General features: G+C 71.2%; 228 protein-coding genes, 1 tRNA gene, 4 pseudogenes and 1 riboswitch (2 of these 234 running past the window's edge). Of the genes and pseudogenes, 99 read left to right on the top strand and 134 right to left on the bottom strand.

Annotated features, from left to right (window positions below):
- Nucleotides 1-1737: the 5' portion of a helix-turn-helix domain-containing protein gene (locus HHX37_RS37560; RefSeq protein ID WP_182884580.1), read on the bottom strand. It extends 1992 nt beyond the left edge of the window; only the first 1737 of its 3729 coding nucleotides appear in the window; its start codon is at nt 1735-1737; its stop codon lies beyond the left edge, outside the window.
- 159 nt (nt 1738-1896) lie between these two features.
- Here HHX37_RS37560 and HHX37_RS04650 point away from each other — a divergent pair, with 159 nt between their 5' ends.
- Nucleotides 1897-2493 (top strand): hypothetical protein, encoded by a 597-nt coding sequence (locus tag HHX37_RS04650; protein ID WP_182884579.1) that lies wholly within the window; start codon nt 1897-1899, stop codon nt 2491-2493.
- Nucleotides 2494-2620: 127 nt separating this feature from the next.
- On the opposite strand, the gene HHX37_RS36230 is transcribed toward HHX37_RS04650, so the two are convergent.
- The gene (locus tag HHX37_RS36230; RefSeq protein ID WP_259404007.1) at nt 2621-2746 is read right to left on the bottom strand and encodes a hypothetical protein; all 126 of its coding nucleotides are present in this window, start codon (nt 2744-2746) and stop codon (nt 2621-2623) included.
- A gap of 180 nt (nt 2747-2926) precedes the next feature.
- Between HHX37_RS36230 and HHX37_RS04645 the strand changes: the two genes are divergently transcribed.
- Nucleotides 2927-4111 (top strand): HNH endonuclease, encoded by a 1185-nt coding sequence (locus HHX37_RS04645; protein ID WP_182884578.1) that lies wholly within the window; start codon nt 2927-2929, stop codon nt 4109-4111.
- Between the two features lie 262 nt (nt 4112-4373).
- Complete coding sequence (locus HHX37_RS04640; RefSeq protein ID WP_182883071.1) at nt 4374-4694, top strand: hypothetical protein; 321 nt, start codon at nt 4374-4376, stop codon at nt 4692-4694.
- A gap of 10 nt (nt 4695-4704) precedes the next feature.
- Here HHX37_RS04640 and HHX37_RS04635 read toward each other — a convergent pair whose 3' ends face one another.
- Genes HHX37_RS04635 through HHX37_RS04625 form a run of 3 tightly spaced genes read right to left on the bottom strand, consistent with a single transcriptional unit; the run spans nt 4705 to nt 7706 of the window.
- Nucleotides 4705-6054 carry a sensor histidine kinase gene (locus HHX37_RS04635; RefSeq protein WP_182884577.1) on the bottom strand — a complete coding sequence of 450 codons (1350 nt, stop codon included), beginning with the start codon at nt 6052-6054 and terminating at the stop codon, nt 4705-4707.
- Nucleotides 6051-6722, bottom strand: coding sequence for a response regulator transcription factor (locus HHX37_RS04630; RefSeq protein WP_182878003.1), 672 nt, complete (start codon nt 6720-6722; stop codon nt 6051-6053). Before HHX37_RS04630 ends, HHX37_RS04635 begins: the two co-directional genes overlap by 4 nt.
- 51 nt (nt 6723-6773) lie before the next feature.
- Entirely contained in the window at nt 6774-7706 is a 933-nt protein-coding gene (locus tag HHX37_RS04625; RefSeq protein ID WP_182884576.1) for a hypothetical protein, read from the bottom strand.
- Nucleotides 7707-7975: 269 nt separating this feature from the next.
- On the opposite strand from HHX37_RS04625, the gene HHX37_RS04620 reads away from it, so the two are divergent.
- The gene (locus tag HHX37_RS04620; RefSeq protein ID WP_182884575.1) at nt 7976-8608 is read left to right on the top strand and encodes an AAA family ATPase; all 633 of its coding nucleotides are present in this window, start codon (nt 7976-7978) and stop codon (nt 8606-8608) included.
- A gap of 79 nt (nt 8609-8687) precedes the next feature.
- Here the strand turns inward: HHX37_RS04620 and HHX37_RS04615 are convergent, their stop codons facing one another.
- Nucleotides 8688-9050 (bottom strand): hypothetical protein, encoded by a 363-nt coding sequence (locus tag HHX37_RS04615; protein WP_182884574.1) that lies wholly within the window; start codon nt 9048-9050, stop codon nt 8688-8690.
- A 107-nt stretch (nt 9051-9157) separates the two neighbouring features.
- Between HHX37_RS04615 and sigJ the strand changes: the two genes are divergently transcribed.
- Nucleotides 9158-10051 carry an RNA polymerase sigma factor SigJ gene (gene sigJ, locus HHX37_RS04610; protein ID WP_259406152.1) on the top strand — a complete coding sequence of 298 codons (894 nt, stop codon included), beginning with the start codon at nt 9158-9160 and terminating at the stop codon, nt 10049-10051.
- Nucleotides 10052-10118: 67 nt separating this feature from the next.
- Here the strand turns inward: sigJ and HHX37_RS04605 are convergent, their stop codons facing one another.
- Both HHX37_RS04605 and HHX37_RS04600 read right to left on the bottom strand, forming a co-directional pair.
- The gene (locus HHX37_RS04605; RefSeq protein WP_182884693.1) at nt 10119-10295 is read right to left on the bottom strand and encodes a hypothetical protein; all 177 of its coding nucleotides are present in this window, start codon (nt 10293-10295) and stop codon (nt 10119-10121) included.
- Between the two features lie 154 nt (nt 10296-10449).
- Nucleotides 10450-10531 (bottom strand) — tRNA-Tyr (locus HHX37_RS04600).
- Nucleotides 10532-10678: 147 nt separating this feature from the next.
- On the opposite strand from HHX37_RS04600, the gene HHX37_RS04595 reads away from it, so the two are divergent.
- The 9 genes from HHX37_RS04595 to HHX37_RS04555 all read left to right on the top strand — a co-directional run bounded on the left by HHX37_RS04595 (nt 10679) and on the right by HHX37_RS04555 (nt 19097).
- The gene (locus HHX37_RS04595) at nt 10679-11164 is read left to right on the top strand and encodes a GNAT family N-acetyltransferase (RefSeq protein ID WP_310740258.1); all 486 of its coding nucleotides are present in this window, start codon (nt 10679-10681) and stop codon (nt 11162-11164) included.
- A gap of 54 nt (nt 11165-11218) precedes the next feature.
- Nucleotides 11219-11710, top strand: coding sequence for a YajQ family cyclic di-GMP-binding protein (locus tag HHX37_RS04590; RefSeq protein ID WP_111697993.1), 492 nt, complete (start codon nt 11219-11221; stop codon nt 11708-11710).
- A 159-nt stretch (nt 11711-11869) separates the two neighbouring features.
- Nucleotides 11870-14467: an MFS transporter gene (locus tag HHX37_RS04585; protein WP_220502562.1), complete on the top strand. Its 2598-nt coding sequence runs from the start codon at nt 11870-11872 to the stop codon at nt 14465-14467.
- A 2-nt stretch (nt 14468-14469) separates the two neighbouring features.
- A complete protein-coding gene (locus tag HHX37_RS04580; RefSeq protein ID WP_182872773.1) occupies nt 14470-15285 on the top strand; it encodes a YceI family protein in 816 nt (271 codons plus the stop codon).
- Nucleotides 15286-15318: 33 nt separating this feature from the next.
- On the top strand, nt 15319-15831 hold the full coding sequence (locus HHX37_RS04575) for a MarR family winged helix-turn-helix transcriptional regulator (RefSeq protein ID WP_111697995.1): 513 nt from the start codon (nt 15319-15321) through the stop codon (nt 15829-15831).
- 109 nt (nt 15832-15940) lie between these two features.
- Nucleotides 15941-16861, top strand: coding sequence for an ABC transporter substrate-binding protein (locus HHX37_RS04570; protein WP_182872774.1), 921 nt, complete (start codon nt 15941-15943; stop codon nt 16859-16861).
- Nucleotides 16858-17697 carry an amino acid ABC transporter permease gene (locus tag HHX37_RS04565; protein WP_182884572.1) on the top strand — a complete coding sequence of 280 codons (840 nt, stop codon included), beginning with the start codon at nt 16858-16860 and terminating at the stop codon, nt 17695-17697. Before HHX37_RS04570 ends, HHX37_RS04565 begins: the two co-directional genes overlap by 4 nt.
- Nucleotides 17694-18434: an amino acid ABC transporter ATP-binding protein gene (locus HHX37_RS04560; protein ID WP_182883082.1), complete on the top strand. Its 741-nt coding sequence runs from the start codon at nt 17694-17696 to the stop codon at nt 18432-18434. Before HHX37_RS04565 ends, HHX37_RS04560 begins: the two co-directional genes overlap by 4 nt.
- An 87-nt stretch (nt 18435-18521) precedes the next feature.
- Entirely contained in the window at nt 18522-19097 is a 576-nt protein-coding gene (locus HHX37_RS04555; protein WP_182872777.1) for a pyridoxamine 5'-phosphate oxidase family protein, read from the top strand.
- Between the two features lie 36 nt (nt 19098-19133).
- Here HHX37_RS04555 and HHX37_RS04550 read toward each other — a convergent pair whose 3' ends face one another.
- Nucleotides 19134-19997, bottom strand: coding sequence for a M48 family metalloprotease (locus tag HHX37_RS04550; protein WP_182884571.1), 864 nt, complete (start codon nt 19995-19997; stop codon nt 19134-19136).
- Nucleotides 19998-20087: 90 nt separating this feature from the next.
- Nucleotides 20088-21011, bottom strand: a complete 924-nt coding sequence (locus HHX37_RS36225) for a 4Fe-4S binding protein (RefSeq protein ID WP_259406151.1) — start codon at nt 21009-21011, stop codon at nt 20088-20090.
- Nucleotides 21012-21175: 164 nt separating this feature from the next.
- Here HHX37_RS36225 and HHX37_RS04540 point away from each other — a divergent pair, with 164 nt between their 5' ends.
- From HHX37_RS04540 to HHX37_RS04525, 4 genes are all read left to right on the top strand, one after another.
- Nucleotides 21176-21916: a ComEA family DNA-binding protein gene (locus HHX37_RS04540; protein WP_208758775.1), complete on the top strand. Its 741-nt coding sequence runs from the start codon at nt 21176-21178 to the stop codon at nt 21914-21916.
- Nucleotides 21917-22027: 111 nt separating this feature from the next.
- Nucleotides 22028-22288 (top strand): hypothetical protein, encoded by a 261-nt coding sequence (locus tag HHX37_RS04535; RefSeq protein ID WP_133305991.1) that lies wholly within the window; start codon nt 22028-22030, stop codon nt 22286-22288.
- Nucleotides 22289-22324: 36 nt separating this feature from the next.
- Nucleotides 22325-24307, top strand: a complete 1983-nt coding sequence (locus HHX37_RS04530; RefSeq protein WP_182884570.1) for a hypothetical protein — start codon at nt 22325-22327, stop codon at nt 24305-24307.
- The gene (locus HHX37_RS04525; RefSeq protein ID WP_133305990.1) at nt 24304-24636 is read left to right on the top strand and encodes a hypothetical protein; all 333 of its coding nucleotides are present in this window, start codon (nt 24304-24306) and stop codon (nt 24634-24636) included. Before HHX37_RS04530 ends, HHX37_RS04525 begins: the two co-directional genes overlap by 4 nt.
- Before the next feature lie 97 nt (nt 24637-24733).
- On the opposite strand, the gene HHX37_RS04520 is transcribed toward HHX37_RS04525, so the two are convergent.
- On the bottom strand, nt 24734-25258 hold the full coding sequence (locus HHX37_RS04520) for an NADH-quinone oxidoreductase subunit C (protein WP_182884569.1): 525 nt from the start codon (nt 25256-25258) through the stop codon (nt 24734-24736).
- On the bottom strand, nt 25255-25752 hold the full coding sequence (locus HHX37_RS04515) for an NADH-quinone oxidoreductase subunit B (RefSeq protein ID WP_396774790.1): 498 nt from the start codon (nt 25750-25752) through the stop codon (nt 25255-25257). Before HHX37_RS04515 ends, HHX37_RS04520 begins: the two co-directional genes overlap by 4 nt.
- Nucleotides 25753-25971: 219 nt before the next feature.
- On the opposite strand from HHX37_RS04515, the gene HHX37_RS38100 reads away from it, so the two are divergent.
- The 4 genes from HHX37_RS38100 (at nt 25972) to HHX37_RS04500 (ending at nt 30841) form a co-directional block, all read left to right on the top strand.
- The gene (locus HHX37_RS38100) at nt 25972-26055 is read left to right on the top strand and encodes a putative leader peptide (protein ID WP_368856965.1); all 84 of its coding nucleotides are present in this window, start codon (nt 25972-25974) and stop codon (nt 26053-26055) included.
- A 196-nt stretch (nt 26056-26251) separates the two neighbouring features.
- Nucleotides 26252-28096: a 2-oxoacid:acceptor oxidoreductase subunit alpha gene (locus tag HHX37_RS04510; RefSeq protein WP_138459418.1), complete on the top strand. Its 1845-nt coding sequence runs from the start codon at nt 26252-26254 to the stop codon at nt 28094-28096.
- On the top strand, nt 28089-29159 hold the full coding sequence (locus HHX37_RS04505) for a 2-oxoacid:ferredoxin oxidoreductase subunit beta (RefSeq protein WP_111700642.1): 1071 nt from the start codon (nt 28089-28091) through the stop codon (nt 29157-29159). Before HHX37_RS04510 ends, HHX37_RS04505 begins: the two co-directional genes overlap by 8 nt.
- Nucleotides 29160-29338: 179 nt before the next feature.
- The gene (locus HHX37_RS04500; protein WP_182884567.1) at nt 29339-30841 is read left to right on the top strand and encodes an MBL fold metallo-hydrolase; all 1503 of its coding nucleotides are present in this window, start codon (nt 29339-29341) and stop codon (nt 30839-30841) included.
- 28 nt (nt 30842-30869) lie between these two features.
- Here HHX37_RS04500 and HHX37_RS04495 read toward each other — a convergent pair whose 3' ends face one another.
- The 4 genes from HHX37_RS04495 to HHX37_RS04480 form a co-directional block, all read right to left on the bottom strand.
- A complete protein-coding gene (locus HHX37_RS04495) occupies nt 30870-31466 on the bottom strand; it encodes a dTDP-4-dehydrorhamnose 3,5-epimerase family protein (protein ID WP_182884566.1) in 597 nt (198 codons plus the stop codon).
- 1 nt (nt 31467) lies between these two features.
- Nucleotides 31468-33159, bottom strand: coding sequence for a DUF4082 domain-containing protein (locus HHX37_RS04490; RefSeq protein WP_182884565.1), 1692 nt, complete (start codon nt 33157-33159; stop codon nt 31468-31470).
- Nucleotides 33160-33322: 163 nt separating this feature from the next.
- Nucleotides 33323-34264: a hypothetical protein gene (locus HHX37_RS04485; RefSeq protein WP_182883092.1), complete on the bottom strand. Its 942-nt coding sequence runs from the start codon at nt 34262-34264 to the stop codon at nt 33323-33325.
- A gap of 11 nt (nt 34265-34275) precedes the next feature.
- Nucleotides 34276-34950, bottom strand: coding sequence for a hypothetical protein (locus HHX37_RS04480; RefSeq protein ID WP_133305989.1), 675 nt, complete (start codon nt 34948-34950; stop codon nt 34276-34278).
- A gap of 252 nt (nt 34951-35202) precedes the next feature.
- Between HHX37_RS04480 and HHX37_RS04475 the strand changes: the two genes are divergently transcribed.
- The 3 genes from HHX37_RS04475 to HHX37_RS04465 are packed head-to-tail and all read left to right on the top strand — an operon-like array spanning nt 35203 to nt 38596.
- Nucleotides 35203-36117 (top strand): hypothetical protein, encoded by a 915-nt coding sequence (locus tag HHX37_RS04475; RefSeq protein ID WP_182884564.1) that lies wholly within the window; start codon nt 35203-35205, stop codon nt 36115-36117.
- A gap of 39 nt (nt 36118-36156) precedes the next feature.
- Nucleotides 36157-37593 (top strand): O-antigen ligase family protein, encoded by a 1437-nt coding sequence (locus tag HHX37_RS37555; protein ID WP_182884563.1) that lies wholly within the window; start codon nt 36157-36159, stop codon nt 37591-37593.
- Complete coding sequence (locus HHX37_RS04465) at nt 37568-38596, top strand: glycosyltransferase family 4 protein (RefSeq protein WP_182884562.1); 1029 nt, start codon at nt 37568-37570, stop codon at nt 38594-38596. The genes HHX37_RS37555 and HHX37_RS04465 overlap by 26 nt, the downstream gene beginning before the upstream one ends.
- A 32-nt stretch (nt 38597-38628) precedes the next feature.
- Here the strand turns inward: HHX37_RS04465 and HHX37_RS04460 are convergent, their stop codons facing one another.
- From HHX37_RS04460 to HHX37_RS04410, 11 genes are all read right to left on the bottom strand, one after another.
- A complete protein-coding gene (locus tag HHX37_RS04460) occupies nt 38629-39735 on the bottom strand; it encodes a DegT/DnrJ/EryC1/StrS family aminotransferase (protein WP_220502561.1) in 1107 nt (368 codons plus the stop codon).
- Between the two features lie 25 nt (nt 39736-39760).
- On the bottom strand, nt 39761-40414 hold the full coding sequence (locus HHX37_RS04455; protein WP_220501352.1) for an acetyltransferase: 654 nt from the start codon (nt 40412-40414) through the stop codon (nt 39761-39763).
- On the bottom strand, nt 40411-41889 hold the full coding sequence (locus tag HHX37_RS04450) for an oligosaccharide flippase family protein (protein ID WP_220502560.1): 1479 nt from the start codon (nt 41887-41889) through the stop codon (nt 40411-40413). Before HHX37_RS04450 ends, HHX37_RS04455 begins: the two co-directional genes overlap by 4 nt.
- Nucleotides 41886-43139 carry a glycosyltransferase family 4 protein gene (locus HHX37_RS04445; RefSeq protein ID WP_182884560.1) on the bottom strand — a complete coding sequence of 418 codons (1254 nt, stop codon included), beginning with the start codon at nt 43137-43139 and terminating at the stop codon, nt 41886-41888. The genes HHX37_RS04450 and HHX37_RS04445 overlap by 4 nt, the downstream gene beginning before the upstream one ends.
- Nucleotides 43136-44266, bottom strand: coding sequence for a DegT/DnrJ/EryC1/StrS family aminotransferase (locus HHX37_RS04440; RefSeq protein WP_220501354.1), 1131 nt, complete (start codon nt 44264-44266; stop codon nt 43136-43138). The genes HHX37_RS04445 and HHX37_RS04440 overlap by 4 nt, the downstream gene beginning before the upstream one ends.
- Nucleotides 44263-45444, bottom strand: a complete 1182-nt coding sequence (locus HHX37_RS37550; RefSeq protein WP_182872793.1) for a glycosyltransferase — start codon at nt 45442-45444, stop codon at nt 44263-44265. The genes HHX37_RS04440 and HHX37_RS37550 overlap by 4 nt, the downstream gene beginning before the upstream one ends.
- Nucleotides 45441-46433 (bottom strand): NAD-dependent epimerase/dehydratase family protein, encoded by a 993-nt coding sequence (locus HHX37_RS04430; protein ID WP_182872794.1) that lies wholly within the window; start codon nt 46431-46433, stop codon nt 45441-45443. The genes HHX37_RS37550 and HHX37_RS04430 overlap by 4 nt, the downstream gene beginning before the upstream one ends.
- Nucleotides 46434-46481: 48 nt before the next feature.
- On the bottom strand, nt 46482-47513 hold the full coding sequence (locus HHX37_RS04425; protein WP_111700626.1) for a Gfo/Idh/MocA family protein: 1032 nt from the start codon (nt 47511-47513) through the stop codon (nt 46482-46484).
- Nucleotides 47514-47582: 69 nt separating this feature from the next.
- Nucleotides 47583-51299: a DUF4082 domain-containing protein gene (locus tag HHX37_RS04420; RefSeq protein ID WP_182872795.1), complete on the bottom strand. Its 3717-nt coding sequence runs from the start codon at nt 51297-51299 to the stop codon at nt 47583-47585.
- A gap of 394 nt (nt 51300-51693) precedes the next feature.
- A complete protein-coding gene (locus HHX37_RS04415; RefSeq protein ID WP_182884559.1) occupies nt 51694-52707 on the bottom strand; it encodes a TolB family protein in 1014 nt (337 codons plus the stop codon).
- A 115-nt stretch (nt 52708-52822) separates the two neighbouring features.
- Nucleotides 52823-53422, bottom strand: coding sequence for an acyltransferase (locus HHX37_RS04410; RefSeq protein ID WP_182884558.1), 600 nt, complete (start codon nt 53420-53422; stop codon nt 52823-52825).
- A 35-nt stretch (nt 53423-53457) separates the two neighbouring features.
- On the opposite strand from HHX37_RS04410, the gene HHX37_RS04405 reads away from it, so the two are divergent.
- A complete protein-coding gene (locus HHX37_RS04405; RefSeq protein WP_220499699.1) occupies nt 53458-54303 on the top strand; it encodes a glycosyltransferase in 846 nt (281 codons plus the stop codon).
- Nucleotides 54304-54332: 29 nt separating this feature from the next.
- Here HHX37_RS04405 and HHX37_RS04400 read toward each other — a convergent pair whose 3' ends face one another.
- The 7 genes from HHX37_RS04400 to HHX37_RS04370 all read right to left on the bottom strand — a co-directional run bounded on the left by HHX37_RS04400 (nt 54333) and on the right by HHX37_RS04370 (nt 62942).
- A complete protein-coding gene (locus HHX37_RS04400) occupies nt 54333-56090 on the bottom strand; it encodes a WecB/TagA/CpsF family glycosyltransferase (protein WP_182884557.1) in 1758 nt (585 codons plus the stop codon).
- Nucleotides 56087-57232, bottom strand: a complete 1146-nt coding sequence (locus HHX37_RS04395; RefSeq protein WP_182884556.1) for a hypothetical protein — start codon at nt 57230-57232, stop codon at nt 56087-56089. The genes HHX37_RS04400 and HHX37_RS04395 overlap by 4 nt, the downstream gene beginning before the upstream one ends.
- A 39-nt stretch (nt 57233-57271) precedes the next feature.
- Nucleotides 57272-58528, bottom strand: coding sequence for an MFS transporter (locus HHX37_RS04390; protein WP_182884555.1), 1257 nt, complete (start codon nt 58526-58528; stop codon nt 57272-57274).
- A gap of 1 nt (nt 58529) precedes the next feature.
- Nucleotides 58530-59390 (bottom strand): dTDP-4-dehydrorhamnose reductase, encoded by an 861-nt coding sequence (gene rfbD / locus HHX37_RS04385; protein WP_182884554.1) that lies wholly within the window; start codon nt 59388-59390, stop codon nt 58530-58532.
- A gap of 63 nt (nt 59391-59453) precedes the next feature.
- Nucleotides 59454-60410 (bottom strand): dTDP-glucose 4,6-dehydratase, encoded by a 957-nt coding sequence (gene rfbB / locus HHX37_RS04380; RefSeq protein ID WP_182872801.1) that lies wholly within the window; start codon nt 60408-60410, stop codon nt 59454-59456.
- Nucleotides 60407-61471, bottom strand: coding sequence for a glucose-1-phosphate thymidylyltransferase (locus tag HHX37_RS04375; RefSeq protein WP_111700618.1), 1065 nt, complete (start codon nt 61469-61471; stop codon nt 60407-60409). The genes rfbB and HHX37_RS04375 overlap by 4 nt, the downstream gene beginning before the upstream one ends.
- Before the next feature lies 1 nt (nt 61472).
- The gene (locus tag HHX37_RS04370; RefSeq protein ID WP_182883108.1) at nt 61473-62942 is read right to left on the bottom strand and encodes a sugar transferase; all 1470 of its coding nucleotides are present in this window, start codon (nt 62940-62942) and stop codon (nt 61473-61475) included.
- Between the two features lie 449 nt (nt 62943-63391).
- On the opposite strand from HHX37_RS04370, the gene HHX37_RS04365 reads away from it, so the two are divergent.
- Nucleotides 63392-64384: an LCP family protein gene (locus HHX37_RS04365; RefSeq protein WP_182883109.1), complete on the top strand. Its 993-nt coding sequence runs from the start codon at nt 63392-63394 to the stop codon at nt 64382-64384.
- A gap of 10 nt (nt 64385-64394) precedes the next feature.
- Here HHX37_RS04365 and HHX37_RS04360 read toward each other — a convergent pair whose 3' ends face one another.
- From HHX37_RS04360 to HHX37_RS04350, 3 genes are all read right to left on the bottom strand, one after another.
- Entirely contained in the window at nt 64395-64766 is a 372-nt protein-coding gene (locus HHX37_RS04360; protein WP_111700615.1) for a hypothetical protein, read from the bottom strand.
- 55 nt (nt 64767-64821) lie between these two features.
- Nucleotides 64822-65436 (bottom strand): GntR family transcriptional regulator, encoded by a 615-nt coding sequence (locus HHX37_RS04355; protein WP_310738335.1) that lies wholly within the window; start codon nt 65434-65436, stop codon nt 64822-64824.
- A 70-nt stretch (nt 65437-65506) separates the two neighbouring features.
- Nucleotides 65507-66523 (bottom strand): EamA family transporter, encoded by a 1017-nt coding sequence (locus HHX37_RS04350; protein WP_182884553.1) that lies wholly within the window; start codon nt 66521-66523, stop codon nt 65507-65509.
- Nucleotides 66524-66697: 174 nt separating this feature from the next.
- Here HHX37_RS04350 and HHX37_RS04345 point away from each other — a divergent pair, with 174 nt between their 5' ends.
- Together HHX37_RS04345 and HHX37_RS04340 are read left to right on the top strand one after the other, a co-directional pair.
- A complete protein-coding gene (locus HHX37_RS04345) occupies nt 66698-68806 on the top strand; it encodes a nitrate- and nitrite sensing domain-containing protein (RefSeq protein WP_182883111.1) in 2109 nt (702 codons plus the stop codon).
- The gene (locus tag HHX37_RS04340; protein ID WP_111700611.1) at nt 68803-69156 is read left to right on the top strand and encodes a DUF742 domain-containing protein; all 354 of its coding nucleotides are present in this window, start codon (nt 68803-68805) and stop codon (nt 69154-69156) included. Before HHX37_RS04345 ends, HHX37_RS04340 begins: the two co-directional genes overlap by 4 nt.
- A gap of 4 nt (nt 69157-69160) precedes the next feature.
- Here HHX37_RS04340 and HHX37_RS04335 read toward each other — a convergent pair whose 3' ends face one another.
- Both HHX37_RS04335 and HHX37_RS04330 read right to left on the bottom strand, forming a co-directional pair.
- On the bottom strand, nt 69161-69565 hold the full coding sequence (locus HHX37_RS04335) for a hypothetical protein (protein WP_182884552.1): 405 nt from the start codon (nt 69563-69565) through the stop codon (nt 69161-69163).
- 81 nt (nt 69566-69646) lie between these two features.
- A complete protein-coding gene (locus HHX37_RS04330) occupies nt 69647-70078 on the bottom strand; it encodes a hypothetical protein (RefSeq protein WP_259404010.1) in 432 nt (143 codons plus the stop codon).
- Between the two features lie 259 nt (nt 70079-70337).
- Here HHX37_RS04330 and HHX37_RS04325 point away from each other — a divergent pair, with 259 nt between their 5' ends.
- A complete protein-coding gene (locus tag HHX37_RS04325) occupies nt 70338-70691 on the top strand; it encodes a hypothetical protein (protein ID WP_182884551.1) in 354 nt (117 codons plus the stop codon).
- A 59-nt stretch (nt 70692-70750) separates the two neighbouring features.
- On the opposite strand, the gene HHX37_RS04320 is transcribed toward HHX37_RS04325, so the two are convergent.
- The 3 genes from HHX37_RS04320 to HHX37_RS04310 form a co-directional block, all read right to left on the bottom strand.
- The gene (locus HHX37_RS04320; RefSeq protein ID WP_182884550.1) at nt 70751-71146 is read right to left on the bottom strand and encodes a hypothetical protein; all 396 of its coding nucleotides are present in this window, start codon (nt 71144-71146) and stop codon (nt 70751-70753) included.
- 252 nt (nt 71147-71398) lie between these two features.
- The gene (locus HHX37_RS04315) at nt 71399-71800 is read right to left on the bottom strand and encodes a hypothetical protein (RefSeq protein WP_182884549.1); all 402 of its coding nucleotides are present in this window, start codon (nt 71798-71800) and stop codon (nt 71399-71401) included.
- 211 nt (nt 71801-72011) lie between these two features.
- The gene (locus tag HHX37_RS04310) at nt 72012-72962 is read right to left on the bottom strand and encodes a Sua5/YciO/YrdC/YwlC family protein (protein WP_182884548.1); all 951 of its coding nucleotides are present in this window, start codon (nt 72960-72962) and stop codon (nt 72012-72014) included.
- A 133-nt stretch (nt 72963-73095) separates the two neighbouring features.
- Here HHX37_RS04310 and HHX37_RS04305 point away from each other — a divergent pair, with 133 nt between their 5' ends.
- Together HHX37_RS04305 and HHX37_RS04300 are read left to right on the top strand one after the other, a co-directional pair.
- Entirely contained in the window at nt 73096-73896 is an 801-nt protein-coding gene (locus HHX37_RS04305) for an SAM-dependent methyltransferase (RefSeq protein ID WP_310738336.1), read from the top strand.
- Nucleotides 73897-74142: 246 nt separating this feature from the next.
- Nucleotides 74143-75963: a glycoside hydrolase family 6 protein gene (locus tag HHX37_RS04300; protein WP_182884547.1), complete on the top strand. Its 1821-nt coding sequence runs from the start codon at nt 74143-74145 to the stop codon at nt 75961-75963.
- A gap of 42 nt (nt 75964-76005) precedes the next feature.
- Here the strand turns inward: HHX37_RS04300 and HHX37_RS04295 are convergent, their stop codons facing one another.
- Both HHX37_RS04295 and HHX37_RS04290 read right to left on the bottom strand, forming a co-directional pair.
- A complete protein-coding gene (locus HHX37_RS04295; RefSeq protein WP_259406232.1) occupies nt 76006-78504 on the bottom strand; it encodes a DUF6185 family protein in 2499 nt (832 codons plus the stop codon).
- Nucleotides 78505-78648: 144 nt separating this feature from the next.
- A complete protein-coding gene (locus HHX37_RS04290) occupies nt 78649-79677 on the bottom strand; it encodes a lytic murein transglycosylase (RefSeq protein WP_182884545.1) in 1029 nt (342 codons plus the stop codon).
- Nucleotides 79678-79886: 209 nt separating this feature from the next.
- Here HHX37_RS04290 and HHX37_RS04285 point away from each other — a divergent pair, with 209 nt between their 5' ends.
- From HHX37_RS04285 to HHX37_RS04245, 10 genes are all read left to right on the top strand, one after another.
- The gene (locus HHX37_RS04285) at nt 79887-80981 is read left to right on the top strand and encodes a HesA/MoeB/ThiF family protein (RefSeq protein WP_182884544.1); all 1095 of its coding nucleotides are present in this window, start codon (nt 79887-79889) and stop codon (nt 80979-80981) included.
- 117 nt (nt 80982-81098) lie between these two features.
- On the top strand, nt 81099-81224 hold the full coding sequence (locus HHX37_RS36210) for a hypothetical protein (RefSeq protein WP_259402009.1): 126 nt from the start codon (nt 81099-81101) through the stop codon (nt 81222-81224).
- A gap of 124 nt (nt 81225-81348) precedes the next feature.
- A complete protein-coding gene (locus tag HHX37_RS04280; RefSeq protein ID WP_182884543.1) occupies nt 81349-81990 on the top strand; it encodes a DUF6879 family protein in 642 nt (213 codons plus the stop codon).
- Nucleotides 81991-82011: 21 nt separating this feature from the next.
- Entirely contained in the window at nt 82012-83226 is a 1215-nt protein-coding gene (locus HHX37_RS04275; protein WP_182884542.1) for a hypothetical protein, read from the top strand.
- A 110-nt stretch (nt 83227-83336) separates the two neighbouring features.
- Nucleotides 83337-83765, top strand: coding sequence for a hypothetical protein (locus HHX37_RS04270; RefSeq protein ID WP_182872816.1), 429 nt, complete (start codon nt 83337-83339; stop codon nt 83763-83765).
- Nucleotides 83759-83992: a helix-turn-helix transcriptional regulator gene (locus HHX37_RS04265; RefSeq protein ID WP_111700599.1), complete on the top strand. Its 234-nt coding sequence runs from the start codon at nt 83759-83761 to the stop codon at nt 83990-83992. Before HHX37_RS04270 ends, HHX37_RS04265 begins: the two co-directional genes overlap by 7 nt.
- The gene (locus tag HHX37_RS04260; protein WP_182884541.1) at nt 83989-84978 is read left to right on the top strand and encodes an NAD(P)-dependent alcohol dehydrogenase; all 990 of its coding nucleotides are present in this window, start codon (nt 83989-83991) and stop codon (nt 84976-84978) included. The genes HHX37_RS04265 and HHX37_RS04260 overlap by 4 nt, the downstream gene beginning before the upstream one ends.
- A gap of 85 nt (nt 84979-85063) precedes the next feature.
- Nucleotides 85064-85990 carry an SPFH domain-containing protein gene (locus HHX37_RS04255; RefSeq protein WP_182883123.1) on the top strand — a complete coding sequence of 309 codons (927 nt, stop codon included), beginning with the start codon at nt 85064-85066 and terminating at the stop codon, nt 85988-85990.
- A 2-nt stretch (nt 85991-85992) separates the two neighbouring features.
- Nucleotides 85993-86265, top strand: coding sequence for a hypothetical protein (locus HHX37_RS04250; RefSeq protein ID WP_310738337.1), 273 nt, complete (start codon nt 85993-85995; stop codon nt 86263-86265).
- A gap of 14 nt (nt 86266-86279) precedes the next feature.
- The gene (locus tag HHX37_RS04245; protein ID WP_182884540.1) at nt 86280-86927 is read left to right on the top strand and encodes a GOLPH3/VPS74 family protein; all 648 of its coding nucleotides are present in this window, start codon (nt 86280-86282) and stop codon (nt 86925-86927) included.
- Nucleotides 86928-86985: 58 nt separating this feature from the next.
- On the opposite strand, the gene HHX37_RS04240 is transcribed toward HHX37_RS04245, so the two are convergent.
- The gene (locus HHX37_RS04240) at nt 86986-87567 is read right to left on the bottom strand and encodes a TetR/AcrR family transcriptional regulator (protein WP_182884539.1); all 582 of its coding nucleotides are present in this window, start codon (nt 87565-87567) and stop codon (nt 86986-86988) included.
- A gap of 83 nt (nt 87568-87650) precedes the next feature.
- Between HHX37_RS04240 and HHX37_RS04235 the strand changes: the two genes are divergently transcribed.
- The gene (locus HHX37_RS04235; protein WP_182884538.1) at nt 87651-88859 is read left to right on the top strand and encodes an FAD-dependent monooxygenase; all 1209 of its coding nucleotides are present in this window, start codon (nt 87651-87653) and stop codon (nt 88857-88859) included.
- Nucleotides 88860-89100: 241 nt separating this feature from the next.
- On the opposite strand, the gene HHX37_RS04230 is transcribed toward HHX37_RS04235, so the two are convergent.
- The 3 genes from HHX37_RS04230 to HHX37_RS04220 form a co-directional block, all read right to left on the bottom strand.
- Nucleotides 89101-90942, bottom strand: coding sequence for a family 43 glycosylhydrolase (locus HHX37_RS04230; protein WP_182884537.1), 1842 nt, complete (start codon nt 90940-90942; stop codon nt 89101-89103).
- 353 nt (nt 90943-91295) lie between these two features.
- Nucleotides 91296-91865: a hypothetical protein gene (locus HHX37_RS04225; RefSeq protein ID WP_182872823.1), complete on the bottom strand. Its 570-nt coding sequence runs from the start codon at nt 91863-91865 to the stop codon at nt 91296-91298.
- Nucleotides 91866-92018: 153 nt separating this feature from the next.
- Nucleotides 92019-92597: a helix-turn-helix domain-containing protein gene (locus HHX37_RS04220; protein WP_138459458.1), complete on the bottom strand. Its 579-nt coding sequence runs from the start codon at nt 92595-92597 to the stop codon at nt 92019-92021.
- A 132-nt stretch (nt 92598-92729) separates the two neighbouring features.
- Between HHX37_RS04220 and HHX37_RS04215 the strand changes: the two genes are divergently transcribed.
- The 3 genes from HHX37_RS04215 to HHX37_RS04205 all read left to right on the top strand — a co-directional run bounded on the left by HHX37_RS04215 (nt 92730) and on the right by HHX37_RS04205 (nt 95878).
- Nucleotides 92730-93839 carry a hypothetical protein gene (locus HHX37_RS04215; protein ID WP_182872825.1) on the top strand — a complete coding sequence of 370 codons (1110 nt, stop codon included), beginning with the start codon at nt 92730-92732 and terminating at the stop codon, nt 93837-93839.
- Between the two features lie 336 nt (nt 93840-94175).
- A riboswitch (cyclic di-AMP (ydaO/yuaA leader) is annotated at nt 94176-94335 on the top strand.
- Nucleotides 94336-94573: 238 nt separating this feature from the next.
- On the top strand, nt 94574-94969 hold the full coding sequence (locus tag HHX37_RS35475) for a C40 family peptidase (RefSeq protein WP_220501356.1): 396 nt from the start codon (nt 94574-94576) through the stop codon (nt 94967-94969).
- A 165-nt stretch (nt 94970-95134) separates the two neighbouring features.
- Nucleotides 95135-95878 carry an SAM-dependent methyltransferase gene (locus HHX37_RS04205; RefSeq protein WP_182872826.1) on the top strand — a complete coding sequence of 248 codons (744 nt, stop codon included), beginning with the start codon at nt 95135-95137 and terminating at the stop codon, nt 95876-95878.
- Nucleotides 95879-95887: 9 nt separating this feature from the next.
- Here HHX37_RS04205 and HHX37_RS04200 read toward each other — a convergent pair whose 3' ends face one another.
- Nucleotides 95888-96871, bottom strand: a complete 984-nt coding sequence (locus HHX37_RS04200) for a BtrH N-terminal domain-containing protein (RefSeq protein ID WP_182872827.1) — start codon at nt 96869-96871, stop codon at nt 95888-95890.
- Between the two features lie 109 nt (nt 96872-96980).
- Here HHX37_RS04200 and HHX37_RS04195 point away from each other — a divergent pair, with 109 nt between their 5' ends.
- The 3 genes from HHX37_RS04195 (at nt 96981) to lgt (ending at nt 101175) form a co-directional block, all read left to right on the top strand.
- Nucleotides 96981-98189, top strand: a complete 1209-nt coding sequence (locus HHX37_RS04195; protein ID WP_182884536.1) for a hypothetical protein — start codon at nt 96981-96983, stop codon at nt 98187-98189.
- A gap of 570 nt (nt 98190-98759) precedes the next feature.
- On the top strand, nt 98760-100124 hold the full coding sequence (locus HHX37_RS36205; RefSeq protein WP_259406150.1) for a cellulose binding domain-containing protein: 1365 nt from the start codon (nt 98760-98762) through the stop codon (nt 100122-100124).
- Between the two features lie 190 nt (nt 100125-100314).
- The gene (gene lgt, locus HHX37_RS04185) at nt 100315-101175 is read left to right on the top strand and encodes a prolipoprotein diacylglyceryl transferase (RefSeq protein WP_182884534.1); all 861 of its coding nucleotides are present in this window, start codon (nt 100315-100317) and stop codon (nt 101173-101175) included.
- A gap of 15 nt (nt 101176-101190) precedes the next feature.
- Here the strand turns inward: lgt and HHX37_RS04180 are convergent, their stop codons facing one another.
- Complete coding sequence (locus HHX37_RS04180) at nt 101191-101805, bottom strand: histidine phosphatase family protein (protein ID WP_182884533.1); 615 nt, start codon at nt 101803-101805, stop codon at nt 101191-101193.
- A gap of 38 nt (nt 101806-101843) precedes the next feature.
- Complete coding sequence (locus tag HHX37_RS04175) at nt 101844-103091, bottom strand: PEP/pyruvate-binding domain-containing protein (RefSeq protein WP_182884532.1); 1248 nt, start codon at nt 103089-103091, stop codon at nt 101844-101846.
- A 58-nt stretch (nt 103092-103149) separates the two neighbouring features.
- Here HHX37_RS04175 and HHX37_RS04170 point away from each other — a divergent pair, with 58 nt between their 5' ends.
- The 3 genes from HHX37_RS04170 to HHX37_RS04160 all read left to right on the top strand — a co-directional run bounded on the left by HHX37_RS04170 (nt 103150) and on the right by HHX37_RS04160 (nt 104914).
- The gene (locus HHX37_RS04170) at nt 103150-103545 is read left to right on the top strand and encodes a DNA-binding protein (protein WP_182883136.1); all 396 of its coding nucleotides are present in this window, start codon (nt 103150-103152) and stop codon (nt 103543-103545) included.
- Nucleotides 103542-104177, top strand: a complete 636-nt coding sequence (locus HHX37_RS04165) for a transcriptional regulator (RefSeq protein WP_182884531.1) — start codon at nt 103542-103544, stop codon at nt 104175-104177. The genes HHX37_RS04170 and HHX37_RS04165 overlap by 4 nt, the downstream gene beginning before the upstream one ends.
- A 170-nt stretch (nt 104178-104347) precedes the next feature.
- Nucleotides 104348-104914: a hypothetical protein gene (locus tag HHX37_RS04160; RefSeq protein WP_182884530.1), complete on the top strand. Its 567-nt coding sequence runs from the start codon at nt 104348-104350 to the stop codon at nt 104912-104914.
- A gap of 85 nt (nt 104915-104999) precedes the next feature.
- Here the strand turns inward: HHX37_RS04160 and HHX37_RS04155 are convergent, their stop codons facing one another.
- The gene (locus HHX37_RS04155) at nt 105000-106172 is read right to left on the bottom strand and encodes a hypothetical protein (RefSeq protein ID WP_182884529.1); all 1173 of its coding nucleotides are present in this window, start codon (nt 106170-106172) and stop codon (nt 105000-105002) included.
- Complete coding sequence (locus HHX37_RS04150; protein ID WP_310740257.1) at nt 106169-106648, bottom strand: SigE family RNA polymerase sigma factor; 480 nt, start codon at nt 106646-106648, stop codon at nt 106169-106171. Before HHX37_RS04150 ends, HHX37_RS04155 begins: the two co-directional genes overlap by 4 nt.
- Before the next feature lie 247 nt (nt 106649-106895).
- Between HHX37_RS04150 and HHX37_RS04145 the strand changes: the two genes are divergently transcribed.
- The 5 genes from HHX37_RS04145 (at nt 106896) to HHX37_RS04125 (ending at nt 112751) form a co-directional block, all read left to right on the top strand.
- Complete coding sequence (locus HHX37_RS04145) at nt 106896-107057, top strand: hypothetical protein (RefSeq protein WP_182872837.1); 162 nt, start codon at nt 106896-106898, stop codon at nt 107055-107057.
- 92 nt (nt 107058-107149) lie between these two features.
- Nucleotides 107150-108208, top strand: a complete 1059-nt coding sequence (locus tag HHX37_RS04140) for a hypothetical protein (RefSeq protein ID WP_182884527.1) — start codon at nt 107150-107152, stop codon at nt 108206-108208.
- Complete coding sequence (locus HHX37_RS04135) at nt 108205-109302, top strand: SagB/ThcOx family dehydrogenase (RefSeq protein ID WP_182884526.1); 1098 nt, start codon at nt 108205-108207, stop codon at nt 109300-109302. The genes HHX37_RS04140 and HHX37_RS04135 overlap by 4 nt, the downstream gene beginning before the upstream one ends.
- A 320-nt stretch (nt 109303-109622) precedes the next feature.
- Nucleotides 109623-109874 (top strand): hypothetical protein, encoded by a 252-nt coding sequence (locus HHX37_RS04130; RefSeq protein ID WP_182884525.1) that lies wholly within the window; start codon nt 109623-109625, stop codon nt 109872-109874.
- A gap of 204 nt (nt 109875-110078) precedes the next feature.
- On the top strand, nt 110079-112751 hold the full coding sequence (locus HHX37_RS04125) for a helix-turn-helix transcriptional regulator (protein WP_220502559.1): 2673 nt from the start codon (nt 110079-110081) through the stop codon (nt 112749-112751).
- Between the two features lie 148 nt (nt 112752-112899).
- Here the strand turns inward: HHX37_RS04125 and HHX37_RS04120 are convergent, their stop codons facing one another.
- The 3 genes from HHX37_RS04120 to HHX37_RS04110 form a co-directional block, all read right to left on the bottom strand.
- On the bottom strand, nt 112900-113316 hold the full coding sequence (locus HHX37_RS04120) for a MerR family transcriptional regulator (RefSeq protein WP_182884524.1): 417 nt from the start codon (nt 113314-113316) through the stop codon (nt 112900-112902).
- A gap of 122 nt (nt 113317-113438) precedes the next feature.
- The gene (locus tag HHX37_RS04115; RefSeq protein ID WP_182884523.1) at nt 113439-114095 is read right to left on the bottom strand and encodes a response regulator; all 657 of its coding nucleotides are present in this window, start codon (nt 114093-114095) and stop codon (nt 113439-113441) included.
- Nucleotides 114092-115225: a sensor histidine kinase gene (locus HHX37_RS04110; protein WP_182884522.1), complete on the bottom strand. Its 1134-nt coding sequence runs from the start codon at nt 115223-115225 to the stop codon at nt 114092-114094. The genes HHX37_RS04115 and HHX37_RS04110 overlap by 4 nt, the downstream gene beginning before the upstream one ends.
- 224 nt (nt 115226-115449) lie before the next feature.
- On the opposite strand from HHX37_RS04110, the gene HHX37_RS04105 reads away from it, so the two are divergent.
- Complete coding sequence (locus HHX37_RS04105) at nt 115450-116136, top strand: hypothetical protein (RefSeq protein WP_182884521.1); 687 nt, start codon at nt 115450-115452, stop codon at nt 116134-116136.
- Between the two features lie 80 nt (nt 116137-116216).
- Here HHX37_RS04105 and HHX37_RS04100 read toward each other — a convergent pair whose 3' ends face one another.
- Complete coding sequence (locus tag HHX37_RS04100; RefSeq protein ID WP_182884520.1) at nt 116217-118073, bottom strand: serine hydrolase domain-containing protein; 1857 nt, start codon at nt 118071-118073, stop codon at nt 116217-116219.
- A gap of 166 nt (nt 118074-118239) precedes the next feature.
- Here HHX37_RS04100 and HHX37_RS04095 point away from each other — a divergent pair, with 166 nt between their 5' ends.
- Together HHX37_RS04095 and HHX37_RS04090 are read left to right on the top strand one after the other, a co-directional pair.
- Complete coding sequence (locus HHX37_RS04095) at nt 118240-119388, top strand: sensor histidine kinase (protein ID WP_182884519.1); 1149 nt, start codon at nt 118240-118242, stop codon at nt 119386-119388.
- Nucleotides 119366-120019, top strand: a complete 654-nt coding sequence (locus tag HHX37_RS04090) for a response regulator transcription factor (protein WP_182883152.1) — start codon at nt 119366-119368, stop codon at nt 120017-120019. The genes HHX37_RS04095 and HHX37_RS04090 overlap by 23 nt, the downstream gene beginning before the upstream one ends.
- Here the strand turns inward: HHX37_RS04090 and HHX37_RS04085 are convergent.
- On the bottom strand, nt 119995-120816 hold the full coding sequence (locus HHX37_RS04085; protein WP_182884518.1) for a GNAT family N-acetyltransferase: 822 nt from the start codon (nt 120814-120816) through the stop codon (nt 119995-119997). The genes HHX37_RS04090 and HHX37_RS04085 overlap by 25 nt on opposite strands.
- Before the next feature lie 220 nt (nt 120817-121036).
- Here HHX37_RS04085 and HHX37_RS04080 point away from each other — a divergent pair, with 220 nt between their 5' ends.
- A complete protein-coding gene (locus tag HHX37_RS04080; RefSeq protein ID WP_182884517.1) occupies nt 121037-122017 on the top strand; it encodes a MerR family transcriptional regulator in 981 nt (326 codons plus the stop codon).
- Here the strand turns inward: HHX37_RS04080 and HHX37_RS04075 are convergent.
- Nucleotides 121983-122564, bottom strand: a complete 582-nt coding sequence (locus HHX37_RS04075) for a hypothetical protein (RefSeq protein ID WP_182884516.1) — start codon at nt 122562-122564, stop codon at nt 121983-121985. The two genes, HHX37_RS04080 and HHX37_RS04075, sit on opposite strands and share 35 nt — an antisense overlap.
- Before the next feature lie 124 nt (nt 122565-122688).
- Nucleotides 122689-122838, bottom strand: coding sequence for a hypothetical protein (locus tag HHX37_RS04070; protein ID WP_182883156.1), 150 nt, complete (start codon nt 122836-122838; stop codon nt 122689-122691).
- Nucleotides 122839-123134: 296 nt separating this feature from the next.
- Between HHX37_RS04070 and HHX37_RS04065 the strand changes: the two genes are divergently transcribed.
- Nucleotides 123135-123575 carry a MarR family winged helix-turn-helix transcriptional regulator gene (locus tag HHX37_RS04065; protein WP_182883157.1) on the top strand — a complete coding sequence of 147 codons (441 nt, stop codon included), beginning with the start codon at nt 123135-123137 and terminating at the stop codon, nt 123573-123575.
- A gap of 83 nt (nt 123576-123658) precedes the next feature.
- Entirely contained in the window at nt 123659-124549 is an 891-nt protein-coding gene (locus tag HHX37_RS04060) for an NmrA family NAD(P)-binding protein (RefSeq protein WP_182884515.1), read from the top strand.
- Between the two features lie 49 nt (nt 124550-124598).
- Here HHX37_RS04060 and HHX37_RS04055 read toward each other — a convergent pair whose 3' ends face one another.
- Complete coding sequence (locus HHX37_RS04055; protein WP_182884514.1) at nt 124599-125318, bottom strand: DUF2306 domain-containing protein; 720 nt, start codon at nt 125316-125318, stop codon at nt 124599-124601.
- A 100-nt stretch (nt 125319-125418) separates the two neighbouring features.
- Between HHX37_RS04055 and HHX37_RS04050 the strand changes: the two genes are divergently transcribed.
- Nucleotides 125419-126159 carry a TetR/AcrR family transcriptional regulator gene (locus HHX37_RS04050; RefSeq protein WP_182884513.1) on the top strand — a complete coding sequence of 247 codons (741 nt, stop codon included), beginning with the start codon at nt 125419-125421 and terminating at the stop codon, nt 126157-126159.
- Between the two features lie 20 nt (nt 126160-126179).
- On the opposite strand, the gene HHX37_RS04045 is transcribed toward HHX37_RS04050, so the two are convergent.
- Nucleotides 126180-127127 carry an SDR family NAD(P)-dependent oxidoreductase gene (locus HHX37_RS04045; RefSeq protein WP_182884512.1) on the bottom strand — a complete coding sequence of 316 codons (948 nt, stop codon included), beginning with the start codon at nt 127125-127127 and terminating at the stop codon, nt 126180-126182.
- 105 nt (nt 127128-127232) lie between these two features.
- On the opposite strand from HHX37_RS04045, the gene HHX37_RS04040 reads away from it, so the two are divergent.
- Nucleotides 127233-127898 carry a TetR/AcrR family transcriptional regulator gene (locus HHX37_RS04040; protein ID WP_182884511.1) on the top strand — a complete coding sequence of 222 codons (666 nt, stop codon included), beginning with the start codon at nt 127233-127235 and terminating at the stop codon, nt 127896-127898.
- 491 nt (nt 127899-128389) lie between these two features.
- On the opposite strand, the gene HHX37_RS04035 is transcribed toward HHX37_RS04040, so the two are convergent.
- The gene (locus HHX37_RS04035) at nt 128390-129421 is read right to left on the bottom strand and encodes a zinc-dependent alcohol dehydrogenase family protein (protein WP_220502557.1); all 1032 of its coding nucleotides are present in this window, start codon (nt 129419-129421) and stop codon (nt 128390-128392) included.
- Between the two features lie 5 nt (nt 129422-129426).
- Nucleotides 129427-129849, bottom strand: a complete 423-nt coding sequence (locus HHX37_RS04030; protein ID WP_182884509.1) for a hypothetical protein — start codon at nt 129847-129849, stop codon at nt 129427-129429.
- A gap of 116 nt (nt 129850-129965) precedes the next feature.
- Here HHX37_RS04030 and HHX37_RS04025 point away from each other — a divergent pair, with 116 nt between their 5' ends.
- Complete coding sequence (locus HHX37_RS04025) at nt 129966-130769, top strand: helix-turn-helix domain-containing protein (protein WP_182884508.1); 804 nt, start codon at nt 129966-129968, stop codon at nt 130767-130769.
- A 330-nt stretch (nt 130770-131099) separates the two neighbouring features.
- On the opposite strand, the gene HHX37_RS04020 is transcribed toward HHX37_RS04025, so the two are convergent.
- From HHX37_RS04020 to HHX37_RS04005, 4 genes and pseudogenes are all read right to left on the bottom strand, one after another.
- The gene (locus HHX37_RS04020) at nt 131100-131375 is read right to left on the bottom strand and encodes a hypothetical protein (RefSeq protein WP_259406148.1); all 276 of its coding nucleotides are present in this window, start codon (nt 131373-131375) and stop codon (nt 131100-131102) included.
- A gap of 77 nt (nt 131376-131452) precedes the next feature.
- Nucleotides 131453-131923 carry a hypothetical protein gene (locus HHX37_RS04015; RefSeq protein WP_182883167.1) on the bottom strand — a complete coding sequence of 157 codons (471 nt, stop codon included), beginning with the start codon at nt 131921-131923 and terminating at the stop codon, nt 131453-131455.
- 188 nt (nt 131924-132111) lie between these two features.
- Nucleotides 132112-132210: pseudogene (locus HHX37_RS04010) on the bottom strand (peptide-methionine (S)-S-oxide reductase); the annotation flags it as partial.
- Between the two features lie 115 nt (nt 132211-132325).
- Nucleotides 132326-133552, bottom strand: coding sequence for a hypothetical protein (locus HHX37_RS04005; RefSeq protein ID WP_182884506.1), 1227 nt, complete (start codon nt 133550-133552; stop codon nt 132326-132328).
- A 510-nt stretch (nt 133553-134062) separates the two neighbouring features.
- Here HHX37_RS04005 and HHX37_RS38095 point away from each other — a divergent pair.
- Nucleotides 134063-134305 carry a transposase family protein gene (locus HHX37_RS38095; RefSeq protein WP_396774787.1) on the top strand — a complete coding sequence of 81 codons (243 nt, stop codon included), beginning with the start codon at nt 134063-134065 and terminating at the stop codon, nt 134303-134305.
- A 148-nt stretch (nt 134306-134453) separates the two neighbouring features.
- Here the strand turns inward: HHX37_RS38095 and HHX37_RS36195 are convergent.
- The 4 genes and pseudogenes from HHX37_RS36195 to HHX37_RS03985 all read right to left on the bottom strand — a co-directional run.
- A pseudogene (locus tag HHX37_RS36195) lies at nt 134454-134555 on the bottom strand (peptide-methionine (S)-S-oxide reductase); the annotation flags it as partial.
- A gap of 26 nt (nt 134556-134581) precedes the next feature.
- Nucleotides 134582-134998 (bottom strand): PIN domain-containing protein, encoded by a 417-nt coding sequence (locus HHX37_RS03995; protein WP_182884504.1) that lies wholly within the window; start codon nt 134996-134998, stop codon nt 134582-134584.
- Nucleotides 134974-135285, bottom strand: a complete 312-nt coding sequence (locus HHX37_RS03990; protein ID WP_182883171.1) for a hypothetical protein — start codon at nt 135283-135285, stop codon at nt 134974-134976. Before HHX37_RS03990 ends, HHX37_RS03995 begins: the two co-directional genes overlap by 25 nt.
- A 106-nt stretch (nt 135286-135391) precedes the next feature.
- A pseudogene (locus HHX37_RS03985) lies at nt 135392-135490 on the bottom strand (peptide-methionine (S)-S-oxide reductase); the annotation flags it as partial.
- An 88-nt stretch (nt 135491-135578) separates the two neighbouring features.
- Between HHX37_RS03985 and HHX37_RS03980 the strand changes: the two are divergent.
- Both HHX37_RS03980 and HHX37_RS03975 read left to right on the top strand, forming a co-directional pair.
- Complete coding sequence (locus HHX37_RS03980) at nt 135579-135758, top strand: hypothetical protein (RefSeq protein WP_182883172.1); 180 nt, start codon at nt 135579-135581, stop codon at nt 135756-135758.
- Complete coding sequence (locus HHX37_RS03975) at nt 135755-136189, top strand: type II toxin-antitoxin system VapC family toxin (RefSeq protein ID WP_182883173.1); 435 nt, start codon at nt 135755-135757, stop codon at nt 136187-136189. Before HHX37_RS03980 ends, HHX37_RS03975 begins: the two co-directional genes overlap by 4 nt.
- On the opposite strand, the gene msrA is transcribed toward HHX37_RS03975, so the two are convergent.
- Complete coding sequence (msrA, locus tag HHX37_RS03970) at nt 136190-136852, bottom strand: peptide-methionine (S)-S-oxide reductase MsrA (protein ID WP_182883174.1); 663 nt, start codon at nt 136850-136852, stop codon at nt 136190-136192.
- A gap of 135 nt (nt 136853-136987) precedes the next feature.
- Here msrA and rarD point away from each other — a divergent pair, with 135 nt between their 5' ends.
- A complete protein-coding gene (gene rarD / locus HHX37_RS03965; RefSeq protein WP_182884503.1) occupies nt 136988-137893 on the top strand; it encodes an EamA family transporter RarD in 906 nt (301 codons plus the stop codon).
- A 75-nt stretch (nt 137894-137968) separates the two neighbouring features.
- Nucleotides 137969-138796 carry a TIGR03621 family F420-dependent LLM class oxidoreductase gene (locus HHX37_RS03960; protein ID WP_182884502.1) on the top strand — a complete coding sequence of 276 codons (828 nt, stop codon included), beginning with the start codon at nt 137969-137971 and terminating at the stop codon, nt 138794-138796.
- A 19-nt stretch (nt 138797-138815) separates the two neighbouring features.
- On the opposite strand, the gene HHX37_RS03955 is transcribed toward HHX37_RS03960, so the two are convergent.
- Entirely contained in the window at nt 138816-139289 is a 474-nt protein-coding gene (locus HHX37_RS03955; RefSeq protein ID WP_111700544.1) for an RrF2 family transcriptional regulator, read from the bottom strand.
- 78 nt (nt 139290-139367) lie between these two features.
- On the opposite strand from HHX37_RS03955, the gene HHX37_RS03950 reads away from it, so the two are divergent.
- On the top strand, nt 139368-140111 hold the full coding sequence (locus tag HHX37_RS03950) for an SDR family oxidoreductase (protein WP_182883178.1): 744 nt from the start codon (nt 139368-139370) through the stop codon (nt 140109-140111).
- 401 nt (nt 140112-140512) lie between these two features.
- On the opposite strand, the gene HHX37_RS03945 is transcribed toward HHX37_RS03950, so the two are convergent.
- From HHX37_RS03945 to HHX37_RS03860, 18 genes are all read right to left on the bottom strand, one after another.
- A complete protein-coding gene (locus HHX37_RS03945) occupies nt 140513-141508 on the bottom strand; it encodes a polyprenyl synthetase family protein (RefSeq protein ID WP_182883179.1) in 996 nt (331 codons plus the stop codon).
- Nucleotides 141509-141519: 11 nt separating this feature from the next.
- Complete coding sequence (gene nuoN / locus HHX37_RS03940) at nt 141520-143070, bottom strand: NADH-quinone oxidoreductase subunit NuoN (protein ID WP_182884501.1); 1551 nt, start codon at nt 143068-143070, stop codon at nt 141520-141522.
- Nucleotides 143067-144572: an NADH-quinone oxidoreductase subunit M gene (locus HHX37_RS03935; protein ID WP_182872877.1), complete on the bottom strand. Its 1506-nt coding sequence runs from the start codon at nt 144570-144572 to the stop codon at nt 143067-143069. Before HHX37_RS03935 ends, nuoN begins: the two co-directional genes overlap by 4 nt.
- Nucleotides 144572-146413: an NADH-quinone oxidoreductase subunit L gene (nuoL, locus tag HHX37_RS03930; RefSeq protein ID WP_182883214.1), complete on the bottom strand. Its 1842-nt coding sequence runs from the start codon at nt 146411-146413 to the stop codon at nt 144572-144574. The genes HHX37_RS03935 and nuoL overlap by 1 nt, the downstream gene beginning before the upstream one ends.
- Before the next feature lie 66 nt (nt 146414-146479).
- The gene (gene nuoK, locus HHX37_RS03925) at nt 146480-146776 is read right to left on the bottom strand and encodes an NADH-quinone oxidoreductase subunit NuoK (RefSeq protein WP_030506864.1); all 297 of its coding nucleotides are present in this window, start codon (nt 146774-146776) and stop codon (nt 146480-146482) included.
- Nucleotides 146773-147711, bottom strand: a complete 939-nt coding sequence (locus HHX37_RS03920; RefSeq protein WP_182883181.1) for an NADH-quinone oxidoreductase subunit J — start codon at nt 147709-147711, stop codon at nt 146773-146775. The genes nuoK and HHX37_RS03920 overlap by 4 nt, the downstream gene beginning before the upstream one ends.
- Entirely contained in the window at nt 147704-148219 is a 516-nt protein-coding gene (gene nuoI / locus HHX37_RS03915) for an NADH-quinone oxidoreductase subunit NuoI (RefSeq protein WP_111700538.1), read from the bottom strand. Before nuoI ends, HHX37_RS03920 begins: the two co-directional genes overlap by 8 nt.
- Complete coding sequence (gene nuoH / locus HHX37_RS03910; protein WP_182883182.1) at nt 148206-149564, bottom strand: NADH-quinone oxidoreductase subunit NuoH; 1359 nt, start codon at nt 149562-149564, stop codon at nt 148206-148208. Before nuoH ends, nuoI begins: the two co-directional genes overlap by 14 nt.
- Nucleotides 149561-151957 (bottom strand): NADH-quinone oxidoreductase subunit G, encoded by a 2397-nt coding sequence (locus HHX37_RS03905; RefSeq protein ID WP_182884500.1) that lies wholly within the window; start codon nt 151955-151957, stop codon nt 149561-149563. Before HHX37_RS03905 ends, nuoH begins: the two co-directional genes overlap by 4 nt.
- On the bottom strand, nt 151954-153240 hold the full coding sequence (gene nuoF / locus HHX37_RS03900; RefSeq protein ID WP_111699574.1) for an NADH-quinone oxidoreductase subunit NuoF: 1287 nt from the start codon (nt 153238-153240) through the stop codon (nt 151954-151956). The genes HHX37_RS03905 and nuoF overlap by 4 nt, the downstream gene beginning before the upstream one ends.
- On the bottom strand, nt 153237-153908 hold the full coding sequence (gene nuoE, locus HHX37_RS03895; protein ID WP_182884499.1) for an NADH-quinone oxidoreductase subunit NuoE: 672 nt from the start codon (nt 153906-153908) through the stop codon (nt 153237-153239). Before nuoE ends, nuoF begins: the two co-directional genes overlap by 4 nt.
- Nucleotides 153905-155221 carry an NADH-quinone oxidoreductase subunit D gene (locus tag HHX37_RS03890; RefSeq protein WP_111699576.1) on the bottom strand — a complete coding sequence of 439 codons (1317 nt, stop codon included), beginning with the start codon at nt 155219-155221 and terminating at the stop codon, nt 153905-153907. The genes nuoE and HHX37_RS03890 overlap by 4 nt, the downstream gene beginning before the upstream one ends.
- A 43-nt stretch (nt 155222-155264) precedes the next feature.
- On the bottom strand, nt 155265-155930 hold the full coding sequence (locus tag HHX37_RS03885) for an NADH-quinone oxidoreductase subunit C (protein WP_182884498.1): 666 nt from the start codon (nt 155928-155930) through the stop codon (nt 155265-155267).
- A complete protein-coding gene (locus HHX37_RS03880; protein ID WP_111699578.1) occupies nt 155927-156478 on the bottom strand; it encodes a NuoB/complex I 20 kDa subunit family protein in 552 nt (183 codons plus the stop codon). Before HHX37_RS03880 ends, HHX37_RS03885 begins: the two co-directional genes overlap by 4 nt.
- 2 nt (nt 156479-156480) lie before the next feature.
- Entirely contained in the window at nt 156481-156840 is a 360-nt protein-coding gene (locus HHX37_RS03875; protein WP_111699579.1) for an NADH-quinone oxidoreductase subunit A, read from the bottom strand.
- Between the two features lie 2 nt (nt 156841-156842).
- Nucleotides 156843-157004 (bottom strand): hypothetical protein, encoded by a 162-nt coding sequence (locus HHX37_RS03870; protein WP_165900563.1) that lies wholly within the window; start codon nt 157002-157004, stop codon nt 156843-156845.
- Nucleotides 157001-158272 carry a geranylgeranyl reductase family protein gene (locus HHX37_RS03865; RefSeq protein ID WP_182872881.1) on the bottom strand — a complete coding sequence of 424 codons (1272 nt, stop codon included), beginning with the start codon at nt 158270-158272 and terminating at the stop codon, nt 157001-157003. Before HHX37_RS03865 ends, HHX37_RS03870 begins: the two co-directional genes overlap by 4 nt.
- Nucleotides 158273-158412: 140 nt before the next feature.
- Nucleotides 158413-159138, bottom strand: coding sequence for a demethylmenaquinone methyltransferase (locus HHX37_RS03860; RefSeq protein ID WP_182884497.1), 726 nt, complete (start codon nt 159136-159138; stop codon nt 158413-158415).
- Between the two features lie 101 nt (nt 159139-159239).
- On the opposite strand from HHX37_RS03860, the gene HHX37_RS03855 reads away from it, so the two are divergent.
- Nucleotides 159240-160475, top strand: coding sequence for a hypothetical protein (locus HHX37_RS03855; RefSeq protein WP_111699582.1), 1236 nt, complete (start codon nt 159240-159242; stop codon nt 160473-160475).
- Here the strand turns inward: HHX37_RS03855 and HHX37_RS03850 are convergent.
- On the bottom strand, nt 160472-160681 hold the full coding sequence (locus HHX37_RS03850) for a DUF4229 domain-containing protein (RefSeq protein WP_111699583.1): 210 nt from the start codon (nt 160679-160681) through the stop codon (nt 160472-160474). The genes HHX37_RS03855 and HHX37_RS03850 overlap by 4 nt on opposite strands.
- Nucleotides 160682-160940: 259 nt before the next feature.
- Here HHX37_RS03850 and HHX37_RS03845 point away from each other — a divergent pair, with 259 nt between their 5' ends.
- Entirely contained in the window at nt 160941-161162 is a 222-nt protein-coding gene (locus HHX37_RS03845; RefSeq protein WP_036325312.1) for a BldC family transcriptional regulator, read from the top strand.
- 126 nt (nt 161163-161288) lie between these two features.
- Here the strand turns inward: HHX37_RS03845 and HHX37_RS03840 are convergent, their stop codons facing one another.
- Together HHX37_RS03840 and HHX37_RS03835 are read right to left on the bottom strand one after the other, a co-directional pair.
- Entirely contained in the window at nt 161289-161528 is a 240-nt protein-coding gene (locus HHX37_RS03840) for a hypothetical protein (RefSeq protein ID WP_111699584.1), read from the bottom strand.
- 9 nt (nt 161529-161537) lie between these two features.
- Complete coding sequence (locus HHX37_RS03835; RefSeq protein WP_310740256.1) at nt 161538-162566, bottom strand: hypothetical protein; 1029 nt, start codon at nt 162564-162566, stop codon at nt 161538-161540.
- A 275-nt stretch (nt 162567-162841) separates the two neighbouring features.
- Between HHX37_RS03835 and HHX37_RS03830 the strand changes: the two genes are divergently transcribed.
- Entirely contained in the window at nt 162842-163195 is a 354-nt protein-coding gene (locus tag HHX37_RS03830; RefSeq protein WP_182872884.1) for a PLD nuclease N-terminal domain-containing protein, read from the top strand.
- Between the two features lie 177 nt (nt 163196-163372).
- On the opposite strand, the gene ccsB is transcribed toward HHX37_RS03830, so the two are convergent.
- The 6 genes and pseudogenes from ccsB to HHX37_RS03800 all read right to left on the bottom strand — a co-directional run bounded on the left by ccsB (nt 163373) and on the right by HHX37_RS03800 (nt 169370).
- Nucleotides 163373-164353, bottom strand: coding sequence for a c-type cytochrome biogenesis protein CcsB (ccsB, locus tag HHX37_RS03825; protein WP_182884495.1), 981 nt, complete (start codon nt 164351-164353; stop codon nt 163373-163375).
- Nucleotides 164354-164356: 3 nt separating this feature from the next.
- Nucleotides 164357-166138, bottom strand: coding sequence for a cytochrome c biogenesis protein ResB (locus HHX37_RS03820; RefSeq protein ID WP_182884494.1), 1782 nt, complete (start codon nt 166136-166138; stop codon nt 164357-164359).
- Nucleotides 166138-166869: a cytochrome c biogenesis CcdA family protein gene (locus HHX37_RS03815; RefSeq protein WP_111699587.1), complete on the bottom strand. Its 732-nt coding sequence runs from the start codon at nt 166867-166869 to the stop codon at nt 166138-166140. Before HHX37_RS03815 ends, HHX37_RS03820 begins: the two co-directional genes overlap by 1 nt.
- Nucleotides 166862-167449, bottom strand: a complete 588-nt coding sequence (locus HHX37_RS03810) for a TlpA disulfide reductase family protein (RefSeq protein ID WP_310740255.1) — start codon at nt 167447-167449, stop codon at nt 166862-166864. The genes HHX37_RS03815 and HHX37_RS03810 overlap by 8 nt, the downstream gene beginning before the upstream one ends.
- A 397-nt stretch (nt 167450-167846) precedes the next feature.
- Nucleotides 167847-168449, bottom strand: a pseudogene (locus HHX37_RS03805) (histidine phosphatase family protein); the annotation flags it as partial.
- A 12-nt stretch (nt 168450-168461) separates the two neighbouring features.
- Nucleotides 168462-169370, bottom strand: coding sequence for a LysR family transcriptional regulator (locus tag HHX37_RS03800; RefSeq protein ID WP_111699588.1), 909 nt, complete (start codon nt 169368-169370; stop codon nt 168462-168464).
- 206 nt (nt 169371-169576) lie between these two features.
- Here HHX37_RS03800 and HHX37_RS03795 point away from each other — a divergent pair, with 206 nt between their 5' ends.
- Nucleotides 169577-170464 (top strand): EamA family transporter, encoded by an 888-nt coding sequence (locus tag HHX37_RS03795; RefSeq protein ID WP_182884493.1) that lies wholly within the window; start codon nt 169577-169579, stop codon nt 170462-170464.
- 28 nt (nt 170465-170492) lie between these two features.
- On the opposite strand, the gene HHX37_RS03790 is transcribed toward HHX37_RS03795, so the two are convergent.
- Complete coding sequence (locus HHX37_RS03790) at nt 170493-171362, bottom strand: LysR family transcriptional regulator (RefSeq protein ID WP_182884492.1); 870 nt, start codon at nt 171360-171362, stop codon at nt 170493-170495.
- A 70-nt stretch (nt 171363-171432) separates the two neighbouring features.
- Between HHX37_RS03790 and HHX37_RS03785 the strand changes: the two genes are divergently transcribed.
- Nucleotides 171433-171849, top strand: a complete 417-nt coding sequence (locus HHX37_RS03785; RefSeq protein ID WP_182872891.1) for an ester cyclase — start codon at nt 171433-171435, stop codon at nt 171847-171849.
- Between the two features lie 100 nt (nt 171850-171949).
- Here the strand turns inward: HHX37_RS03785 and hemL are convergent, their stop codons facing one another.
- The 7 genes from hemL to HHX37_RS03750 form a co-directional block, all read right to left on the bottom strand.
- A complete protein-coding gene (hemL, locus tag HHX37_RS03780) occupies nt 171950-173245 on the bottom strand; it encodes a glutamate-1-semialdehyde 2,1-aminomutase (protein WP_182884491.1) in 1296 nt (431 codons plus the stop codon).
- A 71-nt stretch (nt 173246-173316) separates the two neighbouring features.
- Nucleotides 173317-173961, bottom strand: coding sequence for a bifunctional DNA primase/polymerase (locus HHX37_RS03775; protein ID WP_111699594.1), 645 nt, complete (start codon nt 173959-173961; stop codon nt 173317-173319).
- 204 nt (nt 173962-174165) lie between these two features.
- Entirely contained in the window at nt 174166-175152 is a 987-nt protein-coding gene (gene hemB, locus HHX37_RS03770) for a porphobilinogen synthase (RefSeq protein ID WP_182884490.1), read from the bottom strand.
- A 121-nt stretch (nt 175153-175273) separates the two neighbouring features.
- Complete coding sequence (locus HHX37_RS03765) at nt 175274-176863, bottom strand: uroporphyrinogen-III synthase (RefSeq protein ID WP_182872894.1); 1590 nt, start codon at nt 176861-176863, stop codon at nt 175274-175276.
- Nucleotides 176860-177771: a hydroxymethylbilane synthase gene (gene hemC / locus HHX37_RS03760; RefSeq protein ID WP_111699597.1), complete on the bottom strand. Its 912-nt coding sequence runs from the start codon at nt 177769-177771 to the stop codon at nt 176860-176862. The genes HHX37_RS03765 and hemC overlap by 4 nt, the downstream gene beginning before the upstream one ends.
- On the bottom strand, nt 177768-179147 hold the full coding sequence (locus HHX37_RS03755) for a glutamyl-tRNA reductase (protein WP_182883194.1): 1380 nt from the start codon (nt 179145-179147) through the stop codon (nt 177768-177770). Before HHX37_RS03755 ends, hemC begins: the two co-directional genes overlap by 4 nt.
- Before the next feature lie 25 nt (nt 179148-179172).
- A complete protein-coding gene (locus tag HHX37_RS03750) occupies nt 179173-179871 on the bottom strand; it encodes a redox-sensing transcriptional repressor Rex (protein ID WP_111699599.1) in 699 nt (232 codons plus the stop codon).
- A gap of 216 nt (nt 179872-180087) precedes the next feature.
- On the opposite strand from HHX37_RS03750, the gene HHX37_RS03745 reads away from it, so the two are divergent.
- Nucleotides 180088-180336 (top strand): glutaredoxin family protein, encoded by a 249-nt coding sequence (locus tag HHX37_RS03745; protein ID WP_111699600.1) that lies wholly within the window; start codon nt 180088-180090, stop codon nt 180334-180336.
- Between the two features lie 15 nt (nt 180337-180351).
- Here the strand turns inward: HHX37_RS03745 and HHX37_RS03740 are convergent, their stop codons facing one another.
- The gene (locus HHX37_RS03740) at nt 180352-182016 is read right to left on the bottom strand and encodes a putative quinol monooxygenase (protein WP_182884489.1); all 1665 of its coding nucleotides are present in this window, start codon (nt 182014-182016) and stop codon (nt 180352-180354) included.
- Between the two features lie 271 nt (nt 182017-182287).
- Here HHX37_RS03740 and HHX37_RS03735 point away from each other — a divergent pair, with 271 nt between their 5' ends.
- From HHX37_RS03735 to HHX37_RS03725, 3 genes are all read left to right on the top strand, one after another.
- Nucleotides 182288-182986, top strand: a complete 699-nt coding sequence (locus HHX37_RS03735) for a sigma-70 family RNA polymerase sigma factor (protein WP_182872898.1) — start codon at nt 182288-182290, stop codon at nt 182984-182986.
- A gap of 97 nt (nt 182987-183083) precedes the next feature.
- Nucleotides 183084-183809, top strand: coding sequence for a DUF5667 domain-containing protein (locus HHX37_RS03730; protein WP_182884488.1), 726 nt, complete (start codon nt 183084-183086; stop codon nt 183807-183809).
- Between the two features lie 55 nt (nt 183810-183864).
- The gene (locus HHX37_RS03725; protein ID WP_117409149.1) at nt 183865-184734 is read left to right on the top strand and encodes an HAD family hydrolase; all 870 of its coding nucleotides are present in this window, start codon (nt 183865-183867) and stop codon (nt 184732-184734) included.
- A gap of 27 nt (nt 184735-184761) precedes the next feature.
- Here HHX37_RS03725 and HHX37_RS03720 read toward each other — a convergent pair whose 3' ends face one another.
- The 7 genes from HHX37_RS03720 to proC form a co-directional block, all read right to left on the bottom strand.
- On the bottom strand, nt 184762-185664 hold the full coding sequence (locus tag HHX37_RS03720; RefSeq protein WP_182884487.1) for a lysophospholipid acyltransferase family protein: 903 nt from the start codon (nt 185662-185664) through the stop codon (nt 184762-184764).
- 4 nt (nt 185665-185668) lie between these two features.
- Entirely contained in the window at nt 185669-186733 is a 1065-nt protein-coding gene (locus tag HHX37_RS03715) for an NAD-dependent epimerase/dehydratase family protein (RefSeq protein ID WP_182872901.1), read from the bottom strand.
- Between the two features lie 78 nt (nt 186734-186811).
- Nucleotides 186812-186910, bottom strand: a complete 99-nt coding sequence (locus tag HHX37_RS03710; protein ID WP_018654693.1) for a 30S ribosomal protein bS22 — start codon at nt 186908-186910, stop codon at nt 186812-186814.
- A 157-nt stretch (nt 186911-187067) separates the two neighbouring features.
- On the bottom strand, nt 187068-187271 hold the full coding sequence (locus tag HHX37_RS03705) for a helix-turn-helix domain-containing protein (RefSeq protein WP_030456159.1): 204 nt from the start codon (nt 187269-187271) through the stop codon (nt 187068-187070).
- Nucleotides 187272-187581: 310 nt separating this feature from the next.
- Complete coding sequence (locus HHX37_RS03700; protein ID WP_182884486.1) at nt 187582-188409, bottom strand: phosphatase; 828 nt, start codon at nt 188407-188409, stop codon at nt 187582-187584.
- Nucleotides 188410-188451: 42 nt separating this feature from the next.
- The gene (locus HHX37_RS03695; protein ID WP_182884485.1) at nt 188452-189615 is read right to left on the bottom strand and encodes an acetoin utilization protein AcuC; all 1164 of its coding nucleotides are present in this window, start codon (nt 189613-189615) and stop codon (nt 188452-188454) included.
- A 151-nt stretch (nt 189616-189766) separates the two neighbouring features.
- The gene (gene proC, locus HHX37_RS03690) at nt 189767-190561 is read right to left on the bottom strand and encodes a pyrroline-5-carboxylate reductase (RefSeq protein WP_117409144.1); all 795 of its coding nucleotides are present in this window, start codon (nt 190559-190561) and stop codon (nt 189767-189769) included.
- A 238-nt stretch (nt 190562-190799) separates the two neighbouring features.
- On the opposite strand from proC, the gene HHX37_RS03685 reads away from it, so the two are divergent.
- Nucleotides 190800-192371, top strand: coding sequence for an alpha/beta hydrolase (locus HHX37_RS03685; RefSeq protein ID WP_182884484.1), 1572 nt, complete (start codon nt 190800-190802; stop codon nt 192369-192371).
- Nucleotides 192372-192459: 88 nt separating this feature from the next.
- Here HHX37_RS03685 and HHX37_RS03680 read toward each other — a convergent pair whose 3' ends face one another.
- Both HHX37_RS03680 and HHX37_RS03675 read right to left on the bottom strand, forming a co-directional pair.
- The gene (locus tag HHX37_RS03680) at nt 192460-193194 is read right to left on the bottom strand and encodes an ABC transporter permease (RefSeq protein ID WP_182884483.1); all 735 of its coding nucleotides are present in this window, start codon (nt 193192-193194) and stop codon (nt 192460-192462) included.
- Nucleotides 193191-193919, bottom strand: coding sequence for an ABC transporter ATP-binding protein (locus HHX37_RS03675; protein WP_117409141.1), 729 nt, complete (start codon nt 193917-193919; stop codon nt 193191-193193). Before HHX37_RS03675 ends, HHX37_RS03680 begins: the two co-directional genes overlap by 4 nt.
- Before the next feature lie 70 nt (nt 193920-193989).
- On the opposite strand from HHX37_RS03675, the gene HHX37_RS03670 reads away from it, so the two are divergent.
- The 7 genes from HHX37_RS03670 to HHX37_RS03640 all read left to right on the top strand — a co-directional run bounded on the left by HHX37_RS03670 (nt 193990) and on the right by HHX37_RS03640 (nt 203293).
- Entirely contained in the window at nt 193990-194472 is a 483-nt protein-coding gene (locus tag HHX37_RS03670) for a hypothetical protein (protein ID WP_117409140.1), read from the top strand.
- A gap of 188 nt (nt 194473-194660) precedes the next feature.
- Nucleotides 194661-196535 carry a molecular chaperone DnaK gene (gene dnaK / locus HHX37_RS03665; RefSeq protein ID WP_117409139.1) on the top strand — a complete coding sequence of 625 codons (1875 nt, stop codon included), beginning with the start codon at nt 194661-194663 and terminating at the stop codon, nt 196533-196535.
- Nucleotides 196532-197182 (top strand): nucleotide exchange factor GrpE, encoded by a 651-nt coding sequence (gene grpE, locus HHX37_RS03660; RefSeq protein WP_117409138.1) that lies wholly within the window; start codon nt 196532-196534, stop codon nt 197180-197182. The genes dnaK and grpE overlap by 4 nt, the downstream gene beginning before the upstream one ends.
- A gap of 78 nt (nt 197183-197260) precedes the next feature.
- A complete protein-coding gene (dnaJ, locus tag HHX37_RS03655; RefSeq protein WP_182884482.1) occupies nt 197261-198439 on the top strand; it encodes a molecular chaperone DnaJ in 1179 nt (392 codons plus the stop codon).
- 4 nt (nt 198440-198443) lie between these two features.
- On the top strand, nt 198444-198791 hold the full coding sequence (locus HHX37_RS03650; RefSeq protein ID WP_117409136.1) for a heat shock protein transcriptional repressor HspR: 348 nt from the start codon (nt 198444-198446) through the stop codon (nt 198789-198791).
- Between the two features lie 40 nt (nt 198792-198831).
- Complete coding sequence (gene clpB, locus HHX37_RS03645; protein ID WP_182872907.1) at nt 198832-201423, top strand: ATP-dependent chaperone ClpB; 2592 nt, start codon at nt 198832-198834, stop codon at nt 201421-201423.
- Between the two features lie 97 nt (nt 201424-201520).
- Nucleotides 201521-203293 (top strand): hypothetical protein, encoded by a 1773-nt coding sequence (locus tag HHX37_RS03640; protein WP_182884481.1) that lies wholly within the window; start codon nt 201521-201523, stop codon nt 203291-203293.
- Nucleotides 203294-203586: 293 nt separating this feature from the next.
- On the opposite strand, the gene HHX37_RS03635 is transcribed toward HHX37_RS03640, so the two are convergent.
- Nucleotides 203587-204117: a tetratricopeptide repeat protein gene (locus HHX37_RS03635; RefSeq protein WP_182873280.1), complete on the bottom strand. Its 531-nt coding sequence runs from the start codon at nt 204115-204117 to the stop codon at nt 203587-203589.
- A gap of 170 nt (nt 204118-204287) precedes the next feature.
- Here HHX37_RS03635 and HHX37_RS03630 point away from each other — a divergent pair, with 170 nt between their 5' ends.
- Nucleotides 204288-204755, top strand: coding sequence for a hypothetical protein (locus HHX37_RS03630; RefSeq protein ID WP_182883865.1), 468 nt, complete (start codon nt 204288-204290; stop codon nt 204753-204755).
- A gap of 1 nt (nt 204756) precedes the next feature.
- Here HHX37_RS03630 and HHX37_RS03625 read toward each other — a convergent pair whose 3' ends face one another.
- The 4 genes from HHX37_RS03625 to HHX37_RS03610 form a co-directional block, all read right to left on the bottom strand.
- Nucleotides 204757-205407 carry a TetR family transcriptional regulator gene (locus HHX37_RS03625; protein WP_117409131.1) on the bottom strand — a complete coding sequence of 217 codons (651 nt, stop codon included), beginning with the start codon at nt 205405-205407 and terminating at the stop codon, nt 204757-204759.
- 158 nt (nt 205408-205565) lie between these two features.
- On the bottom strand, nt 205566-206687 hold the full coding sequence (locus HHX37_RS03620) for a CapA family protein (RefSeq protein WP_182883866.1): 1122 nt from the start codon (nt 206685-206687) through the stop codon (nt 205566-205568).
- 179 nt (nt 206688-206866) lie between these two features.
- Entirely contained in the window at nt 206867-207073 is a 207-nt protein-coding gene (locus HHX37_RS03615) for a DUF397 domain-containing protein (RefSeq protein WP_117409129.1), read from the bottom strand.
- 61 nt (nt 207074-207134) lie between these two features.
- Entirely contained in the window at nt 207135-207992 is an 858-nt protein-coding gene (locus HHX37_RS03610; RefSeq protein WP_117409128.1) for a helix-turn-helix domain-containing protein, read from the bottom strand.
- Between the two features lie 552 nt (nt 207993-208544).
- Here HHX37_RS03610 and HHX37_RS03605 point away from each other — a divergent pair.
- The 3 genes from HHX37_RS03605 to HHX37_RS03595 all read left to right on the top strand — a co-directional run bounded on the left by HHX37_RS03605 (nt 208545) and on the right by HHX37_RS03595 (nt 210502).
- A complete protein-coding gene (locus tag HHX37_RS03605) occupies nt 208545-208751 on the top strand; it encodes a hypothetical protein (RefSeq protein WP_150935745.1) in 207 nt (68 codons plus the stop codon).
- A gap of 121 nt (nt 208752-208872) precedes the next feature.
- Entirely contained in the window at nt 208873-209475 is a 603-nt protein-coding gene (locus HHX37_RS03600) for an HD domain-containing protein (RefSeq protein ID WP_182884480.1), read from the top strand.
- A gap of 115 nt (nt 209476-209590) precedes the next feature.
- Nucleotides 209591-210502 (top strand): Rieske (2Fe-2S) protein, encoded by a 912-nt coding sequence (locus HHX37_RS03595; RefSeq protein WP_117409126.1) that lies wholly within the window; start codon nt 209591-209593, stop codon nt 210500-210502.
- A 55-nt stretch (nt 210503-210557) separates the two neighbouring features.
- On the opposite strand, the gene HHX37_RS03590 is transcribed toward HHX37_RS03595, so the two are convergent.
- From HHX37_RS03590 to HHX37_RS03580, 3 genes are all read right to left on the bottom strand, one after another.
- Entirely contained in the window at nt 210558-210803 is a 246-nt protein-coding gene (locus HHX37_RS03590) for a hypothetical protein (protein WP_220499935.1), read from the bottom strand.
- A gap of 6 nt (nt 210804-210809) precedes the next feature.
- Complete coding sequence (locus tag HHX37_RS03585; protein ID WP_182883890.1) at nt 210810-211559, bottom strand: sulfite exporter TauE/SafE family protein; 750 nt, start codon at nt 211557-211559, stop codon at nt 210810-210812.
- Nucleotides 211560-211654: 95 nt separating this feature from the next.
- Entirely contained in the window at nt 211655-212443 is a 789-nt protein-coding gene (locus HHX37_RS03580) for an ABC transporter ATP-binding protein (RefSeq protein ID WP_182883868.1), read from the bottom strand.
- 66 nt (nt 212444-212509) lie between these two features.
- Here HHX37_RS03580 and HHX37_RS03575 point away from each other — a divergent pair, with 66 nt between their 5' ends.
- Nucleotides 212510-213241, top strand: coding sequence for a hypothetical protein (locus HHX37_RS03575; RefSeq protein ID WP_310740254.1), 732 nt, complete (start codon nt 212510-212512; stop codon nt 213239-213241).
- Between the two features lie 16 nt (nt 213242-213257).
- Here HHX37_RS03575 and HHX37_RS03570 read toward each other — a convergent pair whose 3' ends face one another.
- On the bottom strand, nt 213258-213881 hold the full coding sequence (locus HHX37_RS03570; protein ID WP_182884478.1) for a response regulator: 624 nt from the start codon (nt 213879-213881) through the stop codon (nt 213258-213260).
- Entirely contained in the window at nt 213878-215134 is a 1257-nt protein-coding gene (locus HHX37_RS03565) for a GAF domain-containing sensor histidine kinase (protein ID WP_182884477.1), read from the bottom strand. Before HHX37_RS03565 ends, HHX37_RS03570 begins: the two co-directional genes overlap by 4 nt.
- A gap of 124 nt (nt 215135-215258) precedes the next feature.
- Between HHX37_RS03565 and HHX37_RS03560 the strand changes: the two genes are divergently transcribed.
- From HHX37_RS03560 to HHX37_RS03545, 4 genes are all read left to right on the top strand, one after another.
- The gene (locus HHX37_RS03560) at nt 215259-215921 is read left to right on the top strand and encodes an SDR family NAD(P)-dependent oxidoreductase (RefSeq protein ID WP_182884476.1); all 663 of its coding nucleotides are present in this window, start codon (nt 215259-215261) and stop codon (nt 215919-215921) included.
- A complete protein-coding gene (locus HHX37_RS03555; RefSeq protein ID WP_182884475.1) occupies nt 215918-217111 on the top strand; it encodes an S-adenosylmethionine:tRNA ribosyltransferase-isomerase in 1194 nt (397 codons plus the stop codon). The genes HHX37_RS03560 and HHX37_RS03555 overlap by 4 nt, the downstream gene beginning before the upstream one ends.
- 41 nt (nt 217112-217152) lie before the next feature.
- Nucleotides 217153-217734 carry a hypothetical protein gene (locus HHX37_RS03550; RefSeq protein ID WP_182884474.1) on the top strand — a complete coding sequence of 194 codons (582 nt, stop codon included), beginning with the start codon at nt 217153-217155 and terminating at the stop codon, nt 217732-217734.
- Between the two features lie 122 nt (nt 217735-217856).
- Entirely contained in the window at nt 217857-218417 is a 561-nt protein-coding gene (locus HHX37_RS03545) for a DUF11 domain-containing protein (protein WP_117409118.1), read from the top strand.
- 94 nt (nt 218418-218511) lie between these two features.
- On the opposite strand, the gene HHX37_RS37545 is transcribed toward HHX37_RS03545, so the two are convergent.
- A complete protein-coding gene (locus tag HHX37_RS37545; protein ID WP_220502555.1) occupies nt 218512-219546 on the bottom strand; it encodes a lysophospholipid acyltransferase family protein in 1035 nt (344 codons plus the stop codon).
- On the bottom strand, nt 219543-220301 hold the full coding sequence (locus HHX37_RS03535; protein WP_182883873.1) for a GNAT family N-acetyltransferase: 759 nt from the start codon (nt 220299-220301) through the stop codon (nt 219543-219545). Before HHX37_RS03535 ends, HHX37_RS37545 begins: the two co-directional genes overlap by 4 nt.
- A 148-nt stretch (nt 220302-220449) precedes the next feature.
- Between HHX37_RS03535 and serB the strand changes: the two genes are divergently transcribed.
- Nucleotides 220450-221673: a phosphoserine phosphatase SerB gene (gene serB / locus HHX37_RS03530; protein WP_182872920.1), complete on the top strand. Its 1224-nt coding sequence runs from the start codon at nt 220450-220452 to the stop codon at nt 221671-221673.
- A 6-nt stretch (nt 221674-221679) separates the two neighbouring features.
- On the opposite strand, the gene HHX37_RS37540 is transcribed toward serB, so the two are convergent.
- From HHX37_RS37540 to HHX37_RS03515, 3 genes are all read right to left on the bottom strand, one after another.
- A complete protein-coding gene (locus tag HHX37_RS37540) occupies nt 221680-224055 on the bottom strand; it encodes an FUSC family protein (protein WP_182884473.1) in 2376 nt (791 codons plus the stop codon).
- A 68-nt stretch (nt 224056-224123) separates the two neighbouring features.
- A complete protein-coding gene (locus HHX37_RS03520) occupies nt 224124-224609 on the bottom strand; it encodes a SixA phosphatase family protein (RefSeq protein WP_310740253.1) in 486 nt (161 codons plus the stop codon).
- A 222-nt stretch (nt 224610-224831) separates the two neighbouring features.
- A protein-coding gene (locus HHX37_RS03515; protein ID WP_182883875.1) for a sodium-translocating pyrophosphatase crosses the window boundary here: on the bottom strand, nt 224832-225578 show its end. It continues 1587 nt past the right edge of the window; 747 of the gene's 2334 nt are visible here — the last part of the coding sequence; the start codon falls outside the window, past its right edge; it ends in the stop codon at nt 224832-224834.

The raw sequence follows: 225578 nt of genomic DNA, 5'->3' as shown, positions 1-225578 counted from the left end.
GCGCGCCTCGGGGGTGTCGGCCAGGCGGTAGGCGGCCAGGCCCAGCTGTGCGGACAGCGCGGGGTTGGTCCCGCGCAGGGCGATGGCGTCGCCCGCGAGCCTGCGGGAGAGGGCCTGGTCACGCTGGCGGACGGCGGTGCGCTGGGCCTGCGACGCGGTGACGGCGGCGACGGCGGCGACGACCACCAGCGCCACCAGGGCGGCGATGGTCTGGTAGAGGCGGCGGGTGCGGCGGCGCACCTGGCGGCCCGAGGCCCGCAGGAAGTCGGCCATGGTCGGCGTCACGTCGGAGGGATGCCGCTGCGCCCACTCCTGCGCGGCGAGCAGCCGCGCGCCCCGGTACAGCACGTCGGGATCGCTCCGCTCGTGCCGCCAGGCCTGGGCGTCGGCGGCGAACCGGCGGCCGAGCAGCAGAGCGGCGCGGTCGGCGGCCAGCCAGTCGGCGAGCAGGGGCCAGGCGGACAGCAGCGCCTCGTGCGTGATCTCCACGGTGTCGTGGTCCAGGGTGAGAAGGCGCTGGTCGGCGAACCGGTGCAGCACCTCGGTCATGGCCGGCCCGGCGGACGGCAGATCGGCCGAGGAGACCCTGCGGCGGGTGTCGGCGGCGTCGGCGGAGACGTGCACGAGATGCAGGAACAGCCGTCGCGCCAGTTCACGCCGCTCGGGGGGAAGCTCGTCGTAGATCTCGGTGGCGCTGGCGGCCACGGCGCCCTCGATGCCACCCGCCTCCTGGTAGCCGGCCACGGTCAGGCCGTGGCCCTGGTCGTTCAGCCAGGTGGCGTAGAGCGCGTGCGACAGCAGGGGCAGGACCCCGGCGTCGTGGGCCCGGCCGGCTTCGCGGAGCAGCAGTTCGACCAGGGCGTCCTCGATGGCCAGGCCGGCCTTGCGCGCCGGTTCCACGATGGCGTCGCGCAGTTCGTCCCTGGTCATGGGACCGACGGCCACCTGACCGTGTTGCGCGACGGCCGCCAGATCCGGAAACCGGAGCAGGTGGCCGTAGAAGTCGGCGCGCAGGCCGATCACCACGACGGCGCCGCCGGCCGCGGCCCGCACCAGCGCGTCCACGAACGCCGCCTGCCCCGGCTCGTGGGAGGTCGGCTCCCGGGAAGTCGTGAAGATCTCCTCGAACTGGTCGACGATGAGAACCTCACCCGGCCGGGCGGTGATGACGGGACGCGAGGCCGGAGTGCAGACGGTGACGGCACGTCCCCGCTCGCGCAGCGCCGCGGCCAGCCCGGCCCGCAGCAGCGACGACTTGCCCGCGCCGGAGGCCCCGACCACCAGCCGCAGCCCGCCGCCGTCCGGTCCGGTGCCGTCGAGTTCGGTGCCGTCCAGTTCGGTGACCGCGTGCAGGAGGCGCTCGGTCAGGGCGTCCCGGCCGAAGAACCACGCGGCGTGCTCGGCCTCGAAGCCCGCCAGCCCCCGGTACGGCTCGACGCCTTCTCGCCTGCGCGACCGTCCCCGCCGTACGCGCTGCCAGGCGTCCACCCAGGCGGTGACCTCGGCCGCGCCGCAGACCGTCACCACCCGCTCGAACAACTGCCGCAGGGCCAGTGAGGGCAGGCCGCGACCGGCGAACCAGTCCCCGATCGTGCTGTGCGCGCCGGGGCTGCCCGCCCGCGCCGCGACCTGCCGTACGGTCAGCCCGGCCCGCTCGCGGAGCATGGTGAGTTCCCTGGCGAAGCCCTCCCGGTCACGGATCCGGCCCGGGTCCGGTCCCGCCGCGTCCTGAGCCACCGCCGCGCCTCCTTAGGGAAACGGTCTCCTTATGTAGTCCGTCGCGCGGCTTCGAGGGTTACCGGCCTGTACGGGCTTGTACGGATCAGGCCGGACACCTTCCAGGGCCGCCGGCTCTCGCCTGATAGTCGGGGCGTCCAATCGGAATGGAGGACGCTCATGACAGGCACGACCGGACAGCCGTCCCGCAGGGCGGTGCTGCGCATGGCGGCGAGCGCGCCGCTGCTCCTCGGCGCGAGCGCCGCGCTCGCCGTCGCGACGTCGGCCCCGGCGCTGGCCGCCCAGGCGGGGTGGCGCTGGTGCGAACGCTGCAGCGGCCTTTGGTACTCGCTGAACGGGACACGGGGCACGTGCCCCGCGGGGAACGTCTTCGACGGCGGTCATCACAGCAACGGCAGCGGAAACTACATCCTGAAGACCGTCGAGGACGGCGGCCGGGGCCAGGGCAACTGGCGCTGGTGCGGCGCCTGCCAGGGCCTCTGGTACGGCGGCAACCCCACTCTCGGGTACTGCCCCAACCGGGGCGCCACGGGCCACACGCCGATCGGCCCCTACCCGACCATCTCGTCGTACTACCTGATCGAGGACGTCGGCAACCGCGACTCCCCCGGCGGCCAGGAGCAGTGGCGCTGGTGCTACAAGTGCGCCGGCATGTTCTTCGACGGCAACACCCCCGGCGGCTCCGGCCGCTGCCCCAAGGACGGCTTGATCCACGCCGTCACCGGCGGCAGCTACGTCCTGCGACAGGTGCCGTAGCGGCGGCGCGGCCCAGGTCACCGCCTACAGCGTCGAAGCATCAGATGCGATTGTGGGCGGTGACCCGGCTGCACCGACCCGGGGTTCGACGCGGGGGCCCTCGGGTGCCCAACCCGTCGCCGGCGGCTCACCGACCGCCGTTCTTCTTCCGGTCGTGCCGCAGCGCGAGCCGGACCGCGAAGTAGACGACGGCGAAAAGTACGGCCACCTCGAACACGACCAGTACCAGTTCCGCCAGTCCGAGCCCGTACATCGACCACCTCTTCAGGAGAAGGAACCGAGGGAAGTATGAGCCGATAGCGCGCCACAGTCGAGCAAATGCCCCCAGCGGGGAACTCTCCGCGGTGTGATCACCCTCGCTGCCAGAGGAAGCCGGTCGCGATAAATCGCCCCATAAGATCTCGACGTGGGACTATCTGATCTTCGTCGTGAAATGATTCTCGCTGCTATCGCAGAGTGCGACGCCATGGGCCGGGACGGTTTCCTGGACACGTACGGATACGGGCGGGCACGCGGATATCTCCTCGTCCACGGGGATCGACGCTACGACTCGAAGGCCATCGCGGGAGTCGCCCACCGGGGCGTCGACGGGCGACCACTTCGGCCTGACGAGTTCTCCGGGGGCAGGGAAAGCGTGGCCCGCCAGCTCGTCCGGCTCGGCTTCGAGGTCGACGCCCCCGGGCTGTCGCTGGGCGAGCACACGATCGAGAGCCTGGTCCTGAAGATCGGCTCCCTCCGTACGGACACGTCGAGATCGGCCGGCAGGCCCCGCAGACACCAGCCGCTGACACTGCTATGGGCGCTCGGACGAGCCGCGCAGGCAGAGCCGCGCCTGGAGGCCTGGGCACGGACAAGTGCCGAGATCTCCTCACTCATCGAGAAGTTCGGCCATGCCGACGACCAACCGAATCCCGAGTTCCCGGTCCTGCGGCTGTACCACGACGAGCTGTGGGATCTGGACGCGTCCGATATCCCTCCCAGGGCGAGCACGAGCAGTGCTCAGCGATGGATGAACAGCCATGCGCCTACCGGAGGCTTACGCCCGTGGGTCCACACCATCGTGAGCCGGCACCCGGACGTGCGCGCGCAGATCGTGCTGCGCCTTCTGGAGAAGTACTTCCAGGACGCCGACCACGACGAGCTGCTCATCGCGGTAGGCCTGTCGGGCACCTCTGACGCCGAGGTGCCCCTGAACCAAGGATCTCCGGCCCCGCGACGACGGCAGTCCACCACAATGCGGATGATCCGCGATTCGGCCCTGGCCCAGCAGATCAAGGACTTACACGGACACCACTGCCAGATCTGCGGCGTACGACTGCGCCTGCCCAACGGCTCGTACGCCGAGGGCGCCCACATCCGCCCGATCGGCCAGCCGCACAACGGCCCCGACGAGCCGGGCAACATCCTCTGCCTCTGCCCGAACGATCACGTTCTCTTCGACCGCGGCGCCCTCACCCTCACCGACGATCTGCAGGTCTTCGACGAGGTGATCGGCCAGATCACAGGCGATCTGCGCCTCGCACCGCAGCACACGATCAGCGTCACGCACGTCGCCTACCACCGCGAGACGGCCCGCCAGGTCACGCGACCGGCGAGTCCCAGCGAACTCAGGCTTTAGGGGTTCGGGCGGCCGGCCGCCCGGTGTGCGGTGTGAACCCGAACGGCGCAGGCGACGTCACATCGGCATGGCCTTTTCATGGGACATGCTCATAGCTCCAGGGTCGGCACTCGCGGGCGTCGGACTGACCTTGTATGGAACTGCGGTCCGGGAAAGAGTGCAGTTGAGGCGCCAGCACGAGGCAGCCCTTGACGGTCTCCGACGTGCGACCTACGCCAGTTTCTTGTCGGCTTCAGATGTCATGACTCAGCGAATGAGTCGAGTGCTCACCGACATCGGACTTGGGGCATGGGTGACACGAGACCCGACAGAGGCAGAAGCCGGGAGTCTCCAGCTCGCCGTTGCCCAGGTCGCCGAGCTCAGGCGCGTCTACGCCGTACTCGAGCTGGATGGCCGACTCGAGCCGGCGCTCAAGGGTAAGGAGCTGTACGCGGCGCATGCTCAGCTCGATGTGATCCTCGAACCTGTCCTGAACGGGCGCGGAGAGCTGGACGAAGACCGAGCTTTTGACGCTCTGCACAAGACACAGGAAGCACGGAAGGCTTTCGTACTCGCCTGTCGAACGGAGCTCGACCACGCGTGAGGCGATGTAGCTAGGGTTCCCTGTGTTCGACGCACGTCGGCAGCACGAGACGCAGTAACGCGCCGCTTCGACACGGCACGGCTTCGGCCGTCCCGCCATGGGCCTCGGCGACCTGCCGGACGATGGCCAGGCCCAGTCCGGAGCCAGGATGCGCGCGGGCCGCCGGAGAGCGGTAGAAGCGGTCGAAGACGAATTCGAGGTCGCTGTCCGGGATTCCTGGGCCGGTATCCGCGACCTCGAGGGTCCCCGCCCTGACGCTGATCCTCACCCGGCCGTCGGACGGGCTCCATTTCACGGCGTTGTCGACGAGGTTCGCGACGGCGCGTTCCAGGGCGTCGGGGTCTCCGTGGACGAGAGTGGGCGCGCAGGCCAGCTCGAATTCGATCTGTGGCGCCCGGCGCGCCACGCGGGCCGCGACGCGCTCGGCGACGAGGTCGAGGCGGACGTCTTCGGTGTGGTACGGCGCCTGGCCGTAGCGGGCCAGGTCGACCAGGTCGTTGACCAGCGTCGTGAGTTCGCCGGCCTGGCCGAGCGCTTCGGCGGCGAGGAGCGGGGCCTGCGCGTCGGCCGGGTTCTCCGCCAGCAGTTCAAGGTTCACCGTCAGGCTCGTCAGCGGTGTGCGCAGTTCGTGCGAAGCGTCGGCCACCAGACGGCGCTGGGCGCCGACCGACTCGTCCAGGGCGGCGGTCATCGCCGCGAACGCGGCGCCGAGCCGGCCGATCTCATCCCGGCTGTCCGCGGGAATCGCTATGGACAGGTCGCCGGTCGTACGGATCAGTTCGACCGTCTCGGTGAGCTGGTGCACCGGGCGGAGGACGCGGCGTGCCGCCAGGCGTGAGGCCAGCGCCGCGAGAAGTCCGGCGGCCACCGTCGAGCCGGCGAGCAGCCAGGCGAGCTCGCGTAGCGTGGGTGCGGGATCGGACTCCGGGATGGCCGTGCGCACGAGCGTCCCCGGTGAGTCGGGCAACTGGGCGGTGTAGACGCGGTAGACGACGCCGTTGTAGACCGCGTCACGGAAGTAGGCGCCCTCGATGCCGTCCGCGACGGCGACGTCGCGAGCGGTGATGTCGACGAACTCCGTCGACGGCCCGATCCGGACAGGCTCCGGCACGATCTGCAGCTGGGTGCTCCCGATCCCCAGCGGAACAGTCGGGAAGCCCGGCTCCCCGTTGACGTCCCTGAACTTGGCCTTGATCGCCGCGGCCACGTTCGGCGCCTGGCCGGCGGCCACGACCAGCGTGTTGTCGATCTGGCCACGGAGGTTGGCGTTCACCGCCGGATACAGGACCACCGACACGAGCACCAGGGCGCCCGCGACCACGGAACCGCCGGCGATGGCCAGCCGGGTGCGCAGGTTCACGGCTCCTCGCGCAGGACATACCCAAGGCCGCGCACCGTCTGGATCAATCTGCTGCCGCCGTCCGATTCGAGTTTGCTTCGCAGGTAGCTGACGTAGACCCACAGTGCGTTCGACTCCGGGCCGAAGTCGTAACCCCAGACGGACTCGAAGATCTGGGTCCGGCTCAGCACCCGGCCGGGATTGCGCAGGAACAGCTCCAGCAGGGACAGCTCCGTCTTGGTCAGGTCCAGGCGCCGACCGGCGCGCTCGGCCCTGCAGCCGCTCACGTCCAGCTCGACGTCGGCGAAACGCAGCACCTCGGCCCTGGCGCCGCTGCGCCGGAGCAGGGCTCTGAGCCGGGCCCGCAGCTCCTCCAAGGCGAACGGCTTGGCCAGGTAATCGTCGGCACCGGCGTCGAGCCCGGCGACCCGGTCGGTGACCAGGTCCCGGGCCGTGAGCATCAGGATCGGAGTGTCGTGCCCGCCCGAACGCAGCATCCGGCACACCTCCAGCCCGTTCGGTTCGGGCATGAGGACGTCGAGAACCACCGCGTCCGGGCGGAACACGCCGTGCTCGGCGAGTGCGGACGCCCCGTCAGCGGCGGACGACACGTCGTAGCCGTCCCGGCGCAACGCGTGCTCCAAAGACCGCCGCACGGCCGGGTCGTCGTCCACCACAAGTATCCGCATGGTCGCCCATCCTCGCCGTCGATCCTGAAGCCGTGTGAGACGCGGTGGCCGTCAGCCCTTGCTCAGTGACCGCTTCAGATCGCTCAACGCGGCATCGAGCCGGTCGGAGCCGACCCCGAGCGAGGCGGCGATGTCACCGAAGGTCTTGGACGTGACATCGACTCTGCCCAACGTCACCAGAGTGGCCAGAGCGGCCTTGGCCTTGGCCTGGTCGACACCGAGCGCCGCGGCCAGAGACGCCGCCGCGGCGTCGGTGGTGAACGGCGAGTCCTGCCGGCCGTCCGGGGCCTTCTTGTCCATGCCGTCCAGCTTGTCCCGGTGGTCGTCGCCCGGCGCGGGCTCGGCGATCAACGGCCGCAGAGCGTCCTGGACCTGAGAGACCGGCAGCCCCAGCTTCGCCGCGACCGCCTCGACGAAGGCGTCCGGCGTGACATCGGCCGACTTGGCCAGCGACATCTTGGCCGCGACCAGCGCGGCGTCGAGCCGCTCAGCCGTCACCCCCAGCTTCGCCGCGATCGCGCCCAGATCGGCCTCCACACCCGCTCCGGGCTTGCCTGACGAGTCCTGCCGGCCGTCCGGGGCCTTCTTGTCCATACCGTCCAGCTTGCCCCGGTGGTCGTCACCCGGCGCGGGCTCGGCGACGATCGGCCGCAGAGCCTCCTGGACCCGCGCGACCGGCAGCCCCAGATCGGCCGCGACCGCCTCGACGAACGCCTCCGGCCTAACACCGTCCGACTTGGCCAGCGACATCTTGGCCGCGACCAACGCGGCGTCTAGCCGATCAGCCGTCACCCCCAGCTTCGCCGCGATCGCGGCCAGATCGGCCTTCGCGCCCGCCCTGGATTTCCCTTCTACCTTGACCGTCGCGGTGTCGGATCTCGCGGCGCCGGATGCCGGGGCAGGATCGGCCGCCGCGGCCGTACCGGTCGCGGCCAGCGTGGCGAGCGTTGCCGTGGCCAGGACCAGCCGTGTGCGTTTCATCATCGTGATGCCTTTCGTCCACGGAGCGCCGGACGAGAACCGGCGCCGTGGAGACGACACAAACATCGCGGCCTCTGGCGTGGTTTCAGCCACCTTTAAAGGTTCCTTAGAACGGCGCACCGGCCGGGACGACGTACAGCCTTCTCGGCGGCCCACCCCCGCCCAGGTCGCCTCTCCCCAGGCGGCCGACCGCCGTCCCCCCGTCCGAATCACCACACAGGGCTGCGCCGCGGGAAGACGACGCCGGGCCTGAGTTTCCGTAGGGTCTGTTCGTGCTCCTATGGATCAATGGCCCCTTCGGCGGCGGCAAGACGCAGACCGCGCACGAGATCCAGCGGAGGCTACCCGGCAGCGTCATCTGCGACCCCGAACACGTCGGCTTCGGCCTACGTCGGATGATGCCCCCGCTTCTGCGGGGAGACTTCCAGGACCTTCCGGCCTGGCGGCAAGGTGTGTACGAGGTGCTGGACCTGGCCCTCGCCAAGCACGACGGCACGGTGATCGCACCGATGACGATCGTGGAGCCAACCTACTTCCAAGAGACCATCGGCCGGCTCAGAGAGCGCGGCCATGACGTCCGGCACTTCGCGCTACTGGCCGAACGCGAAACGGTACTGCGACGGCTACGTGAGCGCGCTTTCGGGCATGTTGTGCAGTTCGTCAGAGGAAAGGACGCCCCTTTGCGCCGGGAGAGCTTCGCCGTAGCGAAACTCGACCTCTGCCTAGAGCGCCTGCGCGAGGAGGAGTTCGCCGAGCATGTATGGACCGACCGCCTCACGATCCCGCAGGTCGCCGACCACATCGCCGCCTCGGCCGGACTGACCCTGACCCCGAACACGGACAACGCACTACGAGGGCGCCTCCGCCGGGCCTGGACAGGGATCAAGCACATCCGGCTCGACTGACCGGCTGGCTCGGCAGTGCGCGCCAGCGCGAGGAAGTCGAGCAGGACCTCAGTGATCCCGTTGTGCTCCGTATCGGACCTCAGCGCCGCACCAGCGCCAGCACGCTCAACCCGAACATGAGGACGCCAAGGGGGAGATGGACCGACGGTACGTGCGCGATGCCGAGCGCGACCTGAACGGAGGCGAGGACGAGGAAACCGGATGCGTGCCAGACGGGCCGGGGCGAGCCGCCGCCCATCCTCCACGCCAGCACCGCAGCGAGCACGTACAGCAGCGACGCCCCGTACATCACGCGCGCTCCGACACTGTGCAGCGTCTCTCCGTAGGACGAGGTCAGCAGCAGTCCGGCCGAGACCGCCTGAAAGAAGATGGTCAGGGTCTGCACGGTGATCGCGATTCGCAGAAACGAGAAGCTGTTGTGTGCCGTCGCCTGAGTGGCCATGTCACGGTCCCCTGTTCCGCCCCTGGGGCAGTAGATCGATACGGTCTCACCAGCCCGACGACGCGGGCCCGCGAAAGGTAAGGTGAGGAGCGGTCGGGAGCATGGGGATGGCTGGGACGAGCACCGATGAGATAGCCGGTGAGCGGCGTCAACTGATCAATGTCGCCTACCGGTTGCTCGGTTCACTGGCCGAGGCCGAGGACGCCGTACAGGAGGCCTACACGCGCTGGTACGCGCTGCCGCCAAGTCGGCGGGAGGAGATCGTGTCCCCTGGCGCCTGGCTCACGACGGTGACCGGCCGCATCTGCCTGGACGTGCTCGGCTCGGCGCGGGCCCGGCGTGAACGCTATGTCGGCGCGTGGCTGCCCGAGCCGCTGCCCGACCGCGCCGAGTGGGACCACGGCGACGGCACCGACCCCGCCGACCAGATGGTCCTGGACGAATCGGTGGCCATGGCCTTCCTCGTCGTCCTGGAGTCGATGACGCCCGCCGAGCGGGTGGCGTTCGTCCTGCACGACGTCTTCCGTTACCCCTTCACCGAGATCGCCGGCGTCCTCGGCCGGACCCCTGCGGCCTGCAAGCAGCTGGCGGCCTCCGCCCGGCGACGGGTGGGCGTCGCGCACGCGCCGGTGACGGCGGCCGGGCAGGCCGACACGGTGCGGCACGTCAAACAGGCATGGGAGACGAAGAACATCGCGGCCCTCGTCGACCTCCTCGACCCGGCCGCCGTGATGATCGCGGACGGCGGCGGCATGGTCGGTACGGTCCTGCGCCCGATCGAAGGCGGCGCGCGCATCGCCCAATACATGGTCGCCATCGCCGACAAGGCTCCGGGGCTCGAACTCCTGGAGCGGTCGGTCAACGGTGTGCCGGGCCTGGTGGCCCAGTATGCCGGTGTCGTCACGACCGTAGCCTCGTTCGACGTCGCCGACGGCCGCGTCACCCGGATCTGGGCGGTCCGCAATCCGGAGAAGCTGGGCCCGTGGGCGCAAGACGGCTGACTTCACCCCGCTCGGAGCACCTATAACGAAGATCGACAGCTGGTACGGCGATTCGCCGCGGTCTCAGTCAGACAGTCTCACCCAACTGCTCGGCCAGCCGCTCCAGGCCACCCTTGATGAGCTGCCCACACTCGTCGTCGCCAAGCGCACCGATCCCGGCTCGGGCCTGCTGGAGGTGCTCACGGGCGCGACCGAGATCGCCCAGCTTGCGATACCACTCGCTCGGGCAGCAAGGCGAGGCCATGCGCCGGATCCTGCAAGTCACGAAGCGCTGAACACTTAGCCGCGTATTGGCCGCGACGAGCCGTAGAACGCCGTTGCCAGCCGGGGACAGCCGGACACACAGCAAGAGGCCCGTCACCGTGTTCGCGCTGGTGACGGGCCTCTTTTGCCTAGTGTGGCAGGTGCAAGGTTCGAACTTGCGTAGGCTGAGCCGACGGTTTTACAGACCGCTCCCTTTGGCCACTCGGGCAACCTGCCGTGTCTTCCGCTCGCCGCGGCGACAGGTAGAAGAATAGCGGACTTCCCGGGTGCACGTGACATGGGTTCCGTCCGGGTCGGTCCTGGACAGCGGCGGGTCCGGAAACCCAGGAGCGGGCGCGGCAGACCGGCGGTCATAGTGGGACGGTGATCAGACAGGCCGAGCCGGCGGACCTCGCGGGCCTCCCAGAGATCGAGCGAGCAGCCGACGGGATGTTCGCGCCGCTCGGCATCGTCTTCCCGCCCGGCACCACGGTTGTCGAGGAGTGCGACGATCCCGCGCGTGTCATCGTGGCCGGTCGGCCGCCGGTGGGGTTCGCCCTGCTCGGGGTGGTCGACGGCCTGACGCACCTTGAGCAGATCGCCGTGCATCCCGGCCACGCCAATCAGGGGATCGGGACCCGGCTTCTCGAGGCCGTCTTCGCGACTGCCGCCGCCCCGCAAACAACAAACAGGGCGGTGACGCTGACGACGTTCCGGGACGTGCCGTGGAACGCGCCCTGGTACGCGCGACGCGGCTTCCGCGTCATCCAGCCCTCTGAGTGGGGGCCGGGACTCAGCGCGCTGGTCGAGCACGAACGGGCGCTCGGCATAGAGGTGGCGCCCCGCGTCGTGATGAGGAAAGACCTCTGATCCCGGCGGGGCCCACTAATCTCGAAGGGCAACGGAGAGAGGACACGGACACCGATGGCCGACAGCAGTTTCGACGTGGTGAGCAAGATCGACCGGCAGGAGGTCGACAACGCCCTGAACCAGACGGTCAAGGAGGTCGGGCACCGCTTCGACTTCAAGGGCACGGGCGCGAGCATCTCCTGGTCGGGGCAGAAGGACATCGAGATCAAGGCGAACAGCGAGGAGCGGGCCAACGCGGTCCTCGACGTCTTCAAGGAGAAGATCGTCAAGCGCAACCTGTCCCTCAAGATTCTGGACGCGGGTGAGCCGAAGCCGTCCGGCCGGGAGTACCGCCTGGTGGTGGCCCTCAAGGAGGGCATCGACCAGGAGAACGCCAAGAAGATCTCCAAGCTGATCCGGGACGAGGGCCCTAAGGGCGTGAAGGCGCAGATCCAGGGCGAGGAGCTCCGGGTCAGCTCCAAGAAGAAGGACGAGCTCCAGGAGGTGATCTCCCTGCTCAAGGGCAAGGACCTCGACATCGCCCTCCAGTTCGTCAACTACCGGTGATACCGGTCACAGCCGAAAACCAGCGCTAAGGCCCTGACCTGCGGGTTCAGGGCCTTTGTCGTGTCTGGACACCCCACCATCATGACCACTTGGTTGCCCCAAGCAACGATCAGCGTATGATTGCTTAGGGAAACTAAGTTCAAGCGCAGAGGGGCTTTGATGGCGAACGCGATGACCAGGGAGACGCCGCCAGGCGCGGCGGCCCCCGCGATGACGCACCGGGAGATCCTGGAGGCGCTCTCGGGTCTGATGCTGGGGATGTTCGTCGCGATTCTGTCGTCCACCGTCGTGGCGAACGCGCTCCCGACGATCACGGCGGAACTGCACGCGGACGAGACGACGTACACGTGGGTGATCACCGCGACGCTGCTCGCGACCACGGTCTCGACGCCGATCTGGGGCAAGCTCGCCGACCTGTTCAGCAAGAAGTTGCTGATCCAGCTCGGGCTGACCGTGTACGTGATCGGCTCGGCGATCGCCGGCCTTTCGCAGAACCCCTCGATGCTGATCGCGGCGCGGGTGGTGCAGGGCCTCGGCGTCGGCGGCCTGACCGCCCTCGCCCAGGTCATCATGGCGGCGATGATCCCGCCGCGGGAGCGGGGCCGCTACTCGGGTTACCTCGGCGCGGTGTTCGCCGTCGGCACGATCGGCGGACCGCTCATCGGCGGCCTGATCGTCGACACCTCGTGGCTCGGCTGGCGCTGGTGCTTCTACGTCGGCGTGCCGTTCGCGATCATCTCGCTGATCGTGCTGCAGAAGACCCTGCACCTGCCGGTGGTCAAGCGTGACGTGCGCATCGACTGGGGCGGCTCGGTCCTGATCGCGGCCTCGGTCTCGCTGCTGCTGGTCTGGGTCTCCTTCGCGGGCACCAAGTACGACTGGCTGTCGTGGCAGACCGGCGCGATGGTCGGCGGGGCCCTCGTGCTCGCCGCGCTGTTCCTGCTGGTGGAGACGAAGGCCAGGGAGCCGATCGTCCCGCTGCACCTGTTCCGGGTCCGTACGATCAGCCTCGCCGTGATCGCCAGCGTCCTGGTCGGCGTGGGCATGTTCGGCGGCACGACCTTCCTCAGCCAGTACTTCCAGCTCGCCCGCGGCGAGACCCCCACCGTGGCCGGCCTGATGACGCTGCCGATGATCCTCGGCCTCGCGCTCTCCTCCACCGTCTCCGGGCAGATCATCACCCGCACCGGACGCTGGAAGGTCTTCCTCGTCTCCGGCACGTTCTTCCTCACCGCCGGCTTCGCGCTCATGGGCACGCTGCGGTACGACACCGACTACTGGCTCGTCGCCGTCTTCATGTTCCTCGTCGGCGTGGGCGTCGGCATGAGCCAGCAGAACCTCGTGCTCGCCGTGCAGAACCAGGTGCGCGCCGAGGAACTGGGCGCGGGCAGCGCGGTCGTCGCGTTCTTCCGCTCCCTCGGCGGCGCGATCGGCGTCTCCGCGCTCGGCGCCGTGATGGTCAACCGCGTCCGGACCTACCTGCAGGAGAACCTCTCCGCGATCGGCGTCGACGGCACCGGCGGCGAGAGCGGCACGATTCCGAAGCTCTCCGCGCTCCCCGCGCCGATCCGGACCGCCGTGGAGGGCGCGTACGGCCACGGGATCGGCGACCTGTTCCTCTATGCCGCGCCGGTCGCCTTCCTCGCGCTGATCGCCGTGCTGTTCATCAAGGAGGTCCCGCTGCGGACCAGCGCGCACACCGTCCAGGCCGAGGCTCCGGCGGAGCCCGAGCCCGCCCTGACGGAGCCCGCCCGCGGAAGGAACGGCTCCGCACCCGGCCGCCACGCCCAGCGCGACCGGCAGACGCCCGTCACAGTCGGCGTAGACACAACCGGGACCGACACGACCTCGCCCAACGGCTTCGGCGCCGTCCCCCACCACCTCGAGACCCAGCCCTTCGCCCCCGAGCCGTCCGTCCTCACCGCCACGCGCGAGCATCCGTACGCGAGCGTCGCGGAGACCGAGGCGTACGGCACCGGCGGCGGCCGGAGCGGTCAGGGCGGTGTGGAGATCCGCGGGCTCGTGACCGGCCAGGACGGCGTGCCCGTGGGCCGCGCCGTGCTCACGCTGATCGACGTGCGCGGTCACCAGCTCGGCCGTACGGTCACCCGGGACGACGGCGGCTACGCGCTCGCGGCTCCGGGCGGCGGGACGTATGTGCTGATCGCGTCGGCCGGCGACCGGGACCCACAGGTCGCCACGCTGGTCGTCGGCGAGCAGCCGGTGGACTTCGACATGGTGCTCGCGGCCTCGGGACGGCTCGTCGGCACGGTGCGCGGCACCGACGGCGGGCCGGTCGCCGAGGCGATGGTCGTGGTGACGGACGTGCGCGGCGAGGTCGTCACGACCGGCGCGACCGACGCCGAGGGCGGCTTCTCCTTCTCCGGCGTGGTGGCCGGGACCTACACGCTCACGGTCAGCGGCGCGGCGTACCGCCCGGCCGCGGTCCCGATCGAGGTGCTCGGCACCGGGCAGACCCGGCAGGACGTCGTGCTGCTGCCCGGCGCGCGGGTGCGCGGCACGGTCCGCGTCCGGGACGGCGTGCCGCTGGCGGACGCCAGGGTCACACTGCTCGACGCCGCGGGCAACGTGGTGAGCGTGGTGACCACCGGTGAGGACGGCGAGTACGCCTTCACCGACCTCACCGGCGGCCGCTACACCGTCGTCGCGACCGGTTACCCGCCCGTCGCGAACTCCCTGAACCTCGACGGGCAGGGCGACGAACCGTACGACGTGTGGCTGGGGCACCCGGAATGAGCATGTCCACGACGGTCCCCCGGGGACTGCACGCGTCGGTCCGGACCCCGGACGGCTGGGCCGTCCAGCACGCGATCGTCACCGTGACCGACACGGCGGGGCGCCAGGTCGCGCGGGCGGAGGCGGACGCCGACGGGCAGGTCGCCACCGCCCCGCTGGCCCCGGGCGTCTACACGGTGGTCGCGACCGCGATCGGGTACGCGCCGGCCGCGTCCACCGCGATCGCGACCGCCTCGGGGGCGGCGGAGGCCGGCACACTCGTGCTCGCCCGCCAGGGCGGCACCGAGCTTCCGCCGCCCGGGGTGTGGACGATCGACCCGGCGCACTCCAAGGTGTCGGCCACGGCCCGGCACCTCGGCCTGAGCAGCGTGCAGGGGCGGTTCACCGAGTTCTCCGGCCGGATCGACATGGGCGCGACGCCGGAGGAGTCGTCGGTCGTCGCCGAGATCGTGGCGGCGTCCATCGACACCGGCAACGAGATGCGCGATGATCACCTGCGGTCGGCGGACTTCCTCGACGTCCCGGAGCATCCGGTCATCACGTACCGGAGCACCGGGCTGTCGCCGGCGGGCCCGGACCGGTGGACGGTGCACGGCGTGCTGACGCTGAGCGGCGTGAGCCGCCCGGTCGATCTCGACCTCGCGTACCTCGGCACCGGCCCGGATCTGTGGGGTGGGCTGCGGGCGGCCTTCCGCGCGGTCACCGAGCTGCGCCGGGAGGATTTCGCGATGACGTACAACCAGATCGTCCAGGCCGGCATCTCACTGATCGGGGCGACGCTGAAAGTGGAGCTGGACATCCAGGCGGTGCGCGGGTAGACCCTGCCACAGGCAGTCAGGAGGAGGCAGGCCATGACGGAGACGGGGACCTCTCTCCGGCCGCCCGCGGCCGAGACCCAGGAGGGACAGGAGACGGTTCAGGAGGCGCACGAGGCGTACTGCGCGGTCGAGCGGCAGCTCGCCATCCTGCTCCGGCGCTCCCAGGCGTTCTCCGCCGGGATGGGACGCAAGGTGCATCCCGAGCTGGACCCCGGCGCGTACGGCCTGCTCGTGCGGATCGACCAGAGCTCGCCCATGCGCTCCAGCGATCTGGCCGCCTATCTGCGGGTGGGCCGGGCGACGATCAGCCGCCAGCTCAAGGTGCTGGAGGAGCTCGGGCTGATCGTCCGCAGCCCCGACCCCGAGGACGGCCGCGCCCACCTGCTGGCCCTCACCGAGGAGGGGCACAGACGGCTCCACGACGCGCGGGCGGCGCGCCAGGGACAGCTGCGCACACTGCTCGCCGCCTGGCCGGAGGAGGACGTGCGGCTGCTCGCCGGGATGCTGGAGAGGTTCAACACACTGACCGAGGGCATGCACCCCTGACTCCGGAGTCCCAGCTGTTACCAGGAGACCTCACCCTGTGACAAAAGCGTCATAACGTGCCCCTAAACTGCGCCTCTGTACAGTTCACGTACTAGAGCGAGGAGGCCGCGTGGCTCCCTGGTCCACTTATCGGCAAGCGGCGGGCATCGGCGCGGCGGCGCTGGCGACGGTCCTCCTGGTGACCGCCTGCGGGGGCGAGTCGGGCGGCTCGGACTCGGCCGCGACGGCTCCCGCCGGCCCGAACACCGTCGCCCTCATCAACGGCGGCAAGATCACGACCTGTACGAACATCCCGTACGAGCCGTTCCAGTTCAACCAGGGCGACAAGGTCGTCGGGTTCGACGTGGACATCGTCGACCTGGTCGCCAAGAAGCTGGGCGTGACGCAGGACATCGTCGACATCGACTTCGCGGCGATCAAGAGCGGCGCCGCGCTCAACTCCCGCAAGTGCGACGTGGCCGCCGCCGGCATGACGATCACCGACGAGCGCAAGCAGAACCTGCTGTTCTCGGAGCCGTACTTCGACGCCACCCAGGCGCTGATGGCCAAGAAGGGCAGCGGGGTCACCTCGCTCGACGACGTCAAGGCCAAGAACCTCAAGCTCGGCGCGCAGGCGTCGACGACCGGTCTCGACTACGTCAAGGGCAAGGGCTTCGAGCCGATCGAGTTCGCCGACTCCCCCAAGGAGCTGCTCGGCCTGCAGACCGGCCAGGCGGACGTCATCGTGCAGGACCTCCCGGTCGTGCTGACGTGGCTGAAGAAGCCCGAGGTCGGCGCCAAGTTCGAGCAGGTCGCCAGCCTCGACACCGGTGAGCAGTACGGCATCGGCATGAAGAAGGACAACACGGCGCTCAAGAAGGTCATCGACGAGGTCCTCGCCGCCGCGAAGTCGGACGGCACCTACAACGCGATCTACAAGAAGTGGTTCGGGACCGAGCCGGGCGCCGCGACCGGCGGCGCCTCGGACGGCGCCACGACCGGTGAGAGCCCGGCCACGACCGGAACCGAGTCGCCCGCCGCCGGATCATGAGTGCTGTGAGCGAGCAGGAGGCATCCTCCCCGGCTGAGCCCCGCAAGGGGCTCAGCCCGCGCCGGAAACAGCGCATCAGCCGGGGCGTCCAGTACGCCCTGCTGGTGGTCCTCGTGGTCGTCCTGGCCGCCCTGGCCGACTGGGGCGCGATCCGCGAGTCGTTCCTCAACCTCGACGTGGCCGGCAAGGGCCTCCCCCAGCTGTTCACGGTCGCCCTGCGGAACACGGTCATCTACACCGTCACCGGGTACGCCTTCGGCTTCGTGGTCGGCCTGCTGCTGGCGCTGATGCGTCAGTCGTCGGTGGCGCCGTACCGCTGGGTCGCGGCCGGATACGTCGAGATCTTCCGGGGGCTGCCCGCGCTCGTCATCTTCCTGATGATCGGCAGCCTGCCGCTCGCGTTCCCCGGCTTCCACGTGCCCGGCGAGGTGTACGGCCAGGCGGCCCTGGGCCTCGGCCTCGTGTCGGCGGCGTACATGGCCGAGACGTTCCGCGCCGGCCTGCAGGCGGTGCCCAGGGGACAGATGGAGGCGGCGCGCTCGCTCGGCATGCCGTACATGCGGGCGATGGTCTCGATCGTGATCCCGCAGGCCATCAGGATCGTGATCCCGCCGCTGACCAACGAGCTGGTCCTGCTGTTCAAGGACTCCTCGCTGGTGCTGTTCCTCGGGGTCACGGCCGCGCAGGTGGAGCTGGCCAAGTTCGGCAACGACCAGTCGTCCACCTTCGCCAACCCCACGCCGATCCTCATGTCCGGCCTGACGTACCTGTTGATCACAATCCCCCTCGGGTACGTCGCCAGGCGGCTGGAGTCTCGTCAGGGAGCGAGCCGATGAGCACCGTCGAGATCAAGGACCTGCACAAGTCGTTCGGCAGCCTGGAGGTCCTGCGCGGCATCGACTTCACCGTCGAGAGCGGCCAGGTGGTCTGCGTGATCGGGCCGTCCGGCTCGGGGAAGTCGACGCTGCTGCGCTGCGTCAACCTGCTGGAGCAGCCGACCTCCGGCAAGGTGATCGTCGACGGCGTCGACCTGACCGACCCGGACGTGGACATCGACGCCGCCCGGCGGCGGATCGGCATGGTGTTCCAGCAGTTCAACCTGTTCCCGCACCTGACCGTGCGGCGGAACGTCACGATCGCCCAGGAGCGGGTGCTCAAGCGGCGCCGGGACGAGTGCGACAGCGTCGCCAGGGAGAACCTGGAGAAGGTCGGCCTGCTCGAGAAGCTCGACGCCTATCCGCCCCAGTTGTCCGGTGGTCAGCAGCAACGCGTGGCCATCGCCCGCGCGCTCGCCATGAACCCCTCGCTGATGCTGTTCGACGAGCCGACCTCGGCGCTCGACCCCGAGTTGGTCGGCGACGTGCTGTCGGTCATGCGGCAGCTCGCCGAGGACGGCATGACCATGCTGGTCGTCACCCACGAGATGGGCTTCGCCCGCGAGGTCGCCGACCGGGTGGTGTTCATGGACGGCGGCGTGATCGTCGAGGACGGGCCGCCCGAGCAGGTCATCGCCGACCCGCAGCACGAGCGGACCCGCGAGTTCCTGCGCCGGGTGCTGCACCCTGGCACCTGACCCCGGCACCTGAGACCCCGCTCTCCCGGCAGTCCACCCTGTGGACGGGGTGGCTGCCGGGCGGGTGGCCCGGGTTATCGTCGCAGTATGGGCAAGGTCTACGAAAAGCTCACCGACCGGCTGCGTGAGTTCGTCTCCGCACAACCCGTCTTCTTCGTGGCGACGGCCCCCGAGCAGGGTGGCCACGTCAACGTGTCGCCCAAGGGCTACGCGGACACCTTCGCGGTCATCGACGACACGACGGTCGCGTACCTCGATCTCGACGGCAGCGGCGTCGAGACCATCGCCCACATCCGCGACAACGGGCGCGTCACGCTGATGTTCTGCGCCTTCGCCGGGCCGCCGAAGATCGTGCGGCTCTTCGGCACCGGCCGGGTGGTGACTCCCGGCGACGCCGACTTCTCCGGGCTGCTCACGCTCTTCGGGCCGCACCCGGGGGTGCGCTCGGTCATCGTGGTGTCCTGCGACCGCATCGCCGACTCCTGCGGCTACTCGGTGCCCTTCATGGCGTACGAGCAGGACCGGGCGCTGCTCGACGACTGGGCCGGGCGCAAGGACGTCCAGCAGCGGCGGGACTACCGCGCCAAGAACAACCGGGAGAGCATCGACGGCCTGCCCGCGCTCGGCCCCGAGGAGACCGACCCGGTCCGGCAGCACTCCTGAACGCCGCCGGCGCCGGGCCGCGCTCTCGGCGCCGCGTCAGCGCCGGTAACCGGCCATCCGCTCCAGCCGGGCGATCCGCGCGGCGACCGGCGGATGCGTCGCGAACAGCCGGCCGAGCCCGGCGCAGCGGAACGGGTTCACGATCATCATGTGGCCGGCGGAGGCGAGCCTGCCGTTCTCCGGAAGGGGAAGCCGGCGCGCCTCCATCTCGATCTTGCGGAGTGCCGAGGCGAGAGCCAGCGGGTCACCGGTCAGCCGTACGCCCGCGTCGTCGGCGGCGAACTCCCGGGACCGGGAGATCGCCATCTGGATCATGGTCGCCGCGACCGGGCCGAGGATCATCACCAGGACGGCGCCGACGAACCCCGGCCCGTCGTCCTTGTCGCCGGAGCCGGAGCCGAAGCCGGAGAACAGGCCGACGTACCCGAAATATGTGATCATCGTGGCCAGCGCGCCCGCGACGGACGAGATCAGCGTGTCCCGGTTGTTGATGTGCGACAGCTCGTGGCCGAGCACCCCCTTGAGCTCGCGCTCGTCCAGCAGCCCGAGAAGGCCGTGCGTGACGCACACGGCGGCATCACGCGGGTTGCGGCCGGTCGCGAACGCGTTGGGCTGCATGGTCGGCGACACGTACAGGCGGGGCATCGGCCTGCGGGTCTCCGTGCACAGCTCGCGGACGACCCGGTAGAGCTGCGGCTGCTCGACCTCGGCCACGGGCCGGGCCCGCAGGGCCGACAGCGCGATCCTGTCGGCCGTGAAGTAGGCGACGCCGCAGGTCGCGAGTGCGACCACGACGGCGATCCGAGCACCGGCGCCGCCCCCCAGCCAGACCCCGGCCGCCAGGAGGAACGCGGACAGCGCCCCCAGCAGGACCGCGGTGCGCAGGCGGTTGTGGTGCACGCCTCCTCCTCACGGTTGGGTGCGTCCAGCCCTACCAACGCGCAGGTCCTGGGCGAACGTTCCCCGTGAGGTGCTCCGGCGTGCGAGAGGTCAGCTCTCCCCCTCGGGACCGCCCTTCTCACCGGGTTGCCGGGACTTCTTCGGCAGTGAGCCGGGTGGCCGGATGGAGCGGACGTCGCGCATGGCGCGCGGCGGCTCGCGCCGGGGGCGGTTCCCGGGACCGCCCGCGGTGCCGGTCCGGGAGCCCTGCGGCGCGCCGTTCCCGGGACTGCTCGCGGTGCCGTTCCGGGGACCGTCCGCGGGTTCGGTCCCGCGCGCTGGCGCTGGTTCCTGCCCGGGAGCGCCGGGGCGCTCCACCGCGCCGCCCTCCGGCGCCCGGCCCGCCTCCGGGCCTGCGGGCTGCGTGATCCCCTGTCCCGTGGGCCGCCCCGCAGCCTCCTCCGCGACGGAGGCGCCCTCGTCGGGCCCCTTCGCCGGCCCCGTGACCGGCGGCCGGGCCAACTGCCCGCGCGCGCCCGCCGACGGCCCCTTGAGCGGCCCCTTCGGCGGCTCGGCGCCGACCTCGTGCCCGGGCGGCGGGGGCACGGTCGCGACCCACTCGCCGAGCCTGTCCTTCTCGTGCAGGAGGTCGCGGACGTCGTACTCGGCGTACTCGAACTCCGGCGACCAGAACAGCGCGTCGAACGGGCACACCTCGACACAGATGCCGCAGTACATGCACAGCGAGAAGTCGATCGCGAAGCGGTCGAGCACGTTGTGGGCACGCGGGCGCCCGCCTCCCGGCGCCGGGACCGTCTCCTTGTGCGAGTCGATGTAGATGCACCAGTCAGGGCACTCGCGCGCGCAGAGCATGCAGACGGTGCAGTTCTCCTCCACCAGAGCGATCACGCCCCGGCTGCGCGCGGGCAGGTCGGGGCGGACCTCCGGGTACTGCCCCGGCTCCGGCCCGTACGGCGCCTGCCGCGCGATCGCGGCCGGATCCCCGCCCGGTCCTTCTCCTGGTACGCACGCCATACCTCATCTTCGCGCACCGTATCGGGCACTGTGGACGGCGGCCGGGCGCGCGGCTCCGTCCCCGTGGTTTTCCACATCGTCCACAGCCCCGTCCCCAGGGTTGTCCACAGGATGGGTGGAAGAAGGGCACGCACAAACGGCGACGAATCCGTATCGTCTGGACCATGAACGGCTATGGGGGACCGGGAGGCTACCCTCCCGCACCGCAGGGACCACCGAATCCCTACTACGGGGGCTATCCGCCGCCGCCACCGCAACCGCCGTCCGGCGCCGCCAGCGTGTTCTGGGCGCTCGTCCCGCTCTTCACCTGCGGAGCGGGCACGCCCTTCACGATGCTGTACGCCGCCGTCCGGCGGCGCAGCGCCGCGCTCGGCCTGTCCGCCGCCGGGTACGCCGCGCTGACGGCGGCGTGGCTCTACAACAGCGTGGTCTACGAAGACGTCCCCACCCCGTGGCCGGCGACCGCCGCCATCGTGATCGGCGCTCTCGGTCCCTGGCTCGGCGGGACCCTGCACTCCTTCCTGATCAGGAAGCGGGTCTTCGGCCTCGCCTCGCAGCCCTCCACGCTGAACGAGCACGCGCTGGCGGTCGCGCAGCACCGGCGCACGCTGCGGCAGCAGGCGAGGGAACTGGCCGAGCGGGATCCCGCGATGGCGCGCGAACTGCGGATCGGACGGCCCGACCTGCCCCGGCAGTACGACGACGGAGGCCTGGTCGACCTCAACCGCGCTCCCGCTCCGATCATCGCGAGCCTGCCGGGGATGACCCTCGCCCTCGCCGACCAGGTCGTACGGGTCCGGGAGCAGGTGGGCGGTTTCGTCTCGGCCGAGGACGTCTCCGCCGCCGCGTCACTGCCTCCCCACCTCACCGCCGATCTCGCCGAATACGGCATCTTTCTCTCATAAACGCCCCGATTCCGGCCGCAGTCACATATCACTGGTTATTCGAGATGCGTTTCTCTAGGCTGCGAAGTGCTCCTTGCGCGTTTCGTCAGCCGCGACAGCTGGAGGGCACCAGTGACGGCACCGGAAATCGCCGAGTGCAGAGCGGACATGGCCGCGGCCGGCGCCGCCGCGCGGGACATTCTCGATGCGCTCGGCGCCGTGCCCCCGATGTTCGGCGACCACACCTGGCAGGGCCCGGCGGCCGATCAGTGGGCCGCCGGCTGGCAGGCGCGAAAGGTCCAGCTCACCAAGCTGCTCGACGCCGTTCTCACCGAGCAGCCGCATCTCGTCGCCCGTGTCGAGGAGGCGGAACGCCGGAGGGCCGCCTCATAACCCGTCGTCACGGAGTTCGCCGGGAGAGGGGACGCAATGGGGGAATTCGTCGGGGTCGATCCCGAGAATCTGAAGGAGCTGACCAAACGGCTGGAACATCTTCACGACCTGCTCGCCCGGCAGGGCTCCGCGATTCACCAGAAGATGCAGAAATGGGGCAGTGAACTCAGCTTCGCCTCGCTCTCCCGCCTGATCGCCGCCGCGCTCGACGACGTCCGCGACATGGACGCCCGTACGACCAGGGCGTACGAACTGGCCAGGGAACAGGGGTGGAGCGTCATGACCCGGGCCCCGGGCGTGCTCGGGCCGGTCTTCACCCGTCCCCCGGTCGTACGGCTGGACTGGGAGGCGACCGGGCGGAGCGGCGACCAGGGCCGGCGTGACGCCGAGGCGCTGACCGCCGCCCTCGCGGCCAAGGACCCCGAGGCGGCCCGCGCCGCCCTGTCGACGTTGCCCGAGCACCTGGAACGTCACCTCGCCGACAAGGACTACCAGGCGGCCTTCTGGGCGGGCGCCGGGCCGCTCGCCGTACAGGCCGCCCGCACGCTGTACAACCGCACCGGACCGGCCCTGTTCAGCGCGGAGAGCGTGGGCATCCTGCGGGCGCTCGGCGCCTCGCTGGCCGCCGCGAGCCGGATGCGCGTGGGCACCGGCAAGGAGAGCCGTCCTCTCCTCTCCACCGCGGCCCGCGACGCCATGACCCGCGGTTCCGACCCCTGGTCGGCCGGCATGCTGGCCAAGTACGGCCCGGACGGCCATTCGTGGGACCCGCGCCTGCTCGCCGACCTGACCCGGGCCATGCTCGACGCCCGCGCCGCGGGCAAGACGATCTGGCCGCCCGCCCGCGGCGAGGCGGAGACCGACACCGGCGCCACCCGTCACCAGCGCCTCATGGCGGAGTTCGACGCCGTCGGGGCCGTCCTGCAACGGGCCGCCGAGAACGGCGTCGCGGCCCGCCACGTGCTCGGCGACCCCGCCACCGGCCTCAGGTACGCCCGCATGCTGGTCAGCGACTCCTGGCACACCCCCGGCTACGATCCCGGCCGGTTCCTCAGCTCGTACGTGCATCCGGGAGGCGCGCTTCCCCCCGCCGGCCGGGTGGACCTTTCGACTCCTGTGGGGGCCTTCCTCAAGGCCGCCGTCTCCGCCGAACGCGGCACCTCCGCCGACGCCGAGGAGTCCGCCTGGTCCGTCGTCCACATCGTCCAAGCCACCGCCGACTTCGCCAGACTCCACCCTCAGACGGTGCTTCCCAACCATGTCCGCCAGGCGTTGATCTACGTTGCGGGGCGGCACCTTCCCGACTTCGCGCAGTCGGTGAATCACGACTTCGCCTCAGGCGCTCTGCAGCAAGGGAACAAACCGTCCAATCCTTGGGTGGCCATCAACAAACTCGATGAGCTGGAGGGCTTTTTCACGCAGGCCCTGCAGAAACCCGAGGAGTTCGGCGTGTTCAAGGGCTTGATGGCCTCTCGCGTGAGTACGGCAGTCGCGGCCACCATCCAGGACCCTTCCGACCGGAACTACCTGAGAGAGATGGGCGGTCTCTTCGGTTTGATCCAACGGGTGGAGAACACCCACCACTTCGAGAAGGAGCTACGCGCCGACGAGGAGGCCGCCAGAGACCAGGTGCTGCTCGCGACGGCAAGCGGCGGGTTCGGCGCCCTCAGCTTCTCCAATCCCTTCGGGCCGGGAACGATGGCACAGATCATGACCGCCCTGGCCACACCTGCACTGAACGACACCTTGGACACAGGGCACGCTCTGAAGGCTCTCAAGGCCGACATGGATGCCTCCAGGCGGCAGGTCTTCCAGGTGGAGGTTCCTGTGGTCCAGGGGCTCCTGGACGCGGGAGCGGTGCATCCGCCACCGGACGCGCCTTGGGTGAGAGGCGGGCGTGTGATTCCCGATGCCGCTCTGGTCGACTGGATCAGTCTGCACGCCGACACGCGATATGCGGGAAAGACACTCACGGACTGGATCACGGATGCGCAGACCGCCATGAGGATGCAGCAGTGACGACGACAAGACTTGCAGTGCTCGCGATGTGCGCCCTTGTCCTGCTGTCCGCGTGCACTGAAAGAAAGCCGCCTCCTCCGGTGAACGACGAGGTGAAGAAACGCGATGCCGCGCTCGTGGCGGTGGTGCAGTGCCTCGTCGACCACGACAGGATCCCGGCCGCGCATCTCGAGCACCAGCCGTGGTTGAAGGGCGAGAAGGTACAGCCCAGTGCGGAACTCGTGACGTGGCGCAGCGATCACGAGGAGACGGTTTACGAGGGGAAGACGCTGCAGGCGTGGGAGGACGAGGCGACGGCGGCGTGGCCGGGGTGGAGGTGCCCGTTCTGATGCCGCACCGCCGTCACAGGTGCGGCCGGAGCACGGCGCGGCAGGAGCGCGGCGCGGGAGTAGCACGGCGTCGAGCGCGCCGGTTGCGGGAGTCCCCTCAGGAGGACCCCCAGCCGGGCGGGACGCCCGGGGGGAGCGTCCTGCGGCGGCTCGGGGAGCCCTGGCCGGACTCCCCCGGTTCCTTGGCTCCCGGCCACGCCTTGGCGACCCGGGCGGCCAGCACGAAGTCCTTGCGCAGCGGGTGGCCCTCGAAGCCGTCCGGCAGCAGCAGCGGGCGCAGGTCCGGGTGGCCGTCGAACACCACGCCGAACATCTCGTACGTCTCGCGCTCGTGCCAGTTCGCACCCCGGAAGACGCCCGTCGCGGTCGGCAGGCGGGGGTCGGCGCGTGGCACCCGGGTGCGTATGAGCAGGTGCGCGAACGCGACGGGGTCGAACACGTGGGCCACGACGGAGAACTCCTCCGGCGGCTCGTCCACGGCGGTCAGCCAGTCGAAGAACGCGAACCCGGCCGAGCGCGCGGCCGTCAGCGCGTCGATCCATTCGCCGGGCTCCACGTCGAGCACGGCCTGGCCGAAGGAGTCGCCGACGCGGGAGCCGTACGGCTCCGGCAGGGCGCTCACGAGTCCGCGCCCGGGAGGGAGGGGTTCGCGGCCGTCTCGCCCGCGATCTTCTCCTGCAGCTTCGTGATCCCGTGCAGCAGGGCCTCGGGACGCGGCGGGCAACCCGGGATGTACACGTCCACCGGGATGATCTGGTCGACGCCCTTGGTCACGCAGTAGGAGTCCCAGTACGGCCCGCCCGAGTTGGAGCAGGCGCCGAACGAGATGACGTACTTGGGGTCGGGCATCTGCTCGTACAGCCGCCGCACGGCCGGGGCCATCTTGTCGGTGACCGTGCCCGACACGACCAGCAGGTCGGCGCGGCGGGGGCCGTCCGCGAACGGGCTGACCCCGTGGCGGATGAAGTCGTGCCTGCTCATGGAGGTGGCGACGAACTCGATGGCGCAGCACGCCAGGCCGAAGTTGAACACCCACAGTGAGTAGCGGCGGCCCCAGTTCAGCACGAACCGCATCGGCTCGGGCAGCGGCCGCGCCATCGGGCCCACCGTCGGCATCGGAAGATCGTTCACGGGCATGTGCTCACCGCCATACCCCCATTGTCCTCCGCCGGAGGGACCGGTCACGTCCGGCCCGGAAACAGCCCATGACCACGGCAGATGAGCCGGAATGCCCCCTCGCACCGCCTACCGGGTACCCCTGAATATCGGGGGGCGCGATCTCAAGGGCTGAACGCTGACGGTCTCAGCCCGATCCCCCGCATATAGTTGAGGATCGTGACCCGACCCATGCTCGTCGCCCGCTTGCACGTGGACCTGTGCCGGCTCGCCTCGGGCCTGTGTCGCCCGGACGGTTCATGAGGCTGACGGTGCGCCACCCCGGCGGCCGGAGCAACCAGTGGAAACACCCCGCAGACGGCGGGCCGGCAAGTCCCGGTAGACAGCACGTCAAGTGCGCACTACGGAGAAACCAGCCTGACCCCGATGGATCTAGCATGGACATGACAACGTGCCACAAGCAGACAGGCCTGGGCGCGTCAAGGAGGACTGAGGAGCTGTGACCAAGCAGGTTCAGCAGCTCGACCGCGTGATCATCCGGTTCGCGGGTGACTCCGGCGACGGAATGCAGCTCACCGGTGACCGGTTCACGGCGGAGACGGCCCAGTTCGGCAACGACCTGTCGACGCTTCCCAACTTCCCGGCGGAGATTCGTGCGCCCGCCGGCACCCTGCCCGGGGTGTCGAGCTTCCAGCTGCACTTCGCCGACCACGACATCCTGACCCCCGGCGACGCGCCCAACGTGCTCGTCGCGATGAACCCCGCCGCGTTGAAGGCGAACATCGGCGACCTGCCACGCGGCGCCGACATCATCGCCAACACCGACGAGTTCACCAAGCGCAACCTGCAGAAGGTGGGCTATCCGGGCAACCCGCTGGAAGACGACTCGCTGAAGGAGTGGCGGCTTCACGCGGTGCCGCTCACCTCGCTGACCGTACGGGCGCTCGACGGCTTCGACATCTCGAAGAAGGACGCCGAGCGGGCCAAGAACATGTTCGCGCTCGGCCTGCTGTCGTGGATGTACAACCGGCCGACCGAGGGCACGGTCAAGTTCCTGGAGTCCAAGTTCGCGCGGAAGCCCGAGATCGCCAAGGCGAACATCGCGGCCTTCCAGGCGGGCTGGAACTACGGCGAGACGACGGAGTCGTTCTCGGTCTCCTACGAGATCAAGCCGGCCACCCTCACGCCGGGCGTCTACCGGAACATCTCCGGCAACCAGGCCCTGGCGTACGGGCTGATCGCGGGGGCGGTGCAGGCGAAGCTGCCGCTGTTCCTGGGCTCCTACCCGATCACCCCGGCCTCCGACATCCTGCACGAGCTGTCCAAGCACAAGCGGTTCGGCATCCGCACCTTCCAGGCCGAGGACGAGATCGCCGGGGTGGCCGCCGCGCTGGGCGCCTCCTTCGGCGGGTCGCTCGGCGTGACCACCACCTCGGGCCCCGGCGTCGCGCTGAAGGCCGAGACCGTGGGCCTCGCGGTGACCACCGAGCTGCCGCTGATCGTCGTGGACGTGCAGCGGGCCGGCCCCTCGACCGGCATGCCGACCAAGACCGAGCAGACCGACCTGCTGATGGCCATGTACGGCCGCAACGGCGAGTCCCCGGTCCCGGTCCTGGCCCCGGCCACGCCGTCGGACTGTTTCACGATGGCGGTGGAGGCGGCGCGCATCGCGGTGAAGTACCGCACGCCCGTGATGCTGCTGTCGGACGGTTACCTGGCCAACGGCTCGGAGCCCTGGCGCATCCCGGAGGTGTCGGAGCTTCCCGACATCTCCGCACCTTTCACCACCGAGGCCAACGGCGAGGACGGCACGTACCTGCCGTTCAAGCGTGACCCGGAGACGCTGGCCCGCCCCTGGGCGGTGCCGGGCACGGCGGGCCTGGAGCACCGGATCGGCGGCATCGAGAAGGCCGACGGCACCGGCAACATCTCCTACGACCCCGACAACCACGACAGGATGGTCCGGCTGCGCCAGGCCAAGATCGACGGCATCGACGTGCCCGATCTGACGGTCGACGACCCCAGTGGCGACGCCCGCGTGCTGGTGCTCGGGTGGGGCTCGACGTACGGGCCGATCGCGGCGGCGGCCCGGCGGGTGCGCGCGGCCGGGCACAAGGTGGCCCAGGCGCACCTGCGTCACCTGAACCCGCTGCCCGCCAACACCGGCGAGGTGCTGCGCTCCTACGACAAGGTGCTGCTGCCGGAGATCAACCTCGGGCAGCTCGCCATGCTGCTGCGAGCCCGCTTCCTGGTCGACGTGATCAGCTACAACCGCGTGCGGGGGCTCCCCTTCAAGGCCGAGGAGCTCGCCGCCGTCATCGGGGAAGTGATCGAGAGTGTCTGACAGCTTCAACGGGGGCCTCAACGGCAAGGGCCTGGCCCTGATCCCGCGCACCGACTCCAAGCAGACCCTGAAGGACTTCAAGTCCGACCAGGAGGTGCGCTGGTGCCCGGGCTGCGGCGACTACGCGATCCTCGCCGCGGTGCAGAGCTTCCTGCCCGAACTTGGGCTGCGCCGGGAGAACATCGTGTTCGTCTCCGGCATCGGCTGCTCCTCCCGCTTCCCGTACTACCTGAACACCTACGGTTTCCACTCGATCCACGGGCGGGCACCGGCGATCGCGACCGGCCTGGCCGCCTCCCGGCCCGACCTGTCGGTGTGGGTCATCACCGGTGACGGCGACGCGCTGTCGATCGGCGGCAACCACCTCATCCACGCGCTGCGCCGCAACGTCAACCTGAACATCCTGCTGTTCAACAACAGGATCTACGGCCTGACCAAGGGGCAGTACTCCCCCACCTCCGAGATCGGCAAGATCACCAAGTCGACCCCCATGGGCTCGCTGGACAAGCCGTTCAACCCGATCTCGCTGGCGCTCGGGGCCGAGGCCGGGTTCGTCGCCCGGACCATGGACAGCGACCGCAAGCACCTGCAGGGCGTGCTGCGCCAGGCCGCCGAGCACCGCGGGGCCTCGCTGGTGGAGATCTACCAGAACTGCAACATCTTCAACGACGGGGCCTTCGACACGCTGAAGGACCCGGGCACCCGGGACGAGATCACCGTACGGCTGGAGCACGGTCAGCCGATCGTGTTCGGCACCGGCGAGAACGAGCGGGCCGTACGGCTGTCGCCCACGGGCGGCGTCGAGGTCGTGCGCCGCGCCGAGGTGGCCGACGGGGAGATCCTGGTGCACGACGCCCACAACCCCGACCCGTCGCTCGCGTTCGCGCTGTCCCGGCTGGACGAGCCGGCGTTCGAGCACGTGCCGATGGGCGTCTTCCGCTCGATCGACCGCCCGTCCTACGACCACCTGCTGAACGAGCAGCTCGCCACGGCCACGGCCGACAAGGGCGAGGGCAGCCTCGCCGACCTGCTCCACGGCGGGGACACCTGGACCATCGGCTGACGCGACCGACAAACCTCACGGCCCCGGTTCTTCAGGACCGGGGCCGGGGCTTTTTCTGAAGGCGAAGGCATCACCACAAGTCCCCATTTTCCGGGGGCCGTGAATGGCATACTCGAACCGCGCCGCGGGGCGGTGCCCGAGTGGGATCAGTGTGCCGACGCTACGGAGGGGCTCTGTTGATGGACCTGTACCGCCGGGCGCCCGGGACAGGGCTGCGCTATCTGGGCCATGCCGGGTTCATCGCCGAGCACCAGGGCGTCCGGCTGCTCATGGATCCCTGGTTCTACCCCGCGTTCCTGCACTCGTGGTTTCCGTACCCCGACAACCGGCACCTTCTGGACGTGGTGACCAGTGGTCGTTTCGACTACCTCTACGTCTCCCACGCCCACGAGGACCATTACGACGAGCGCCTGTTACGCATGCTGGACAGGTCGATCACCGTGATCGTCCCCCGGTACCGCTCGAGAATCATGGTGAAGCGGTTCGCCGCGCTGGGCTTCGCCGACGTCGTGGCGCTGGGCCACAAGGAGTCCCACGAGCTCGCGCCCGGCTTCACCGTGACGATGTACCTCGACACCAGTCACAAGGAGGACAGCGGGCTCCTGCTCGACCTGGACGGCTACCGCTTCCTCGATCTCAACGACTGCAACACCCCGATGTCGGAGCTGCCCGGCGACGTCGACCTGCTCGCCGCGCAGTACTCGGGCGCGATGTGGTACCCGAACTGCTACGACTATCCGCCCGAGGTGATGCGGAAGAAGGTCGAGGCCGTCCGGGGGGACCTGCTGGACACGCTCTACCGCAAGGTACGGATCACCGGGGCCGCCGCCTACCTGCCGTCGGCGGGCCCGGCCTGCTTCCTCGATCCGGTCCTGGAGCCGTACAACGACAGGGAGGCGACGATCTTCCCGCAGTGGGAGGACGTGGCGGACCGGTTCGCCGAAGCGTGCCCCGGCGTCGAGGTGCTGCGGCTCTTCCCGGGCGACGTGGTACGGCTGGACGACCAGCCCGGCGGCACGCTGGTGGAACGTGACAGCGACGCGCCGCCCGCCGAGGACCTCGCCGCCTATCGGGAGCGGCGCCGCGACGAGTGGGGCGCGTTCTACGACGAGCCGGCGGAGCCGGTGACCACCGAGGAGATCGAGGCGTACTTCGCCAAGCTGCAGAGCTGGAACAAGCGCTTCCTGGGCGACTTCGCCAAGGACGTCCGCCTGGTGGCGGACGGCCGCATGTGGGACGTGCGCCTGGGCCACCTGGCCGAGCACTTCGTGATCGAGGGCGAGGAGCCGTACGACCCCGAGTACACGCTCCTGCTGTGCCCCAGGACGATGCGGGCGGTGATCGAGGAGCGGACCGGCTGGGAGGAGGCCCTGCTGTCCATGCGGGTGGGCCTGCACCGCGAGCCCGACGTCTTCGACCTGACCTTCATGAGCCTGCTGCGGTACGGCAACCAGCCCGTGCAGACGATGCAGATGCTGCGGGAGCGGCAGAACACCGAGACCATCGAGCGTGACGGTCTGCGCATGCAGCGGTTCTGCCCGCACGCGGGCGAGGACCTCAGCCATGCCGTCATCTGCGACGGCGTCGTCGAGTGCCCCCGTCACCACTGGAAGTGGGACGCGACCACGGGAGAGTGCGTCGACGGCGGCACGCTGCCCCTGCGGGTGGAACCGCTGACCTGACGGCTCGCCGGAGCGCCGGGAGCCGCGACTACGTGGCGCGGAGCTTGTCGTAGTACGCCAGGCATTCGTCGTAGGCGGGCAGCAGGCCGGCGGCCATGGCCTCCGACAGCGTGGGGGCGGCGGCGTCCTTCGGCGACAGGATCGGCTCCAGGCCGGCCGGCCAGGCGATGCCGAGCTCGGGGTCGAGGGGATGCACCCCGTGCTCGCGCCCGGGCGCGTAGGGCTCCGAGCACAGGTAGACGACCGTGGCCCGCTCGCTGGTCGCCATGAAGGCGTGCCCGAGCCCCTCGGCGAGGTAGACGCCCCTCCTCGTGACGTCGTCCAGTTCGACGGCCTCCCAGCGGCCGAAGGTGGGCGACCCGGTTCTGAGGTCCACGACCACGTCGACGACGGACCCGGCCACGCAGGTGACGTACTTCGCCTGGCCGACCGGCACCTCGGCGAAGTGGACGCCTCTCAGCACCCCCCGGCGGGAGACCGAGCAGTTGGCCTGGGCGAGGCGCATGGAGTGCCCCACGGCCTCCGCCAGCCCGTCCGCCTTGAACCACTCGAGGAAGTCGCCCCGGTCGTCGGCGTGGATCGCCGGGGTGAAGGTGTACGCCCCGGCGATCGGCAGTCGTCTCATGTCAGAGTTCGACCGTGGTCCGGGTGCCCTGCCACACGTTGTTCTGCCACACGTTGCCCGGCGCCGATCTGTCGAAGTGCGCCACCGGGCCGTACGCGCCGCAGTTGGAGAAGAGCGAGCGGCTGAACACGTTGTCGCGGACCACGACGTTCCTGCTCGACCCGGCCTTGTCACCGCCGCCGTAGAAGCAGTAACCTCCGCCGCCGATCAGGTTGCCCTGGATGAGGACGTTGGTGACGGGACCGAGGCTGGTGGCCAGCATGATCGCGCTCGTCTGGCCGACGGGGTTGAGGATGGTGTTGTTCTTGATCACCAGCGGTGCGCTTCCCGACGAGCCCTCGGTCTGGATGCCGTCGACGTGGTCCCCGGTGAACGCGCGCAGGTCGTGGATGTAGTTGCCCTCGATGGTCCCGCGCCCGGTGTTGATCGCGTCCGTCGCGTCGTGGATGTCGTTGCCGCGGATCGTGATGTCGCCGTCCCCGATGTTCTTGACGGCCACGGCCAGCTGGCGCCTGCCGTCCCCGGCGATCTCACAGTGGTCGACGACGAGATTGCCGTGGCCGTTCCTGAGCTGGACGCCCCACTCTCCGGTGGTGATGATCCTGCAGTTGCGCAGGGTCACGTTGTCGGCGTAGACGTCGATCGCGTCGGTGAACTCCACGCCGTCGTAGACGGCGCCGTTCTGCCGGAGTTCGCCGCCCTTCATCCGGGTGAACACCGTGCCCTTCGCGGGGCCCGTGGTGGAGGCGTCGGGGAATCCGTTCGCCGGCGGCGGAGCCTGGGTGGGCTTCGAGCTCGGCTCGGACGTCGCCGTGGGAGTGGCGGAGCGGCCGGGCCCCGTGGTCGGGGTGACGCGCGGGCTGACGCGCGGCGTCACGGGCGGCGTGACGGGAACGGTCACCGTCGGTGTCGCCGCAGGCGTGGTCGTCGCCGTGTCGTCCGGGTACGCCGGCGTCACCGGCGCCCCCGGCGTCTCCGCGGGCTTCTGGGGGGGCTCTGTCGGGTCCGAGGCCGGCGGCTCGCCCTCCTCGCCCGCCGGATCCGGGACCACCGTGGTGTAACGGAAGACGACGTCGACGAAGTAGTTGTAGCCGGCGGGGTTGGAACGCCGGGGGAAGGACGGCCGGCCGTAGGAGAAGACGCCGTTGCGCTCCGCCGGCGCGACCAGGGGGCCCACCTCCAGCGGCCCCTGCGTGAACACCCCGCGCTGCGCCACGTACCTGCCGGCGCCGCTGTTGTAGGAGACCGTGTAGGTGCGTCCGGCCTCCAGCGCCACCGGCGCCGACAGACGGGCCTCCTGCCAGCCTCGGCTGGTCTCGGAGCGGAAGGTGACGCGAGCCAGCAGCGCCCCGCGGTCGCTCCACAGGCTCCCGATGTGCCGGCCGGAGTCGCCCCGCGCCTTGAGGAAGCGCAGCGCGACGACCTGACCCTCGACCTGGGGGACGAACCGCATGCCGACCTCGACCGGCATCGGATCGCGCCGGGTCCTGGCCGACTGCGACTCCGGCGCGAAGCTGGCCTGCAGGACCCGCTCCTGGGCGACGGGAACCGTCGGGCCGAGCGACGTCTCGGGCGAACGGCTGGTGAGGGCCACGGTGACCGCGACTCCGCCGACGGCGCAGGCGGCGAGCAGCGACACCAGGCCGGGCAGCCGGCTCCGCCGGCCGCTCGCGCGCCTCGAGCTACGTACCATCGCTCTGCCTCCGACCTACGCGCCCGGTCGAGCGCCTCGTTTCCGCCGACTCAGCGATATACCCAAGCGGTCATTGTTGCGGCTGCGACACGGCGAGACAACAAGAATGGCAGAGTTCGTCTATTTTTCAGTTAAACAAACCGAGTGTCGGAATTATCCGTCCTCACGGCTCCACCGGACGGCCGGTGTCGAGCCAGACGTTGTCCCGCCACTCGTTACCGCGCCCGGCGGACTCCCAAGCGTTGACCGGTCCCCATCGGCCGCCCTTGGGGAAGATCTGCCGGGTCCAGACGTTTTTGATGACCTTGATGTTGCTGGTGGCGTGTTTGTCGTCGGCCCCCCGCCCCGCGTAGAGGCTGTAGCCGCCGCCCCCCAGCAGGTTGCCCTCGATCAGGACGTCGTGCGGGGCGCCGAAGTCCTGGAACAGGCCCACGGCCGAGGTCTGCTCCTGCTGGTTGAACAGGGTGTTGTTCCTGATGATCAGCTTCAGGCCGGCCGCGGGACCGCTCCCCGCCTGGATCAGGTCGACGTGGTCGTCCTTGCCCGGCGACGGGTCGTGGATGTAGTTGCCCTCGATGAGGCCGTGCGAGGTGACAACGCCGTCGGCGGTTCCGGAGATGTTCGTACGGCGGACGGTCAGCATGCCGCCGAAGTTGAGCACCGCCTGGTCGATCTTGTGTCCCGGCGTGCTGACGATCTCGCTGTCCTCGATCACCAGGCCGCCGACGCCCTGCCGCTGGATGATTCCCCAGCCCTGGTGGGAGTCGCTGACGACCCGGGTGCGGCGGATGACGACGTCGTCGGCCTCGACGCTGATGTCTCCGTGGACCTCGTAGCCGTCGATCACCTCGCCCGGGGTGGTCACCCGGAGGACCGGGTTGGGGATCAGCTGGATGTCGCCGACCCCCGTCGTCTTCGCGTTCGGCCACCGGGACGCGTCGATGGCGCCGGAGGCGCGGGAGGACGGCGTGGCCGTCGCGCGCACATGCAGGCTCTCCCGCTCCTCGCCGGGACGCGGCACGGCCACCAGCCACACGACCGCTCCGCCGACGACGGCGCCCGCGAGAAGGGCCGCGACCAGCCTCCCCCACCCTGCCGGTGCCATACGTTGTCCCTTCATCGCGACGGTACGGGAGCCCGCGGCGGCGGTGCCGCCGCCGGCGCCGGCGCTCTGCGCAACCGGAGCCAGCTTCGCCGGGAGGCGAGCACCCGGTCCGCCACCACTGCGCTCTTCACCACGACCATGACTACCAGCAGAGCGAGGACGGCGGCGGCCTGTTTGGTGTGCCTGGGCACCTCGACGGCCTTCCGGGTGCTCGCCACGTTCTTCAGTCGGAGAAGGTAGTAGTCGTCGTCGGCGCCCGCGGACATCTGCCAGGACGCCAGCCTGACCCGCATCGCCCGGACCAGCACGGTCATCGCCTTCTCCGCCTCGGCGGCCGCGGGAGCGAAGGTGTCGAGCACGATGTACGGCTGGTCGTGGGTCGGCACCTCCTCGCTGCCCTGGTTGTCCATCACGACCCGGTAGTCCGCGCGCCCGCCCGCCCTGGCCACCTCGTCCCGGGACCTGTCGTCGTCGAAGGACGCCGCCAGCAGTTCGGCCGTGCCGATCGTGCTGGAGGTGAACTTGGTCTCCTCGCCCTGCCGCACCACGGAAACCACGCTGTGCGCCTGGTAGGAAGCGGGGGCCAGCTCCGTGACATAGAATCCGGGGCCGCCGATCGCGACGATGACGAACAGCACCACCAGCGGATGCCGGAAAATCGCCCTGAATATGTGGCGAATAGTCACGGAACGCTCCAAGCGGGGTGCAAGGGACCGTCTGAACGTGCCATTGTTGCACCACGCGACTCGGGGCGCATCGCGAATCAGGGCGCGCGCTTCCCCGGCCCGGCTGGCGGAACCTCCTGTCGTAGGGGACACTTTGTGGGTCCGTTTACCTGGGAACGGTCCGGCGGTCCAGGGACGGCCCGTCCGGTACCGCCCGCATGAGCACACCGGCGTCACGACTATTCACGCGGGGTGGAAGTTGATGGAGGTCCGGTGGACCTGATGGAGGCCGTGTTCGTCCTCGCGCGCCGATGGACGATCACGATTCCCCTGCTGGTGCTCACGATCGCGGCCGTGACGGCGGGGTACCTTCTGCTGCCCTGGACCTACGAGTCCTCGGGGACCGTCGTGTTCCTCACGTCGAGGCAGATCGCCGAGAAGAACACCGGTGGCAACCCGTACCTGGCCTTCGACGGGTCCCTTTCGATCACCGCGGAACTGGTCGGCCGCGCGGTCGACGACGAGCTCACCGCGCAGGACCTCGCGCAGCATGGTCTCACCGGTACGTACGAGACGCAGATCCCGCCCGACAGCCGCGCCCCCCTGCTCAAGGTGACCGTCACCCACAGCGACCCCGCCATGGCGCAGGCGACCATGGAGGCGATCCTCAAGAGGATCCCCGCCGCGCTCGACGACCTCCAGAAGACCAACAGCTCCATATCCCAGGTCCGGCTCTCGGTGCTCACCAAGAGCAAGAAGCCGGAGCGGGTGGCGACGTCGAAGATCCGGTCGCTGGTGGGAGTACTCGCGGTCGGTCTCATGCTGACGGTCGGCGCGCCGCTGATCATCGAGTCGATCAAGAACCCGCGCCGGCCGATCCAGCCCAAGCGCGTCCCGGACCCGAACGGCGGGCTCGCGCCGAAACGGCTCCGGCTGGACGACGACGCGCCCACGGCCGTCCACGTCTGGCCGCCCGCGGCGGCCGCCCCCGCCCGCCCGCCGGCGAGCGGGAATCTGCCGGAGCCGGCTCGCCCAAGGAGGGACGGGCAGGGTTCGAGCCGGAGCAGGACCCGGGGCACGCGCAGAACCCCCCGCCCGAATCCCGACGGGAACCCGGCCGGCGACCGGAACGACACGGCCTGGCCGAGGGAGACCGACGATGGCCGGAACACGAGAAGATACCCCTAGGGCGCGGCGGAAGGCATGGTCAACGGTGCGGTCGACGGCGTGAGCGACCTTTCCGAGCCGGTTCTCGACGACGAGGCGCCGCGTCGGCGGCTGCCCTTCTCCGTGGACGCCGTGACCGTGCTCAGCCTGCTGGTCGTGGCGCTCGTGCTGATCCCGTCGCGATACGTGGTGGGCCCGCTCGGCTCCGCAGGCACCCCCGCGATCCTCATCGCCGCGGTGGCGTTCGGCTGGTACTGCGCGTCGATCTTCACGGAGCGCTCCACGCCGCTGCGGGGGCGGCAGCCGGTCAGGACCTCGATCTTCGTCTACGTGTGCGCCATCCTGGCCAGCTTCGTGGCGGCCACGACCCGGCCGATCTCCCCGGCGGAGCTGCAGGCGGCCAACACGTCGCTGCTGCCCGTGATCGGCTGGTGTGGCATCGCCCTGCTGGCCGCCGACGGAATCCCGAACCGCGAGCGCCTCGACGTGCTGCTGCGCAGGTTCGTCATGGGGGCGACGTTCGTGGCCATCGTGGGGATCGTCCAGTTCGCCACGGCGTTCGACCTGTCGCAGTATCTGGCGTTTCCCGGGCTCAAGGTGAACGGGACCTTCATCTCGCTGTACAACCGCGACGGCTTCAACCGGCCGACCTCGACCACGATCCACCCGATCGAGTTCTCCGCGACCCTCGCGATGGCGCTGCCGCTCGCCCTCCACACCATGCTGTACGGCCCGGCCGCGAAGCGCTGGTCCAACCGTTTCTGTGTTGCGGCGCTCGCGGTGGCCATCCCGCTGACCGTGTCCCGGACCGCGGTGCTCGGCATGGCCGTCACGTTCGCCGTCCTCATGCCCACCTGGCCGAGAGCGTGGCGGCACGCCGCCTACGTGGCCCTGCTGATGTTCACGGGCGTCATGGGCGTGGCGGTGCCCGGCCTGCTGGGGACGTTCAAGCGGATGTTCCTCGGGATGAACGAGGACTCCAGCGCCACCGCGCGCACCGACGACTACGCGGCGGTGGCCGAGTACTTCTCCCAGCACCCCTTGTTCGGCCGTGGTGTCGGCACCTTCCTGCCCCACGTCTACCGGATCCTGGACAACCAGTACCTCGCGACGCTGGTGGAGACGGGCGCGTTCGGGCTGTCGGCCGTGCTGCTCATCTTCGTGTGCGGGTGGACCGTCGCACGCCGCTCGCGACGCAAGTCCGCGGACGCGCCGACCCGTCATCTCGGCCAGGCCCTCGCGGCGGGCATCGCGGTGTTCGCGGTGACGTGCGGCACGTTCGACGCCTTCTCCTTCCCCGTCGCCGTCAGCTCCGCCTTCCTGCTGATCGGCTGCGCGGGCGCGCTGTGGCGCATCACCGACCCGTATGGAGGCGCGTATGTCGCCGTATCCCCGCGTTGGCTTCGCCTGCTTGTGGGACGAGGATCCCCGCAGGACCTGGTCGTACACTCCCTGGAACCTGCGCGCGGCGATGCGCGAACGGACCGACCTGGTTGATCTCGGTGTGGAGATCCCGAGGACGGTCCGCACCGCCCTGCGCGCCGCCCACGTACGGCCCCGCCACGGCCGGCTGGCCACGACGTGGAAGTACTCGAGGATCACCGACGAGTACTGCCGCAGGGCGCTGCTGCGCTCGCTGCGGGGCTCGGACTGCGAGGCGGTCCTGCAGATCCAGGACATCGCGCCGCTGCCGGCGCCTTTCTTCCTCTACCAGGACCTGAGCTACGACGCGCTGCTCAGCGTGCACGACCCGGACAACCGGCACGCCGTGCTGCCCAACATCTCGCCCGGCATGATGCGCCGCAGGCGCGAGCGCCAGCTCGACATCTACGCGCGCGCGACGGGGGTGCTGGCGATGAGCTCCTGGTTCGCCCGGACGCTCGTGGAGGTGACCGGGCTGCCCGCCGGAAAGGTACATGTCGTGCATCCGGGCATCACGTCCGTGGGCGACCCCTCCCGTCCCCTGCCCGAACGGGAACGGCCCCGGCGGCGGCTGCTGTTCGTGGGCGGTGACTTCCGGCGCAAGGCGGGAGCGCTGGTGGTCGCGGCCACCCGGCTGCTGCGCCGCGACTTCGACCCGTCCCTCACCCTCACCGTGGCGGGACCCCCCGCCTGGCCGTTGCCCGGCGAGCCGCCGGAGGGCGTCCGGTTCCTCGGGCAGCTGCCCCCCGCCGAGGTCGCCGCGCTGTGGGACGAGCACGACCTGTTCGTCATGCCGTCACATCTGGAGGCCTTCGGGATCGTCTTCGCCGAGGCCCTCGCCCGGGGCGTCCCGTGCGTGGGCCGCGACGCCTTCGCCATGCCGGAGATCATCCGCCCGGGTGAGAACGGCGGCCTGGTCCGCGGCGACGACCCGGCCGAGCTGGCGGAGACGATCGCCGGGATCCTGGACGACGACGGGCTCTACGCCCGGTGCCGGAAGGACGCCGCCGCGACCGTGGAGTGGTTCAGCTGGGACCGGGCCGCCCGGCAGGCGCTCGAAGTCGTCACCGCCGCCTGAGCGGCCGATGCCGCCGGGCCCCGGGCGGGAGGTCACAGCGCCTTGCGGAGCGCCCCGGCCACCTCCTCCTGCTGTTCCGGAGTGATGTGCGGGAAGATCGGCAGGGAGAGGATCTCTCCGGCCGCGCGCTCGGCCACCGGGAAGTCGCCCGCGCGATACCCGAGGTCCGCGAACGCCGGCTGGAGGTGCACCGGCACCGGGTAGTGGATCTGGGCCTGCACCCCCTGCTCGTGCAGACCGGCGAGCACGCGGTCGCGGTCGGGCACCCGGATCACGTAGAGATGCCAGACATGGTCGGTGCCCAGCGCCTCCTCAGGAGAGGCCGGAAGGGTCACGCCCGCGTCCACCAGGTCGGCCAGCAACTCGCCGTAACGGGCCGCCGCCCTCCGCCGCCGGTCGTTCCACTCGGCGAGCCGCCGCAGCTTCGCACGCAGCACCACGGCCTGGAGAGTGTCGAGGCGTGAGTTGAAGCCGAGCGTCTCGTGCCGGTATTTCACGACGCTGCCGTGGTTGCCCAGCAGGCGCACCCTTCTGGCCAGCTCGGCCGAGCCGGTGGTGACCGCGCCCGCGTCGCCGTACGCGCCGAGGTTCTTGCCGGGGTAGAAGCTGGTGGCGGCGATGGCTCCGAATCCGCCGGAGCCGACTCCGTCGCGGGTCGCGCCCTGGGACTGGGCGGCGTCCTCCAGGACCGGAACGTCCCCGGCGACCTCGGCGATCCGATCCATCCGGGCCAGCCGGCCGTACAGGTGGACGGGGACGATCGCCGCGGTGCTCGGGGTGATCGCGGCGGCGAGCCGGTCCGGGTCGATCAGCAGGCGGGCCGGCTCGGCGTCGACGAGGACCGGCCGTGCCCCCGCCCTGAGCACCGCCTCGGCGGTGGCCACGAACGTGTTGGCGGGCAGGACCACCTCCGATCCGGGTCCCGCCCCCAGCGCTCGCAGCGCGAGTTCGATCGCGTCGGTGCCGTTCGCGACGCCGACGCAGTGCGCGACGCCGCTGAAGGCGGCGTACTCCTCCTCGAACGCGGCCACGTCCGGCCCCTGCATGAAGGCGGTGGAGCCGAGCACGCGGGCGAAGCCGGCGTCGATCTCCTCCGCCACCTCCTCGTGAGCGGCCCGCAGGTCGACGAACGGGATCACAGAAGCTCCTTCTGCCATGTGGCTGTCACGTTGGATTCACGGGCGCCGGGCGGAGGTACCGGGCGGGGTTGCCCGCCCACACCTCGCCCTCGGGCACGTCCCTGGTCACGACCGATCCCATGCCGACGAGCGACCAGGCCCCGACGGTACGGCTCTCCCGGACGAGCGCCCCGGCGCCCAGGTAGGCGCCGCGGCGGATCCGCACCCCGCCCGCCAGCCGTACGCCGGAGGCGATGGTGGCGAAGTCCTCCACCACGTCGTCATGGGTGAGGGTGACGTGGGGCATCACCGCGACGTGGGCGCCCACCTCGACCGAGGCGGTCAGCACGCACTGTGCCTGCACCACCGATCCGGGACCCACCCGGGAGGTGGCGGACACCACGGCGGTGGGGTGGACGAGGGTGGCGTACCGTTCGGCGGGCAGGCCGAGCCGTGCCACGATCCGGAGGCGGCTGGCGTAGTCGTCCGGCCTGCCGGTGCAGACGACGAGCCGGGCGTGGTCCGGCAGCGCGGCGACGCCGCCGAGGACGGGCAGGCCGTCCACGAGGGTCCCGTGGCGGGCCGGGTCGTCGTCCAGGAAGCCGAGCAGCCGCCATCGGCCGGCGGACGCCAGCGCCAGCTGGGCGGTCTCCCTGGCGAAGCCCCCCGCCCCGACGAGCACCAGATCCTCGGGGATCACGTCGCGGCCTCCGCCGCCACCGCGCCGGCGCCCCGCAGGCCGCGCAGCGCCCCCCTCTTCAGGTAGACGAGCGCGCCGACCACCGCCAGCGTGACGGACCCCGCCAGGAGCAGGGCCACCACGTCGATCCTGATCAGCCAGGCGATGAGCGCGGCGGCCAGCCCGGCGAGCAGGCCGCCGGCGACGCCGGGCGCGACGCTCGCCGCCAGGCCCAGCGCGCCGACCCCGACCCGTCTCAGCTCGCGCAGGTAGATGGGCAGCACGACGAGCACCGCGACGGCGACGTGCGCGACGCCCGCCCCGGCGAAGCCGTACGCGCGCACCGCGACCACGAGCGCCGGGGCGAGCAGGACCAGCCAGATCACCTGCACGGTGAACACCACCCGTGAGCAGGCCAGCACCACGAAGTAGTCGTAGACGAGCTCGTAGGCGATCCGCAGCGCGCCGAAGACGGCCAGCCACACCAGGGCGGAGGCGGCCGGCTCCCACACCGGGCCGTAGACGAACCGGACGAGCGGCCCGGCGGCCCCGGCCAGCAGCAGGCACACGGGCACCGTCACCGCGACGAGAAGCCCGGCCGTGGAGGTGAACGCCCCGCGCAGGGCCGGCGGGTCGTGCTGCAACCGGGCGAAGGCGGCGGGGGCCACGCCGCGCACCGGCTGGGAGAACACGCTCACCGGCCAGTTGGACAGGTTGAAGGCCAGCACGTAGAAGCCGAGGGCGGTGGCCCCCAGCAGATGCCCCACGACGAACTGGTCGAGGTTGGCGACGAGGAAGACGACGATGCTCGACCCCGCGAGCGGCAGGCCGAACCGCAGCAGCCTGCGGGCCACCGAGCGATCGAACCCGAGCCGGAGCCCGCCGGGCGCGAACCCGATGTACAGGAGGGCCGACCCGGCGGCCCCGGCCAGGCGCCCGACCGCGAGGCTCATCGCGCCCCATCCGGCCAGGGCGAGGGCGATCGACACCAGCGCGCCCAGCCAGTTGTTCACCTGGTCGGCGACGGCCTTCCTGTCCTGCCTGAAGTATCTCTGGAGCATGGCGGCGGGGGCGGCCACCGCCCCGCTCACCAGCACGTTGAGGGCGAGCAGCCGCACGACGGGTGCGGCCTGCGGATTGCCCATGGCCGCGGCGAACGCCGGCGCGCCGGCGAAGCAGGCGAGGTAGATCAGGCCGCTGGAGACGAGGGAGATGGTCGCGACCGTGGGAGCGATCTCCTTCGGGTCCCCCGGCCAGCGGACGATGGCCAGGCTCACCCCCAGCTCGTTGAAGCTCAGCACGGCCAGCAGGGCCACCATGGCGACGGCGAACGTGCCGAACTCGGCCGGCCCGAGCAGCCGGGCGAGCACGATGCCGATGGCGAGCGTGCTGAGCCTTCCCACGACGGTGTTGACGAGGCTCCAGCCGAGGGCCCGGGACGCCTGCCCGAAAAGAGAGTCGCCGTCCCGCACCCGGATGCTCCGTAACCGGCTCACCGCTTGTCCGCCATCGGCTCCCGGGGGGTGGCACGGGCCGCGGCCACGGCGTTGAAGTCGTCGGCGGGCGCCCGGCCCCGCGCCCGCGCGTACTTGCGGCGCACCTTGTAGCCGACCACGGCCGCCGACGAGCCGAGCGCCGAGCGCAGCGAGCCGCGCGGGCCCGTCCCGGTCAGCGCGTCCCGGTAGACGCCCTCCTGCACGCGGGCCGCGCTCTGGAGGCTGAAACGCTCCACGACGAGCGAGCGGCCGAAGGCGCCGAGCTCGGTCCGCAGCCCGGCGTCCGTCAGCAGCGGGCGAAGCGCCTCCTCCAGCCTGCGAGGGCCCTCGGCGGCGCCGTTCCCGAGGCCGTACCAGCCGCCGGCGAGGAAACGGTCGACGGTCCGCGGGGTGAGCGTCTCGAAGAACCCCGCCTCGCCCTGCACGACGAGCGGGCAGCCGAAGGCGAGGGCGCGCAGCGCCGACCCGCCCATGCCGATCGCGACCGCGCCGCACGCGTACGCCGGTCGGGGGTCGAACAGCTCGCCGGTCAGCACGACGACCCGCTCACCCGCCCTGGCGTTGGCCTCGGCGGCCCGCCGCTCCACCTGGTCGCGGGCCGCGCCGTCGCCGACGACGACCAGCCGGACCGGCAGTTCGGCGGCCAGGCGGCCCACGACGTCGACGGCCGTCAGCAGGCCCTCCAGCTTGAGCTCCGGCACGAGGCGGCACACCACGACGACGTTGAGCCGGTCGTCCCCCAGCCCGAAGCGGGCGGTGAACTCCCCGGAGGGGACGCCGGGCGCGTTGGCGACGACGTCCACCGGCGGCTCGATGAGACGCACGTACCGGCGGCGCCCGGCCTCCAGCTCCCGCAGTTCCTCCGTACCCACGACGAGCGGCAGCTCGGGGGGCAGGAACGGCGCGACGCCGGCGGACATCACCGTGCACACGGCCGCGGCGGGCGACCTGCCGAACGTGGCGAAGTACGCCTCCAGCCCCGGCGGCCACTCGTATCCGTGCACGACGTCGACGCCCCGCTCGGCGACCAGCCTTCTGATCATCCGGATGGTGGGCGGATCGGGGCGCCGCCTCGCCGGGTCCAGCTCGACGTGTTCCAGCCCCGCCGCCCTGACCCGCTCGACGAGCGGCCCGGGATCGCTCACCAGCATGACCTCGTGTCCGAGGTCGCGTACGGCCGCCGCGAGCTCGATGGCGTTGAGCTGGCTGCCCCCGACCTCCATGGTGTGGGGGTAGACGAGGATCCTCATGCCCGGCTCGCCGCCCTGATGACTCCCACCACGACCTCCTGGTCCCGCTCGGTCAGGTCGTGGTGGAGCGGCAGGATCAGCGAGTCGCGGGTGAGCCGCTCGGTGACCGGCAGGTCGGCCTTCGCGTCGGAGGCGTACGCGGGCTCCAGGTGAGCCGCCATGATGCCGCGCCGGGCCGACACGCCCGCCTCGCCGAGGAGCCGCAGCAGTTCGTCGCGGCCGACCGGGAAGTCCTCGGGCGGCAGGACCCAGAAGCCCTGGTAGTTGGTCTCGCCGTGCCGCGGGTCGCGGATCGCGTACAGGCCCGGGATGTCGCTCAGCAGGTCGTGGTAGCGGGCGGCCAGCGACCTGCGGCGGGCGACCATCGCGTCGAGCTTGGCCAGCTGGACCAGGCCCAGCGCGGCCTGCATGTCGGTCATGCGGTAGTTGAAGCCGGTCTCCAGGTACTGCTCCAGGATGGGGGTGGCGCCGGCGGCGTGCCTGTCGGCCGCGCTGACGCTCATGCCGTGCTCGCGCAACCGCCTGGCGCGGGCCGCCCACTCCCCGTTCTCCGTGGTGATCATCCCGCCCTCGCCGGTGGTGAGGAGCTTGCGCGGGTGGAACGACCACGCGGCCACCAGCGCGTCCGCGCCGACCGGACGGCCCTTGTAGACCGAGCCCGCGGCGCACGCGGCGTCCTCGACGACGGCGATCCCCCGCGGCTCGCAGACCGCGCGCACCGCGTCGGCGTCCGCCGGAGTGCCCGCCTGGTGCACCAGGATCACCGCGCGGGTACGGCCGGTCAGGGCCGCCTCCACGGTCTCCGGGGTGAGGTTGGCGGTGGTCGGCTCGACGTCCGCGAAGACGGGAACCGCGCGGAGGTAGCGGACGGCGTTGGCCGTCGCGATGAAGGAGAGCGAGGGCACGACGACCTCGTCGCCCTCCTCCACCCCGGCGAGCAGCAGTGCGAGGTGGAGCGCGGTCGTGCAGGAGGACAGGGCGACGCCGTGGGCGGCGCTCATCCTCGCCGCGAACGCCGCCTCGAACTCCGCGACCCTCGGCCCCTGTGCCACCCAGCCGGACTCCACCGCCGCGGCGACCGCGGCCGCCTCCTCCGGCCCGAACCACGGCTTCATCACGGGTATCACGCCCGTGACACCTCCCTCGTCTCGTTGTCGAGCAGCCCGGCCAGCGCCAGGGCGCGTTGCGACCAGTCGTGCCGCGCGGCGAAGGCCCTGCGGCGCCCGGCCAGGCCGGGGGTGCGCGGCTCCCGCGCCGCCTCCGCGACGGCCCGGGCGAACTCCTCCGGCGAGCGGGCCGTCCTGATCAGCTCGCGGCCGTCCGGCTCGCTCCGCAGCAGCGCGGTGGCCGGCAGTTCGGAGGAGACGACCGCGCGGCCCGCCGCCAGGTACTCCAGCGTCTTCAGCGGAAAGCTGGCCTGGTTGAACGGGGTGTCGGCGTACGGCGTCAGCCCCACGTCGATCATCCGCAGATAGGACGGAAGCTCCCCGAAGGGCTTGTGCCCCACCCATCGGACGGTGGGCCGCCGGATCAGCTCGTCGAACCGGCCGGGGGCGAAGCCCGGCTTCCGGGGGCCGACGAGGAGCAGCGGTCCGGCGGCGGCCACCGCCTCCAGGAACGCGATGTCGGTCCGCTCGTTGATGTTGCCCACGAACCCCGCGACCGGGCCGTCCGCCGGAGTGAAGGGCACGTCCGGGGGAGGCGGCGCGTCGTCCACATCCGCGTAGGCGGCCACGTCGCAGCCGTTCGGGACCAGCTCGGCGGCCCGCCCGAGCGCGGCGAACCGGTCGCGCAGCGCCGGGCTGACCACCGCGACCGCGTCCGCCTTGCGCAGTTGCCGCGCCTCGGCTTTGATCATGGTCCGCACCGGCAGTCCCATCATCGGGGCGCCGGCCACCAGGTCGTCGGTGGCGTAGAACAGGGTGCGAGCGCCCTCGGCCGTGCCGAGGACGTCGTCGTAGTTCGCGGCGATCACCGCGTCGGCCCGCCGTCCCAGGCCGCGCAGCGCCCGCCGTACCGCACGGCGGGTCAGCGCGACGCCGAGCGGGTAGACGCCCGGCCGGGTGCGCGCGGGCGGCACCCGGACGGTGAGCAGGGTCAGGCCGGGACCCGCCGCGTCCAGCGGCGGGCGTGCCAGCGTGCCCGCCAGCTCCGGCCTCCGCCTGCGGGCCGCGACCGCGACGGGCGGGTTGACGTAGAGCACGTCGCGTCCGGTGGCCAGGCGGTCGGCGATGTGGCGGTCCGTCCCCGCCACGGAGCCGTCGTAGTGGCTTCCCGCGAAGTAGACGAGGAGCCCTTCGCTCACCGCGCCCGGCCACCCGCCGCCGCGGCCGTCGCCTCCCGCCACCAGGCGACGAGGCGGGAGAGCCCTTCCTCCAGGCCGATCTCCGGCTTCCAGCCCAGGAGCTCCACCGCGCGGGAGATGTCGGCGAGCCGCCGCGTGACGTTGTTCACCTGGCGCGGCGGCCCGTACTCCGGCCGCAGGTCGCTGCCCATCACGCGGAGCAGGGCCTCGGCGAGGCCGGTCAGGCTGATCTCGGTGCCGCCGGCGATGTTGAAGACCTCGCCGCTCACGTCGGCCGCCGCCGCGGCCAGATTGGCTCTCGCGATGTCCTCGGTGTAGACGAAGTCCATCGTCTGCTTGCCGTCGCCGAGGATCAGCGGCGGCTGCCCTCCGGCGATCCGCTCCATCCACCGGATGAGCACTTCCGTGTAGAGCCCGTGGACGTCCATGCGGGGGCCGTAGACGTTGAAGTACCGCAGCGCCACGTAGTCGAGGCCGCGCGTGGCCCGGAAGCTGCGCAGCATGCCCTCGTTGTACAGCTTCGCCGCGCCGTAGAGCGTGTCGTTGTCGTACGGGTGGTGGTTCTCCGAGGTGGGGAAGGCCTCGGCCAGGCCGTAGACGGAGGCGGAGGAGGAGGCCACGACCTTGCGCACGCCCGCGTCCACCGCCGCCTCGACCACGTTGAGCGTGCCGTTGACCAGGACGTCGTTGGCCAGGCGGGGCTCCTCCACGCACTGGGTGATGCGGATGGCCGCCAGGTGGAAGACGTAGTCCACGCCCTCGGTGAGGCTCCTGACCAGGTCCCGGTCCAGGATGTCGCCTTCGACCAGGCGCACCGCCCCGTCCGCCTGCGCCAGGTTCTCCCTGCGGCCGCGGACGAGGTTGTCCAGGACGACGATCTCGCCGGCTCCGGCCCGCGCGAGCTGGTCGGCGACGGCCGATCCGATCGTTCCCGCACCTCCGGTGACGAGGCATCGGCTGCCGGTCAGTGCCGGGTACGCGTGTGTCATTGACTCCTCATTCGATTGGTCGGATCACCGAGTGGGGACGGGGGATGATCACAGTTCGACCCGTACGCCACCATTGTTGAGGCTGCGGGACGCCGCTTCCAGCAAACGCAGGATCCGCAGCCCGGAACGTCCGTCGGTCAGCGGCGCCCGGCCCTCGGCGATGGCGCTCGCGAACTCGCTCATCACCCCGCGCAGGGCCTCGCCTTCGGGCAGGGCCGGCACATGGATGTCACCCAGCCGGTAGGAGATGAGGGCACGGTGGCGCTCGTCGGGGCCGAGCTCGCCGGGCCGCCGGTCCACGCCCCGGTCGTAGACGCCGACCCGCTGGGAGGGGTTCAGGTCGTCCCAGACGACCGTGCGGCGCGAACCGCCGAGCACCATCGTCCGGATCTTCGTGGGACTCAGCCAGTTGACGTGGATGTGGGCGATGCTCCCGGTGGACAGCCAGAGGGTCAGGTAGGCCACGCAGGTGCGGCCCGCTCCGATCGGATCCGCGCCGTGCGTCGCCACCGCGATCGGCCGCACGTCGTCGGGGAGGACGAAGTCGAGGATGGACAGGTCGTGGGGCGCGAGATCCCACAGGACGTCCACGTCGGGCTGGACCAGCCCGAGGTTGATGCGGACCGAGTCGATGAACTGGACGTCGCCCACGCCGCCGCCGCGGACCAGCTCACGGATGTGCCGGACGGCGGGGGTGTAGCAGTAGGTGTGGTCGAGCATGAGTGCCAGGCCCGATTCCTCGGCCAGCTCGACCAGTTTGCCCGCCTCCTCCGCGTCCGGTGTGAGGGGCTTCTCCACCAGCACGTGCTTGCCGGCTTCGAGCGCGGCACGAACGAGTTCGAAGTGGGTGGCCGCCGGGGTCGCGATGGCGACGGCGGCCACGGACGGGTCCGCGAGCACCTGCTCGACGGACGCGGTGGCCCGCACCGTGGAGTAGGACCCGAGCACCGACCGGGCTCGGCCGAGGTCCAGGTCGCAGAGCCACTCCAGCCGCAGTGCGGGCGTCGCCTGCGCGTTGCGGACCAGGTTCGGCCCCCAGTACCCGGCGCCGATGACGGCCAGCCCGATCGGTGAAGACACTGTTGTCCCTTCTGTCGAGACACAGGGCGGCGGGCCGCGCCGCTTCCCGGCACGGCCCGCCGCCTCTGCCTAGGGGTGGAAGACGACGTCGACCCAGTAGTTGGCGCCGTTGTAGGTGTTCTGCGGGAACTGGGACGCGCCGCCGTAGGCGTACACGCCGTTTCCGGCCGATCCGCCGCCGTTGGCGAGCGCGGTCAGGTGGCCGTTGACGGCGGGACCGGAGTTGAAGTAACCCCCGTCTCCCGAGTAGTGGCCGTTCGGCGCGTAGTAGGACGCGACGTACGTCGTGCCGGCGGCGATCGGCACCGGGGTGGTGAACACCAGCGTCTGCCAGCCGCCGGACGTCTCGGTGGAGAAGGTGCCGGTGGCGAGGAGCGTGCCGTCGGCCGCCCACAGGCTGCCGATGTGCGTTCCAGTGTTGCCCGGGCCCTTGTAGAAGCGGATCCCGGTGATCTCTCCGGCCACGTCGGACCGGAACTTGACGCCCACCTCGATCCCCGAGGCGTCGTTCTCGGCCACGTTGCCGGGAACGGCGTCACTCTCCCAGATGGAGCACGGGCAGGTGCCGGTCGTCGTGAACGACCACTGGGTCTGCACCATGGTGTTGCCCGCGTCGTCCTTGGCTCCGCTCACCCGCACCGTGTACTGCTTGCCGTCGCCGAGGGCGGCGGCCGGTGTGAAGGTGAGCACCTTCCTGGTCGGGTCGAGCGAGGCGCCGCCGCTGACCAGCACGCCGCCCGGCCCCTCCACCGTGATCACCGGGGTGCCGGTCTGCACGGCCTCGCTGAAGGTCGCCTTGATGGCGGTGGAGGCCGGGACGCCGGTGGCGGCGTCGGACGGCGCCTTGCGCGAGACGGTCGGCGCGGCGACGTCCGGCGGCACCGAGAACACCACGTCGACCCAGTAGTTCGAGGCCCCCCACGACCCGGTGGGGAACCGCCGGGAGCCGTAGGCGTACACGCCGTTGCCCCCGTCCTGGCCGTTGCCCAGCGCCGTGAGCGGCCCCCGGGTGACGGCCGAGGACAGCCCGGAACTCGTCACCGCGTAGTTGCCGGCCATGGTGTGGTACGACGCGACGTAGGTGGTGCCCTCGGTGACCGGCACCGGCGAGGAGAAGGTCACCTCCTGCCAGCCGAGGGTCGACTCGTTGTTGAAGGTGGCCGAGGCGAGGGCGGTGCCCGCGGCCGACCACAGAGTCCCGATGTGGGTGCCGGTGTTCGCCACGCCCTTGTAGAAGCGGATGCCGGTGACAAGGCCGTCGACGGAGGCCCGGAACTTCACGCCGAGCTCCACCTCGCTGGGGTCGTTCGTGCTCGCCGTCGCGGGAAGGGCGAGGTCGTCCCAGATGGAGCAGGGGCACTGCCCGGGGGGCAGCGTCGCCTTCGCCGTGACGAAGGTGAAGCTGTAGGTCCCCTGCATGGTGTTGCCCGCCGTGTCCTTGGTCCCGCTGACGGCCACGGTGTAGCCGGTGTTCGCGGCGAGCGCCCCCGACGGGGTGAAGGTCAGCTTTGCGGCCGAGCCGTCGAGTGCCGCCGTGCCGGGGATCGTGACACCGCCCGGGCCCTTGACCGTGAGCGTCCCGAAGCCGCTCTGGATCGGCTCGTTGAACGTGATCGTCGGGGTCGCGTTCGTCGGCACGCTGGAGGAGCCGGCGTACGGCGTCGCGTTGACGACGCTCGGCGGGAACGTGTCCTGGGTGGCGAACACGACGTCCACGCCGTAGTCACCGCCCCGGTAGGAGCTGTTGGGGAATCCGGCGCCCACCCGGTAGACGCCGTTGCCGTCGGCCTCCGCGGTGCTGGGCGCGGTCAGCGGCGCCCGGGAGTACGACTGGCCCCAGAAGGCTCCGGGGGTCGAGGAGTAACGCCCCACCGGCGCGTAGTAGGAGGCGACGTAGGTGGTGCCCGCGGTCACGGTGACGGCGCCGGGGAAGACCAGCGTCTGCCATCCGGTCGCGGTCTCGTTGACGAACGTGCCGGTGGCGAGGAGCGTTCCGTCGGTCTTCCACAGGGAGCCCGTGTGGGTCCCGCTGTTGCCCGTGCCCTTGTAGAACCTGACGCCGGTGACCCAGCCGTTGACCGACGGGCGGAACTTCACGCCGAGCTCCAGGGCCGAGGTGTCGGTGCCCGTCGGAACCGACGGGACGTAGGAGGGCGGGTAGAGGCTGCACGGGCACTTGACGGTCACGTTGCGCCCGGCGCCGGGCGTCTCCAGGTTGGCGCTGTCGTCGACCGCCCGGCTCTTGATGTTCACCGTGCCGGACCCGGTGGCCGTCCAGGTGTAGGACCAGCTCTCACGGCCGTTCGCGGGATGCCACGTGGCGCCGCCGTCGGTGGAGACCTCCACGCCGCCGACCCTGCCGCCGCCCGAGTCGGACGCGGTCCCGGTGACGGTCACCGTGGCGCCGCTGTTCAGCGACGCGTTGAGCAGCGGACTGGTGATCGTCGACGTCGGGGCGGTGTGGTCGGACGACGCGGCGGCCGCGTCGAGGTCCGGCATCAGCGAGGCGGGCTGCACGCCCATGTCGGCCAGGACGTTGACCGTGGCCTGCTGCATGTTCGGGTCGGCGGCCGGGGTGTCGCCGTCGTGCTCGGCGTCGAGGCCCCACGCCCACTGGACGGTGCCCGCGCCGAACACGAGGGCTCCGCTCGCCGCGCGGTACATCGTCAGACTGTGGGTGGCGGTGCCGGCCGCCACGTTCGTGCCCCAGTCCTGGATCTTCGCCGGGACGTCCACCGTCGTGCTCGACATGCGGAACAGACCGGCGGGGCGCGACCCGTTGTCCACGTCCTCGTCCCACTCGTATCCGAGCGTGCCGTCGGGCAGCGTCGTGGGCTGACCGAGCAGGGCGCGAGTGGCCAGGTTCGTGTTGCGCCAGAGCCGCAGCCTGCCGTCGGCGGCGGGGACGGTCATGGCGTAGGTGCAGCAGTTGACCGTCCACAACGTGCCGGTGAGGCTGTTCTCCGGCTTGCCGCCGTCGGCCGGCGGGCTGAAGCGCGGATCGCGCCAGGTGCCCGTCCAGGTCCCGGACTGGTCGGTCTTCGCGTTGTCGTGGGTTTCCTTGTAGCTGACCAGCGTCCGGTACGGGGCGTCGCCGGCGCCGTTCTCCCACCGGGTCTTCCAGAAGACCTCGTTGCCACTGAAGAACGCGAGGTTGACCCCGGCGTCCCTGGCCGCGGTGAAGGCGTCGCGCTCGGCCCCCGACCAGTACTCGTCGTGGCCGACCGACAGCAGGGTCTTGTGGTGCAGCAGCGCGCCGGGGTTACGGGCCACGTCCATGCTGCCGACGTAACTGATGTCGTACCCGTTGCGCTCCAGGAAGCGGACCATCGGGTACTCGGCGTTGAACAGGTAGTCCCGGGCGGTCGTGCCGACACGGTTGTGGAACGGGCGGTTGTAGCTCACCTTGACGGCGCGGCCCGTGGCCGTGTTGGCACTGCCGCCGTACAGGCTGTTGCCGCCCCAGTCGTTGTACGCCTGCCAGGTGGTGTCGGAGGTCTTGAAGAGCAGGGCGCTGGTGCTGGCGTCGTCACGCACCACGAACACGATCTTGTTGCCGTCGGTCGTGCCGTCCGTACGCACGAGATGGGCGAAGTAGATGCCCGAGATCTGGCCGGACGGGACCACCCAGCTCGCCGCGGTGTTCCAGGAGCACTCGGTGAGACCGGTGGTGTCGTTGGTGGGGCAGGTGGCCGGGTTGGCCCGGGCGACGGCGACGTTCGGCGTCAGCTCCGTGACGAACCGCGCGCCGTTGCCCTGGTAGTAGCCGAGCCGGTAAATCTTCACCGTGAACGCCGTGGCGCTCGTACGGATCTTGAAGTTGACCGTGGCGCCGGAGGCGACGCTGAATTGGTCGGAATATCCCTCAATAGTGGATCCGTCGGATGTATCGCGCTCTGAATCCCATTCGTCCGGAGATGTCCCCGAAATCTCATTTTCGCAGGTAATCGCGTTTCCACCTGGGCCGCAGGCCCCCGCGGCCTGCGCCGGAACGGGAATCGCGAACACGGCGAACAGCGCGCCGAGGATGGCGACTCGAAGTCTCATTGACGTTCCTTACAAAGTAGGTGCCGCAGGCGCATCGGACGCCGGACGTACACCAGAGAAAACCCACATAATCGACGTCACCTGAACCACATTGGTTTACCGGCTTGAGGGACCAGATGGATCGATCCATCGCTCACCCCGCCACCGCGGGGGAACGGGCGTCGCGCAGGAGCGGGCGGGGCGTCCCGGAGCCGTCGGCGGGCACGGTGTAGACGTCGGTGGTGTTCTCGCCGCGTACCCGTGCGTACATCACGTCGTGGTCGTCGAGCCAGGCCGCCTGGTCGTCGACGGAGGCGGTCTCGGCCAGTTCGACGTCGCGTCCGCTGCGCAGATCGAGGACGTGCAGCCGCCAGATCGCGGTGCCGTCGGCGACCCGCTTCTTGTAGACGACCCGCGTCCCGTCCGGGGACAGCGACGGGCACTCGACGTTCTCCCGCACCGTCTCCATCCGGCGCCTCGCGAAGTCACCCCGCACCAGGTAGGTGGAGCCCCCGGTCGACACCGTCGCATAGAAGCGGTTGTCGTCGTGGTCGAAGGTGACCCCCCAGTAGTTCAGGTCGGCCGGCCGGTGCACCTTGCCCTTCATCACCAGCGTGAACGCCTCCAGGTTCTCGACGAGGGCGCCGGTCCTGGTGTCGAGGACGCCGGTGCGGGTCGAGAAGCCAAGGCCGGCGTAGGAGTCCCCGTTGACGAAGACCGTCCAGGAGACCATGCGGCCGGTCGGCGACACGCGGGCGCGGCTCGGCGCCCCCGGCAGCTCGATCCGCCGCGTCTCCCGCAGCCGGGCGTCCACCATGACCGCGTAGAACCTGGCCACCGCCGAGCGCACCGCCGTCAGGCAGACGCCCGAGCCGGCCGCCGTGTAGAAACGCACGCACTCCAGCCCCGACACCTCCCGGGGTCCGTCCGCGGGGACCGGACCGGACGGCAGGCCGGTGGAGGCCACCTTTCCGCCACCCGCCCCGGCGGTCACGAACACCAACCGGCCGGGCCCGTCGAGGTCGACCCGGCCGGGCCGGGAGGACGCCGCGGCCGCCGTCGTCTCCTGCCGCACCCGCTTCGCCGCGTTGGCCGTGTAGACCCACGCCGCGACCGCCAGAAGGACCGCCGCGGCCGCCAAGGCCACCAGACGCGTCCGCGTGCTCATCGTCACTTCTCCGCTTTCCGCCCCTGGCATCCGGCGTCTCGAAGCGCTCGCCGTGCCCTGCCCGACGGCCGCCAGGGCTGTTTCAGTGCTGATCGGGCGCTTTCTGCCGCCTGTTTCAGGCGAGGGCGAGCAGCCCCGCGTCCTCCACGTACCGCTCGCCCGTCTCCGGACAGACCCATCCGCCGTCCGAGGACGGCGTGAGCGGCCGGCCCGCTCGCCCGACCCACCCGATCCGCCGCGCCGGGTTGCCCGCGACCAGCGCGAAGTCGGGCACGTCCCGGGTCACCACCGCGCCGGCGGCGACCAGCGCGTACCGGCCGATCGTCCGTCCGGCGACGATCACGGCCCGCGCTCCGACGGCCGCCCCCTCCCGCACCTGGACGCCGCGGGCCTCCCAGTCCCCGTCGCGCTTGAGCCGTCCGGTCAGGTCGGCCGAGCGCGGGTAGAGGTCGTTGGTCAGCACGGCCGCCGGGCCGATGAAGACGCCGTCCTCCAGCACCGCGGGCTCGTAGACGAGCGCGTAGTTCTGGACCTTCACGTTGTCGCCCAGCACGACGCCGGGGCCGACGTACGCCCCCCGCCCGAGGATGCAGGAGACGCCTATCCGCGCCTTCTCGCGGACCTGCGCGAGATGCCAGACCCGGGTCCCCCTGCCGATCGCCGCGCTCGGGTCGACGTCCGCCGAAGGGGCGATAACGGGTTCCTCGGTAGTCATGCCACTCCTCGGGTGTTCGGTGAATAATCCGGTCCATGACCGAGACCGCCCCGGCCGCCATGACCGTCGTCGTCCCGGCGCACAACGAGGCCACCGTGATCGGGCGGCTGCTCTCCGGGCTGCTCCGTGACGCCGAGCCGGGCGAGATGGACGTCGTCGTGGTCGCCAACGGGTGCACGGACGGCACCGCCGACGTCGCCCGCGGCTTCCCGGGGGTCCGCGTGCTGGAGACGCCCGTGCCGTCCAAGCGCGAGGCGCTGCGCATGGGCGCCGCCGCGGCCGGTGTCTTCCCGATCCTCTACGTGGACGCGGACGTCGAGCTCGGCACGACCGACGCGCGGGCGATGTGCGCCACGCTGAGGGCCGACGGCGTCCTCGCCACGGCACCCGAGCGCGCGCTCCCGCTGGCGGACCGGCCCTGGCCGGTGCGTTCCTACTACGCCGTCTGGAGCCGCCTGCCCGAGGTGCGGGCGGGACTGTTCGGCCGGGGTGTCATCGCCGTCGGCGAGGAGGGCCAGGCGCGGCTCGACGCCCTCCCCTCCGTCATGGCCGACGACCTGGCGGCCTCCCTGGCGTTCCAGCCGCACGAGCGGGCGGTGACGGGGACGGCGAGGGTCGTGGTCCACCCGCCGCGCACCCTCGGCGACCTGATCCGCCGTCGGGTCCGGGCGGTGACCGGAGTGGCGGAGCTGGACGGGAGTCCGGGCGGGCGGACGGCGCGGACCGGGGTGCGCGACCTCGTGGGCATGGCCCGCTCCCCCCGGCTGGTCCCCCACCTCGCCGTGTTCCTCGCGGTGACCCTGCTCGCCCGCACGCGTGCCCGTCGAGCCGTACGGCGCGGGGACTTCACCACCTGGCTCAGGGACGACAGCAGTCGCTGACGCCGTCCCGCCGGCGTCGCGGAGGCCGGTCATGACGGCGATCGGGACGGCCATCCCCGCGTCCACTGCGCCCTGGCGGCCCACAGCGCGCGCCAGTCGTCCCGGCGCGACGTGGGACGCCCCTGCCTGGCCGCGTCGGGCGGACTCATCCATCTGCTCAGCACCGCCCGCAGGAGCACCCCCGACTTCAGCAGCAGGACCGCCGCCCACCGCGTGCCCGGCGTGAAGTGCCGCCGGATCAGGGTGACCTTCCCTGTGTGCAGCATGACCTGCTTGCGCAGACTGCTCGACGAGAGGCCGCCCGGGTGCACGAACGCCGCCGTGGAGGTGACCATCGGGCGGTAGCCCAGCCGCGCCGCCCGCAGGCAGAGGTCGGCGTCCTCGCCGTACATGAAGAACGCGCGGTCGAACCCGCCGAGCTCGTCCCAGGCATGCCGGTCCACCAGCATCATCGCCCCCGTGACGATCGGCACGCGCGACTCCTCCGGAGCGCCGCCCGGCACCGGGGCGGCCCACGGCCGGGGCGTCTCGGGGTCGAGGAGCCGGTGGCCGGGGAAGGCCGTGCTCAGGCCCAGGCCGAAGCAGAGCGCCGACCACAGCGTCGGCCGGCCCCACCACGAGCGCGGGTCGCTCTCCCCGCTCTCGGTGACGCATCTGCCGCCGATGATCCCGGCGTGGGGGTGCCGCCGCGCCGCGTCGAGCAGCGCGATGACCGCGCCGGGCTCCAGCTCCGCGTCGGGGTTGACGAACAGCAGATGCCCGCCCCGCGCGATCCGGGCGCCGGCGTGGCACCCCCCGGCGAAGCCGTCGTTCTCCTCGCGGGCCACGATGCGGGCGCCGGGCGCCGCCCCCCGCACCACGTCCACCGTGTCGTCGCCGGAGGCGTTGTCCACGACGACGAGCTCTCCCGTGATCCCCTCGCCGCGCGCGTGTTCGAGCGCCCTGTCCACGGCTTTCAGGCAACCGGTCACATAACCCGCGCTGCGGTAGGTCACCACGATCACCGAAACGCCCAGATCCGGCCGGGCGGGCCTCGGCGCCGCGGCGCTCGCCCCCCTCATCCGCTCCAGCGCGGTCATGCGGATGAACGCCCCGTTCGTGCGGAGATAGCGCGGCCCTAGTCGCCGGGGCTCCTGGAGCAGCCGGTAGAGCCACTCCAGCCCGGCCCGCTGCCAGGCGAGGGGAGCCCGCCTGACGACCCCTGCCAGCACGTCGAAGGAGCCGCCCACGCCATGCACCACGCAGGCGCCGGTGCGTTCGCCCCAGGCCTCGACGAACCTCTCCTTCCTGGGCGACGACATGCCGAGGAAGAGCAGGTCGGTGCCCGCCGCGCGGATCTCCTCGGCCACGGCGCCCGCCTCCTCGTCCGAGAAGTAGCCGTCCCTGGCTCCGGCCACGACCAGACCGGGGTGGCGCCGGCGGATCTCCGCGAGCAACGCGTCGAGCACCTCGCGGGTCGCTCCGAGGAAGAACACCCGGTGGCCGCGGCGCTCGCTCTCCCCGAGCAGTGACGTGAACAGGTCGATGCCGGCCACCCGCTCCGGCAGGGACCGGCCGAGCAGCCGGGCGGCCCACACGACCGCCTGCCCGTCGGCCAGGATCATGTCGCACTGGACGACGGACCGCCGCAGTTCCGGCTGGGCCCGCATGTGCACGAGCTTCGCAGCGTTCACCATGCCGATCGACAGGAACGAGCGCGTGTCGACGGCGGACACGCACCGCTCGACCGCGTCCCGCAGCGTGAGCGGATCGATCGGCGTCCCGAAGACCACGGCGGGCGCCCTCACTTCGCGAGCTCCTCGAACAACCAGGCGTAGAGCAGCCACCCCAGCTCGTACGGCCGGCACTCGTGGTCGACCGCCACGGGCGGATAGACCCTGTCGAGCACGCCGATCCGCGTGCCCCTGCTGACCGCCGTGGACATCGCGCGTACGCCTCTGACGAGTTTGCGCGGATCCTCCCGGGCGGCCTTGCGCCAGGTCAGGCCGAGCTCTTCGACGATCAGTTCCTCGCCGGTCTCCGGTCGCTCGGTCATCCAGCCCAGCCCCAGGCGGATCGCGTCGAGGTGCGACGTGCCGCCCGCGTCCGCGAGGTCGAGCAGCGCCATCGGCGCCATGGACAGCTGGTGGACGCTGTACACCGGGTAGCCCTCGACCACCTCACCCGTACGGGCGTCGTAGTGCCACCACCACTGGCCCTGCGGTCCCTGGACCCCGCAGATGCCCGCCGCCACGCGTTCGGCGGCGGCGAGCGCCTCCGGGTCGCCGCCGCTCACGACGTGCAGCCGGGCGAGGGCCTGCAGCGGGTAGACCTGGTCGGCGAAGCAGCCGACATGAGCCCGATACCAGGGCGCGGACCCGATCACGTGACGGTAGAGCCGGTCCTCGCCGAGCCCCGCAAGGAGGCGTCCGCGAGCCTTCCGGAGGCGTTCGCCGAGGCCGGAGGTCTCCCCGGCCGCCGTCGCCGCGGCCAGCGCGGAGAGGGCCCACGCGGCCTCGACCGTCGGGACCGGTCCGTCGAGGGCGTCCTCGACCTCGGCCAGCCGGGCGAGGGCGAGGCCGAGATCGCCGTGCCCGCTCTCGGCCGCGGCCCAGCAGATCAGCGCCACGTCGCCGAGTCCGGTCACCTCCGGCAGGCGCTTGACCAGGTGCCCGGTCAGATCGAGGGCGGTGTCGCCGGCGAGCGCGGCGCGCTGCCCGTCCTCCGGCAGGGCCGCGACGCCGAGCGCGACGATGGCGCTGTACCTGACGCTGCGCCCCTCCGGCACCGCCGTCCACCGTCCGTCAGGCCCGCGCCGGCCGCGGCGGGTGAACACGAACTCTCCGTCGGAGTAGCCCGGAGGAAGCCCGCGGATCGACAGGGCGACCATGCGGTCGACGAGGTCGGCGGCGGCGGGGTCGGCGGCGCGGAGCCGATCGAGACGGGTCACAGCTCAGCCCTCCGGCGGCCGTACGACGTACCGCGATGTCTACTCTTCACCGGTACCTCCATTTCTGGGGAGAACGAGGAAGGCGGCCACGAGCGTGATCGCCAGCCCGGCCGCCATGACGCCGACGGCGGCCCGCGGCCCGAGCCAGGACCACAGGACGCCGAAAATCCAGGAGGCGGCCATCGCGGCGAGCGCCTGGCCGGTCTGCACGACGGCGAGCCCGGTGGCCCGGCGCCGTTCGGGGAGGAGCGGCCCGACGAGCGCGCTGACCACGCCGTCCGTCGCCGCGTAGCCGAGCCCCCGCAGCAGCAGCACGGCCACGCACACCACCGGATGGTCCGCGGCGAGCACCAGGAGGTAGCAGGCGAGCAGCGCGCCGTACCCTCCGAGGACGACCTTCGGCCGGCCGAGACGATCGGCGAGCCGGCCGGCGGGCACGGCGGCGAGGAGATAGGACGCCGACACGACGACCGGCAGCAGCGGCAGCCACCGCGCGGCGACGTCGAGCCGCTCCAGCACGAGGAGATAGAGGAAGGCGTCGCTGATCGTCGTCAGCGACAGGGGCACGACGGCGAGGAGCACCCGCCGGAAGGGCCCGGGACCGAGCAGCGCCGTGGCCTGGGCCAGCGAGACCCGCGCGCGCCCGCGCGCCACCCCGTCCGGCTCCCGGACGAACAACACGAGCACCAGCACGCCGAGGACGGCCACGCAGAAGCTGGTGACGAAGACGGCGTCATAGGAGCCCAGCGCCAGTTCCAGCACGCCGAAGGCGACGAGCGGACCGGCGAGGGCCCCGGCGGTGTCGAGCGCGCGGTGCACGCCGAAGGCGCGGCCCTGCGCCTCGTACGGCGCGCTCAGCGAGATGATCGCGTCACGCGGCGCCGTCCGCAGGCCCTTGCCCGCACGGTCGACGCCGATGACGAGCCCGAGGAGGGGTGCCGACCGGCCGGCCAGCAGGAACCCGAGCTTGGTCACCGCCGAAAGGGCGTAGCCGGCTCCGGCGACCGCCTTGCGCCGCCGGAACCGGTCCGCGACGTGTCCCCCGGCGAGGCGCAGCACGGCGGTGGCGCCCGTGTACACCCCGTCGAGCACCCCGAACTGCACCGTGCTCATGCCCAGGCCGAAGACGAGGTAGAGCGGCAGGATCGCCGTGACCATCTCGGACGAGACATCTGTCAGCAGGCTGACCATCCCGATCGCCAGGACGTTGCCCGTGACGACCCGCAGCGGACGCCGTCCGGACGTCCGTTCGTCCCGGGGCCGCGTGTCCCCCGTTCGCGCCTCGGACAGGTACATGTCAGGCCACCAGCGAGGGCCAGGCGGCGTGCAGCGCGTCCCGCCAGTGGCGGATCGGCGCCAGCCCCGCCCGGGACCAGGCGGCGTGGCCGAGCACGCCGAAGGCGGGCCGGGGAGCCGGTCGCGGGAAGGCGGCGGAGGCCACCGGACGCACCCGGTCCGGGTCGGCGCCGAGCAGCGTGAACACCTCGCGGGCCAGGCCGTGCCAGGAGGTGCTCGCGGAGCTCGTGCCGTGGTAGACGCCGGGGGGCGCGCCGGCCCCGATCATCCGGATGATCTGGTGGGCCAGGTCGTCCGTCCAGGTCGGCTGGCCGAACTGGTCGTCCACCACGTCGACGGTCGGCCGCTCGCCCGCCAGCCGGATCATGGTGCGGACGAAGTTCCCGCCGGTCGCGCCGTACAACCACGCCGTGCGCACGACGTAGCCGGAGTCGGGCAGCGTCTTGAGGACCGCCTGTTCGCCCGCGAGCTTGGTGCGCCCGTAGGCGTTCAGCGGAGCCGTCGGCGCGTCCTCCGCGTACGGCCGCCGCGCGGTGCCGTCGAAGACGTAGTCGGTGGACGGCTGCACGAGCCGCGCGCCCACCTCGCCGCACGCCTCGGCGAGGACCCGCACGGCGTCGCCGTTGACGGCGAGCGCCTCCTCCTCGTGGGTCTCCGCGTCGTCGACGGCGGTCCAGCCGGCGCAGTTCACCACCACGTCCGGCCGCAGTTCGCGGACGGCCGGCCGCACGGCCGCCGGATCGCGCAGGTCCAGCCGGGCACGGTCCAGCGGCACGACCTCGTGCCGTCCGGCCCGCAGCACGGCGACCAGGGTGCTGCCGAGCATGCCGCCGGCACCGGTGATCAGCCATCGGGGGGTCATCAGGTTCGCTCTCGGGGTGCTCGGGTCGGTGCCGTGTCGTCGTTGGCGGTGTCGTTGTGGGTGTCAGGACCGGGCCTGCTTGAGGGGGCGCCACCAGTCCGCGTTGTCGACGTACCAGCGGACGGTGGCGTCGAGGCCCTCGTCGAACGCGATCCGGGGTTCGTAGCCCAGGGCGCGCAGCTTCGTGTCGTCCAGGGAGTAGCGGCGGTCGTGGCCCATGCGGTCGGCGACCCGCTCGACCCTCTCCCACTCCGCCCCGAGCGCGGCGAGCAGCTTCTCGGTGAGCCGCAGGTTCGTCAGCTCCGCCGTGCCGGCGACGTGGTAGACCTCGCCCGGCTGCCCGACCTCGGTCACGAGCCGGATCGCCCGGCAGTGGTCGTCGACGTGGATCCAGTCCCTGACGTTGCCCCCGTCGCCGTAGAGGGGGACCTTCACCCCCTCCAGCAGGTTGGTGATGAAGAGGGGGATCACCTTCTCCGGATACTGGTAGGGCCCGTAGTTGTTGCCGCACCGGGTGACGGAGACCGGCAGCCCGTAGGTCACCCCGTAGGCCAGGGCGACCAGGTCTCCCCCCGCCTTCGCGGCCGCGTACGGCGAGCGCGGGCGCAGGGGCGCGGACTCGTCCCAGGACCCGGAGTCGATCGACCCGTACACCTCGTCGGTCGAGACGTGCACGACCTTCCCGACCCCCGCGTCGAGGCACGCCTGCATCAGCGTCTGCGTGCCGAGGACGTTCGTCCGCACGAACGGCGCGGCGCCCGCGATCGACCTGTCGACATGGGATTCGGCGGCGAAGTTGATCACGAGGTCGTGGCCGGGAACCACGTGCGCCAGCAGCTCCGCGTCGCAGATGTCGCCGTGCACGAAGTCGAAGCGCCCTGACACGGGCTCCAGGTTCGCCGGGTTGCCCGCGTACGTGAGCGCGTCCAACACGGTGATCTTGTCATTGGTCTCGGCGGCGGCCATCCGGACGTAGTGGGAGCCGATGAAGCCGGCGCCGCCGGTGACGAGCACTCTCATGGGGAGATCTGCACCTTACTGTGATCACCGAGCACGAGCCGGTGCGCCTTGGGCGTGTTGGGGGCCGGAGTGACCTCGACGTCGTGTCCGATGAGCGAGGCCTCGATCCGTCGCACCCCCTGGATCGACGCACGGGCAAGCACGATGGAGTACTCGATCTCGCTGTCCGTCAACCGGCAGTCCTCCCCCACCGAGGTGAAGGGACCGACGTAGGAGTCCGTGACGACGGTCCGGGGGCCGATGATCGCGGGACCCACGATACGGGAACCGCGCACCGACGCGCCCGCCTCCACCACCACCCTGCCGATGAGCTCGCAGTCGCGGACCTCGCCGTCCACCCGGGGCTCCACCGCTTCGAGCACGAGGCGGTTGACCTCCAGCATGTCGGCGACGTTGCCGGTGTCCTTCCAGTACCCGGAGATCACCTCGGGCTCGACGTCGTGGCCGGTGTCGATGAGCCACTGGATGGCATCGGTGATCTCCAGTTCGCCCCGCCCGGACGGCTTGAGTTCGGCGACCGCCTCGTGCACGACGGGGGTGAACAGATAGACCCCCACGAGCGCGAGGTCGCTCTTCGGAGCGCGGGGCTTCTCCTCGAGTCCGACGACGCGTCCCCGCGCGTCCAGTTCGGCGACCCCGAACTGACGCGGGTCGGAGACCTGGGTGAGCATGATCTGGGCGCTCGGGCGCCGGGCACGGAAGCGCCGGACCACCCCGTCGATGCCGCCGACGACGAAATTGTCGCCGAGGTACATGACGAAGTCGTCGTCGCCCAGGTAGTCGCGGGCGATCAGCACCGCGTGCGCCAGTCCGAGCGGCGCCTCCTGGCTCAGGTAGGTGACGTCGAGCCCGAACGCCGAGCCGTCCCCGACCGCGGCCTCTATCTCGGCGCGGGTGTCGCCCACCACGATGCCGGCCTCCCGGATCCCCGCGGCCGCGATCGCCTCCAGGCCGTAGAACAGGACGGGTTTGTTGGCCACCGGAACCAGTTGCTTCGCCCGTGTGTGGGTGATGGGTCGTAGCCTCGTCCCGGCTCCGCCGGCGAGCACGAGGGCCTTCATGTCAGTAGGCCCCCCTTCCCCCGGTCACCGCGGACCACGTCTTCCACAGCACCTGAAGATCCATCATGAGCGACCAGTTCTCCACGTAGCGCAGGTCCAGCCGGACCGACTCCTCCCACGACAGGTCCGATCTGCCGCTCACCTGCCACAACCCCGTCATGCCCGGCCGGACGACCAGGCGCCGGTGCACGTCCGTGCCGTACTGGTCGACCTCGGCGGGCAGCGGCGGACGCGGCCCGACCAGCGACATCTCTCCCCGCAGCACGTTGATGAGCTGCGGCAACTCGTCCAGCGAGTAGCGGCGGAGCAGGTGCCCGACCCGCGTGATTCGTGGATCGTTCCGAATCTTGAACAGCACGCCGTCCGATTCGTTGGACTGCTCCAGCACCAGCTTGAGCCGCTCGGCGTCGACGACCATGGTGCGGAACTTCAGCATGTCGAACTCCCGGCCGTACCGGCCGATGCGCGTCTGCCGGAACAGCGCGGGACCGGGGCTGGTCGCGCGGACGAACGCCGCGATGACCAGCATCGGGACGAGGAGGACCAGGAGAAAGGCCGCGGCCACGATCCTGTCGAAGGCGTTCTTGACCAGCCGTCGCGATCCTTCGAGCTCGGGGTGCTCGACGTGCAGCAGCGGCATCCCCGCGACCGGGCGGACGCTGATGCGCGGGCCGGCGACGTCCATCAGGGCCGGAGCGACGAAGAGGTCGGTGCCCCCGGACTCGATGGCCCAGGCGAGGCGGCGCAGCGCGGCGCCGTGGAGTTCGGGGCACGCGAGGACCGCGACCGCCTCGGCGTCGACCTTGTCGACCACGGCGGCCACGTCCCGGAAGTCCCCGAGCACGGGCACGCCGTCGATGTCGGAGCGCTGTCTCCGGAACTGCCTGTTCGGCAGGCATGCGGCCACCACCCGCATGCCGTGGTACGGCTGCCGCCGCAGCTGCAGCACCAGCTCCTGGACGGACTGCCGGTGTCCCACGGCCACGACCCGCCGCATGTACTCGCCCCTTGAGCGCAGGCGGTGCAGCCTCTTCCGCATCCGGTGCCGGAAGAGCAGCGTCAGCACCGTGGCGAGCGGCAGCATCGCCATGACGTAGCTCCGGGCCACCATGGTCTGCGTCAGATACGCCCCGATCGCGACGGCCGCGGTGAGCCCGAGCCCACCCTGGGCCACCGAGCGGAACTCCGCCGTGCCCTCGCCGTGAGCGCGTGCCCGATACCCGCCCGCGAGGCCGACGACCAGAGGCCAGCCGAGCGTCAGGGTGGCGCCGAAGACGAGGTCGTAAACCGGGATGTAGGCCCCCAGCTGGAGCCGGGTCAGCTCGACTCCGCAGAAGGCCAGGGCCCCGCACAGGAAATCCCCCGCCGTGAGGAGTCTGCGAAAGGACCGCTCCGACACCCTTGCCGGGAGCCGGACGCCGAGGCCGCGGGGAATCACCCCCAGTTCCGCCAACTCTAACCGCGATTCCATGTCACCACGCCCAAGTAGCCAGACTGCGCAGGAAGATGACGCACCCCCCGTCACACAGGTTGACGCACAACTCATCTTTTTTCAGGGACGGGGGGCATGCACGAGCCTGATGGTAGACAGCGACCGCTCAGTACGGAATGTACGTGATCTGTCCACAGTTGGCCGGGCGAATTCGCGTTTTGGACTTGACGGGAACGTTCCAATATGCCCCTCGCGTCGGTCATCGCACAACACCACTGACTTATACATCAGATCCTCGTCTATGATCTCCGCGTGGCGAGGGCGGGACAGCGGGTGAAAGCCGGAGCCGGGGTACGGCCGGCCGAGCGGTGCGCTTCCCACCACGACCTGACCGCGGCGACCGGTGGATATCCGCTTCGGAACACGTCCGCCGCGTGGAACCGAGCATTGGACGCCTCGTGACGACATCCGGGCAGTTGCCTCTCACTGTGACTCCACCGCCGCGGACGTCGCGCCGGCGCAAGGTGCTGATCGTCGTGACCCTCGCGCTCCTCCTCCCGCCGGCGGCCCTCTTCGCGGTGCTGATGCAGCGCCAGCACGTGTACGACACCAACCTCCGGCGGGTGCAGCAGGTGTTCCCCGAGGAGTCGGACCGACCGGCCAGAGCCATTGGAACCGCCCAGAACTGGCTGGTCGTCGGCGCGGACAAGCGGCCGGGGGAGAGCGGCTTCCAGCGGTCGGACAGCCTGATGATCGCGCATGTCCCCGCCGACCGGAAGCGAATCTTCCTGATCGGCATACCTCGTGACTCGTATGTGACCATCCCGGGCCACGGGCACGACAAGATCAACGCAGCCTACGCGTACGGCGGCCCGCGCCTGCTCGTCCAGACGGTGGAGCGACTGGTCAAGGTCCGGATCGACCACTTCGTCGCGCTGGATTTCGACGGCTTCATCGACATGAGCACGGCGTTGGGCGGGGTCGACGTCTATGTGGCGCGCCAGGTGCACGACCCCGCGAACAAAATCACCTGGCCGCAAGGAAACGTACATCTGGAGGGCGAGCGCGCGTTGCTATTCGTCCGCCAGCGTTACGGACTACCCGGTGGGGATTTCGACCGGATTAAACGGCAGCAGGCGTTCTTACGGGCGGTGGCCGAAAAGGTGGTCAGCAAGGGAATGCTGACCAATCCGTTCGCTGTGGACAAGTTCCTCCAGGCTTTGACGCGATCCCTGTCGGTGGACGCCGGGGTGGACATGAAGACCCTGAGAGGCCTGGCGCTCGAACTCCGCGACATACGCGGCGGCGACCTGCTGTCGGCCACCTACCCCGTCGCCGGCACGGGCACGGTCAAGGGGGTGAGCGTCGTCCGCCTGGACGCGAAGGAGGGCGCCAAGCTCACCGACGCCCTGCGGAACGACACGCTGGAGCGCTACTTCGCCGACCGGGGCGGGCTGAACGAGTCCTCCTTCGTCAGGTGACCCCGCTCGTTCAGTCGTACTCCAGGTCGGGCAGGGGCGAGGGCGGCTCCGGGCTGCGCCACACCACGACGTAGTCGGCGCGCGCGCCGGCCACCGCCGTGCTCAGCCGGTCGAGGTCGAAGTCCGGCAGGTACCGCAGCCGGGCGAGGAAGCTCGCGTCGGTCGCCGAGTGCGGGACCACGCAGCCCTCGCCCTCCCGGTCCAGCAGGACGATGAAGACGTCGTCCGGCTGGCCGGACGGATCCCGGCGATCGTGACCGCCGACGCGGACCTCGACGACGTCCTCCCACGCGAGAGCCTCGACGCTGCCGTCGGCATAGTGACGCGTCACGCCTTCTTCGGTGACGTACACATAGGTGTCCGGCACTGGGTTGCCGTGCATGGGCGCGATTGTGACGACTCACAGCGGCCCCGTGCAAGACCGTTCAGACCCGCGCTCAGCCGTGCCGCCACCGCAGATGGTCGCGCACCGCCCGTACGGCCGCCTCCGCCGGTCCCTCCGCGATCGCGCGGAGCAGCGCCGCGTGCTCGGCCGCGAGCTCACGAGGGTCCTCGTACGCGTGCCTGAGCCGGACGAGACCGAGCCGCGTCTCGGCCGCCAGCGTGCCGTACAGGCGCTCCAGGCGAGGGCTGCCGGCGGCGGCGACGAGCGCCTCGTGCAGCGCCATGTGCTCGGCCACCACACTCGCCCACGGCGCGCCGGGCGGCAGGCCGGACAGACGGCCCAGCGCCTCCTCCGCGGCGCCCACCCGGCGACCGGCCACCGCCTCGGCCATGAGCTCCTCCAGCGGCCTTCTGACGTACATGAGGTCGGCCAGGTCGGCGGGGGTGATCACCGGGACGTACGCGCTGCGGTTGCGCTCGCGCCGCAGCAGCCCCTCGTGGACGAGGAGCGCCAGCGCCTCCCTGACCGTGGGGCGGGCCACGCCGTACCGGGCGGACAACTCCTGCTCGGGCAGCGCCGCTCCCGGCTCGACGTCCCCCGACAGCACCCGCTCGCGCAGCGCGGCGGCGAGCGCCTCGACGGTGGAGACGGGCCTCAGGGTGGTCACGGGGCCGAGCCTACTCATCGGGCCTACTCGCCGGGCCTACTCGTCGGGCCGGGCCCGTCGGCCGAGCGTGTCAGTGACGCCCGGCCGTCGCCCTCGGCGTCCCCGGCACGGGGACGTCCGGAGTGCGCGCCCGGGCGGGCAGGGCGACCACGGCGAGTCCCGCGGCGAGCAGCGCCAGGCCGGCGCACGAGACCGCGGACAGGTGCTCGCGCAGCGCCACGACGCCGAGCAGGGCCGCGACGGCCGGTTCGGCCAGCGCGAGCGTGGCCGCCGTGGCCACGGGGGTCGTGCGCAGGCCCCGGCCGTACAGGAGGTAGGCGAGGGCCGTCGTGGCGCAGCCGAGATAGAGCGCGGTCAGCAGGCCGCCCGGCCGGGCGAGCCACACCGGGCCGCTCAGCACGAGGACCGGCAGCATGAGGACGGCCGCACCGCCGAAGAGCACGCCCATGACGATCCCCGAATCCGTCCCCCCGCCGATCGCGCGGGCCGCGACGACCGCGTAGAAGGCGTAAAGGAGCCCGCCGAGCAGGGCGAGCCCGATCCCCGCGGCGTCGGCGCCGCCGGCCTCCCCTCCGGCGCTGCCGCCGGTGACGAGCACCGCGCATCCGGCGACGGCGGCGGCCGTGGCGAGGGCCCAGCGCCCGCTCGGCCGCTCGCGCCCCACGAGCCAGGACAGGACCCCGGTGAAGACCGGGCCGCTGCCGATGGCCACCACCGTGCCGATCGCGACCCCCGTACGGTGGACCGCGGCGAAGTAGCAGAGCTGGTAGGCCGCCACGGCCGCGGCCCCCAGAGCCAGCGTCCAGTGCGAGCGGGCCCGATGCGCGAGGGTCCAGTGCGCGCGGGCCGGCCGCGCCGGATTCCGCCCGGCGCTCCGTACGTGCTCGCGGGAACGGTCCAGAGGACGCGAGCGGGGGGAGCTGCGGCGCGCGGACACCGCCAGCGCGGCCAGCACGGCACCGCCCAGCACCAGGCGGGCGGCGGCCAGAGAGACGGAGTCGGCGGCGGCGAGGGCTCCCGCGGTGCCCGCGGTCCCCCACAGCACGGCCGCGGCGACGACGGCGAGCGGACCGGATCGCGAGTACATGGGCTCGATTGTCTGACAATCAGACAGAATCGGCAAGGTCTTTGCCCCTCAACGTCGAGACTGTCCTGATACGGGCTGTGGCCCAAGTCGTTAGGAACGATCCCTGGTGGGCCGTCTCACGGATTGCTAGGGTTTCGCCACTAATTAACATGTGTGTAACCGACGGGCGGGGCCATGGCTGGTCGGAAACGGTCCATTCGCTTCAAGATTTTCGCGATCCTGCTGGTGCCGGTGACCGCTCTGGTGGTGATCTGGGGGTTCGCCGCCACCGTGACGATCGAGCAGGGGCAGCAGCTCCTGCGCATCCAGAAGGTGTACGACAACGTCGTCTATCCGGTCAGCGAGACGATCAACGCACTGCAGACCGAGCGGTTCGTGTCCGTGAGCTACCTCGCGTGGCGCACCACCTCGTTGCGTACCGACCTCCAGGGTCAGCGGCGCAGGACCGACGGCTGGGCGGCCGAGATGACCCGCCTGTCGGCGCAGGCCCGGGACGAGACGCCGCCCGCCATGTGGAGCCGGGTCCAGGACCTGATCCGGCAGGTCCGCGGGCTCGACGTGCTGCGCGGCCAGGTCGACGACCACACGCTGACCCGCCTTGAGGCGATCGAGGAGTACAGCTCGGTCATCGAGACCGCCCACCAGGTCTACGACCGGCTCATGATCTCGCCCGACATCGACATCGTCGCGCAGACCAAGGCGATCATCCTCCTCGTCCGCAGCCGCGAGGTGGTGAGCCAGCAGTCGGCGCTCGTGCTGGGCGCGCAGGCGGCCGGACGGATGTCGCAGGACGAGCGGGACGCCTTCTCCGGCATGGTCGGCAAGCGCCGCCTCCTCTACCAGCTCGGCACCAGCCAGCTCGACGCCACCCTGCTCAAGCAGTTCGGCGCCCTGAACGCCGCCCCCGTCTACTCGGCGTTCCTCTCGCTGGAGAACGACGTGATCGCCAGCGTGCGGCCCGGGCAGCCGCTGCCCCCCGACGCGATCGCCTGGCCGACGACGGCCCAGGCCCTCACCAGCCAGCTCACCGAGACGACCAACGTCGCGGCCGACATGACCGCCGCCCGGGCCATGCCGCTGGCGCAGGCGGTGCTCTGGCGCATCGGGATCGTCGGCGGCCTCGGCCTGGCCGCGGTGCTCGCGACCCTGTTCGTCTCCTTCCGGTTCGCCCGCACGCTGACCGGCGAGCTCACCGCCCTCCACCGCGCGGCCCGCGACCTCGCCGAGCGGCGCCTGCCCGACCTCGTACGGAGGCTGCGGCGCGGCGACGACGTCGACGTGGCGGCGGAGACGCCGCCCGTGGTGGGGCGCAGCGACACGGTCGAGGTCGAGAACGTGGGCAACTCGTTCACCTCCGTGCAGCAGACCGCCGTGGAGGCGGCGGTGGGCCAGGCGGAGCTGCGCAAGGGCGTCAACAAGGTCTTCCTCAACCTGGCCCGCCGCAGCCAGTCGCTGCTGCAGCGCCAGCTCGGCATGCTCGACAGCCTGGAGAAGGAGATCGCCGACCCCGACCTGCTGGAGCGGTTGTTCGGGGTGGACCACCTCACCACCCGCATGCGCCGCCACGCGGAGGGTCTGATCATCCTGTCCGGGGCGGTTCCCGGGCGTGGCTGGCGCAACCCGGTCCGCCTGTACGACGTGGTGCGCGCCGCGATCGAGGAGGTCGAGGACTACCTGCGGGTGGACGTGACCGTCCCGCACGGGTACTCCCTCGCCGGCGGCAGCGTCACCGACGTGATCCACCTGCTGGCCGAGCTGATCGAGAACGCCACCGTCTTCTCCCCGCCGCACACCCGGGTGCACGTCCGGGGCGAGGTGGTCGGCCGCGGTTTCGCGCTGGAGGTCGAGGACCGCGGGCTCGGCATTCCTCCGGAGGAGCTGGAGCGGCTCAACCAACGCCTCGCCGACCCGCCGGAGTTCGACCTCGCCGACAGCGACCGGCTCGGCCTGTTCGTGGTGGGCCTGCTGGCCCGGCGGCACAACATCCGCGTCTCCCTGCGCAGCTCGCCGTACGGCGGGACGAGCGCCGTCCTGCTGCTCCCGCAGGAGGTCGTGGTGGAGGGCGGGATCCACGAGCCGGTGGTGGAGCCTCTCTCTCAGCCGGAGCACGTCGCCCCGGCGCTCGCCCTCACGCCGCCGGTCGGCGGCGACCACGGCTCGCTGCCCAAACGGGTACGCCAGGCCAACATCGCTCCGCAGCTCAGGGAGGATCCGAGGGAGGAGCGGAGTGACGTGTTCTCCTCGTTCCGGTCCGGCTGGCAGCGCGCCCAGGAGGACTCGTGACCGAGCAGGAGGAGGGGCCCCTGCTGCGCCCCTACACGATCACCCGGGGACGCACCCGTCCGACGGGGCCGGAGTTCGACCTGATGACGATCATCAGGACGGCCCCCGCGGCGTACCGCGGGGTCTCCGGTCTGGCCCCCGAGCACTGGCGGATCCTGCAGCTGTGCCGGGGGCCCTCCTCCGTGGCCGACCTGGCCTCGGAGCTGGGCCTCTCGCTGAACGTCGTACGCATCCTGCTGAGCGACCTGCGCGACCAGGGGCTGATCACGGCACGGCCGCCGGCGACCGTGGCCCAGCTGCCCGAGGAGCGTCTCCTGCGCGAGGTCATCCAGGGGCTGCAGGCGTTGTGACGCCTCAGGAGTCCGTCGCGCAGGACTCCACGAGGCGCTGCACGTGCCAGCGGGCCGGGGTCGTCAGCTCGTCGGCGTACCGCTCCAGCAGGGCCGCGCACTGCACCGGATCGGCGATCTCGACGGGCGGCAGGACCAGGATCGCCTCCTCTCCGTCCAGCACGAGTTCGCCCCGCACGCCGAACGTGCCGTCGCCGACCGTGACGGCGGTCTCGAACACGAGGTCGTGCCCGGGCAGCTCCAGCGCCACGCCGAGCCGTACGGCGGGCCCGGCCAGGTCGGAGATGATCTCGACGCGGACATGGGGGAAGAAGTCACGGGAGAGGGACCGTCCCATCTCGCTGAACCGCGCCGCCGTGCGCTGCAACGCCCGCAGAAGCTCGGCGGCGCCCTGACTTTTGGCGTCCACCCCCGCAGGGTAGATCACCGCCGGTAGCGGTTTGGCCGAATATTTAGGTTGGCCCGGAAATTTCCCCAGGGGAAACCGTCGTCAGCGGAAGGCGTAGCACTCGACCTCCGCACGCCGGCGGGTCAGCCCGCCGCCCACCGACTCCTCCACGCACGCCCGCTGGGCGGCGCTGAGTTCGAGGGGCCCGCAGACGGAGACCCCGGAGTACGTGCGGCAGTCGAGGGCGGGGTTGAACGCCCCCACGACGTATTTCGCGCGCACCTGCGCCCGGCACCGCGCACGCGCCTGCCCCGTCTTCGGGTACCGGCACTGGCCGACGAGGACGTCGTACTGCTCCTGGCTGACCTCCTGCCGCTCGACCCCTCCCTCGGGCGGCGCGAGAGCCTGCCGGTACGCGCTCCGCAGACCGGTCCCCGGGCGTACGCCGGTCCCGGCGGCGACCGCCGCGACCGCGGCGGCCGTGCCGAGCGTCGTCATGGCGGCGAGCACGGAGACAGCGACGATCTTTCTCATGCGATCCCCCCGAGGAGGAACGTACCCACGAGCGACAATCCGCCCCAGGTGCCCCGCCGGACCACAATGGACGACCGTGACCTCACGTCATCGTGAGATCGGAGAAGGCACCACGTTGGGTAAACGCGATATTGCCGAGTGTGGTCGAAGAAGATCGCGGGTAGATGTGGTCCCGGAACCGAAGGGGACGGCCTTCCGCCGTTCAAACTCATTTTCCTCGGTCCAAATCCGGTCATTCTCGACACAACGGAGCTTTTACGTGCGATTTGTTCACGCAGTCACGACAGGCGCCCTGGTTCTCGCCGGACTGACGGGTACGAGCGCGGCCGCCCTGGCCGGCACCGGACCGACCGACCCCTCCGGGTCGGCGTTCACCGGCTACCAGGTCGTCGCCCTGCCCAACGCGAACGTGCCGAACTTCACCCGGCGCACCGTGTACTGCCCGGCCGGCAAGCGGGCCGTGGGCGGCGGCGGCGAGGCGCAGGGCAACGACGCCGTCCTCGTGGGCAGCTTCCCCACGGCCGACGGCACCGGCTGGATCGCCCTCGGCCGGCAGCCCCGCTACGACAGCGTGGGCATCAGCGTCTACGCCATCTGCGCGTACACCAGCTGACACGGCCCGCCCGCGGCGCGCCCCACAGCGCGCCGCGGACGCGGCCCGCGCCGGGAGGCTCACCCCGAGGCGCGGGACGGGCGCCTTCCTGCGTGCGCCACCGCGTGCGTCAGGGTGTGCGTCAGGGCGTGGGCGGCCCGGCGGGCCGTGGTCTTGGGACGCGAGAGCGCCCGCGGGGCGGGGCGCCCGGCGGGCGGATCCTCCCCGGAAGGCGCGGCGAGCACCTGGGCGATGTCACACGCCCGGCTCCCCCGGCACAACGCGTTCTGGATGCCGATTCCCTCGTTCGCGACGTTGACGGAGACCTGCTGGGTGCCCCGGTTGCTGATGGGGCTCGACGCCGAGAGCGCCGGCCGCGCCTCATCCCTCCCCGCCGACGCTCCCCGGTCCCGGTGCGACTCCCGCGGATGACCGGCCGCAGCGGCGGCGGGCGCCGCGACGGCGAGAGTCAGCACGAGCGACGCACAGGCGAGAAGCCCCGGACCGCTCCGCAGAACCGGCCTGCCGTACCACCGACACCTCATCGCGCGCCGCTCCCGTCAGCCGGACCGCTCCTGCGGCCCCTCCTCGTGCGGGGCCGTTACTCAGGCTAGTGATCCGCCTTTTCCCAGCGTCCGGCACGCGCGGCGTCTTACGCCATCATTGCCATATTCGTCGGCGCACCGTCCGGTCGATCGATTCGCGGCCCGGACGCGCGGCGGGAAACGTCACCAGCCGAAGGCGTTGACCGGCATGTTCTGCCAGATCTTGCAACGCTTCGGGCCGGGGCCGCAGAAGGCGCCCTGGGTGTTGATGCGGCCGCCGACCGTGATGCCGGTCTGCTGCTGGCCCATCATGAAGGTCGGGCTGTAGACGCCGTTGAGATTCTGGTTGAACCTGCCGTTCCCAGAGCCGAACTGCCTGGCCGTGGCCACCCCTCCGGCCGCCACCTGCCCCTCGCCGCCTCCGTGTCCGCCTCCGTGCCCACGTCCGTGTCCGGCGGCGTGCGTCACCACGCCCGGGCGCAGCGGAGCCGTGCTCGCACTCGCCTCCCGCGCGGTGGCGGCCGAGGCGAGCGCGGCCACGAGGACGGCCACTGTCAGGCGGCCGGCCGCGAGCGCCGGAATCATTCGCGAAGGGGGCGTACAGTCGCGGGACATCTGGAAACGCACCTACTCACCAAGGCCATCCGGCGACGGGTCTCGTCGTGGACATAAGCAACGATGCCCTCATACCCCATTCGATGGCCTCGGTTCCGGCCCTGCCAAGCGCGGCATGGATGATGACTCAGCTTTTGCCGCAATTCCGCTTATCCGGCAAATACGCGCAGAATCACCATTTCTACGACACCTGGGCGACCGGTGACACGGGAGCGGGCGACGGATCCGGCCTGCCGTCCTGCCTCGGAGACGTCCATACGGGCCACGCCGGCGAAGACGTCGGCAGCGCCGTGACGGCGGGCCGCGCCGGAAGACCCGTCCCTTGATCAAGACCGTGGTCGAGCCCGTGACCGACGCCCAGATCGAGGCCCAGATCGAGGCCCACGGTCAGCGTTCCGTCGTACGGCAGTTCCCGCTCGCCGCATCGGTCCCAGACGGCGAGCGGGCCCTCGAAGCGCGACGTGAGCAGGTGCTGCAGCGGAGTGCGGGGCAGGAAGAGGTCGACGTCGGGCGTCGCCCGGCGCACCGCCCGGGGCAGTCGCGGCTCGCGCAGCCGGACCAGTGTGGCCGGTTGGGAGCGCTCGGCGAGCGCGCGGATGTCGAGGAAGGACAGGTTCGCCACCTCCCGGGCCGCCGAGACGTGCCGCACCAGCACGCGGACCGGACCCGGCGCGCCGTCCATCCGGGCGAGCGCGGGCTCGGCCCCGGCGTCGCAGACGATCTGGTCGGCGAAACCGTCCCTGACCGCCACGACTCCCCCGGCCTCGATCACCGCGACCGCCTCCGCCAGTGCGTCCTGGCCGAGCAGCCCGTCCCAGCGCAGCGCGGGGCCGCAGGCCGCGCATCCCGCGGCGTCGTCCGGGCCGCGCCGCGAACCGGGCCGGTCGCACTCACGCCGGCAGTCCTCGCACAGGGCGAGCGGCCGTACGCGCGGCTCACCGGCGGGGGGACCGCACTCACGGCACCGGACCAGCGGGTAGAGATGCCTGCGCCCGCGCGGGTCGAACAACTCGCGTACGCAGCCGGGGCAGATGCGGTGCTCCAGGCCGTACCCGCCGATGCCCGCCGGCACGCTTCCGGCCGGCGCGGAAGCACCGGCGGCCCGCCCGCCGGGAGAAGTCAAGATGCCCATGGCGTCCGCACTGCCCCAGATGATCGACACCAATCCCACAGACACCAACAGTCACAGATGTCACATATTGCGCATCTCGACCACCGGCGCGAGACTGATGATCTCGATCGGCACAGCAGACCGGAGAACCACGGTGACCGACGGACCAGGATCGCCCGCGATCGACTCCTCCGCCTCGCACTCGGCCCGCGTCTGGAACTACCTCCTGGGCGGCAAGGACAACTACGCCGTGGACCGCGAGGCCGGCGACATGATCATGCGGATGTTCCCCGACATCGCCCGGATCGCCCGTCAGCAGCGGCGTTTCCTCGTCCGCGCGGTGCGCTACCTGACGGCCGAGGCGGGTGTGCGCCAGTTCCTCGACATCGGCACCGGCCTGCCGACCGCCGACAACACCCACCAGGTCGCCCAGCGCGTCGCCCCCGAGAGCCGGATCGTCTACGTCGACAACGACCCGCTCGTCCTGGTGCACGCGCGGGTGCTGCTCACCAGCACGCCGGAGGGCAGGACCGACTACATCGAGGCCGACGTGCGCGACACGGACACGATCCTGGCCGCCGCCCGGAACATGCTCGACTTCGACCGGCCCGTCGCGCTGATGATGCTCGGGATCCTGGGGCAGCTTCGCGACGAGGAGGACCCGTGGGCGGTCCTGGCCCGCCTGCTCGACGCCCTGCCGCCCGGCAGCTATCTGGCGGTGAGCGACGGCACCGACACCAGCGAGGCGCTCGTGCGGGCCATCGAGATCTACAACGCCAACTCCGCGAGTTCCTACCACCTGCGCGCCCCCGAGGCGCTCGCCCGCTTCTTCGAGGGCCTGGAGCTCGTCGACCCCGGAGTGGTCACCGTCCCCCGCTGGCGGCCCGACCTCGCGGACGCCGAGAGTTCTCCCCGCGCCGTGGACGCGATCTGCGGCGTCGGCCGCAAGCCCTGACGGACGGCCGGGCCCGGCCGCTGAATATTTCACCGGCTCCGGCGCGGGCCGGCAGGGGTCTCGTACGGATTCTCCGAGGTCCCCTCACACTCTCGTCCGTTCGTTGCGGAAAGGGCGCTTTCCCCTGACGCGGACGGTGTACACGCGCCGGGCGATTGATGAGTCTGGGGATCATCGGCGCCCCTCCGGCATCCGGAGCGGCCGCCGGGACACGCCCGGCTCACCTCATCTGGAGAACGATCGCCCATGACATTCGGCGGCAACCGGTTTCTACGCGGACTCCTGACGGCCGTCTCGGCCACGGCCCTGGGCGGAGCGGGGCTCGTCCTGGGCACGACCTCCGCCGACGCCGCCGTCGGCTGCAAAGTGACCTACGCGACCACCCAATGGGGCACGAACTCGGGCGGCTTCACGGCCGGCGTCACCCTCACGAGCACCGGCGAGTCTCTGAACGGCTGGAAGCTGACGTTCTCGTTCCCCGGCACCCAGCGGCTCACGCAGGGCTGGTCGGCCAGATGGACCCAGTCCGCCAACCACGTCGTCGCGGAGAGCGAGACATGGAACGGCTCGGTGCCCTCCGGCGGATCCGTCCACCTCGGCTTCAACGGCACCTGGACCGGAAGCAACCCGCCGCCCACGGACTTCGCCGTGAACGGGGTGCCGTGCCAGGTGATCCTCATTCCGAGCCCGTCGCCGAGCCCTTCGCCCAGCCCTTCGCCGAGCCCTTCGCCCAGCCCTTCGCCCAGCCCTTCACCGAGTCCCTCGCCGAGTCCGAGCGTCAGCCCGAGCCCGGACGTTCCGGTGGACAACCCGTTCATCGGCGCCACCGGGTACGTCGACCCGGACTGGGCGGCCGACGTGGAGTCCTCGGCCGTCAAGGTGGACGACGCCACCGCGGGCAGGATGCGCGGCCTGAAGAGGACGTCCACCGCGGTCTGGCTCGACCGCATCGCCAACGTCACCGGGGGCTCCGGTGTGACGAGGACGCTCAAGGACCACCTCGACGAGGCCGTGCGGCAGAACGCCGGCTACGTCACGCTCGTGCTGCACGACCTGCCCGACCGCGACTGCCGGTCGCTGGTCTCCAACGCCGAACTGCACGAGGCGCAGGGCGGCCTGAACCGCTACAGGACCGAGTACGTCGACGCCATCGCCGCCCTCCTGGCCAGGCCCGAGTACCGGAACCTGCGCGTCGCGACGGTCGTCGAGCCGAAGGCGCTGATCGACCTCATCGTGGGCACGGGCACCCTGCGGTGCGTGCAGGCGCAGCAGTCGGGCGTGTACACGGCGGGCATCCGCTACGCCCTCGACAGGCTCGCGCCGCTGCCCAACGTCTACACGTACCTGGACGCCGGCAACGCGTCGCTCGCGGGCTGGGACACCAACTTCACGCAGCTGACGACCCTCATCACCGAGACCGTGCGCGGCACGGCGGCGGGGCTGAACAGCCTCGACGGCATCGCCACGAACGTCGCCGACTACGTCCCCCTCACGGAACCGTTCCTGCCCGACCCCAACCGCACCGTGGCCGGCCAGCAGCTCATCATGAGCAGGTTCTACGACTGGAACCCGCACTTCGACGAGCGGGACTACGCCCTCGCGATGCGCGGCGCCCTCGTCGCCAAGGGCCTGCCGAGCTCGCTCGGCGTGGTGATCGACACCTCCCGCGACGGCTGGGGCGGACCGGGCAGGCCGACGGCCGTGAGCACCTCGCTCGACCTCAACACGTACGTGGACCAGAGCCGCGTCGACCGGCGCCCGTCGCGGGGCGCCATCTGCAACCAGAACGGCGCCGGGCTGGGCACGCGGCCGGTCGCGGCGCCCGTGCCCGGGGTCGACGCCTACCTGTGGATCAAGCGGCCCGGCGAGTCGGACGGAGCGGGCGGCCCGATTCCGCCCGCGGGCTCGGACCAGCCACTCGACGGCGTGTGCGACCCGAAGGGCAACCTCACTCCCTGGACGGACTCGATACGACCGACCAACGCCCTTCCCAACGCGCCGCTCTACGGCGACTGGCACCACGAGCAGTTCGTGATGCTGGTGAACAACGCCTACCCCGCGCTCTGACCACGCTCCGGCGCCCCCGCCGCGAGCCGTCCGGGCGGCCGGCTATCCGCCCGGACGGCTCTGGAACAACTGGGCGTCGGTGCTCGGCGGCGCCTGTGTCGAGGTGTCGACCTGTGAGGTGATGTCGATGCCGTGCCTGAGCTGGGTCCACAGGCCGAGGATCGCCGCCGCCTGGGCGACGATGAGCGCGATCCCGCTGCCCGCCGTACCGAGCCGGTAGACGACGGCCACGGGGGTGAGCCGCGACGCGAGGCCGCCCGGGCGGGTCTGGAGCGTGCGCGCGTCCATGAGGACGGCGACCACGGTCAGGACCAGGAAGAGCAGCAGGATCCGGACGAGAGAACCGCGCACGGGGGCCTGCCCGATGAGGTTGTTCAGCACGGCGTGCGCCCCCGTGGCCGCGCCGTACGCGAGCACGGGCACGGCCCCCTTCAGGTAACCGCGCCTGCCGGGCAGGCGACGCCACAGCGCGCCCAGCACGAACCCGGCGACCGGCCAGATCAGCAGCCCTCCGATCAGGTCGCCGGCCAGTCCGTAGAACCCGTTGGGCTCGCGGAGCCGGTCGAGCCAGCCGTCGTGGCCCATGCTGTCGGTGCTCCAGGTGGCCCAGATGAGGAACACGGCGGCGGGCGCGCCCACGTAGGTCGCGTACCGCGAGGCGAGCCGCGCGTTGGCCCACCATGAGCTCCCCGGGCCGCGCGCCAGCGCGAGGTCGAGCGGGGTCAGGCCGTCCTCTCTGCGGGGATCGAGGCCGATCTCCCCGCGTAACCGCCCGATGCGCTCCACGACCGGCTCGTTCTCCCTGAGGTAGGCGGCGTCGTCCATGTCTCCCGCGGCCCAGCGCCGGCGCAGGCCCTTCTCCCGCGCCTCCAGGGCCCGGTGCTCCTCGACGATGACGGCGAGCCGCCGCCGCGACACACCCGGGTCCGCGGGCTCGGCCCGTCGCGTCAGCCGCAGCAGCAGAGACAGCACCGCCAGACCGGCGAGCGCGGCGAGCGGGACGGGCATCCCCGCGTACGTGCTGGGCCATCTGATCGTGCCCACGACGAACAGGAAGGCGACGAGCCACGCGGTGAGCGGCCCGACGGCTTCCGTGCGCCGTCCGTGCAGACGCAGCAGCAGCAGAAGCAGGAGCACCACCAGCGGCCACATCAGATAGGCGAGGTTCCGCAGCAGAAAGAAGGGCGACACGACGACATCCGGCAGGTATCCCCAGGTCCGCAGGCCGGTGACGGCCGCGTGGGCCACGAACGCCAGGGTCGTCAGCGCGAGCCCCGGGACGCTCCATCGCAGCAGCGCGCGGACGGCCCGGGGCGTCCTCCTGTCCGGTACGCGAGCCGCCCGCACCGCGATCACCCACGCCGCTCCGGTCAGCAGCGACGCCGTCGCGACGGCCGATGCGACCCACGCGGGGTCCGCCTGCTCGTGGACGTACCGCCTGGCCAGGGGCGCGAAGCCGCTGACGGCGACGAGCGCCGCTCCCGCGAGCACCACTCCCGCCGACGCCGGACCGGTCAGCCCTGAACGGGTGCGCCCGGCGCCGGTGGGCGCCCGGCCGGCCCGCCGGATTCGCGGACGCGCCCGCCGCCACGCGGCCGCGCAGAGCGGCGCGGCCAGGATGAGAACGGCCCCCGCGTCCGTCAGGCCGATGAGGTGGGCCGGGAAGAGCGTCCCGCTGAGGAGGAGTACGGCCGCGATCACCTCCACCGCGGTGATCATCGCCAGGGTGCCGAGAACGATCCTGACGAGAGCGCGCTCGTCCCGGTCGGCCGAGCGCCGGCCGAGCAGCACGAGCAGTCCGGCGAGCAGCAGGTAGGGCAGCGCGAAGCCCAGGCAGGTCGCGACCGTGAGCACCTTCTGTCCTCCGGAGCCGGTCCAGCGCTGGAACGCGGACCGCGCGGACATCCGGAGGGCGACCTCGACGCGCGGCGGGGCGGCGGCGTCCCGCCACACGTACGTGTGGCCGGGCCGCACCTCCGACGGCAGGGGCGTCACTGCGCGCACCTCGGAGTCCGGCGCCCGCACGGCCACGGCCCGCCATCGCGCCCGGGCCAGCCCGGGCGGCAGACCGGCCGGTGAGAGCTGCAACGCGACGAACCGGGTCCGGCCGGACGTCCGGCTCGACCAGAGCCCGGCAAACTCCGTCTCCCACTCCATGTCGTACGACTGCAGAGGAGTCTCCTGGGTGCGCTGGACCACGACCTCGGCGCCGTCCGGCGACATCGTGGCGGTCGAGGTCGACGGACCGCCGGCCAGAAGCAGGCAGCCGTCGGCGCCGCCGGCGGCGAACAGGGCGGCGGCCCCCGGCCAGTCGCGGGGCACGCCGACCCGCGTCGTGCTCCTCATCACAGCGGTGTCGTGGCCGCGTTCCTCGACGGTCACGGACGTCTCGACCCAGGCGGAACCGGGAGGTCCGAACTCGCACTCCGAAGCGGCGAGCGCCGGGCGCGGACCGAGAGCCACCGCCGCGAGGAGCGCCGACGTAAGGACGGCGGCTCTGAGCACCATCGCGACGGGGATCATTCCCACGACGGTCGTCATCTGCCGCACAGCCGACCTCCCCGCGCGATTGGGCTCCAAAGGATCAGTCGCTCGGGAGGCGGCATTGGTTACAGCCAGGGCGAGATGTCGGCGCGGCCGCCGGCCGCGCCGTCAGAGGCCGCTCAGGGGCCGCTCAGAGGTCGTTCAGGGGCCGCTCAGGCGCCGTTCGCCCTTCGTCGTGATGACGTACACCTGCCAGTTGTAGTAGGCGTAGTAGTTCCTGATGTCGCGCTTCATCTGTCGGGTGTGCAGCAGGACCGCGTCCACGTACGCCTGGGAGTGGTTGTAGGCGTACAGCGCCCGCCGGTAGTCGCCCGGCGCTCCCGACGCGTGCAGGTAGTTGGCCGCGGCGAGCAGGGCGTCCCGGGTGTCGTCGATGTCGCCGCCCATCCCGTACGCCTTCCAGGTGCCGGGCATGAACTGCATCGGCCCCTTGGCGCCGACGTAGCTCGGCGACCGGACGCGGCCGAACTTGGTCTCCACGAGCATGACCGCGGCCAGCACCTGCCAGTCGATCCCGAACCGGCGCCCGGCCCGGCGGAAGCCGTCGAGCAGGACGTCCGCCGGTTCGGGCGGCTCGATGCGGAACTTGACCGGCCCGCTGACGGGGTGGGCCAGGGAGAGCAGGTCGCGTACGGCCGTCACGTTGTCCCGCGCCCGCGCGGCCTGGTCCTTGGACAGTTTCCCGTAGGTGCGCGACGCGAGGCCGGGGTTACGGGCCAGATGACGGTAGAGGCGCTGCTCGTACAGGGCGAGCAGAACCACCGGCTCGGGGGCCTGTCCCCTGGCGGGGTCCCCCGTGCGCCGCCAGTCGTCGACGGCGTCCCGCAGCAGCGCGGTCGTCCGGGTCAGCGCCTCGGCCAGCGCGGCGGGATCCTTGGGAATCTTCGCGTCGGGCGCGGGCGGCTTCGCCTCCGGCTCCGCGGGCGGCGGCTGCTCCGGCGTCAACGCCGCGGACGGGTCTCCGGAAGGCGGCTCCGGCGGCGTCACGGACGCGGCCGGAGCCTCGGCCCCGCCGGAGACGGCCGGCGATCCCTCGCCCCGCGCGCCGGCACAGCCGGACAGCGAGACCAGACCGGCGAGCCCGCCTGCCAGCAGGCCGGCGAGCAGGCGCGGACGCCGCGACGCGGAGAGGAACAGGACATGACTGGTACAGGCACGCTGATCGTTCATCGGTCCCAACGTATGCCCGGCGGCGCCGTTTCACGTCGTCCCGACGCCGGGGCGCCGTGCGCCGCCGTCCCCATGGCGGGCGGCGGCGACGGGAGGGATACAGCCGGCCGTAACCTTTTCCGGCCGCACCCCATTCCCCGTTCTCCCACCTCAGGTGTTGACCGGATAAGTAACCGGGCAGTAATGCTCGACTCGTGCGCCTGCCCCGGGTGAAATTCGAGCACCGGCCCCACCGGTACGAGGACGGCACCATTCGCATCGGCGGCGAGATTTACGGGATCGCCGCCGAAATCGAGGATCCGTACGGCTGGGTCTGGACCGCCCTGTGCCTGATGGACGGCACCCGCTCCCGCGAGGACATCGCGGACCGGCTCCGCCTGGCCCATCCGGAGCTGCCGGACGCCGAGTCGGTCGTCGAGCAGCTCGTCGCGACCCGATACGTGGAGGACGCCGCCGCCGTGCCGCCCGCCGCGCTGAGCGAGCGGGAGATCGACCGGTACAGCAGGAACCAGGCGTTCTTCCGGATGGTCGGCCCGGGCCCGCACAGCTGGGATGCGCAGCTGCGGCTCAAGGGCGCGCGGGTGGTGGTGCTGGGCCTGGGCGGCACGGGCAGCCACGCGGCGTGGGCCCTCGCCGCCGCGGGCGTCGGCGAGATCCACTGCGTGGATCCCGACCTGGTCGAGCTGTCGAACCTCAACCGTCAGGTGCTGTACGGCGAGGCCGACGTGGGACGGCCGAAGGCGGAGGCGGCCGTCGCGCGGCTGCGCGGCGTCAACTCCGACATCACCGTCACCGGCGACCGGCGGTGCGTCGGCAGCCGGCGCGAACTCGCCGAGCTGATCGCGGGGTTCGACGCGCTCGCCCTCTGCGCCGACCGGCCGGACGGGCACCGCATCAGGGTGTGGGCCAACCGCGCCTGCGCCGCGGCGGGGATCCCGTGGGTGGGCGGCGGGTACAGCGGGCCGCTGGTCACCGTGGGCTGCTTCACCCCGGACGCCGGCACCTGCTACGAGTGCCTGTGCGACGGCGAGGAGGCCCGGCGCCGCCCGGGCACGCCGGTGGACCTCGGCGGACCGGGGGTGATCGCCACGTCGGCGGGCCTGTCCGGCCAGCTCGTCGCCCACGCGCTGATCGCGCTGCTGACCGGGGCGTCCGCGCCGCCGGCCGGCACCATCCGGGGAGTCAACCTGATCGCCGCGGACCACCATGTGCGGGTCAGCCATCCCCCACGCCCCGGCTGCCCGGTCTGCGGGACCCGGGTACGCGCCCGTTTCGATTCGAATGGGCGCATTTCGCCGGCATGACCGAAACGGCGATTATCACAACGAATTGACAGAATCATTGACTGCGTGCCTCCGGCGGCGAATCATGAACGCGTTCTCGCGAGAACATCCCCGTCCCTCACCCACGAGAGGAACCGGATGACCCCCAACGAGCACGAGATCGAAACCGCCGACGAGGCGGCCCCGCCGGTCAAGACGAAAATCACCATCCGGCTGCTCGACAAGATCGAGACGACGAACGCCAGCAACAGCGTCGGCAACTGACGCCGGTGCCGCCACCGTGGTGTGCGGGCGCGCAGCGGGAGCGCCCGCACGCCGCAGGCGGTCGTGCCGCACCGGCCCCGCGGCCCGGCGCCGCACCGCGACGGACGGCCCGAAGGAGGGAAGGGTGGCATCCACCCGCACCATCTTTGACGACGTACGGCAGGCCGAGGCGCGGGTGCTGCCCGCCGACGCCTACCAGGCCGAGTTCGCCGAGGAGTTCGACCGGGCGACCGGCGTGGTGTGGAAGCTCGAACGCGCCCAGGAGTTCCGCGAGCCCGACGTCCCGAGCTGGCGGGCGATGATGGCCGGCGACTGGGAACGTTCCCTCGCCCTGATCGCGGAGATGCGGGAGCCGCTCACCGCCTACTACCGCACCCGCCCGGCGACCCGCAGGCTCCGCGTCGTGGAGACCCCGCTCACCCCTTACCTCCAGTGGGAACTGCACGTCCTGGCCGTAAGGGCGGAGGCCGGGGAGCGTCCACGGGTGCTCGCCGCGAACGCCGTACGGGAGTTCGAGCGCACCGCGCCGCTCCCCGAGCTCGTCGCGATCGGCTCGTCACTCCTCTACGAGGTGCTGTACGACGAGATCGGCGGGCACGTCGGCGCCCGGCGGATCACCGACCCGGACCTCGCGGGCCCCTGCCGCGCCGCGATCGAGACGCTCTACGAGCGGGGAGAGGACGTGCGGGCGTACGTCGAGCGGGAGGTCCTCCCGCTGCCGCCTCCCTCGGCCTCCTCCCGGTCGCGCGGCACCCACCGCCCCTGAACCCCGCGCCTGGAGGCCGCGATGAGCCAGGACGCCGGGCAGCCGGCGGACGGGACCCGGGTCCGGCTGCGCGACCTCGCGTTCCGGCGGGACGGCTCCCAGTGGATCGTCGGCCGCCCGGACGGGCAGGAGTTCGCCGCGGTGCCGTACGAGGGGATGCGGGCCATCAGGCTGCTGATGGAGGGCGCGACCATCGAGGAGGCCGAACGGCGGCTGCGCGGCGAGACGGGCGCCGACCTCGACGTCCGGGACTTCGTCCGCGCCCTCGGCGAGCTGGGTTTCCTGGACGAGCCGGGCAGGCCGGCCGCCCCGGCCGAGCCGCCGACGTTCCCCCGGCTGCGTCCCCGGCACGTGCGGTGGACGCTGAGCCCGCTGCTCCACACGGCGGTGGCCGGCGTGATCGCCGCCGGGGCGGTGACGGCGGTGATCAGGCGGGAGACGCTGCCGGGCTGGCAGGACCTGCTGTGGAGCGAGCACGGCACGCTCGTCCTGCTCTCGGAGATCGCCGTCGGCTGGACGCTGATCTTCCTGCACGAGATGGCGCACCTGTCGACCGCCAGGGCGGCCGGGGTGCCGGGCCGGATCCGTCTGGGCACGCGGTTGCAGTTCCTGGCCGTCCAGACCGAGGTGTCCGGGATCTGGCTGGCCGAGCGGCGCGTCCGCCTGACGGTCTATCTCGCCGGGATGGCCGTCGACGCGGCGGCCTGCTCGGCCGCGGTCGTCCTGGCCGCCGTCCTGGGCCGCCACACCGTGCTGTCCCTCGTCACGCTGACCTCGGTGTCCATGCTGACCACCCAGTTCCTGGTGTTCATGCGCACCGACGTGTACTTCCTGCTGCAGGACCTGACCGGCTGCCGGAACATGTACGGCGACGCCACCGCCTACGCGCGCCATCGGGTGCTCCGGCTGCTCGGCAGGCCGACGCCCGACCCGCTCGCCGGCCTGCCCCGGCGGGAGCGCCGCAGCCTCCGGGCGTACGCGGTGCTGGTGGTCGTGGGCACCGTGGTCTGCCTCGGAGTGGCGTTCGCGGTCACGCTGCCCGCGACGCTCGTCCTGCTCTGCCGGGCGGTGCGCGCGCTCGGCACCCCCGCCACGCCCCTCTCCGTGCTGGACGCCGCGGCGGTGCTGCTGGCCGCGCTCGCGTTCCAGGTGGCCTGGGCGCGGGCCTGGTGGCGCAGGCACGGCCCCCGCCTGCGCCGCACGATCTCCCGCCCCCTCACCCGCCCGCGACCGTAGCCGTCGCGCAGGCGCCCCCATCGATACTCGTGTAAAAAATTCTGTACACGAGGTCAAAGATTGGCTACCTTGGAGATGTCAAAGATGTTGTACATCGAGAGGAGCCGCTCATGACCCACCTGGAGAAGCGCGCCTGGATCAGGCTGGTCGTCGCCGTGCTCGCCTACGCGGCGTACGTCGTCGTCGTCCTCAGACGGGCGGGCGGGGGTCCGTTACCCGACACGCCGTACACCGCCGCCCTGCTGTGGTCGGTCGGCGGGGCCATCGCCGCCACGATCGCGGCCGAGATCGGGATGGCGATCGTGAACCCCCGCGCCTCCCGCGTGCAGGACGCGCGTGACCGGGAGATCGGGCGGTTCGGCGACCACGTCGGCCAGGCGTTCGTCGTGATCGGCGCGGTGGCCGCGATGCTCATGGCGATGGCCGGGTGGGACCGGTTCTGGATCGCCAACGTGGTCTACCTCTGCTTCGTGCTGTCGGCGGTCCTCGCCGGGATCGCCAAGGTCGTCGCCTATCGCAGGAGCCTGCCGGAATGGTGAAGCCGACCCGCGTGACCAACCGCATCCGCACGCTGCGGTTCACGCACGACGAGATGACCCAGGCCGAGCTCGCCGAGCGCATCGGCGTGACCCGGCAGACCCTCATCGCCATCGAACAGGGCCGATACTCGCCGTCCCTGGAGATGGCCTTCCGGATCGCCCGCGTGTTCGGCGTTCCGCTCGACGACGTGTTCCAGTACCCCGACCTCCCCGAGGAGACGCCATGAAAGCCATCGTCCAAGACGCGTACGGCCCGGCGGACGTGCTCCGCCTGAGCGACGTCGACCGCCCCGAGATCGGTGCCGAGGAGGTGCTCGTCGAGGTCCGCGCCGCCGCGGTGGACCCCGGCGTGTGGGTCCTCATGACCGGCCGGCCGTACCTCATGCGCCTCGCGGGCTTCGGGCTGCGCCGGCCGAAGGTGGCGGTCCGGGGCCGTGACGTGGCCGGGGTGGTGGCGGCCGTCGGCGCCGGAGTGACCCGGTTCCGGCCGGGTCAGGAGGTGTACGGCACCTGTACGAGCGGCTCGTACGCGGAGTTCGCGAGGGCGCGGCAGGACAGGCTCGCGCCGAAACCGGCCGGCCTCACGTTCGAGCAGGCCGCCGCGATGCCGGTCTCCGGCATGACGGCGCTGCAGGCCGTGCGCGACGTCGCCGGTGTGTGCCCGGGGCAGCGGGTTCTGGTGATCGGCGCCTCGGGAGGCGTGGGGTCGTTCGCCGTGCAGATCGCCAGGGCGTACGGCGCGAGCGTCACCGGCGTGTGCTCGGCGGCGAAGGCGGGCTTCGTGCGGTCGCTCGGCGCCGACGACGTCGTCGACTACACCCAGGAGGAGATCGACCGGGACGGGCCGCGTCACGACGTCGTCGTCGACACCGCCGGAAACCGGCCGCTGTCCCTGCTCCGGCGCGCCCTGACGCCGCGGGGGACGCTGGTCGTCGTCGGCGGCGGGCACGTGGCCCACCGTTTCACCGGGGGCATGGGACGCACGTTCCGGGCGCCGCTGCTGTCACCGTTCACCGGGCAGCGGCTTCGCCCGGTCATGACGCGAGAGCGCGCCGAGGACCTGGAGGAACTGACCCGGCTCGCCGAGTCCGGCGCCGTCACCCCGATGATCGACCGAATCTATCCCCTCACCGACGCGCCCGACGCGATCCGTCACCTCATGGGGGGACACCCGGGCGGCAAGGTCGTCGTCACCGTGAACGGGACGGCCTGAGGCACGGCGGAGGCGTCGGTGGGCTGCTCTAGGCAAAAGTGATATCACTTTGCTAGTGTCTTGCTAGACATCGAGGAGCGTGCACATGACAGACCTGCAGATCGCCGTCGACATGCCGGCCCCCCAGACGCACGAGAGAGCGGCCCGCGAAACCGGGGGATGGCCGATGCTGATCCTGGCCCTGGTGGGCCTGCTGAGCCCCTTCGTGCTGGTCCCGGTCGGAATCGGCATCGCGGCCGACGGGAGCGGCGGCTCGGGGGCCGTGCTGATCATCGCCGGGGTGCTGCTCCTCCTGGTGGCCGTCGTCGCCTTCACCGGGCTCACCGCGGTCGCTCCGGGCGAGGCGCGCGTGATCCAGTTGCTCGGCCGCTACGTGGGCACGGTCCGTACGCCCGGCCTCCGGTTCGTGGTGCCCTTCACGCAGAAGCGCCGGGTGTCGACCCGGATCCGCAACCACGAGACCGACGTCAGCAAGGTCAACGACGCCGACGGCAACCCGATCGAGATGGCCGCAGTGGTGGTCTGGCAGGTGGAGGACACCGCGAAGGCCGTCTTCGAGGTGGACGACTTCGTGGAGTTCGTCGCCTTCCAGACCGAGACGGCGGTCCGCCACATCGCGGGCAGCTACCCCTACGACGGGCACGACGACGTGCTCTCCCTGCGCCAGAACGCCGACGAGATCACCGGCCGCCTGTCGGCCGAGATCCAGGCCCGGGTGGCCTCGGCGGGGGTCCGGGTGATCGAGTCGCGCATCACCCGCCTGGCGTACGCTCCCGAGATCGCGCAGGCCATGCTGCGCCGCCAGCAGGCCGGAGCGGTCGTCGCGGCACGTCAGCGGATCGTGGAGGGCGCGGTCGGCATGGTCGAGGCCGCCCTGGCCCGCCTCGACGAGCACGACGTGATCGAACTGGACGAGGAGCGCAAGGCCACCATGGTCAGCAACCTGCTCGTCGTCCTGTGCGGCGACCGGGACGTGCAGCCCGTGGTCAACACCGGTTCCCTCTACCGCTGACCGTGGCGACCGACCGGAAGAGCATCCTGCTGCGACTGGACCCCGCCGTGCACGACGCGCTGGCCCGATGGGCCGGTGACGAACTACGCAGCACCAACGCGCAGATCGAGTTCCTGCTCCGCCAGGCGCTGGCGGAGGCGGGGCGGCTTCCCCGCGAGGCCGCCCGCATCCCCCGGCGCGGCCGGCCGCCCAGGACATCGGCCCCGCCCAACGGCTCCGCGGCCTCCCAGGAGCCCGACGAGCCCGAAGGCGGAGCTCCGCCCGGAGACGACTGAGAGAAGGCGACCTCATGAACGTTCCCGGCTCCCTGCCGGCCCGGCTCTACCTGCTCGGCTACGACCCCCGTAAGGAGCGGGTGGTGACGAACTACCGCTTCCCGTACCTGCTCCGCGCCGCCGCGCTCACCGAGCTGCTCCTCGACGGCCGGATCACCGACGAGCGCGGCAAGGTGCGGGTGGTGAGCGAGAAGCCGCTCGGCGATCCGGTCCTGGACGACCTGCTGCACCAGATCGCCGGGTCCCGCCCCAAGCCGTGGCGGCACTGGATCGACAAGGACGGCCGCGCGACGGTCCGGGCCGTCCGGGACGAGCTGGAGACGCGGCACTGGGTCCGCGTGGAGCTGCGCCAGCCGTTCCTCCTGGTCTTCAACAGGACCCAGGTGCGCGTGCGGGATCCGCGCGTGGTGAAGCGGCTCACGACGCAGGTCGCCGCCGCGCTCAACGGTCCCATGTCCCGGGTCGGCGAACGGGAGGCCGCCCTGGTCGCGCTGGCCGCCGCGGGCGAGCTCCGGACGGTGCTGCCGCGGGCCAGGCGGAAGGCGTACCGGCAGCGCATCGCCGAGCTGGGCGAACGCGGCGGACCGGCGACGCCCGCGCTGCGCAAGGTCATCCAGCAACTGCACGCGGCGTCCGCCGCCGCCATGAGCGGGGGCGGCTGACCCGCCCGCACGACGTCGTACGGCCCCGGCGTTCCGGGGCGGCGGGCCCCCGGGGGCGTCACTGTGCGGCGAGGCCTGGGGCGATCGTGCGCAGCGCCTCGGCGAGGTCGGCGGCGGACGGCGCCTCGTCGGGATCGACGAGCCACTGCGCCGCCATGCCGCCGAGCAGCGCCTGGTAGAACGCGCCGACGGCCATCGCCTTCCGCGGATCCGCGGCCGGGTCGAGGTTCTCGAAGAGCGCCGCGAGTCCCAGCTTCGCCTGGCGGTTGGCCGTCGCGAAGGCCTCCCGCAGCTCGGGCATGCGGTCCATCTGCGCGATGAGCTCGAACTGGATGGCCCACAGGGGCCTCAGCCTGGCGAAGGACTCGATGATCCGGTTCCAGGTGGCCTCGAACCGCTGCGCGGGCGTCCCGCCGAGCGCCGGTCCGGCGGCCAGGGTCCGCTCGATCTCCTTGCCCCACTCCTCCATCGCATCGACGAGAGCCGCGTTGAGCAGCGCCTTCGTCGACCTGAAGTGGTAGCCGATGGAGGCGAGGCTGGTGCCGGCCGCGGTCGCGATGTCACGCGCGGTGGTGCCGGAGTACCCCTTCTCCATCAGGCATCGCCTGGCACCGGCGAGCAGGTCTTCCCGGTTTCCCATGCGCAGATCCTAACCGATTCACGGACCGATGTCTGAGACATTTGTACTAGACAAAATATTGAGACGTTTGTACAGTCCGAGTCGTGACGAACATCCTGATCTCCGGCGGAAGCGTCGCCGGGCTGACGCTGGCGTACTGGTTGCGTGAGTACGGGTTCACCCCCACCGTCGTCGAGCGCGCTCCCCGTCTGCGGGAGGGCGGCTACAAAATCGACATCCGGGGCGCGGCACTCGACGTCGTCAGCCGCATGGGCCTGCTGGACGAGGTGCGCCGGCACAGCACGGACATGCGTGTCGCACGCTTCGTCGACGCCCGGGGGAAGCAGGTCGCGACGATGAACGCCGAGGTGTTCGGCGGCCGCGAGGGCGACGACGTCGAGATCATGCGCGGCGACCTCGTCCGGATCCTGCACGGCGCGGCCGGAGACGGTGTCGAGTACCTCTTCGACGACTCCGTCACCGCCCTGGAGCGGACGCCCGGAGGGGTGCGCGTCACCTTCGAGAGCGGTCCCCCGAGGACGTTCGACCTGGTGGTGGGTGCCGACGGCCTCCACTCCAACGTCCGCGCGCTGGCCTTCGGCGAGGAGTCCCGGTTCGTCCGCGACCTCGGGCACCACATCTCGATCTTCACGGTGCCCAACCACCTCGGCCTGGACCGCACCGAGATGATGCACCCGGCGCCGGGCCGGAGCGCCGGGATGTACGGCACCCGGCGAGACGCCGACGCCAGGGCGATGTTCCTGTTCTCCTCCCCGCCGGGGGCCGGCGACGGGCGGGACGTCACCCGGCAGAAGAAGCTGCTCGCCGAGGTCTTCGCGGACCAGGGCTGGGACGTCCCGCGCCTCCTCGACGCCATGTGGGACGCGCCGGACTTCTACTTCGACTCGATCAGCCAGGTGTGCATGGACGGCTGGTCGTCGGGCCGCGTGGCCCTCGTGGGCGACGCCGCCTACGGGCCCTCACCCGCATCCGGGCAGGGCACCAGCCTGGCCCTGGTCGGCGCCTACGTGCTGGCGGGCTGCCTCGCCGCCGCGGCCGGAGACCACACCGCCGGGTTCGCCGCGTACGAGCGTGAGATGCGGCACTTCGTCGAGGAGAACCAGAAGCTCGCGGCCGCCAACATCAAGGGCATGGTGCTGAGGTCCGCGGCGCAGATCCGCTTCCAGATGCTGATGCTGCGCCTGATGCCGCACCTGCCGGGGAAGGACCGGATGATCGAGCGGGTCACCGGGCCGATCCGCCGGGCCGCGACCGCGATCACGATCCGGGACTACCGGGTCCCGTCGATATGAGCCGCACCGCCGGGCGTCCCGGGCCGGGCGGGGCTTCTGGGGCCGCCCGGAATGACGGTGCGCCCGGCTGCGCCCCCACGGCGGAACCGGGCGCACCGAGCCGGCCCCGGACTCTGGCGGCAGAACGGCGGCGAGATGGCATGGGGATGGCGGCGAACCCCCCGTCGCGAGGCCGGTACTCGCGCGGGTCCGGTGGGTCCGCCGCCTCCTGGTGGGCGGCGCCGTCAGGGCGCCGCCGGTCTCACGAGCCGGTGCAGGTGACGGTGGGAGTCGACGCCGTACCGTTGGCGAGGAAGCCGAACGTCGTCGACGCGGACGGCGCGAGCGAGCCGTTGTACGAGGCGTTGCTCACGGAGACCGTCGAACCGCTGGTGGTCAGCGTGCCGTTCCAGACCTGGCTGATGGTCTGGCCGCCGGCCAGGGTCCACTTGACGGTCCAGCCGCTGATCGCCGAGCTTCCGGCCGTCACGGTGACCTCTCCCTGGAAGCCGCCGGACCACGTGTTGGTGGTGCGGTAGGTCGCGCTGCAGGCGCCGGTGACCGGCGGAGTCGGCGTACGCGTGGGCGTGGCCGACGGCGACTGCGAGGGCGACTGTGACGGGGACTGCGACGGCGACTGGGAGGGCGACTGTGACGGGGACTGTGACGGGGACTGCGACGGGGACTGCGAGGGCGTGGCCGAAGGCGACGGCTGGCCGTTGCCGCTGAACTGCCACCAGTTCACGTTGAACAGGTTGCCGCTGCCGCCGGTGAACTTGAGGTACAGGTCGTGGGTGCCCGTCGCGCCGTTCACCGAGCAGGAGACGGTGGTCCAGGTCTGCCACCCGCCGGTGCCGGAGACGTTGCACGTGCCGACCAGGGTGCCGTTGACGCCGTCCAGGTGCAGCTCGATCTTGCCGCCGGAGTTGGCGGAGGCGACCCGGGCGCTGAAGGACGTCGCGCCGGAGCCGAAGGCGACCCCCTTGACCTTGATGTAGTCGCCGTTCTCGATGAACCCGACGTTCATGCCACCCTCGGTGGAGGCCTCGGTCTCCACACCCGACTCCCACGCGATCGTCTCGGCCTCCTGCCGGACGTACGGGTTGAGCGTGCCGATCTGCGGCGCCCCGGTCGTGGTCATGTTGATCGTCGGGATCGACCCGTCAGAGCCGTAGGTGAACTTCTCCACCGCCACCGACCGCGTATAACCACCGCCGCCCGGCAACGCGCCGTTGTGGTAGAAGAAATACGACCCGCCGTTGTAGTCGATGATCCCCGGGTGGTTGGTGAAACTGCTGCCCTGCGTCGACATGATCGTGCCGCGGTAGGTCCACGGCCCGGTCGGGCTGGAGGAGGTCGAATAGGCGATGAACTCCGAGCAGCACTTGGCCGCGAACACCATGTAGTACAGGCTGCCCCGCTTGTAGAACCAGGGCCCCTCCTCGAACAGCGTCGGCCGGTTGGCGTCCCCGTTACGCGTGCCGAAGCCCGACGTGGTCAAGGTGACCTTGGTCGCGCTGCCGGAGTAGGAGATCATGTCGCTGTTCAGCTTGACGTACCACAGGTTCGGGTTGCCCCAGTACAGGTAGGCCTGCCCGTTGTCGTCGATGTAGACGGTCGGGTCGATCTCCCCGTTTTCGACCAGCGGGCGCCCGATGGCGTCCTTGAACGGGCCGGTGGGGCTGTCGGAGACGGCCACGCCGATGGCCATCCGGCCGGTCGAGCGGTTGGTCGTGGGGACGTACCAGTAGAACTTGCCGTTGCGGTAGACCGCCTGGCCCGCCCACGCGTCCGACTTCGCCCAGCTGAAGGTGGCCACGCTCAGCGGGGAGCCGTGGTCGGTCCAGTTCACCATGTCGGTGGTGGAGAAGACCCGCCAGTCCTTCATCGTGAAGTAGGTCGAGCCGTCCTCGTCGTGACCGGTGTAGAGGTACACCCGCCCGTTGTAGACCAGCGGGGCCGGGTCAGCGGTGTAGATCGTCTGCACGATGGGGTTGTCCGCCTTGGCCGTCGTGGCCGGCAGCAACGCCGCCATGCACAACAGGCCCGCCATCCAGACGACACCACGCCTGAGCCGGGCCCGAAGGGTGAACGCCGATCCCATACTCACCTCCTGGGGTAGTGACCACGCGACTTGCGCATCGACACGTTCAGCGGCGACAAGTACTACCTAATTGTTAGCGTTAACAATCACGGGCGCACGATTCCGTTCACCCGCTTGTACGGAATTCGTCTCCGTCAACGCGTGCCGCGGCGACCGTGGACATCGCCACGGCGCGGAGCCAATCCCATGCGGGCGGGATGGTCAAGGTTCCGGGCCCGCGCCACGGCGGCGTCACGCGCCCGGGCCACCCGTCCTGAACTGTGTCCGGAGCGCCGCGACCGGGACCTCCGTACCCGTGCGTGGTGTGAAACTTTCAGCTCCGCGACGCGGCGGAAAACCTGCCCGTCCGCCGGTCAGCCACCCGGGCCGACCTCGTTGTCCGGCGCGCCGTCGCCCGCCGTGGGCAGGTCGCCTCGTTCCACCGGCACGCGGGGCGGCGCGGTGCCGGCCTTCCCGTCGCCGGTGGCGCGGCGCGCCCCGGCGACGGCCGCCTTCAGCGCCGCCCGGCCGACGTCCGTCACCCCTCCACTCAGCTTGATGAGGACGTCTCCCCTGAGCGCGACGTACTCGTGGCGGTCACCGGCCATCCGATACCAGCCCACCTCGTCGTGGACGCAGAGGACCAGCGCGTCCGGAGGCGTGGCGAGGTTGATCGGAGTGCTCCGGCACACGTCGTCATCGAAGGCGCCCCGGTCGACCCGCAGTTCCACCTGACGTCCGCCGGGCGCGGTGTAGAAGACGCCGAACCCCTCCTCGTTGATCCCGCCCATGGACTGCTCGGCCATCTCGTATCCCGGCAGATCGACGAGATAGACGAGGTCGGGCGCGACCCCCAGCTCCCGCAGGTGATCCATGTCCACACCGGAGGAGGCCGTCACCGACCCGCACGCGCCCAGGCAGGCGAGCCCGAGAGCCGCCGCCATGGCCCATCGGCCTCTCCTCACCCGGTCATCGTCCCCGGCCGGGAGCGTTCGACCACCGCGCGAGCCGCATCATCGCTCCTTGATCGCCTGCAGGTGTCCCCATTATGCGCGGAAAGCGGCGGTTCGTCCTTGAGACGGTTCAGCGGGCGTCTCCTACGCGCCGCGTGGTTTCGCCCGGACGTGCATGCGTTCGCCCTGGGTGCCGAACAGGCTGAGGATCTCCACCGGCGCCTCGCCGGTGCTGCCGAACCAGTGCGGCAGCCGGGTGTCGAACTCCGCGGCCTCCCCCGCCCTGAGGACGAGGTCGTGTTCGGCGAGCACCAGCCGCAGCCTTCCGTTGAGCACGTAGAGCCACTCGTAGCCCTCGTGCGTACGCGGCTCGGGATCACAGCGCTCCACCGAAATGATCATCTTGTACGCCTGCAGCCCGCCGGGGTGCTGGGTCAGGGGCACGATCGTCGAGTCCCAGCGGCTGATGGGCTTCAACCGCACCCGGGGGTCGCCGACCGGCGGCGCGCCGACGAGTTCGTCGAGCGGCACCTGGTAGGCCCGCGCCAGCGGCAGCAACAGCTCCAGCGTGGGCTTGCGTTCGCCGGACTCCAGGCGCGACAGGGTGCTGACCGAGATGCCGGTGGACTCCGCGAGCCGGCTCAGCGTGCTGCCGTTCTGCCTGCGCAGCGCACGCAGCCGGGAACCGACGGAGGCCAGGACGGCGGCGTCGTCGTTTGCCATACCGGCAATCTTACTTGTCGTTTTCGCACGCGGACAGGCCGATTCCACCGCGCCCGCGCCGGAAGTCGCGTGGCCGCCCGGTGAACGAATGTCCTCGATCGGACGTCATATGGGCGAACGGAGGGGAGCGTCATGCGTACCGCAGTCGTCACAGGGGTGATGGTTCTCGGCCTGGCGAGCGTGCCGCCCGTGGCCGCGTCCGGTGCGGCCCACCAGGGCCACCTGGGCTATCAGGGCCGCCAGGCGGATGCGCCCGCGCCCACGTGGAAGCCGGTCAGGGTGAACACGCTGCCCGGGGACGACGTGCTCAACGACGTGACGGTCCTGGGCAACGGGTCGGTGTGGGCGGCCGGGCACCGGGTCGTGAACGGCAGGCAGCGGGGTCTCGTCCAGCGGTTCGACGGCCGATCCTGGCGGGTCATCCCGAACAGCCCGCCGTACGAGCTGCGGGCCGTGACGGCCACCTCCGGCACGAACGCGTGGGTCTTCGGCGAGGGCAGGGCCGCGCGCTGGAACGGCCGCGGATGGACCACGATCGCCCTGGGCAGTGGCTTCTCGGCGACGGACGCCGACGCGACGGGCGCGAAGGACGTCTGGGCGGTCGCCGGGACGGCCGCCACGGCGAGGCACTGGACCGGGTCCTCCTGGAAGAGCGTCCGGCTGCCGGGCCGCGCCTCCGCCGTCGACGCGTACAAGGCCGGCGTGGCCTGGGCGGCGGGCGTCAAGGGCAACCGTCCCTCGATCATGCGGTGGAACGGGACGTCCTGGACCCTGGTCCCGGCTCCGGCGCTCGCCCTTCCCGCGCCGGACGCCGTCGTGACCATCCAGGACATCGCGGTCGTGGGATCGAAGAACGTGTGGGTCGTCGGCGGGGTCAGCTGGGAGGGCGCCGACGAGCAGGGCGACGACGTCGACTTCGGCCGCACCCTGGTCATGCACTGGAACGGCAGGTCGTGGACCGTCTCCATCGGCTCCGCCAACGCCCAGCCGTACACCGAGGTGGAGCCCGACGGCAGGGGCGGCGTCTGGGTCCTGCAGGGCAACTGGAACCCCACCCTGTGGCAGGTCACCGGCTCGACGTGGCGACAGGCCCGGCTCCTCCGGAAGTCCGGCACCGACGCCGTCGTGTTCTCCGTCGCCCGCAGGCCGGGAACGACGACGATGTGGGGCGCGGGCTTCACCGTCCCGCAGGGCGACCCCGACGACCCCTCGGCCAACGGCACGTTCTGGCGTACGCAGTGACCGCCTGACCTCGCCACGCCGTGCACCGACGGCGTGGCCGGTGCTTCGGGATCGCCCGCGGCCGGTGGAAGACACCCATCGGCCGGTTTCGCGCGCCTTGGCGACCTGCGGAAGGCCGATCAGCCGGTGTGACGAGCGTCACGTTTCCGCCTACCACACCCGCCCTGACCTGCGGCTCCTCGCTTTATGACCCCTTTATGCGGTCATAATCCTATTTGCCCCCTTTGCGGCAATACGGCGCGCCTTGGTAGTTTCCTTGCCCAACGAACCCGGCCAGCCCGTGTTCGGAAAGCGCATCCACTGTCACCGGCGCCATGTCCTCTCCCGCCCCCCTGGGCGCCGGTGATGCCGAATCCGTGCAGCAAGGAGGCTCGGAGCCGGGGAACCAATCGACCTTCCATCCGAAGGTCCGGGGTGAATCGGCGCGTAAGCGCTGTAGGGCGACTTCCCTGCCCGAATCCGTCAGCTAACCCGGTAGGCGCAAGCGGAAGACCCTAGGAGAGATCCCCCTGTCCGCCAACCCCACCACTCTGCTTCGCGCTGCCTGCGTCACGGTCGGTAGCGCAGCGCTCACCCTCTCCCTGGCAGGTTTCGGCGCCCTGCCCGCCGGCGCCGTCACGGGGACCGTGACAGCCCCGCCCCCGGACTCGACGGCCATCCCGCCCGAGCCCCCCGTCACGGCGTTCACCCCGTACGCCGGAGAGGCTCCCACGGCCTCCACGGCGGAGTCCTCCGTGAACACGAAGCTCACCAAGGCCGCTGTCCAGCAGGAGAAGGCCGAACTCGCCATCAAGGTGGCGAAAAAGCAGATCGGCGATCCCTACGTCTGGGGCGCCACGGGCCCGGGGGCGTTCGACTGCTCCGGGCTGGTCCAGTTCGCCTGGCGCAAGGCCGGCGTCAAGATCCCGCGTACGACGTGGTCGATGCTCAACGCCGTCAAGAAGAAGGTCTCCCTGGCGCGTCTCAAGCCGGGCGACCTCATCTTCACCAGTGGCGGCGGCCACGTGGGCATGTACATGGGGAACAAGAAAGTGATCAACGCTCCCCACTCCGGCGCGGTGGTCAGGGTCGACCGCCTCAAGGGCTACTGGAGGAGCAACTTCGTCACCGCCGTACGCCCCGGCGTGTGACCCCGGCGTCGTGGACGACACCCCGGCGGGGACGTCCGGTCACACGTGACCGCGTCCCCGCCGGGGGCCGGCCAGGCCGGCGGCACGCCGGCGGTCGTCCCGGCGCCGCCCGTAAGGGCGGATTCGGCTTGCCGCAAGGGTTCGGGGATGCGGAAGGATTGGGCCATGGACCGCCAGCTGATCAGCCATCTCGCTCATCGGGACCACCCCATCGCCGCGCCGGTCTCCGGTGCCAACGTGACCCGGCTGCTGCGCCGGGCCCGGCTGGCCGAGGGGGCGAGAATCCTCGATCTCGGCTGTGGCGAGGCGGCCTGGACGCTGCGCGCGCTGGCGCTCTACCAGGACGCGACCGCCGACGGTGTGGACATCTCCGCGCTCGGCCTCAAGGCGGCGGAGCAGGCGGCCGAGGTCCAGGGCGTCTGGGAGCGCATCCGGTTCCACGAGCGGCCGGCCGCCGACTTCCCGGTCGCCGAGCAGTACGACCTGGTGCTCTGCGTCGGAGCCACGCACGCGTTCGGCGGGCTCGTCCCGACCGTCGAGCACGTCCGCCGTTACCTGCGGCCGAACGGGCTGGCACTGGTGGGCGAGGGATTCTGGGAGCGCGAGCCGACCGCGGAGGCGCTCACCCGGCTGGGCGCCGCGAAGTCGGAGTTCCTCGACCTGCCCGGCACCGTCGCCGCCGCCGAGTCCCCCGGTTTCGACGTGGTCCACGCGTACACCAGCGACCTGGCCGAATGGGACGAGTACGAGTGGTCCTGGACGGGCACGCTGCTGCGCTGGGCCAACGAGCACTCCGGCCCGGACGCCGACGACGCTCGCACGGCGGCTCTGGAGCACCGCGACATGTGGCTGCGCGGTTACCGGGGCATCCTGGGGTTCGTCACGCTCCTCCTCCAGCGGAGGAACTGACCCGATCCCCTACAGCTGACGGAGCACCCGCATGGCGTCCTCCTCCAGGCGCGATAGGTCGCGGAGGATGACCCCGGCCTGCTCCAGGTGTCCCGCGTCACCGCTTTCTCCCGCCTTCGCGATCAGGACGGACACCTCCGTCCAGAGGCCGGCGGCCTCGGCGTACAGGCGGTGACCGGTGCGGAGGCCGCCGTCGTCGATCAGCCGGGTGCACTCGTCGAGGAAGTCGCGGTAGAGGGCGCGGAACAGGGCGCCGCCGGTTCCTCCCTTCTCCATGAGGAGAGCGGCCTGCGGCAGGTCCCGCCGCGGCTCGGCGGCGCGTAGCAGCCATCCGGGCACCAGCTTGCCGGCCTTCTCGATGCCGCGGTGGCCCAGGTTCGCGATGGGAGCGGCGAGGAAGGCGTCGGCGCAGTCCCGGATGGCGGGAATGATGTGGTCCTGCCAGTTGAGCGGGCGGGCCGGCAGGGTGATGGTGAAGGACCGGTTCCTGGCGGTCATCGGGCCGCGTTCGGCCCGCGCCCTGGCGAGGCCGTCCCGGCCGGTGCGTACCGCTCCGCCCTGCTGGTCGGTGTCCACCAGGTAGACCTCGTGCTCGTCGTAGCCGTACATCGCGACGACATGACCACCGAAGTGCACCTTGGAGCGGAAGTAGTCCAGGTGGTAGCAGTCGAGCTGGAGGCCGACCGGCCGGCCCGCGTCGACGCGGGAGGCCACGTTCTCCCACGCCTTGCGCGACGAGGTGGTCTCCTCGGTCGCCAGCGTCAGTTCCAGCCGGGCGGCCAGGTTCCTGGTGAGTTCGAACGGCTTGACCCGGCCGCCGAGGAAGGGGATCGGCATGGCCTTGCTGTCCCAGTAGACGAAGGACAGGCCCGACCCCAGCCCGAACAGCATGGGCTCGGACAGATCGAGCCCCTCGTGCCGCAACAGCACCCCCAGCGCCGTCGTCTCGCAGTGGCGCATGCCACGGGTCTCGACGTCCTTCACGAAGGTCATGCGTCGCTCTCCTCATGCCGGCCGACGTTCACCCTGACACCTCTATCGCACCTGATGTGAGTAGGGAGGTACTCATGCGGAGCGTCAGAGGCCTGTCTAGCCTTCGAGCATGTCGATCGAGCTCGCCGTCGCGCTGGGCGCGATCGCCACCAAGGCGGCCGTCACCGCGCTGCTCCAGCAGGGCGCGTGGGACGACGCCAACTGGGCGATCGTCGCGCACCAGGTGATCGACGCCGTGGTCGGCGTGCGGAACCGGCCCGACGCGGGGGTGCAGCGGATCGGCCGGCGGCTGGACGTGCTGGAGCGGCAGATCGCGGCGGTGGGGCGGAAGGTCGACCTGATCCCGGTACGGGAGTTCGACGAGCACATGGCCGCAGGGCGCCGGTATATGCGGGACCTACGGGACCAATGGCGCACCGCCTACGACCGGTACGCGCTCGTCGAGCGAGCACAGCACGAGTTCGTCCGTGCGTTCGGCATCGCGGAGAACATGAAGGACGCGTCCCGGCAGGCACTGGCGGACACCGCCATCGCGGGCTGCTGGTTGTGGGTGCCCTCCCTGCCGGACGTGATCAAGACCATCGGGCAGGCACGGCTGATCCTGGAACGGGAGTTGCTGTTCGGCGCGACCCTGCCCACCAGCTCGTACGCCGATGTGGTCAGGCTCTGCAGGGCGTACGGCGAGTGTCCCGCATGGACCGGGAATCCCGTCGTGCCGGCGAGCGGTCCGCCGACGCCCGGCGCCCGGGTGGCCGTCAGGGCCGAGTACAACCGGTGGACCAGATGCGCGGGCGTCGACATGCGGGTCAACCCGGCAGGCGACGACGGTGCTCGGCAGCGGACGGTCACGACGCGCAGCGGGCTGGTGATTCCGGTCGACACGGCTCCGGGCCCGCAGGAGCGGGTGAAGATCGAGCTGCACAACAGGCGCGCCGACTGGATCTCGGTGTCGGTGACGGCGGACGCCGTCGTCGTACGACTGCCGCAGCACAACAAGCTGCCGGGTCAGAACAGGGTGGCCCCGGGGAGCTCGGCCGCGCTCACTCTGCCTCGGCCGGGGTTCCCGGTGTCCTCCTCACTGTACGGAAGCCCTTCAGGCCTGCCGCCGGATCAGTACTTCGCGAGCCCGCGGAACGGCCTGGCCTCGAACACGTCGCCGATACCGCCGATCCCTGCCATCGGTTTCGTCCTGCCCCAGCGCTCCAGGCGGCTCCGGGCCGCACCGCCGCCCTCGACGCCGCGGATCCCCCCTCCCAGGCGGAACCAGAGAACGTCCTGGTGGCAGTCCGCCCTGGACTGGGTCGAGGAGAACTGGTGACTCCGATTCCGCCGCTGCCATGACCGCCGGCCTCGGCGCCGGAGGGGCCTGAAGCGCAAAGCTCCGAGATGAAATTTTCATCTAGGCGGCGACGGCGGTCACGGCCTTTTCCCTGGTCAAAACCGAAGGAATGGCCGCTCCCGGGCTAAGGGCCGTCAGGGAGAAGACAAGATCCTTGACACACTTCATGACTTCCTATTTGCTCCGGTTCACCACCACTTCCAGTCGCCCGTTAGAGAGGAGCACTTGGCCGCCCCCGTCACTGTTAGCGTTAACAAGTTGTGGCCTCAAAAACGCACGGCAATGCGCCATGCCGACGCTGACGGACATCTGAACTCGCCCTGCTCTTACGCAGCAGGGAAGGGGCGAGCACGCACACGCCGACGACGGTCGGTCACCGCGCCGCTCCGGGTCGACTGACGGTGGGCTCACCTGGCGTTTGAATCCGTCCGGCAAGACTGCCCGGCCGGCATGCACAGGCCGGCCGCGGACGCCCCACCGGACGAAAAAAACAAATGGCTTCCCTATCGACACACGTCCATTTTCGAATGGCAAGGGAGTTGCGGGAAATTGAGACAGAAATCCATTTTCGCCGCTGTCGCGGCGGCCGCGCTTCTCGTTCTGGCGACGGGACAGGCGGCGCTGAGCGACAGCCTTGACGCGACGAAGTCGTCCTCGGCCACCGCCGTCGCGGCGGCGACCGCCGGATGCGGTAAGACCCCGACGCTGAGAAGCGGTTCACAGACGATCACCACCAGCGGCAAGAGTCGTAGCTGGATCCTGAGGATTCCCGACAACTACGACAACACCCGCCCCTACCGGTTGATCATCGCGTACCACTGGCTGAACGGCACCGCCCAGATCGTCGACTCGGGCGGCTCGGACGGAGCCGTCTGGGCCTACTACGGGCTCAAGCAGCTGTCGAACAACAGCACGATCTTCATCGCGCCGCAGGGCATCAACAACGGCTGGGGCAACAGCAACGGTGAGGACCTGACCTTCACCGACGACATGCTGAAGCGGGTCGAGGGCGATCTCTGCGTCGACACGACGCAGCGCTTCGCCATGGGGTGGAGCTACGGCGGCGCGATGAGCTTCGCGGTCGCGTGCGCCCGGCCGACGGTCTTCCGTGCCGTCGCGGTCTACTCCGGCGCGCAGCTCAGCGGGTGCAACGGCGGCACCCAGCCCGTCGCGTACATGGGCATCCACGGCATCCACGACTCGGTGCTCAACATCTCGCAGGGACGGGCGCTGCGCGACAGGTTCGTCTCGAACAACGGCTGCACGCCCCAGAGCCCGCGGGAGCCCTCGCAGGGCAGCCTGACGCACATCATCACCGCCTACTCGGGATGCCGGGCCGGATACCCGGTCGTCTGGGCCGCGTTCGACGGGGACCACACCCCCTCTCCCAACGACGGCTCCACCTCCACCAGCGGCGCCAGGACCTGGACGACGGCTGAGGTGTGGAAGTTCTTCACCCAGTTCCAGTCCGGCCCGTCGCAGTCGCCCTCGGCTTCGCCGTCCCAGTCCCCGTCGCAGTCGCCCTCGCAGTCGCCGTCCCAGTCCCCGTCGCAGTCGCCGTCCCAGTCGCCGTCCCAGTCGCCCAGCGGCGGACCGGGCGCCTGCCGCGTCACCGCCACGGTCAACGCGTGGAACAACGGCCTGACCGAGAACCTCGCCATCACCAACACGGGCTCCTCCACCGTCAACGGCTGGTCGCTCGTCTTCACCCTCCCCGGCGGGCAGACCATCACCAGCGGGTGGAACGCCACCTACTCGCCCACCAGTGGCCAGGTCACCGCGAAGAACATGAGCTACAACGGCACGCTGGCGCCCGGAGCCACCACTGAGGTCGGCTTCCAGGCCACCCACACCGGCAACGCCGGCAAGCCCACCTCGTTCACCCTGAACGGAAGCCCCTGCACCGTCGCCTGATCGGCGAGGGTCACCGGGGGTGGCGCCCGACCGGGCGCCACCCCCGGACGCGTCCGTTCGTACGGCCGCGAGGACGACGCGGTCCAGCGCGCGAGGCGCCGGAAAGGCGAGCCGCAGAGCTCCGCTCTTCACACCTTGCGATGAGGTCACGAAGGCGGTCAGGCGGCCTCACGTTGGCTAGCCTCACCGCATGCCCCTCGCCTCGATCCCCAGCCCTGCCCAAGGGGTCTGGCACCTCGGATTCATCCCGATCCGGGCCTACGCGTTGTGCTTCGTCCTCGCCATCCTCTTCGGCGTCTGGCTCAGCGAGCGGCGCTGGCGCGCCCGCGGGGGCGATAAGGGCGTGATCGGCGACCTCGCGGTGCCCGCGGTGGTCTTCGGGCTGGTCGGCGCCCGCCTCTACCACGTCATCACCGACTGGCAGACCTACTTCGGCCCGCGCGCGATCAAGGAGCCCTACCGGGCGCTGTTCGTCTGGGAGGGCGGGCTCAGCATCTGGGGCGCGGTCGCCCTGGGAGGCGTGGGCATGTGGCTGGCCTGCCGCCGCCGGAGGGTGCCCCTGGGCGCCGTGGCCGACACGGTCGCGCCCGCCATCGCGTTCGGGCAGGCGATCGCCCGCTGGGGCAACTGGTTCAACCAGGAGCTGTACGGCGGTCCGACCACGTTGCCGTGGGGCCTGGAGATCGACCAGGCCCACGGCGGCGAGCCAGGCGTGCTCTACCACCCGACGTTCCTGTACGAGTCGCTGTGGGACGCGGCGCTCGGTTTCGCACTGATCCTGGCCGGCAGGCGGTTCACGCTGCACCACGGCCGCCTGTTCGCCCTCTACGTCGCCGGCTACACGTTCGGGCGGTTCTGGATCGAGGGGCTGCGGATCGACCCCGTGGGCGGAGTGGACCACGCGGTGACGCTCCTCGGGCTGCGGATCAACCAGTGGACCTCGATCGTGCTGTTCGTCGGCGCGCTGGTGTATCTCCGGGTGACGCGTGACAAGGACGGCGAACAGATCCCGGTGTCCGCCGCACAACAGGGCCGGCCCGCACAGGATTGAATCCCTGTAGCCGCCTCACGGCCTGATGCCTGCGGGGAACCCGGTCCAGCGCAGGCCCGGCGGAAGGTGGCTCATGTCGTTGAACATCACGATCGTGGGCGGCAGCCCGAGCCGGTACTCGATGACCGTCAGCGCGGTGTTGGCGCTGTTCAGCCCGAGCCACCGGGACGGCGGCGCGTCCATCGCGTGCCGCACCAGCCACGCGATCGGGTAGGCGTGCGTCACCAGGACCTCGTTCATGTCGGGCCGGGTCCCTTTCGTGCCCGGATCGGGGACCTTCGCGAACCTGGCGACCAGGGCCTCGGCGAGCCTCCGGCCCGAAGCCGCCTCGGTGTCGTCGTAGCCGTCGAAGAAGCCCGCCCAGGACGCAGGCGTCTCGGCCGCGCTGGGTACGTAGGGCACGTGGTCGACGAGTTCGGCGGCCTCGGCCACGGGCACGTCCGGTAGGTGACGGGCGATCTCGTGCGCGCTCGCCACGGCACGTGGCAGCGGAGAGTGCCACACGGCGTCGACCGGCAGGCCCGCGAGCCGTTCGCCCAGCAGGCCCGCCTGCCGGCGCCCGATGTCGGTGAGTTCCCCGAACGCGTCGGCCGCGCCGTGACGTGCCAGGTAGAGGCGTCGGATCGGCATCGGGATGCTCGGGTTCCGGTCGGCTTGGCGCTGCCCGGTCACGCGTTCGCCGCCGTGACGGTGCCGTTGGTGCCGTCGACGGTGACGACGGTGTCGTCGCGGAGCCTGCTCGTCGCGGCCGGGATGCCGAGGACGGCGGGGATGGCGTGCTCTCGCGCGACGATCGCGGCGTGCGAGAGCACGCCTCCGGTCTCGGTGACGACGCCGGCGGCGATGCGCAGCAACGGCGTCCAGGCGGGGTCGGTGAAGGGGCAGACGAGGATGTCGCCCGGGCGTACGCGCGCGAAGTCGCCGGGACCGCGGACGATCCTCGCGGTTCCGGTCACGGTCCCGCGACTGCCCGGCGTCCCGGTGAGCGTGGCGGACGGGATGCCGGAGACGCGGGAACGCGCCGCCGACGGTGGGAGTGCGGCGGTGACCGGCCGTGCCTGCAGAATCCAGGCGCGGCCGTCGGCGATCGCCCACTCGATGTCCTGCGGTCCACCGAGCACGGCGGCGATCCGTCTGCCCAGCGCGGCCAGCCGGGTGGCGGTCGCGTCGCCGACCGCCGGCCGGTTCCGGGCAGCGGTCGGCACGTCCTCGACCACGAGCCGCGCGCCGCGCCGGTCGAGGCGCTGCCGCTTGTCCGCGATGGTACGGGTGACCGACCCGTCCGCGGCGACGAGGTAGGCGTCAGGGGTGACCCTGCCCTCGACGACGCTCGGGCCGAGACCCCAGGACGCCTCGATCCGGGTCGCGTCGTCCGGGCCCGCGGGGGTGAACATGACACCGGACGCCTCGGCGTCCAGATGGCGTTGGACGATGACGGCCATCAGAAGATCGTCGGAAGAATGGCCGGCACGGCCGGAGGCGGCCCGGTAGGCGACGGCACGCGTAGAGAACAGCGAGGCCCAGCAGGCACGTACGGCCTTGGCGACCTCGTCGGCTCCGTGCACGGCGAGGAAGCTCTCGTGCTGACCGGCCGCCGACGCCTGTCCGGTGTCCTCCTTCGCCGCCGACGACCGCACCGCCACGGGCGGATCGCCGATCTCGCCGAGCGCGCGCCCCAGCGCGTCGATCTCGGCGGCGTGGACGGGGCGGTCCTCGATCGTCCGCCGGGCCGCGGCGACGCCCTCCGGCTCGCCGGCGAGCCGCCCGAGGTCCAGGTCGCGGACGGCGGCGAGGTAGGCGGCGAACGGGACGACGAAGCCGTCGGGCACCGGCAGACCCGCGCGGAGCAACGCACCGAGCGCGCCGGCCTTCCCCCCGCAGGTATCGGCGACGGCCTTCACGAGGGGTACGATCATCCGCCCGCCCTTCAACGTTTCATTGACAACAATTTGTTGATTGTGCATTGTGAGACCCATGCACCGCAAGGACGACATGGCGCACGGCGCGCACGCCGACCACGTACAGGCCCAGCGTGAGCGGGACGCGCGTGAGCGTCTTCTGCGCCTGGGCGCGGACACGCTCGACGCCCGTCCGTGGCGCCCCCCGCCCGCCCCGCCGTCGGCGGTCGACCTCGTGCAGTTCGCCGTCTGGCGCAACGCCGACCTGGACCCGGAGGACGTCCTGAGCGCGCTCGCCCTCCTGCCCGCGGCACGAGCCGAGGTCGAAGGGCTCGAATCCGCCCTGCTGTTCATCGCCCGCGGCGCGGGACTGACCTGGGCGCAGATGGCGCAGGTGATGGGGTTCAACTCCCCGCAGGCGTGCCAGCAGCACTACACCCGCCTGACGGCGCGACAGGACGCCGAGTCGTGACGCGCGACTCCACGCCCGGCCTCCTGGTCCTGCACGCCGTGCGCGTCACCGGGTTCGCCGACACTCCGGTGATCGCCCGCCGGTACGGGCTCGACGACGTCACGACGGAACAGGTGCTGCGCGACGCCGAGGCCCGCGGCTGGGTCGAGCACACCGCCTTCGCCGGCACCGCGGGCTGGTCGTTGACCGAACCGGGCCGGGCCGAGAACGAGCGGCAGCTCGCGGCCGAGCTCACCCGCGCCGGCGCCGCCGACGAGGTCCGCGACGTCTACCGCACGTTCCTCCCGCTGAACGCCCTCCTGCTGCAAGCCTGCACTGACTGGCAGCTCCGGCCCACCGCCGGCGATCGGCTCGCCGTCAACGACCACTCCGATCCCACCTGGGACGCCGGAGTGCTCCATGAGCTCGCCTGCGTCGAGCGGGCGCTCACGCCACTCGCGGACCGGCTCGGTCGCGTCCTCACGCGGTTCCGCGGATATGACACGCGATTCACCGCGGCCCTGGCGCGCGCCCGGGCCGGGGACGGCGCCTGGGTCGACCAGACCGGCCTGGACTCCTGCCATCGGGTCTGGTTCGAGCTCCACGAAGACCTCATCGCCACGCTCGGCCTCGACCGGCACGCGCAACCCTGACCCGCCGTCCCGGCTCAATACACGGACGGCAACTGCAATCCTTTCACACCCGTTTTTCCACTCTTGACACATCCACGGCAGCCGCCACAATGACGGTGTCGTCGCGAGTTGCGCCCTCTCGACGTGGACCATATTCCGTGGTTTTCGGGTCGAGACGTGGGAGTTCACACATGCACTCAGCATTTCGGCGTGCGTTCATGGCGGCGGTCATCGCCGCCGCGGCGATTCTCGTGCCGACGGGGCCCGCGTCCGCGGGGATCTGGCAGCTCACCGACGGGTTCGAACCATCGACGAATCCGGCGTCCCGATGGACCTTCACCGCGAACGGGGGGTGCAGCGGGCCGGTGTTCGGCAGCGCGTCGAATACGCCGCGTACGGGGAGCGGCATGGCCGCCATGGCGGCCTTCACGAAGGGCGACTGGTGCGCGCTCGGGCGGACCATCACCCTCACGCCGGTGAGCATTCACCCCGGGGCGCGATGCACCGCCGGCGTCTACACGGACCTGTGGGGCGAGTGGGCCCAGTTCAACCTTGAGGTGATCGACCCCGACACGTGGAGGTACATCGCGCTGAAGTCGATCACCCAGGACTGGGTCCACGGCTGGGAGCTCCAGACGGTGAGCTGGACGGCGCAACGCTCCGACGTCGTGCTGCGGTTCGCCGTCGTGCAGCGGGAGCCGTACTGGCACGCCGCGGAGATCGATCTCGACGACGTCGTGGTGCAGTGCGCCTACTGATCGGCTGATCCGCCGGCTCGGCCGGTGTGCCGAGGTGTCGCGGCGGCGCTCGTCGCCGCCGCGACACCCGGCCGGACCGCAGGTTCTAGCGGTCCGGGTCGTGAACGACGGCCCACTTGTCACCGCGCTTGAAGTAGAGCATCTCCGTACTGATGTAGAGCGTGGGAGATGCCTTGCGGTCGTTGCGCATCCACAGCCTGCCGGCCCGTGCCGCGGCGAGATCGAAGATCACTGAGGCCTTCCGTCCGTGCTCGTCGACCTGATTCATGGTGACGAAGCGGTCGGCCACGATCGACCGGGGGTTGTCGCCCGGCAGGTCCAGAACCCGGCTGCCGTCCCGGCGGATCGCCTGGCTGCCGGTGATGCACCAGGTCACAGCGCACTGCGCCCGCGCCGGATCGTCGAGCCGCTCCCCCGTGCTCAGGTTGAGCAGGTTCGTCATGGCCGCCGGACCATCGGCGGGACGCCCCGCCCAGGGCCAGGAGAAGAGACGCAACCCCTCCGTGCCCGGGACGGACGACGGTTCGCCGCCCGCCACCGGAACCTGGCTGACGCCCCCCGACCTGGTCGACGACCAGAAGATCCTGCCGCCTCCGACGGCCAGGTCCACACCGTAGACGGTGTCCCCGTTCACCTTGTCCACATCGAGCTCGGCCGGGAACGAGACCACCGCGCGGGGAGATCCCCCGGTCAACGGGATCGACATGATGCGGATGTCTCGGTCCACGTACTCGAACCAGGCGATCACACCTTCGCCCACAGCGGGCGAGTCCACCGGCGCGATGGGATGGTCGATGACGGCCAACCGGTGAAAGATTCGCGATTCCAAGTGATAAGCCCACAGTTCAGGCGCGCGATCGTAGCCCTTCTTCGACACGTACCCGAGCATGGTGCGTGAATCGATGAACGCCTTCGGCGTGAAGGCCTCACCGTTGGGGACCTTCCGAGGGACCTCGGCGACCGCCGAAGGCAGCACCTGTTCCAGCGGCGGCGCGATCTCCTCCACGATCCGCGGTTCGTGAACGAGCGGCGCGGGCTTGGCCGGGATGGCGGGTGACGGCTCGGGAGCCCGCCATGTCACGGCCGACGCCGCCCAGATCACCAGACAGGTGGCCATCGCGGTCGCCGGCACCAGGCCGCGGCGCCCGCGCCGGGTCTGTCCCTCGGTCACCTGGCGGAGCAGATCCGGCGGCACGGCCGGGATCCGCGCCTCGGCGCGGGCGAACGTACGGCGCAGCGCCTCTTCGACGTCGTTCATCGCAGGCTCCTTAGCGGGGTGACGATCTCGCGCAACTTGCCGAGGGCGCGGGACGCCTGACTTCGTACGGTCCCGGGAGAGATGCCGAGGATCTCCGCGATCTCGGCGTCCGACCGGTCCTCGTAGTAGCGCAGGACCAGTACGGCACGCTGCCTCTTGGGCAGTCTGGCCAGTTCGCCCCAGAGGTCCAGCGGGGGTTCCGCCACCGGTTGCGGCTGTTCGGGCACCTCCCATGCCAGGTGTTCGCGCCTGCGCCGTCTCCAGACGGAGATGTGCAGCCGGGTGATCGTGGTTCTCACGTAGCTCTCCGGGTTGTGCTTGCGCCGCACGCGCGGCCATGCGCCGCGCAGCCGCACCATCGCCTCCTGAACGAGGTCGGCGGCGTCGTGCGGGTTGCCGGTGAGCATGTAGGCGTAGCGGAACAACGCGTCGATCCGCTCGGCGGCGAAGTCCGCGAAATCCGGCGCGTCATCCACGGGCGGGAGTCCTCTCGTCCATCCCGGCTGAGACGCATCAGAACCCCGATATGTTGCATCATCTGGAATCCGCCCAAGCGGGGCAGGCCCGTACGCCGGGAAAGGCGGGCCCCGCACCCGCAGGGGGCGCGTCCTCGTAAGTAGTGCCGGATCGGCTGAATGAGTAGTGCCTGCTCTACCTGCACAGGCGCCCATTGCCGATGCTGAGGGCGCAGGAGTCGGTTCCCGATCGGGAGGAGGCACCGAGATGACGGTGCAGGACATGGCCAAGCAGGTACTGGAGATCTCCGACGGCGAGGGGCGGGAACTGCTCGAGGAGTGGGCCGCCGTGGAGAACGCCACGTTCACGGCCTACGCGAGCAGATACCTCACCACCTTCATGCACCCGTGCAACAAGACGCACTGCTGAGGTCGTAGCGGAATTCAGATCCACCTGAATCCGGGCGGGTGGGTCGGCGGGATCCCCGCCGGCCCACCCGCGTTTGGCGAACGGAGCCGATGATGGCGAAACCCGGCGTTCCCCTCCTGTTGAGAAGGCAGACGTTCAAGGCCGAACTGTCCGCGCAATCCCTCGATTTCCAGTCGCTCGTGGGCCGCCCCGCACGATATGACGACGGCTGCATGCCGTGCGTCATGATCACCACGCGCGCCGACGACCGCGAGGCCGACTACATCTCCCTGCGTCTGGCGGCGGCGGGGATACCCCTGCTGAGAATCGACAGCGACCGTTGCGCGGGAGCCGAGCTGGTCTGGGACGTCTTCCGCGGGATCGTGAGCGTGGGAGGTGAACAGTTCCGCCCCAGGGTCTTCTGGTCGCGGTACTTCTCGGCGAGTTCCATCGACGCCCCGGCGCCGGACGGAATCGCTCACTATGTGCGGGAGCAGTGGGGCGCGTGGGCGGAATGCATGCAGCCGCCCATGGACGTCGTCATGGTCAACCACCTGACCGGACGGTGGCAGCCGAGCCGGATAGCGCAACTCGCGGCGGCGCGGAAAGCGGGACTGCGGGTCCCCGCCAGCGTGGTCACCACGTGTCCGGGCCTCGCACCGGATCTGATCCCGGGATCTGGTGATCTGGTGATGAAAAGCCTGGGCGAGCATCTGATCGAGGAGACTCCCGGCAATGCGATCGGGTTGTTCCCCCGGAGAGTGAGCCGGGCCGAATTGTCGGACGACCGGACGGTGGAGTCCGCCCCGGTGTTGGTCCAGGAGTTCGTGCCGTCCAGCGGGGAGCTGCGGCTCAATTGGGCCGACGGTGAGTTCGTCGCTTTTCGTCTGGACAAGCGGTCCATGGATGTCGAACGGCTGGACGTCTCCGAGGTGTCGATCGAGCGGGTCCCGATGCCGCCCGAGCTGACCGGGCCGCTCACCCTGCTCTGCGAGCAGTGGAATCTACAGCTGGCGGCTTTCGACCTTCTCGACACACCGTGGGGATATGTGTTCCTCGAGGTGAATCCCGCGTTCGACTGGTTGTGGCTGGAACATCACGTCGAGGGAAGGCCCGTCTCTTCGGCCGTGTGCGATTTCCTGATCAACGCCTTCGAGGAGGTCTCGTCATGAGGGTGCGGGTCGCCGAGCACGCGGTGCTCTACTGGGACGACGGGAGGTTGGTCTGGGACGACTACCTCCATCAGCAGCAGTTCGCCCTGACCGAGGACAGCTCGCGCGTACTGTGGTGGTTCGGGAAGTGGCGCGAGCTGCGCAGCATCGAACGGTACGACGCCGCGCTCGTCCCGATCGCGGAGCGGCTGCTGGAGGCCGGCCTCCTCATCGCCGAGGGCTCCGGCCGGCATGAGCGGCAGAACGAGCTCAAGAAGCGGTGGGGAGTGTGGGGGCCACCGGCCGCGTACTACCATTTCGCGACTCGTGCACGGTCCGGCAGCAGGATCCTGACCGCCGGAGAGGACAAGGCCAGAACTCGTGAGAAGGTCGGCGCCTCTCCCGCCCCGCCGCCGTTCAAGCCGACCGCCGGCCGGCCGCTGATCGCGCTCCGCAAGCAGCGGCCGAGTGATGCCGGCTGGCCCCACCCGCGCCTGATGGACGCCCTGTGGACACGGCGCTCGACACGGGCCTATCTCGACAAGCCCGTCGCTCTCGACGACCTGGCGGGCATCCTGACGGCCGCCGGCGGCATCATCGCCTTCCGCGACGATCCGGAGTTCGGCCACAACGTATTCAAGGCCAGCCCTTCGGCAGGGGCACGTGACCCCATCGAGATCTACCTGTACGCGGGCAACGTGGAGGGTGGTCTCGAACCGGCGATATACCACTTCTCGCCATCGGCCCACGGGGTGACGCGGATGGGGGACGCGCCTTCCCCCGAGAGGCTGGTGTCGGCGCTGGGCGGCCAGGCCTGGCTGGCCGCGGCTCCCGTACTGCTCATCTACACGGCGATGATCGAGCGAAGCCAGTGGCGCTACGAGGCCGCTCGTGCCTACCGGGACATCTCGCTCGGGCTCGGTCACGTCAGCCAGACCGTGCTGCTGACCGCGACGGCCATGGGCCTGGGCGCCGTCTTCGCCACGGCCGTCCGCGACGAGGAACTCGAAGAGCTTGTCGGCTGTGACCATATGTCCGAGATAGTGCTCGGCGTCACCGCACTCGGCCATCCCCGCGGTTCGACACCGTCGATCCCCGACGACACGGCTCTGTGACCGGCAGGTCCTTCGGGAAAGGGCCGCGCGGGGTGAGCCGCGGAGCACGGCCACGCGTACGCAGGGCCGGCCGGTCCGGGGGAATCCGAGCATGGACCTGATGCCGAGGCTGCCGCGATCCGCCTGGATGACGCTCGTCTCACACGCCTTGTCCGCGGTGCGCCCGCGGAACCGTCCCGGCCCCGCCCGGCACCACGCCGGCGCCTCGGCGAGGGTTACCGCGAGGTGGCAGGGGATCGCCTGTTCCGGAGGATCTGGGTCTTGACCGTGCTCCTGGTCCTGGCCGGCTACACTCCCCTGATCTCGGTGTTCCCGGCCGCGTGCGGCTGGTGGGCCACTCCGGCCGCTACAACGCCGCGACGTCCCTTGCCTTCACGGTCGGATTCACCCTCGGGCCCGCGCTGGCCGGGTTGATGCTCCAGCACGGTCTGGGCGCTCATCTGATCACCGGATCGATCGTCATGTCCGGCCTGGCCGCGATCCTCGCTCACCGGCTGGCCCTCCGGCTGCCCGCATCCGCGAACAGGGTGACGCAGGCTCCGCCCGCCACCCCCCAGGTGTCCGCGCTGTAGGGAACCTCAACCCGCCCGGCCCGCCGTGCTGTGTGCCCGCGGTCGTCACAAACGGCATCACTACCGATGTGCGGTTTTTCGCACCTTCCCCTCCCCCGCCATCGGCTCCCGTCGGACAATCAGGAGGCGTCTCCGGCCGGCCCCGCCGACGCGGCCGGCTCCCGTACGACGCGCCCGATTGTCCAGCGGAAGGAGAAAGCTGCGGTGTCGACGGCTGAGATGGTGCCGAGACGATGGTCCTTGGTAGGCCGTGAACCGGAGCGGAAGGCGTTCACGACGGTCCTCGATGAAACCGGTTACAACGGGTTCCTCCTCTTCGGGGAGCCCGGCGTCGGCAAGACACGGCTGGCGGAGGAATGCCTCGCCGTCGCCGTCGGCCGGGGACACGCCGTGGGTCGCGCGGTCGCGACCGGCGCGGCGGCCCAGATCCCCCTCGGGGCGATAGCCCATCTGCTGCCGGACGGCGTGGACCTGTCGGATCCCGTCGCGGGCTTCGCGACGGCGGTCCGGCTCATGTCGCGGGCCTACAGCGCAACGGCCCGCCTCGTCCTGCTCATCGATGACCTGCACCTGCTCGACACCGCCTCGGCCCTGCTGCTGCGCCAGCTCATGGAGACCGGCGCCGTCTTCCTGGTGGGCACGGTGCGCTCCGACGCCTCGTCCGAAGAGAGCGTCGTGACGCTCGGGCGGGGCGATGCCGTCCATCACGCCGACCTCGCGCCGCTGACCTGGCGGGAGGTGCACGAGCTCCTCAAGTGCGCCCTGGCCGGGCACGTCCACCGCGAGACCGTCGACCGATTACACGCCGCGAGCGGAGGAAATCCGCTCTATCTGAGCGAGCTGGTACGCGGTGCGCTGGCCGAAGGCCGGCTGACGAACGATGGGGAGATCTGGCAGCTGGCCACCACCGAGCTCCTTCCGGTCACCCGCCGCCTCACCGATCTGATCCGCCACCGGCTCGCGACGGTGGCGCCGTGCGGCCGTCGCCTCCTCGACGTCCTCGCGCTGTGCGGCCCGGTGTCCGTAGCCGACCTGGAAAGCGACCCCGGCACCGACGCCCTCGACGAGCTGGAGCGAGCCGAACTCGTCACCGTCGTACGGGAGGGACGGCGCACGTACGCCCGCCTGGCACACCCTCTCTACGCGGAGGTGCTGCCCGCGGGCATCACCGAGGGGTGGCGCCGGGAGATCCTGCGCGAGCAGGCGAACCGGCTGGAACGGACCGGCTCGCGCCGCCGGGAGGACGCCATGCGCCTGGCCTCCTACCGGCTCGCCGGCACCGGCACCGCCGATCCGGCCCTCCTCCTTCAGGCCGCCCGGCTCGCCGCGTACGGCGACGACCATGCCCGCGCGCTCGTCTTCCTCCGGGCGATTCCCGAGCAGGCCCTCACCTTCCCGGCGCTGCTCCTGCTCGGCCGTACGTTGTCGGAAGCGGGCCGGCCGCAGGAGGCCGAGGAGGTGCTGTGCCGGGCCGACAGGTGTGCCGCCACAGAGAGCCGCGCGCTCGCGGTGGCGCTGGCGCGCACCCACAATCTCATCTGGTGCCGCGGTGCGAGCCGCGAGGAGGCCGTCGCCGCGAACGACGCGGCGCGCGACCGCGTCACGAGCGCCGCCGGGCTGTGGGCGCTGCGGGTGAACGAAGCCAACATGCTCTCCAGCCTGGGCCACCACACCGAGAGCCTCGGCCTGCTCGACGGCATGCCTGACGGGGAGCCGCCGCCGGAAGACATCGCGGGCGTGGCGGCCTGGACGGCCGCCGCCGCGACGAGGTCCAGCGCGCTGTCCTTTCTCGGCCGGAGTGAGGAGGCGGTGCGGTGGGCCGAACGCGCCGTGGCCCTGTGCGCCAGGGCGAGGGCGGAGGGCAGAAGCCGCAGCCCGCAGGAGGCGGCCGCGCGATCCGCCCTCGTCCTGGCCCTGACCGAGAGCGGGCGCCTGGAGGAGGCACGCGTCACCGCGGAGCGCGCCTACACCGATCCGGGTGCGGCGCCGACCGGGTGGCAGCGTACGCTCCTGGTCTTTCCACTCGCCCGCAACGCCTTGATGGCCGGCCGTCCCGCCTCGGCGCGTCGGTGGTACGCGGAAATCGCGCGCGACACCCGCCCCCAGGCAGTGGTCATCCGTCCGCTCGCCCTCGCCGGGCTCGCCGCGGCCGCGGCCCTGCAGGGTGACGTGCGCGCGGCGGAGGCCGCCCTCGCCGAGCACGCCGGCCTCGCGGCGCCGGTGCACGTGCCCGAGGAACGGCTCGGCGAGGCGTGGACGCACGTCGCGCGGGGAGACCAGGAGGCGGCCAGGACGGTGCTCAGGGCGGCGGCGACCGAGGCCCGCGAGCGGGGGCAGTTCTCCTCCGAGACCGTGCTCCTTACGGACCTCGCGCGGCTCGGCGTCGCGGCGGAGGCGGCGGGCCGTCTCGCGGAGCTCGCGAGGACCGGAGGGCCCTTCACCGCCGCCCGGGCACGGCTGGCGACCGCGCTGGCCACTGGTGACCAGGGCGGCTTGACAGCAGTGGCTGGAGACCTGGACCGGATGGGGGCGAGCCTGCTCGCGGCGGAGGCGGCGAGCGCCGCGGCGGAGCTGTGGCGCCGTTCCGGCAACCCCAGGCAGGCCTCCGCCGCGGCCGCGCGGGCGGCCGCCAGCGCGGCCCTGTGCGAGGGCGCGCGCACGCCCATGCTCCAGGCGGCCGACGCAGCCGTACCGCTCACCGCCAGGGAAAGGGAGGTCGCGATCCTGGCCTCCGAGGGGATGCCGAGCAAGGACATCGCGGCCAAGCTGACGATCTCCGTCAGGACCGTGGACAACCACCTGCAGCGCGTCTACGCGAAGCTGGGCGTCTCGAACCGCCGGGAACTGGCCGGCTGGCTCCGCCGCACGACGGCCTGACCCCGGAAGGGGATTCCGCTGCGGGACTGCCGGGGCGGAGCCCCCGCCAGGGGTTTCGGGGCGGGAGTCCCAATGAGGGCAGCCCGAGCGGAGCCACGAATCCGGCCACGGGCCACACCCCGACGAGTGCGGTCCACAGTCCGGTGGATCAGGCCCTCGCCGGCGCTCCGGCCGGCGGGATACGGGCCGCGATCTGCTCGCGGGCGTGCGGGCAGTCCGCGAACCTGTGCGGGCAGGCGAGGGCGTGCTCGATCAGATCCTTGGCCGCACGCACCCGCGCCATGCGCTGTTCCAGTTCGACGACGTGGCGGCGCAACAGGTCCCGGTGGTCCATCGGATCAGGAGCGGACAGCACGGCGCTCAGCTCACGCAGCCCGAGGCCGGCCTCCTTACCCATCAATATCAGCGCCACTCGCACCAGCGCGTCCTGCCCGTAGCGGCGCTGACCGCCGGCACGCCGAGCGGGTTCGATCAGGCCCATGCTCTCCCAGTGCCGCAGCACATGCGTGGCCAGGCCGAACCGCTCTGCCAGCTCCCCTATGGTCAGTTCCTCACTCGACTCCATGCGTACATTAACCGGCACCGTCGGCCGCATGCTCAAGCAAACGATCGCGGTCACCCGCGTGGTGGGCGGACCCTGTGGTGTGGCCCGGCAACGCCCACGCGTTCACCACAGCGCGTGGATCCTCAGTCCTCGCCGGGACGGATGAGTCCGCTCTCGTACGCGAAGGCGATGGCCTGTGCGCGGTCGCGCAGCCCGAGCTTGTCCAGCACCCTGCCCAGATGCGTCTTCACGGTGGTCTCGCCGAGGTAGAGCCGAGCGGCGATCTCCGAGTTCGACAGTCCGCGGCCGACGAGGGCGAACACCTCGGCCTCCCGGCCGGTGAGCCGGTCCAGCGCCGAGTGCCGGGGCTGCGGCGCCGGCGCCCTCGTGTACCCGCCGATCACCGACGGGACCACCGCCGGATCGAGCAGACCGCGCCCGGCGGCCACCTCGCGCAGCGCCTCCAGCAACTGCTCGGGGGGCGACACCTTGAGCAGGAAGCCCGCGACCCCGGCGCGGAGCGCCCCGTCCACGATGGCCTCCTCGTCCAGCGTGGTCAGCACCAGCACCTTGATCTCGGGATGCTCCGCAGTGATCGCGCGGGCGGCCGCGATGCCGTCGAGGCCGGGCATGCGGGCGTCCATGAGCACCACGTCGGGTCCGATCGTCGCGGCCATCCGCACCACCTCGTCGCCGTCGGCCGCCTCTCCGACGACGTCCATGTCCGGCTCCTCGGAGATCAGCATGCGCAGGCCGGCCCGCATGATCGCCTCGTCGTCGGCCAGCAGCACCCGGATCATCGTGTCCCCTCCGCGAGCGGGAAGCGCGCGTACACCTCGAAGCCGCCCTCGGCACGCGGCCCGGCCCGCAACTCCCCACCGAACATGCCCACCCGTTCGCGCATCCCCACCAGGCCGTGCCCGCCGCCGGGCCCCGGTCCGAGCGCGGTGGCGCCCCGCCCGTCGTCCACCACCCGGACGCTGACTCCGGCCGGCTCGTATGTCACGGTCACCGTCGCGACCGCCGCCTCCGCGTGGCGCAACACGTTCGTCAACGCCTCCTGAACGATCCGGTACGCGGACATGTCAACACCAAGCGGCAACGAGGCCGGCGTACCGGACACCGTGGACGTGGCCTGGAGCCCTGCCGAACGCACCTCATTCACGAGGTCGTCGATCCTCCGCAGGGACGGAGGCGGAGCCAGCCGGTCGGCCTCGTCGGGACGCAGGAGGTGGACCACCCGGCGCAACTCGGTGACGGAACGCCGGCCGAGCTCCTCCACCTGCGACAGCGCGTCGTGCTCGACCGGCCGGTCGGCCAACCGGCGCCGTACCACCCCTGCCTGCATGGTCATCACGCTGACCGTGTGCGCCACCGCGTCGTGCAGCTCGCGGGAGATCCGGGCACGTTCCTCGGCCACCGCCGCCCGCGCCCGCGCCTCCCGCTCGGCGGCCAGCTCCGCGGCGAGCGCGGCCAACTGGCGAGAGCGCGACTGCTCCCGCCGCAGCAACGTGCCGAGAACCCAGGCGGCCCCGACCAGCGCGCCGAAGAAGACGAACTCCCAAGGCCCTTCGCCACCCCAGACCAGCGCGACCGCCGGAACCACGGCGGCACACACCGACGCGGTGAGGGAAAGACGAGGTTCGGCCCGGTAGGCCGCGTGAACCACGAGCACCAGTTCGGCGATGAGCTGGGCCCCGCCCACTCCTTCCGCACCGGTCAGGATCGCGTACGGGAACGACAGCATCGCCACGGACATCGCGGTGATCGGATAACGCGCCGCGAGCGGAAAGCAGATCACCAGCACCAGGCCGAGCCCGGCGGTGGTGAGCCGGTCACCGTACACCTCGACCAACGCGAGGACGGCGAACAACGCACCCGCCACAGTGCCCGCGAGCAGCCGTCTCCGGCGGCTCCATGGTGTTCCCACGCCCGCTCCCCTCGTCGTCGGCACACCGACGGTAACGAAAGGGGCCGACCCTCGGATCAGACGTGAGAAGGACGGCAGAAGGCCGCGGGTCGTCTCCGGAGAGGACCCGGCAGCCGACGGGGTGACCTGGGATCGCATCCGGGACGGCCCGCTAGGCCGATCCGGCCGGCAGGTGCGCGCTCATAGCGTTACGGCAGCTCAAGAGACAGCCGAAAGGACACCCCATGGACGCCACGTCCGCCGCCTCCGCTCCACTGCGCCGCCTCGCCGGCCTCGCGCTCGTACTCGCCCCCGTCCTGATGTTCGGCGGCATGCTCACCTCACCGCCGCAGGAGGATGACTCCTCCGCAGGGTATCTGGCCTCGTTGGCCGCCGACCACGGGCTGTCGCTGCTGTCGGCGAACCTGCTCCACTACGCCTGGGTGCTCATCGCGCTCGGCGTACCGGCGACCCTGACGCTGCTCCGCGGCCCGAGGGGCCGGAAACTGACGGCCACCGGCGTGGCACTGTCCATGTTCGGCGCCATCCAGATGTCCGGCATGCTGCTTTCCGACTGGTTCACCGCCACCATGCCGAACGTGGTGCCGCTCGCCGACGCGGTGAAGGTGTTCGACACCGTCACGGCCGACCCGACCCTCGCCGTGTGGCGACTCACCGGAATCCTGTGCGGCGTCGCCATGCTCCCGCTGCTTCTGGCCGGGCTCGCCCGAGCGGGAGTGGTCGGCTGGTGGACAGTGCCGGTGATCCTGCTGCCGTTCGTGGCAGCCGCGACGCTACCCCCGGTCGTGGGGGCTGTGGCGGCCCTGGCCTGCTACGCGCCGCTGGTGCTTGTGGGGGTGCGGCTCCTGCGCCGCTCAGCCCGGGACGTGGTCCGGGCCGAGGCACTGGCCGCGCCGGCCCCGGCCGCTTGACCGAGACGAGGAGCCGACGCCGCCCAGGCGCCGGCTCCTCACGTATCTACCTGCTACAGCTCCGTTCCGCATACTGGTGATCACAGGTGCCAGCCGAGCAGGTTCCAGTGCAGGCAGAACCAGAGGAGGGCGAGCAGCCCCGCCAGCACGACCACCTGGTGGCCGCGGGCCAGGACGCCCGCGCCCCGCCAGGCCCTCACGGTGGTGGCGAGCGCGGCGACGGTGAGGGCGAGGACCAGCAGCGGCAGCACCAGGAGGACCTGGACGTTGGCCGGCACGCCGTACAGGATGCTCGTGTCGCCGGTCAGGACCAGCGTGAACAGCACCACGAACACCAGTCCGACCGCGGCGGCGAGCCCGGTCAGGACACGCCCGGCACGCCAGACACGCGGAACGGGACGCTTCTTGGCCCGGCGGACCACAGCGGCCAGCGGCAGGCCGAGCACGGCGGTCAGGGCGGTGACGGCGAACAGCAGGACGATGACGACGTTGACCGGCGGGGTGTCCCACCAGGGGACGCGTTGGTAGGCGGGGCCGTCCGTGGCCACGTACGCGACACCGCTCGCGCCGGTCACCAGCGCCAGCCGCTGCGTGCCGCCGTCCTGCTGGTACAGCCCGGGCCGCAGCGGGCTCCACGTCGAGCCCCTGAAGGTGAGCTTCCCGCCCTCCACCCGCAGCCGGGTGGAACCGGTCAGGACGACCACCTTCTCGATGCTGGACTCGGCGGACCGGGTGAGCTTGTAGAAGCCCTCGACAGGCACGACGGAAGCACCGCCGCCGGGCACGGCGCGCTTTCCGGGCAGGAAGCGGTCGAAGAAGGCAGGAATGATCTTGGTCATGGCGTCGGCCCCGTCCAGACTGTTCGTGGAGACGAACAGGCCGAGGTCGGCGTCGGGCACCAGCAGCAACGCGCTCTGGAAGCCCTCCCAGCCGCCGTCGTGCATGATCACGCGATGCCCGTTGAGCGTCTGCTCCTTGAACCCGTGGGCGTACCCGTCGACGCGCGGATCGGCCGCGAACGTCCGCCGGTGCATGAGCTGCGCCGTCGGCTCGTCGAGGATGCGCCGGCCGCCGAAGCGTCCGTCCAGCAGGTGGGCGATCATGAAGTGGGCCATGTCGTTCGCGGTGGCACTGATCGACCCGTCGGGTGCGAGGTTGTCGAAGACGAACGGCTTGCGCCGATACGCCCCGCCCTCGTAGTCGTAGCTGCGCGCCAGATCCGTGGCCAAGGGGGCGGGGACGGGCTCGGCGGCCGTGCTGTGCCGCATCGCGAGCGGGGCGAGGATGTGGTCGCGCACGTACTCGTCATACGGCTGCCCGCTCACCCGCGACACGATGTACCCGGCCAGCGCCGCCCCATAGTTCGAGTACGCCGACACCTCGCCGGGCGGGCGCACCCGCGCGGGCATGTTGTCGGCGAGATAGTCCGCCAGGGGCGGCACGTCGTCCTTGCTCCGCGACCCCACCCCGATCGTGCGGTCCTCGAACCCGGCCGTGTGGTCCATCAGGTCCTGCAGCGTGATCGGCCGGGGGTAGGTCGCGGGGATCCGGAACGCGGTGAGGTAGCGGTTCACGTCCGCCTTCAGGTCCAGCTTGCCCCGCTGAACCTGCTGCATCACCGCGGTCCAGGTGAACAGCTTGGTGATCGAGGCGATCCGGACCATCGAGGTGTCCGGGTCGAAGGGCCTGCGGTTCTCTACGTCGGCCAGCCCGTACCCCTTGCTGAAGAGCGTCTTCCCACCGCCCACCACCGAGACGACCGCGCCCGGCACGTGGTCGGCCGCCAGCCCGTCCGCCATCGCGGCGTCGAAGAAGCCCGCCAGCGCGCGTCCGTCCGGAAGATCGGTGGCTGCCGCGGCAGGAGGGGCGACGCTGGGCGGCACGAGGATCGTCATCGCCGCGCACACCGCGACGAGCATCGAACGGAAGAGATACACGGGACGGCTCCTGACCTTGTCGAGGCCATCCACGATGCGGCCGGCGAGGGTCCGGCCACATCGCCATCGCGGCCACGGGCGTCTCCGACGAAAGTCGGAGACGCCCGGCGTACGGCATCGACGCCGGTATGAGGTGGCGCGCCGCCGCCCTGGCTACGCTGAAGCGATGCTGTCGTACCGCGCGGCGCTGCGGCGGGTGGCCGCGCTCGGGCCACACGCGATCGGCGCGGCCTCCGTGGCGCTCTCCCTGTTCCTCACCGTCCTGGCGGTCAAGACGCCATGGGCGCCGCTGCCACGACCCGTCATCGCCGCCGCCGGGCTGGCAGGCACGGGTGCGGTGTGGTTCCGGGGCCGGTGGCCGGTCGCGGTGGCCGTCGCCGGGGCGGGCGCGTACGTGCTGTCGGGTAATCCGGGCCCGCTGCTGATCAGCCTGTTCTCCGGCGCGGGCACGCGTTTCCTGGCTCTGGCGGCGATCGGCATGGCGGGGTTCCTGGCCCAGCAGTGGGTGGACGGCGGCACGTTGGGCACGGACGCGCTGATCTCGGCGGTGACCGCCACCGGGGTCACGCTGACGGCAGGGGCGTACGCCACCACCCGCCGCGAGCTGACCCGATCGCTCCGCGAGCGCGCCGAACGCGCCGAGACCGAGCAGCGTCTGCGCAACGAGCAGGCGAGGTCCGCTGAGCGCGGCCGGATCGCCCGGGAGATGCACGACGTGCTCGCGCACAAGGTGACGCTCATCTCGCTGCACGCCGGCGGCCTGGAGGTGAACGCGAGCGCGGGGCCGGAGCGCGTCGAGCGGGAGGCGGCGCTGATCAGGGTCAGCGCGCAGGAGGCGCTCGAAGAGCTGCGCAAGATCCTTGGCGTGCTGCGCGCCGGGCCCGACGATGACGACGGCTTCCCCGACCTGCGGCGGCTGGTGGACTCCTGGGTATCGGCCGGCGGGACCGTCACCCTGCACGGCGATATCGGCACGTGGCCACCGGAAACGGCCAGGGCCGCGCATCGCCTCGTCCAGGAGGGGCTGACAAATGCGCACAAGCACGCCCGCGGGGCCCCGGTCACGGTCACGGCGACCGGGAACAGGGAAGACGGCGTCACGATCGCGGTCACCAACGGACGATCGGCCCAGCCGAGTGTGGAGACCGGCGCCGGGGTCGGTCTGGAGGGCCTGGCGGAGCGTTTCCGGCTGATCGGCGGAACGGTGCGCGGCGGGCCGGACGATGCGGGAGGCTGGCGTCTTGAGGGCCGGCTGCCGTGGCACGCCGCGGACGCGTTCCCAAGGGAATCACATGATCAGGACACTGCTGGTTGACGACGAGTCGCTGATCCGCGCGGGGCTGCGGTTCATCATCGAGTCCGCGCCCGACGTGGAGGTCGTGGGCGAGGCCGAGGACGGCGACCAGGCCGTCGACGCGGTCCGCCGCCTGGGGCCCGACGTCGTCCTGATGGACGTCAGGATGCCCCGGTACGACGGCCTGGCCGCCACGGGGGCCATCCGCCGGCTCGCCCGGCCACCCGCGGTGATCATCTTGACCACGTTCGACAGCGACGAGCACGTCTTCACCGCCCTGGAGGCGGGAGCCTGCGGGTTCCTGCTCAAGGACACCTCGCCGCACGACCTGATCCGGGCGATCCGTCTCGCGCACGGCGGCGACTCGATGCTGTCCCCGCGGGTCACTCGGCGGCTGATCCACCGGCTCACCACCGACCAGCCCATCCGGCGCCGCCGTGACGCGCTCGCCCGGCTGGAGACCCTGACCGGCCGCGAGCGCGAGGTGCTCACCGAGGTCGGGCTCGGCCACTCCAACACCGAGATCGCAGCCCGCCTGAACATGAGCGAGGCCACGGTCAAGAGCCACATCTCCCACCTGTTCGACAAGCTCGCCGTCACGAACCGCGTACAGGTGGCGATCGCCGCCTACCGCGCCGGCCTGGTCGACTGATCCGGCCCAGTCCCCGTAGTTCCTGCGGAAGCTCCACGGGCGATGGCGTACTCGGTGAACCGGCCGCAGGTATCGAATCCGAGGCGGCGGTAGACGGGCTCACCGTCCGGAGAAGCCTGCAGGACCGCGGTGCGACAGCCCTCGTCGTACGCGGTGTGCAAGGTGGCCAGGGTGATGGCGCCGCCGTAGCCGCGCCGGCGGTCCGTCGCGAGGGTCGCGATGTTGTAGATTCCGGCGACTCCCCCGTGGAGGAAGACCTCGGCCGAGCAGACCGGGCGGCCGCTCACGTAGCCGACCAGATACCGGGCAGGGCAGCCGGGCGCGAGGGCCCACTCGGCGGCGTCGGTGAAGAACCGGCGCACCGTCGCGGCCGGCGGGTCCCAGTTCGCGGCCAGGACCATCGCGTAGTCGGCGAGCCGCTCCGGAGTCGTCACCAGGCGGATGTCCAGGTCATCGGCGTGCGACTGCGGCAGGGCGGCATGCAGGTCCTTCCACATGCCCGTCTCGGCCTCGGCCGCCCGCAGACCGGCTCTCTTCAGGAGCGAGGCGAGGTTCGGTGGTGTGGAGGCGGGGCCGACCCACCAGGAGAAGGGGCGACCGGTCGCGGCCAGCGCACGGACGGTCTCCTCCACCCGCGCGGGGGCGGTGTCCGCGGTGAAACGCGCCGCCGCGACGATGTTGAACGTGTCTTCGTCGAGCCCGCTGTCGGCGATCAGGAGGTCGTCCGTCTCCGTGACAGTCGAGCGCTCCATGCGACGGTGCAGGTGGCAGGCATGCTCGGCAAGGTTCTGCTCCATCCTGACCAGCAGATCAGGATCGCCGGAAACCTGTCGTTCCACCTCATTCATGCAGATCATCACATCATGCCGGTTTGTGGATCGGGCGCTGTTTCCACGCCGCGATCGGGTGACGAATGTCCGGGCAGCCCGTCCACGCCGACGGACGATGCTGCTGTTCGGCATTCGCTCGCGAGCGTGGATCTGCCCCGAAAAGCGGCTGATGAGCCAGGCTGGACGTGTGAAGGACGACGGGCTCTACACGATCGGCCAGGTGGCGCGGCTCACCGGGGTGCCGGTGCCGACGGTCCGGTACTACTCCGACGAAGGGCTGGTACCTCCAGCCGGTCGGTCGGCCGGCGGCTACCGGCTCTACGATCATGACGCCCTGGACCGGCTGGAACTCGTCCGTACGCTGCGAGATCTCGGCGTCGAGATCGCGACGATCACACGGGTGCTCGCCGACACGCAGACTCTGGCCGAGGTCGCCGACGGGCAGATCGCGGCCATGGAGGACCAGATCCAGACCTTGCGGGTACGCCAGGCGGTGTTGCGCTACGTCACCACCCGCCGTACCGGCACGGCCGGAATCGCCCACGTGAACCGGCTCGCCCGGCTACCGGCCGAGCGGCGCCGGCAGCTGGTGGCCGACCTCGTGGCCGAAGCGACGCGCGGGCTCGACATGGAGCCCGCGTTCGCCGCGCACCTGCGCTCGATGCTGCCCGACCTGCCCGACGACCCATCGGCCGAGCAGCTCGACGCGTGGCTGGAGCTGGCGCACCTGGTCGGCGACCCCCACTTCCGGGAGAGCGTACGCGAGGCGTTCGAGCGACACGCGACGGACCGTTCCTCCGGCGCCGAGCACGGCGACCACGAGAGCTGGGCGCGGGCCGAGCAGGCCGCGCTGGACCTCGTCGGCCGCGCCCTGGCGGACGGGATTGCGCCGGTCTCCGCCCTGGCCCGGCCCATCGTGAACGAGCTGGTCGCCGTCTTCGCCCAGGCCCACCGGCGGTCCGACGACGCCGGGTTCCGGCTCTGGCTCGCCGAGCGGATCCGCATCGGGGCCGACCCTCGGGTCTCCCGATACTGGCAACTACTGGCCATGATCAACGGTACGCCCCCGAAACCCGATCCGGTCCCTGCGGCCCGCTGGTTCCTCGCCGCACTCGACCCCGCGTACCCGGCCTCTAGGGAACGGGATGGTGCCGGAGCGCCTGGGTGAACCAGTCGAACGCCGGCGCCAGGCTCGGCGGCACCGGCCAGCCGTTGATCGTGTGCAGCAGGGCGAAGTACCGCTCCGTACGGGGATCATCGGCGATCTCCAGCCGAGTCAGCAGCCTCCGGCGGTATTCGGCACTGTCGGGATGGCCGAATGTCGCGGTGTATCCGGCGATCAACTCCACCAGCACCGTTCGCGCCTCCTGCGAACTCGGCTCGACCCCGTCCGCCTGCGCCTGCCGCACCCGTTCCCGGACCAGTTCGGTCACCTCGTGATGCAGACCGGTCTGATCCCCGGCCGCCCTCTCGGCCGCCTGATGCTCGGCCATCCTGCGGACCCTGGCCCTGAAGTCGGCGTCGCGGACCAGCTCGGACAGCTCCGCCCAGGCACCCAGCTGCTCAGGGCTGGGATCGGCGGGCATCTCGGGCACCACCGTACGCAGCATGGCGACGAAGTCCGGGTTGGCGTCCAGATCACCGAAAGTCTCGTCGATGAAGTCGTTGATGAGGCGCTTGCCATCCTCAGCGGACGGCGTCACGTATCGCGGCATGGAATGCGCTCTCCCGGAGTCGGATCGGATGGTCGCGGACGGCGGAAACGAGTACGCGCCGCCCACGGCATCGATCCTGGAGTCTCCGGTTACTTGAGACTCAAGTGCCGTTCCGGACAAAGGCTCAGCCCACATCGTGAGCGGCGAGGAACTCCGTCGGTTCGCCGGCGTGCACGTTGCGGCCGGCCGCGATGATGACGAGGACGGCGCCGGGCATCCGCTCGACCATCTCGGCGATCAGGTGCCGGAAATCTGGCTGTCCCGGCCGGTTCACTTGGGGCAATAAATCATCGCGGTGCGACCTCGCCGGCCACTCGAACTCACGCAGGCGGCCTCGACGTGACGGTGCTATCGGCTGATCTTGTCGACGTGAACGACCTGTATCCGCTCGTGACCCGCCGTCAGGGCGCTCAGGTGCGGCACGTCGGATGTGACGATCATGACAGGACCCGCTTGAGCCAATGCCGTAGCCGCGACCATGGCAGAGGTGTACATCTCCTGGTGAGTGGCGTGGTCTGCCGGCCCGCGACGAGTAGGCTGATCGTTCGTCATTAGACCGGGGAGGTCGGCGTGGACTATGGCGACAAGCTCTTCTGGCTCTCGGTTGTGATTCAACGCAAGTACGCGCAGATCTGCGCCGAGTTCGACCTGACCCCCTCGCAGGCCACGCTGCTCTGCGCAGTCAGGAACGAGCCGCGGCAGATGGCTGACCTCGCCGCGTCGTTGGGTATGACCAAGAACGCATTGAGCCAGCTGGTCGATCGCACCGCGCGGCGCGAGTTGGTCGGCCGGGCAAGCTCGGCGCAGGACCGACGGGTCGTCATGCTCAGTGCGACGCCCACGGGGAAGGTGCTCGCCGAGGCCGTTTACGCCGAGGTCGCCAAGCGCCTGCCCGAGATCGCCAGGAACCTCGACGCCGACGACCAGCGCGACTTCGAGCGCGTGGCCACCGCCATCGTGGACACCTCGGACCTCTCTTCGCCCACCTCGAACAGACCAATCACACCGTGAGGTCCCGCTACACCCGCACCTTGACGATGTTCATGCCATGAACTAGTTTCGTTCATGCCATGAACTAATGAAGGGTGGCAGCGATGAGCGCACAGACGACCGGCACGATCGCAGTCTTCGGCGCGACGGGGCAACAGGGCGGGGCGGTGGTCGACGCGCTGCTGGACCACAAGGCGCGGGTGCGGGCTTTGGTCCGCAACCCGCAGTCCGACCGGGCTCAGGCGCTGGCCGCCCGCGGCGTCGAGCTGGCGGCCATCCGGGCCGACGACCCGGCGTCGCTGGCCGCCGCGCTGGCGACGGTCCAGGGGTTCTACTTCATGACCCCGGAGGCGAACAGCCTCGAAGAGGTCGAGGCGGAGATCCGCATCGGTACCGCGCTCGTCGACGCGGCGGTCGAGGCGGGCGTCCCGCACGTCGTGTTCAACTCGGTCTTCGGAGCGGACCGGGAGTCGGGTGTGCCGCACCACGACTCGAAGCACTCGATCGAGGAGCACCTGAGGAAGTCCGGCCTCAGGGCCGCGATGGTTCGCGCGACCGCCTTCATGGAGAACTTCGCGAGCGTGATGGCACCGAGCCTGAAGCATGGGGAGATCGTGCTGAGGCTGCCGCTGCCGGAGGACGTCGCCCTGAAGATGATCTCGGTCAGGGACATCGGCCGGGTCGCCGCCGCGCTCCTGCTCGACACCGCGGAGGCGCCCGGCGGAGCCGTCGAGCTCGTCGGCGACGAGCTGACGGGCCCCCAGATCGCCGCGGCGTTCGGCGCGCGCGCCGGGCTCCCGGCACGGTACGAGGCCCTCCCGTTGAGCGTGCTTCCCAACGACCTCGACAAGGCGATGTTCCGCGAGTTCGCGAAGGCGGCGGAATACCCTTCGGACCTCGCGGTGGTGCGCTCGATCGAGCCGGCCGCCCTGGACCTGGTCGAGTGGATCCGAGCTACCGGCTGGACCGCGCCCACAAACGTGGCTGGTTCCTGAGCCTCCAGCGGCGGTCGTTCCGGGGCCGGGCCGAGACCGGCCTCAGGGATCAGGTCGCGAGGGCGGTGCGGCGGCCGCGGCGGGCCACCTCGCGCTCCAGGTACCACTCCACGGCCAGCAGCGGGATCGTCCAGCCGAGCCAGCCGGACAGGCCGGAGATCGTCCACGCCATCAGATCGGGGTCGCCGCGGAAGACGGTGTCCTGCAGCGGGGACAGGGTGATGATAAGGATCACGGTCCACACCCGGTTGGTGATGATGGAGTAGGTCAGCACGGCGCTGCGCAGCATCCAGCGCCGGTGGTCGGCGTACCGGCGGGCGCGGGCGGCGCGCCAGCCCGCCAGGGTGAAGGCGAGCCACAGCAGGGCGAGGAGCACGTCGCTGACCGCGAGGAACAGCCCGAACGGGGAACGCGCCCCGATGACCAGACCGGTCAGCCCGGCAGGCAACACCCCGGCGAACACGTAGACGCGCCCGGCGCGCCGGTGCCACACCCGGTGCCGCCGCCGGAACCACGGCCACACCTGGAAGAACGCGGTGACCATGGCGACCGAGGCGAACAGCACGTGCGCGACGAGCAGCGGGTAGTGCAGGCCGAACCCCTGTGGCTGCGGCACCCGGGACAGCGACGGGTCCCCGGTCAGGTACGGCGGCAGCGAGAAGGCGAGGAACCCGGCCGTGACCAGGGCGAGCGGCACCGTCCAGCGGCGCCGCCACCACGGACGTCGGTGGGCCGATACCGGCGGAGGACTGTCGATCGTCGTGTGCATGACGGCTCCAAGAGGGCGGTCGAGGATGCGTATCCCATACGCTCAATGCGTATCATATACGCAATGCGTAGGCCATACGCAAAGTGGTAAGCTCACTGGAATGCCGGACGACATCGGGAACGAGCTGCCGCACGCGCTGAACGTGCTGTGGGGGCGGGCCAAACCGAAGGGGCGGGGACGCACGCCCGCGCTCAGCCTGGAGCGGATCGTGGCGGCGGCCATCACCCTCGCCGACGAGGAGGGCCTGGCCGCGCTGTCCATGGCCCGGCTCGCCGAACGGCTCGGCTGCGCGCCCATGTCGCTGTACCGGCACGTGACCGGCAAGGACGACCTGCAGCTGTTCATGCTGGCCGCCGCGCCCGGCACGCCGCCGGAGTTCGACACCGCGCCGGCCGACTGGCGCGGCTCACTCACCCGGTGGGCCGTCGAGCTGTTCGGCGTCTACCTGCGGCATCCGTGGATCGCCCAGCTGACGAACTCCCCGCCGATGGACCCCGGCCAGCTCGCCTGGCTCGACGCCGCGCTGCGCTCCCTCGGCGGCACGCAGCTGGACCCGCGGGCCCGGTTCTCGGTGGTCATGCTGGTGCTGCACTACGTGCGCGGCGCCGCCCAGCTCCTGACGTCCATGCCCGCCGAACCAGAGGAAGGGGCCGACAGGGCGTACGCCGCCCTGCTCACCGAGCTCGCCGACCCAGGCCGGTTCCCGGCGCTGGCCCGCGCCGTCGAGGCCGGGGTGTTCGACCCCCAAGCGGGGGCCGCTCCGGACGACGACTTCCGCGCCGGCCTTGACCACCTGCTCGACGGGGTGGCAGTGGCGATCGAACGCGCCGCCGGGGCCTGAGCCGGGTCAGCGGGCGCGGGCTAGATCGTGTCGGCCGATCCGGAGAGAAACGGGTTCTGCTTGGACTGAGCGACGGGGAACTTCACCCCGGTGAGGTCTTCGGAGACGGCCCACAGCCGCTGCTGGACGGCTACCTCGTACGACTTCGAACTGGAGGTGACCAGCCGGGGGTGGCCCATGACCTCGAAACGTCCGCCGGGACCGTAGTACTGGCCGCCGAGCACGGCGGGGTCGGTGGCGGCGCGCAGGGTCGGCAACGCGCCCATCGCCGGCGTCTGGGTGATCAGCGGCGCGAGCCAGGTGAGCGGAAGCCGGAGGGCCGCGGGGGTGTTGCGGGCGAGCTCGGTGCTGGACACGCCGGGGTGCGCGGCCACCGCGACGGTGGTGCCGTGCGTGGCGAGCCGGCGCTGCAGCTCGTACGTGAACATCAGGTTGGCCAGCTTGGACTGACCATAGGCGGCGACCCGGCTGTACGACCGCTCCCACTGCAGGTCGTCGAAGTGGATCGCGGCCCGGATGCGGTGGCCGGTGCTGCTGACCGTCACCACACGTGAGCCGGGCACCGGCAGCATCAGGTCCAGCAGCAGCCCGGTGAGCGCGAAGTGGCCGAGGTGGTTGGTGCCGAACTGCATCTCGAAGCCGTCCCGGGTGGTCTGCTTCGGGGTGTACATCACGCCGGCGTTGTTGATCAGCAGGTCGATCCGGTCGAGCCGGGACCGCAGCGCCGCCGCCGCGGTCCGGACGGAGTCGAGCGAGGTCAGATCCAGCGCCTGCACGGTCACGTCGCCGGTCATACCGGCCGCGGCCTGCTCACCCTTCTCGACGTTACGCACGGCGAGGACCACGGACGCCCCGCGCTCGGCGAGCGCCTTGGCGGTCTCGTACCCCAGTCCGGTGTTGGCCCCGGTCACCACGGCCACCCGCCCGCGTTGGTCCGGAATGTTCGCCATCGTCCACTTCTCGCCCATGCCAGGCTCCCAACTAACGTACCGAAGGTATCTTCCTTTCGCAACGCTAAAGTACCTTCGGTACGTTGTCAACGTACCGAAGGTACTTAAATTAAGCTGGCGACCGTGACTTTCCAGCGGGCGAGAACCGAAGAGCAGCGGGAGATCCGCCGGCAGGCGATCCTCGACATGGCGTCGGCGATGCTCCACGAGATGCCCGTGGCCGCGGTCACCCTGAACGAGCTCAGCCGCCGGGTAGGCCTGGCGAAGCCGAACGTGCTGCGCTACTTCGAGTCTCGCGAGGCGGTGCTGCTGGAACTGCTGGACCGCTTCCTGCAGGAGTGGCTGACGGAACTGGCGGGCGAACTGGCCGCCGGCGTCGACGAAGATCTACCCGTGGCCGAGCGAGCGGCAGCGGTGGCAGAGATCCTCAGCCGCTCGCTCTCCAGTCGAACGGTGCTGTGCGACCTCTTCGGCGCACAGGGCAGCGTCCTGGAACACAACGTCTCCGTCGAAGTGGTAGCACGCTACAAGCGCGCCTCCCTGGACCGCCTGACAACCATGACCGCCCTGATCCAGGACTACCTGCCGGAGCTGGGCGAGAACGCGACACTGTTCAGCCTGCAAACCATGGTCATTGCCGGCGCGCTGTCGGCGTACAGCACACCCCCACCCAGCCTGCAGGAGGCCTACCAGGCCGAGCCCGACCTCGCCCGCTTCCACCTGGAGCTGAAGGACTCTCTGAAGCTGGCCCTGACCGCAACCCTCCTGGGCGTGCTACCCCGCCGCTGACCTGCCTTGCATTGGGCAGGTCAGCGAGCCTCGATCCTCGGCCGGGACCAGGCCCGTCGGACAGGCGGCCCACTGATGCACTTCAGGCAATAGATCAGCTCACGCCGCTGGAGCACGCGGAGTGATCCGCACCTGAAGACCGGCCTTCAGCGCCCTGGCCAGGCGCTCAAGAACCGGCACCGTCGGGACGATACCTCCGGCCTGGAAGCGCGCACCGCTGACTGTGTCATCCTCAGCCGCACGGGCCTACTCGCTCTGGCTCCAGCCACGAGCTTCCCGCATCTCCCGCGCCGTCCGACCCAGTCCGACGGCAAGATGAGCCGCCTCATGGGTCTCCGCGGCACGTGCTCGGCCATCCGCTGAAACTTGAGATCCGTCCCGCGGCCGATGTCCCGATCCCGGCCGCTCACCGTACCGCCGACCGGTGCGCCGATCGGCGACGTCTCAAGCCGATGAGCGGGCGTGGCGGACTCCGCTGCCACGACCGCCGACTATCGGATTTCGATGATGACCTTTCCGAACGGGCTGGTCGACTCGTAGTACCGGAACGCCGCGCCGGCTTCCTCGAACGGGAACACTCGGTCGATGACGGGCCGAAGCCGCCGTGCGGCGATGATCTCGTTCATCTGGGTGAACTGCGCGTGGCTCCCGACGGCCAACGCCCGGACCGTCGCGGCGACACCGAACAACAGGCGAGGGTCGAGTGGCCGCCAGTCACCCGAAACGGACCCGACGAACGCGACGTGTCCGTTGACGGCAAGCGACTTCAGTGACTGCTCCAGAGGTCCGGCGGTGTGGACGACCCGGTCCACCCCGCGCCCGCCGGTGATGCCGCGGGCCGCGGTGTGCCAGTCGGGAACGGCGCGGTAGTTGACGACCTCGTCAGCGCCCAGGTCGCGGGGGCGCTGGTCTCTTTCCGTCCGGCCGGTCGTAGCGATCACTCTCGCGCCGAGAAGTTTGGCCAGTTGTACCGCGAACAGTGATACGCCGCCCGAGCCGGTGGTCAGCAGTGTGCACCCGGGCTGGATCCCAGGACCGTCCCCGGTCAGCGCGTTCCACGCGGTCACCGCGGCGCACGGCAGCGTCGCGGCCTCGGCGTAGGAGAGGTGGTCGGGAATCGGGACGAGGGCTTGCTCCGGGAGGACGGCGAGTTCGGTGAGCATGCCGTCGAGGGAACCTCCCAGTTGTGGCAGGTACGACGGTTGCAGGGGGCCGTCCAGCCACTGCGGGAACAGCGTGGCGGTGACCCGGTCACCCGGTCGTACCCGCTGGACACCCGGCCCCACGGCGACGACCTGCCCGGCACCGTCGGAGACCGGGATGACGTCCGGCTTGACGGGCAACACGTACTGCCCGCGCAGCACCAGCAGCTCGCGGAAGCTGAGCGAGACGGCGTGGACCATGACCGCGACCTCGCCGACGCCTGGCGTGCGCGGTTCGTGGGTCCGCAGCGACAGCCCCTCGATGCCGTCGCCACTGTTGACGTGGTAGCTCCGCACGGACGATGGCAGTGCCGCCGTCATCACGGTCATCCCTCGATGAACTGGTAATCGCTGACGATGCGACCGTCCGCGCCCAGCATGAGGATTTCCAGCCCGATACCGGCCGCATCGCCACCGCCGCGAGCCACCATCTCCCAGCGAAATTTGACCACGTCGTGGAGCCGTTCGGCATCGCCGCGGGACCGGAAAACGTAGGTTCCCGGAGCGACGAACTCCTCGTACGCGCGCGTCACCCGCAGTTCCAGTGCGTCATAACCGCGAGCCTCCAGTACGAGACGATCGAACCCCAGCCCTTCAGCGGCCTGTCGCATCTCCTGAGGCGGCTGCAGGACATGGACCGCGTCGGGGGACCACAGCTCGCGAACGGCCGCGCGGCGACGCTCCGGGTCGGGTTCACTCCACACCGCGACATAGCGGTCGGTGAGATTCTTCAGGTCTGTGTCGGCCATGACGATCCTCAGGTCGTGGTTGGTCGTTTGCGACCTCGAATATGCTGCGCCGGACGCACCGCGACAATTCCTCGAAGGGAATCGCCGACCGGTGCCATGCCCGGTAAACAGAAGGAATGATCACCGAATCGGCAAGCGGCGGACTCGCTGGTGCGCTGCGCGAGTGGCGCACCCGCCGACGCGTCAGCCAACTCGAACTGGCGGTGCGCGCCGGCACCACTCAACGGCACGTCAGCTTCATCGAGAGCGGACGCTCGGCCCCTGGCCGGTCGATGATCATACGGCTGGCCGAGTCACTCGAGGTGCCGATCCGCGAACGCAACGAACTGCTCCTCGCCGCGGGGTTCGCGCCCGCGTACCCACAGACCGACCTGGACGATCCCCAGTTGGCAGCGGTACGAACCGCCCTCGACCGCGTCCTGCACGGCCACCTGCCGTACCCGGCCGTGATCGTCGACCGGCACGGCGACCTCGTCTCGGCCAACGCCGGCTTTCAGGTGATCATCCGCGGAGTGGACCCGCACCTGCTCGCCCCACCGGTGAGCGTCCCCCGAGTCCTGCTGCACCCTCAAGGACTCGCGCCGCGCATCCTCAACCTCGACGAGTGGGCATGGCACATCATCGAACGCATCCACGCCGAGAGCACGCGGAACCCGAGCGACCGGCTCCAGCTGCTCGCCGCGGAACTCGTCGGCCTGGCGCCGCCGCGTCCACGCCAACTGCCGCCTCATCATCTCGGCTTCGCGGTACCGCTCCACCTCCGCATGAGCGAGCCGGAGAACCGGGAACTGCGACTCATCACCACACTGACTCACTTCGGTACCGCCACCGACGTCACCATCGCAGAACTGCGATTGGAAGCATTCCTACCGGCCGACGAAACGACCAGCACCGCGCTGACCGAGCTCGTTACGTGGTGAACGCCATCTGCGGAGGCCGCGTATCGGATGTTGCCGGCGGAATCTCGCCTGCTCGCACGGCTCTGACCCTCGATCGGCACCGGGCTTGCCGGGCGACCGAGGGCCAGGATCAGTCACTTACCGCAGGTCAGGCCTCACCAGTGGTGAGGCCGATCGGACACGCGACGCCCGTGCCACCGATCCCGCAGTAGCCGTTTGGCACCTCAAAAAGGTATTGCTAGTGGTAGCGGTTCACTCCAGGCAACAAGTCGCGCTACGACCTTGCGGCATTTGCTCCCGCCCTCGGCGCTGGGAATGGCTGTGTCACATTCGCCAGCAGGTCAGCCGGCCTCAGACATCGGTGTCCTTGGGATGACGGGGCGAGGCATAGATGATCCATACCGTGTGAGCGGCGTCGTCGATCACGTAGCGCACGCGCCCACCGCTGGTAACCTCGAACTCCCATTGCTCGAGGTCCTGTCTGTTGTGGCAATGAGTCGCGAGGTCGCCACGCAGGCGATGCTGACGCTCATGGTCGGTGCGTGAGCGTGGATCTGCGCGCAGCGTCTCCAAGCAGCGGCGTGTGTTGGCCAGGGCATGACGGCATAGTTCCTCCCAGCCCTTCACCGCATCGCTCGTACCGAACCGTACGTCCCATTCGCTGTCAGGAGGCGGGACTGTGACCCGGTCTCCGCGCTTCGGACTCATACCGAAACCTCAACCGGCCCGAAGTCTCCGCTCGTCGCCTCACGCGCCTGCGCATAGTGCGCGGGGTCGGCCTTGATCCGGGCGGTGGCCCGCCAGCCTGCGATGACTTCCTGAGTAGTGGCGTCGACATCCAGCTCGGCCGCGTCAGAGAGCGCCTCAACCAGTTCAAGAGTGAAGGACCGCACCTCATCAGAGGAGAGGTGACGAACCCAGGGAAAGACCTCAGGCATGGCGATGACCAGGGCGCGGGCGGTCGGATCATGCCTCAGCAGCGCGAGGAACAGACGGGAAGCAGTGGCCAGCGTCTGCTCGCGTCGTTCCTCACGGTCAGCCGCGGTCAGGTAGAAGTCCTGGGCATCCCGGTGAGTCACACGTACGCGACCGAGTCGCGCGGCGCGTTCGGCGACAGCCCGGGGATTCCTCGACAGGTCCGAGAAGGTGACGGCGTCGGCATTGCTGATGCTCACGCCGTCAGTCTAATTCAGAACACATTCTGATAGCGCTCCAACCTCGCCCACCTGGCGCGCCGCGCTGTGGGACGGCCGCGCCCCACCCAGGCCCGCACTTCGAGACCGCCGATCGCGTCGAGCCTGACCCCGGCCCACACCGCACCAGCCCAGGCGGCGAAGGGCCAGGATCAGTCAGTTACCGCAGGTCAGGCTTCGCCGGCGGTCAGGCCGACCGGGCAGCTCACACCGGTGCCGCCGATGCCGCAGTAGCCGTTTGGCACCTTAAAAAGGTATTGCTGGTGGTAGCGGTTCTCCTCGGGCAATAAATCATGCTGGGGATCTCGCGACACTTGCTCAGCCTCGGCACCGGGACTCGCTGTGTCACAGATGTCGGCGGGTCATTGGACCGGATCGACGCCGTCAACGAGCCGCCGTATCACAATGCGGTCGCGCCCTTGTCCGCGGCCGAGCGAGCCGTGCCAGGGCGGCGGCCGGCAGCGCGACGGCCGGCGCCAGCAGCGCGACGATCATGGCGTTCCAGTACGGCAGCGCCTGGGTGGAGTGGTCATAAAGCCGGGAACCGACCGTCGCGTACACCGACCAGATGAACAGCGGCCCCGCCATGCCCGCCAGTATCCCCGGTCCGATGTCCGCGTTCCGTCGTGCCGTAACCCACGCGGCCACCACGGCGGCCAGCGCGATCGACACGAAGACTCCCACGGGGAAGTCGTCCAGCCGGCCGGTAGCGTCGCCGGCGGTGAACAGCAGGACGAAGCAGACCAGTCCGAGGCGTGTCCCGGTATGCCGGAGCGCGGCGGCGCCTGCCGCCGCGCCGACGCCGCCACCCGCGAGGGACGCCATGAGCGCCACGGCCGGGGGGTCGTACGGCGCGCCGAGCGCCTGGAGATACTGCAGCGGCCCGGCCGTCACCGCACAGCCGAGCCACGCGGCCAGGGGTGGCGCCAGGAAACGCCACCGGCCGGCAGGCATCCCGCCCGCGACGAGCGAGGCCAGCACCACCGAGGCGGCGGGATACCAGAGGGCACGGGTCAGGTCGCGATACCAGCCCGGCCCGTCATACTCGTGGTAGGCCTCCCATAAGGTCATGCCCAGTGCCTTGCCGGCGACGATCTGGCCGCAGGCGAGCACGGCGGCGAGCACGGCCGTGAACACGATCGAGAGCATGAGGTGCCCGGCCTCGCCGGAATCGGCGTGCGGCAGCCGCCCGATCGTGGTCCGGTGCGCGCGAGTCACCCCAGCGGGATCGGCGTGCGTCGTAACCGGATGCGCGGGGGCCGCCTGATCGGCCTGCGCGCAGGGCGGCCTCCCGGCTGCGATCGCGTAGGCGAGCACGGCCCCGATCATCCACCCTGGCCAGCCCGGCCGGACGGCCATGGCGTCGGCGAAATCCGGGCCGCCGCCGAAAGCGCCCTGCGAGATCTCGCCGATCAGAACGGCCGAGGCGCTGCCGTACAGGGTCGCGACCGCGGCCCTGACCGGCTTCCCCCGCAGGAGGCCCCCCGCCGCCAGGCCGGTCAGCACCCCCGCCGACTCGAGCCCGCCGGTCACCCTGAGGAGCACGGACACGCCCGGGCCCACGGCCGTAGCCACGATCACCGCGAGCACGACGCTCCGCATCTTCGACATCCGCACAGAAAATCACGACAAGACACGGCGTGACGGTGAATCTTGTGGACTCCAAGCCGAGCGGCTCAGGTGGGGCCCGCGGTGGCATCACACTTGCCGCCCAGCGACGCGAACGCGCCCGCATCCGCAGCGAGAAACAACACCGCCGGGGACGACCCGCCAACGAAGCCGCCTGACCAACCCCTGCGAACGTTCGTTGCCGCACCAGCCCGCACACCTGGCAACATATTCTCCTGCCCTCGGTGCCGGACCTGGCTATGTCATAGATCTGGGCGGGTCAGCCGACCTCAGGCGTCGGTGTCCTTCCGATGACGGGTGTCAATTCCGGCTCGATCGTGGTTCTGGCACTAATTCTGTGATCTTCCAGCGCTCGGCCGCGGGTGTTGCTGATCATGCTGGGTGACGATCTCGAAGTTGCTCGCGGTTCTCTTCCCTCACCTGGCCTGTCGGCAGATCGACGTCGTGTGCCGGTCGGGGACGTCGGTGCGGATCCGGGCCAGAGCCCGCACCATGCAGGCGGCGTGTCCGCGATGCGGGACGGTGTCCCACCGTGTGCACAGGAGCTACGAGCGGCGGGTGTGCGACACAGCCGTCGGCGGCCAGGAGACCATCCTCCACCTGCGGATACGGCGATTTCGGTGCGGCAACGACGCCTGCGCCGCGAAGACCTTCCGGATGAATACCTTGACACCTTCTTCGACACGGGAAGCGAGCATCAGGGGAAAATCGGCGAAGGTGGCACCACGGATGTAGCGGACGCTTAACCCGAATTCAGGCCGAGGGCGGTCCGCCGACTCGACCCTCGGCTGTCGCGTATCGGACTCCACTCAAGATTCCAACCCTTCAATCGGCACCGGGCTTGCCGGGCGACCAAGGGCCAGGATCAGTCAGCTACCGCAGGTCAGGCTTCGCCGGCGGTCAGGCCGACGGGACAGCTCACGCCGGTGCCGCCGATGCCGCAGTAGCCGTTTGGCACCTTAAAAAGGTATTGCTGGTGGTAGTCGTATCGCTGGGGCAATAATTCGGCACCTACACCCGCACGAGGCGGACTGCCTTTCCGCAGAGCTTGCTCATGTCGTCCTCGTCCGAGGTGAGGACGATAACGGGCCGGGTGGAGCGAAGAGCCGTGGCGGCCACGACGGCATCGATCGCGTACTTGTGGCCGTGAAGACCGCTCTCACGGAGCAGATCCAGCGCGTGGACGGAGACCTCCTCGGTCACCGGCTCGACACGCAGCCGGGACAGATGCCAGCGCAACCGGTCGTTTGTCACCCGGCCGTCGAAGGCCTCGATAGGCGTCAAGGCACTGATAACAACGCGGAAGTCGTTGTTCTGTGCCTCTCGGACGATCGCCGTAACTCGCTGGTCGGCCGCGCACCACTTCGAGAGTCCCTCGGAGTCAAGGATGACCGTCCCCGCACTCAGCTTGCTTCGTGCGCGTGCCATCCACGCCCCTCCTGTAGCTCCGGAGCGGACTTCACGCTACGGAACAGCTGCTCAGCCTCGTCCCGCAGATGCTGCGGGATGGGACCGCACTCGTTCTCGTTCGCCTGCAGGGCCTCCTCCAGTAGGTCCCGCTCGATCTGCCGCTCCACAGCGGCGTCGACGTACGCGGAGAACCCACGCGCGCCGACACGCTCCTTGATGGCGCGGATGTTGCCGGCTCGCAAGGAAACGCTCACCTTGGCCGCGGGCCCGTCCCCGGGCGGGAAGGCCTGTTCAGGTGTACTCATAGCGGTAGTTTACTACTTCAAGTAGCAAACGACCGGCATCGGACGCAGGAAACCTCCGAGTACCACCAGGCCGCTCGGAGGTGTCACGATCCCGCCCGGCGACTGATCAGCTCTCGCCGGTCGTCAGGCCGACGGGGCAGGAGACACCGGTGCCGCCGAGGCCGCAGTAGCCGTTCGGCACCTTAAAAAGGTATTGCTGGTGGTAGCGGTTCACTTCAGGCAATAGATGCCTCCTCACCTCACGCTGCGACATCTCACTGCCTGCGGGCAGGTCGGGGCCTACACTTGGCAGCATGGACTTGGACAACGAAGGCTGGGCCGACATCGAGGAGCCACTCGACGTGCCCGCACTTCCACGGCACCTCTCCGCGCTCGTCGGCGCGCTACAAGGGCCGGCAGACCTCGGCGTCCACCACGACCGGTACCTCACCTATCCTCACCACGAGGAGTCCGACGGAGCGATCACCGCGTGATCCTCTGCGACACGGGACCCCTCGTCGCGGCGTTCAACAGGGCCGACAAGGACCACGCTCGCTGCGTCCGGTTTCTCGCGCAGAACTGGACCAAACTCGTCGTGCCATCGCTCGCGGTGACAGAGATCTGTCACCTGCTCTCCGATCCAGTGCGCCGCGGCAGCCCCACTCTCGCCGCCGAGTTCTGCGCTGCCATCGCCGACGACGAACTCCGCGTGATCGAGGCGACGCCCCATGACTATCGGCGAATGTCCGAGCTGCTCTCGGCCTACGCCTCGCTCCGTCTTCAGGCCGTGGACGCCTGCGTGATAGCCCTGGCCGAGCGCTTCGACCTTCGCGAAGTCGCCACGTTGGATCAGCGCGACTACCTTGTCGTTGCCCCTCGTCATCTTCCCAAGGGGCAACGACTCACGATCCTGCCAGCCGACTGATCAGGCCTCGCCAGCGGTCAGGCCGACGGGGCAGCTCACGCCGGTGCCGCCGATGCCGCAGTAGCCGTTTGGCACCTTAAAAAGGTATTGCTGGTGATAATCCTCGGCGAAGTAGAACTCACCGGCGGGGGCTATGTCGGTGGTGATCTCGCCGTACCCGGCGTCGGTCAGCACCTTCTGGTACGCCTCCTGGGACGCCAGGGCGGCCTCCAGTTGCTCCGGGCCGTGCGTGTAGACGGCCGACCGGTACTGCGTGCCGACGTCGTTGCCCTGGCGCATGCCCTGGGTGGGGTCGTGCGCCTCCCAGAAGACCTTGAGAAGTTCCTCGTACGACACCTGGGCCGGGTCGAAGACCACCCGGACGACCTCGGTGTGCCCCGTGAGGCCGGAGCAGACCTCCTCGTACGTGGGGTTGGGCGTGTACCCGCCCGCGTAGCCCACCGCTGTCGAGACGACGCCCGGGGTCTGCCAGAACTTGCGCTCGGCCCCCCAGAAGCAGCCCAGCCCGAACTCGGCGATCTCCGTTCCCTCGGGGTACGGCGGAGCCAGCGGCGCGCCGAGGACCTGATGGCGGGTGGCCACCGGCATGATCTCGGCCCGGCCCGGCAGCGCGTCCGTGGGCTCCACCATCGTCGTCTTGTCCCTGCCGAACAGCCAGCCCATCGTGAACCTCCCCTTCTGTTCTGCCAACACCAACCACCCACCCGGCCGCGTTGTTCCTCCCGTAAGGATTCCTAAACGTCAGGCGTAGAGCTCCTTATTTGTCCTGAATCCAGGTAAGCAGCGAAGATAGGCGACATGCCTGATACCCGCCGTGGCCTCCTGTTCGGCGTCGCCGCCTACACGATGTGGGGTCTGTTCCCTCTCTACTGGCCCCTGCTCAAGCCCTCCGGCGCGGTGGAGATCCTCGCGCACCGGATGGTCTGGTCGCTCGTCGTGGTGGTCGCGGTCCTCGCCGTACGACGTCACTGGTCGTGGATCCGCACCATTACCCGACGCCAGCTGATCCTCCTCACCGTCGCGGCCGTCACGGTCTCGGTGAACTGGGGCACCTACATCTACGCCGTCAACACCGGCCACGTGGTCGAAAGCGCCCTCGGCTACTTCATCAACCCCCTGGTCAGCGTGCTCTTCGGGGTGCTGGTCTTCCGTGAGCGGCTACGCGTGTGGCAGTGGGCCGCGGTCGGCCTGGGCGCGGTCGCGGTTCTCATCCTGACGCTCGACTACGGGCGTCTGCCCTGGATCGCGCTCGTGCTAGCCTTCAGCTTCGGCACGTACGGCCTGGTCAAGAAGAAGGCGGGGGTGGGCAGCGCGGAGAGCCTGACCATCGAGACCCTCGTGCTGCTGGTGCCGGCCCTGGCCTACCTGCTCGTCCTGGAGGCGAACGGCACGGGCACCTTCGCCCACCACGGCGCCGGCCACGCCCTGCTGCTGGTGGCCGCCGGCGTGATCACCGCGGTGCCGTTGCTGTTCTTCACCGCCTCGGCGCTGCTGGTCCCCCTCACGGTCATCGGCCTCCTGCAGTACATCGCGCCGGTGCTGCAGTTCCTCTGCGGCGTGCTGATCGTCCACGAGACCATGCCCGCCAGCCGGTGGGCCGGCTTCGTCGTCGTCTGGCTCGCGCTGAGCGTCTTCACCTGGGACAGCATCCGCGCCGCCCGCGTGTCCCGCCGCGAGCGCGCCGCCGAGCTCCAGACCGTGTAGTACGCCCCCGGGAGTACGGCTCCCGCCACCGACGGGGGGACGACCTCGACCGGCCACAGCGGCGAGGATCAGCCCATGAGCAAGGACTTCCGCTTCGGGATCGTCGCCGGCCTGGCCCCCGACGCCGCCGCGTGGACGGCCACGGCCCGCCGGGCCGAGAATCTCGGCTACTCGACCCTTCTCGTCCCCGACACGCTGGGGACGCTCCCGCCGCTGCTCGCCATGACCGCGGCGGCCACCGCCACGACGACGCTGCGCGTGGGCACGTTCGTGCTGGCCGCGCCTTACCGCAATCCCCGGCTGCTGGCGCACGAGCTGGCCGGGCTCGACTTCCTGTCCGGCGGACGGCTGGAGGTCGGCCTGGGAGCCGGCCGCCCCGCCGCCGAGCGGGACGCCCACGCGCTCGGCATGCCGTACGGCACCGCGGGTGAGCGCGTCGCGCAGGTCAGGTCGGTGATCGACGAGGTGCGGACGGCGTTCGCGGAGGGCCGCCTCAGCGTGCGTCCTCAGGGGCCGCCCATCCTGGTCGCGGCCGCCGGTCCCCGCATGCTCGCGCTCGCCGCGGAGGCGGCCGACATCGTCGCGCTCGCCGTGCCCGCCGGCACGCCCGAGGAGGGCCTGCGCGGGCCCGTCGGCATTCTGCGGGAGACGGCCGGGGCGAGGTTCGACGACATCGAGCTGAGCATGAACCTCTTCCAGGTCGGCGACACGCCGGCCCCGTGGCTGCCCGAGGGATCCCGCACCATCCCCGACGGCGCGGCCGCCGTACTGCGCGGTTCGCCCCGGGAGATGGCCGACACGCTGCTGCGCCGCCGTGACGAGCTGGGCGTCTCCTACGTCACCGTCAACGGCTTCTACGCCGACGCGTTCGCCCCCGTCGTCGAGATCCTCGCCGGCCGCTGACACACACCCCTCGGCGGCGTCAGCGCGTGGCCCCGATGCGCGACCGGGTGCGTGCGGGGGCCGACTCCGGCAGCGAGGCGAGGATGTCGGCGAGCGTGACCCCCGCGAGGCTGCCGCGCCACGCGGCGTGCGCCTCGCCCATCTTCTCGGCGATCACGCAGATGCTCCGGCAGTCCTCGGGAGGCAGCGCCCCCCGTCCCCTCTGGCGGATCTCACGGCACTCGTACGGCGAAGACGCGCCGTCGACAGCCTCGACGATCTGCAGCAACGTGATGTCCGAGGCCGCCCGCCCGAGCCGGAAGCCGCCCCGCGGGCCGGTCATCGCGGCCAGCACACCGGCCTTCACGAGCGCCTGCAGCTGCTTGGCCAGGTAGGGCGCCGGAACGTCGTAATACTCAGCCAGCTGTGCCGCCGACGCGGTGGCGCCCGGCTCCAGCTGCGCCAGCGTGGTGGCGCAGTGCAACACCCACTCGGTGCTCGCGGGCAACTTCATAGGCCGTAGTATATTGCAGACATTGCGGACCTTTTTTGTCCGAGATGACATCCGTGGCATCGAGTGAAGGAGAAGACCATGCGAATCGCAGTCGCCGGCGCCACCGGGAACATCGGGTCGCTCACCGTCGCCGCCCTCGAACGGGACGGGCACGACGTCGTACGCATCAGCCGGTCCCTCGGCGTGAACCTGCTGACCGGTGAAGGGCTGGACGACGCTCTGGCCGGCGTCGAGGCGGTGGTCGACGCGATCAGCTCGGAGGCGACCGACCGGGACGAGGCGGTGGCGTACTTCGGCACGACCACCCGCAACCTGCTCGCCGCCGAGGAGCGGGCGGGCGTCCGTCACCACGTGCTGCTGTCGATCATCGACGTCCACCGGGTGGAGGGCAACGCCCACTACGCCGGCAAGCGGGAGCAGGAGCGCCTGGTCTCCGCCGGTCCGGTGCCGTGGACGATCGTCCCGGTCGCGCAGTTCCACGACTTCGCCGAGATGGTGGTGAGCTGGACCGAGCAGGACGGCGTCGCCACGATCGCACCGCTGCTCGTGCAGCCGATCGCGCCCGCGGACGTGGCCGACGTCCTCGCCGAGATCGCCGTGGGCGAGCCCCAGGGGCGCTACGCCGACGTGGCCGGTCCCGAGCCGCAGGACCTCGTCGACATGGCCCGGCGCACCCTCGCGGCGCGCGGCCGTACGGTCAAGCTCGTGCCGACCTGGTCGGGGCTCTTCGACACGTCGATGGCCGGAGACGTGCTCCTTCCCGGAGAGGGCGCCCGCATCGCGCCGACCACCTTCGACGAGTGGCTCGCCGACCAGAAGTAGACCTCGTGCTCGGCCACCGGCCGGACGGGGCGGCCCCGGCCCGCGGAGACGTCAGGCGAGCGCCGCCTCGGCACCACGTCGCGGCGATCTGCATGCCGTGCCGACTGAAGTCGCGTGCCTGGGACGGGCTCGTCGGCACAGGCGAAGCCGCAGCCGGCGGAACCGCCGCGGCGAGCGCGTCGGCCAGGGAACGCGCCGGGCCCTCACCCACTCCCAGCGCGACGACCTGGTCCTTGTCCACGACGACGGCGTCGGCGGGCGTCGAGCTCGCCGGTGTCCGGGGGGCGGAGGTGTTCGTGCGGTGTGTGCCGCAGGCTGCCGTCAGGCAGAGACACACGCTGAGGCACAGGACGGCCGCGGACCGGGTGATTCTCACCCGGTCCATGATCTACGAAGGGGCGTCAGCCCGTACGGTCGACGACGTAGTCGCACAGGGCGACCAGGGCCGCACGGGCGGGGATGTCGGGCAGGCCGGCGAGGGCGGTCTTGGCCCGGTCGGTCCAGCGGATCAGCTCGGCGCGGGCCTGCGTCATCGCGTGGTTGGCCCGCAGCAGCGTGAGCGCCTCCTCGACGTCCTCCTCCGCCACCGGCCCCGACAGCAGCGTACGCAGCCGGGCGTCGGCAGGGTCGTCGGAGGCCAGGGCGTGCAGCACGGGGAGCGTGCGGATGCCCTCGCGCAGGTCGGTGCCGGGCGTCTTGCCCGAGTCGGCCGTGGGCGCGGCCACGTCGATGAGGTCGTCGCCGAGCTGCCAGGCCACGCCGATCGCCTCGCAGGCGTCGGTGAGGCGGTCCACGACGTCGGCGGGGGCGCCGGCCAGCATGGCGCCGAAGCGGCCCGAGGTGGCGATGAGAGAGCCCGTCTTGTCGGCGAGCACGCTGATGTAGTGGGCGACCGCGTCGCGGCCCTCGGCCGGGCCGATCGTCTCGCGGATCTGACCGCGCACGAGACGGGAGAACGTGCGCGCCTGGATCCGGATCAGCTCGCTGCCGAGGTCGGCCAGGATCTCCGACGCCTGGGCGAAGAGATAGTCGCCGGTGAGGATGGCCACGGTGTTGTCCCACCGGGCGTTGGCGGACGGGGAGCCCCGGCGCACCGGGGCCTCGTCCATCACGTCGTCGTGGTAGAGCGTGGCCAGGTGGGTCAGCTCGATGACGACGGCCCCGGGCACGACGCCGGGAGCGTCGTGGGTGCCGAACTGGGCGGCGAGCAGCACGAGCGTGGCCCGGAACCGCTTGCCGCCCGCCTCGATGAGATGCCGGGACGCCTCCGTGACGAAGGCGTCCTCGCTCTCGACCGACGAGCGCAGCAGCTTCTCCACTGCCGCGAGACCGTTCGCCAGGTCCTCGGCCAACCGCTCGTCGACGAAAGGAATGTCCACTACGGGCGGCGCGGCCATACGGAGATCTCCTATCGGACGAACAGGGACTGCGCAGCCGTGTGCGCGAGGTCAAGCACGGGCTGAGGGAACACCCCGAGAACTACCGTAGCCAATGCCGCGATACCTACCACAGCCGCGGTCCCCCGGGAGGGCAGGACGACGGACGGACCGTCGGCGGCCGGGTCGCTGAAGAACATCAGCACGATCACCCGCACGTAGAAGAACGCGGCGACGGCCGAGGCCACCACGCCGACGATGACCAGCGGCAGCGCGCCCCCGCTGACGGCCGCCTGGAAGACGGCGTACTTGCCGAAGAACCCGCTGGTCAGCGGGATACCGGCGAAGGCCAGCAGGAAGAAGGCGAACGTGCCGGCCAGCAGCGGCGAGCGCTTGCCGAGCCCGGCCCAGCGGGACAGGTGCCACGCCTCGCCGCCCGCGTCGCGCACCATCGTGACGACCGCGAACGCGCCGACCGTGGTGAAGCCGTACGCCACCAGGTAGAACAGCAGGCCCGACAGGGCCGCGGTGTTCTGCGCGGCGCTGCCGGTGGCGATCACGCCGATGAGCAGGAAGCCGCCGTGGGCGATCGAGGAGTAGGCGAGCATCCGCTTGATGTCGGTCTGCGTGATCGCGAGGATCGCGCCCACCACCATCGTGAGAATCGCCACACCGTAGAACACCGGGCGCCAGTCCCAGTCGAGACCGCCGAGGCCGACCCAGAACACGCGCAGCAGCGCGCCGAAGGCGGCCACCAGGGTGCCGGAGGCCATCAGCGCCGTGATGGGCGTGGGCGAGCCCTGGTAGACGTCCGGCTTCCACGCCTGGAACGGCGCCGCGCCGATCTTGAACAGCAGGCCGACGCCGAGCATGGCCGCGCCGATGTAGAGCAGGGTGTCCTGGCCGCCGACCGAGCCGAGCGCGAGGTTGATCTTCGCGAGGTCGACGGAACCGGCGTAGCCGTACAGCAGGGCGGTGCCGTACAGGAAGAACGCCGAGGAGAAGGCGCCGAGCAGGAAGTACTTGACCGCGGCCTCCTGCGACAGCAGGCGGCGGCGGCGCGCGAGGCCGCACAGCAGGTACAGCGGCAGCGACATGACCTCCAGGGCGACGAACGCCACCAGCAGGTCGTTGGACGCCGGGAAGAGCAGCATGCCGCCCACCGCGAACAGCAGCAGCGGGTAGACCTCGGTGTGCGCGGCGCGCTCCACCAGCGACTGCTCCTCCTCGGCCGACCCGGGCAGGGCCGCCGCGGAGCCGACGAAGTGCTCCTCGTCCTTGATGAGCAGCACGCTCACGAAGGCGAGCACGAGGATCGTTCCCCAGATGAACAGCGCCGGGCCGTCGACCGCCACCGCGCCCATGGCCGCGGGCTTGGTCGGCACGCCCTTTACCGCCTGCCACACGGTCAGCGCGAACGCGCCGGCCAGCGAGAGGAGCGTGAGCGGGAGGTGGATCGCCGATCGCAGGTAACGCGGCGCGAACGCCTCCACCAGCACACCGGCGATCGCCGCGCCGAAGACGACGAGCATCGGCGCCAGCAGGGCGTACTCGATGGTGGGCGCCTCAATGGTGCCGTTCACTTGCCCTCCTGAGCAACGGGTACGGCCGGCTTCGGGTCCGTGACCGAGACGCTGGACAGCGTGTCCTTCACGGCGGGATTGATCACGTCGAGCAGCGGCTTGGGATAGAAGCCGAACACCAGCAGCAGCGCGATCAGCGGCGCCACCACGAACTTCTCCCGCGTGTTGAGGTCCGGCAGCGCCTTCACCGACTCGGCGGTCGGGCCGTTCATCGTCCGCTGGTACATCCACAGGATGTAGATCGCGGCGAGGATGACGCCTGTCGTCGCGATGACGGCGGGCACGAGGTACCGCTCGTAGGTGCCGATGAGGACCATGAACTCGCTGACGAACGTGCTCAGGCCGGGCAGCGAGAGGCTGGACAGACCCGCCACCAGGAACGTCCCGGCGAGGATCGGCGCCACCTTCTGCACGCCGCCGTAGTCGGAGATGAACTGCGAGCCCCTGCGGTAGATGAGGAAGCCCGCGACGAGGAACAGCGCGCCGGTCGAGAAGCCGTGGTTGACCATGTAGAGCGTCGCACCCGAGCCCGCGTTGGTCGTCATGGCGAACACGCCCATCGCGATGAAGCCGAAGTGCGACACCGAGGTGTACGCGATGAGCCGCTTCATGTCGGTCTGCCCGATGGCCACGATCGCGCCGTACACGATGCCGATCACCGACAGCGTGATGACCAGCGGCGTGAAGAACTTCGCGGCGTCGGGGAACAGTTCGAGGCAGAAGCGCAGCATGCCGTACGTGCCGACCTTGTCGAGCACGCCCACGAGCAGGACGGCCGCGCCGGCCGGGGCCTGGGCGGCGGCGTCCGGCAGCCAGGTGTGGAACGGCCACAGCGGCGCCTTGATCGCGAAGGCGACGAAGAAACCGAGGAACAGCCACTTCTGCGTCGTCACGTCCTGGATGGTCCCGACCAGGTCGGTGAACATGAACGTGCCCTTGCCGGCGATCGAGTAGAGCGCGATCACCGCCACCAGCATCAGCAGCCCGCCGAACAGCGAGTACAGCAGGAACTTCACGGCCGCGTACGACCGCTGCGCCCCGCCGTACGACCCGATCATGAAGTACATCGGGATCAGCATGGCTTCGAAGAAGACGTAGAAGAGGAAGACGTCGGTCGCCGCGAAGACGCCGATCATCATGGCCTCGAGCACCAGCAGCAGCGAGAAGTACGTGCGGACCGAGCGCTTGCCGGCCTCGGCGTCGTGCCACGAGGCGAGCACCACGATCGGCACGAGGATCACCGACAGCAGGATCAGCACCAGGGCGATGCCGTCCACCGCGACGCCGTAGTGGACGCCGAACGCGGGGATCCAGTCGTACGTCTCGGCGAACTGGAACTTGTCGCCGTTCGGGCTGAACTGGACCGCCATGGCGACGGTCAGCGCCAGCACGATCAGCGACACCACGAGGGTGAACTGCTTGGCGAGCTTGTCGTTGCGGACAAGGGTCACGCCCAGCGCGCCGAGCACGGACACGCCCATCAGGGTTGAAAGCCAGGGCATCACAGGTTCCCTACGACGAGCCAGGCACCGGCCAGGACGGCCGCACCCAGGAAGATCGACAGCGCGTACGAGCGGACGAACCCGGTCTGGATCCTGCGCAGCCGCCCGGAGGTCCCCCCGATGCCGGCGGCCAGGCCGTTCACCAGGCCGTCGACGCCGCGGTTGTCGAAGAACACGGCCAGGCGGGTCAGCCACTGGCCGGGGCGCATGAACAGCGCCTCGTTCAGGGCGTCGCCGTACAGGTCACGACGGGCGAAGGTGGTGAGGAACGAGCCGCGCGGGGCGACCGCCGGCACCTCGGCCGCGCCGTACCGCAACCAGGCGAACACCGCGCCCACCGCGACGAGCGCGAGCGTGGCCAGCCCGGTGAGGCTGAACGGGTGGAAGGACGGCATCTCCTCCGGCGCGCCGACGGCCGGCGCGAGGAAGGTCATGAACCGGTTGCCGAGGACCAGGAACGCGCCCAGGCCGATCGCGCCGATCGACAGGATGATCAGCGGCCAGGTCATGACGGCGGGCGACTCGTGCGGGTGGGCCGTCGGCTCCCAGCGCTTAGCGCCGAAGAACGTCATGAACACCAGGCGCGACATGTAGAAGCCGGTGATGCCGGCGCCGAGCACGGCCAGCCAGCCGAGGACGGCGTTGTGCTCCATCACGGTCTCGATGATGCCGTCCTTGGTGAAGTAGCCGGACAGCAGCGGGAACCCGATGATCGCGAGGTAGCCGATGGCGAACGTCGCGAACGTGACCGGCATGACCTTCCGCAGCGCGCCGTACTTCCTCATGTCGACCTCGTCGTTCATGGCGTGCATGACCGAGCCGGCGCCGAGGAACATGTCGGCCTTGAAGAAGCCGTGCGTGATCAGGTGCGCGATCGCGAAGGCGTAACCGGCCGGGCCGATGCCCGCGGCGAGCACCATGTAGCCGATCTGCGACATCGTCGAACCGGCCAGCGCCTTCTTGATGTCGTCCTTGGCGGTACCGATGATCGCACCGGCGAGCAGGGTCGCCACACCGACGATCGTCACCACGAGCTGCGCCGTCTCGGCGCCCTGGTAGATCGGGCCGGACCGGACGATGAGGTAGACACCGGCGGTGACCATGGTCGCCGCGTGGATGAGGGCCGAGACCGGGGTCGGGCCCTCCATCGCGTCGAGGAGCCAGGACTGCAGCGGCAGCTGGGCCGACTTGCCGCACGCGCCGACCAGCAGCAGCAGGCCGATCGCGGTGAGCGTGCCCGAGGACGCCTTGTCCGCGTTCGCGAAGACGTCCTTGAAGGCCAGCGTGTGGAACGTCGCGAAGATCGTGAAGAGGCCGATCAGCAGGCCGAAGTCACCGACGCGGTTGACGATGAACGCTTTCTTGGCCGCGGTCGCCGCCGAGGGCTTGTGCTGCCAGAACCCGATCAGCAGGTATGACGCGAGGCCGACGCCCTCCCAGCCGACGAACAGCGCGACGTAGTTGTCGGCCAGCACCAGCAGGAGCATCGCCGCGACGAACAGGTTCAGGTAGGCGAAGAACCGCCGCCTGTTCGGGTCGTGCGCCATGTAGCCGATCGAGTAGATGTGGATCAGCGAGCCCACACCGGTGATCAGCAGGCAGAACGAGATCGACAGCGGGTCGACCAGCAGGCCCACCTTCGCCAGGCCCGGGACGAAGTCGTACAGCTCGATGCCCCGGCGGCGCTCGCCGGGGGCGAAGCCGAGGAGCTGGACGAACGACAGCGCGGCCACCGCGAACGAAGCCACGGCCATGAGCACCCCGAGCAGGTGGCCGATCTTGTCGGTCCTCCGGCCGCCCAGCAGGAGGATCGCCGCTCCCACCAGGGGCAGAGCGATCATCAGCCAGGCGGCCCCGATCGCTCCACCGGAGTGCTGGATGATCTCAGCGGGTTCCACGGCCACCTCTTAGTACTTCAGCAGGCTGACGTCGTCGACCGACGCGGACCTGCGGGTTCGGAAGATCGTCACGATGATGGCCAGGCCGATGACCACCTCGGCGGCGGCCACGATCATCACGAAGAACGCGATGAGCTGGCCGTCGAGGTTGCCGTTCTGCCGGGCGAAGGTGACGAACGCCAGGTTGCAGGCGTTGAGCATGAGCTCGACGCACATGAACACCACGATGGCGTTGCGCCGTACGAGCACGCCGACGCCGCCGATGGCGAACAGCAGCGCGGAGAGCACCAGATAGTGGGTGGTCACTTGCCGTCCTCCTCGGTGACCGCGGACTCGCCGCGGGGACGGACCACGCGACCGGCCACGACGGTGTCCTGCTCGGTGCCCTCGGGCAACGGCTCGGTGTCGGGACCGCCGTCCCTGGCCTCCTCGGCCACCGTCGGCGTGCTGTGCCCGCCGTGCCCGTTGGCCTGGGCGGCGGCCCGCTGCGCGGCCTCCTCCTGCTCCAGCACGTCGGCGACCTCCGGGGGCAGGATGCCCTTGGACTCCTCGTACCGGGCGATGTAGCGGTTGACCGACAGCGGCGAGATGGTCCCGTCGGGCAGCAGCGCCGGCATGTCGATGGCGTTGTGCCGGGCGTAGGTGCCGGGGCCGGGCAGCGGCGCCGGGTTCTTGCCGGTACGGCCGAAGGCGGCGAAGCGCTGCCGGGACAGGTCCCGCTGGGTCGGCTTGGCCTCGGTGCGCTCCCGGTGCGCCAGCACCATCGCGCCCAGGGCAGCGGTGATCAGCAGCGCCGAGGTCACCTCGAAGGCGAACACGTGACGCGTGAAGATCAGCTGAGCCAGGGAGGACACGTTGCCCCCCTCGGTGGCCGCGGTGAGGCCCTTCGGCGAGCCGACCACCGCGTTCCCGATGCCGAGCGCGAGGAGGACGGCGAAGCCCAGCCCGCCCACGACGGCCCAGAAGCGCTGCCCCTTGATCGTCTCCACCAGGGAGTCGGAGGAGTCCACGCCCACGAGCATGAGCACGAACAGGAACAGCATCATGACCGCGCCGGTGTAGACGATGATCTGCACGGCCGCCAGGAACGGAGCGTCCTGGACGGCGTACAGCACCGCCAGCGAGAGCATGACGACGCCGAGCATCAGGGCCGAGTAGACGGCCCTTCGGCTGAAGACGAGTCCGAGTGCGGCGATCACCGAGACGACCGCGAGCACCCAGAACGTGATGGACTCACCCATTGCTTCGACCCAACCGGTAGTAGTCCTCCTCGGTCTCGCCGAGGCGCATCGGGTGGGGCGGCTGCTCCATGCCCGGTCCGAGCGGCGCGAGGAGCATCTCCTTGGTGAAGATCAGCGACTCGCGGCTGGAGTCGGCGAGCTCGTACTCGTTCGTCATCGTGAGCGCCCGGGTGGGACACGCCTCGATGCAGAGCCCGCAGAGGATGCAGCGCAGGTAGTTGATCTGGTAGACGCGGCCGTACCGCTCACCGGGCGAGAACCGCTCCTCGTCGGTGTTGTCGCCGCCCTCGACGTAGATGGCGTCCGCCGGGCAGGCCCAGGCGCACAGCTCGCAGCCGACGCACTTCTCCAGGCCGTCGGGCCACCGGTTCAGCTGGTGCCGCCCGTGGAAACGCGGCGCGGTGGGCCGCTTCTCCTCGGGATAGTTGACCGTCACCGGCTTCTTGAACATGTGGTGGAAGGTGACGCCGAATCCCTTGATCGGATTCAGCCAATCAGTTGCTCCCACTGGTCACCTCCTTGGCGTCGGTAGGGACACGCGCGGCGGGCACGGCGCCGTGGTAGTGCGGGAGGTCGAGCGCCGGCACCGGGAACCCGCCCGCCGCCGGCTCCTCGCGCAGTTGCTCGAACTCCTCCTCGACCTGGGCGGCCCTGGCCTCCCTGCGGCGCTGGTTCACCGTGTCGAACCGCAGCCAGACCACGAACGCGACGATGATCACCACCGCGCCGAAGGCCATGATGCCCATCCGGTCGGTCTCCGGCAGGCGCAGCGCCTTGAAGGTGGCGGCCAGCAGGATCCAGACCAGGTTGAGCGGGATAAGCACCTTCCACCCGAAGGCCATGAGCTGGTCATAGCGAACGCGTGGCAGCGAGGCACGGACCCAGACGAAGAACCCGAACGCGATGACCAGCTTGGCGAAGAACCAGAGCATGGGCCACCAGCCGGTGTTCGCGCCGTCCCACAGGGAGATCGGCCACGGGGCCCGCCAGCCGCCGAAGAACAGCGTGATCGCCATGGCCGAGACCGTGAACACGTTCACGTACTCGGCGAGCATGAACATCGCGAACTTCAGCGACGAGGAGTATTCGGTGTGGAAGCCGCCGACCAGTTCGCCCTCGCCCTCGGGGAGGTCGAACGGCACGCGGTTGGTCTCGCCGAGCATGCAGACCGCGTAGATCAGGAACGACGGGATCAGCGAGAACACGTACCAGGACGGCGTCGGGATGTGCAGCCCGAGGATGTCCCAGGTGCCGCCGCCCGCCTGCTTGGCCACGATCTCCGACGTGGACAGCGTGCCCGCGTTCAGGAACACCGCGACGAACGACAGGCCCATCGCGATCTCGTACGACACGACCTGGGCGCTGGAGCGCAGGCCGCCGAGGATCGCGTACGGCGAGCGGGAGCCCCACCCGGCGAGCACGATGCCGTACACGCCGATCGAGGCGGTGGCCAGCACCAGCAGGACCGCGACCGGCAGGTCGGTGAGCTGCAGCGGCGTCCGGTGGCCGAACATCCAGACCATCGGCCCGAACGGCACCACGGAGAAGGCCAGGAAGGCCGGGACGGCGATGATGACCGGGGCCAGGAAGTAGATCACCTTGTCCACGGTGCGTGGCATGAGGTCTTCCTTCAGGCCCATCTTCAGGCCGTCGGCCACCGTCTGCAGCAGGCCGAACTTACCCGCCCGGTTGGGGCCGTAGCGGTGCTGCATGCGCGAGATGAGCTTGCGCTCGGTCCACACGCCCATCAGCACGCCCAGCATCAGGAACACGAAGATCGCGACGGCCTTGATGATCGTGATCCACAGAGGATCGTGGCCGAAGTCGCTCAGCGTGGGTCCGGGGTTGTTCACGAGACGCTCCCGATCTTGACGACGTCTCCGGCGACCGCGCGCAGGTCGCGCGTGACCGACAGGCCGGCGGAGTTGGACGGCACCCACACGACACGGTCGGGCAGGTCCGCGACGCGCACCGGCAGGACGACGCCGTCACCGATGGTGATCTTGCCGCCGTCCACCGCGCCGATCTCGGCGGCGGTGGCCTCCGACAGCAGCGCCGCCGTCGAGCGGGCGGTCCCCGCCAGGTACGGCTCGCCGTCCTGCATCCGGCCGTCGTCGAGCAGCAGGTGCCAGGTGGCCAGCACCGCCTCGCCCGCCTGCGGCTCCGCGACCACGAGGCCGGCGACCGCGGGCGCGGCCGGGCGCGGGCCCTTCCAGGCGCCGAGCGTGGCCATCTCGCGCCGCGCGGCGGCGTCGTCGGGCAGGCCGAGGTGCACGTCCATCAGGTCGGCGATCGAGCCGATCGCCCGCAGGTCGCTCATCAGGCCCGGTACGGCGGTCGCCACGCCGAAGGAGCGGCCCCTGCCCTCCCAGTCGACGAACGTGCCGGACTTCTCGGCCACCGCGGCGACCGGCAGGACCACGTCGGCCCGGTCGGTGACCGCGCTGGCGCGGATCTCCAGGCTGACGATGAACGGGGTGTTCTCCAGCGCGGCCAGGGCCCTCGCGGGGTCGGGCAGGTCGTAGGGGTCCACGCCCGCCACGACCAGCGCGTCGACCTCGTCGTTCAGCGCGGCCTCGACGATGCCCGCGGTGTCGCGGCCGGGCGCCTCGGGCAGCGAGGCGACGCCCCACGCCCTGGCGACCTCCGCGCGGGCGGTCTCGTCGGCGGCCGGGCGGCCGATCGGCAGCAGGCCGGGCAGGGCGCCCGCCTCCAGCGCGCCGCGCTCCCCCGCCCGCCGCGGCACCCAGGCGAGCCGGGCGCCGGTGGCGAGCGTGAGCCGTACGAGCGCCGACAGGGCGCCGGGGGCGGCGGCGAGCCGCTCACCGGCGAGGATGATCGTGCCGGGCGGCAGCAGGTCGCCGGAGACGAGGTCGCCGAGCGCCTCGGCCTCCGCGCCGGGCAGCGTCCGGATCAGCGAGCCGTTCATCTTGGCCAGGCCCGGCGTGGCGAACGGCGCGATCGCGTGGACCTTCAGGCCCCGCTTGCGCGCCGCCTTGCGCAGGCGCAGGAAGACGATCGGCGACTCCTCCTCGGGCTCGAACCCGGCGAGGAGCACGGCCGGGGCCGTCTCCAGGTCGGCGTAGGAGACCTCGATGCCCTTGCCGGCGACGGCGTGGGCGAGGAACCGTGCCTCCTCCTCGGAGTGCGGCCGGGCCCGGAAGTCGATGTCGTTGGTGCCGAGGGCGATCCGGGCGAACTTGCTGTAGGCGTAGGCGTCCTCGACCGTGAGCCGCCCGCCGACCAGCACCCCGGCCCTGCCCCGAGCGCGCGCGAGGCCCTCGGCGGCCGTGGCCAGCGCGTCCGGCCAGGAGGTCGGGACGAGCTTGCCGCTCTCGTCGCGCACCAGCGGCGAGCGCAGCCGGTCGGGCGCGGTGGCGTAGGTGAACGCCCAGCGGCCCTTGTCGCAGTTCCACTCCTCGTTGACCTGCGGGTCGTCCCCCGCGAGGCGGCGGGTGACCTTGCCCCGGCGGTGGTCGGTGCGCAGCGAGCAGCCCGACGCGCAGTGCTCGCACGCGCTTGGCGTGGAGACCAGGTCGAACGGGCGGGAGCGGAACCGGTAGGCCGCGCCGGTCAGCGCGCCCACCGGGCAGATCTGGATCGTGTTGCCCGAGAAGTAGGACTCGAAGGGCTCGCCGTCGGCGACGCCCACCTGCTCCTTGGCCCCGCGGTCGAAGAAGTCGATGAGCGGGTCGCCCGCGATCTGGTCGGAGAAGCGGATGCACCGCGCGCACTGGACGCAGCGCTCGCGGTCGAGCAGCACCTCGGTGGACAGCGGGACCGGCTTGTCGAACGTGCGCTTCTGCTCGACGAACCGGCTCTCACCCTGGCCGTTCGACATCGCCTGGTTCTGCAGGGGGCACTCGCCGCCCTTGTCGCAGACCGGGCAGTCGAGCGGGTGGTTCAGCAGCAGCATCTCCATCACGCCGCGCTGTGCCTTCTCGGCCACCGGCGAGGTGAGCTGCGTCTTGACCACCATGCCCTCGGCGACCTCGATCGCACAGGACGGCTGCGGCTTGGGGAAGCCACGGCCGTTGCCCGCGTCGGGGATGTCGACGAGACACTGGCGGCAGTTGGCCGCGGGCGAGAGCAGCGGGTGGTCGCAGAACCGGGGGATCTGGATCCCCAGCAGCTCCGCGGCCCGGATGATCAGCGTGCCCTTGGGGACGCTGACCTGGAAGCCGTCGATGGTCAGGCTGACCATGTCCACGACCGGCTGTTCCGGCTGCGTCGTCTGAACTGTCACTTGGACCCCCACACCGTGGAAGCGGCGGGATCGAACGGGCAGCCGCCGATCTCGAAGTGCTTGAGGTATTCGTCGCGGAAGTGCTTCACCGACGAGTGGATCGGGCTCGTCGCGCCGTCGCCGAGCGCGCAGAAGGAACGCCCGAGGATGTTGTCGGCGATGTCGGTGATGGTCGCCAGGTCCTCCTCCGAGCCCTGGCCCTTCTCCAGCCGCTTGAGCACCTGCTTGAGCCAGTAGGTGCCCTCGCGGCACGGGGTGCACTTGCCGCAGGACTCGTGCGCGTAGAACTCCGTCCAGCGCAGGACCGCCCGGACCACGCAGGTGGTCTCGTCGAAGATCTGCAGGGCGCGGGTGCCCAGCATCGAGCCCTTGGCGCCGACCGACTCGAAGTCGAGCGGCACGTCGAGGTGCTCGGCCGTGAAGATCGGCGTCGAGGAGCCCCCCGGCGTCCAGAACTTCAGCTCGTGGCCCTCGCGGATGCCGCCCGCCATGTCGAGCAGTTCGCGCAGCGTGATGCCCAGCGGGGCCTCGTACTGGCCCGGCCGGGTCACGTGGCCCGACAGCGAGAAGATGCCGAAGCCCTTGGACTTCTCGGTGCCCATCCCGGCGAACCAGTCGGCGCCGTTGGCGATGATGCTCGGCACGCTCGCGATCGACTCGACGTTGTTGACCACCGTCGGGGAGGCGTACAGACCGGCGACCGCCGGGAACGGCGGCTTGAGCCGGGGCTGGCCGCGGTAGCCCTCCAGCGAGTCGAGCAGCGCCGTCTCCTCGCCGCAGATGTACGCCCCGGCGCCGCTGTGCACGACGAGGTCCAGGTCGTAGCCCGAGCCGAAGATGTCCGTCCCGAGGTAGCCCTTCTCGTACGCCTCGCGGACCGCGGCCTGCACCCGGCGGATGACGTGGAGCACCTCGCCGCGGATGTAGATGAACGCGTGGTTCGCCCGGATCGCGTACGACGAGATGATGACGCCCTCGACCAGCGAGTGCGGGTTGGCCATCATGAGCGGGATGTCCTTGCAGGTCCCCGGCTCCGACTCGTCGGCGTTGACGACGAGGTAGTGGGCCTTGCCGTCGCCCTGCGGGATGAAGCCCCACTTCATGCCGGTGGGGAAGCCCGCGCCGCCGCGGCCGCGCAGGCCGGAGTCCTTCACCGCCTGGATGACGGCGTCCGGGTCCATGCCCAGGGCCTTCTTCGCGGCCTCGTACTCGCCGTACCCGTCGAGGGTGAACGAGCCGGCCACGTCCCAGTTGTCGGTAAGGACGGGCGTAAGCGTTGTCACTTCTCGCTCCCCTCGGCCTTGGGGGCCTCCCAGCCGTTGGCCCTGGCGATCTTCAGACCCTCAAGGGAGGGACCGGCGGCCGACGGTCCGTCGGCGGCCAGGCCGTCGGGGAACCCGGCGAGGACCCGGGAGGCCTCCCGGAACGTGCACAGGCGGCCCGGGCCGCGCGTGGGCGCGACCCCCTTGCCGGCGCGCAGGTCGTCGGCGAGCTGCTTGGCCGACTCCGGGGTCTGGTTGTCGAAGAACTCCCAGTTGACCATCATGACCGGGGCGAAGTCGCAGGCGGCGTTGCACTCCAGCCGCTCCAGCGTGATCTTGCCGTCCGGGGTGGTCTCGTCGTGGCCGACGCCCACGTGCTCGCTGAGCTCTGCCCAGATCTGGTCGCCGCCCATGACCGCGCACAGCGTGTTGATGCAGACGCCGACGTTGTAGTCGCCGGCCGGCCTGCGCTTGTACATCGTGTAGAAGGTCGCCACGCCCACGACCTCGGCCTTGGACAGGCCCAGCATCTCGGCGCAGAACTCCTGCCCGTCGTCGGAGACGTAGCCGTCCACCGACTGCACCAGGTGCAGCAGCGGCAGCAGCGCCGAACGCGGCCGGGGGTAGCGGCCGATGATTTCCTTGGCGTCCGTCTCCAGACGCTCGCGGACCTCAGGCGCGTAAGTCATCGGTCCACACCTCCCATGACCGGGTCGATCGAGGCGACCGCGGAGATGACGTCGGCGACCATGCCGCCCTCGCACGTCGCGGGCACCGCCTGCAGGTTCGTGAACGACGGGTCGCGGAAGTGCACCCGGTAGGGCCGGGTGCCGCCGTCGCTGACCACGTGCGCGCCGAGTTCGCCGCGCGGCGACTCGACCGAGGAGTACACCTGCCCGGCGGGCACCCGGAAGCCCTCGGTCACCAGCTTGAAGTGGTGGATCAGGGCCTCCATCGAGCCGCCCATGATGTGCGCGATGTGGTCGGGCGAGTTGCCGAGTCCGTCGGGGCCGAGCGCGAGCTGCGCCGGCCAGCCGATCTTCTTGTCCTCGATCATCACCGGGCCGCCCTTGAGCGGGCCGGACAGGCGGTCGAGCGCCTGCTCGATGATCTTGAGGGACTCCTCCATCTCGTCCATCCGGACGAGGTAGCGGCCGTACACGTCGCAGGTGGTCTGCGTCGGCACCGCGAACTCGTACGTCTCGTAGCCGCAGTAGGGCTGCGACTTGCGCAGGTCCCACGGCAGGCCGGCGGCCCGCAGCATGGGGCCGGTGATGCCCAGCGCCATGCAGCCGGTCAGGTCGAGGTAGGCCACGTCCTTGGTGCGCCGGGTGTAGACCGGGTTCGCGTCGAGGAGCTTGCGCATCTCCTTGAGCCGCCCCGGCATGACCTTGAGGAACTCACCGATCTTGTCGACCGCGCCGGCCGGCAGGTCGACGCTGACGCCGCCCGGCCGGACGTACGCCATGTTCATCCGCAGGCCGGTGATGTACTCCATCAGGTCGAGCACCATCTCGCGCTCGCGGAAGCCGAACAGCATCGGCGTCGTCGCGCCCAGCTCCATGCCGAACGTCGCGATCGCGACGAGGTGCGAGGAGATCCGGGTGAGCTCCATCGTCAGGACCCGGATGGCCTGCGCCCGGTCCGGGATCCGGTCGGTGATGCCGAGAAGCTTCTCGACGCCCAGGCAGTACGCCGTCTCGTTGAAGATCGGCGCGAGGTAGTCCATGCGGGTGACGAACGTGACCCCCTGGGTCCACGTCCGGAACTCCATGTTCTTCTCGATGCCGGTGTGCAGATAGCCGATCACCGTGCGGGCCTCGGTCACGGTCTCGCCGTCGAGGGTCAGCACGAGCCGGAGCACGCCGTGGGTCGACGGGTGCTGCGGGCCCATGTTGACGACGAGGCGCTCGTCGGCCGACTCGCTGACGGTCTTGACCAGCTCGTCCCAGTCCTGGCCGGCGACGTCGTAGATCCGGCCCTCGGTCTCGGTGGTGCTCACGACGCTCTCCTCGCTGCCCTCGTTGCCTGGTGCGGGTCGACGCTCACGAGTACGACCTCCTCCGGTCCGGCGCGGGGACCTCGGCGCCGCGGTACTCGACCGGGATGCCGCCGAGCGGGTAGTCCTTGCGCTGCGGGTGCCCCTCCCAGTCGTCCGGCATCTCGATCCGGGTCAGCGCCGGGTGGCCGTCGAAGACGATCCCGAAGAAGTCGTACGTCTCGCGCTCATGCCAGTCGTGCGTGGGGTAGACCTGAACCGTGGAGGGGATGTGCGGGTCGGCGTCGGGGCAGGAGACCTCCACCCGGACGCGCCGGTTGTGCGTGATGGAGCACAGGTGGTAGACGGCGCGCAGCTCGGCGCCGGTCTCCTCCGGGTAGTGGACGCCCGAGACGCCGAGCGACAGCTCGAACCGCAGGGCGGGGTCGTCGCGCAGGTGCTTCATCACCTCGGTCAGCCGCTCGCGCCGCACGTGGAAGGTGACCTCGCCGCGGTCGACGACCACCCGCTCGATCGCGTCGGCGAACGCCGGCTCCAGCGCGTCGGCCACGTCGTCGAAGTACGACCCGTACGGCCGGCTGCTGACCAGCTTGGGCGGGCGGCGGACGACCAGGCGGTTGTAGCCGGAGGTGTCGCCGGTGTCCCTGGAGCCGAACATGCCCGTATGGGCGATCGGCTCCTCGGGCAGGCCGGGCAGGTTCTCGGTCGTCACTTCCCGGCCCCCTGGTCGATGAGCGGCAGCGTCCGCAGCGCCTGGAGCTCCAGCTCCTCGACCTGCTTCTCGCGGTGCGCGCCGAACTTCATGTTCTGGATCTTGTCGTGCAGCTTCACGATGGCGTCGATCAGCATCTCCGGCCGCGGCGGGCAGCCGGGCAGGTAGATGTCGACCGGCACCACGTGGTCCACACCCTGCACGATGGCGTAGTTGTTGAACATGCCGCCGCTCGACGCGCAGACGCCCATGGCGATGACCCACTTGGGCTCGGCCATCTGGTCGTAGATCTGGCGGAGGACGGGCGCCATCTTCTGCGACAGCCGGCCGGCCACGATCATGAGGTCGGCCTGCCGCGGGGAGGCGGAGGCGCGCTCCATGCCGAAGCGGGCCAGGTCGTGCTTCGGGCCGCCGGTGGCCATCAGTTCGATGGCGCAGCACGCGAGACCGAAGGTCGCCGGCCAGACGGAGTTCTTCCGGGCCCAGCCGGCCACCTGCTCGACGGTGGTGAGGGCGAACCCGCTCGGGAGTTTCTCTTCAAGACCCATGGCTAATCCCAATCGAGGCCGCGGCGGCGCCACACGTACGCGTACGCCACGAGGACGGTGACGATGAACAGCACCATCTCGACCAGCCCGAACACGCCGAGTCTGTCGAAGGCCACCGCCCACGGATAGAGGAAGATGATCTCGATGTCGAACACGATGAACAGCATCGCGGTGATCATGTACTTCAGCGGGAAGCGGCCACCGCCGACGGGCTGCGGCGTCGGCTCGATGCCGCACTCGTAGGCGTCCAGCTTCGCGCGGTTCCAGCGCTTCGGCCCGGTGAACGGGGCGATGCCCACGGAGAACACGGCGAACCCCGCCGCGAGGACCGCGAGCACCAGAATCGGCACATACAGCTCCATGGCTACATGTCCTCGCTTACTCGGTGAAATTGACTGATCACGAGAATGCCGGAAGGCGCGGCGGGCCGGCCGGCGGCCCGCGCGGCCGTCGGCGACGCCGTGCGCGTCATCTCGGTCATGCGGGTCATGTTCATGCGACTCTCGGTCATACGGGCCTCGGTCATGAGGGCGGAGCCACCTTCGACAGGGCGTTGATTATGCGGTCGGAGACGTCGCCCCGCCGGTCTGTGAGATTAGCGAGAAGCTTGAACGCGAATCTCATCAGGGTGGGATGGGGCATCCCGTGCCGGGTGGCGAAGCTCATCACCCCCGGCCTCCCGATCGCCTCGACGAACAGGCGGCCGAGAGTGAAGTATCCGCCATAGGCGTCTTTGAGGATACGCGGGTACGCGAGTAATACGCGCTCACGCTGGGCGGGCGTCGGCCGGGCCAGTGCCTGCGCGATCACTTCGGCGGCCGTCCGGCCGGTCTCCATGGCGTACGCGATGCCCTCGCCGTTGAACGGGTTGATCGAGCCGCCGGCGTCCCCGATGAGGACCAGGCCGCGGGTGTAGTGCGGCTGCCGGTTGAATCCCATCGGCAGCGCGGCCCCCCGGATCGGGCCCGTCATGTTCTCGTCGGTGAAGCCCCACTCCGGCGGCGTGTTCTGCATCCAGCGCCGCAGCAGGTCGCGGTAGTCGATGCTCTTGAACGCGTCGCTGGTGTTCAGCAGGCCGAGGCCGACGTTGGCGGTGCCGTCGCCCATGGGGAAGATCCAGCCGTAGCCGGGGAGCAGCCGGTCGCCGTCCCACAGTTCGAGCCACGTCTCCAGGTAGTCGTCGTCGTGGCGGGGGCTGGTGTAGTAGGTGCGCACGGCCACGCCCATCGGACGGTCCTCGCGCTTGTGCAGGCCCATCGCGATCGACAGCCGGGTCGAGTTGCCGTCGGCCGCGACCACCAGGCGGGAGCGGTAGACGACCTCCTCGCCGTCCGCTCTGGCCGTCACACCGATCACGTGGCCGCTGCGCTCGTCCAGCAGCGGGCCTGTAACGTTCACGCCCTCGCGCAGCCGCACGCCCGCGCCCTCCGCGTGCCGGGCGAGGATCTGGTCGAAGTCCGCGCGGGTGCGCACGAGGCCGAAGCCGGGGTAGCTCGACAGCTCCGGCCAGTCGAGTTCGAGCCGCACGCCGCCGCCGTAGACGCGCAGCCCCTTGTTCCGCACCCAGCCGGGGGCGTCGACGTCGACGCCCATCGCGACGAGTTCCTTCACCGCCCGCGGGGTCAGCCCGTCGCCGCAGACCTTCTCCCGGGGGAAGCGCGTCTTCTCCAGCAGCAGCACCTGGAGGCCGGCGCGGGCGAGGTGGAAGGCCGCCGTCGAACCCGCGGGACCCGCACCGACGACGATGACGTCGGCGTCGACCTCTCTCCGCGTTGCGCGGGCTTGCTCGCTCACGGGGTCCTGTCCGTTCCAGGGAAGGAAGGCCTCGAAACTGGTTAGACCTTCGTGCCTTTGTGAACAACTTCACAAACTGTCGCGCCGCAGTCTAACCCCTACTCGCGGCGGGATGTCAGAGGGGTGTGGGCAACCACGCCTCACCGGCCCTTGACGGCGCGGTGGAGGGCGACGATGCCGAGGCTCAGGTTGCGCCAGCCCACCTTCTCCCAGCCCGCCTCCTGGATGATCCCCGCCAGCGCCCGCTGGTCGGGCCAGGCCCGGATCGACTCGGCGAGGTACTCGTAGGAGTCGGGGTTGGAGCTGACCATCCGGGCGACCGGCGGCAGCAGTCTCATCAGGTACTGCGAGTAGACGAGGTCGAACGACTTCGGCGTCGGCCGGGAGAACTCGCAGATCACCATGCGCCCGCCCGGCCGGGTCACCCGGAGCAGTTCGCGCAGCGCCTGCCCGGTGTCGGCGACGTTGCGCAGGCCGAAGGAGATCGTGACGGCGTCGAAGATCTCGTCGCGGAACGGCAGGCGCAGCGCGTCGCCCGCGACGAAGGTCACCCCGCGCACGCCCCCGCCGTACAGGCCGGACCCGCCGCGCCGCGCCACGCCGGTGCTGAGCATGCCGAACGAGAAGTCGCACGCGATCGCCCGCGCGCCGAGCGCGGTGAACGCGTCGGTGGAGGTGCCGGTGCCCGCGGCGAGGTCGAGGACCAGCTCGCCGGGGCCCGCGTCCACCGCCGCCGCCGTGGCCCTGCGCCACAGGCGGTCCTGGCCGAGGGAGAGGACGTCGTTGACCAGGTCGTAGCGCCGGGCCGTGCGATCGAACATCGCGGCGACCTCGTGCGGCTGCTTGTCCAGCGATGCGCGCGTCATGCACGCAAGCCTAGGCCGCGCCGCCCGGGCCCCCTCACCACCCGGACAGGATGAGCGGAACGTAGTTCATCGATTACGCTCAGTCTGCTAGAACTTGGGGAATGCGCCTCACCACCGCACTGATCGCAGTGACCTCGCTCGCCGTCCTGCCGGCCGCGCCGGCCTTCGCCGGCCTCCGGCAGCCCCACGTGGTGTCGGAGAACCCCGTGAACACCACTCCGCACGTGCTCGACGGCATCGTCACCGCGTTCGCGCTGGTCGGCCGCACCGTCGTGGTGGGCGGCGAGTTCAGCGCGGTGCGGGAGGCCCGCGGCGGGGCGGACCTGCCGCGCGCCAACGTCTTCGCCTTCGACCTGCCCACCGGCCGCGTCCTGCCCGGCTTCGCGCCGGACCTCGACGGGCCGGTGTCCGCCCTGGCCCCGGGCCCCGGCGGCACCGTTTACGTGGGCGGTGCGTTCACCTGGCCGTCCCGAGGGCTGACCCGGCTGCGCGTCTCCGACGGCGCTCCCGTCTCCTCCTTCTCCGCGCCCGTCTACGCGGGAGAGGTGACCAGCCTGGTACGTCTCGGCGGGGCGCTCTACGTCGGCGGCGACTTCGCCAGGATCGGCCGCAGCGCGCGCACCGCCCTCGCCCGCGTGGACGCCGGCACCGGCGCGGTGGACCCCCGCTTCACCGTCACCCCCGGCGGCGGGCGCGGCGGCGGGGCCGGGATCTACGCCATGGCCGCGACGTCCGACCGCTTAGTCGTGGACGGCTCGTTCACCACGCTCGACGGGCTGCGCCGCCCGCAGCTCGGGGTGATCGACCTGACGACGGGCCGGGTGGCCGGCTGGCACACGGAGGCGTACGCCCCTGCCTGCAAGCCCGACTTCCCCTCGTACGTCCGGGGGCTGGACCTGTCGCCCGACGGCCGCTACTTCGTGGTCGTCACGACGGGCGGCCCGGCGCCGCGCACCACCAAGCTGTGCGACTCCGCCGCGAGGTTCGAGACGTACGCGAAGGGCGACGCGATCCGTCCGACCTGGGTCAACCTGACCGGGGGCGACTCCCTGTACGCGGTCGCGGTGACCGGTTCGGCCGTCTACGTGGGTGGTCACCAGCGCTGGCTGAACAACCCGCGAGGGTCCGACACGGCCGGCGCGGGAGCGGTCCCCAGGCCGGGCATAGGGGCGATACACCCCGTGACGGGCCGTGCGCTGACATGGAACCCGACGCGGGAAAGGGGAATCGGGGTAAAGGCCTTCCTGACCGTAAAGACAGGTCTTTTGGTGGGAAGCGACACGACGGAGCTCGGGCATGAGTACCATGCCCGGGTCGGCATGTTCCCGGCGGCCTAGGAGTTCCCGGGTCCCCGACGTTTCGTGGCGATGCGCTCGCTCACCGCGTCGCGCTGTTTCGACAGCAGCACGTAGCTGGCCAGACCGCTGACCAGCACGGCGACCAGCAGCAGCGGGAACGACCGCAGGCCGACGAGATACAGGACGCCGACCGCGACCGCGAACAGGCCGAGGCGCGAAAGGGTGTAAACGACAACCGGATGCACAGCGTCGAGGTTACGTCACTCTCCCGGTGCGCTGGTCGCTCTTCGCATCTGCTGCAAGCACTGCTAGTGTTCACAACAAGGCGCTTTTGTAAAGAAACACCCATGAGCGCCCCAAAGAGGCTCTATCATATAACAATCGGGCACTGAGCCGGTAACAACCCGTGATCTTCTCCGAAAACCACGGATAAATCAGGCTTCGCTCGGCACACTGGTTACCTGTCCGCCCGCTGCAGGACGCGGGACGCGAGGGGGAGAGATTGTGGAGAGTAGCAGCGAGCGACTGCTGACTCCTGGAGAGGTTGCGGCTCTCTTCAGGGTCGACCCGAAGACCGTGACCCGTTGGGCCGCGGCCGGGCGTATCAGCAGCATCCGTACCCCCGGGGGGCATCGGCGGTTCCGTGAATCGGAAGTACACGCCCTCCTTCGCGGAGAGGACGTCCTCACGGCCGATCGGCCGAACGGCGACTCCCCGCGAGTCTGACGCAGTACCAGCACCGGGTGATCCTGCGCGCTACCCGGACGCCGCAGGGTCACCGGAGTCAGTCCCACCTCGATTTCAGGCTGCCGTAACAGGCCCTCCCGGCTCGTCCTGCTCCCTTGCCGGGGATCAACGGTCCTGCTCCGCCTTGAAGGCCAGGAACGCCTGCTCCAGCGCGTCGTCGCCCTCCCGCCAGCGACGGCGTCGCTCGGCGTCCTCCTGCTCGGTGATGGACTCGGCCAGCCAGCCTTCGTAACCGGGTTCCCCCGGTGCGACCTCGACGTACGCGTTGCCGATGAGGCGCCCGTCATCGGTGGTCAGGGACCGGGGCACGCGCAGCGTCCCGTCGCCGAGCCGGATAACGTACATCCGAATCACCTAGATTCCGTAGCGCCTGTTGAAGAAGAGCATGACGTTGAGGGCCGTCCGCGTGTCACCGCCCAGCATGTCCACCAGCGCCGGGCGCTGCCGGGACGCGATCGCCGCGAACGCGTCGGCGAAGAACTCCTTGCGCCCCAGGCCGCCGGGCTGCCGGTGGAACGACGACGCGAGCAGCGGCAGGCACTCCTCGTAGAGCGCCGCGAACTCCGGTGAGTCCGAAACCCACTCTCCCGGACCGGCGTCGACGTCGTCCAGCGCATGCCCGACTTCGTGCATCATCACGTCCGGCGTGGGCGACGGCCGGTCCCCCACCACGATCTTGCGGTCGCCGTACGCACCGGCGCAGATGTCCCAGGTGGCCCGGCCGGAGGGCAGCGGGGCGCCGCGCAGGTAACCCATGTCGTCGAGGTCGGGCACTCCGCCCCGGCCCACGTAGATGCCGTCGAGCCCGATGGCGAGCTTGGTCTTCAGCTGCTCCGGCAGCCGGGCGAGGCTGTCCACGGCCCGTACGGCGTCGGCGGAGGGCGGACCCTCCGCGGCGTCCCACTCACGGAACAGGACGCGTTCCAGCGGCCCGCAGTGTTTCCTGCCGTCCCGCAGGTCGGGGGTGTCGGGCGCATGGGGCGCCGCCCGGGTCGGCAGGTCGTCGAGCTCGAAGTCCTGCCAGGTGTACTGGGGACGGTCGTCGACCACCGGCGCGGTCACGGCGTACACCCGCTCCGGATGCCGCTCGGGCGACCATTCTGCGCCCCATTCGGCGGCCCAGTCGACGCCCCACTCCGGCGGCCGGTTCTGCGCCCGCTCCCACGGCCGTTCCGAGGCCCGCTCGGCGCCTCGGTCGGAAGCGCGGTCGGAAGAACGGTCGCGAGCCCGCTCCGAGGACCGCTCGGCGCCTCGATCGAAGGGGCGGCCGGAGCCCCAGTCGGAGGCGCGATCGGCAGAACGGTCGGGGCCACGGTCGGAGGTGCGGTCGGGGGCGTGGTCCTCCGCGCGTCCGGGGACGTCGGTGCGGCGGTGGGAGGACACGTAGGGCCCTCGCTGCCACCACCGCGTTCCGCGCCGGTGGCGGCCCCTGTCGCCCGGCTCCGCCATCGCACCCCTCTGTTCAGGCCGAATTCGTCAGGCTGCTGGTTCTGTTCAGGGCTTCCGTCACGTGGTTCCACCGGCGTCTCCGGCAGGCTCCGCGTTCCGTCGGGCGCGGTCTCCGGACGCCGTGTACCGGTCCACCGTACGATGCCCGGCTGTCCACGTCACCCCGAAGCGGGACACGATCAGTCGCCGGCATGGCTTACCGTGTGGGCATGCCTAGCGTGATTATCGGCCTGGCGCTGCTTGCCTTCTGGCTCTACTGCCTCTTCGACGTGATCACGACCCCCGAGGAGGACATGCGCAACCTCCCCAAGTTCGTATGGGTCCTCATCGTGGTCTTCCTGGCCGGCGTCGGGGCCCTGACCTGGCTCCTCGTGGGCCGTCCCCGGGCGGTGCACTCCGTGTACGGCCCGAACGGCGCCGTGGGCGGTCCGGGGGCGCAGGCGGAGGCCCAGGCGGGCGGCCGGGGCGGGGCGTGGTCCCGGCGCGGCGACGCGCCGCGCGGGCCCGACGACGACCCGGACTTCCTGAGCAGCCTGGAGCGCCGTCTGCGCGGCGACGACTGACCCGACGACCCACACGCAACCGCCGCGACCCACCCACAACCGCCGACTGACCGACGACCGACCGCAGCCGGACGACCGGCGACCGGGCGGCCCCTCACGCCCGGCCCGGCACCCCCACCCGCGGGAGCACCCGCAGAAGCCGTCCGCCGGCGGCCCCTCGCCGGACGGACGCCGGGGTCACTTGGGCACGTCGGCGTAGGAGTGCAGCCCCGAGAAGAAGATGTTGACGCCGACCAGGTTGAACAGCAGGCAGCCGAAGGCGACCAACGAAATGATCATGGCGGCCTTGCCGCGCCATCCGGCCGTCGCCCGCGCGTGGAGATAGGCGGCGTAGACGACCCACGTGACGAACGCCCACACCTCCTTCGGGTCCCAGCCCCAGTAGCGGCCCCACGCCCGGTCGGCCCACAGCGCGCCGGCGATGACGGCGAACGTCCAGATCGGGAAGGAGATGACGATCGCGCGGTGCGCGACCCGCTCCAGCGTCTCCCTGGCGGGCAGCACCGACGGCCGCCCGTCCTGGCGGATCAGGTAGAGGATCGCGCAGACGCCCGCCACGATGAACAGCCCGCTGGCCACGATCGCGGCGGTGACGTGGATCGCGATCCAGTAGGAGTGCAGCGCGGGCATCACCGGGCCCGCCTGGACGTGCAGGAAGAGCACGGCGAAGCCCAGCCCGAGCGCCGCGGTCACCGTCACGAACGCGCCGAGGTAACGGATCGGCTGGCGGATCAGCAGCGCGAGGAACGCGGTGACGGCCGCGAAGCAGATGGCCACCACGAACTCGTACATGTTGGCCCACGGCCACCGGTCCACCGCGATGCCCCGGGTGAGGATGCCGGCGAGGTTGCCGGCCCACGCGATCCAGGCGAGGACCACGCCGGCGACGCCGGCCCGGACCGCCCACCCCGCCGGTTGCGGCGGCGTGCGGACGGCCCCGGCCGCGCCCTCCGCGGGGTCCTCCGCCGGGAGTGCCGGGCCGCCCGCGCCGACGAGTTCACGCGTACGCGCGGGCTCCGCCGTACGGACCCGGCCGAAGGCGAGCTCCAGCGCGAAGCAGATCATCGCGGCGAGATACAGCAGCACGGTGACCAGGATGAGCTGGTCGCTCACCATGGCGAGAGTGTCGTTGACGGCTTGGCTGACCGGGGCGGGCATGATTCACTCCTCGTCCGGGCGGACGCCCGGTGCGGCGGTTCCGGTGGGCGGCTCGTCCGGCTCGGCCTGCCCGGCGACGATCGCGGAGTCGCCCGGGACGGGCGCTCCGGGCCTGCCCGGCTCGTCGTCGTCCCGGGTCTCGTCCGGTGTGGCGTCCTCGGTGGGCGGGCCGCCGCGCAGGGCGGTGACGATCTGCGCGAACTCCTCGGCGAAGGCCGCGCCGCCGCCCTCGGTGCGGGTCAATCCTCCCACCGTGGCCCTGCCGTCCTTCACCCGCACCCAGACGCGGCGGCGGCGGATCGTGAGTGACAGCACGAGCCCGATCACCGCGGCCGCCGCCGCGAGCAACGCCGGCTCCCGGCCCGGGTCGTAGGTGACCTGGAGGCTGATCCACTCCTTGACGCCGGTGAACTGGATCTTTCCCGCGCCGTCGGCGAGTTCCTTGGTGTCGCCCACGTTCAGCGGCGCCGGCTGGGCGGCCATCTTGCCGAGCGGCTTCAGGCGCGTGGTGTCGAGCTGGTACACCGACTGCGGCCGGCCCGACCGCAGGCCGAGGTCGCCCGCGAACGGGAAGACCTGCACGGTCGGGTTGGCCGCGCCGGGGAAGACCGACACCCAGGCGTCGCCGTTCGGCACGGTCGTGGGCAGGAAGCGGGCCAGGAAGCCGAGCTGGGACGGCCGGGCGTCCGGCACCTTGATGACGCACTCGGACGTATACGTCGCCTGGTCGCCGGCCAGGCAGGGCACCGGGCCGTCGTAGGCCACCTGGCCCTCGCCGTCCGTCACCCGGAACGTGGGCGCGTAGCCGTGCCCGATGAGGTAGGTCAGCGTGCCGCTCACGTCCAGCGGCTCGTTGACCTTGAGGTCCACCTGGCGAGGCGCGGACTCCGGGGAGTCCTGCACCTCCAGCCGCGCGAGGTAGTCGAGCGGCTGGCCCTGCTTGGCCCCGGCGGCGACGTAGCTGGCCTCGAAGTCCTTCAGCGTGAAGGAGAACGGCTCCAGCGACTCGGCGGTGACCCGGCTGCCCGGCATGAAGCGGTCGTAGGCGGCGACGGCGTTGGAGAAGCCGTCGCCCTCCACCACCAGCACGTTGCCGCGGTAGCCGTACAGGCCACCGGCGCCGACGGCGAACAGCAGCACGAGCAGCGCGATGTGGAAGAGCAGGTTGCCGGTCTCGCGGAGATAGCCCTTCTCCGCCGCCACCCAGCCGTCGCCGGTGACCACCCGGAAGCGCCTGCGCCGGAGCACGGCGGCGGCCCGGTCCACGGTGAGATCGCCCTCGAACTCCTCGGAGTGCGGCAGGCGGAGGAGGTTGCGCGGCGCGGCGGGCGGCCTGCGCCGGATCTCCCTGAGATGCGCCAGCGCGCGCGGGAACACGCACCCGGCCAGCGAGACGAACAGCAGCAGGTAGATCGCGGCGAACCAGGGCGAGGTGAAGACGTCGAACAGCCAGAAGCGGTCGAGCCACTTCGCCTGGGTGGGACTGTCCTTGAAGTACTGCGCGACCCTGCCCGGGTCCACGCCACGCTGGGGATAGACGGAGCCCGGCACCGAGCCGAGCGCGAACAGGAACAGCAGGATGAGCGCGGTGCGCATCGAGGTGAGCGTGCGCCAGGCCCAGCGCAGCCATCCCGTCAGGCCCAGGCCGACCGGCCTGGCCGGCTCCCGCGCCGCGTCCCCGGCCTCCGTCCCGGCACCGGCCGCCGTCTCGTCGCGCGGCGCCGCCTCGTCGAGGAGCGCGGGCTCGTCCCGTACGGCGCGTGCGAGGTCGTCGGGCGCGCTCATCAGATCACCGGCCTGAATCCGCCGACCCACACCTGCAGGTGAACGATGATCTCCGCCCACTGCCCGGTCACGAGCAGCACGCCGACGGCCACGAGCATGCCGCCGCCGACCCTGGTGATCAGCGGGGTGTGCCGGCGGACCGCCCGGAACGCGTGGAGGGCCTTGCGGTAGGCCAGCCCGGCCAGCACGAACGGCAGGCCGAGGCCCAGCGCGTACGCGAAGGCGAGGGCCGCGCCGCGCAGCGCGCTGCCCTGGTTCACCGAGAGCGTCATGACCACCGCCAGCGTCGGGCCGATGCACGGCGTCCAGCCGAGGCCGAAGACGACGCCGAGCAGCGGGGCCCCCGCGAGCCCGGCGGCGGGCAGCCGGTGGATGCGCACGTCCCGCTGGAGGCCGGGCAGCACGCCCACGAAGGCCAGCCCGAGGACGATCGTCACCACTCCGAGAACCCTGCTGATCACGTCGGCGTTGCCCTGCAGCGCCGCGCCGAGGCCGCCGAACAGCGCCCCGCCGAGCACGAACACCAGCGCGAACCCGAGCACGAACAAGGCGCTGCCCAGCACCATCCGGCTCCGCCTGGGGTCGCCGCTCATGCCCGTGACGTACGACAGGTAGCCGGGGACCAGCGGCAGCACGCACGGGGAGACGAACGACACGAGCCCGGCGGCCGCCGCGATCGGCGCGGCGAGCAGCAGCGAGCCCGTCGCGACGGTGCTGCCGAGGTCACTCATCGGTCACCTTGGTGACGGCCGCGAGGAGGTCGTCGTACTTCACGGCGCCGAGCGCGCGGGCGGCGATGCGGCCCTGGGCGTCGATGATCAGCGTGGAGGGGATGGCGGCGGGCGGCACCGTGCCCTGGAACTTCAGCAGCGTCTTGCCGCTCTGGTCGTAGATGCTCGGATAGCCCGGCTTCACCGAGCGGTCGTACGCCTGCGCGGACGCCTGGAGATCCTTGAAGTTGACGCCGAGGAACTCCACGCCCTTCGGCTTGGTGGTCGCCGCGATGTCCTTGAGCACGGGCGCCTCGGCCCGGCAGGGCGCGCACCAGGAGGCCCAGAAGTTCAGCACGTGGACCTTGCCAGTAGTGAGCGTGGCGCTGCCGCCGTCCAGGGTCTGTCCCTCGATCGCGGGCGCCTTCTGGCGCTGCGCCGCGGTGAAGAACTCGACCCGGCCGTCGCCCGCGACGAAACGGGTGTCGCCGGAGCGGGGCTGGGCCTCCTGGCCGCCCGCGCAACCGGCGAGGGCCGTGACGGCCGCGGCCGCGGCGGCGAGCGCGGTCAGGCGCGTTGCGGTCAGGCGCTTGGCGGACACGGGAGATGGATCTCCTTGTACTACAACCGGTAGAGCTGTAAGCCTACCGACCGGTGGGGGTGCCCGGTTCTCCGGGGCACGGGGTCGCCGGGGCACAGGTCGCCCGGGCACGGGGTCGCCGGGGCGCGGATCGCCGGGACACGGCCACGTGCGTGACGTCACCCGGGAACGATCACGCCCCGGGCATCGCTCGCGGGCCGGGCGTCTCCTCGTCCTCCGGTCCGGTCGCCGTCTCCTCGGAATCGACGCGCACCGCCTCGGTGTCGACGCGCACCGCCCGGGGACGGGCCCCGTCGGCCTCCTCGGGATGAGCGCGCAACGCCTCCGGGAGGGCCGCGTCGGCCTGCTCGAACAGCGCGGCCTCGCCCTGCGGCTGCGCGACCTCCCGCAGCAGCGCCCCGGCGGGCTCGCTGTAACCGACGCTGATGAGCCGGTTCCCCTCGAAGGTCAGGCTGGTGAGGCTGGCCAGCGCGCACTGACGCCTGCGCGGGTCGTGCCACAGCCGCCTGCCCTCGGCGGCGAGCCGGATGACCCAGATCGGCAGCTGATGACTGACCAGCAGCGCCTCGTGGCCGCGGGCCGCCGCCCGCGCGTCGTCCACCACCGACTTCATGCGGGCCACGACCTCGCGGTACGGCTCGCCCCAGGACGGCCGGAACGGGTTCCTGAAGTGGCGGTAGGAGCGGGGATCACGGAAGACGGTGTCGCCGCCGGTCATCCGCAGGCCCTCGAAGACGTTGCCCGCCTCGATGAGACGCTCGTCGGTGGTGATCTCCAGGCCCAAAGCCTGCGCGGCCGGCTCCGCGGTCTCCTGGGCGCGCTCCATCGGCGAGCTCCAGACCGCGACGATGTCCCTGCCCGCGACGGCCTTGGCGACGATCTCGGCCATCCGGCGGCCGGTCTCGGACAGGTGGTAACCCGGCAGCCTGCCGTACAGGACGCCGCGGGGATTGTGGACTTCTCCGTGCCGGAGCAGGTGAACGATGGTCATCTCTGTCATGACCTGCACAGCCTACCCACCGGACGGCTCCGGGCACGCGGAGCGCAGCGCCTCTACGGCGGCGCGGATCGCGGGACGCCTCGCGGCGTCGGTCCGCCACACCGCGTAGATCCGCCTGACCGGCGGCGGCTGGACGGCCAGGACGGCGACGCCCTCCGGCAGCGGTCCCCGGCCGAGCCGCGGGATGAGCGCGCATCCGTGGCCCTCGGCGACCAGCGCGAGCTGGGTGGGGTACTCGTCGGCCATGGAGACGATGTGCGGCTCCCGTTCCTCGGAACGCAGCAGGAACACCAGGAAGTCGTGGCAGACCGTGCCGGGGGTCGAGCTGATCCAGCTCTCGCCGTCGAGGTCGCTCAGCCGCACCCGGTCGGCGCCCACCAGCGGGTGGTCGGCCGGCACCACGACGTCGGCCACGTCGTCGAGCAGCGCCGTGCGCGACAGCCCCTCAGGCAGGGCCATCGGCCGGTTGAGCCAGTCCTGGAGGACGGCGAGATCGAGGTCGCCGCGCGACAGCTCGCGGATCTGCCGTTCGGGCTCCCGCTCGTAGACGAGCAGGTCGAGGTCGGGGTGCTGCCTCTTCAGTGTGGTGAGGGCGCGCGGCACGATGCCCCGCGCCGCGGTGGGGAAGGCGGCCATGCTCAGCCTGCCGACCACCTCCCCGCGCAGCGCCTCGAAGTCGGCCTCCGCCGTCTCCACGAGCGCGAGGATGCGCTCGGCGTGGTCGGCGAGCAGCCCGGCCGCGTCGGTGAGTTTCACCCCGCGGCCGTTGCGCTCGATCAGGACCGCGCCGGTCTCCCGTTCGAGCTTGGCGAGCTGCTGGGAGATCGCCGACGGGGTCACCATCAGCGCCTCGGCGGCGGCGCCCACGGACCCGTAGACGGCGACCGCGTGCAGTGCCTTCAGCCGGTTCAGATCCAACATGTAGATAGTCTAAACCGTCCGGGTAAGAAAAACTCGGTTGTGCTCAACTGTTTAGCGATGCGATGATTTACTCATGCGAATCTTCAACAAGTTCTTCACGAAGCCGACCCGTACCGAGCAGACCTCCTACCTGGAGACTCTGGCGAAGCAGGCCAGGCAGAGCCGGGACCGGCGTCACTCCCGCTGACCTTCCGGGCGACCGATCCATGCGCCCCCGCCACCTGGCTCTGGCCGTCGCGCTCGCCGCCGTCTGGGGCTGCAACTTCGTCGTCATGCAGACGGGCCTGAAGCACTACCCGCCGCTCACGTACGCCGCCCTCCGGTTCCTGCTGGCCGCCTTCCCCGCCGTACTGGTCGCCGGAGGACCGCGCGTGCCCTGGCGGTGGGTGCTGGCCACCGGCGCGTCGCTCGGCGTCGCCCAGTACGGCCTGTTGCTGCTCGGCATGCGCGCCGGCATGCCCGCCGGGCTGACCTCACTGGTCATCCAGGTGCAGGCGGTCTTCACCGCGCTGTTCGCGACCGCGCTGCTCGGCGAGCGGCTCGGACGGCGCCGGGTCACCGGTACGGTCGTGGCCTTCGCCGGCCTGGGCCTGATCGCGGCCGGTGTCGTCGCGGAGTCGGGGGCGATCCCCTTCGGGGCGTTCCTGCTGTGTGTGGCCTCGGCGGCCGGGTGGGGACTCGGCAACGTCGCCACCCGCAGGGCCGCGCCGCCCGACTCCCTCCGCTTCATGGTGTGGGTCAGCGCCGTCTCGGCGCCGCCCCTCCTGGCGCTGGCCCTGTTGACCGAGGGCCCGTCCTCGCTGGGGTCGTTCACCGTGGAGGGCGTGGGCGCCGTGCTCTACACCGCACTTCTGTCGACCCTCGGCGGGTTCGCCGTCTGGGGATGGCTTCTCACCCGGTACGACGCCTCGCTCGTCGCGCCGTACGGCCTGCTGGTGCCGGTCTTCGGACTCGCCACCGCCGCCCTGTTCACCGGCGAGCCCGTCTCCCCGCTCACGGTCGCCGCCGGCGCCCTCATCCTCGCCGGCCTCCTCTACGCCAACACCCGCCCCCACAGGGCCCCCGCTCCCACTCCCTCCCCCACCCCCCGCTGACCTTGGTGAAGTGAGGCGCGGGCTGGGGTTAGCCGCGGAGGTGGTCGCGGGCCGACGTGTGGAACGCGGCGACCAGCCGGCCGCGGTCCGCGGCCCGGGTCGCCACGACGACGTGACCCGGTTCGACGCCGTGCAGCGGGATCGTGGTGAGGTCGGGGCGGATGCCGGCCGCGTACAGGGCGGCCGGGACGATGGCCACGGCCTGCCCCGCGGCGATGTGTTCGAGCTTGTCCTCGATGGTCTCGACAAGGGGCCCGTCGGGCGCGGGACGGCCTCCGGGTCGCGGGTCGACGCGCCAGTACGCGTCGAACTCGGGATCCGGGAAGCGGGGGATCGGCTCGCCCTCGATGTCGTCGAGAGTGACGGACTCCTTGCCGGCCAGCCGGTGCCCGATCGGCACGAGCAGCATCTTCGGCTCGTCGTAGAGGATCGTCACGCGCAGGCCGCCGGTTCGCAGCGGCAGCCGGGTGACCACCGCGTCGACCCGCCGGTCGAGCAGCGCCTCACGCGGCTCGTTCCACTCCAGGTGCAGCGTGCGTACGTCGGCGTCGGGATGCCTGTGCCGCAGGTCCCGCACCGCCGGCGTGACGATGAGGCCCGCGGTGTAGCCGATGGTGATCCGCGTGGGCTGCGCGGCGGCCCGGGCGACGGCCACGGCCTGCTGCGACGCGCGCAGCAACGCGCGCGCGTGCGGGAGGAAGGCCTCTCCCGCCTCGGTGAGCCGGGTGCCCTGCCGCGTGCGGTCGAGAAGCCGCGCGCCCACCTCGGCCTCAAGACGGCTGATCTGCCGGCTCAGCGACGGCTGCGCGACGCGCAACTCGTCCGCTGCACGGCCGTAGTGCAGGTGCGCCGCGACGACGGTGAAGTAGCGCAGCAGCCGTAGGTCGAGATCCGTCATACCGGAAGCGTATGACGTGTTGCGGAACAGGCCTTTGATCAGCCGTGACGCGCGTCCCTAGCGTGGACTCATGGCTACCGAGAACGAGATCGCGGCCCGGCGCTTCTACGAGGCCCTGGCCACCGGTGACACGGCGCTGGTCGACGAGGCCCTCGCCCCTGACTGGGAGGCCGTCCCGGCCCTGCGAAGCGCGACCGGCCCCGACGGATGGAAGAGGAGCATCGATCACCTACGAGGGGTGTTCTCCGGCCTGACCGTCACGATCGAGCACCTCGTCGAGTCCGGTGACATGGTGGCCGTGCGCTCGGTCGGCCGCGGCGTGCACACCGGGGAGCTGCTCGGCGTCGAGGGCACGGGCCGCGAGGTCGAGCTCCGGGCGTCGGACTTCCACCAGATGGCCGGAGGCCGGATCGTGCGGACGTGGCACCTGGAGGACTACTTCGGGATCGCGCAGCAGATCGGGCTGGAGTTCACCCGTGGCGCTTGACGGAGGACGGCGGTGGTGACCGGGGCGGCCCGGGGCATCGGATACGCGTACTGCCGCCGGCTCTCGCGTACATGACCGGCAAGGGCGGCAGCCGGCCGTCTCAGGCGCCGGCGGCCTGGGCGGCGGCCTTCGCGGCCAGGGGCAGGGCCTCGGCGATCCGGGTGAGCGCCTCGTCGTCGTGGGCGGCCGACAGGAACCACGCCTCGTACGCCGACGGCGGCAGGTAGACGCCCTGGTCCAGCATGCTGTGGAAGAACGCCCGGTACGCGTCGGTGTTCTGGGTGCGGGCCGATTCGAAGTCGGTGACCGGGGTGTCGGTGAAGAAGATCGAGAAGAGGTTGCCCGCGCGCTGGAGGCGGTGCGGCACCCCGGCGGCGGCCAGCGCGTCGGAGGCGGCCCGCCCGATGACCAGGGCGGAGGCGTCGATGCGGTCGTACGCGTCGTCGTCGCAGGCGCGCAGCGTGGCCAGCCCGGCCGCGCAGGCGAGCGGGTTGCCCGACAGCGTCCCGGCCTGGTAGACGGGGCCCTCGGGGGCGAGCGCGGCCATGACCTCCGCCCGGCCGCCGAACGCCGCGGCGGGCAGCCCGCCGCCCATCACCTTGCCGAACGTCATGAGGTCGGCCTCGACGGGGTCGACGCCGTACCAGCCGGAGGCGGAGACGCGGAAGCCGGTGAGCACCTCGTCGACGATCAGCAGCGCGCCGTGCTCGGTGCACAGCTCACGCAGGCGCGCGTTGAAGCCGTCGGCGGGCGGCACGACGCCCATGTTCGCCGGGCACGCCTCGGTGATCACGCAGGCGATCTCGAACGTGCGGAAGGCCTCCTCGACCGCCTCGACCGAGTTGTACGGCAGGACGATCGTGTCGGCCGCCGAGGCGCCGGTGACGCCCGGGGTGTCCGGCAGGCCGAAGGTGACGACGCCCGAGCCGGCGGACGCCAGCAGCGCGTCGACGTGGCCGTGGTAGCAGCCGGCGAACTTCACGACCTTCGCCCGGCCGGTGAAGCCGCGGGCGAGCCGTACGGCGGACATGGTGGCCTCGGTGCCCGAGCTGACCAGGCGGACCTTCTCGACCGGCGCCACGCGGGCGACGATCTCCTCGGCGAGCAGGACCTCCCCCTCGGTCGCCGTGCCGAAGGAGAAGCCGCGGGCGACGGCCTCCTCCAGCGCCTCCACGACCGCCGGGTGCCGGTGACCCAGGATCATCGGGCCCCAGGAGCACACCAGGTCGACGTAGCGGTTGCCGTCCACGTCGGTGATGTACGGCCCCTCACCGGAGGCCATGAAGCGGGGCGTGCCGCCCACGGCGCCGAAGGCGCGCACCGGCGAGTTCACCCCGCCGGGGACGATCCGGCGGGCGCGGTCGAACAGGTCCTCGGAGGTCTGCGTACGAGTCACGCCCTCCAGGTTACGGGCCGGCCGGCGCGGTGGTCGTACCGGGAACCGCTCGCGAGAACCACTCGCGGAGACTACTCGCAGAAGTCGGCGAGCAGGTCGAGGACGCGCAGCGGGTCGGGCAGGGGACGCCCGTCGGGAGGCCTGATCCAGCTCACGGTCCCGCCGGACGGCGTGGTGGACGGCGGCGCGAGCACGTAACTCTCCCGGCAGTGCCAGCGCAGCCCTGGCGTGCTGTCGATGGTCTCCGGGCCCGCGTCGAGGTGGCAGGACCACCACTCGTCCTCGTCCTCGGGGGCGCCGCGCGTGGCCACGAAAAAAAGCACCCGGTCGCCGTTCTCGGCGACCGGGCCGGTGTCGAAGCCCGCGGCGTCCATGGCCGCCAGCGTGGGGCGGCCCGCCTCGGCCGTCACGTCGAAGACGTCGAACACCCTGCCGGTGGGCAGGATCACGTTCGCGTCCGGATCCTGCTTCCACCACCGCGTCAGCAGCGCGGTGTCCGTCGTGGCCTGCATCTGCCAGGCGGGCGACAGCGGGTGCATGCCGGGGTCGGGACAGCCCACCCGGTCACAGGAGCACGCCCTGCCCCCCTCGGCCAGCGGATGGGCTCCCATACAGCTCGCCCAGCCCAGCTGGGCGTACTCGAGCACCGACGTCATCTTCGGTGGCGCGTGATGCGCGCGCCGTTTCGCACGACGGGCCAGCGGTACTCCGACCATGGCGCTCCTCCCCACAAGCGACCTAAGCGGTCTCCGACGAGACACGCCCTGCCGCGCGGCCCCGGCGGCGCCTCGCCACGCTGCCCCGGCCACGCCCGAAACCGGCGGCGTGCGCCGGACATTCCGTCGCCGCCGCCGCCCTGCGATAGGCACGATGGTACGTACCTGCTGATTTCCCTCGCCTTGCAGGGCCCTGATGAGAGGTCAGGATAGTGCCCGGGCGACCTCCGTGGCCCAGTACGTGAGGATCATGTCGGCACCGGCGCGGCGGATCGCGACCAGCGACTCCATGATCACCCGCTCCCGGTCGATCCAGCCGTTGGCCGCCGCGGCCTCGACCATCGCGTACTCGCCGCTGACCTGGTAGGCCGCGACGGGCACCTCGACCAGGTCGCGCACCTGCCGCAGGATGTCCAGGTACGCCAGCGCGGGCTTGACCATGACGGCGTCCGCGCCCTCGGCCAGGTCGAGACGCACCTCGCGCAGCGCCTCGCCGACCGGGCCGGCCGGGTCCTGCTGGTAGGCGCTGCGGTCGCCGAACTGCGGCGCGCACTCGGCGGCGTCGCGGAACGGCCCGTAGAAGCCGGAGGCGTACTTGGCCGCGTAGGCCAGGATCGGGATCTCGGCGAACCCGGCCGCGTCGAGGGCGGCGCGGATGGCCCCCACCTGGCCGTCCATCATGCCGCTCGGCGCGATCATCTGGCTCCCGGCAGCCGCCTGGGCGACCGCCGCCGACGCGTACCGCTCCAGCGTCGCGTCGTTGTCCACCTCGCCGTCGGCGGTCAGCAGGCCGCAGTGGCCATGGTCGGTGTACTCGTCCAGGCAGGTGTCGGTCATCAGGACCAGCGCGTCGCCCAGGTCGGCGGCGAGGTCTCGCAGGGCCGCCTGGACGATCCCGTCGGGGTCGTCGGCGCCCGAGCCCCGGGCGTCCTTGTGCGCCGGAATCCCGAACAGGATGATCCCGCCCACCCCGGCCTCGGCCGCCTCGTGCGCGGCCTTGCGCAGCGACTCGCGGGTGTGCTGGACGACCCCGGGCATGGAGCCCACCGGCTGCGGCTCGGCGATGCCCTCCTTGACGAACACGGGCAGGATGAGCTCGGCCGGGTGCAGCCGCGTCCCCGCGACCATCCGCCGCATCGCGGCGGTGCGGCGCAGCCGCCGGGGCCGCGCCACCGGGTATCGGGCGTTCACAACGATCTCCCCGCTCTGGATCGCGCGGCCCGCGGGATCTCCCCCGCGGGCCGCGCGCGAATCGAATCCACTCGCGCTGCTACTTCACGCGTTCTACTTCACGCGTTCTACTTCACGCGTTCTACTTCACCCTGCGCCGCGCGCCCCGGCGCATCTGGGAGGGACGGCGCGGCACCTCGCCCGCCGACACCGCGGCGTGGCGCATCTTCGCACCGTAGTCCGCCAGCGCGGCGGCGAGGGCCGAGGCGGACGGCCTGTCGGCCATCACGTCGACCCGCAGGCCGAACTCCTCGGCCGTCTTGGCCGTCTGCGGCCCGATGACCGCGATCACCGTGACGTTGTGCGGCTTGCCGGCGATGCCGACGAGGTTCCGTACGGTCGAGGACGACGTGAACAGCACGGCGTCGAACCCGCCGCCCTTGATCGCCTCACGGATCGGCGCGGGCGGCGGCGCGGCCCGCACGGTGCGGTAGGCCGTGACGTCGTCGCACTCCCAGCCGAGCTGGGTCAGCCCCGCGACCAGCGTCTCGGTCGCGATGTCGGCCCGCGGCAGCAGCACCCGGTTGATCGGGTCGAGCATCGAGTCGTACGGCGGCCACTCGGCCAGCAGGCCCTCGGACGACTGCTCGCCCGTCGGCATGAGGTCGGGCTTCACGCCGAACTCCACCAGCGCCCGCGACGTGGCCTCGCCGACCGCGGCGACCTTGAGCCCGGCGAACGCGCGGGCGTCCAGGCCGTACTCCTCGAACTTCTCGCGGACGGCCTTGACGGCGTTGGCGCTGGTGAAGGCGACCCACTCGTAGCGTCCGGTGACCAGGCCCTTGATGGCGCGGTCCATCTGCTGCGGGGTGCGGGGCGGCTCGACGGAGATCGTCGGCACCTCCTCGGGCACCGCGCCGTACGAGCGGAGCTGTTCCGACAGGCCCTTCGACTGCTCCTTGGTGCGCGGCACCAGGACCCGCCAGCCGAACAGCGACTTGGTCTCGAACCACGACAGGCGGTCGCGCATGCCGACCGCGTCGCCGACGACGATCAGCGCGGGCTCGGTCATCCCGGCGTGCTTGAGGTCGGGGCCGAGCCGCCCGAGCGTGGAGACCACCGTGTACTGCTCGGTGGTGGTGCCGTCGCTGGTGACCGCGACCGGCGTCGAGTCGGGCTTGCCGCCCGCGATCAGCGCCTTGCTGATCGGGACCGCGTCCGCGACGCCGTTGTAGATCACGAGGGTGCCCGCGCAGTCGGCGTGCCTCGCCCAGTCGTCCACCTGCGCGGCGTCCACGATCCGGAACTCCGGCGCCGACGCCGCGGGCGGGATGCCGGCGTACGTCAGCACGGCCGTGGCCGGCGGGACGCCGGGCACGATCTCGAAGTCGACGTCCGCCTTGGCGCAGGCGGCCACCTCGTCGGTGACGGAGGAGAAGAAGGACGGGTCGCCCGAGCACAGCCGCACCACGGTGCGGCCCGCCTTGGCGGCCTGGATGGTCTTCAGCGACACCGAGTTCTCCGCCGCGTCGGCGGAGATGTCGACGACCTCGACGTCCTCGCGGCAGTGGCGCAGCAGCGGTCCGTACGCCCGGCGGTCGAGGACGGCGACGTCGGCCCTGCTCAGCAGGTCGGCGCCGCGCAACGTGAGCAGGTTCTCGTCACCGGGACCGGCGCCCACGAAGGCGACGAACCCGGATCGGGCCTGGGTGGTGTGGTCGGCGGGGCTCAATGGGCCTGCTCCCCCATCAACGTGTCGGCCCCTTCGGCGATCATGGCTGCCGCGAGTTCACGGCCGAGCTCCACTGCCGCCGGAGAAGGTCCGGAGGTGGACTTGCGCACCGACCGTGCGCCGTCGACGGCGACGACGGTGGCGGTCAGATTGAGAATGTGCCCGTCACCGGAGGCGAAAGCACCTACCGGGGCCGCGCAACCGGCCTCGAGGGCGGCGAGCACCGAACGTTCGGCGTCCACGGCGGCCCGCGTCAGCGGGTCGTCGACGGCGCTCAGCAGTTCGACGAGATCGTCACGGTCGGCCAGGCACTCGACGGCGAGGGCGCCCTGCCCGGGGGCGGGCAGCATCTCGCCGACCTCGAACACCTGGGCGATCTCCCCGGTCCGGCGGATCCTGGCCAGCCCGGCGGCGGCCAGCACGACGGCGTCGAGCTCGCCCGACGTCACCTTGCCGATGCGGGTGTCCGCGTTTCCCCTGATGGGGAGGTAGTCGAGATCCGGCCGGAGCAGGCGCAGCTGGGCCACCCGGCGCGGCGACCCGGTGCCGACCCGGGCTCCGGGCGGCAGGTCGCGCAGCCTCACCGGGCCGACGAGCGCGTCGCGGGGGTCGTCCCGCTCGGGGATGGCCGCGAGCGCGATGCGCTCGTCCTGCTTGGTCGGCAGGTCCTTGAGCGAGTGCACCGCGAAGTCGACCTCGCCGGCGAGCAGCCGGCCGCGCAGGTCGTTCACGAAGACGCCCGTGCCGCCGAGCTGGGTCAGGTGGGCCCGGGAGACGTCGCCGAACGTCGTGACGCCGACGAGCTCGACCTCCCGGCCGGTCAGGGCGGTCAGCCGCTCGGCGACGATCCCCGACTGGGTGGTCGCCATCAGGCTCCTGCGGGTGCCGAGACGAAGAGGCGTGCTCATCGCTCCACCTCCGGGCTCTTCGGGCTCCGCATGCCGTCCAGGCTCCTCAGGCTGTCCAGGTTTTCCAAGGTCTCCAGGCCGTCCAGGCGGTCGAGGCACGACACGGCGTCGGGCGCGTTCGGGTCGAGGCCGAACAGCTCGCGCAGCGCCTCGGCGTACTGGTCGCCGCCCGGCGCGGCGGCCAGCCGCTTCACCCGTACGGTCGGCTCGTGGAGCAGTTTGTCCACGACCCGCCGTACGGTCTGGGTGATCTCGTCGCGGGTCCGCCCGTCGAGGCCGGGCAGGCGGGACATCAACCGGCCCATCTCGGCCTCCACCACTCCGGCGGCCTTGCTGCGCAGGGCCACGACCGTGGGAGTCACCAGGGCGGCGCGCTCCGCGTGCAGGTAGGCGGTGACCTCCTCGGTCACGATGCGCCAGACCTCCTGGATCGCCTCGGCCCGGCCGCCGTCGGCGACGTCGTCGCCCACGCCGTCCTGCTGCATCGACTCCAGGTCGACGAGCGTCACGCCGGGCAGGTCCCGTACGCCGGGGTCCACGTCGTGGGGCAGTGCGAGGTCGAGCAGGAACAGCGGGCGGTCGCGGTCCCCGATCATCTCGGGGTCGATCGTGCGGGTTCCGGCGCCGACGCAGGAGATCACGAGGTCGGCCCCGGCCAGCTCGGCGGGGATGCCGGCCAGGTCCGCGGCGCGCCCGCCGACCGTCTCGGCGAGCCGCTCGGCCCGCTCCCGGGTGCGGTTGGCGATGACGATGTCGGTCACGCCCGCGCGGGAGAGGGTCGCGGCGGACAGCGAGCTCATCGAGCCCGCGCCGACCACCAGGGCGCGCCTGCCGGCGATCGGCCCGAGGACCCGCTCGGCGAGCGTCAGGCCGACCCCGACGAGCGAGGCGCCGGCCCGGTCGATGCCGGTGTCGGCGTGCGCCCGCTTGCCGGCCCGCAGCGCGTGCTGGGCCAGCTCGTTGAGGGTGGTCCCGGCGGTGCCCTCCTCCTGCGCCAGGCGGAGCGCGGTCCTGATCTGGCCGAGGATCTGCCCCTCGCCGACGACCATGGAGTCGAGCCCGCAGGCGACCGTGAAGAGGTGCTGGACCGCCCGGTCCTCGTAGTGCACGTACAGGTGCGGCGCGAGCCGCTCGTGCGGCAGGCCGGAGTGCGCGGCGAGCAGGTTCGTCACGGCGCCGAGGCCGCCGTGGAAGCGGTCGACCGCGGCGTAGACCTCGACGCGGTTGCAGGTGGAGACGACCAGCGCCTCGGACACGTTCTCGTCCGCCTGCAGGTCGTGCAGCAGCTTGACGAGGGCGTCCCCGCCGATCGTCACGCGTTCGAGCAGGGCGACCGGGGTGGTCCGGTGGCTCAGGCCGACGACGAGGATACTCATGAGCTCGCTCCCACTGATGGCTCACTCACATGACCACCCCGTCCGGCCACTCCTCGGCCATGATGGGTCCTCCATTAGCCTTGCGCTGCTCGTGGAACGCAAGTATCTGCAGTTCGATAGATAAATCGACTTTACGGACATCTACGCCGTCAGGCACAGCCAGGACGACGGGGGCGAAGTTCAAAATACTGGTGACGCCGGCCGCGATGACACGGTCGCAGACCTGCTGGGCCGGCGCGGCGGGGGTGGCGATCACGACGATCGACACGCCGCGCTGCCTGATCACCGTCTCCAGCTCGTCGGCGTGCTCGACGACGAGACCGGCGATGCGGTCGCCGACCACGTGCGGATCGGCGTCGAGCAGGCCCGCGATGCGGAACCCGCGGGAGGCGAACCCGCCGTAGTTGGCCAGCGCCCGGCCGAGGTTTCCGACGCCCACGATCGCCACCGCCCAGTCCTGGGTGAGACCAAGCTCACGCGAGATCTGGTAGATGAGGTACTGCACGTCGTAGCCGACACCGCGGGTTCCGTACGACCCGAGGTGAGACAGGTCCTTGCGGAGCTTGGCCGAGTTGACGCCCGCGGCGACCGCCAGGTCCTCCGAGCTCACCGTCGGCGTGCCCCGTTCGGCCATCCCGTTCAGGGCACGCAGATAGAGCGGCAGCCTCGCCACGGTGGCGTCGGGGATACCGCGATCGCGTGCCTGCGGGATACGGCGGATCACTTGCCGGAACTCCTGGGGGACGGACGGCCGGTGCGCCCCCGGCCGCAAGGGTGGATGCGACGGAATGAATCCAGGTTAGTGCCTTTGTGAAGCAATGCACAAAGTCGATCGTGCTCACCAGCGTCCCAGGAGGGTGCGCCGGTCGCCGATCCGGGTCCGCCGGGATCGTGAGCACGCGGATCGTGAGGACGCCGGAAGCGTGACTACGCTGGCGGCATGGCTCCTGCGGATCACCGGATCACCCTGCTCGGCAAGCCCGGCTGCCATCTGTGCGACGACGCCCGCGCGGTCGTCGAGCGGGTGGCGGGCGAGCTCGGCGTCCCGTGGGAGGAACGCGACATCACCGCCTCACCGGAGGATCAGGCCGAATACTGGGAGATGATCCCGGTCGTCCTGGTCGACGGCGTCCAGCACACGTACTGGAGGGTCGACGAGGCCCGCCTCCGCGCCGCCCTCGCCCGCTGAGCCCCTCTCCCCGGATCACATCCGGGTGGGGAGCGGGACGACCTTGGCGGCGTTGACGGCGAGTTCGATGACGTTGGCGGCCAGCACGTACTTCACCCGCTCGGTGGTGAACCGCTCCATGTGCGGCTGCCTCTGGTGCTCGCCGTAGCCCACCTCGTCGCGGTAGAGCTCGTAGACGATGCGCTGGAGCGGGGCCGACTTCACCGCGTGGCAGACGAACAGCAGCGTGTCGGGCTCGTTGCGCTGCACCGCCTCCACCGTCTCCTCCGCCAGCTTGTCGAACGCCTCGCCCGAACCGTCCAGCAGCGTGAACACGGTCAGCAGGCCGTAGATGCCGGGGGACGGCTTCACCGAGCCCCCCTGCCGGGCCGGGCGGCCCGCCTGCTGCGCCCCCTCCGGGCTCACGCCCTGCCGGGACCTGCCGAAGCCCACGCCGAAGCTCGCCGCGAGGTCGGCCGGGCTGGGCAGCTCCGCCCCGCCCACCGGGGTGGCGCCCGCCGGCGCCCCCGGATAGACCGCCCCCGTCGCGGGCATCGCCCGGTCCTGCCCGGCCGCCGGGCCGGCGGGCATGGCGTAGTCGGGCCGGCGCGGCTGGCCGTACTGGTCGGCGGCCAGAAGCTGGCCGGTCGCGGGCCCGCCGAAGTCGTCGGCGAGCGGCCGTCCCTCCGGGCGCCCGTCGGGGCGGATCTCCGGGCGGCCGTCCGGGGGGCGCATGCGGGCCGCGTAGTCGACCTCGCCCTGCTCGCCCGCGCGATACTCGGCCACCAGGTCGCCCAGCCCCGAGCGGCGCGGCGCGGCGCCGGGCGGGACCGCCCCCGCCGCCGCGCCCCTGGCTCCCGGACCTCCAGGGCCTCCCGGGCCTCCCGCCGCGACGGCCGGACCCGAGGGGGCGGAGGGCACCCTGGTCTCGGAGGGCCCCCGGCTCTCGGCGCGCAGGGCGGTGTCGGCCCGCCCGCCGCGCCGGTCCTGCCACTCCTCCTCGGGCGCGTCCTCGTCCTCGTCCTCGTCGTCGTACGGCGCGAGCGGACGCGCCACGGCGTACCAGACGCCGCCGGCGGCGGCGGCCATCAGCGCGACGACCAGCAGCCCCGGAAGCCCGAACTCCAGCGCGCCCGCGAGGGCCATGCCCGCGGGGGCGAGCACCACGGTCGCGTTCATGTTGTCGGCGTCGTAGTCGTCGCCGTCGCGCCAGCTCATCAGCGCGATGCCGAGGGCGAGGAGGAGCAGGAACACCACCAGGCCGTGGACGCCCCGCAGCAGCCACTCGGGCCACAGGTCCCAGTGGGCGGGGCCGTCGGGCAGCGTCTTGCCGAACCCCGAGGCGACGATGGGGTCCAGCACCATGATGACCGTGCCCACGACCGTGAGAGCGGCGCCGAGCAGCCACCCGGCGAAGCGGGCCGCCGCCTTCTCCGAGAGAAGCTGGAGCACGCCCACGGCCAGCCACAGCGGGGCCAGCAGCGACCCGGTGATCTGGTACGCCCGGAACGTCACGGACCCGAAGCCGGTGAGGTGGCCGACGGCGACGGCACCGAGCGACACCGCGAGCGCGCCCGTGGCGATGCTCCACGCGATCAGCCATCCGGCCGGCTCGTCACGGAGACGCCCGACGAGGACGCCGGTGGTGATGCCGGCGAGCAGGGCGCCGGCGAACGCGAGGAGAGCGACGAGGACTTCCATGGTGGCACCCATGCTGCCTGACAACGCCTTCGCACGGGTAGCCGGTCACCCTGTACGGGTGCGGGATCCGGCGCCGCCGACGGGCCTCCGCATCCGGCTGAGGCCCGTCCGTTCCGTCCCCCGATCAGCGCCCGAGCACCGCCGACGCCGTGTTTCACGGTGGCGCCCGTTCTCCGGCAGCGAGTTCTTCCACTCGAACGGATTGTGTTATCTCCCGTTGATTTCTAGAGTGTTGCCGCACGCCGACTCCCCTTCCCCCATGGGATAACGGATGCCGAACCTGTGGCCGTTGGCCGGGCTGTCGCCTCCGGCCACCGCCGTATCCGCGCAGCCCGCGCGCTCCGCGGATCTCACCGAGCGCGGCCGTGGCCGACAACACGGCCGCGAGTACAGCCACGAACACGACCGCGAGAACGACGAGATGCGAAGCCTCGTGCTGCGCGCCAAGACCGGCGACAGCGAGGCGTTCGGCCTCCTCTACGACCATTACCTCGACCTGGTCTACCGGTACGTCTACTTCCGGGTGGGCAGCCACGCGCTGGCCGAGGACCTGACGAGCGACACGTTCCTGCGCGCGCTGCGGGGCATCGCCGACTTCACCTGGCAGGGCCGCGACTTCGGCGCCTGGCTCGTCACCATCGCCCGCAACCTGATCACCGATCACTACAAGTCGGGACGCAACCGGCTTGAGGTCACCACCGCGGTGATTCTCGACACACCTCTGGACGGCCCGCACATCCCCGAGAACGCGGTCGTCGCGAACATGGTGAACGAGCGCCTCATGCAGGCGCTCAAGCAACTCGGCCCCGAGCAGCAGGAATGCGTGATCCTGCGGTTCGTGGAGGGCATGTCGCTCGCGGAGACCGCGAAGATCATGGGCAAGAAGGCCGGAGCGATCAAGGCCCTCCAGTTCCGGGCGATAAGGGCACTCGCCCGGGCACTCCCGGACGATCTCGCTGACAGCCCGTAACCATTCCCACACCCTGTCGTTGGGCATGTCGCAGGTCGGATCTTCGCAGCACGGTCGATCCGGCCGGGAAAGGACAGTCGCCGACGTCGAGCGGGGGATGGCGGGAACCGTGATGGGCTGGTGGCGACCCTCGCGCCGGAAGGGCGGCCGGACCTCGGCCCGCACCCGGCGGGTCGCCGCGCGCGTGACGGCCCTGCGGTCCCTGGTGAACGGCGGCCCGAGCCCCGACTTCCGCGAGCGGCTGCGGGCCGATCTCATGCGTGCCCACGCCGACGAACGCACCGCGGGCAGGCACGCGGCGCCCCCCGCCGCCCCCGCCTCCCACGCCGGGAGCCGGCGGCCCCGTCCCCGCCGGTCCCTGCTCGTCCGGCTGCGCCCCGTCCTCGTCTTCGGCGTCGCGCTGAGCGGGATGTTCGCCACCGGCGTGCGCACGTACCACGCGGTGCCCGGCGAGGTGCTGTACCCGCTGAAGCGGGTGGCCGAGTCGACGGTGCTCGTCCTGGCTTACGACGAGAAGGACCGGGCGGAGCGGGAGATGGCCGCGGCCCGGCTGCGTGCGGCCGAGACCGCGTCGCTGATCGGCGAGGCCGCCCCCGACCGCCGCCGGCTGATCGCCCAGACGCTCGACGACATGGAGACGAAGACCAGGGCCGCGCTGACCCGCGTGGCGCTGCGTGGCCATGCCGACGGCGAGGCGCGGCGGTTCGCGCGTCAGCAGCGCAAGGTGGTGGAGCCGCTGCTGCCGAAACTCGACGGGGAGAATCGCGACAAGGCCACGCAGTACCTGCGTTACATCGACACTTTCACGGCTTCCGGACGCTGACACGTCATGTCCCGCTCACGTTGGGGACGGTGTCCGCCGGTTAAGCTGATGAGCCATGAGGCGGCTATTGCGACGGAGGGAAGCGGCGGAGATCGCCGGTGAGGTGGCCGCCGCCGCGGCGGTGTCCGCCCCCGAGGTCGTGCCCGATCTGACCGCGGCGGCGTTCTTCGACGTCGACAACACCATGATGCGCGGCGCCTCCATCTACCACTTCGCGCGCGGGCTCGCCTCGCGGGGCCTGTTCACCACCCGCGACCTGGCGAAGTTCGCGGTCGGGCAGGCGTGGTTTCGCGTCCGGGGCAACGAGAACCCCGAGCACATCGCCAGGGCCAAGGAGATGGCCCTCGCCTTCGTCGCGGGGCTCAAGGTGGACGAGGTCGTCCGGCTGGGCGAGGAGATCTACGACGACGTGATGGCCGACCGCGTGTGGGCGGGCACCCGCGCGCTGGCCCAGGCGCACCTCGACGCCGGGCAGCGGGTGTGGCTGGTCACCGCGACCCCGGTGGAGCTGGCCCGGGTCATCGCGCAGCGGCTCGGGCTCACCGGCGCGCTCGGCACGGTCGCCGAGACCGCCGACGGCGCCTACACCGGGCGGCTGGTCGGCGACCTGCTGCACGGCCCGGCCAAGGCCGAGGCCGTACGGGCGCTGGCCCGGCGCGAGGGTCTCGACCTCGCCCGGTGCTCGGCCTACAGCGACTCGTCCAACGACCTGCCGATGCTCTCGCTCGTGGGCCACCCGTACGCCATCAACCCCGACAGCGAGCTACGCGAGCACGCCAGGGACAACGGCTGGGAGACCCGCGACTTCCGGACCGGCCGGAAGGCGACCATGATCGGGCTGCCGATCGCGGCGACGGCGGGGGCCATAGCGGGCGGCGTCGCCGCCGGCATCGCGCTGCGCCGCCACTACCGCTCCAGCCTCTGACGCGGACCGGAACCGCGAGACCGGCCGTCAGATCGGGGGGAACGCGGCCCCCCGGCGCAGCCGCAGGGCGTCGAGCCGCCGCTGCATGGTCTCCCGGACGTGGTCGGTGAGGTCGAAGACCACCGCGGGGTCGTCGGCCTCCTCCGGGTCGTAGGAGTCGGTGCGGACCGGCTCGCCGAACTCGATGAGCCACTTCGACGGCAGCGGGACCAGGCCGAGCGGCCCGAGCCAGGGGAACAGCGGCGTGATCGGGAGGTACGGCAGGCCGAGCAGGCGCGCGAGCGAGGGGACGTCCCCGATCTTGGGATAGATCTCCTCCGCGCCGACGATCGCGCACGGGACGATCGGCACACCGGCCCTGATCGCCGAGGCGACGAACCCGCCCCGGCCGAACCTCTGCAGCCGGTAGCGCTCGGAGAACGGCTTGCCGATGCCCTTGAAGCCCTCGGGGAAGACGCCGACGACCTCGCCCTTGCGCAGCAGGCGGTCGGCGTCCTCGGGGCAGGCGAGCGTGTGCCCCGACTTGCGGGCGAGATGCCCGAGCACGGGGAGCTGGTAGACCAGGTGGGCGCCGAGGAGGCGCAGCGGCCGGCCCAACTCGTCGTTCACCGCGACCTGGAGCATCAGCGCGTCCACCGGCAGCGTGCCGGAGTGGTTGGCCACGATCAGGGCCCCGGCGTCGGCCGGCACGTTCTCCAGGCCGAGGGTCTCGGTCCTGAACCAGTGCCGGTACAACGGGCGCAGCGCCTCCAGCAGCACCCGGTCGTTCAGCTCGGGATCGAAGCCGAACTCGTCGACCTCGTAGTCGCCGGTGATCCTGCGGCGCAGAAAGGCGAACAGCTCCGCGAGCCGCTCGCCGGAGTCGTCGCCGCTCCCGGGGCCGGCCGGACGGCCGTTCCCGGCCGCGCGCCGGTCCTGGAAGTCGTTCATCGGGTCACCGCTTCGTCACGAGGCCGGCCAGCCAGTCGACCGCGGCGAGCGGCAGGTGACCGGGGCCGCCCCGGGACCGCAGGAAGTCGTCGAACGCCGCCGCCGTGCCGTACTTCGGGCGCCAGCCGAGCTCGGCGGTGAGCCTGGCGGTGTCCACCGCGCGGCCGTGGCTCATCAGCGTGAGCTGCTCGGGCGAGAAGTCGACCAGCCGGGCGCCCCTGGCCAGCCCGCCGACCAGGCGGAAGGCCGGGGACGGCAGCGGGACCACCGGCCGGCCCGTGCGCCGCGCGCACTGCGACAGCAGCAGGACGCCGTCGCCCGCCACGTTGAACACGCCGGGGTGGTCCGTCCCGGCCGTACGGCACAGCGCCTCGACGGCGTCGTCCTCGTGGACGAACTGCAGCCGCGGATCGAAGCCGAGCACGGTGGGCAGCACGGGCTGCGAGAAGTAGCGCGTGAGCGGCGAGTCGACGCCGGGCCCCATGAGGTTGGCGAACCGCAGCGTGGTCGTCGTCACGTCGGGCCGCCGCCGGGCGAAGCCCCGGACGTACGTCTCCACCTCCGTGGCGTCCCTGGCGTACCCGTGGTGCGCCACCTCGACGGGCTCGGTGTCCTCCGTGAACACGGCCGGAGCGTGCGGCGAGGAGCCGTACACGGCCGTGGTGGAGCGCACGACCACGCGGCGCACCGTGGCGGAGCGCTGGCAGGCCGCGAGCAACTGCATCGTGCCGATGACGTTGTGCTCCTTCATGGCCGGCCGGCCACCGCCCGTCCCGCCCGCCCGGCGGTCTCCGCGGCCGCTGCCGCTGACCAGGCTGAGGTGCACGACCGTGTCGACGTCGGCGTCCCGGATGACCCGAGCCAGGTCCGGGCCGCGCAGCGCGACACGGACGAACTCGGCGCGGCCGAGCACCGGGCCGTCCTGCCCGCCGTCCCGCCCACGAGGGGGTGGCGGCGGCTCGGTGTCCACGCCGATGACGCGGTCGATCTCCGGATCGCCCGCGAGCGCGGCCGCCACACGGGCGCCGATGTGACCGCGGACACCGGTGACCAGCACGGTACGAGTCATCGACGCCTCGCCGGGGGTGTGCGTGTGCGTGTTCGACGGTCGCCCGGTCCCTCGGGACCGGTGCGCGCTCCGTCTCGGCTACTTCTTGTTACGCCGCTGGATGCGGGTCTTCTTCAGCAGCTTGCGGTGCTTCTTCTTGGCCATGCGCTTGCGGCGCTTCTTGATCACAGAGCCCACGGGACCCCCAGGTGAAGGTGGTGACAGTCGAACCGGCGCGCGAGCGCACACCGGCTCAACAGACTACCGGCGATCCACGGTAGATCGCTCCCCCGGGGGACCCCGCGTCGGGCGGGGGCCGGCCACGCCGCCGTCAAGCGTGGTCGTCCGAGGGCGTTCAACCCGCTTCGATGAACGCGTCCCGCAAGTAGTCGTGCACCGCCTGCTCGGGCACTCTGAAGGACCGGCCGACACGGATGGCCGGTAACTCGCCCGAGTGCACGAGCCGGTACACCGTCATCTTGGACACCCGCATGACGGTCGCCACCTCGGCCACCGTCAAGAACTTCACCTCGCTGAGAGGTCTTTCGCCTGCACCCATCGGACGCCTCTTCCGCACGTGTTTCCGGGTTATCCCCACTGGTGCCATCGCTCACGCACGTGTACTGCCGTCAGCGTAAGTCCGGACTCCGAGTAGGCAAACCCCCCATTCCATCATCAGCGGAGCCGTGTGCCGTCAAAATCGGGAAAGTCGCTGGCAGCAGCAGGGCCGTGCCCCTCGCCTCAATCTTGGAACGGACCAACTTCTCTCACATAAGAGTCGCCCAGGATCAGAAAAAAGTTGGCAACCGCCCGACACACCGGTGCAAAAGCGGGCGCGAAATGCCCGATTTGGGAGGTCCGTAAGGGTGTCAGAGGCTACGGGCGATGCGCGCGATCAGATACGAGGTCAACGGGGCGTAGTGCCGGGGAAGCACGTTGTCGTCGAGCGGGACACTGACGGCGATCTTGCCCTCCGCCTCTCCCACGAACAGCGCGGGGTCGTTGCTGTCGGCGAAGCCCACCGTCTCGACCCCGGCCTCGCCCGCCGCCCCCGCCCAGCCGTGATCGGCGATCACCAGGTCGGGGCGCTCCTCGGCCAGGATCGCCCGCATCGGGTGCGGGTCGTGGGTGTGCACGAACGTGCCGCGGTCCTCCAGCATCGCCACGCCGTCGAGGTAGCGGATCCGCCTGCGGCGGCCGAGTCCGCCGACGTACGCCCACCCCTCCGCGGGGGACAGCAGGGTCGCCCCGTTCCCGGCCGCGAACCTGGCCAGGGCGAGGTGGACGGTGAGCAGGCCGGTGGGGTGGCCGGTGGCCACGACGATCCGGGCCGAGCCACGCCGCAGGACCTTGGCGACCCGGTCCCCCATCTCCTCCACCGCGTCGATGGTCCGATCGGGGTCGATGGTGTCCTGGCCCTCGCGGTGGCCGGGGTCGGCCGCCACCCCGGCCCGGTCGGCCATCAGCCGCAGCACGTCGTGGTAGGACCACTCGCCCTCGAAGGTGAGCCCGAAGAGGTAGTGCGGGTCGCGCAGCGCGAGCGACCGGTAGTGATCGAGGTTGTTCTCCCGGCTGGTGGCGACGTCGCCGGCGATGGCGGTCCGTACGAGGTGCTCGCGCAGTTCGGCCCGGGAGGGCGAGGCCGGGGACGGCGGGGAGGAGGGTCGGGAGGACGGCGGGGAGGACGGTCGGGTCACGACTGCTACAGCGCTCCTCGGCTCGGCGCAATTCCGGACATGTCAGGGCATGGGATCCAGGCCGTGGAAGGGGAACACCGCCTTCCTGGTCGCTATGACGGCCCGGTCGACGGCGTCGGCTGGATCGTACCCCTCGGAGAAGTCACGCCACTGTGGGTGCCGCCCGTCGGTCATCCGCAACGGCGGGATCTCTCCGGTCCGTTCCGTCACGTACGTCCGCCAGGCCTCCGGCGTGGCGGTGCCGGGGTCGACGGGACTCCCGGCGGCCTCGGCGATCAGGTGCGTCCAGGCTCTCGGCACGACCTGGACGAGTTCGTAGCCCCCGCCGCCCAGCGCGATCCAGCGTCCGCCCGCGGTCTCGTGGGCCAGCCGGTGCAGCGCGGCGTACGTCGTGCGCTGCCCGTCGAGGCTGAGCATGAGGTGCGCCAGCGGGTCGAGTGCGTGGCTGTCGCATCCCTGCTGGGTGACCAGGACCTGCGGCCGGAAGTGCCGCAGCAACGGCGGGACGACCGCGTGGAAGGCCCGCAGCCACCCGGCGTCGCCGCAGCCCGCCGGCAGCGCGACGTTGACCGCGGTGCCCTCGGCGCCCGTCTCGTGCGGGAACCCGGTGCCGGGGAAGAGCGTGCGCGGGCTCTCGTGCAGGCTGATCGTGAGCACCCGGGGATCGTCGTGGAACGCCGCCTGCACGCCGTCGCCGTGGTGCACGTCCACGTCCACGTACGCGACGCGGGACGCGCCGTGCGACAGCAGCCACGCGATCGCCACCGCCGGGTCGTTGTAGACGCAGAAGCCGCTGGCGGCGCCGGGCATGGCGTGGTGCAGGCCCCCCGCGACGTTCACCGCGTGCTCGGCCGTACCGTCCCACACGGCCCTGGCGGCGGCCAGCGTGGCCCCGGTGACCAGCGCGGACGCCTCGTGCACCCCGGCGAAGGCGGGGTTGTCCTCGGTGCCGAGCCCGTACCGCAGGTCGGGGCGGCCGTCCCGGGAGACGGTCTTGACCGCCTCGATGTAGTCCCGCTTGTGGACCAGCGCGATCTCGTCGTCGGTGGCGGGGACGCAGCCGGTCGTCTCGACCGTGTCGAGCACGCCCATCTCGCGGGCGAGCGCCATGGTGAGCTCGACGCGCACGGGCGCGAGGGGGTGGCCGGGCCCGAAGTCGTACGTGACCAGGGCGTCGTCCCAGACGACCCGCACCGCCCGGCTCATGCGGCGACGCCATCGCAGTGACTCATACCAGAACGTTATCGCCCGTACCCGGACCTTGACGCCGTCGCTCCGGCTCGTGTCCGGGCCTCGTGCGTGACCGTCACAGCGGGGCCCCGCCTCGCCCGTGCGTCACGGCTCGCGCGTACGGCCCTCAGCCGGAGGCGAGACGGCGGCTGCGCTCGCAGGCGGCCTCGATCGCGTCGAGGAACGCGGCCCTGACCTTGTGCCGTTCCAGCTCGGCGATGGCGGCGATCGTGGTACCTCCGGGCGAGGTCACGGCCTCGCGCAGGATCACCGGGTGCTCCCCCGAGTCGCGCAGCATGATCGCGGCGCCGACGATCGACTGGGTGACCATGTCGAGGGCGGCGGCGCGCGGCATGCCCAGCAGGATCCCGGCGTCGACCATCGCCTCGACGAGGTAGAAGAAGTACGCCGGACCGCTGCCGGACAGCGCGGTGGCGGCGTCCTGCTGCGCCTCCGGGATGCGCAGCACCTTGCCCACCGGGCTGAGCAGCGCCTCGGTGCGCCTGAGGTGCTCCTCGGAGGCGTGCGCCCCGGCCGAGATGACACTCATGGCCTCGTCGACCAGGACGGGCGTGTTCGACATGACGCGGACGACCGCCACGCCGTCCCCGAGCCTGGTCTCCACGAAGGCGGTCGTGATGCCGGCGGCGACGGAGATCACCAGCCGGTCGGCGGGCACGTGCGGAGCGATCTCGGCCAGCAGCGCGCCCATGTCCTGCGGCTTGACGGCGAGGATGAGCGTCTCGGCCAGCTTGGCGGCCTCGGCGTTGCCCGCCACCCGCACGCCGTACCGCTCGCGCAGCGCCTCGGCCCGCTCGGGCCTGCGGGCCGTCGCCACGATCTCGTCCGGCCGCAGACCGGCGCGTACCAGCCCGGAGAGCAGGGCCTCGCCCATCTTTCCGGTCCCGAGGATCGCGATCATCCCTGTGCCTTCCTGTACTCGCCGGGATCTGCGCGCAGCTTACCGATCCCGCCGGAGGAGCGTGTCGCGGCCCGGCGGCCTCCGACACCTCGCGTCATCCCATGCCCACCACAAATGTTGCGGTTTTGCATCCAAGTGACGGCAAGTGTCGCTTTACTACTCTTTTGCCCGGATGATCGGCCGAGGGTGTCCATGAATCGGCTCCATCGACGGGGCCACCGGCGCCGAAGGGGTGCACGTGAAGAAGATCCTCGTTGCGCTGGCCGCCGCCGGCCTGGGTCTGAGCGGCGTGCTGGCCGCGTCGCCCGCGGCAGGCGCACCCCCGGGCGCCGAGCACGCGCCGCCGGCTCCCGCGCCGCAGTGGACCCAGTGCGAGGGCCTGCCCACGGGCGTCGAGTGCACGAAGATCGAGGTCCCCCTGGACTACAGCCGTCCCAAGGGCGAGAAGATCAAGATCGCGGTCTCCCGCAGGAAGGCGACGGACACGGCCCACTACCAGGGCGTGATCCTGTTCAACCCCGGCGGCCCCGGCGGCAGCGGCCTCGCGTACCCGGCGGTCATGCAGACGCGGCTGGGGCCCACGCTCGCCGCGCAGTACGACCTGATCGGCTTCGACCCGCGCGGCGTCGGCTCCAGCGAGCCCTCGCTGAGCTGCGACCCGCACTTCGCCGACCCGGTGCGGCCCGACTACGTGCCCGCGAACATCACCGAGGAGCTGGCCTGGGCCCAGCGCTCCCGGAACTACGCGGAGGCGTGCGGCCGGATCTACGGCGACCTGCTCAAGAACATGACCACGGCCGACGCGGCCAACGACATGGACCAGATCCGCAAGGCCCTCGGCCAGGAGCAGATCAGCTACGTCGGCTACTCCTACGGCACCTACCTCGGCGCGACGTACGCGACGCTGTTCCCGAACAGGGTCCGCCGGCTCGTGCTGGACAGCATCGTCAACCCCTCGCGGGTGTGGTACGAGGCCAACATCGACCAGAACCACGCGTTCGAGGGCCGCGCCAAGGACTTCTTCGCCTGGATCGCCCAATACGACTCGACCTACCACCTCGGCACCACCGGCGACGAGGTGGAGAAGGCGTTCTACGCGGCCCGCGCCAAGCTGAAGGACACCCCGGCGGAGGGCCGGGTCGGGCCGGACGAGTTCGACGACACCTACCTGGCGGGCGGCTACCTCAAGAGCCGCTGGCCGCTGCTCGCGGACGCGCTGTCCCGGTACCTGACCGCCGGTGAGGCGGCTCCGCTTCTCGCCGCCTACGGCACGTACGGCGACTCCAGCGGCGACGACAACACGTTCGCCGTCTACTCCGCGGTCGAGTGCTCCGACGCGAGCTGGCCGCGCGACTGGCCCAGGTGGCACCGGGACATGTGGCAGTCGTACCGCGCCGCGCCCTTCCTGAGCTGGGGCAACGCCTGGTTCAACGCGCAGTGCGCCTTCTGGCCGGTGCGCGCGGCGCACGAGCAGCGGATCGACGGCCGGCTCATCAAGAACGCGCTGTTCTTCCAGGACACCAAGGACGGCGCCACGCCGTACGAGGGCGGGGTCGAGATGCACAGGCGCTTCCCGAACTCGCGCCTCGTGGTTATGGACGGCGGCGGCAACCACGGCCTGACCGGACGGGGCAACGCCTGCGTCGACGACGCCTGGAAGGCCTACCTGACCGACGGCACGCTGCCCGCGAGCCGTCCGGGGCCGGACCTGCACTGCGCGCCGTTCGCCGACCCGGTTCCGCCGGCCCGGGCCGCCGCGCTGAACGCGACGCCGACGCAGATCGACGACTGGGTGCCCGGCGAACGCTGACCTCTCCCGGCCCACCCCCCGATACACCCCCCACGGCGAGCCCCCGGCCTGTGACAGGCCGGGGGCCCGTCCGTCTCCGGGCGCCGCTTCACGGCGTACGGCGGCGCAGCGTCACGGCGCCGAGGAGGAGCGCGAGCACGGCCGACCCGGCGACCAGGGCCACGTCGCGCCAGAACTCGCCGCCCGGGCCGGTGTCCGCGCAGGCGTGCGCCATGGCCTCGATCGCGTACGACATGGGCAGGACGTCGGAGATCCATTCGAGCACGGGCGTCATCCGGCCGCGTGGCACGAGGATCCCCCCGAGCAGCACCTGGGGGATCATGACGACCGGCATCAGCTGCACGGCCTGGAACTCCGTACGGGCGAACGCGCTGCACAGCAGGCCGAGCGCGGTGCCGAGCAGGGCGTCGAGCAGCGCGACGAGCACCAGCGGCCACAGGGGGCCCGGGATGTCCAGGCCGAGCCAGGTGAGGGAGACCGCCAGCGCCAGCGCCACCTGGACGCAGGCCGCCAGGCCGAAGGCGAGGCCGTACCCGAGCAGGAGGTCGAGCCGCCCGAGCGGCATCGCCATGAGCCGCTCCAGCGTCCCCGACGTACGCTCGCGCAGGGTGGCGATCGAGGTGACGAGGAACATCACCAGGAACGGGAACACGCACAGCAGGACCGGAGCGAACCGGCCGAACGCCCGCTCGTCGTCGATCACGTAGTAGAGCAGGATCATCACCAGCGTCGGCACGAGCACCATCAGCGCGACGGTGCGCCTGTCGTGGCGGAGCTGGGTCAGGATGCGGCGCGCGGTGGCAAGAGTGATCACGAGGCTCATGCCGCGGCCCTCTCGGCGATCAGGCGCAGGAACGCCTCCTCCAGATCGGACGTGCGGGTGCGCCCGCGCAGCCCGTCGGGGGTGTCGTCGGCGAGGATCTCCCCCTGGCGCAGCACGACCAGCCGCTCGCAGCGCGCGGCCTCGTCCATGACGTGGCTGGAGACGAGGAGCGTCGCGCCGCGCTCGGCGAGGCGGTGGAACAGCGCCCACAGCTCCTGCCGCAGCACCGGGTCGAGCCCGACGGTCGGCTCGTCGAGCACGAGCAGTTCGGGCCGGCCGAGCATGGCCACCGCGAGCCCGGCCCGGTTGAGCTGACCGCCGGAGAGGGTGGCGCCGAGCTGGTGGGCGGCGTCCGCGAGTCCCACCTCGGCCAGCACCCGCTCGGGGTCGTCCTTCGGCGCCCCGAGCACGGCGGCGAAGTAGCGGAGGTTCTCCAGCACCGTCAGGTCGCGGTAGACGGCCGGGCTCTGGGTCGAGTAGCCGATCCTGCGCCGCAGTCCCGCGCTCCCGGCGGGCTCGCCGAGCACGGTCACCTCCCCGCCTGAGACGACCTGGACCCCGACGACTGCCCGCATCAGCGTCGTCTTGCCGCAGCCGCTCGGCCCGAGCAGCCCGGTGACCTGACCTCGGGGCACCTCGAAGGTCAGCCCGTGCAGCACTTCCGCCCCACCTCTGGACACCCGCAGACCGCGTACGGCGACCGCGGGAGCCGATAAATTCATCATGTGATGAAATTAAGCCCGCGCAGCCCGGCACGTCAATGAACCACCGGCGCTTGACAGCCGTGTAAGGGACATGAGAAAGCTCTGGCTCGTGGCCCTCCTGTTCCTGGCGGTCGCCTGCGGAGGGGCGTCCTCCACCTCGGCCCACCCCGAGCAGCCGGAGGGCTCGCCCTCCGGCGCCGGGACGGGTCCCCAGTCGGCTCCGGCTCCGGTCGTCCCGCCGGGGGCCGGGACCGTCGCGCCCGGCGCCTCCGCGTCCCCCGTGACGCCGGCGGGGCCCACCCTGAACACGCGCGCGGTCCCGTGGGAGAGCGCCACGCCCGCGGACGGCGGCCGCTCTCTCGACGTCGTGTGGTGGTCGGGTGTGGAGCCCTGCCAGGTGCTCGACCACGTCGACGTGAAGGAGACCGCGCGCGAGGTGACGGTCACCGTGTACGAGGGGCAGGACCGGCGCTCCCCCGACGCCGTCTGCATCGCGATCGCCATCCGGAAGACCACGCAGGTGCGGCTCGAGTCCCCTCTGGGCGACCGGAAGGTGGTGGACGGCGCCAAGTAGGGCGAAGCCGGGCCGTGAGCTTCGCCCTGGATGGGGCAGGCGCGGACGTGGTGCGGAATCGCGGATGCGGGGACTAAATCCGCGCGCCCCGGGGTTGAGCCTCGTAGACTCAAGACGTTTGACAGGAACCCGGATCGGGTCCATCATCTGAGTCTGACCGACTCAACTTTGACTACAAGGACGTACTCATGGCACGTGCGGTAGGTATCGACCTGGGGACGACCAACTCCGTCGTCTCGATTCTCGAGGGCGGCGAGCCCACGGTCATCGCGAACGCGCAGGGGTCGCGGACCACGCCGTCCGTGGTCGCGTTCGCGAAGAACGGAGAGGTCCTCGTCGGCGAGGTGGCCAAGCGGCAGGCGGTGACCAACGTCGACCGCACCATCCGCTCGGTCAAGCGTGAGATGGGCACGAACTGGACCGTCGAGATCGACGGCAAGAAGTTCACGCCCCAGCAGATCAGCGCTTTCGTCCTGCAGAAGCTCAAGCAGGACGCGGAGGCGTACCTGGGCGAGAAGATCACCGACGCGGTGATCACCGTTCCCGCCTACTTCAACGACTCGCAGCGGCAGGCCACCAAGGAGGCCGGCCAGATCGCGGGCCTCAACGTGCTGCGCATCATCAACGAGCCCACCTCCGCGGCCCTGGCCTACGGCCTGGACAAGGAGAAGGACCAGACCATCCTGGTCTTCGACCTCGGCGGCGGCACCTTCGACGTGTCCCTGCTCGACGTCGGCCAGGAGGACGGGCACGGGTTCGTCGAGGTCAAGGCGACCAGCGGTGACAACCACCTCGGCGGCGACGACTGGGACCAGCGCGTCGTCGACGAACTGGTGACCCGCTTCAAGAACGCGCACGGGGTCGACCTGGCCAAGGACAAGATGGCCCTCCAGCGCCTGCGCGAGGCGGCCGAGAAGGCGAAGATCGAGCTGTCGGCGCAGACCGAGACCACGATCAACCTGCCCTACATCACCGCCTCCTCCGAGGGTCCGCTGCACCTGGAGGAGAAGCTGACCCGGGCAGAGTTCCAGCGGATCACCGCCGACCTGCTCGAACGCTGCAAGGGCCCCTTCCACCAGGTCATCAAGGACGCCGGCGTCAAGGTCTCCGACATCGCCCACGTCGTGCTGGTCGGCGGCTCGACCCGCATGCCGGCCGTCTCCGAGCTGGTCAAGGAGCTGACCGGCGGCAAGGAGCCCAACAAGGGCGTGAATCCGGACGAGGTCGTCGCCATCGGCGCCGCGCTCCAGGCCGGTGTCCTCAAGGGCGAGGTCAAGGACGTCCTGCTGCTCGACGTGACCCCGCTGAGCCTCGGCATCGAGACCAAGGGCGGGATCTTCACCAAGATCATCGAGCGCAACACGACGATCCCGACCAAGCGCTCGGAGGTCTTCACCACGGCCGAGGACAACCAGCCGTCGGTGCAGATCCAGGTCTACCAGGGCGAGCGTGAGATCGCGGCGTACAACAAGAAGCTCGCCACCTTCGAGCTGACCGGCATCGCCCCGGCCCCGCGCGGCATCCCGCAGATCGAGGTCACCTTCGACATCGACGCCAACGGCATCGTGAACGTGTCGGCGAAGGACCTCGGCACGGGCAAGGAGCAGTCGATGACCATCACCGGCGGCTCGGCCCTGGGCAAGGACGACATCGAGCGGATGATGCGCGAGGCGGAGTCCTACGCCGAGGACGACCGGAAGCGCCGCGAGGACGCCGAGGTCCGCAACAACGCGGACGCGCTGGCCTACCAGACGGAGAAGTTCCTCCGCGAGAACGACGACAAGGTCCCGGCCGACGTGAAGACCGAGGTCAACGACTCCCTCGCCGAGCTGAAGAAGGCTCTGGAGGGCACCGACACGGCCGTCATCCGCGACTCCGCCGAGAAGCTCGCGACCGTCAGCCAGAAGATGGGCTCGGCGATCTACGCCCAGTCCCAGGCGGCCGGAGCCGAGGGCGCCGCGCCCGGCGCGGACGCCGGTGCGGGGGGCCAGCAGGCGAAGGCCGACGAGGACGTCGTCGAGGCCGAGATCGTCGACGACGAGCGGGAGGGCGGCACCAAGTGAGCCCGCGTGAGAACGGTTCCGGGGAGGAGCCGGTGATCCGCGACAACCGCAAGATCGACCCGGAGACCGGCAGGGCCCGCGAGGCCACCACGGCGGACGACGGCGTGGCGCAGGAGGAGTCCTCCTCCGTCGCCCAGGAGCCGGAGGCCGTGGCGGCCGACGGGTCCGCCGCGGACCTGCTCGCCGAGCGCACCGCCGATCTCCAGCGCCTGCAGGCGGAGTTCAGCAACTACCGCAAGCGGGTCGAGCGCGACCGGATCACCGTCAAGGAGCAGGCCGTCGCGAGCGTGCTCACCGAGTTGCTGCCGGTGCTCGACGACATCGGGCGCGCCCGCGACCACGGCGAGCTCACCGGCGGCTTCGCGAAGGTGAGCGAGTCGCTGGAGGCGGCCGTCGGCAAGCTGGGCCTGGCCACGTACGGCACGAAGGGCGACCCCTTCGACCCGACCGTGCACGAGGCCCTGCTGCACAGCTACTCGGCGGAGGTGACGGAGCCGACGTGCGTCGAGATCCTCCAGCCGGGCTACCGGATCAACGACCGGATCCTGCGCCCGGCCCGGGTGGCCGTCGCCGAGCCGAGCGAGGAGGAGGCGCCGCGCGACGCGGCGGACGACTCCGGCGCCGCCGATGGATCCGACGAGAACTGAACAGCCCGGGGTCTCTCCCGATCGGGAAGGATCGGGAGAGACCTCAGTCACTCCCCTTTCGTGTGAAGGAAGCGATAGATGAGCACCAAGGACTACTTGGAAAAGGACTACTACGCCGTCCTTGGTGTGCCCAAGACCGCGAGCGCCGAGGAAATCAAGAAGGCGTACCGCAAGCTCGCCCGGCAGTACCACCCCGACGCGAACCCCGGCAACAAGCAGACCGAGGAGAAGTTCAAGGAGGTCTCCGCGGCCTACGACGTGCTCTCCGACGCCAAGCGGCGCAAGGAGTACGACGAGGCGCGCACGCTCTTCGGGTCCGGCGTGGGCGGGTTCACCGGCGCGGGTGGCCAGCGGCCAGGCGGCGGCAGCTTCAACTTCGACCTCGGCGACCTGTTCGGGGGCTCGGGTTCGGGCGAACGGATCGGGGACCTCTTCGGCGGGCTGTTCAACCGGGGCGGCGGCCCGCGCACGACCACCACCACCACCGGCCGGCCACGGCGCGGCCAGGACGTCGAGTCCGAGGTGACGCTCGCCTTCGGCGAGGCGGTCGACGGCACCACGGTGTCGCTCCGGCTCACCAGTTCGTCCGCCTGCGCGGCCTGCGGCGGCACGGGGGCGAAGGCCGGCACCACGCCGAGGGTCTGCCCGACCTGCGAGGGAACCGGGGCCGCCAGCCGCAACCTCGGCAACTTCGCCTTCTCCGAGCCGTGCCGCGACTGCCGCGGCCGGGGCCTGGTGGTCGACGACCCCTGCCCCGTCTGCGAGGGCAGCGGGCGCGGCAAGAGCACCCGCACGATCCAGGCGCGCATTCCCGCCGGGGTCGGCGACGGCCAGCGCATCAGGATCAAGGGCAAGGGCGCGCCGGGTGAGAACGGCGGCCCGGCGGGCGACCTCTACGTGCTGGTGCACGTGAAGCCGCACCCGGTGTTCGGCCGCAGCGGGGAGAACCTAACCGTCACGGTCCCCGTCACCTTCCCCGAGGCCGCGCTCGGCGCCGAGATCAAGGTGCCGACGCTCAAGGGCATGCCGGTGACCCTCCGAATCCCCGAGGGCACGCCGAACGGGCGGACCTTCCGGGTGCGCGGGCGCGGGGCCCCGCGCAAGGACGGCACCAAGGCCGATCTGCTGGTCACCGTCCAGGTGATGGTGCCGCAGAACCTGGACGACAAGGCCCGCGCGGCCCTTGAGGAGTTCAGGAACGCGACCGAGGGGCCGGACCTCCGCGAAGAGCTGATCAAGCAGGCCAGAAGCGAGTGAGCCGATGGATGCCAGGTTTTTCGACATCTCCGACGACACACCTGTCTATGTGATCTCCGTGGCCGCCCAGCTGTCCGGGCTGCATCCGCAGACGCTCCGCCAGTACGACCGGCTCGGCCTCGTCAGCCCCGGCCGTACGGCGGGGCGGGGACGGCTGTACTCCACCCGGGACATCGTGCTGCTGCGCGAGGTCCAGCGGCTCTCCCAGGAGCACGGCATCAACCTCGCCGGCATCAAGCGCATTCTCGAACTGGAGACGGAGAACCTGCGCCTGCGCGAGGAGGTCACGCGGCTGCGGGGTGAGCTCACGATGGTGCGGGCCCTGGTCCGCTACGAACTGCCACCTGCCTGAACCTGCCACCTGCCTTTACGGGGAATCGAGGCATCGTCATATGGACTACAAGTTCACCCAGAAAAGCCAGGAGGCCCTGTCGGCGGCCGTGCGCCGCGCCGCGGCCGACGGCAATCCCGAGGTGGCGCCCGCCCACCTCCTGACGACCCTGCTGGCGCAGAACGGCGGCATCGCCGCCTCGCTGCTGCAGGCCGTCGGCGCGGACCCGGCGAGGCTGCGCGCCCAGGCCGAGGAACTGCTGAGCCGGCTGCCCAAGGCGCAGGGCTCCACCGTGAGCGCGCCGTCCAGCTCCCGCCAGCTGCTGACCGTGATCAACACGGCCGCCCAGCGGGCCAAGCAGCTCGAAGACGAGTACGTCTCGACCGAGCACCTGCTGGTCGGGCTGGCGACCGACGGAGGACAGGTCGCCGACCTGCTGAAGGGCGTGGGCGCCACCCCCGACGCGCTGCTTGAGGCGTTCGAGAAGGTCCGCGGGCACGCGCGGGTGACCAGCGAGACGCCGGAGGACACGTACCAGGCGCTGGAGAAGTACGGCGTCGACCTCACCGAGGCGGCGAGGGCGGGCAAGCTCGACCCGGTCATCGGTCGCGACAGCGAGATCCGCCGGGTCGTCCAGGTGCTGTCGCGCCGCACCAAGAACAACCCTGTGCTGATCGGCGAGCCCGGCGTCGGCAAGACCGCCGTGGTGGAGGGCCTCGCCCAGCGGATCGTCGCGGGCGACGTGCCCGAGAGCCTGCGCAACAAGCGTCTCGTGGCGCTCGACCTCGGCGCGATGGTCGCGGGCGCGAAGTACCGCGGCGAGTTCGAGGAGCGCCTCAAGGCCGTGCTCACCGAGATCAAGGAGAGCAACGGCCAGATCGTGACGTTCATCGACGAGCTGCACACGATGGTCGGCGCGGGCGCGGCCGAGGGCGCGATGGACGCGGGCAACATGCTCAAGCCCATGCTGGCCCGCGGCGAGCTGCGGATGATCGGCGCCACCACGCTCGACGAGTACCGCGAGCGCATCGAGAAGGACCCGGCGCTGGAGCGGCGCTTCCAGCAGGTCTACGTCGGCGAGCCGACCGTCGAGGACACGATCGCGATCCTGCGCGGGCTCAAGGGCCGCTACGAGGCCCACCACCAGGTGCAGATCTCCGACAGCGCGCTGGTCGCCGCCGCGACGCTCTCCGATCGCTACATCACCGCGCGCTACCTGCCCGACAAGGCCATCGACCTGGTGGACGAGTCGATGTCGCGGCTGCGCATGGAGATCGACTCGCGGCCGGTGGAGATCGACCAGCTCCAGCGGAGCGTGGACCGCCTGAAGATGGAGGAGCTCGCGCTCGCGAAGGAGACCGACGAGGCCAGCCGCCAGCGCCTGGAGAAGCTCCGCGAGGAGCTGGCCAACCGCCAGGAGGACCTCAACGCTCTGGTCAGCCGGTGGGAGCGGGAGAAGGCCGGCCTCAACAAGGTCGGCGAGCTGAAGAAGCAGCTCGACGAGGCGCGCGGCGCGGCCGAGCGGGCCCAGCGCGACGGCGACTTCGAGGCCGCGTCCCGGCTCATGTACGGCGACGTGCCCCGCCTGGAGAAGGAGCTCGCCGAGGCCACCAGGGCCGCCGAGTCGGCGGAGGCCGAGGCCGAGCCGATGGTGAAGGAGGAGGTCGGCCCCGACGACATCGCCGAGGTCATCTCCTCGTGGACCGGTATCCCCGCCGGGCGGCTGCTGGAGGGCGAGACCGCCAAGCTGCTGCGGATGGAGGACGAGCTCGGAAGGCGCCTCATCGGCCAGCGTGAGGCCGTGCAGGCCGTCTCCGACGCCGTACGGCGGGCCCGGGCCGGCATCGCCGACCCCGACCGGCCGACCGGCTCCTTCCTGTTCCTCGGCCCGACCGGCGTCGGCAAGACCGAACTGGCCAAGGCGCTCGCCGAGTTCCTGTTCGACGACGAGCGGGCCATGACCCGCATCGACATGAGCGAGTACGGCGAGAAGCACAGCGTCGCCCGGCTGGTGGGCGCGCCGCCCGGTTACGTCGGGTACGAGGAGGGCGGCCAGCTCACCGAGGCCGTACGGCGCAGGCCGTACACGGTGGTGCTGCTGGACGAGATCGAGAAGGCCCACCCCGAGGTCTTCGACATCCTGCTCCAGGTGCTCGACGACGGCCGGCTCACCGACGGGCAGGGCCGCACGGTCGACTTCCGCAACACCATCCTGATCCTCACCTCGAACATCGGCTCGCAGTTCCTCGTCGATCCCACGATGGAGGGCGAGAGCAAGCGCGAGGCGGTGCTGAACGCGGTGCGGGCCTCGTTCAAGCCCGAGTTCCTCAACCGGCTCGACGACATCATCGTGTTCGACGCGCTGGGCACCGAGGAGCTGTCGCAGATCGTGGACCTGCAGGTCGCCAGGCTCGCCAAGAGGCTGTCCGACCGGCGGCTGAGGCTGACGGTCACCCCCGCCGCCCGGGACTGGCTCGCGCTGACCGGCTACGACCCGCTGTACGGCGCGCGCCCGCTGCGCCGCCTGATCCAGTCGGCGATCGGCGACCGGCTCGCCAAGGAACTGCTGTCGGGAGCCATCCGGGACGGCGACGAGGTAATCGTCGACATCGACGAGGCGGGAGACACGCTGAAGATCGGGCCCGCTCGGTAAGGTCTTCTCCACCATTGCGGCAAGCGCGCCCCGCCCTTTTCCCTCGCTGCTACGTTCGGCGTTCGTCGGACTACCGTACGCGATCAGGGGGACGTGGATGTCCAGGACATCACGAAGTATTCGAGGGCGGTGCGCGGCGCTCGCGGCGGTCACCGCCGGAGTGAGCTGGCTGACCTGGGGCACGGCGATGGCGAAGGACGGCGCGTCGTCCGACGCCTGCCGTCCCCGAAACCACGACGTCACGGGCCATGACAGCACGGACCAGGGCGTCACGCGTCACGAGATCGCGCGGCGCGAGGCCACGGACCGGAACGTGGGGGGCGTTCCGGCCACCCTGGCCCCGGCGGCGGGCGTGCTGAGCATCGCGGACGCCGCCGGATCCGCCGCCGGGCAGGGGCACCGCTCGCTTCCCGGCAGGCCCGTCCCGGATCCGGCCGTTCCCGGGGTGGCCAAGCCCGTCCTGCCGGCCCTGACGGCTCCTCGGGCACTGCCGGGCACGTCCTCCGCCAGGGCGCTGACGGGCCTGGTGCCGAGGACCGGAAACGCACCGGCCGCCGGAGCCGCGCCGGTCCGCGTGCCCGGCACGGCCGGCGCGGGCGGCGGCCGCGCGGCGGGTGTTCCCGGCGCCGTCAGTGGCGCGACCGGTGTTCCCGGCGCGGCCGGCCGCGCGGCGGGTGTTCCCGGCGCCGTCGGCGGCGCTACTGGTGGTGTTCCGGGCGCGGTCGGCGGCGCGACCACCCCGGCGGCGGCCGGCGTACCGGCGAGGTCTCTCCCCGTCGGCCTGGCCACCGCTCCGTCAGCGGCGAAGCCGATCTCCGCCGGCACATCGGTCCTCCCGTCGTCGACGAAGCCGATATCCCTTGGCACGTCCGGGCTTCCGTCGGCCACGAAGCCGCTCGCCGCGGGCGCCTCGGCCCTCTCGTCGCCCGCGAGGTCGCTCACGGCACCGGCGGCGACCGTGGCGGGGTCGCGTGTGCCGGCCGCCGCGCCTGTCGCGAACTCCGGCACGCTGCTTCCCGCCAGGAGCGCCGTTCCGCTCCTCGCCGTCGCGCCCGCCAGGCCCAGCGCCTCGGACGCGGCCTGCCCGCCGCAGGCGCCGCAGGGACTACGCGGCGAGCCGGCCGAGCAGGAGCGGGTGCGTCCCCTCACCGAGGGGCGGCCGCGGGCGCGTCGGCACCCGAGGCCGGAGGAAGAGGCGGGCAACGCCGGCGGGCAGAGCCGCGCCGCCCACAACACCGCCGCCCACAACACCGCCGCCCACAACCCGGTCGCCCACAACCCCGCGGGGCAGAACCCCGCCGGGCAGGGGTCCGCCGCACGCCCCGCCGAGCAGGCCGGACTGACGCCGCAGAGCAGCACCGTCAGCACCAGTTCCCAGAGCGGCGCCTCCGGTCAGGAGCAGACCACCGAGACCTTCCCACGCAAGCACCCGCACCGCAGGCACCATCCCCACAAGCAGGCCGGGACGCCGGAGCAGGCCGCGAACCAGGCGGGCCGGCCGGCGAGCGCGGCCCAGGAGGACACCGGGACGGCGACCGAGCGGAAGAACGGCGCCGGGCACAGGCGTCAGCGCGACGACGCCGCCGCACCGGCCCAGGCCGGAAGGCCGCAGGCCGCCGGCCAGGACAGAACGGGGCAGGGCAAGGCAGCACCGGGCAAGTCAGCACAGGGCAGGAAAATCGCACCGGCCGTCCAGCCTGAGACGGTGGGCGGCAGGCGCGTTCCGCGTCTCCAGCCGCGCGAATACCCCCGGGCCGCCGCGCACCCGCAGGGCGGCGACATCACCACCCCCGCCGCCCTCACCAAGGCGACGGGCACGCACGGGGTGACCGACTTCGCCGCCGCGACCGGGAACAGGATCCTGCCCTGACCCGGCACACGACAAAGGGGGCCGTGACACACGGCCCCTTTCTCGTTCCCGGCACAGCAGTACTCACGGACGACCGCACCGCGACCGGCTACGGCGCTCCCCTTCGAGAAGCCGTGACTGACACGCGGCCCCTGTCTCATTCCCGGCACACCGCTGCCATGGCGCGACCCGTACCGGGGTCGTTCACGGCGCTCCGCTTCGAGGAGCCGTGACACCTCGTTCCCGGGATGCCGGAGCTCTCAGGGGACCACCACGGATTCGTCGCCGGTGCTCGGATGCGGGCGGTCGGCGGCTCAGCGGGTGATGTCGAGAAGGGCGTCGAGGTCGTCCTCGGGCAGCCCGAGATCGACCCGGATGCGGTAGCGAGTGCGCAGCAGCGAGTCGCGGATGCCCGAACCGGTGGGGCCGCAGGCGCGGATGCCTTCGGTGGCCCAGTCGTGCGCCGCCTCCGCGTCGCCGTACGCGACCAGGGTCTCGGCGATGGTGAGCGCGGTGGCCGGGTTCCAGTCACCCGCCCGGATCGCCGCGATCATCGCTCTGGCCTCGTCCGGCCGGTCCAGCTCGAACAGGGTGTCGGCGATGCCGGCACGTGGATCCACCTGCACCTCACCCCCGTCCTCGATGGCGCTCTGGTAGCGGTCCAGCGCGGCGGCCGGCTGGCCGGCCTGGCGCCACTCCTCCGCCGCGAGCATGAGGATCGCCGCCCTCGACATCTCGCCCGACTCGTACCCCTGGGCCAGCGCGTCGAGGCGACGGGCGAGGGCACCGTGGTCATCGAGCAGCAGGGCCTGTTCGAGCAGACGGTCCACCTGCTCATTTGTCACATGTGCCACAGTGCCGAGGCTACCGACCCGAGCCTCGTTTCGCAGGGCAACGCCAGGCATTGACGAAGCAACGATTAGTAGACCTTCCACTACTATGCGCTTTTCTCTGCAGATAGACGGGCATATCGCACCACGCCTGCGCATTCGAGCCCTGGCGAGGAGCGTCCAGCATGTCCAAGCGAGTGATCCTGACTCTCGCCTCCGCAACGGTGCTCGCCGCCGTGGTCCCGGGTGTCGCCGGTTACCTCACGGCGCAGTACGAGGCGCTCGGTCAGGCTCGCGCCGAACTCGCCCGGCTGCAGGCGCAGTTGCGGATGATGGAGCTCACGATCGAGCCCGCGGCGCTGCGGTGCCGCGCCGGTGAGTCCGGTGGGCGATCCCCGCTTCAGGTGGACGACGACGACGCGCGCCAGCTCATGATCCCCCCGCGCACCCACACCCGCTCGTGGCAGAACACCGCGTACGTGCCGGGCAACTCGCCGGGGCTGCTGCCCTCCATCGAGGCGCCCGGCATCACCGGCCCCCGTGTCACAGGCCCCGGCACCGTCGACCTCCGCGCGATCTACCCCCGGGCCGTCGATCCGCGCGTCATGACCGGGCCCCAGGCTCCGTCCGAGCCCGCCCGTCCAGGGGAGTGAGTCACCGCCGGCGCGACTCGGCGGCGGCGAGCTGCCGCGAGAGGTATCCGCGCACGAGTTGCTTGGCCTCGGTCACGATCACGGGGTCGCCGTGCGGGTCATGGCGGAAGGCGAGTTTGAGCACCGCGTCCCCGGCCTCCACCGCGACGAGAATGGCACGGTCCAAATCCTCGCCGTCGGCGAGCCCGAATTCCGTCAGCAGCAGCGCGCGGAGGCGTCCGGCGATCACCGTGCTGTTGTCCGCGACGGAGTCGAGCAGGTCGAGGTCAAAGACGTCGCCGAAGTGCAACGAGCGGAAACCCGGCACGCTCCGGTGCATCTCGACGTACTCGTCGATGATGGCGTCGACCGCGTCCCACCAGCCCGTGTAGTCCTCGATCATGAAGCGGCGCCCGACCCGCGCGGCGAACAACTCGGCGTTGCGCCGGGCGAGCGCCTGGCTGAGTGCCCGCTTGTCGGGGAAGAACTGGTAGACCGAGCCGATGGCCACCCCGGCCCGCTCGGCGACCCGGGTGGTCGTGAGGGCGTCGTACCCGCCCTCGTCGAGCAGTTCCGCGCAGGCGTCGAGCATCCGCTCCACCCTGCGGACGCTACGACGCTGCGCGGGCCGCCGCCGCAGCGGCTCTCCGGCGTGCGACGAGCGCGGCGACATGCTCTCACCACCCCTGGGACCCCGGCCTTCGACGACGGGATCACCAATCTCCGACACCACCCGGCTGGACATCCACCCATCTTGCCTGTTTCGGGGTCCGCGGTCAGGGCTTAGCGGCCACTCGCCGGAAATGCGGCAAGATTCCGGTGCCGCCGCCGTCACGAGTCCTGCGGCGCGGCCGACAGGCCGGTGCAGCCGCGCAGCGCCCGGTACGCGCCGACCGCCTGCTCCCTGGCGCCGCCGGTGACCGGAACGGGCACACCGCCGTTGATCCGGGCGGGGGTCCACTGGTCCTTGAGGACCTTCCTCCCGTTGATGGTCAGGGTCAGCACGCCGGTCGTGCCGGTCTGCGGACCCCAGTTGTAGAAGGCGAAATTGCCGAGGCCGTACTGCACGTACGCCTGGCCGGAGTAGCCGCCGCCCAGCAGGATGTGCGCGTGGCTGCCCACCACGACGTCGGCTCCCGCCTCCACGAGCTTGTCCGCCAGGCCGCGCTGCACGGGTGTCGGGCACTTGACCAGTTCCGTGCCCCAGTGGAGGAACACGATGACGGTGTCGCTGTTCTTGCGGGCCTGCCGTACGGCGCGCAGGATGCGCGGCTCGTTCTTGGCGGAGGCGAGCCCGCCCTTGTCACCCGCGGCGGTCCAGGACTGGATGAACTGCTCGTCGAGCACCTGGGTCGCGCCGATGATCGACACGCGGTTGCCGTTGACCGTCCTGCGGTACGGCCGGTACGCCTCGGTCTCGTTCGCGCCGATGCCGACGACCGGGAACTTCGACGACTTGATGGCGGCCAGCGTGTCGCGCAGGCCGCTCTCCATGTAGTCCATGCCGTGGTTGTTGGCCATCGTCACGACGTCCACCCCGGCGGCCTTGAGAGCGGTGAACGCCGTCGCCGGGGCGCGGAAGGTGAACTGCTTGCCCGGCGCGGGCGTGCCGCCGGTGGTGATGGCGGTCTCGAGGTTGAGCGCGGTGAGGTTCGACCTGCGCAGCACGGCGGCGATCGGGCCGAGCGCGGTGCGCGGGTCGGCGTTCAGCCGGTTGCGCAGCACGCCCTCGAAGTGCACGTCCCCCGCGAAGGAGATCGTGTAGGGCCGCCGCTGCGGCTTGGGGGAGGACGACGCGGAGGTGGTCGTCGTCTCCTGCCGCTCCTGCCGCGACGCGCCGGGAACGGACTCGCTCTCCGCCGCGCTGCAGCCGGCGACGAGGAGGGAGGACGCGAGGAGGGTGAACAAGGCCGGGGCGAGGGGAAGACGTCTCACGGCACCTGAGCATGCCATCTCCCGCCGTCTCGCGGAGGACGCGTTCCGGTTCCGCCCGCGCGTCCCGCGGATTCTCGTCGAGACTCCGCCGCCCCGAGTACGACTCGCGTACGGCTCGCGCCCGCGCGGGACGCGGGCCGTACGCGGGCCCGTGACCGGTTGGAGAACCGATCAGGGAAACCGGTCGGAGAAACCGGTCAGAGGTCGAACTCGCCGTCCTTGACGCCGCCGACGAAAGCGTCCCATTCGGCGGGCGTGAAAACGAGCGCCGGACCATCCTGGTTCTTGCTGTCGCGTACGCCAACGTGGCCGCCCGGCAGGACGGCCACCTCCACGCAGGCGCAGTTGTTAGAGCTCCGGCTGCTCTTCCACCAGGCGGCGCCGGACAGGTCAATCGAGTTCATAAAAGGTGTTCTCTCCCCCCGGAGATTCTCACGCGCGGATTTCCGGGGCGGTCTTGGGGCTCTATCGCCAATGACGGACAGTTTTTTCCAAAAGCCTGCGGGAGTCGTCCACGTCAAGGGCCTTCGTCTCCAGGTAGTCGAATGCCACCTCGTACCGGTAGACGATTGTCTCGTCCTCGACCAGACGCCCGCCCAGGAGTGCCTCCAGGTACACGACGTCATGGAATTCGGGCAGTTTGAGGTGGCTGAACGCTCCGGTGTTGATCGGGTGGGCCGCGTCGAGCGGGAGGATCCGCAACTCGACGTTCGGCAGCTCAGACACCTCGATCAACCGCCCGAGTTGCTCCCGCATCACCTCGTTGCCGCCGAACCGGCGCAGCAGGACCGACTCCTCGACGACGGCCGAGATGGCCAGCGGATTGTCCACCCGCAGAACCGCCTGCTGGCGGGCCATCCGGACCTCGATCCGGCTGCGGACGCCGCCCGGCGCCTCCAGGGTGCTCCGCTGCCCGCTCTCCATCATGGCGCGGACGTACGCCTCGGTCTGAAACAGACCCGGCACCACCTGGGGTTCCCAGTCGCGTGCCGCTGTGGCTTCGGCCTCCAGGCCAAGGAACGTCGTGTATTCCTTGGGCAGGGAGTCGCGATAGTCCTCCCACCAGCCCTTCCGGGTCGCGTCCCGGTGCAGGGCGAGCAGCTCTTGGCGTTGGCGCGAATCTACCATGTAGATCACCAGAAGCGCCTCAACGTCGCTCTCGCGAGGCGAGGTGCGCGCCGTCTCGATTCTGCTGATCTTCGCCGCGGACCAGCCGAGCCGGGTCGCGACCTGGTCGCCGGTCATGTCGGCGCGCTCGCGCAGCCGGCGCAGTTCCTGCCCCAGCCGCCGCCGCCGGACGGTGGGACTGCCGTGCTCGGGCATCCCGGCCGACCTCCTTCGTCCGGTGGGGCGGGCGCGCGGGTGCGGAGCGCCCTGTCCGAAGATACCTCGCCCGCTCATGCAAGTTGCACTGAAAATTGCACTGCATCAGCGGAAGATTGTTGCGGATTTCTTTTCGCCAACTATTGCAGCGGAATGTGAACTGGGTCACGATCGATACGGGAAAGGTCTCCCGGACGGTGGGGACGCCGGCGGTCGCCGGCGGAATGCTCCGGAGCCCTGTTTCCACCCGGGGCACGCGCCCGGCCCGTTTCCAAGGCAGGGGCGCCGGCCGCCTCGGGTGCGCGTGACGACGGGAGGCATCCGGGCCAGCGGGATTTCGACACCCGGCCGTGCGAGGCCGGCGCTCGCGCCACGCGAGCAGTTTCCACTACAGGGCCGTTCCGGGCGCGGAGCGCACTCTCCGTTCGTTGAACTCAGGACTGCGAACTCAGGGCCGCGAACTCAGGACGACGAACACAGGCCTACGAAAACAGGGCCATCAACTCAGCACGACGAGATCTCCGCTTGGCACCCATCCGGAAGGAGTCTCCCATGAATCCCCCCGGTGCCGCCTGGTTCTCATTGATAAGAAGCCGGATGACGACGGCCGACCTGGCCCTGTGCGCCGAGCAGGACAGGTGGGCCCGCGAGCTCAGGTGGACCGTCAGCCGCACCGGCTTCGGCGCCCGGCAGTATCGCGATCCCCGCTTCGACCTCGTCCAGGAACTGGAGGAGGTCGGCCGCCTCTTCCGCGCGTGACCCGGTGACGCCGTGACGGTTGCGAGCGACGTGACGGGGTGTCACCGTCGCCGCACGCCCCGGCGCGGCACACGCTCGCGGATCAGGCGGAAGACGACGGCGACCGGTTAGGCTTGCGCGGGTGACGACCGCGCTCATCCACGAACGGCTGCAGTCCCAACTCGCCTTCCACACCGAGATCGACAAGCTGAAGCGCGTCATCCGCCGGAACTCTCTCATCGACGGATCGCGCCGGGAGAACGACGCCGAGCACTCCTGGCATCTGGGCGTGATGGCGATGACCCTGGCCGAGCACGCGCCTCCCGGCACCGACATGGCCCGGGTGGTGGCCATGCTGCTCGTGCACGACATCGTGGAGATCGACGCCGGCGACACCTTCATTTACGACGCCGTCGCGGTGGAGGGGCAGGCCGCCCTCGAACGCGCGGCGGCCGACCGGATCTTCGGGCTGCTGCCGGAGGACCAGGGAGCGCGCCTGCGGTCCCTGTGGGACGAGTTCGAGGAGCGGCGCACGCCGGAGGCGAGGTTCGCCAGGGCGCTCGACCGGCTCGCGCCGATCATCGCGAACCACCACAACGATGGCGGCACCTGGTCGCTGTACAAGGTGACCGCCCGTCAGGTGATGGAGAAGGTGCGGCTCATCGAGGAAGGCTCGGCCACGCTCGGCGAGTACGCCGCCGGGCTCGTCGCCGCCTCCGTCGCCCGGGGCCACCTCGCGCCCTGAGCCCCTCGCCGCGGACTCGGGCTCACGCGCCTGAAACCCGCGTATACCGTCTCATTCCTGTCCATGTTCACACCTGTGACGCGCGGGTACGTGATCCGGTGTTAGGGGGCGAGACATGGAAGAGACGACGAGGTCGCGGCGTACGGGCCGGATGGCGCGGAGAGTCCCCGCCGCCGAGGTCTTCGACGGGCTTGAGCGGGCCACCGTGCTCGACCGGCCGATCGCTGTCATCTCCAAACAGGTGCGCCGCAAGCTCGGCCCGGGCAAGACCCGGGACTTCCTGCACGGCGTGCCCATCGGACATCCGCTGCACCCGGCGCTCGCGATGGTCAGCTTCGGCTGCTGGCTGTCGGCCGGGGTGGTCGACATGACGAAGAGCGGGTCACGGGCGGCCCGCACGCTGATCCTGGCGGGGCTGGGCAGCGCCGTCCCCACGGTGGCGGCCGGCCTCACCGACTGGTCCACGCTCCACCGTGAGCAGCAGCGGGTGGGCCTGGTGCACGCGATGACCAACGCGGCCGCGGCGGTCTGCTACACCGGCTCCCTGCTGTTACGGATGCGGGGACGTGAGCGGGCCGGCCGGACGCTGGCGTACGCCGGGCTCGCGGCGGCCTCCGCGGGCGGCTACCTCGGCGGGCACATGTCCTACCGGCAGGCGGCCGGGGCCAACCACGCGGAGTCGGTCGGCCATCTCGTGCCGCTGGGCTGGCACGACCTGTGCGCCCTGAAGGAGCTGCCGAACGGGCGGCCGGTGCGGCGGCGGCTGGGCTACATCGACCTGTTCGTCATCCGTCTCGGCGACGACGTGAGCGTGCTCGCGGACAACTGCTCCCACCTCGGCGGCCCCCTTCACCAGGGGCGCGTCGCGATGGAGAACGGCGAGCCCTGCATCGTCTGTCCCTGGCACGGCAGCGCCTTCCGCATCTCCGACGGCAGGGTGACGCACGGCCCCGCGACGTCGCGCCAGCCGGCCTTCCAGACCCGGCTGCGGCAGGACGGCGTGGTGCAGGTCCGTCCCGCCGAATGACCGCCCCGCCGAGTGACCACGCCGGTCGCCGCGGGGCTGCGGCCACCGGCGTCACTCACTCGGTGTCGGGGCCGCGGTCGTCGGCGGGATGCTCGACCAGCGCGAGCACCCGGTTGGACATGAACCTCGCGGTGCGGACGGGCGTGCCCGACCGCGTCACCTCGGTGACCTCCACGACTCCCCGGCCCGTGGTGACCTCGATCCGGCGTCCCGCCCTGGTCGCGATCACCTCGTACGTGCGCGGGGTGCCTCCGGCATCGATAACGATCTCCACCCGGTCGCCCTTCACGAGGGCATACATACCCTTTCAGAACACCAGCTTCACTATCGCCACGATTCCGACGACAACAATGAATCCCCGGAGCAAGGGCGCGGGCAGCCGGCGACCGAGGCGGGCACCGAGGAAGCCGCCCGCCGCCGACCCCAGCGCCACCGTCAGCGCGGCGGCCCAGTCCACCGGCGCGATGAACGCGAACAACACCGCCGCCGTGGCGTTGACCAGCAGCGACAGCAGGTTCTTGGCCGCGTTGACCCGCTGCAGGTCCTCGTCGAGGAAGCTGCCGAGCAGGCCGATCAGGACGATTCCCTGGGCCGCGCCGAAGTAGCCGCCGTACACGCCGGCGCCGAGGACGCCCAGCCAGAGCCACGGCCCGCCGTGCGGGTGCGGCCGGCGCCGCGCGGCCAGCCACTCGTTGATCCTGGGCTGGAACACCACCATGAGGCAGGCCAGGCCGATGAGCACCGGGACGATGACCCGGAAGGCCTCCGCGGGCAGGCGCAGGAGCAGCAGTCCGCCGCCGAGCGAGCCGAGCACCGACGCGACGCCCAGCCGGACCAGGCGCTCGCGCTGACCCCTGAGCTCCGCGCGGTAGCCGAGCACCCCGGTCACCCCGCCGGGGACGAGGCCGACGTTGTTCGACACGTTGGCGACGATCGGCGGGAACCCGACGGCCAGCATCGTCGGGAACGTGATCAGCGACCCCGATCCCACGACCGCGTTGATGGCCCCGGCCCCCACACCGGCCGCGAAGACCGCGACCGCCTCCCACGGCGTCACTCGCACCTGCTCCCTCGTACGGCTGTCGCCTCAGGGTAGGCGTCGCCCCCGCGCGGGCGGCCGGAGGGGGACCTGACCGGCCGTGCCCCGGAGGGTCAGAGGGGCCGGGCGTACCAGCGGCCGTTCTGCCCCCGGTCGAGGTGCAGCGGGACGCCGAAAGTGGTCGACAGGTTCTCCGCGGTCATCGCCGCCTCGATCGGCCCCTGGTCGACGACCGCGCCGCCGCGCAGCAGCAGCACGTGCGTGAACCCGGCCGGGATCTCCTCGACGTGGTGGGTGACCAGGACCATCGTGGGCGAGGCCGGGTCCTGGGCCAGCGCGCCGAGGCGGCGTACCAGGTCCTCGCGGCCGGCCACGTCGAGCCCGGCGGCGGGCTCGTCGAGCAGGAGCAGCTCGGGGTCCGGCATGAGCGCGCGGGCGATCTGCACGCGCTTGCGCTCACCCTCCGACAGCGTCGAGAAGCGTCGCCGGATCAGGTGCGCGCAGCCGAGCTGGTCGATCAGCTCGACGGCGCGGGTGACGTCGTTGGAGTCGTACTCCTCGTTCCAGCGGCCGAGGATGGCGTACGACGCGGTGAGCACGAGATCGATGACCTTCTCGTCCGGCGGGATGCGCTCCGAGAGCGCCGCGCTGGCCAGCCCGATGCGGGGCCGCAGGTCGAACACGTCCGTCTGGCCGAGCCGCTCGCCGAGGATCTCCACCGACCCCTCGGTCGGGAACAGCAGCGAGGCGGCCACCTGGAGCAACGTCGTCTTGCCCGCGCCGTTGGGTCCGATGACCACCCAGCGCTCGTCTTCGCGGACGCTCCAGTCGATGCCGCGCAGCAGGGCGGCGCCGTCCCTGCGGACGGCCACGTCCTGAAGCTGAAGCACCTGACCGCCCATCGTGGTCCCCCTCCTGTGGTTCTCTGGGATAAAACTATGGCAGTCCGACCACATATCGTGGATCGGGTGCACACCGATTCACCGATCTCGGCCACGCTCGTCGCCTGGGGCAACGCCTGGCTCCTGGGACACGTGAGTCTGGAGACCGCCCTCGACCGCGTCGAGCGCGAGGCCGGGCCCCAGGTGGTGGCGGCGGAGGGGATCGAGACCCCCCTGCTGGCCTTCCTCCTGGACCGCAGGATCGAGGGGCTGAACGCGTTCCGCCTCGCCCTGCCGGTCTCCGGCGACCCGCTCGGGCTGACCGGTCCTCCCTCGTTCAACGGCGTCGCCATCGACGCCGGTCAGGCCGCCGTGGCCGTGCTGCCCGGCAGGTGCCTCGGCCTCGTGCCGTCCGCCGACCTGCGCGGCTCGTCGTACCGCGGCGTCCGCTGGGCCACGGCCGAGGCGTCGGCGGCGGCCCCCGACGTGCCCTCGCTGGCGGAGGCGGAGCAGTCCCTGCGCACCGCCATGGTCGCCGCCACCGAGGCGCTGCTCGGCGTGGGCGGCCCGGCGCAGGGCTTCCCCACGGCGGACGCGCTCGACCGCGCGGGCGAGTCCCTCGCCCCCGGCTACCCGGGCAGGGCGCACCGGGTCGGCGCGCTCGCCGCCCGGCTCGCCGTCGCGCTCCGCCTGGCCGACGAGCGCGGGCTCACCTCCGGGCAGGTCGCCGTGCGCGGCGCCGCCCTGCGCGACCTCGACCGGGCCGTACGGCGGGCCAGGGTCGCCGCGCACAACGCGATCGTCGAATCCCAGGTCTGACGGCCGGCCTCGGCGCTCAGGACAGGCCGTGCCGTACGGCGTAGAGGGCGGCCTGGGTGCGGTCCTGCACGCCGAGCTTCATGAGCACGTTGGAGACGTGGGTCTTCACCGTCTTCTCCGCCACCACCAGCGCACGGGCGATCTCCCGGTTCGACCGTCCCGCCGCGATGTGCCGCAGCACCTCGCGTTCCCGGTCGGTCAGCGTGGCCGCCTGCTCCGGTCGCGCACGCTCCGCCGGGCCCGACAGCATCGCCTCGGCCGCCTCCGGCGCGAGCAGGACCTGCCCGCTGTGCACCGCGTGGATCGCCCGCACGAGCGCGGCCGGGTCCACGTCCTTGTAGAGGAAGCCCGCCGCGCCCGCCCGCATCGCCGGGGCGACGTCGCCGCGGTCGCTCACCGACGTGAGGACGATCACCCGAACGTCCCGCCCGCTCAGCTCCGCCAGCGCGCCGAGGCCGTCGAGCACCGGCATCCTCAGGTCGAGCAGCAGCACGTCGGGGCCGAGCGACTCGGTCAGCGCGACGGCCTCGGCGCCGTCGGCCGCCTCGCCCACGACGCCGATGTCCTCCTGGATCTCCAGGAACGTGCGCAGGCCCTGCCGTACGACGGGGTGGTCGTCGGCGATGAGCACGCGGATCACGCGGGCACCTCCAGTCGTACGGTCGTGCCGCGGCCGGGCGTCGAGGAGACCGACAGCCTGCCGCCGACGGCCTGGGCCCGGTCGCCCATCGAGGGCAGCCCGAGACCGCGCGCCGCCGTCCCGTTCATGTCGTCGCTGTCGAACCCCGCGCCGTCGTCGGTCACCTCCAGCGCCAGGGTGGTCGCGGCTCGCGTCAGGCGGACGCCGATGCGGCCGGCCCCGGCGTGCCGTACGGCGTTGTGCAGCGCCTCCTGGGCGACCCGGAGCACGGCGACCTCGACCTCGGGCGGCAGGTCGCCGGGCGGCTCGCCCTCGGCCGCGAACACGACGGTCGCGGGATGCAGGCGGTCGAGCAGGGCCACCTGCTCGCGCAGGCTCTCCACGAGGCCGTACCGGTCCAGCTCGGGCGGGCGCAGTTCCACGATGACGGCGCGCAGCTCGGTCAGCGCCTCGCCCGCCATCCGCTCGACCCGTTCGATCGCCTCGGCCGCCCGCTCGGGCTCGGTGCGGGCCAGCGCCGCGGCGGCCCGCGCGGTCAGCCGCAGCGAGAACAGCTTCTGGCTGACGGCGTCGTGCAGCTCGCGGGCCATCCGCGTACGCTCCTCGATCACCGTGAGCTCGCGCCCGCGCTCGTACAGGCGGGCGTTGGTGAGCGCGATGGCGGCGTGCGCCGCGAACAGCGTCAGCAGGTCCTCGTCGGCCTCGTCGAACCCGCCGGGCGTCCGCTTGTTCGACAGGAAGATGATCCCGAGCACGGTGTCGCCGTCCGTGATCGGCACGCCGAGGAAGTCCCTGAGCACGGGATGGGCCTTCGGCCACCACCCGTACCGGGGATCCTTACGGATGTCGGGCAGCCGGACCGGCCGTCCCTCGCGCAGCAGCGCGCCCAGCATGCCGTGCTGGCGGGGGGTGGGGCCGATGGCCTTCCACTGCTCGTCGGAGATGCCCTCGGCCACGAACTCGGCGAACGCGCCGTCGTCGTCGGGCACGCCGAGCGCGGCGTACCGCGCGTCCAGCAGCCGCCGCGCGGACCGCACGATGACCTGGAGGACCTCGCGGACCGACAGATGACGGGTCACCGCGAGCACGGCCGAGCTGACCGCCTGCAGCACGGCGTCCCGATCCCGGTCGGCCGGGTCGTGGGCGTCGGGGTCCGGGGCAGCGCGGTCCGGGGCGGCTCGCTCGCGGGCGCACCTGTCCGGACCCGGCCGGGGCGGCTCGGGCGGGGGGACGGTGTCGGCGGGCTCGGGCACCCACCCAGCGTAGGTCGCCCGGTGCCCGGCACGCGTCGGCCGGTGGGCCTAGGGCCAACTGCCGAACCCGTGCCGGACCGTGGTCCGATGCCCGCCTGACGTGCCGTTTCCTAGCGTGAGGCGCATGAGACAGGCACTCATCACCGGAGCGTCGCGAGGGCTGGGACTGGCCCTCGCCAGAGCGCTCGCCGACGACGGCTGGTCGCTCCTCCTCACCGCGCGGGGCGAGGAGGACCTGATGTCCGCGGCCTTCGACCTCGGCGCCCGGGCCATTTCCGGGGACGTCGCCGATCCCGCGCACGTGGCCCGGCTCGCCGAGGCCGTCCCCGAACTGGACCTGCTCGTCAACAACGCGAGCGGGCTCGGCCCGGCCCCGCTGCCCAGGCTCGCCGACTATCCGCTGGACGCGTTGCGGGCCCTGTTCGAGACGAACGTGGTCGGGCCGCTGGCGCTGGTCCAGGCCACGCTGCCCGCGCTGCGCAAGCGGCGGGGCGCGATCGTGAACATCTCCTCCGACGCCGCCGTGGAGGCGTACGAGGGCTGGGGCGGGTACGGCGCGACCAAGGCCGCCCTCGACCAGGTCTCGAACGTCCTCGCCGCCGAGGAGCCCGACGTCGCCGTGTGGTGGGTGGACCCGGGCGAGATGCGGACCCGCATGCTGGCGGACGCGGTCGGCGAGGAGGAGGCCGGCGCGGCGCCGCCTCCCGAGAGCGTGGCGCCGGCGCTGCTGCGCCTCGTCGCCGCCCGTCCCGCGCCGGGCCGCTTCACCCGCGGAGACCTGCGATGACCGGCGCCGGCGGCCGGACGACGGCGGAGACCGAGGGCCGCCCGGATACGCGATTGGGCGGGGGTGGGCCGGCGGATGCGACACCGTTTTCGGACGGGCCGGCGGATGCGATCGGGGGGCCCGCCAGGCCGCAGGCGTCGGGCGACTCGCTGACGTTCGCGCTCGCGGCGCCGCTGGAGGCCCGTGAGCCGCCGGAGGCGCGCGGGCTGCGCCGCGACGAGGTCAGGCTGCTGGTCTCCCGCCGCGACACCGGCGAGGTCACCCATCATGTCTTCGCCGACCTGCCGTCCCTGCTGGCCCCCGGCGACCTGCTCGTGGTGAACGACTCCGCCACCCTGCCCGCGGCCGTACGGCTCGACCGCCTGGCCGTGCACTTCTCCGGGCGGCTCGCGTCCGGCGACTGGCTGGTGGAGTTGCGCCGCCGAACGGCCACGGCGACGGAGCCCTATCTCGGCGCCGCGCCGGGAGAGTGGCTGCCGCTGCCTGGAGGGGCCACGCTGCGCCTGGTCGAACGGGAGACGGCGCGGCTGTGGCGGGCCCGACTGGACCGCGACGTGCTCTCCTACCTCACCGCGCACGGCGCGCCGATCCGGTACGGCTACGTGCGGCGCGACTGGCCCCTCGCGGACTACCAGACGGTCTTCGGGGTCGAGCCCGGCAGCGCGGAGATGCCGAGCGCGGGCCGCCCGTTCACGCCGGAACTCGTGACCGCGCTGGTGAGCCGGGGCATCGGCATCGCTCCGATCACGCTGCACACCGGCGTCGCGTCTCCGGAGAAGGACGAGCCGCCCTATCCGGAGTGGTTCTCGGTCTCCGCGCGTACGGCCCGGCTGGCGAACCTCACCCGCGCGCACGGGGGCCGGGTGATCGCCGTCGGCACGACGGTCGTACGCGCTCTGGAGACGGCGGCGGCGGTGCGGCCTCCGGTCGCCGAACCGCACCGGGGGGAGGCGGGGCCGGACGGCGACGGGGTGCGGGAGCTCTCGGGGTGGACCTCCCATGTCGTCACCCCGGCGGGAGGCGTCCGCGCCGTGGACGGGCTGATCACCGGCCTGCACGAGCCCCGGTCGAGCCACCTGATGATGCTGTCGGCGATCACCGGAACCGGGGTGCTGGCCGACGCGTACGACGAGGCGCTGCGCGAGGGCTACCTCTGGCACGAGTTCGGCGACAGCCATCTCATCCTGTGATATGTGACGAATCTGAGATTTTGTTGGTCAAGGCTGTTCGTATGCGAACACTGATCCGTAAGTCGACGACGTCGCTGGTCGCATCACTGGCCGCCGGAGCGCTGGTGGTCTCCGTCCCCACCGCCACCTCGGCGGCGACCACGGCGACGCGAGCGGCCACCAGCACGGCCACCAGCACAAGCACGACCACCACCGCGGCAGCCGCCGCCCCGGTCGCCATCAAGGTGAGCTATCCCTACCGCGTCAGGGCGGGCCGGGTGGTGTCTTTCAAGGTCACCCTCGTCAACAAGCTCAAGACCAGGACAGACGAGATTTTCCTGGCCGCGAAGTTCCCCAAGAACGTCAGCAAAGCCCGCATTTACGTTCCGCAGGGTTCTCACTACGGCGAGCGGTGCACCAGGGAACGAATCCGGGCGCTCTGCGTGCTGCCCGGTCTCAAGAAGGGGAGGACTTACACGTTCTGGGCCAAGGCCTGGGTGAGCGGATCGGCGCGGGGCAAGCTCTACGGCTATTTCGGCGGAGCGGTGACCGACACGTCACTCAACACCGACCCCAAGCAACTGCTCGGCGAGTTCGGTGACAGCATCAGCTGGGTGAAGACGAAGAGCACAATCACCCGCTGACATTCGGATCCGCAATCTTCACATTAAAGATCTTTACGGATGATGTGGGGGGATGGTACAAAATCTTCCCCATTGCGGGGGAATCTCCCTTTCCCCCCATCGTCCTCAGGAGACACACACTCATGCGTCACCCGATCGTGAAGATCGTCGGCCTCGCGACGGCCGCGCCGCTCGCGGGGGCCCTGTTCCTCGCCGCGGCCCCGGCGGCGTCGGCCGCCCCGGCGTCCACCGCCGCGGCGACCGCCAAGGCGGAGCCGTACTCGAGCTTCTACGTGGTCGCGAAGGGCCCGAAGAAGGCCAAGGCCGGCTCGCGGATCACCTACACCGTCGGCGCGGTCAACCAGGGCCCGCACCTCGCCGACACGTACTTCGTCGGCGGCCAGCTGCCCAAGGGCATCGAGCGCAAGGTGTACTACAGCGCTCCCAAGGGCACGGGGTGCGCCTTCTTCCCCGACGGGTTCTGGTGCGTGGTGCCCCGCGCGCTCGAGGTCGACGACGCGGTCTCGTTCTCGATCACCGTCAAGCTGAAGAAGGGCGCCCGCGGCACCGCCCTCGCCCGCGTCGGCGTGGACCAGTGGGACGTCCCCAACGGCGCCGAGGACCTCAACCGGCGCGCCTGGAAGGAACTGGGCGTCAAGCACTGGTACTTCCTGAAGACGGTCAAGACGAAGATCGTCCGCTGACCTCGCCATAGCGAGCCCCGACGACGCCCGTCTGCCCCGGCAGGCGGGCGTCCGCCGTTCCCGGGGTCACCGTCCGAATGATCGGCCGGCCGGCTCAGGCCGCTATGGCGGGTCTGCCGGAGTCCGGCAGGAGCGCCGTTCTGACCTGGGCCTCGGTGATCCTGGCCAGCGCCGCGCGCGCCGCGCCGCGCCGGGACCACTCGCCCCGCCCCGGCTCGCCGTGCGCGTCCACCCGGCCGCGCGGGGCCGCCTGGTCCAGGCGTACGCCAGGGAAGACGGTCACCTCCGCGACCAGATCCCGGGTCGCGACGATGCGCAGGAGCGACGCGACCAGGGTGTCGTCGCCGACGAACGACGGCCGGGTGGACGGCCTCGCGCACTCGCCCACGCCTTCCACGAAGCGCAGCGCGACCGGCCGTACGGGCACTCCCGCGTCGAGCGCGGCCTGGAACACGGCCGGGCGGAAACGCCCCATCTCCCGGCCGCACCAGGTGGTGCCCTCCGGGAACGCCGCCACGCTCTCGCCGCGGCCCAGCGCGGCGGCCATGTCCGCGACGACCCGCGGCAGGGTGGACAGCGCGTCCCTGTCGACGAACAGCGCGCCGCCGCCTGCGGCCAGGGTGCGGACCACCGGCCAGCGGGCCACCTCCGCCTTGGCCAGCGGACGGCAGGGGAGGGTCGCGGCCATCACCAGGGGATCGAGCCAGGAGACGTGGTTGCCCACGAGCAGGGCCGGGCCACCGTCGTCGCGCACGGCCCGCGCCCGGGCGGAACCTCCGAGACAGGAGAACCCGCGGCGGACCACCACCCTGATGCCGAGTGCCCGCAGGAACAGCCGCGACCAGCGGGCCACAGCCGTTCCCCGCCGGGCCGTACGCCCGATCACGAGCGCGAGCGGCAGACCGGCGGCGAGGACGGCGACCGCGCCCGCGAGCCGGGCGGCCCGCCGCAGCGGCCCGGCCGTCCGCGTCTCGGCCCGCAGGCACGCGGCGGGCGCGCAGGACGACACGGGCAGCCAGACCGAGCGCTCGGCCGAGGAGCCGGCCGGGGAGACAGCCGGGGGAACCGGCGCGAGGGCCGGCGACGGGGGCGGTGCGGGGGTGGGCGGCAGGGGCGTGACCGCGCTCACCGCGTCTCTCCCAGAAAGTGCCGCAGGTAACGCGGGTCGGTCTCGGCCAGCGAGAGCAGCACGAAGAAGTCCGCCGTGCCGAAGTCCGGGTCGTACGCGGGTGCTCCGCAGATCCAGGCGCCGAGCCGCAGATATCCGCGCAGCAGCGGCGGCAGCACGAACCGGTCGGGCCGGGGCACACCCGCGTCGCGCCAGGGCGTGCGCGGGGTCACCCGGTACTCCTCCGGCCCGAGCGGCACCCGGTCGACCACCCCCGCGGCGACCACGCCGCCGTCGTCGAGCGGCACCGAGCAGCAGCCCGCCAGCCAGGTGCAGCCGTGATCGGTCAGGTAGCGGGCGATCCCCGCCCACATCAGCGCGACGACCGCCCCGCCCCGGTGCGCGGGATGCACGCAGGTGCGCCCCGCCTCGACCAGGCCGCCGCGCAGGCCCTTCAGCGCGGCGAGGTCGAACTCGGTCTCCGAGTAGAGCCGGTCCGAACGGCCGGGCGGCAGCAGACGGTAGGTGCCGACCACGGTGTCCCCCTCGCGGACGAGGAGATGGTCGCAGTACGCGTCGAACCGGTCCGCGTCGTGACCGTTCAGCGGCGAGTCGAGCCGGGCGCCCATCTCGACGGCGAAGACCTCGTGGCGCAGCCGCTGGGCGGCGCGGACGTCGGCGGCGCTCTCGGCGAGGCGCACGGTGTAGCGGCCGCTGTGGTGGCCGGTCCGCAGAGAGCCGGGCTGGAGTGGCCCAGGGCCAAGGGAGATCGTCATGTGTCGTCACGTCCTTCCTCGGGGCATGCGCCCACCACCATGACGACATGCGGAAATGACGCCGCTCCCTCAGCCCGGGGGCACGAAGGCGTCCGCATCGTGAACCTCGTGCGCGGCCACGACAAGCCGCACAGTAACCTCAAACAACGTGAACCAGCGCACGCTCCTGATCACGCTGACCGGTCCGGATCGCCCGGGCGTCACCTCACGGCTGTTCGCCGTACTGGCCGGGTTCCCGGTCGTCGTGGCCGACGTGGAGCAGGTCGTCATCCGCGGCCGACTCACCCTCGGCGTGCTCGTCGCCTACGCCGGAGGGCCGCCCACCGGCACCGGAGGCACCATCGGCGGGCTGTGGACGGCCGTCGAGCAGGTGGCCGCCGATCTCGACATGGACCTGGAGATCGCCACCGGCACGACCTCCAAGGAGAAGAGGCGGCGCGGACGACTGCACGTCACCGTCCTGGGCGCGCCGTTGCTGCCCGCCGCGATGGCGGGGATCTCCGGGCGGATCGCCGCGAGCGGCGCCAACATCGACAGGATCGAACGGCTGTCGAGCTATCCCGTCACCTGCATCGAGCTCGCGGTCTCGGGAGCCGACCCGCAGGCGCTGCGGACCGAGCTCGCCACCGAGGCGGCCGCCCAGCAGGTGGACGTGGCGGTCCAGCGCAGCGGCCTGCACCGCCGTGCCAAGCGCCTCATCGTGATGGACGTCGACTCGACGCTGATCCAGAACGAGGTCATCGAGCTGCTGGCCCGGCACGCCGGCTGCCTGGACGAGGTCGCCCGGGTCACCGACGAGGCCATGCGGGGCGAACTCGACTTCGCCGAGTCGCTCGTCAGGCGGGTCGCGCTGCTCGAAGGCCTGTCCGAGGAGGTCTTCGAGAAGGTCGTCAAGGAGGTCGTCCTCACCCCCGGCGCGCGCACGCTGGTCCGCACGCTCAAGCGGCTCGACTACCGCTTCGCGATCGTCAGCGGCGGCTTCACCCAGATCACCGACTCTCTCGTGGCGGACCTCGGCATCGACTACTCGGCCGCCAACACCCTGGAGGTGGTGGACGGCCGGCTCACCGGCCGGGTCGTCGGCGAGATCGTGGACCGGCCGGGCAAGGCCCGCGCGCTGGAGCGGTTCGCCGCCGAGGCGGGCGTCCCGCTGAGCCAGACCGTGGCGATCGGCGACGGCGCCAACGACCTCGACATGTTCGCCGTCGCCGGGCTCGGCATCGCGTTCAACGCCAAGCCGATCGTCCGGCAGGCCGCCGACACCGCGGTCAACGTGCCCTACCTCGACTCGATCCTCTACCTCCTCGGCATCTCCCGCGAGGAGGTGGAGGCGGCCGACGCGGAGGACGGCATGCCGCCCGCCACCACCTGACGTCCCTCACCGTACGGTCACGAAGGCGCCGCCCACCGCGGCGCACAGCCGTACGGCGTCGGCGTCCAGCGAGCGCAGCGCCTGGTCGGCGGCGGCGGTCCGCAGGAGTGCCCGGCGCGACCCGGCGCCCTCCGGCGCCGACTCCAGCTCGGCGAGCCGGCGCTCGGCCTGCCCGCCGACCCACAGGGCGTCGTCGGCCAGCCCGCGGCTCACGCCCGCGCCCGGCTCGTACGGCTCCCCCGCCTGCACGGCCTGCGAGGCGGACTGGAGCTGCCCGGCCACGGCGTCCAGGACGTCGGCGACCGGCCCCGCCCCGAGCGGCTCGTCCCGGAGCAGCGAGAACATCGTCAGCAGGTCGTCGCGGACCCGCTGGGCGGCGTCGAGGGCGCCGCCGACGGCCTCCGGGGCGGTGCCGCCCGGTTCCCGCGCGATGTAGCCGAGCGCGCCCGCGACCATCTCGGCGTCCACCCCGGCCTTCCTGATCCGGGCCTCGGCCCGATCGGCGCCCGCCCTTCCCCGCGTCAGCTGTGCCAGCGCGCGGGCGGCCGCCGCGTGCGAGCCGAGCATCCGGCCCACCCGATCGGCGAGCCGCCGGGTCTCGCCCCGCGGCCACAGCAGCCGCGTGCAGGCGATCGCGATGGCCCCGCCCGCGAGGGTCAGGGCGACCCGCGACTCGGCGATCCGCGCGGTCTGCGGCACCTGGAAGTCGAGCAGCAGCAGTACGCACATCGTCATGAAAGTCGCCCAGTAGGCCTGGTGGGTCGGGGCCAGGCCGAACGCCAGCGCGGCCGACACCCCGATCAGCGCCACGAGCGCCCAGTGGCCCGGCGTGAGGTGCAGCACGGCTGCCGAGACCAGCCCGCCGACCGTGCTGCCGCCCACCCGCGCCCACACCCTCGCCCGCGTCTCGCCGTACGTCGGCTGGATGGTGACCAGCACCGCGATCACCAGCCAGTGCGGGAACGCGGGCTTGAAGAGCACGATGACGACCGAGGCGAAGGCCGTGCCGAGGACGACGCGCAGGGCGTGCCGCACCCGGGGGTCGTCGAAGGCGAGCGGCGGGGGCGCCGCGAGCCCGGCGAGGCCGCGCGCCGCGGCGTCCAGCCCAGTGACATCGAGCCGGGTGACGTCGAGCCGGGCGTCGAACCCGGGCGCGCAGAGGCGGCGGGCCTGCGCGGCGGCCCCGTCCAGCGCCGCCTGGATCCGCCCCACGCTGTGGGCGACCTGACGCAGCAGGACGAGCACGACCATCTCCCGCTCCCCGCCGGCGGTCCGCTCGCGCAGCCGGTCGACCCGGGCGCCGAAGTCGACCACCGGTTCCCGCAGCGGAGGGCAGTCGGCCAGGTAGGCCCGCAGCGCGCCGGCGAGCGACGCGGTCAGGTCCGCGATACCGGCCTCCTCCATCGCGCGGGGCGCCCGGCGCCGCAGCGTGTCGGACAGGCCGCGCAACGCGACGATCTCGTGGAACACCCGGCGAAGCGCGAGCGCGACCTCGTCCGCCGCCCGCGAGCGTTCGCGGCGCAGCCGCCGGGCCCGGGCCGTGCCGACCTCGGCGAGCGCGTCCGCCGCCGCGCGGCGGCGCGCATCCCACTCGTCCCGGCCCGAGTCCAGGCCCGAGTCCAGGCCCGGATCCGGGCCCGCTTTCCGCACCGCGGCGGGGTCCGCGTCCGAGTGCGCGTCCGGGCCTGTGCTCCGGGCGGTGGCATCGGCGGCGTGGCCGGTCACCGAGCCTGTTCCTGTGCCTGGGCCGTTTCCTGGGCCGGTGCCTGGGCCTGTGCCGTTCACCGGGCCTGTCCCTGGCGCTGTCTCTGGGCCGGTCACGGCCTCGGCCAGCGCGGCCAGGGCGGCGGTCACCTCGTTCAGCGTCGTGATGACCGGGCGGGTGCGCCGCCACGGCCAGGGCAGCGTGAGCAGGACGGCCGGCAGCAGCCCGCCGAGCAGTTGCAGGCCCGTGTGCGGCACGGGGTCGAGCGGCAGCGGGTTCGCGGCCGTCAGCAGCAGCGTGAGCGCCGGGGTTACGCCGATCGGCCGCACCAGCCCGCCGAGCCCGGCCAGGGCCGAGGCGGCGCCGATCATGAGCAGGCTGCTGCCCGACACCAGGACCCCGAGCGCCGTTCCCACGCCGACCGAGACCACCACCCCGAGCAGGTACGGCGTCCGTACGCTCGCGGGGTTCGCGATGGCCCGAGCCGCCACCAGCCACGCGCCGAGCCCGGCCGTCGCGCCGCCGGCCGGATGGCCGGTGAGCAGGCCCACGAGCAACGGGACCACCAGGCAGCAGGCCCCGGTCAGGCCGAAGCCGAGCGCGAGGCGCGGATCCTCCAGCCTCGGCGCCCTGGCGAATGCGATGTTCCGGAGCGGCAGGAGCAGGTCCCTACCCACGATCCGCGGGCGTTATCACCCCGGGACGGGCCGGAGCCGGTTCGCGTCAGGGACGGGGGCCGGGCGCGTCAGGGACGGCCGACGCGGATCAGCCGTCCCGTCTCCGGCCCGGCCTCCTCCCACGGGACGCCGATCTCGATCACCGCGTACGCGCAGGTCGGGAAGCCGTCGAGCCGAGTGCCGGTCAGCGCCGTGACGAGTTCGTGGACGCCGGGGTTGTGGCCGACGAGCACGAGGGACGCGATCTCGGCGTCCGTACGGCGCAGCACGCCGACGAGATCGTCGGGGTAGGCCTCGTAGATGTCCCGCTCGATCTCGGCCGGGACGCCGGGGGCGAGCAGCTCGGCCGTCCTGCGGGTGCGGACCGACGGCGAGCACAGGACGAGCGCGGGGGCGAGCCGCCGGATCTCCTCGCCGGCCGCCCGCGCGTCCCGCTCGCCGCGGGGGGTGAGGGGACGTTCGCTGTCGGGGAGACCGGGCGCGTGCCCCGCCTGGGCGTGCCGGACCACGACGAGCGTGCGGACGCTCACGGCTTCGGTGACGGCATCGCTCACGGCTTCACTCAGGGCATCGCTCACGGCATCGCCCAGACGGCGAGACCCACGATCAGGGCGAGCATCGCCACCATGGTCAGCAGGATCAGCGCGAGCGTCCTGCCCCCGTTCGGCTTGTCCATAACGGCCCAGTGTACGGACGAAGGTCCCCCGCTTGACCAAGCAGGGGACCTTCGGACGAGCGCGCCGTACGGGCCGTCGGTGTGACGGCCCGCTCGGGCGTCAGTGCGCGACGGGCTCGCTCGCGCGGGCGGCCGCGTCGGCCTCGCCGGACGGGGCGATGGCCGTCGCCCGGCGCTTGGAGACGACCACGGCGCCCACGACGACCGCCACCGCGGCGACCGTCGCGACCACACGCACCGTCACGTTGTCGGCGTAGGTGACGACGGCCGGGGCGATCAGCAGCGCGACCAGGTTCATCACCTTGATCAGCGGGTTGATGGCCGGGCCGGCGGTGTCCTTGAAGGGGTCGCCGACGGTGTCGCCGATCACGGTCGCGGCGTGCGCCTCGGAGCCCTTGCCGCCGTGGTGGCCGTCCTCGACCAGCTTCTTGGCGTTGTCCCAGGCACCGCCGGAGTTGGCCAGGAACACCGCCATGAGCGTGCCAGACGCGATGGCGCCGGCGAGGTAGGCGCCGAGCGGCGCGTACCCGAGCGCGAAGCCGACCGCGATCGGGGTCAGCACGGCCAGCAGGCCGGGCGTCGCGAGCTCGCGCAGCGAGTCACGGGTGCAGATGTCCACCACCCGGCCGTAGTCCGGCAGCTCGCTGCCGTCCATGATCCCCGGCTTGGTGCGGAACTGCTCGCGCACCTCGTAGACGACCCGGCCGGCGGCGCGGCCGACGGCGCTGATCGCGAGGCCGGAGAACAGGAACACCACGGCCGCGCCGACGATGAGGCCGACCAGCACGTTCGGGGCGTCCACCGAGAGGCTGAAGTCCGCGAACGAGCCCAGGGCGTTCTTCACACC

The sequence above is a fragment of the Microbispora sp. H10885 genome (assembly GCF_014161415.1).
GTDB lineage: Bacteria > Actinomycetota > Actinomycetes > Streptosporangiales > Streptosporangiaceae > Microbispora > Microbispora triticiradicis.
Note: the sequence above shows the minus strand (reverse complement) of the source record. Positions and strands in the feature narration are given on the sequence as shown.

Excerpts from the sequence above, each read along its gene's own strand:
- HHX37_RS04650 (WP_182884579.1), top strand. The coding sequence starts at position 1,897 with ATGACAGGCACGACCGGACAGCCGTCCCGCAGGGCGGTGCTGCGCATG.
- HHX37_RS36230 (WP_259404007.1), bottom strand. The coding sequence starts at position 2,746 with ATGTACGGGCTCGGACTGGCGGAACTGGTACTGGTCGTGTTCGAGGTG.
- HHX37_RS04645 (WP_182884578.1), top strand. The coding sequence starts at position 2,927 with ATGATTCTCGCTGCTATCGCAGAGTGCGACGCCATGGGCCGGGACGGT.
- HHX37_RS04630 (WP_182878003.1), bottom strand. The coding sequence starts at position 6,722 with ATGCGGATACTTGTGGTGGACGACGACCCGGCCGTGCGGCGGTCTTTG.
- HHX37_RS04625 (WP_182884576.1), bottom strand. The coding sequence starts at position 7,706 with ATGATGAAACGCACACGGCTGGTCCTGGCCACGGCAACGCTCGCCACG.
- HHX37_RS04615 (WP_182884574.1), bottom strand. The coding sequence starts at position 9,050 with ATGGCCACTCAGGCGACGGCACACAACAGCTTCTCGTTTCTGCGAATC.
- sigJ (WP_259406152.1), top strand. The coding sequence starts at position 9,158 with ATGGCTGGGACGAGCACCGATGAGATAGCCGGTGAGCGGCGTCAACTG.
- HHX37_RS04605 (WP_182884693.1), bottom strand. The coding sequence starts at position 10,295 with ATGGCCTCGCCTTGCTGCCCGAGCGAGTGGTATCGCAAGCTGGGCGAT.
- HHX37_RS04590 (WP_111697993.1), top strand. The coding sequence starts at position 11,219 with ATGGCCGACAGCAGTTTCGACGTGGTGAGCAAGATCGACCGGCAGGAG.
- HHX37_RS04585 (WP_220502562.1), top strand. The coding sequence starts at position 11,870 with ATGGCGAACGCGATGACCAGGGAGACGCCGCCAGGCGCGGCGGCCCCC.
- HHX37_RS04580 (WP_182872773.1), top strand. The coding sequence starts at position 14,470 with ATGTCCACGACGGTCCCCCGGGGACTGCACGCGTCGGTCCGGACCCCG.
- HHX37_RS04575 (WP_111697995.1), top strand. The coding sequence starts at position 15,319 with ATGACGGAGACGGGGACCTCTCTCCGGCCGCCCGCGGCCGAGACCCAG.
- HHX37_RS04565 (WP_182884572.1), top strand. The coding sequence starts at position 16,858 with ATGAGTGCTGTGAGCGAGCAGGAGGCATCCTCCCCGGCTGAGCCCCGC.
- HHX37_RS04560 (WP_182883082.1), top strand. The coding sequence starts at position 17,694 with ATGAGCACCGTCGAGATCAAGGACCTGCACAAGTCGTTCGGCAGCCTG.
- HHX37_RS04555 (WP_182872777.1), top strand. The coding sequence starts at position 18,522 with ATGGGCAAGGTCTACGAAAAGCTCACCGACCGGCTGCGTGAGTTCGTC.
- HHX37_RS36225 (WP_259406151.1), bottom strand. The coding sequence starts at position 21,011 with ATGGCGTGCGTACCAGGAGAAGGACCGGGCGGGGATCCGGCCGCGATC.
- HHX37_RS04540 (WP_208758775.1), top strand. The coding sequence starts at position 21,176 with ATGAACGGCTATGGGGGACCGGGAGGCTACCCTCCCGCACCGCAGGGA.
- HHX37_RS04530 (WP_182884570.1), top strand. The coding sequence starts at position 22,325 with ATGGGGGAATTCGTCGGGGTCGATCCCGAGAATCTGAAGGAGCTGACC.
- HHX37_RS04515 (WP_396774790.1), bottom strand. The coding sequence starts at position 25,752 with ATGCCGACGGTGGGCCCGATGGCGCGGCCGCTGCCCGAGCCGATGCGG.
- HHX37_RS04500 (WP_182884567.1), top strand. The coding sequence starts at position 29,339 with ATGGACCTGTACCGCCGGGCGCCCGGGACAGGGCTGCGCTATCTGGGC.
- HHX37_RS04495 (WP_182884566.1), bottom strand. The coding sequence starts at position 31,466 with ATGAGACGACTGCCGATCGCCGGGGCGTACACCTTCACCCCGGCGATC.
- HHX37_RS04490 (WP_182884565.1), bottom strand. The coding sequence starts at position 33,159 with ATGGTACGTAGCTCGAGGCGCGCGAGCGGCCGGCGGAGCCGGCTGCCC.
- HHX37_RS04485 (WP_182883092.1), bottom strand. The coding sequence starts at position 34,264 with ATGGCACCGGCAGGGTGGGGGAGGCTGGTCGCGGCCCTTCTCGCGGGC.
- HHX37_RS04465 (WP_182884562.1), top strand. The coding sequence starts at position 37,568 with ATGCGCGAACGGACCGACCTGGTTGATCTCGGTGTGGAGATCCCGAGG.
- HHX37_RS04445 (WP_182884560.1), bottom strand. The coding sequence starts at position 43,139 with ATGAGGATCCTCGTCTACCCCCACACCATGGAGGTCGGGGGCAGCCAG.
- HHX37_RS04430 (WP_182872794.1), bottom strand. The coding sequence starts at position 46,433 with ATGACACACGCGTACCCGGCACTGACCGGCAGCCGATGCCTCGTCACC.
- HHX37_RS04415 (WP_182884559.1), bottom strand. The coding sequence starts at position 52,707 with ATGAGCACGCGGACGCGTCTGGTGGCCTTGGCGGCCGCGGCGGTCCTT.
- HHX37_RS04410 (WP_182884558.1), bottom strand. The coding sequence starts at position 53,422 with ATGACTACCGAGGAACCCGTTATCGCCCCTTCGGCGGACGTCGACCCG.
- HHX37_RS04405 (WP_220499699.1), top strand. The coding sequence starts at position 53,458 with ATGACCGAGACCGCCCCGGCCGCCATGACCGTCGTCGTCCCGGCGCAC.
- HHX37_RS04390 (WP_182884555.1), bottom strand. The coding sequence starts at position 58,528 with ATGTACCTGTCCGAGGCGCGAACGGGGGACACGCGGCCCCGGGACGAA.
- rfbD (WP_182884554.1), bottom strand. The coding sequence starts at position 59,390 with ATGACCCCCCGATGGCTGATCACCGGTGCCGGCGGCATGCTCGGCAGC.
- rfbB (WP_182872801.1), bottom strand. The coding sequence starts at position 60,410 with ATGAGAGTGCTCGTCACCGGCGGCGCCGGCTTCATCGGCTCCCACTAC.
- HHX37_RS04375 (WP_111700618.1), bottom strand. The coding sequence starts at position 61,471 with ATGAAGGCCCTCGTGCTCGCCGGCGGAGCCGGGACGAGGCTACGACCC.
- HHX37_RS04370 (WP_182883108.1), bottom strand. The coding sequence starts at position 62,942 with ATGGAATCGCGGTTAGAGTTGGCGGAACTGGGGGTGATTCCCCGCGGC.
- HHX37_RS04360 (WP_111700615.1), bottom strand. The coding sequence starts at position 64,766 with ATGCACGGCAACCCAGTGCCGGACACCTATGTGTACGTCACCGAAGAA.
- HHX37_RS04350 (WP_182884553.1), bottom strand. The coding sequence starts at position 66,523 with ATGTACTCGCGATCCGGTCCGCTCGCCGTCGTCGCCGCGGCCGTGCTG.
- HHX37_RS04345 (WP_182883111.1), top strand. The coding sequence starts at position 66,698 with ATGGCTGGTCGGAAACGGTCCATTCGCTTCAAGATTTTCGCGATCCTG.
- HHX37_RS04330 (WP_259404010.1), bottom strand. The coding sequence starts at position 70,078 with ATGAGAAAGATCGTCGCTGTCTCCGTGCTCGCCGCCATGACGACGCTC.
- HHX37_RS04315 (WP_182884549.1), bottom strand. The coding sequence starts at position 71,800 with ATGATTCCGGCGCTCGCGGCCGGCCGCCTGACAGTGGCCGTCCTCGTG.
- HHX37_RS04310 (WP_182884548.1), bottom strand. The coding sequence starts at position 72,962 with ATGGGCATCTTGACTTCTCCCGGCGGGCGGGCCGCCGGTGCTTCCGCG.
- HHX37_RS04300 (WP_182884547.1), top strand. The coding sequence starts at position 74,143 with ATGACATTCGGCGGCAACCGGTTTCTACGCGGACTCCTGACGGCCGTC.
- HHX37_RS04295 (WP_259406232.1), bottom strand. The coding sequence starts at position 78,504 with ATGACGACCGTCGTGGGAATGATCCCCGTCGCGATGGTGCTCAGAGCC.
- HHX37_RS04290 (WP_182884545.1), bottom strand. The coding sequence starts at position 79,677 with ATGAACGATCAGCGTGCCTGTACCAGTCATGTCCTGTTCCTCTCCGCG.
- HHX37_RS36210 (WP_259402009.1), top strand. The coding sequence starts at position 81,099 with ATGACCCCCAACGAGCACGAGATCGAAACCGCCGACGAGGCGGCCCCG.
- HHX37_RS04275 (WP_182884542.1), top strand. The coding sequence starts at position 82,012 with ATGAGCCAGGACGCCGGGCAGCCGGCGGACGGGACCCGGGTCCGGCTG.
- HHX37_RS04270 (WP_182872816.1), top strand. The coding sequence starts at position 83,337 with ATGACCCACCTGGAGAAGCGCGCCTGGATCAGGCTGGTCGTCGCCGTG.
- HHX37_RS04265 (WP_111700599.1), top strand. The coding sequence starts at position 83,759 with ATGGTGAAGCCGACCCGCGTGACCAACCGCATCCGCACGCTGCGGTTC.
- HHX37_RS04260 (WP_182884541.1), top strand. The coding sequence starts at position 83,989 with ATGAAAGCCATCGTCCAAGACGCGTACGGCCCGGCGGACGTGCTCCGC.
- HHX37_RS04255 (WP_182883123.1), top strand. The coding sequence starts at position 85,064 with ATGACAGACCTGCAGATCGCCGTCGACATGCCGGCCCCCCAGACGCAC.
- HHX37_RS04245 (WP_182884540.1), top strand. The coding sequence starts at position 86,280 with ATGAACGTTCCCGGCTCCCTGCCGGCCCGGCTCTACCTGCTCGGCTAC.
- HHX37_RS04240 (WP_182884539.1), bottom strand. The coding sequence starts at position 87,567 with ATGGGAAACCGGGAAGACCTGCTCGCCGGTGCCAGGCGATGCCTGATG.
- HHX37_RS04230 (WP_182884537.1), bottom strand. The coding sequence starts at position 90,942 with ATGGGATCGGCGTTCACCCTTCGGGCCCGGCTCAGGCGTGGTGTCGTC.
- HHX37_RS04225 (WP_182872823.1), bottom strand. The coding sequence starts at position 91,865 with ATGGCGGCGGCTCTCGGGCTCGCCTGCCTGGGCGCGTGCGGGTCGGTG.
- HHX37_RS04220 (WP_138459458.1), bottom strand. The coding sequence starts at position 92,597 with ATGGCAAACGACGACGCCGCCGTCCTGGCCTCCGTCGGTTCCCGGCTG.
- HHX37_RS04215 (WP_182872825.1), top strand. The coding sequence starts at position 92,730 with ATGCGTACCGCAGTCGTCACAGGGGTGATGGTTCTCGGCCTGGCGAGC.
- HHX37_RS04205 (WP_182872826.1), top strand. The coding sequence starts at position 95,135 with ATGGACCGCCAGCTGATCAGCCATCTCGCTCATCGGGACCACCCCATC.
- HHX37_RS04200 (WP_182872827.1), bottom strand. The coding sequence starts at position 96,871 with ATGACCTTCGTGAAGGACGTCGAGACCCGTGGCATGCGCCACTGCGAG.
- HHX37_RS04195 (WP_182884536.1), top strand. The coding sequence starts at position 96,981 with ATGTCGATCGAGCTCGCCGTCGCGCTGGGCGCGATCGCCACCAAGGCG.
- lgt (WP_182884534.1), top strand. The coding sequence starts at position 100,315 with ATGCCCCTCGCCTCGATCCCCAGCCCTGCCCAAGGGGTCTGGCACCTC.
- HHX37_RS04180 (WP_182884533.1), bottom strand. The coding sequence starts at position 101,805 with ATGCCGATCCGACGCCTCTACCTGGCACGTCACGGCGCGGCCGACGCG.
- HHX37_RS04175 (WP_182884532.1), bottom strand. The coding sequence starts at position 103,091 with ATGATCGTACCCCTCGTGAAGGCCGTCGCCGATACCTGCGGGGGGAAG.
- HHX37_RS04170 (WP_182883136.1), top strand. The coding sequence starts at position 103,150 with ATGCACCGCAAGGACGACATGGCGCACGGCGCGCACGCCGACCACGTA.
- HHX37_RS04160 (WP_182884530.1), top strand. The coding sequence starts at position 104,348 with ATGCACTCAGCATTTCGGCGTGCGTTCATGGCGGCGGTCATCGCCGCC.
- HHX37_RS04155 (WP_182884529.1), bottom strand. The coding sequence starts at position 106,172 with ATGAACGACGTCGAAGAGGCGCTGCGCCGTACGTTCGCCCGCGCCGAG.
- HHX37_RS04145 (WP_182872837.1), top strand. The coding sequence starts at position 106,896 with ATGACGGTGCAGGACATGGCCAAGCAGGTACTGGAGATCTCCGACGGC.
- HHX37_RS04140 (WP_182884527.1), top strand. The coding sequence starts at position 107,150 with ATGGCGAAACCCGGCGTTCCCCTCCTGTTGAGAAGGCAGACGTTCAAG.
- HHX37_RS04135 (WP_182884526.1), top strand. The coding sequence starts at position 108,205 with ATGAGGGTGCGGGTCGCCGAGCACGCGGTGCTCTACTGGGACGACGGG.
- HHX37_RS04120 (WP_182884524.1), bottom strand. The coding sequence starts at position 113,316 with ATGGAGTCGAGTGAGGAACTGACCATAGGGGAGCTGGCAGAGCGGTTC.
- HHX37_RS04115 (WP_182884523.1), bottom strand. The coding sequence starts at position 114,095 with ATGATCCGGGTGCTGCTGGCCGACGACGAGGCGATCATGCGGGCCGGC.
- HHX37_RS04105 (WP_182884521.1), top strand. The coding sequence starts at position 115,450 with ATGGACGCCACGTCCGCCGCCTCCGCTCCACTGCGCCGCCTCGCCGGC.
- HHX37_RS04095 (WP_182884519.1), top strand. The coding sequence starts at position 118,240 with ATGCTGTCGTACCGCGCGGCGCTGCGGCGGGTGGCCGCGCTCGGGCCA.
- HHX37_RS04090 (WP_182883152.1), top strand. The coding sequence starts at position 119,366 with ATGATCAGGACACTGCTGGTTGACGACGAGTCGCTGATCCGCGCGGGG.
- HHX37_RS04085 (WP_182884518.1), bottom strand. The coding sequence starts at position 120,816 with ATGGAGCAGAACCTTGCCGAGCATGCCTGCCACCTGCACCGTCGCATG.
- HHX37_RS04075 (WP_182884516.1), bottom strand. The coding sequence starts at position 122,564 with ATGCCGCGATACGTGACGCCGTCCGCTGAGGATGGCAAGCGCCTCATC.
- HHX37_RS04060 (WP_182884515.1), top strand. The coding sequence starts at position 123,659 with ATGAGCGCACAGACGACCGGCACGATCGCAGTCTTCGGCGCGACGGGG.
- HHX37_RS04055 (WP_182884514.1), bottom strand. The coding sequence starts at position 125,318 with ATGCACACGACGATCGACAGTCCTCCGCCGGTATCGGCCCACCGACGT.
- HHX37_RS04050 (WP_182884513.1), top strand. The coding sequence starts at position 125,419 with ATGCCGGACGACATCGGGAACGAGCTGCCGCACGCGCTGAACGTGCTG.
- HHX37_RS04045 (WP_182884512.1), bottom strand. The coding sequence starts at position 127,127 with ATGGGCGAGAAGTGGACGATGGCGAACATTCCGGACCAACGCGGGCGG.
- HHX37_RS04035 (WP_220502557.1), bottom strand. The coding sequence starts at position 129,421 with ATGACGGCGGCACTGCCATCGTCCGTGCGGAGCTACCACGTCAACAGT.
- HHX37_RS04030 (WP_182884509.1), bottom strand. The coding sequence starts at position 129,849 with ATGGCCGACACAGACCTGAAGAATCTCACCGACCGCTATGTCGCGGTG.
- HHX37_RS04025 (WP_182884508.1), top strand. The coding sequence starts at position 129,966 with ATGATCACCGAATCGGCAAGCGGCGGACTCGCTGGTGCGCTGCGCGAG.
- HHX37_RS04005 (WP_182884506.1), bottom strand. The coding sequence starts at position 133,552 with ATGTCGAAGATGCGGAGCGTCGTGCTCGCGGTGATCGTGGCTACGGCC.
- HHX37_RS38095 (WP_396774787.1), top strand. The coding sequence starts at position 134,063 with ATGCAGGCGGCGTGTCCGCGATGCGGGACGGTGTCCCACCGTGTGCAC.
- HHX37_RS03995 (WP_182884504.1), bottom strand. The coding sequence starts at position 134,998 with ATGGCACGCGCACGAAGCAAGCTGAGTGCGGGGACGGTCATCCTTGAC.
- HHX37_RS03990 (WP_182883171.1), bottom strand. The coding sequence starts at position 135,285 with ATGAGTACACCTGAACAGGCCTTCCCGCCCGGGGACGGGCCCGCGGCC.
- HHX37_RS03980 (WP_182883172.1), top strand. The coding sequence starts at position 135,579 with ATGGACTTGGACAACGAAGGCTGGGCCGACATCGAGGAGCCACTCGAC.
- msrA (WP_182883174.1), bottom strand. The coding sequence starts at position 136,852 with ATGGGCTGGCTGTTCGGCAGGGACAAGACGACGATGGTGGAGCCCACG.
- rarD (WP_182884503.1), top strand. The coding sequence starts at position 136,988 with ATGCCTGATACCCGCCGTGGCCTCCTGTTCGGCGTCGCCGCCTACACG.
- HHX37_RS03960 (WP_182884502.1), top strand. The coding sequence starts at position 137,969 with ATGAGCAAGGACTTCCGCTTCGGGATCGTCGCCGGCCTGGCCCCCGAC.
- HHX37_RS03955 (WP_111700544.1), bottom strand. The coding sequence starts at position 139,289 with ATGAAGTTGCCCGCGAGCACCGAGTGGGTGTTGCACTGCGCCACCACG.
- HHX37_RS03950 (WP_182883178.1), top strand. The coding sequence starts at position 139,368 with ATGCGAATCGCAGTCGCCGGCGCCACCGGGAACATCGGGTCGCTCACC.
- HHX37_RS03945 (WP_182883179.1), bottom strand. The coding sequence starts at position 141,508 with ATGGCCGCGCCGCCCGTAGTGGACATTCCTTTCGTCGACGAGCGGTTG.
- HHX37_RS03935 (WP_182872877.1), bottom strand. The coding sequence starts at position 144,572 with ATGCCCTGGCTTTCAACCCTGATGGGCGTGTCCGTGCTCGGCGCGCTG.
- nuoL (WP_182883214.1), bottom strand. The coding sequence starts at position 146,413 with ATGATCGCTCTGCCCCTGGTGGGAGCGGCGATCCTCCTGCTGGGCGGC.
- HHX37_RS03920 (WP_182883181.1), bottom strand. The coding sequence starts at position 147,711 with ATGGGTGAGTCCATCACGTTCTGGGTGCTCGCGGTCGTCTCGGTGATC.
- nuoE (WP_182884499.1), bottom strand. The coding sequence starts at position 153,908 with ATGACTTACGCGCCTGAGGTCCGCGAGCGTCTGGAGACGGACGCCAAG.
- HHX37_RS03880 (WP_111699578.1), bottom strand. The coding sequence starts at position 156,478 with ATGGGTCTTGAAGAGAAACTCCCGAGCGGGTTCGCCCTCACCACCGTC.
- HHX37_RS03875 (WP_111699579.1), bottom strand. The coding sequence starts at position 156,840 with ATGGAGCTGTATGTGCCGATTCTGGTGCTCGCGGTCCTCGCGGCGGGG.
- HHX37_RS03870 (WP_165900563.1), bottom strand. The coding sequence starts at position 157,004 with ATGACCGAGGCCCGTATGACCGAGAGTCGCATGAACATGACCCGCATG.
- HHX37_RS03860 (WP_182884497.1), bottom strand. The coding sequence starts at position 159,138 with ATGACGCGCGCATCGCTGGACAAGCAGCCGCACGAGGTCGCCGCGATG.
- HHX37_RS03855 (WP_111699582.1), top strand. The coding sequence starts at position 159,240 with ATGCGCCTCACCACCGCACTGATCGCAGTGACCTCGCTCGCCGTCCTG.
- HHX37_RS03840 (WP_111699584.1), bottom strand. The coding sequence starts at position 161,528 with ATGTACGTTATCCGGCTCGGCGACGGGACGCTGCGCGTGCCCCGGTCC.
- HHX37_RS03830 (WP_182872884.1), top strand. The coding sequence starts at position 162,842 with ATGCCTAGCGTGATTATCGGCCTGGCGCTGCTTGCCTTCTGGCTCTAC.
- ccsB (WP_182884495.1), bottom strand. The coding sequence starts at position 164,353 with ATGCCCGCCCCGGTCAGCCAAGCCGTCAACGACACTCTCGCCATGGTG.
- HHX37_RS03820 (WP_182884494.1), bottom strand. The coding sequence starts at position 166,138 with ATGAGCGCGCCCGACGACCTCGCACGCGCCGTACGGGACGAGCCCGCG.
- HHX37_RS03815 (WP_111699587.1), bottom strand. The coding sequence starts at position 166,869 with ATGAGTGACCTCGGCAGCACCGTCGCGACGGGCTCGCTGCTGCTCGCC.
- HHX37_RS03800 (WP_111699588.1), bottom strand. The coding sequence starts at position 169,370 with ATGTTGGATCTGAACCGGCTGAAGGCACTGCACGCGGTCGCCGTCTAC.
- HHX37_RS03795 (WP_182884493.1), top strand. The coding sequence starts at position 169,577 with ATGCGCCCCCGCCACCTGGCTCTGGCCGTCGCGCTCGCCGCCGTCTGG.
- HHX37_RS03790 (WP_182884492.1), bottom strand. The coding sequence starts at position 171,362 with ATGACGGATCTCGACCTACGGCTGCTGCGCTACTTCACCGTCGTCGCG.
- HHX37_RS03785 (WP_182872891.1), top strand. The coding sequence starts at position 171,433 with ATGGCTACCGAGAACGAGATCGCGGCCCGGCGCTTCTACGAGGCCCTG.
- HHX37_RS03775 (WP_111699594.1), bottom strand. The coding sequence starts at position 173,961 with ATGGTCGGAGTACCGCTGGCCCGTCGTGCGAAACGGCGCGCGCATCAC.
- hemC (WP_111699597.1), bottom strand. The coding sequence starts at position 177,771 with ATGAGCACGCCTCTTCGTCTCGGCACCCGCAGGAGCCTGATGGCGACC.
- HHX37_RS03755 (WP_182883194.1), bottom strand. The coding sequence starts at position 179,147 with ATGAGTATCCTCGTCGTCGGCCTGAGCCACCGGACCACCCCGGTCGCC.
- HHX37_RS03745 (WP_111699600.1), top strand. The coding sequence starts at position 180,088 with ATGGCTCCTGCGGATCACCGGATCACCCTGCTCGGCAAGCCCGGCTGC.
- HHX37_RS03740 (WP_182884489.1), bottom strand. The coding sequence starts at position 182,016 with ATGGAAGTCCTCGTCGCTCTCCTCGCGTTCGCCGGCGCCCTGCTCGCC.
- HHX37_RS03735 (WP_182872898.1), top strand. The coding sequence starts at position 182,288 with ATGCCGAACCTGTGGCCGTTGGCCGGGCTGTCGCCTCCGGCCACCGCC.
- HHX37_RS03730 (WP_182884488.1), top strand. The coding sequence starts at position 183,084 with ATGGCGGGAACCGTGATGGGCTGGTGGCGACCCTCGCGCCGGAAGGGC.
- HHX37_RS03725 (WP_117409149.1), top strand. The coding sequence starts at position 183,865 with ATGAGGCGGCTATTGCGACGGAGGGAAGCGGCGGAGATCGCCGGTGAG.
- HHX37_RS03720 (WP_182884487.1), bottom strand. The coding sequence starts at position 185,664 with ATGAACGACTTCCAGGACCGGCGCGCGGCCGGGAACGGCCGTCCGGCC.
- HHX37_RS03715 (WP_182872901.1), bottom strand. The coding sequence starts at position 186,733 with ATGACTCGTACCGTGCTGGTCACCGGTGTCCGCGGTCACATCGGCGCC.
- HHX37_RS03705 (WP_030456159.1), bottom strand. The coding sequence starts at position 187,271 with ATGGGTGCAGGCGAAAGACCTCTCAGCGAGGTGAAGTTCTTGACGGTG.
- HHX37_RS03695 (WP_182884485.1), bottom strand. The coding sequence starts at position 189,615 with ATGAGCCGGGCGGTGCGGGTCGTCTGGGACGACGCCCTGGTCACGTAC.
- proC (WP_117409144.1), bottom strand. The coding sequence starts at position 190,561 with ATGATCGCGATCCTCGGGACCGGAAAGATGGGCGAGGCCCTGCTCTCC.
- HHX37_RS03680 (WP_182884483.1), bottom strand. The coding sequence starts at position 193,194 with ATGAGCCTCGTGATCACTCTTGCCACCGCGCGCCGCATCCTGACCCAG.
- HHX37_RS03675 (WP_117409141.1), bottom strand. The coding sequence starts at position 193,919 with ATGATGAATTTATCGGCTCCCGCGGTCGCCGTACGCGGTCTGCGGGTG.
- HHX37_RS03670 (WP_117409140.1), top strand. The coding sequence starts at position 193,990 with ATGAGAAAGCTCTGGCTCGTGGCCCTCCTGTTCCTGGCGGTCGCCTGC.
- dnaK (WP_117409139.1), top strand. The coding sequence starts at position 194,661 with ATGGCACGTGCGGTAGGTATCGACCTGGGGACGACCAACTCCGTCGTC.
- dnaJ (WP_182884482.1), top strand. The coding sequence starts at position 197,261 with ATGAGCACCAAGGACTACTTGGAAAAGGACTACTACGCCGTCCTTGGT.
- HHX37_RS03650 (WP_117409136.1), top strand. The coding sequence starts at position 198,444 with ATGGATGCCAGGTTTTTCGACATCTCCGACGACACACCTGTCTATGTG.
- clpB (WP_182872907.1), top strand. The coding sequence starts at position 198,832 with ATGGACTACAAGTTCACCCAGAAAAGCCAGGAGGCCCTGTCGGCGGCC.
- HHX37_RS03640 (WP_182884481.1), top strand. The coding sequence starts at position 201,521 with ATGTCCAGGACATCACGAAGTATTCGAGGGCGGTGCGCGGCGCTCGCG.
- HHX37_RS03630 (WP_182883865.1), top strand. The coding sequence starts at position 204,288 with ATGTCCAAGCGAGTGATCCTGACTCTCGCCTCCGCAACGGTGCTCGCC.
- HHX37_RS03625 (WP_117409131.1), bottom strand. The coding sequence starts at position 205,407 with ATGTCGCCGCGCTCGTCGCACGCCGGAGAGCCGCTGCGGCGGCGGCCC.
- HHX37_RS03620 (WP_182883866.1), bottom strand. The coding sequence starts at position 206,687 with ATGGCATGCTCAGGTGCCGTGAGACGTCTTCCCCTCGCCCCGGCCTTG.
- HHX37_RS03615 (WP_117409129.1), bottom strand. The coding sequence starts at position 207,073 with ATGAACTCGATTGACCTGTCCGGCGCCGCCTGGTGGAAGAGCAGCCGG.
- HHX37_RS03610 (WP_117409128.1), bottom strand. The coding sequence starts at position 207,992 with ATGCCCGAGCACGGCAGTCCCACCGTCCGGCGGCGGCGGCTGGGGCAG.
- HHX37_RS03605 (WP_150935745.1), top strand. The coding sequence starts at position 208,545 with ATGAATCCCCCCGGTGCCGCCTGGTTCTCATTGATAAGAAGCCGGATG.
- HHX37_RS03595 (WP_117409126.1), top strand. The coding sequence starts at position 209,591 with ATGGAAGAGACGACGAGGTCGCGGCGTACGGGCCGGATGGCGCGGAGA.
- HHX37_RS03590 (WP_220499935.1), bottom strand. The coding sequence starts at position 210,803 with ATGTATGCCCTCGTGAAGGGCGACCGGGTGGAGATCGTTATCGATGCC.
- HHX37_RS03580 (WP_182883868.1), bottom strand. The coding sequence starts at position 212,443 with ATGGGCGGTCAGGTGCTTCAGCTTCAGGACGTGGCCGTCCGCAGGGAC.
- HHX37_RS03560 (WP_182884476.1), top strand. The coding sequence starts at position 215,259 with ATGAGACAGGCACTCATCACCGGAGCGTCGCGAGGGCTGGGACTGGCC.
- HHX37_RS03555 (WP_182884475.1), top strand. The coding sequence starts at position 215,918 with ATGACCGGCGCCGGCGGCCGGACGACGGCGGAGACCGAGGGCCGCCCG.
- HHX37_RS03550 (WP_182884474.1), top strand. The coding sequence starts at position 217,153 with ATGCGAACACTGATCCGTAAGTCGACGACGTCGCTGGTCGCATCACTG.
- HHX37_RS03545 (WP_117409118.1), top strand. The coding sequence starts at position 217,857 with ATGCGTCACCCGATCGTGAAGATCGTCGGCCTCGCGACGGCCGCGCCG.
- HHX37_RS03535 (WP_182883873.1), bottom strand. The coding sequence starts at position 220,301 with ATGACGATCTCCCTTGGCCCTGGGCCACTCCAGCCCGGCTCTCTGCGG.